The 229486-nt window shown below is 69.1% G+C and carries 210 protein-coding genes, 3 tRNA genes, 3 pseudogenes and 1 riboswitch (1 of these 217 cut by a window edge); of the genes and pseudogenes, 149 read left to right on the top strand and 67 right to left on the bottom strand.

What is annotated here, in order from left to right:
* The 9 genes and pseudogenes from J4H91_RS03370 to J4H91_RS03410 form a co-directional block, all read left to right on the top strand.
* Window positions 1-118, top strand: a pseudogene (locus J4H91_RS03370) (IS481 family transposase); the annotation flags it as partial.
* Window positions 119-144: 26 nt separating this feature from the next.
* Complete coding sequence (locus J4H91_RS03375; RefSeq protein ID WP_208044854.1) at window positions 145-522, top strand: helix-turn-helix domain-containing protein; 378 nt, start codon at window positions 145-147, stop codon at window positions 520-522.
* A 104-nt stretch (window positions 523-626) separates the two neighbouring features.
* On the top strand, window positions 627-2033 hold the full coding sequence (locus J4H91_RS03380; RefSeq protein ID WP_208044855.1) for an NAD(P)/FAD-dependent oxidoreductase: 1407 nt from the start codon (window positions 627-629) through the stop codon (window positions 2031-2033).
* 178 nt (window positions 2034-2211) lie between these two features.
* Window positions 2212-2496 carry a PucR family transcriptional regulator gene (locus tag J4H91_RS03385; RefSeq protein WP_208044856.1) on the top strand — a complete coding sequence of 95 codons (285 nt, stop codon included), beginning with the start codon at window positions 2212-2214 and terminating at the stop codon, window positions 2494-2496.
* Window positions 2497-2862: 366 nt separating this feature from the next.
* Entirely contained in the window at window positions 2863-4716 is a 1854-nt protein-coding gene (gene dnaK, locus J4H91_RS03390; RefSeq protein ID WP_208044857.1) for a molecular chaperone DnaK, read from the top strand.
* A gap of 2 nt (window positions 4717-4718) precedes the next feature.
* Window positions 4719-5411 carry a nucleotide exchange factor GrpE gene (locus tag J4H91_RS03395; protein WP_208044858.1) on the top strand — a complete coding sequence of 231 codons (693 nt, stop codon included), beginning with the start codon at window positions 4719-4721 and terminating at the stop codon, window positions 5409-5411.
* Window positions 5404-6381: a DnaJ C-terminal domain-containing protein gene (locus J4H91_RS03400; RefSeq protein WP_208044859.1), complete on the top strand. Its 978-nt coding sequence runs from the start codon at window positions 5404-5406 to the stop codon at window positions 6379-6381. Before J4H91_RS03395 ends, J4H91_RS03400 begins: the two co-directional genes overlap by 8 nt.
* A 33-nt stretch (window positions 6382-6414) precedes the next feature.
* Window positions 6415-6822: a heat shock protein transcriptional repressor HspR gene (locus J4H91_RS03405; RefSeq protein ID WP_208044860.1), complete on the top strand. Its 408-nt coding sequence runs from the start codon at window positions 6415-6417 to the stop codon at window positions 6820-6822.
* A gap of 79 nt (window positions 6823-6901) precedes the next feature.
* Complete coding sequence (locus J4H91_RS03410; RefSeq protein WP_208044861.1) at window positions 6902-8059, top strand: class I SAM-dependent methyltransferase; 1158 nt, start codon at window positions 6902-6904, stop codon at window positions 8057-8059.
* 40 nt (window positions 8060-8099) lie between these two features.
* Here J4H91_RS03410 and J4H91_RS03415 read toward each other — a convergent pair whose 3' ends face one another.
* Window positions 8100-8417 carry a helix-turn-helix domain-containing protein gene (locus J4H91_RS03415; protein ID WP_208044862.1) on the bottom strand — a complete coding sequence of 106 codons (318 nt, stop codon included), beginning with the start codon at window positions 8415-8417 and terminating at the stop codon, window positions 8100-8102.
* Window positions 8418-8620: 203 nt separating this feature from the next.
* Between J4H91_RS03415 and J4H91_RS03420 the strand changes: the two genes are divergently transcribed.
* A complete protein-coding gene (locus J4H91_RS03420; protein WP_208044863.1) occupies window positions 8621-9808 on the top strand; it encodes a glycosyltransferase in 1188 nt (395 codons plus the stop codon).
* Window positions 9808-11028 (top strand): glycosyltransferase, encoded by a 1221-nt coding sequence (locus tag J4H91_RS03425; RefSeq protein ID WP_208044864.1) that lies wholly within the window; start codon window positions 9808-9810, stop codon window positions 11026-11028. The genes J4H91_RS03420 and J4H91_RS03425 overlap by 1 nt, the downstream gene beginning before the upstream one ends.
* An 85-nt stretch (window positions 11029-11113) precedes the next feature.
* Here J4H91_RS03425 and J4H91_RS03430 read toward each other — a convergent pair whose 3' ends face one another.
* Window positions 11114-11719: a CHAP domain-containing protein gene (locus J4H91_RS03430; protein ID WP_341783409.1), complete on the bottom strand. Its 606-nt coding sequence runs from the start codon at window positions 11717-11719 to the stop codon at window positions 11114-11116.
* 300 nt (window positions 11720-12019) lie between these two features.
* Here J4H91_RS03430 and J4H91_RS03435 point away from each other — a divergent pair.
* The 7 genes from J4H91_RS03435 to J4H91_RS03465 all read left to right on the top strand — a co-directional run bounded on the left by J4H91_RS03435 (window position 12020) and on the right by J4H91_RS03465 (window position 17251).
* Window positions 12020-12104: transfer RNA gene (locus J4H91_RS03435), tRNA-Ser, on the top strand.
* Window positions 12105-12196: 92 nt separating this feature from the next.
* Window positions 12197-13501, top strand: a complete 1305-nt coding sequence (locus J4H91_RS03440; RefSeq protein WP_208044866.1) for a dicarboxylate/amino acid:cation symporter — start codon at window positions 12197-12199, stop codon at window positions 13499-13501.
* Between the two features lie 229 nt (window positions 13502-13730).
* On the top strand, window positions 13731-13967 hold the full coding sequence (gene rpmB, locus J4H91_RS03445; RefSeq protein ID WP_119282661.1) for a 50S ribosomal protein L28: 237 nt from the start codon (window positions 13731-13733) through the stop codon (window positions 13965-13967).
* Complete coding sequence (gene rpmG, locus J4H91_RS03450) at window positions 13967-14134, top strand: 50S ribosomal protein L33 (protein WP_208044867.1); 168 nt, start codon at window positions 13967-13969, stop codon at window positions 14132-14134. The genes rpmB and rpmG overlap by 1 nt, the downstream gene beginning before the upstream one ends.
* A gap of 2 nt (window positions 14135-14136) precedes the next feature.
* A complete protein-coding gene (rpsN, locus tag J4H91_RS03455) occupies window positions 14137-14442 on the top strand; it encodes a 30S ribosomal protein S14 (RefSeq protein ID WP_208044868.1) in 306 nt (101 codons plus the stop codon).
* A gap of 305 nt (window positions 14443-14747) precedes the next feature.
* A complete protein-coding gene (locus J4H91_RS03460; protein ID WP_208044869.1) occupies window positions 14748-15026 on the top strand; it encodes an HU family DNA-binding protein in 279 nt (92 codons plus the stop codon).
* Between the two features lie 173 nt (window positions 15027-15199).
* Window positions 15200-17251: a cytochrome c oxidase assembly protein gene (locus J4H91_RS03465; protein WP_208044870.1), complete on the top strand. Its 2052-nt coding sequence runs from the start codon at window positions 15200-15202 to the stop codon at window positions 17249-17251.
* A gap of 83 nt (window positions 17252-17334) precedes the next feature.
* Here the strand turns inward: J4H91_RS03465 and J4H91_RS03470 are convergent, their stop codons facing one another.
* Both J4H91_RS03470 and J4H91_RS03475 read right to left on the bottom strand, forming a co-directional pair.
* On the bottom strand, window positions 17335-18501 hold the full coding sequence (locus J4H91_RS03470; protein WP_208044871.1) for a Gfo/Idh/MocA family protein: 1167 nt from the start codon (window positions 18499-18501) through the stop codon (window positions 17335-17337).
* A complete protein-coding gene (locus J4H91_RS03475; protein WP_208044872.1) occupies window positions 18488-19192 on the bottom strand; it encodes a GntR family transcriptional regulator in 705 nt (234 codons plus the stop codon). The genes J4H91_RS03470 and J4H91_RS03475 overlap by 14 nt, the downstream gene beginning before the upstream one ends.
* A gap of 173 nt (window positions 19193-19365) precedes the next feature.
* Here J4H91_RS03475 and J4H91_RS03480 point away from each other — a divergent pair, with 173 nt between their 5' ends.
* The 16 genes from J4H91_RS03480 to J4H91_RS03555 all read left to right on the top strand — a co-directional run bounded on the left by J4H91_RS03480 (window position 19366) and on the right by J4H91_RS03555 (window position 37496).
* Window positions 19366-20385, top strand: coding sequence for a sugar ABC transporter substrate-binding protein (locus J4H91_RS03480; RefSeq protein ID WP_208044873.1), 1020 nt, complete (start codon window positions 19366-19368; stop codon window positions 20383-20385).
* Window positions 20378-21862 (top strand): sugar ABC transporter ATP-binding protein, encoded by a 1485-nt coding sequence (locus J4H91_RS03485; RefSeq protein WP_208044874.1) that lies wholly within the window; start codon window positions 20378-20380, stop codon window positions 21860-21862. Before J4H91_RS03480 ends, J4H91_RS03485 begins: the two co-directional genes overlap by 8 nt.
* A gap of 24 nt (window positions 21863-21886) precedes the next feature.
* Window positions 21887-22945 carry an ABC transporter permease gene (locus tag J4H91_RS03490; protein WP_208044875.1) on the top strand — a complete coding sequence of 353 codons (1059 nt, stop codon included), beginning with the start codon at window positions 21887-21889 and terminating at the stop codon, window positions 22943-22945.
* Window positions 22946-22975: 30 nt separating this feature from the next.
* A complete protein-coding gene (locus J4H91_RS03495; protein WP_208044876.1) occupies window positions 22976-24154 on the top strand; it encodes a M24 family metallopeptidase in 1179 nt (392 codons plus the stop codon).
* Window positions 24151-24648 (top strand): VOC family protein, encoded by a 498-nt coding sequence (locus J4H91_RS03500; RefSeq protein WP_208044877.1) that lies wholly within the window; start codon window positions 24151-24153, stop codon window positions 24646-24648. The genes J4H91_RS03495 and J4H91_RS03500 overlap by 4 nt, the downstream gene beginning before the upstream one ends.
* Window positions 24648-25709, top strand: coding sequence for a zinc-dependent alcohol dehydrogenase (locus J4H91_RS03505; protein ID WP_208044878.1), 1062 nt, complete (start codon window positions 24648-24650; stop codon window positions 25707-25709). Before J4H91_RS03500 ends, J4H91_RS03505 begins: the two co-directional genes overlap by 1 nt.
* Window positions 25706-26548 carry an SDR family oxidoreductase gene (locus J4H91_RS03510; RefSeq protein WP_208044879.1) on the top strand — a complete coding sequence of 281 codons (843 nt, stop codon included), beginning with the start codon at window positions 25706-25708 and terminating at the stop codon, window positions 26546-26548. Before J4H91_RS03505 ends, J4H91_RS03510 begins: the two co-directional genes overlap by 4 nt.
* Complete coding sequence (locus J4H91_RS03515) at window positions 26545-27393, top strand: TIM barrel protein (protein WP_208044880.1); 849 nt, start codon at window positions 26545-26547, stop codon at window positions 27391-27393. Before J4H91_RS03510 ends, J4H91_RS03515 begins: the two co-directional genes overlap by 4 nt.
* Window positions 27394-27567: 174 nt before the next feature.
* Window positions 27568-28998, top strand: a complete 1431-nt coding sequence (locus J4H91_RS03520; protein WP_243752589.1) for an aldehyde dehydrogenase family protein — start codon at window positions 27568-27570, stop codon at window positions 28996-28998.
* A 213-nt stretch (window positions 28999-29211) separates the two neighbouring features.
* Window positions 29212-31188 carry a 3D-(3,5/4)-trihydroxycyclohexane-1,2-dione acylhydrolase (decyclizing) gene (iolD, locus tag J4H91_RS03525; protein WP_208044882.1) on the top strand — a complete coding sequence of 659 codons (1977 nt, stop codon included), beginning with the start codon at window positions 29212-29214 and terminating at the stop codon, window positions 31186-31188.
* Window positions 31185-32066 (top strand): HpcH/HpaI aldolase family protein, encoded by an 882-nt coding sequence (locus tag J4H91_RS03530; RefSeq protein WP_243752590.1) that lies wholly within the window; start codon window positions 31185-31187, stop codon window positions 32064-32066. Before iolD ends, J4H91_RS03530 begins: the two co-directional genes overlap by 4 nt.
* Window positions 32063-33085, top strand: a complete 1023-nt coding sequence (locus tag J4H91_RS03535) for an NAD(P)-dependent oxidoreductase (RefSeq protein WP_341783416.1) — start codon at window positions 32063-32065, stop codon at window positions 33083-33085. Before J4H91_RS03530 ends, J4H91_RS03535 begins: the two co-directional genes overlap by 4 nt.
* Before the next feature lie 790 nt (window positions 33086-33875).
* Window positions 33876-34895, top strand: a complete 1020-nt coding sequence (locus J4H91_RS03540; protein WP_424960821.1) for a substrate-binding domain-containing protein — start codon at window positions 33876-33878, stop codon at window positions 34893-34895.
* 29 nt (window positions 34896-34924) lie between these two features.
* The gene (locus J4H91_RS03545) at window positions 34925-35971 is read left to right on the top strand and encodes an ABC transporter permease (RefSeq protein ID WP_208044883.1); all 1047 of its coding nucleotides are present in this window, start codon (window positions 34925-34927) and stop codon (window positions 35969-35971) included.
* Window positions 35968-36897 carry an ATP-binding cassette domain-containing protein gene (locus J4H91_RS03550; RefSeq protein WP_208044884.1) on the top strand — a complete coding sequence of 310 codons (930 nt, stop codon included), beginning with the start codon at window positions 35968-35970 and terminating at the stop codon, window positions 36895-36897. The genes J4H91_RS03545 and J4H91_RS03550 overlap by 4 nt, the downstream gene beginning before the upstream one ends.
* Before the next feature lie 206 nt (window positions 36898-37103).
* Window positions 37104-37496 (top strand): carboxymuconolactone decarboxylase family protein, encoded by a 393-nt coding sequence (locus J4H91_RS03555; protein WP_208044885.1) that lies wholly within the window; start codon window positions 37104-37106, stop codon window positions 37494-37496.
* Window positions 37497-37620: 124 nt separating this feature from the next.
* Here J4H91_RS03555 and J4H91_RS03560 read toward each other — a convergent pair whose 3' ends face one another.
* From J4H91_RS03560 to J4H91_RS03570, 3 genes are all read right to left on the bottom strand, one after another.
* Complete coding sequence (locus J4H91_RS03560; RefSeq protein WP_208044886.1) at window positions 37621-38253, bottom strand: LysE family translocator; 633 nt, start codon at window positions 38251-38253, stop codon at window positions 37621-37623.
* 157 nt (window positions 38254-38410) lie between these two features.
* Window positions 38411-39793, bottom strand: a complete 1383-nt coding sequence (locus tag J4H91_RS03565) for an MFS transporter (RefSeq protein ID WP_208044887.1) — start codon at window positions 39791-39793, stop codon at window positions 38411-38413.
* 172 nt (window positions 39794-39965) lie between these two features.
* A complete protein-coding gene (locus J4H91_RS03570) occupies window positions 39966-40880 on the bottom strand; it encodes a LysR family transcriptional regulator (protein WP_208044888.1) in 915 nt (304 codons plus the stop codon).
* 126 nt (window positions 40881-41006) lie between these two features.
* Here J4H91_RS03570 and J4H91_RS03575 point away from each other — a divergent pair, with 126 nt between their 5' ends.
* The 7 genes from J4H91_RS03575 (at window position 41007) to J4H91_RS03605 (ending at window position 49280) form a co-directional block, all read left to right on the top strand.
* Complete coding sequence (locus tag J4H91_RS03575) at window positions 41007-42185, top strand: tyramine oxidase subunit B (RefSeq protein ID WP_208044889.1); 1179 nt, start codon at window positions 41007-41009, stop codon at window positions 42183-42185.
* Complete coding sequence (locus J4H91_RS03580; RefSeq protein WP_208044890.1) at window positions 42182-43603, top strand: DUF4147 domain-containing protein; 1422 nt, start codon at window positions 42182-42184, stop codon at window positions 43601-43603. The genes J4H91_RS03575 and J4H91_RS03580 overlap by 4 nt, the downstream gene beginning before the upstream one ends.
* Window positions 43600-44871, top strand: a complete 1272-nt coding sequence (gene eno / locus J4H91_RS03585) for a phosphopyruvate hydratase (protein ID WP_208044891.1) — start codon at window positions 43600-43602, stop codon at window positions 44869-44871. The genes J4H91_RS03580 and eno overlap by 4 nt, the downstream gene beginning before the upstream one ends.
* Before the next feature lie 334 nt (window positions 44872-45205).
* Window positions 45206-46429 (top strand): Gfo/Idh/MocA family protein, encoded by a 1224-nt coding sequence (locus J4H91_RS03590; protein ID WP_208044892.1) that lies wholly within the window; start codon window positions 45206-45208, stop codon window positions 46427-46429.
* 80 nt (window positions 46430-46509) lie between these two features.
* Window positions 46510-47379 carry a sugar phosphate isomerase/epimerase family protein gene (locus tag J4H91_RS03595; protein WP_208044893.1) on the top strand — a complete coding sequence of 290 codons (870 nt, stop codon included), beginning with the start codon at window positions 46510-46512 and terminating at the stop codon, window positions 47377-47379.
* Entirely contained in the window at window positions 47376-48407 is a 1032-nt protein-coding gene (locus J4H91_RS03600) for a Gfo/Idh/MocA family protein (protein ID WP_208044894.1), read from the top strand. Before J4H91_RS03595 ends, J4H91_RS03600 begins: the two co-directional genes overlap by 4 nt.
* Window positions 48408-48467: 60 nt before the next feature.
* Window positions 48468-49280 (top strand): SDR family oxidoreductase, encoded by an 813-nt coding sequence (locus J4H91_RS03605; RefSeq protein WP_208044895.1) that lies wholly within the window; start codon window positions 48468-48470, stop codon window positions 49278-49280.
* Window positions 49281-49352: 72 nt separating this feature from the next.
* On the opposite strand, the gene J4H91_RS03610 is transcribed toward J4H91_RS03605, so the two are convergent.
* Genes J4H91_RS03610 through J4H91_RS03625 form a run of 4 tightly spaced genes read right to left on the bottom strand, consistent with a single transcriptional unit; the run spans window position 49353 to window position 53980 of the window.
* Window positions 49353-50414 (bottom strand): alcohol dehydrogenase catalytic domain-containing protein, encoded by a 1062-nt coding sequence (locus tag J4H91_RS03610; protein ID WP_243752591.1) that lies wholly within the window; start codon window positions 50412-50414, stop codon window positions 49353-49355.
* Complete coding sequence (locus J4H91_RS03615; RefSeq protein ID WP_208044896.1) at window positions 50399-51724, bottom strand: four-carbon acid sugar kinase family protein; 1326 nt, start codon at window positions 51722-51724, stop codon at window positions 50399-50401. Before J4H91_RS03615 ends, J4H91_RS03610 begins: the two co-directional genes overlap by 16 nt.
* Window positions 51724-52986: a RuBisCO large subunit C-terminal-like domain-containing protein gene (locus J4H91_RS03620; protein ID WP_243752592.1), complete on the bottom strand. Its 1263-nt coding sequence runs from the start codon at window positions 52984-52986 to the stop codon at window positions 51724-51726. The genes J4H91_RS03615 and J4H91_RS03620 overlap by 1 nt, the downstream gene beginning before the upstream one ends.
* Window positions 52987-52990: 4 nt before the next feature.
* Window positions 52991-53980 (bottom strand): 2-keto-3-deoxygluconate permease, encoded by a 990-nt coding sequence (locus tag J4H91_RS03625; RefSeq protein WP_208044897.1) that lies wholly within the window; start codon window positions 53978-53980, stop codon window positions 52991-52993.
* 161 nt (window positions 53981-54141) lie between these two features.
* Between J4H91_RS03625 and J4H91_RS03630 the strand changes: the two genes are divergently transcribed.
* Window positions 54142-54948 (top strand): GntR family transcriptional regulator, encoded by an 807-nt coding sequence (locus J4H91_RS03630; protein ID WP_208044898.1) that lies wholly within the window; start codon window positions 54142-54144, stop codon window positions 54946-54948.
* A 461-nt stretch (window positions 54949-55409) separates the two neighbouring features.
* Here J4H91_RS03630 and J4H91_RS03635 read toward each other — a convergent pair whose 3' ends face one another.
* Window positions 55410-56597, bottom strand: coding sequence for an IS30 family transposase (locus tag J4H91_RS03635; RefSeq protein WP_424960824.1), 1188 nt, complete (start codon window positions 56595-56597; stop codon window positions 55410-55412).
* A 419-nt stretch (window positions 56598-57016) separates the two neighbouring features.
* Here J4H91_RS03635 and J4H91_RS03640 point away from each other — a divergent pair, with 419 nt between their 5' ends.
* From J4H91_RS03640 to J4H91_RS03675, 8 genes are all read left to right on the top strand, one after another.
* The gene (locus J4H91_RS03640) at window positions 57017-58879 is read left to right on the top strand and encodes an ABC transporter permease subunit (protein ID WP_208044899.1); all 1863 of its coding nucleotides are present in this window, start codon (window positions 57017-57019) and stop codon (window positions 58877-58879) included.
* A gap of 1 nt (window position 58880) precedes the next feature.
* Window positions 58881-59978, top strand: a complete 1098-nt coding sequence (locus J4H91_RS03645; protein WP_208044900.1) for an ABC transporter ATP-binding protein — start codon at window positions 58881-58883, stop codon at window positions 59976-59978.
* Window positions 59978-60847 (top strand): inositol monophosphatase family protein, encoded by an 870-nt coding sequence (locus J4H91_RS03650; RefSeq protein ID WP_208044901.1) that lies wholly within the window; start codon window positions 59978-59980, stop codon window positions 60845-60847. The genes J4H91_RS03645 and J4H91_RS03650 overlap by 1 nt, the downstream gene beginning before the upstream one ends.
* 39 nt (window positions 60848-60886) lie before the next feature.
* Window positions 60887-62080 carry an ABC transporter substrate-binding protein gene (locus J4H91_RS03655; RefSeq protein ID WP_208044902.1) on the top strand — a complete coding sequence of 398 codons (1194 nt, stop codon included), beginning with the start codon at window positions 60887-60889 and terminating at the stop codon, window positions 62078-62080.
* Between the two features lie 151 nt (window positions 62081-62231).
* The gene (locus J4H91_RS03660) at window positions 62232-62981 is read left to right on the top strand and encodes a UTRA domain-containing protein (protein ID WP_208044903.1); all 750 of its coding nucleotides are present in this window, start codon (window positions 62232-62234) and stop codon (window positions 62979-62981) included.
* Window positions 62982-63052: 71 nt separating this feature from the next.
* The gene (locus J4H91_RS03665) at window positions 63053-63850 is read left to right on the top strand and encodes a tyrosine-protein phosphatase (protein ID WP_208044904.1); all 798 of its coding nucleotides are present in this window, start codon (window positions 63053-63055) and stop codon (window positions 63848-63850) included.
* A gap of 169 nt (window positions 63851-64019) precedes the next feature.
* Window positions 64020-65018: a Gfo/Idh/MocA family protein gene (locus tag J4H91_RS03670; RefSeq protein WP_208044905.1), complete on the top strand. Its 999-nt coding sequence runs from the start codon at window positions 64020-64022 to the stop codon at window positions 65016-65018.
* On the top strand, window positions 65015-66052 hold the full coding sequence (locus J4H91_RS03675; protein ID WP_243752594.1) for a Gfo/Idh/MocA family protein: 1038 nt from the start codon (window positions 65015-65017) through the stop codon (window positions 66050-66052). Before J4H91_RS03670 ends, J4H91_RS03675 begins: the two co-directional genes overlap by 4 nt.
* A gap of 20 nt (window positions 66053-66072) precedes the next feature.
* Here the strand turns inward: J4H91_RS03675 and J4H91_RS03680 are convergent, their stop codons facing one another.
* Entirely contained in the window at window positions 66073-67521 is a 1449-nt protein-coding gene (locus J4H91_RS03680) for an amidase (protein ID WP_208044906.1), read from the bottom strand.
* 212 nt (window positions 67522-67733) lie between these two features.
* Here J4H91_RS03680 and J4H91_RS03685 point away from each other — a divergent pair, with 212 nt between their 5' ends.
* From J4H91_RS03685 to J4H91_RS03720, 8 genes are all read left to right on the top strand, one after another.
* On the top strand, window positions 67734-68900 hold the full coding sequence (locus tag J4H91_RS03685) for a metal ABC transporter substrate-binding protein (RefSeq protein WP_208044907.1): 1167 nt from the start codon (window positions 67734-67736) through the stop codon (window positions 68898-68900).
* The gene (locus tag J4H91_RS03690; protein WP_341783427.1) at window positions 68897-69769 is read left to right on the top strand and encodes a metal ABC transporter ATP-binding protein; all 873 of its coding nucleotides are present in this window, start codon (window positions 68897-68899) and stop codon (window positions 69767-69769) included. The genes J4H91_RS03685 and J4H91_RS03690 overlap by 4 nt, the downstream gene beginning before the upstream one ends.
* Complete coding sequence (locus tag J4H91_RS03695; RefSeq protein WP_341783428.1) at window positions 69769-70719, top strand: metal ABC transporter permease; 951 nt, start codon at window positions 69769-69771, stop codon at window positions 70717-70719. The genes J4H91_RS03690 and J4H91_RS03695 overlap by 1 nt, the downstream gene beginning before the upstream one ends.
* Window positions 70716-71579 carry a metal ABC transporter permease gene (locus J4H91_RS03700; RefSeq protein ID WP_208044908.1) on the top strand — a complete coding sequence of 288 codons (864 nt, stop codon included), beginning with the start codon at window positions 70716-70718 and terminating at the stop codon, window positions 71577-71579. Before J4H91_RS03695 ends, J4H91_RS03700 begins: the two co-directional genes overlap by 4 nt.
* The gene (locus J4H91_RS03705; RefSeq protein WP_208044909.1) at window positions 71563-71952 is read left to right on the top strand and encodes a Fur family transcriptional regulator; all 390 of its coding nucleotides are present in this window, start codon (window positions 71563-71565) and stop codon (window positions 71950-71952) included. Before J4H91_RS03700 ends, J4H91_RS03705 begins: the two co-directional genes overlap by 17 nt.
* Window positions 71953-72077: 125 nt before the next feature.
* Window positions 72078-72683 (top strand): helix-turn-helix domain-containing protein, encoded by a 606-nt coding sequence (locus J4H91_RS03710; protein ID WP_208044910.1) that lies wholly within the window; start codon window positions 72078-72080, stop codon window positions 72681-72683.
* Window positions 72676-73455, top strand: coding sequence for a B3/B4 domain-containing protein (locus tag J4H91_RS03715; RefSeq protein ID WP_208044911.1), 780 nt, complete (start codon window positions 72676-72678; stop codon window positions 73453-73455). Before J4H91_RS03710 ends, J4H91_RS03715 begins: the two co-directional genes overlap by 8 nt.
* On the top strand, window positions 73452-74327 hold the full coding sequence (locus J4H91_RS03720; protein ID WP_341783429.1) for an EamA family transporter: 876 nt from the start codon (window positions 73452-73454) through the stop codon (window positions 74325-74327). Before J4H91_RS03715 ends, J4H91_RS03720 begins: the two co-directional genes overlap by 4 nt.
* A 12-nt stretch (window positions 74328-74339) precedes the next feature.
* Here the strand turns inward: J4H91_RS03720 and J4H91_RS03725 are convergent, their stop codons facing one another.
* Together J4H91_RS03725 and J4H91_RS03730 are read right to left on the bottom strand one after the other, a co-directional pair.
* On the bottom strand, window positions 74340-78056 hold the full coding sequence (locus J4H91_RS03725) for an efflux RND transporter permease subunit (RefSeq protein ID WP_208044912.1): 3717 nt from the start codon (window positions 78054-78056) through the stop codon (window positions 74340-74342).
* A gap of 230 nt (window positions 78057-78286) precedes the next feature.
* A complete protein-coding gene (locus J4H91_RS03730; RefSeq protein WP_341783440.1) occupies window positions 78287-79090 on the bottom strand; it encodes an SGNH/GDSL hydrolase family protein in 804 nt (267 codons plus the stop codon).
* Window positions 79091-79203: 113 nt separating this feature from the next.
* Between J4H91_RS03730 and J4H91_RS03735 the strand changes: the two genes are divergently transcribed.
* From J4H91_RS03735 to J4H91_RS03745, 3 genes are read left to right on the top strand one after another with little or no spacing between them, the layout of a single operon-like run.
* Window positions 79204-79659, top strand: a complete 456-nt coding sequence (locus J4H91_RS03735) for a GntR family transcriptional regulator (RefSeq protein WP_208044913.1) — start codon at window positions 79204-79206, stop codon at window positions 79657-79659.
* Between the two features lie 13 nt (window positions 79660-79672).
* Window positions 79673-80608: an ABC transporter ATP-binding protein gene (locus tag J4H91_RS03740; RefSeq protein ID WP_208044914.1), complete on the top strand. Its 936-nt coding sequence runs from the start codon at window positions 79673-79675 to the stop codon at window positions 80606-80608.
* Between the two features lie 11 nt (window positions 80609-80619).
* Entirely contained in the window at window positions 80620-81333 is a 714-nt protein-coding gene (locus tag J4H91_RS03745) for a hypothetical protein (RefSeq protein WP_208044915.1), read from the top strand.
* A gap of 82 nt (window positions 81334-81415) precedes the next feature.
* On the opposite strand, the gene J4H91_RS03750 is transcribed toward J4H91_RS03745, so the two are convergent.
* Window positions 81416-82681, bottom strand: coding sequence for an acyltransferase family protein (locus J4H91_RS03750; protein WP_208044916.1), 1266 nt, complete (start codon window positions 82679-82681; stop codon window positions 81416-81418).
* Between the two features lie 121 nt (window positions 82682-82802).
* On the bottom strand, window positions 82803-83390 hold the full coding sequence (locus tag J4H91_RS03755) for a MarR family winged helix-turn-helix transcriptional regulator (protein WP_208044917.1): 588 nt from the start codon (window positions 83388-83390) through the stop codon (window positions 82803-82805).
* 138 nt (window positions 83391-83528) lie between these two features.
* On the opposite strand from J4H91_RS03755, the gene J4H91_RS03760 reads away from it, so the two are divergent.
* The 5 genes and pseudogenes from J4H91_RS03760 to J4H91_RS03780 all read left to right on the top strand — a co-directional run bounded on the left by J4H91_RS03760 (window position 83529) and on the right by J4H91_RS03780 (window position 90331).
* The gene (locus tag J4H91_RS03760; RefSeq protein WP_208044918.1) at window positions 83529-84671 is read left to right on the top strand and encodes a polyprenyl synthetase family protein; all 1143 of its coding nucleotides are present in this window, start codon (window positions 83529-83531) and stop codon (window positions 84669-84671) included.
* Window positions 84668-85671, top strand: a pseudogene (locus tag J4H91_RS15955) (phytoene/squalene synthase family protein). Before J4H91_RS03760 ends, J4H91_RS15955 begins: the two are co-directional and overlap by 4 nt.
* Window positions 85668-87329: a phytoene desaturase family protein gene (crtI, locus tag J4H91_RS03770; RefSeq protein WP_208044920.1), complete on the top strand. Its 1662-nt coding sequence runs from the start codon at window positions 85668-85670 to the stop codon at window positions 87327-87329. Before J4H91_RS15955 ends, crtI begins: the two are co-directional and overlap by 4 nt.
* A 124-nt stretch (window positions 87330-87453) precedes the next feature.
* Window positions 87454-89052, top strand: a complete 1599-nt coding sequence (locus J4H91_RS03775; RefSeq protein ID WP_208044921.1) for an SDR family oxidoreductase — start codon at window positions 87454-87456, stop codon at window positions 89050-89052.
* Between the two features lie 28 nt (window positions 89053-89080).
* Window positions 89081-90331 carry a cytochrome P450 gene (locus J4H91_RS03780; protein WP_208044922.1) on the top strand — a complete coding sequence of 417 codons (1251 nt, stop codon included), beginning with the start codon at window positions 89081-89083 and terminating at the stop codon, window positions 90329-90331.
* Here J4H91_RS03780 and J4H91_RS03785 read toward each other — a convergent pair.
* The 6 genes from J4H91_RS03785 to J4H91_RS03810 form a co-directional block, all read right to left on the bottom strand.
* Window positions 90297-91949, bottom strand: coding sequence for an FAD-dependent oxidoreductase (locus tag J4H91_RS03785; protein WP_208044923.1), 1653 nt, complete (start codon window positions 91947-91949; stop codon window positions 90297-90299). The genes J4H91_RS03780 and J4H91_RS03785 overlap by 35 nt on opposite strands.
* Window positions 91924-92259, bottom strand: a complete 336-nt coding sequence (locus J4H91_RS03790; RefSeq protein ID WP_208044924.1) for a lycopene cyclase domain-containing protein — start codon at window positions 92257-92259, stop codon at window positions 91924-91926. Before J4H91_RS03790 ends, J4H91_RS03785 begins: the two co-directional genes overlap by 26 nt.
* Window positions 92252-92605: a lycopene cyclase domain-containing protein gene (locus tag J4H91_RS03795; RefSeq protein WP_208044925.1), complete on the bottom strand. Its 354-nt coding sequence runs from the start codon at window positions 92603-92605 to the stop codon at window positions 92252-92254. The genes J4H91_RS03790 and J4H91_RS03795 overlap by 8 nt, the downstream gene beginning before the upstream one ends.
* Window positions 92606-92758: 153 nt before the next feature.
* Window positions 92759-94144, bottom strand: a complete 1386-nt coding sequence (locus J4H91_RS03800) for an RNA polymerase sigma factor (protein WP_208044926.1) — start codon at window positions 94142-94144, stop codon at window positions 92759-92761.
* Between the two features lie 10 nt (window positions 94145-94154).
* A complete protein-coding gene (locus J4H91_RS03805) occupies window positions 94155-94589 on the bottom strand; it encodes a YciI family protein (RefSeq protein WP_208044927.1) in 435 nt (144 codons plus the stop codon).
* Window positions 94590-94804: 215 nt separating this feature from the next.
* Window positions 94805-96202, bottom strand: coding sequence for a dicarboxylate/amino acid:cation symporter (locus J4H91_RS03810; protein ID WP_208045072.1), 1398 nt, complete (start codon window positions 96200-96202; stop codon window positions 94805-94807).
* Between the two features lie 364 nt (window positions 96203-96566).
* Here J4H91_RS03810 and J4H91_RS03815 point away from each other — a divergent pair, with 364 nt between their 5' ends.
* The 6 genes from J4H91_RS03815 to J4H91_RS03840 all read left to right on the top strand — a co-directional run bounded on the left by J4H91_RS03815 (window position 96567) and on the right by J4H91_RS03840 (window position 104203).
* Window positions 96567-97055 carry a YajQ family cyclic di-GMP-binding protein gene (locus J4H91_RS03815; protein ID WP_208044928.1) on the top strand — a complete coding sequence of 163 codons (489 nt, stop codon included), beginning with the start codon at window positions 96567-96569 and terminating at the stop codon, window positions 97053-97055.
* Between the two features lie 55 nt (window positions 97056-97110).
* On the top strand, window positions 97111-97524 hold the full coding sequence (locus J4H91_RS03820) for a DUF3151 domain-containing protein (protein WP_208044929.1): 414 nt from the start codon (window positions 97111-97113) through the stop codon (window positions 97522-97524).
* A gap of 42 nt (window positions 97525-97566) precedes the next feature.
* Complete coding sequence (locus tag J4H91_RS03825; RefSeq protein WP_208044930.1) at window positions 97567-98853, top strand: adenylosuccinate synthase; 1287 nt, start codon at window positions 97567-97569, stop codon at window positions 98851-98853.
* Between the two features lie 10 nt (window positions 98854-98863).
* Window positions 98864-99169, top strand: coding sequence for a chorismate mutase (locus J4H91_RS03830; RefSeq protein ID WP_208044931.1), 306 nt, complete (start codon window positions 98864-98866; stop codon window positions 99167-99169).
* Between the two features lie 103 nt (window positions 99170-99272).
* Window positions 99273-100328: an Rv2578c family radical SAM protein gene (locus J4H91_RS03835; protein WP_208044932.1), complete on the top strand. Its 1056-nt coding sequence runs from the start codon at window positions 99273-99275 to the stop codon at window positions 100326-100328.
* Window positions 100329-100549: 221 nt separating this feature from the next.
* Entirely contained in the window at window positions 100550-104203 is a 3654-nt protein-coding gene (locus J4H91_RS03840) for a hypothetical protein (RefSeq protein WP_208044933.1), read from the top strand.
* Between the two features lie 75 nt (window positions 104204-104278).
* Here J4H91_RS03840 and J4H91_RS03845 read toward each other — a convergent pair whose 3' ends face one another.
* Window positions 104279-105229 (bottom strand): 3-methyladenine DNA glycosylase, encoded by a 951-nt coding sequence (locus J4H91_RS03845; RefSeq protein ID WP_341783431.1) that lies wholly within the window; start codon window positions 105227-105229, stop codon window positions 104279-104281.
* Between the two features lie 156 nt (window positions 105230-105385).
* Between J4H91_RS03845 and J4H91_RS15860 the strand changes: the two genes are divergently transcribed.
* The 3 genes from J4H91_RS15860 to J4H91_RS03860 all read left to right on the top strand — a co-directional run bounded on the left by J4H91_RS15860 (window position 105386) and on the right by J4H91_RS03860 (window position 117388).
* Window positions 105386-106942 carry a LuxR C-terminal-related transcriptional regulator gene (locus J4H91_RS15860; RefSeq protein ID WP_208044934.1) on the top strand — a complete coding sequence of 519 codons (1557 nt, stop codon included), beginning with the start codon at window positions 105386-105388 and terminating at the stop codon, window positions 106940-106942.
* Window positions 106943-107117: 175 nt separating this feature from the next.
* Window positions 107118-116825: a DUF11 domain-containing protein gene (locus J4H91_RS03855; RefSeq protein WP_208044935.1), complete on the top strand. Its 9708-nt coding sequence runs from the start codon at window positions 107118-107120 to the stop codon at window positions 116823-116825.
* Between the two features lie 239 nt (window positions 116826-117064).
* On the top strand, window positions 117065-117388 hold the full coding sequence (locus J4H91_RS03860; protein WP_208044936.1) for a hypothetical protein: 324 nt from the start codon (window positions 117065-117067) through the stop codon (window positions 117386-117388).
* A gap of 178 nt (window positions 117389-117566) precedes the next feature.
* On the opposite strand, the gene J4H91_RS03865 is transcribed toward J4H91_RS03860, so the two are convergent.
* Complete coding sequence (locus J4H91_RS03865) at window positions 117567-117938, bottom strand: RNA-binding S4 domain-containing protein (RefSeq protein ID WP_208044937.1); 372 nt, start codon at window positions 117936-117938, stop codon at window positions 117567-117569.
* A 28-nt stretch (window positions 117939-117966) separates the two neighbouring features.
* Here J4H91_RS03865 and J4H91_RS03870 point away from each other — a divergent pair, with 28 nt between their 5' ends.
* The 6 genes from J4H91_RS03870 (at window position 117967) to J4H91_RS03895 (ending at window position 123402) form a co-directional block, all read left to right on the top strand.
* On the top strand, window positions 117967-118593 hold the full coding sequence (locus J4H91_RS03870) for a YigZ family protein (RefSeq protein WP_424960822.1): 627 nt from the start codon (window positions 117967-117969) through the stop codon (window positions 118591-118593).
* A 161-nt stretch (window positions 118594-118754) separates the two neighbouring features.
* Entirely contained in the window at window positions 118755-119954 is a 1200-nt protein-coding gene (locus J4H91_RS03875; protein WP_208044939.1) for a DNA polymerase III subunit delta', read from the top strand.
* An 8-nt stretch (window positions 119955-119962) separates the two neighbouring features.
* Window positions 119963-121579 carry an alpha/beta hydrolase gene (locus tag J4H91_RS03880; RefSeq protein ID WP_341783432.1) on the top strand — a complete coding sequence of 539 codons (1617 nt, stop codon included), beginning with the start codon at window positions 119963-119965 and terminating at the stop codon, window positions 121577-121579.
* A gap of 68 nt (window positions 121580-121647) precedes the next feature.
* Window positions 121648-121722: transfer RNA gene (locus J4H91_RS03885), tRNA-Thr, on the top strand.
* A 157-nt stretch (window positions 121723-121879) separates the two neighbouring features.
* The gene (locus J4H91_RS03890; RefSeq protein WP_208044940.1) at window positions 121880-122116 is read left to right on the top strand and encodes a helix-turn-helix transcriptional regulator; all 237 of its coding nucleotides are present in this window, start codon (window positions 121880-121882) and stop codon (window positions 122114-122116) included.
* Window positions 122113-123402, top strand: a complete 1290-nt coding sequence (locus J4H91_RS03895) for a tyrosine-type recombinase/integrase (protein ID WP_208044941.1) — start codon at window positions 122113-122115, stop codon at window positions 123400-123402. The genes J4H91_RS03890 and J4H91_RS03895 overlap by 4 nt, the downstream gene beginning before the upstream one ends.
* Before the next feature lie 354 nt (window positions 123403-123756).
* Here the strand turns inward: J4H91_RS03895 and J4H91_RS03900 are convergent, their stop codons facing one another.
* The 8 genes from J4H91_RS03900 to J4H91_RS03935 all read right to left on the bottom strand — a co-directional run bounded on the left by J4H91_RS03900 (window position 123757) and on the right by J4H91_RS03935 (window position 132689).
* Window positions 123757-124560: a hypothetical protein gene (locus tag J4H91_RS03900; RefSeq protein WP_208044942.1), complete on the bottom strand. Its 804-nt coding sequence runs from the start codon at window positions 124558-124560 to the stop codon at window positions 123757-123759.
* A 69-nt stretch (window positions 124561-124629) separates the two neighbouring features.
* Window positions 124630-125277 (bottom strand): single-stranded DNA-binding protein, encoded by a 648-nt coding sequence (locus J4H91_RS03905; RefSeq protein WP_208044943.1) that lies wholly within the window; start codon window positions 125275-125277, stop codon window positions 124630-124632.
* A gap of 79 nt (window positions 125278-125356) precedes the next feature.
* Window positions 125357-127132: a type IV secretory system conjugative DNA transfer family protein gene (locus J4H91_RS03910; RefSeq protein ID WP_208044944.1), complete on the bottom strand. Its 1776-nt coding sequence runs from the start codon at window positions 127130-127132 to the stop codon at window positions 125357-125359.
* Window positions 127129-127602, bottom strand: coding sequence for a hypothetical protein (locus J4H91_RS03915; protein ID WP_208044945.1), 474 nt, complete (start codon window positions 127600-127602; stop codon window positions 127129-127131). The genes J4H91_RS03910 and J4H91_RS03915 overlap by 4 nt, the downstream gene beginning before the upstream one ends.
* Window positions 127603-128083: 481 nt before the next feature.
* Entirely contained in the window at window positions 128084-129559 is a 1476-nt protein-coding gene (locus J4H91_RS03920; protein WP_208044946.1) for a TraC family protein, read from the bottom strand.
* Window positions 129556-131019, bottom strand: coding sequence for an SCO6880 family protein (locus J4H91_RS03925; protein WP_208044947.1), 1464 nt, complete (start codon window positions 131017-131019; stop codon window positions 129556-129558). The genes J4H91_RS03920 and J4H91_RS03925 overlap by 4 nt, the downstream gene beginning before the upstream one ends.
* Window positions 131020-131025: 6 nt before the next feature.
* Entirely contained in the window at window positions 131026-132381 is a 1356-nt protein-coding gene (locus J4H91_RS03930) for a conjugal transfer protein TrbL (RefSeq protein WP_208044948.1), read from the bottom strand.
* A complete protein-coding gene (locus J4H91_RS03935) occupies window positions 132381-132689 on the bottom strand; it encodes a DUF6112 family protein (RefSeq protein WP_208045075.1) in 309 nt (102 codons plus the stop codon). The genes J4H91_RS03930 and J4H91_RS03935 overlap by 1 nt, the downstream gene beginning before the upstream one ends.
* 316 nt (window positions 132690-133005) lie before the next feature.
* On the opposite strand from J4H91_RS03935, the gene J4H91_RS03940 reads away from it, so the two are divergent.
* A complete protein-coding gene (locus tag J4H91_RS03940; protein ID WP_208044949.1) occupies window positions 133006-133434 on the top strand; it encodes a DUF3846 domain-containing protein in 429 nt (142 codons plus the stop codon).
* A gap of 49 nt (window positions 133435-133483) precedes the next feature.
* Here the strand turns inward: J4H91_RS03940 and J4H91_RS03945 are convergent, their stop codons facing one another.
* The 8 genes from J4H91_RS03945 to J4H91_RS03980 are packed head-to-tail and all read right to left on the bottom strand — an operon-like array spanning window position 133484 to window position 140128.
* Entirely contained in the window at window positions 133484-133762 is a 279-nt protein-coding gene (locus J4H91_RS03945; protein ID WP_279543190.1) for a DUF6112 family protein, read from the bottom strand.
* Window positions 133759-134931: a M23 family metallopeptidase gene (locus J4H91_RS03950; protein WP_208044951.1), complete on the bottom strand. Its 1173-nt coding sequence runs from the start codon at window positions 134929-134931 to the stop codon at window positions 133759-133761. The genes J4H91_RS03945 and J4H91_RS03950 overlap by 4 nt, the downstream gene beginning before the upstream one ends.
* Window positions 134928-135590, bottom strand: coding sequence for a hypothetical protein (locus tag J4H91_RS03955; protein WP_208044952.1), 663 nt, complete (start codon window positions 135588-135590; stop codon window positions 134928-134930). Before J4H91_RS03955 ends, J4H91_RS03950 begins: the two co-directional genes overlap by 4 nt.
* Before the next feature lie 31 nt (window positions 135591-135621).
* On the bottom strand, window positions 135622-136629 hold the full coding sequence (locus J4H91_RS03960; RefSeq protein WP_208044953.1) for a ParB/RepB/Spo0J family partition protein: 1008 nt from the start codon (window positions 136627-136629) through the stop codon (window positions 135622-135624).
* Window positions 136629-137456 carry a hypothetical protein gene (locus J4H91_RS03965; protein WP_208044954.1) on the bottom strand — a complete coding sequence of 276 codons (828 nt, stop codon included), beginning with the start codon at window positions 137454-137456 and terminating at the stop codon, window positions 136629-136631. Before J4H91_RS03965 ends, J4H91_RS03960 begins: the two co-directional genes overlap by 1 nt.
* Window positions 137457-137502: 46 nt before the next feature.
* Window positions 137503-138108: a hypothetical protein gene (locus tag J4H91_RS03970; RefSeq protein ID WP_208044955.1), complete on the bottom strand. Its 606-nt coding sequence runs from the start codon at window positions 138106-138108 to the stop codon at window positions 137503-137505.
* An 11-nt stretch (window positions 138109-138119) separates the two neighbouring features.
* The gene (locus tag J4H91_RS03975) at window positions 138120-139037 is read right to left on the bottom strand and encodes a DUF2637 domain-containing protein (RefSeq protein WP_208044956.1); all 918 of its coding nucleotides are present in this window, start codon (window positions 139035-139037) and stop codon (window positions 138120-138122) included.
* Window positions 139034-140128 carry an ImmA/IrrE family metallo-endopeptidase gene (locus J4H91_RS03980; protein WP_208044957.1) on the bottom strand — a complete coding sequence of 365 codons (1095 nt, stop codon included), beginning with the start codon at window positions 140126-140128 and terminating at the stop codon, window positions 139034-139036. Before J4H91_RS03980 ends, J4H91_RS03975 begins: the two co-directional genes overlap by 4 nt.
* 525 nt (window positions 140129-140653) lie before the next feature.
* Between J4H91_RS03980 and J4H91_RS03985 the strand changes: the two genes are divergently transcribed.
* The 5 genes from J4H91_RS03985 (at window position 140654) to J4H91_RS04005 (ending at window position 144779) form a co-directional block, all read left to right on the top strand.
* Complete coding sequence (locus tag J4H91_RS03985) at window positions 140654-142219, top strand: ParB/RepB/Spo0J family partition protein (protein WP_208044958.1); 1566 nt, start codon at window positions 140654-140656, stop codon at window positions 142217-142219.
* Window positions 142220-142286: 67 nt separating this feature from the next.
* A complete protein-coding gene (locus tag J4H91_RS03990) occupies window positions 142287-142661 on the top strand; it encodes a hypothetical protein (protein ID WP_208044959.1) in 375 nt (124 codons plus the stop codon).
* A gap of 7 nt (window positions 142662-142668) precedes the next feature.
* A complete protein-coding gene (locus J4H91_RS03995; protein WP_341783435.1) occupies window positions 142669-143322 on the top strand; it encodes a DNA-processing protein DprA in 654 nt (217 codons plus the stop codon).
* The gene (locus tag J4H91_RS04000) at window positions 143319-143606 is read left to right on the top strand and encodes a hypothetical protein (RefSeq protein ID WP_208044961.1); all 288 of its coding nucleotides are present in this window, start codon (window positions 143319-143321) and stop codon (window positions 143604-143606) included. Before J4H91_RS03995 ends, J4H91_RS04000 begins: the two co-directional genes overlap by 4 nt.
* 144 nt (window positions 143607-143750) lie before the next feature.
* On the top strand, window positions 143751-144779 hold the full coding sequence (locus J4H91_RS04005) for a DNA-processing protein DprA (protein ID WP_208044962.1): 1029 nt from the start codon (window positions 143751-143753) through the stop codon (window positions 144777-144779).
* Window positions 144780-144866: 87 nt separating this feature from the next.
* Here the strand turns inward: J4H91_RS04005 and J4H91_RS15780 are convergent.
* Window positions 144867-145466, bottom strand: a pseudogene (locus J4H91_RS15780) (class I SAM-dependent methyltransferase).
* A gap of 360 nt (window positions 145467-145826) precedes the next feature.
* Here J4H91_RS15780 and J4H91_RS04020 point away from each other — a divergent pair.
* The 8 genes from J4H91_RS04020 (at window position 145827) to J4H91_RS04055 (ending at window position 152112) form a co-directional block, all read left to right on the top strand.
* Window positions 145827-146330: a hypothetical protein gene (locus J4H91_RS04020; RefSeq protein ID WP_208044965.1), complete on the top strand. Its 504-nt coding sequence runs from the start codon at window positions 145827-145829 to the stop codon at window positions 146328-146330.
* A gap of 669 nt (window positions 146331-146999) precedes the next feature.
* Window positions 147000-147482, top strand: a complete 483-nt coding sequence (locus J4H91_RS04025) for a hypothetical protein (RefSeq protein WP_208044966.1) — start codon at window positions 147000-147002, stop codon at window positions 147480-147482.
* A gap of 245 nt (window positions 147483-147727) precedes the next feature.
* Entirely contained in the window at window positions 147728-148090 is a 363-nt protein-coding gene (locus J4H91_RS04030; RefSeq protein WP_208044967.1) for a hypothetical protein, read from the top strand.
* A complete protein-coding gene (locus J4H91_RS04035) occupies window positions 148087-148455 on the top strand; it encodes a hypothetical protein (protein WP_208044968.1) in 369 nt (122 codons plus the stop codon). The genes J4H91_RS04030 and J4H91_RS04035 overlap by 4 nt, the downstream gene beginning before the upstream one ends.
* On the top strand, window positions 148452-148820 hold the full coding sequence (locus J4H91_RS04040; RefSeq protein WP_208044969.1) for a hypothetical protein: 369 nt from the start codon (window positions 148452-148454) through the stop codon (window positions 148818-148820). Before J4H91_RS04035 ends, J4H91_RS04040 begins: the two co-directional genes overlap by 4 nt.
* Window positions 148821-149213: 393 nt before the next feature.
* Complete coding sequence (locus J4H91_RS04045; RefSeq protein WP_208044970.1) at window positions 149214-150332, top strand: tyrosine-type recombinase/integrase; 1119 nt, start codon at window positions 149214-149216, stop codon at window positions 150330-150332.
* Window positions 150329-150667 carry a helix-turn-helix domain-containing protein gene (locus J4H91_RS04050; protein WP_208044971.1) on the top strand — a complete coding sequence of 113 codons (339 nt, stop codon included), beginning with the start codon at window positions 150329-150331 and terminating at the stop codon, window positions 150665-150667. Before J4H91_RS04045 ends, J4H91_RS04050 begins: the two co-directional genes overlap by 4 nt.
* 275 nt (window positions 150668-150942) lie before the next feature.
* The gene (locus tag J4H91_RS04055) at window positions 150943-152112 is read left to right on the top strand and encodes a hypothetical protein (RefSeq protein ID WP_208044972.1); all 1170 of its coding nucleotides are present in this window, start codon (window positions 150943-150945) and stop codon (window positions 152110-152112) included.
* A gap of 73 nt (window positions 152113-152185) precedes the next feature.
* On the opposite strand, the gene J4H91_RS04060 is transcribed toward J4H91_RS04055, so the two are convergent.
* From J4H91_RS04060 to arsM, 3 genes are read right to left on the bottom strand one after another with little or no spacing between them, the layout of a single operon-like run.
* The gene (locus tag J4H91_RS04060; RefSeq protein WP_208044973.1) at window positions 152186-152590 is read right to left on the bottom strand and encodes an arsenate reductase ArsC; all 405 of its coding nucleotides are present in this window, start codon (window positions 152588-152590) and stop codon (window positions 152186-152188) included.
* Window positions 152587-153705, bottom strand: coding sequence for an ACR3 family arsenite efflux transporter (arsB, locus tag J4H91_RS04065; RefSeq protein WP_208044974.1), 1119 nt, complete (start codon window positions 153703-153705; stop codon window positions 152587-152589). Before arsB ends, J4H91_RS04060 begins: the two co-directional genes overlap by 4 nt.
* Window positions 153706-153744: 39 nt before the next feature.
* A complete protein-coding gene (gene arsM, locus J4H91_RS04070; RefSeq protein ID WP_208044975.1) occupies window positions 153745-154563 on the bottom strand; it encodes an arsenite methyltransferase in 819 nt (272 codons plus the stop codon).
* 91 nt (window positions 154564-154654) lie between these two features.
* Here arsM and J4H91_RS04075 point away from each other — a divergent pair, with 91 nt between their 5' ends.
* From J4H91_RS04075 to J4H91_RS04090, 4 genes are all read left to right on the top strand, one after another.
* Window positions 154655-155038: an ArsR/SmtB family transcription factor gene (locus J4H91_RS04075; protein ID WP_208044976.1), complete on the top strand. Its 384-nt coding sequence runs from the start codon at window positions 154655-154657 to the stop codon at window positions 155036-155038.
* A gap of 367 nt (window positions 155039-155405) precedes the next feature.
* Window positions 155406-155741, top strand: a complete 336-nt coding sequence (locus tag J4H91_RS15960) for a helix-turn-helix domain-containing protein (protein ID WP_424960825.1) — start codon at window positions 155406-155408, stop codon at window positions 155739-155741.
* 140 nt (window positions 155742-155881) lie between these two features.
* Window positions 155882-159463 carry a MobF family relaxase gene (gene mobF / locus J4H91_RS04085; protein WP_243752596.1) on the top strand — a complete coding sequence of 1194 codons (3582 nt, stop codon included), beginning with the start codon at window positions 155882-155884 and terminating at the stop codon, window positions 159461-159463.
* A gap of 181 nt (window positions 159464-159644) precedes the next feature.
* Window positions 159645-160565, top strand: a complete 921-nt coding sequence (locus J4H91_RS04090) for an AraC family transcriptional regulator (protein WP_208044978.1) — start codon at window positions 159645-159647, stop codon at window positions 160563-160565.
* 571 nt (window positions 160566-161136) lie between these two features.
* Here the strand turns inward: J4H91_RS04090 and J4H91_RS04095 are convergent.
* Entirely contained in the window at window positions 161137-161793 is a 657-nt protein-coding gene (locus tag J4H91_RS04095) for a GntR family transcriptional regulator (RefSeq protein ID WP_208044979.1), read from the bottom strand.
* A 260-nt stretch (window positions 161794-162053) separates the two neighbouring features.
* Between J4H91_RS04095 and J4H91_RS04100 the strand changes: the two genes are divergently transcribed.
* The 4 genes from J4H91_RS04100 to J4H91_RS04115 all read left to right on the top strand — a co-directional run bounded on the left by J4H91_RS04100 (window position 162054) and on the right by J4H91_RS04115 (window position 165947).
* Window positions 162054-162965, top strand: coding sequence for a ketopantoate reductase family protein (locus J4H91_RS04100; protein WP_208044980.1), 912 nt, complete (start codon window positions 162054-162056; stop codon window positions 162963-162965).
* Between the two features lie 101 nt (window positions 162966-163066).
* Window positions 163067-163747 (top strand): DsbA family protein, encoded by a 681-nt coding sequence (locus J4H91_RS04105; RefSeq protein WP_341783436.1) that lies wholly within the window; start codon window positions 163067-163069, stop codon window positions 163745-163747.
* Window positions 163744-164571 (top strand): cytochrome c biogenesis protein CcdA, encoded by an 828-nt coding sequence (locus J4H91_RS04110; protein WP_208044982.1) that lies wholly within the window; start codon window positions 163744-163746, stop codon window positions 164569-164571. Before J4H91_RS04105 ends, J4H91_RS04110 begins: the two co-directional genes overlap by 4 nt.
* A gap of 80 nt (window positions 164572-164651) precedes the next feature.
* Window positions 164652-165947 carry a bifunctional o-acetylhomoserine/o-acetylserine sulfhydrylase gene (locus J4H91_RS04115; RefSeq protein WP_208044983.1) on the top strand — a complete coding sequence of 432 codons (1296 nt, stop codon included), beginning with the start codon at window positions 164652-164654 and terminating at the stop codon, window positions 165945-165947.
* A 146-nt stretch (window positions 165948-166093) separates the two neighbouring features.
* Here J4H91_RS04115 and J4H91_RS04120 read toward each other — a convergent pair whose 3' ends face one another.
* A complete protein-coding gene (locus J4H91_RS04120; RefSeq protein WP_208044984.1) occupies window positions 166094-166690 on the bottom strand; it encodes a hypothetical protein in 597 nt (198 codons plus the stop codon).
* A gap of 168 nt (window positions 166691-166858) precedes the next feature.
* On the opposite strand from J4H91_RS04120, the gene J4H91_RS04125 reads away from it, so the two are divergent.
* The 3 genes from J4H91_RS04125 (at window position 166859) to J4H91_RS04135 (ending at window position 169794) form a co-directional block, all read left to right on the top strand.
* Window positions 166859-167566 (top strand): DsbA family protein, encoded by a 708-nt coding sequence (locus J4H91_RS04125; RefSeq protein ID WP_208044985.1) that lies wholly within the window; start codon window positions 166859-166861, stop codon window positions 167564-167566.
* Window positions 167567-167569: 3 nt separating this feature from the next.
* Window positions 167570-168403, top strand: a complete 834-nt coding sequence (locus tag J4H91_RS04130) for a cytochrome c biogenesis CcdA family protein (RefSeq protein ID WP_208044986.1) — start codon at window positions 167570-167572, stop codon at window positions 168401-168403.
* Window positions 168404-168585: 182 nt separating this feature from the next.
* Window positions 168586-169794 carry an outer membrane protein assembly factor BamB family protein gene (locus J4H91_RS04135; RefSeq protein WP_208044987.1) on the top strand — a complete coding sequence of 403 codons (1209 nt, stop codon included), beginning with the start codon at window positions 168586-168588 and terminating at the stop codon, window positions 169792-169794.
* 100 nt (window positions 169795-169894) lie between these two features.
* On the opposite strand, the gene J4H91_RS04140 is transcribed toward J4H91_RS04135, so the two are convergent.
* From J4H91_RS04140 to J4H91_RS04155, 4 genes are all read right to left on the bottom strand, one after another.
* Complete coding sequence (locus tag J4H91_RS04140; RefSeq protein ID WP_208044988.1) at window positions 169895-170260, bottom strand: thioredoxin family protein; 366 nt, start codon at window positions 170258-170260, stop codon at window positions 169895-169897.
* Complete coding sequence (locus J4H91_RS04145; protein ID WP_208044989.1) at window positions 170257-170523, bottom strand: hypothetical protein; 267 nt, start codon at window positions 170521-170523, stop codon at window positions 170257-170259. Before J4H91_RS04145 ends, J4H91_RS04140 begins: the two co-directional genes overlap by 4 nt.
* Before the next feature lie 38 nt (window positions 170524-170561).
* Entirely contained in the window at window positions 170562-170945 is a 384-nt protein-coding gene (gene trxA, locus J4H91_RS04150; RefSeq protein WP_341783441.1) for a thioredoxin, read from the bottom strand.
* Between the two features lie 83 nt (window positions 170946-171028).
* Complete coding sequence (locus J4H91_RS04155; RefSeq protein WP_208044991.1) at window positions 171029-171730, bottom strand: thioredoxin domain-containing protein; 702 nt, start codon at window positions 171728-171730, stop codon at window positions 171029-171031.
* 107 nt (window positions 171731-171837) lie between these two features.
* Here J4H91_RS04155 and J4H91_RS04160 point away from each other — a divergent pair, with 107 nt between their 5' ends.
* The 5 genes from J4H91_RS04160 to J4H91_RS04180 all read left to right on the top strand — a co-directional run bounded on the left by J4H91_RS04160 (window position 171838) and on the right by J4H91_RS04180 (window position 174812).
* Entirely contained in the window at window positions 171838-172395 is a 558-nt protein-coding gene (locus J4H91_RS04160; RefSeq protein ID WP_243752598.1) for a hypothetical protein, read from the top strand.
* On the top strand, window positions 172392-172778 hold the full coding sequence (locus J4H91_RS04165; RefSeq protein WP_208044992.1) for a BlaI/MecI/CopY family transcriptional regulator: 387 nt from the start codon (window positions 172392-172394) through the stop codon (window positions 172776-172778). The genes J4H91_RS04160 and J4H91_RS04165 overlap by 4 nt, the downstream gene beginning before the upstream one ends.
* Window positions 172779-172782: 4 nt before the next feature.
* Entirely contained in the window at window positions 172783-173763 is a 981-nt protein-coding gene (locus J4H91_RS04170; protein WP_208044993.1) for a M56 family metallopeptidase, read from the top strand.
* Between the two features lie 34 nt (window positions 173764-173797).
* Window positions 173798-173962, top strand: coding sequence for a hypothetical protein (locus tag J4H91_RS04175; protein ID WP_208044994.1), 165 nt, complete (start codon window positions 173798-173800; stop codon window positions 173960-173962).
* Window positions 173963-174059: 97 nt separating this feature from the next.
* Window positions 174060-174812: an NlpC/P60 family protein gene (locus tag J4H91_RS04180; protein ID WP_208044995.1), complete on the top strand. Its 753-nt coding sequence runs from the start codon at window positions 174060-174062 to the stop codon at window positions 174810-174812.
* A 33-nt stretch (window positions 174813-174845) separates the two neighbouring features.
* Here the strand turns inward: J4H91_RS04180 and J4H91_RS04185 are convergent, their stop codons facing one another.
* On the bottom strand, window positions 174846-175142 hold the full coding sequence (locus J4H91_RS04185; RefSeq protein ID WP_208044996.1) for a metal-sensing transcriptional repressor: 297 nt from the start codon (window positions 175140-175142) through the stop codon (window positions 174846-174848).
* Window positions 175143-175251: 109 nt separating this feature from the next.
* On the opposite strand from J4H91_RS04185, the gene J4H91_RS04190 reads away from it, so the two are divergent.
* From J4H91_RS04190 to J4H91_RS04210, 5 genes are all read left to right on the top strand, one after another.
* Window positions 175252-175437 carry a hypothetical protein gene (locus J4H91_RS04190; protein WP_208044997.1) on the top strand — a complete coding sequence of 62 codons (186 nt, stop codon included), beginning with the start codon at window positions 175252-175254 and terminating at the stop codon, window positions 175435-175437.
* 29 nt (window positions 175438-175466) lie between these two features.
* Window positions 175467-175826 carry a thioredoxin gene (gene trxA / locus J4H91_RS04195; RefSeq protein WP_208044998.1) on the top strand — a complete coding sequence of 120 codons (360 nt, stop codon included), beginning with the start codon at window positions 175467-175469 and terminating at the stop codon, window positions 175824-175826.
* A 167-nt stretch (window positions 175827-175993) separates the two neighbouring features.
* Complete coding sequence (locus J4H91_RS04200) at window positions 175994-177427, top strand: MBL fold metallo-hydrolase (protein WP_208044999.1); 1434 nt, start codon at window positions 175994-175996, stop codon at window positions 177425-177427.
* A gap of 10 nt (window positions 177428-177437) precedes the next feature.
* Window positions 177438-178211 (top strand): sulfite exporter TauE/SafE family protein, encoded by a 774-nt coding sequence (locus J4H91_RS04205; RefSeq protein ID WP_208045000.1) that lies wholly within the window; start codon window positions 177438-177440, stop codon window positions 178209-178211.
* Window positions 178165-178524, top strand: a complete 360-nt coding sequence (locus J4H91_RS04210; RefSeq protein WP_341783437.1) for a rhodanese-like domain-containing protein — start codon at window positions 178165-178167, stop codon at window positions 178522-178524. Before J4H91_RS04205 ends, J4H91_RS04210 begins: the two co-directional genes overlap by 47 nt.
* A 16-nt stretch (window positions 178525-178540) precedes the next feature.
* On the opposite strand, the gene lgt is transcribed toward J4H91_RS04210, so the two are convergent.
* Window positions 178541-179395 (bottom strand): prolipoprotein diacylglyceryl transferase, encoded by an 855-nt coding sequence (lgt, locus tag J4H91_RS04215; protein WP_208045002.1) that lies wholly within the window; start codon window positions 179393-179395, stop codon window positions 178541-178543.
* Between the two features lie 97 nt (window positions 179396-179492).
* Here lgt and J4H91_RS15470 point away from each other — a divergent pair, with 97 nt between their 5' ends.
* From J4H91_RS15470 to J4H91_RS04235, 4 genes are all read left to right on the top strand, one after another.
* A complete protein-coding gene (locus tag J4H91_RS15470; RefSeq protein WP_341783438.1) occupies window positions 179493-179906 on the top strand; it encodes a YidH family protein in 414 nt (137 codons plus the stop codon).
* Between the two features lie 7 nt (window positions 179907-179913).
* On the top strand, window positions 179914-180258 hold the full coding sequence (locus J4H91_RS04225; protein WP_208045004.1) for a DUF202 domain-containing protein: 345 nt from the start codon (window positions 179914-179916) through the stop codon (window positions 180256-180258).
* Between the two features lie 144 nt (window positions 180259-180402).
* Complete coding sequence (locus tag J4H91_RS04230; protein ID WP_208045005.1) at window positions 180403-181422, top strand: alcohol dehydrogenase catalytic domain-containing protein; 1020 nt, start codon at window positions 180403-180405, stop codon at window positions 181420-181422.
* Entirely contained in the window at window positions 181419-182489 is a 1071-nt protein-coding gene (locus J4H91_RS04235) for a flavin monoamine oxidase family protein (RefSeq protein WP_208045006.1), read from the top strand. Before J4H91_RS04230 ends, J4H91_RS04235 begins: the two co-directional genes overlap by 4 nt.
* A gap of 139 nt (window positions 182490-182628) precedes the next feature.
* On the opposite strand, the gene J4H91_RS04240 is transcribed toward J4H91_RS04235, so the two are convergent.
* The 3 genes from J4H91_RS04240 to J4H91_RS04250 form a co-directional block, all read right to left on the bottom strand.
* On the bottom strand, window positions 182629-182958 hold the full coding sequence (locus J4H91_RS04240) for a hypothetical protein (protein WP_208045007.1): 330 nt from the start codon (window positions 182956-182958) through the stop codon (window positions 182629-182631).
* Window positions 182955-184262, bottom strand: a complete 1308-nt coding sequence (locus J4H91_RS04245) for an MFS transporter (protein WP_208045008.1) — start codon at window positions 184260-184262, stop codon at window positions 182955-182957. Before J4H91_RS04245 ends, J4H91_RS04240 begins: the two co-directional genes overlap by 4 nt.
* 144 nt (window positions 184263-184406) lie before the next feature.
* Window positions 184407-184883, bottom strand: a complete 477-nt coding sequence (locus tag J4H91_RS04250; protein WP_208045009.1) for an Lrp/AsnC family transcriptional regulator — start codon at window positions 184881-184883, stop codon at window positions 184407-184409.
* 111 nt (window positions 184884-184994) lie between these two features.
* On the opposite strand from J4H91_RS04250, the gene J4H91_RS04255 reads away from it, so the two are divergent.
* The 9 genes from J4H91_RS04255 (at window position 184995) to J4H91_RS04295 (ending at window position 195584) form a co-directional block, all read left to right on the top strand.
* The gene (locus J4H91_RS04255) at window positions 184995-186245 is read left to right on the top strand and encodes a PatB family C-S lyase (RefSeq protein ID WP_208045010.1); all 1251 of its coding nucleotides are present in this window, start codon (window positions 184995-184997) and stop codon (window positions 186243-186245) included.
* Window positions 186242-186709: a RidA family protein gene (locus J4H91_RS04260; RefSeq protein ID WP_208045011.1), complete on the top strand. Its 468-nt coding sequence runs from the start codon at window positions 186242-186244 to the stop codon at window positions 186707-186709. Before J4H91_RS04255 ends, J4H91_RS04260 begins: the two co-directional genes overlap by 4 nt.
* A gap of 92 nt (window positions 186710-186801) precedes the next feature.
* Window positions 186802-188199: an APC family permease gene (locus J4H91_RS04265; protein ID WP_208045012.1), complete on the top strand. Its 1398-nt coding sequence runs from the start codon at window positions 186802-186804 to the stop codon at window positions 188197-188199.
* Window positions 188200-188231: 32 nt separating this feature from the next.
* On the top strand, window positions 188232-189311 hold the full coding sequence (locus J4H91_RS04270; protein ID WP_208045013.1) for a branched-chain amino acid aminotransferase: 1080 nt from the start codon (window positions 188232-188234) through the stop codon (window positions 189309-189311).
* 69 nt (window positions 189312-189380) lie between these two features.
* On the top strand, window positions 189381-189728 hold the full coding sequence (locus tag J4H91_RS04275; RefSeq protein WP_208045014.1) for a carboxymuconolactone decarboxylase family protein: 348 nt from the start codon (window positions 189381-189383) through the stop codon (window positions 189726-189728).
* A gap of 106 nt (window positions 189729-189834) precedes the next feature.
* A complete protein-coding gene (locus J4H91_RS04280; RefSeq protein ID WP_208045015.1) occupies window positions 189835-190725 on the top strand; it encodes a LysR family transcriptional regulator in 891 nt (296 codons plus the stop codon).
* Window positions 190726-190842: 117 nt separating this feature from the next.
* A complete protein-coding gene (locus J4H91_RS04285) occupies window positions 190843-191124 on the top strand; it encodes a hypothetical protein (RefSeq protein ID WP_208045016.1) in 282 nt (93 codons plus the stop codon).
* Window positions 191125-191355: 231 nt separating this feature from the next.
* Complete coding sequence (locus tag J4H91_RS04290) at window positions 191356-193323, top strand: cytochrome c oxidase assembly protein (RefSeq protein ID WP_208045017.1); 1968 nt, start codon at window positions 191356-191358, stop codon at window positions 193321-193323.
* Window positions 193320-195584, top strand: a complete 2265-nt coding sequence (locus tag J4H91_RS04295; protein ID WP_208045018.1) for a heavy metal translocating P-type ATPase — start codon at window positions 193320-193322, stop codon at window positions 195582-195584. Before J4H91_RS04290 ends, J4H91_RS04295 begins: the two co-directional genes overlap by 4 nt.
* Here J4H91_RS04295 and J4H91_RS04300 read toward each other — a convergent pair.
* Window positions 195581-196042: a MarR family winged helix-turn-helix transcriptional regulator gene (locus tag J4H91_RS04300; protein WP_208045019.1), complete on the bottom strand. Its 462-nt coding sequence runs from the start codon at window positions 196040-196042 to the stop codon at window positions 195581-195583. The two genes, J4H91_RS04295 and J4H91_RS04300, sit on opposite strands and share 4 nt — an antisense overlap.
* Window positions 196043-196207: 165 nt before the next feature.
* Between J4H91_RS04300 and ctaF the strand changes: the two genes are divergently transcribed.
* From ctaF to J4H91_RS04320, 4 genes are all read left to right on the top strand, one after another.
* A complete protein-coding gene (ctaF, locus tag J4H91_RS04305; protein WP_208045020.1) occupies window positions 196208-196624 on the top strand; it encodes an aa3-type cytochrome oxidase subunit IV in 417 nt (138 codons plus the stop codon).
* Window positions 196625-197696: 1072 nt separating this feature from the next.
* Complete coding sequence (locus tag J4H91_RS04310) at window positions 197697-198131, top strand: sulfate permease (RefSeq protein ID WP_208045021.1); 435 nt, start codon at window positions 197697-197699, stop codon at window positions 198129-198131.
* Window positions 198100-198432, top strand: a complete 333-nt coding sequence (locus tag J4H91_RS15965) for a DUF6907 domain-containing protein (protein ID WP_424960823.1) — start codon at window positions 198100-198102, stop codon at window positions 198430-198432. Before J4H91_RS04310 ends, J4H91_RS15965 begins: the two co-directional genes overlap by 32 nt.
* Window positions 198433-198657: 225 nt before the next feature.
* Complete coding sequence (locus J4H91_RS04320; protein ID WP_208045023.1) at window positions 198658-199524, top strand: hypothetical protein; 867 nt, start codon at window positions 198658-198660, stop codon at window positions 199522-199524.
* Between the two features lie 57 nt (window positions 199525-199581).
* On the opposite strand, the gene J4H91_RS04325 is transcribed toward J4H91_RS04320, so the two are convergent.
* The gene (locus J4H91_RS04325; RefSeq protein ID WP_208045024.1) at window positions 199582-202278 is read right to left on the bottom strand and encodes a hypothetical protein; all 2697 of its coding nucleotides are present in this window, start codon (window positions 202276-202278) and stop codon (window positions 199582-199584) included.
* A gap of 750 nt (window positions 202279-203028) precedes the next feature.
* Here J4H91_RS04325 and J4H91_RS04330 point away from each other — a divergent pair.
* Together J4H91_RS04330 and J4H91_RS04335 are read left to right on the top strand one after the other, a co-directional pair.
* A complete protein-coding gene (locus J4H91_RS04330) occupies window positions 203029-203187 on the top strand; it encodes a hypothetical protein (protein ID WP_208045025.1) in 159 nt (52 codons plus the stop codon).
* A gap of 260 nt (window positions 203188-203447) precedes the next feature.
* Window positions 203448-203519, top strand: a tRNA-Thr gene (locus tag J4H91_RS04335).
* A gap of 141 nt (window positions 203520-203660) precedes the next feature.
* Here the strand turns inward: J4H91_RS04335 and J4H91_RS04340 are convergent.
* On the bottom strand, window positions 203661-204371 hold the full coding sequence (locus J4H91_RS04340) for a hypothetical protein (RefSeq protein ID WP_208045026.1): 711 nt from the start codon (window positions 204369-204371) through the stop codon (window positions 203661-203663).
* A gap of 143 nt (window positions 204372-204514) precedes the next feature.
* On the opposite strand from J4H91_RS04340, the gene J4H91_RS04345 reads away from it, so the two are divergent.
* From J4H91_RS04345 to J4H91_RS04365, 5 genes are all read left to right on the top strand, one after another.
* Window positions 204515-205126, top strand: a complete 612-nt coding sequence (locus tag J4H91_RS04345; RefSeq protein WP_208045027.1) for a hypothetical protein — start codon at window positions 204515-204517, stop codon at window positions 205124-205126.
* Window positions 205123-206115 carry a cation diffusion facilitator family transporter gene (locus J4H91_RS04350; RefSeq protein WP_208045028.1) on the top strand — a complete coding sequence of 331 codons (993 nt, stop codon included), beginning with the start codon at window positions 205123-205125 and terminating at the stop codon, window positions 206113-206115. The genes J4H91_RS04345 and J4H91_RS04350 overlap by 4 nt, the downstream gene beginning before the upstream one ends.
* The gene (locus J4H91_RS04355; RefSeq protein WP_208045029.1) at window positions 206112-207146 is read left to right on the top strand and encodes a DNA topoisomerase IB; all 1035 of its coding nucleotides are present in this window, start codon (window positions 206112-206114) and stop codon (window positions 207144-207146) included. Before J4H91_RS04350 ends, J4H91_RS04355 begins: the two co-directional genes overlap by 4 nt.
* Window positions 207147-207207: 61 nt before the next feature.
* Window positions 207208-208302, top strand: a complete 1095-nt coding sequence (locus J4H91_RS04360) for an acyltransferase family protein (protein WP_208045030.1) — start codon at window positions 207208-207210, stop codon at window positions 208300-208302.
* 70 nt (window positions 208303-208372) lie between these two features.
* Complete coding sequence (locus J4H91_RS04365; protein WP_208045031.1) at window positions 208373-209722, top strand: Fic family protein; 1350 nt, start codon at window positions 208373-208375, stop codon at window positions 209720-209722.
* A 102-nt stretch (window positions 209723-209824) separates the two neighbouring features.
* On the opposite strand, the gene J4H91_RS04370 is transcribed toward J4H91_RS04365, so the two are convergent.
* The 7 genes from J4H91_RS04370 to J4H91_RS04400 all read right to left on the bottom strand — a co-directional run bounded on the left by J4H91_RS04370 (window position 209825) and on the right by J4H91_RS04400 (window position 218836).
* A complete protein-coding gene (locus tag J4H91_RS04370; RefSeq protein WP_208045032.1) occupies window positions 209825-211840 on the bottom strand; it encodes an ABC transporter transmembrane domain-containing protein in 2016 nt (671 codons plus the stop codon).
* Window positions 211841-211912: 72 nt separating this feature from the next.
* Window positions 211913-212398: a 6,7-dimethyl-8-ribityllumazine synthase gene (gene ribH, locus J4H91_RS04375; RefSeq protein ID WP_208045033.1), complete on the bottom strand. Its 486-nt coding sequence runs from the start codon at window positions 212396-212398 to the stop codon at window positions 211913-211915.
* A 60-nt stretch (window positions 212399-212458) separates the two neighbouring features.
* Window positions 212459-213733: a GTP cyclohydrolase II gene (ribA, locus tag J4H91_RS04380; RefSeq protein WP_208045034.1), complete on the bottom strand. Its 1275-nt coding sequence runs from the start codon at window positions 213731-213733 to the stop codon at window positions 212459-212461.
* Complete coding sequence (locus J4H91_RS04385; RefSeq protein ID WP_208045035.1) at window positions 213730-214401, bottom strand: riboflavin synthase; 672 nt, start codon at window positions 214399-214401, stop codon at window positions 213730-213732. The genes ribA and J4H91_RS04385 overlap by 4 nt, the downstream gene beginning before the upstream one ends.
* Complete coding sequence (locus J4H91_RS04390; RefSeq protein ID WP_208045036.1) at window positions 214401-215579, bottom strand: bifunctional diaminohydroxyphosphoribosylaminopyrimidine deaminase/5-amino-6-(5-phosphoribosylamino)uracil reductase RibD; 1179 nt, start codon at window positions 215577-215579, stop codon at window positions 214401-214403. Before J4H91_RS04390 ends, J4H91_RS04385 begins: the two co-directional genes overlap by 1 nt.
* 52 nt (window positions 215580-215631) lie before the next feature.
* Window positions 215632-215771: riboswitch (FMN riboswitch) on the bottom strand.
* Between the two features lie 58 nt (window positions 215772-215829).
* Complete coding sequence (locus J4H91_RS04395; RefSeq protein WP_243752600.1) at window positions 215830-216624, bottom strand: DUF1345 domain-containing protein; 795 nt, start codon at window positions 216622-216624, stop codon at window positions 215830-215832.
* A gap of 1 nt (window position 216625) precedes the next feature.
* Entirely contained in the window at window positions 216626-218836 is a 2211-nt protein-coding gene (locus J4H91_RS04400) for a bifunctional lysylphosphatidylglycerol flippase/synthetase MprF (protein ID WP_208045037.1), read from the bottom strand.
* A gap of 93 nt (window positions 218837-218929) precedes the next feature.
* Between J4H91_RS04400 and J4H91_RS04405 the strand changes: the two genes are divergently transcribed.
* From J4H91_RS04405 to J4H91_RS04415, 3 genes are all read left to right on the top strand, one after another.
* Complete coding sequence (locus J4H91_RS04405) at window positions 218930-220396, top strand: purine-cytosine permease family protein (protein ID WP_243752601.1); 1467 nt, start codon at window positions 218930-218932, stop codon at window positions 220394-220396.
* A gap of 50 nt (window positions 220397-220446) precedes the next feature.
* On the top strand, window positions 220447-221016 hold the full coding sequence (locus J4H91_RS04410) for a cysteine hydrolase family protein (protein ID WP_208045079.1): 570 nt from the start codon (window positions 220447-220449) through the stop codon (window positions 221014-221016).
* A gap of 131 nt (window positions 221017-221147) precedes the next feature.
* Complete coding sequence (locus J4H91_RS04415; protein WP_208045039.1) at window positions 221148-222188, top strand: alcohol dehydrogenase catalytic domain-containing protein; 1041 nt, start codon at window positions 221148-221150, stop codon at window positions 222186-222188.
* 138 nt (window positions 222189-222326) lie between these two features.
* On the opposite strand, the gene J4H91_RS04420 is transcribed toward J4H91_RS04415, so the two are convergent.
* On the bottom strand, window positions 222327-222917 hold the full coding sequence (locus J4H91_RS04420) for a UbiX family flavin prenyltransferase (RefSeq protein ID WP_208045040.1): 591 nt from the start codon (window positions 222915-222917) through the stop codon (window positions 222327-222329).
* A 282-nt stretch (window positions 222918-223199) separates the two neighbouring features.
* On the opposite strand from J4H91_RS04420, the gene J4H91_RS04425 reads away from it, so the two are divergent.
* The 6 genes in view from J4H91_RS04425 to J4H91_RS04450 are tightly spaced (at most 3 nt apart) and all read left to right on the top strand, a layout consistent with a single transcriptional unit that may run on beyond the window.
* Window positions 223200-224423, top strand: coding sequence for an amidohydrolase family protein (locus J4H91_RS04425; RefSeq protein WP_208045041.1), 1224 nt, complete (start codon window positions 223200-223202; stop codon window positions 224421-224423).
* Window positions 224424-224426: 3 nt separating this feature from the next.
* Window positions 224427-225206 (top strand): IclR family transcriptional regulator, encoded by a 780-nt coding sequence (locus J4H91_RS04430; protein WP_208045042.1) that lies wholly within the window; start codon window positions 224427-224429, stop codon window positions 225204-225206.
* The gene (locus tag J4H91_RS04435; RefSeq protein ID WP_208045043.1) at window positions 225199-226938 is read left to right on the top strand and encodes a urocanate hydratase; all 1740 of its coding nucleotides are present in this window, start codon (window positions 225199-225201) and stop codon (window positions 226936-226938) included. The genes J4H91_RS04430 and J4H91_RS04435 overlap by 8 nt, the downstream gene beginning before the upstream one ends.
* Complete coding sequence (locus J4H91_RS04440; protein ID WP_208045044.1) at window positions 226931-228037, top strand: S-methyl thiohydantoin desulfurase domain-containing protein; 1107 nt, start codon at window positions 226931-226933, stop codon at window positions 228035-228037. The genes J4H91_RS04435 and J4H91_RS04440 overlap by 8 nt, the downstream gene beginning before the upstream one ends.
* Window positions 228018-229286, top strand: a complete 1269-nt coding sequence (locus tag J4H91_RS04445) for a M20 family metallo-hydrolase (RefSeq protein WP_243752603.1) — start codon at window positions 228018-228020, stop codon at window positions 229284-229286. The genes J4H91_RS04440 and J4H91_RS04445 overlap by 20 nt, the downstream gene beginning before the upstream one ends.
* Window positions 229286-229486: the 5' portion of a UbiD family decarboxylase gene (locus tag J4H91_RS04450; RefSeq protein ID WP_208045045.1), read on the top strand. The gene runs 1284 nt beyond the window's last position; only the first 201 of its 1485 coding nucleotides appear in the window; it begins with the start codon at window positions 229286-229288; the stop codon falls past the right edge of the window. Before J4H91_RS04445 ends, J4H91_RS04450 begins: the two co-directional genes overlap by 1 nt.

Below are 229486 nucleotides of genomic sequence, written 5' to 3' on the forward strand. Positions count from 1 at the left end.
CACGAACACGGAACGCACGAGGGCGCTTGCACCCTGGCTCGAGTTCTACAACACTGGACGCTGCCACTCAGCCCTGAGAGGCTTCCCACCGATCAGCCGACTGGAACCAACGTCCTGACCGGGTACAGCTAGTCCCGCGGGGCGGTGGCCGAGGCGGTCGGCGCGTTCGGCGAGGCCCCGTTGCGCGGCGGCTGGGCCGAGTTCGAGGCGGTTCCGATAGGGATCCTGGCGCGCAGCGGCGCCGAGGCCGAGCGGATCGTGGAAGAGGTGCTCGGCGGGCTCTCGGGCGGGGAGCGCCGGACTGTGGAGCTGCGCGAGACGCTCTTCGCCTATCTGCGTCACGACCGCCGCTGGGCCGAGACCGCGGGGGCACTCGGCATCCACCGCCAGACGCTCGCCTATCGGCTGAAGGGCATCGAGGCGGCGACGGGCCGAACCCTCGCCCGCAGCGAGGATATCGCCGCCCTCTGGATCGCGATGCGGGCCTGGGAGCGCGGCGTCGCCATTCGTGCTCGAGTATGAAGATCATCTGGAACTCATACGATCGAATGATCGCCACCGGTCCGCCGGGCTCGTAGGCTCGACCCACGAGCCCCCGAGGGAGGGGGCGGAGCGGAGGAGCCAGCTTGCATTCCACAGCCGATCTCGCCCCCGGTTTCGTCAACGGCCGGGTCTCTCACTGGGTCCGAGGCGAGGGCCGACCGGTGCAGCGCCCGGGTCTGCCCGGCCCCATCGAGGCGGACGTCGCGATCGTAGGCGGCGGCCTCACCGGGCTCTGGACGGCCTACTACCTCAAACAGACGAAGCCCGAACTCGACATCGCGATCATCGAGCGGGAGTTCGCCGGCTTCGGCGCCTCCGGCCGCAACGGCGGCTGGATGAGCGCGAAGGCTCCCGGGCAGTTCAGGCGGTACGCGCGCGCAGCGGGGCGCGACGCCGCCCGCGCGATGGAGCGCGAGATGTTCGCCGCCGTGCGCGAGGGCGTCGCCGTCGCGCAGCGCGAGGGGTTCGGCGAGCACGTGGTGCGCGACGGGATGATCCAGGTGGCGACGAACAGCGCGCAGCTCGCCCGTCTGCGCGCCCAGATCGCGGCGCTTCCCGAGCACGGCTGGGGCCCCGACGACTTCGAGGTGCTCTCCCCGACCGAGCTGGACCGCCGCGTGCGTGTCGCCGACGCGCGCGGGGGCTACTGGACCCCGCACTGCGCGCGCATCAACCCCGCCGAGTTCACCTTCGGGCTCGCAGCGGCGGTCGAGCGGCTCGGGGTGCGCATCTACGAGGGAACCACGGCCACGCAGATCGAGCCGCGCCTCGTACGCACGAACCGCGGAACGGTGCGCGCCGAGCACGTGGTGCAGGCGCTCGAGGGCTACACCTGCTCGCTCGCGGGCCAGGCTCGCCGCTACCTCCCGATGAACAGCAGCATGGTCGTGACCGAGCGTCTCAGCGACGCGCAGATGGACGAGATCGGCTGGCACGGCGCCGAGCTCATGGGCGACGTGGCGCACAGCTTCGCCTACATCCAGCACACGGCCGACAACCGCATCGCGATCGGCGGGCGAGGGATCCCCTACAACTTCGCCAACGGCTTCGACCGGCAGGGGCGCACCGCCGATTTCGCCGTCGGGCAGCTCGGCGCGCGGCTCGTCGAGCTCTTCCCCTCGCTCGCGGGGGTGCGGTTGGAGAGCAGCTGGTCCGGTGTGCTCGGCGTGCCGCGCGATTGGTGCGCGGGGGTGGGGTACGACCGGGCGACGGGCCTCGCCTATGCGGGAGGATACGTGGGGCACGGCGTGACGGCGACCAACGTGGCGGGCCGCACGCTGCGCGACCTCATCCTCGGCGAGCGCAGCGAACTGACGCGGATGCCGTGGGTCGGGCGCACCTCGCGCAACTGGGAGCCCGAGCCGCTGCGGTGGATCGCGGCGCGGTCCCTCTACGCGGTCTACCGCTTCGCCGACAGGCAGGAGTACCGCAGCGACGCGCCGCGCACCCACCTGGCCGCCCGCCTCGCGGACCTCATCAGCGGCCGATGACGACGCGTCGATAACGTCTCGATTACGGTTCGGACAAAATGTACGGGGTTCATGCGGCGATCCCTTCCGGCTGCCCTCGCGCACATCGGACGCTGCCCGCGAGGCGCGTTGGGCGCTCGACGCCGCTCGGGCGAACGGCGGAGGCAGCGCCGACTACGGGGATCAGGCCGGTCTCTTCATGCCGAGGACGGTCGCGGAGGGGGAGGCGGTCGTCGAGCGCGTGCTCGGTCGGGTTCTCGCCTACGACCGCGAGCGAGGCGCCGGACTCGTGGCCTCGCTCTCCGCCTACTTCGCGGCGAACCGCTCCTGGCGCGACGCCGCGGCTGCGCTCGGGATCCACAAGCAGACTCTCGTGTACCGCATGCAGAAGGTCGAGGAACTCACCGGCCGCAGCCTGCGCGATCTCGGCGACCAGACCGAGTTGTTCCTCGCCCTGCGCACCCTCCGGCTGCTCGATCGTTGAGCCGCGGAGGGATCACGGCCGGCGAGAGGCGCACCTCAGGAGGGTGATCGCAGCTCAGAAGGGCGAAAATCGGCGAAATCGTGCGCCTGGGCTGCGATCCCCCTCCTGAACCGCGACCGGTACACGCGGCGAGGGATTCCCGCGAAGCTGAGAGTTGAGTGTATTCGACTCAAGTTTGAGGGCCACGACTTGACTGGATCCCTCGCCGAACTAAACTTGAGTGCATAAGGCTCAAGGTCGCTCGGGGTTCCGGCGCGGTCTCGGGCCCGGGACCACGGGGTCCGATTCTCGACGGGAGCGCTCGCGCGGCCGGCGAAGACACGGGGCTCGAAAGACAAGCAGCATTCAGCAACAGAAGGAGTACACATGTCACGTGCAGTAGGCATCGACCTCGGCACCACCAACTCGGTCGTCGCCGTTCTCGAGGGCGGCGAGCCGACCGTCATCGCGAACGCGGAGGGCCTCCGCACGACCCCCTCGATCGCGGCGTTCACGAAGGACGGGGAGGTGCTCGTCGGCGAGACCGCGAAGCGCCAGGCCGTCACCAACGTCGACCGCACCATCGCCTCTGTCAAGCGCCACATGGGCACCGACTGGAAGACCGACGAGGTCGACGGCAAGCGCTACACCCCGCAGGAGATCAGCGCCCGCATCCTCATGAAGCTGAAGCGCGACGCCGAGACCTACCTCGGCGACAAGGTGACCGACGCGGTCATCACCGTTCCCGCGTACTTCAACGACGCCGAGCGCCAGGCCACCAAGGAGGCGGGCGAGATCGCGGGCCTCAACGTGCTCCGCATCATCAACGAGCCCACCGCCGCCGCGCTCGCCTACGGCCTCGACAAGGGCAAGGAGGACGAGCTCATCCTCGTCTTCGACCTCGGCGGCGGCACCTTCGACGTCTCCCTCCTCGAGGTGGGCAAGGACGACGACTTCTCCACGATCCAGGTGCGCGCCACCTCGGGCGACAACCGCCTCGGCGGCGATGACTGGGATCAGCGCATCGTCGACTGGCTCATCACGCAGTTCAAGAACTCGACCGGTGTCGACGTCTCCAAGGACAAGATCGCGCTGCAGCGCCTCAAGGAGGCCGCGGAGCAGGCGAAGAAGGAGCTCTCGAACTCGATGAGCACCCAGATCCAGCTGCCCTACCTCTCGCTCACCGAGAACGGCCCGGCCAACCTCGACGAGACGCTCACCCGCGCCAAGTTCGAGGAGCTGACCAAGGACCTGCTCGAGCGCACCCGCAAGCCCTTCGAGGATGTCATCAAGGAGGCCGGCGTCAAGGTCTCCGACATCGCCCACGTCGTGCTCGTCGGCGGCTCGACCCGCATGCCCGCCGTCACCGAGCTCGTCAAGAAGCTCACCGGCGGCAAGGAGCCCAACAAGGGCGTCAACCCCGATGAGGTCGTCGCCGTGGGCGCCGCCCTGCAGGCCGGCGTGCTGAAGGGCGAGCGCAAGGACGTGCTGCTGATCGACGTCACCCCCCTGAGCCTCGGCATCGAGACCAAGGGCGGCATCATGACGAAGCTGATCGAGCGCAACACCGCGATCCCGACCAAGCGCTCGGAGACCTTCACCACGGCCGAGGACAACCAGCCCTCGGTTGCGATCCAGGTCTTCCAGGGCGAGCGCGAGTTCACCCGCGACAACAAGAACCTCGGCACCTTCGAGCTCACCGGCATCGCGCCGGCTCCCCGCGGCATCCCGCAGATCGAGGTGACCTTCGATATCGACGCCAACGGCATCGTGCAGGTTTCCGCGAAGGACAAGGGCACCGGCAAGGAGCAGACGATCACGATCTCCGGCGGCTCGACCCTCTCCAAGGAGGACATCGACCGCATGGTGCGCGAGGCCGAGGAGCACGCTGCGGAGGACAAGAAGCGCCGCGAGTCGGCGGAGCAGCGCAACAACGCCGAGCAGCTCGCCTACTCGACGGAGAAGCTCATCTCGGAGAACGAGGACAAGCTGCCCGAGGACGTCAAGACGGAGGTGCAGGGCGACCTCGACGCGCTCAAGCAGGCGCTCGCCGGCGATGACGACGACGCGGTGAAGAGCGCCGCCGAGAAGCTCGGCCAGAGCCAGACGAAGCTGGGCGAGGCCATCTACGCGGCCGCGCAGGCCGAGGCACCGGAGGCCGACTCGGCCGAGGCCTCCGACTCGAACGACGACGACGTGGTGGATGCCGAGGTCGTCGAGGACGACGAGGAGAAGAAGTAACGATGTCGAACGAGGAACAGCGCGCACCGGGCGAGGACCCGAACGGCGAGGTTCCTGCGGAGGGGTCGGAGGCGAATGTCTCCGGCCCCGTGCCGCAGGAGGGCCCGGTTGCCGGGGAGTCGCGCGGCGATGCCGGGCGGGCTGCCGAGAGCGGCGAGGGATCGGAGGGCCGCGAGGGATCCGAGGGGCCCGACGCCGACCTGACGGTCGATGACATCCTGGGCTCCGAGCAGAGCGCGGAGGCCGCGGAGGCCGATACGGCCCGGGCCGCGGGGGAGGAGAACCCCTACCTCGAGGATCTGCGCCGCCTGACCGCCGAGTACGCGAATTATCGCAAGCGCACCGAGGCGAACGCCGCGCTCGAGAAGCAGCGCGCGGTCGCGTCGGCGGTCACTCCGCTGCTCTCGGTGCTCGACGATCTCGACCGTGCCGAGCAGCACGGCGATCTGACCGAGGGATCGGCGTTCGCCACGATCGCGCAGAAGCTGCGCGGCACGGTCGAGCGCCTCGGCGTCGAGAGCTTCGGCGAGAAGGGGGAGCCCTTCGACCCGCAGCTGCACGAGGCCATCGCGCAGGTTCCGGTGCCCGGGACCGAGGAGCACACCGTGCTCGACGTGATCGAGCGGGGGTACCGCATCGGCGATGTCGAACTGCGCCCCGCCAAGGTAGCGGTGGCGGTGGGGGCAGATGGCTAGTCAGGATTGGCTCGAGAAGGACTTCTACCAGATCCTCGGCGTCGCGAAGGACGCGAGCGACGCCGACATCAAGAAGACGTACCGCAAGCTCGCCCGCAAGTACCACCCCGACTCCAACCCGGGTGATGCCGCAGCCGAGGCCAAGTTCAAGGAGATCAGCGAGGCCTATGCGGTGCTCTCCGACAAGGAGCAGCGCGCCGAGTACGACCAGATCCGCGCCATGGGCGCCGGCGGCGCCCGCTTCACAGCCGGCGGCGGAGGCGGGCAGGGCTTCGAGGACATCTTCGGGGGCATGTTCGGGGGCGGCCGCGGCGGCCAGTACCACTTCCAGCAGGGGGGCTCGGCCGGCGGTCAGAACTTCGAGGACATCTTCAGCATGTTCGGCGGCGGGGGCGCCGGCTACGGCGCCCCTCGCGGCCCTCAGCCGGGGCGCGATATCCAGGCTTCGACCACCCTCGACTTCGAGACGGCGGTGAACGGCAAGACCGTCACGCTGCAGGCTCCGAGCGGGCAGGTCAAGGTGAAGATCCCGGCAGGCGTCGCGGACGGTCAGAAGATCAAGGTGCGCGGCAAGGGCGAACCGAGCCCGAACGGCGGCCCGGCGGGCGACATCATCCTCACGGTGAGCGTGCGCAAGCATCCGGTCTTCGAGCGGGAGGGGCAGAACCTCAGGCTTAAGCTGCCGGTGACCTTCTCGGAGGCCGCGCTCGGCGCGACCGTCGAGGTGCCCACGCTGGGCGGCCCGACGGTGAAGCTGAAGGTGCAGCCGGGCACCCCGAGCGGGCGGGTGCTGCGGGTCAAGGGCCGCGGTGTGAAGAGCTCGAAGGGCACCGGCGATCTGCTGGCAGAGGTGCAGGTGGTCGTCCCGTCGCACCTCTCGGACGAGGCGCGCGAGGCGCTCGAGGCGTTCCGCGCTGTCGAACCGCAGGAGAACCCCAGGGCCGACCTGCTGTCGCGGGCCAAGAGCTAGCGAGGAGAGGTGAGCTCGATGGAGAATCCGCAGATGAACCGGTACACGCCGGTGTTCGCGATCGCGGCGGCCGCCGAGCTCGCCGAGATGCATCCGCAGACGCTGCGGCAGTACGACCGCATCGGGCTCGTATCGCCGCAGCGCACGCGGGGCAACACGCGTCGGTACTCGCTGCACGACGTCGCGCAGCTGCGCGAGGTCGCGAGGCTCTCGGCGGAGGGACTGAGCCTCGAGGGCATCAGGCGGGTGCTGCAGCTCGAGGATCGCGTGCGCGAGCTGGAGGGGCAGGTGAGGGATCTCGAGCGCGCCCTCACCGAGGAGCGCATGCAGCGCCCGGATCGCCGCGTCTTCGCCGCGGGTGCGGCGGGCGGGGAGGTCGTGACGCTGCGTCGCGGCACCCGGATGCGGCGCAACGCCGAGGTCGTGGTGTGGAAGCCGTGAGTCGTCGGCTCGCGCCGTGGCATCGACTTGACGCTTTCCGACGTCATGCGGCCCGATATCGGCAGATCGCGTCAAGTCGATGACGGATCGACTGCTCGATGACGCGTTGAGGCGGGTGTTCGCGCGGCTCTCGCGGGAGCCCGACTTCGACGCGCCGGAACTGCAGGCCCACGACTCGGCCGACGAGCTGATCCTCGCGACGGCGGCCGATGCCGTGCGCGCAGCCGGCTCCGGCGAGGTCGTCGTGATCGGCGACCGCCACGGGGCGCTCACCCTGGGCGCCGCGGCCGTGCTCGGTGCGACCGGGATTCGCACCCACCAGGATCCGCTGCTCGGGGAACGGGCTCTGCTCGCGAACGCGGAGCGCCTGGGGCTCGCGGACGCCTACGCGTCTCACGAGCTGGACGAGCGCCTGCTCGATGGCGCCCGCGTCGTGCTGCTGCAGCTGCCGCGCGGCCTCGACGCGCTCGACGAGATCGCGCAGGCGGTGGCGCGCTGGGCCGACCCCGGTGCGCGGCTCTTCGCAGGCGGCAGGGTCAAGCACATGACCCCGGCGCAGAACGAGGTGCTCGGCCGCTCCTTCGCAGAGGTGTCGGCCGGGCTCGGCAGACGCAAGGCGCGCGTGCTCACGGCCGCCTCGCCGCGGGCGACGAGGGATCCCTCGCTCTGGCCTCGTTGGGGCGCCGACCGTGAGCTCCCGTTCCGGGTCGCCGCCCACGGAGCCACCTTCGGCGGAGCCGTGCTCGACCACGGCAGTCGGCTGCTGCTGCGCACCCTGGCCGAGGATCCGCCCGCTTCGGCCCCGCGAAGGGCCGTGGACCTCGGCTGCGGCAACGGATCCCTCGCGGTCTCTGCGGCGCTCCGCTGGCCGGAGGCACGCATCGTCGCGACCGACCAGTCCTCGGCCGCGGTCTCGGCGACGCGGCTCACCGCCGAAGCGGCGGGGGTCGCCGACCGAGTCGAGGTGCACCGCGCCGACGCCCTCGAGGCGGTGCCCGACGGCTGGTCCGAGCTGATCCTGCTCAACCCGCCCTTCCACACCGGATCCACGGTGCACGCGGGGATCGCGCACCGGCTGATCCGCGCGTGCCGCCGCGCGCTCGCAGACGGTGGAGAGCTGCGCATCGTGTTCAACTCTCACCTGCGCTACCGGCCGCTCGTCGAACGCGCCGTCGGCCCGGTTCGCGAGCTCGCACGCGACCGCACCTTCACGGTGCTCTCGGCCGTGCGACGCTGACGCCGGATCCCTCGCCGAATGAGCGGGGGCGCCCTCCACGTCAGGCGCCGCGCTGCTCCTCGGCGTGCTGCTCGCGGCCGCGGATGAGGTCGCGAGCCGAGAACCGGTGCGCCCGCCGACCGTAGTCGTCGGAGGTGAGGCCGGCGAGGAATGAGCCGGGATCGACCTCGAGCGCCGTCGCGATGCGCACGAGCGTCTCGGCGGTGGGGCTCGACGCTCCCCGCTCGATCTTGCCGATGCTCGTCCAGCTGATCTCGGAGAGCTCACCGAGATCCTCGAGCGAGATGCCGAGCCGCTGCCGCACGGAGCGGACGCGTCGCCCGATCTTGAGGGCGGCCTCGGAGTGGATTTTCGGCACAGCACTAGCGTGCTCGACCCATGCTCTCGGCACCAGGATGTTTGCGCACTGGGCGTTTTCGGTCTGTTTCTCTTCCGAACCCGCGACCGTGCCGCGGCCGCGCTCCCCGTGCCGTCACGGCGGATTCCGGGGAACGCCTGCCTAGACTTGAGGGCGCAGGCCCGCCGGCCGCCCTCCCACGACCGATAGGACTCCCGCAGCACGTGAGCACCAGCGATCGATCCCAGACCCTCCGCATCCTCATCGGATGCGACACCTTCTCGCCCGACGTCAACGGAGCCGCCCGATTCGCCGAACGCCTCGCGGCCGGATTCGTGCGCCGCGGCGACGACGTGCACGTCGTGGCCCCGTCGAAGCGTGTGAACCGCACCGGGGCCTTCGCCGAGACCATCGAGGGCGAGCGCATGACCGTGCACCGCTGGACCAGCTGGCGCTGGTACCCGCACGACTGGCTGCGCTTCGTGCTTCCCTGGCGCGCCCGCTCCTACGCCCGCCGCCTGCTCGACCAGCTGCGACCGGATGTGATCCATATCCAGTCGCACATCGTCGTCGGCCGCGCCCTCGCGAAGGAGGGCGCGAAGCGCGGCATCCGCATCATCGCCACCAACCACGTGATGCCCGAGAACGTGCTCGACTTCACCCTGCTCCCCGAGCGGGCCAAGCGCCTGTTCGTGCGCTGGGGCTGGAGAGACGCCGATCGGGTGCTGCGCCGGGCCTCCGCGATCACCACGCCCACCCGCCGCGCCGCCGACTTCCTGGAGCGCAACACCGACCGCCGCGGGGTGCTCCCCGTGAGCTGCGGCCTCCGCGCCTCCGACTACACGGCCGACCTCACGCCCCGCACCCGCAACGAGCTCGTCTTCGTCGGTCGCGTGACGCTCGAGAAGGAGATCGACGTCATCCTGCGCGCGCTGCCGCGCCTCGACCCCGCCCTCGACGTGCGTTTCACCATCGTGGGCGACGGGGATCAGCGCAAGAACCTCGAGAAGCTCGCCGCGGACCTCGGAGTCGCGAACCGCGTCACCTTCACCGGACGCGTCAGCGACGAGCAGCTGCGCGGCCACCTGACGGCCGCGAGCGTCTTCGTGATCGCCTCGATCGCCGAGCTGCAGTCGATCGCGACGATGGAGGCGATGGCCTCGGGCCTGCCCATCGTCGCCGCCAACGCGATGGCCCTGCCGCACCTCGTGGACGAGGGCGAGAACGGGTACCTCTTCCAACCGGGCAACGATCGCGAACTCGCCGACCGCATCAGCCGCGTGCTCGCCCTGTCCGACGCCGACTACGAGCGCATGCAGCGCGCATCGCTCGAGGCCGTGCAGGCGCACGACATCGACCGCACTCTCGACACCTTCGACGCGCTCTACCGCGGAGAGCGCCCGGAGGCCTGATGCACATCCTCGTCGTCACCGACCAGCACGCCGAGTCGCTCGGCGGTGTGCAGGTGGCGATCCGCCTGCAGCGCCGATTCCTCGAGCGCCTCGGTCACCGCGTCACCGTCGCGGCTCCGGCCCTGCACCGCCCGGGCTACACGACGGCGCGCGCCGACCGCGAGGCCTACATCGACCTTCCCTCCCATGCGCTCACGAGGGATCGCGAGTACGGCATCTCGCTTCCCGGAGCGCGCACCGATCGCGCGCTCGCGGCGGCGCTCGCGCGCCTGCCTCGCGTGGACCTGGTGCACCTGCAGGGGGACTTCTGGGGCGCGATGATCGGGCTCCGCGCGGCGCGCGGCCTGCGCGTGCCCGTCGTGCACACGATGCACAACCACGTCGACGAGGGGACCCGAGCCGTCACGCCGCTCGCACCCCTCGCGTTCCAGGGGCTGCGGCTGTGGCGATCCCTCGCCCTCGGCCGGCCCCGCGGCGCCGTGGACCGCTCATCGCGGGGCGCCTGGCGCTACCTCGCCGAGCTCGCGAGCGAGGCCGCACTCGTCACCGCGCCCTCCGCGCACTTCGCCGACGAGCTCATGCGCCACGGCGTCGCCCGCGAGGTGCTCGTCACCCCGAACGGCGTCGACGACGAGGCGATCGCCGAGGTGCGCGCGCGGCCGCGCACGCCGCGCGTGCGACCCAGACTCGTGTGGCTCGGCCGCATGAGCCAGGAGAAGCGGGTGCTCGAGTTCATCGATGCGATCGCGGAGTCGGGGATCGACGCCGACGTCGCCCTGCACGGCGCAGGCCTGCTGCTGCCGCGCGTCGAGGCGCGCATCGCCGAACTCGGGCTCGCCGACCGCGTCGCCGTGCCCGGGCCGGTGCCCTACCGCGACGCCCTCGCGGCGATGCGCGACGCCGACGCGCTCGTGCAGACGTCGATCGGCTTCGAGACGCAGGGGCTCACCCCCTTCGAGGCGGCCGCCCTCGGCACGCCCACGATATTCTGCGACCCCGAGATCGCCGACGACGTGGCGGTGACGCCCGAGTGGCGGGTCGCCGACGCGAGCGTCTCGGCACTCGCGCAGACCCTGCGCCGCGCGGTGGGCGAGCTCTCGGCGGCCGGACGGGAGGGGCTGCGCGTGCCGGACGCGGCGGCGCAGCGCTTTCTGCAGTCGACGCAGGCCGCGCGGCTGGTCGAGCTCTACGAGCGCGCGAGGATCCCTAACGCCGGTTGAGCGAGCGAGCCCACACTGCCGGTTGAGCGAGCGAAGCGAGCGCCGTGCTGAGCGACGAGTCGAAGTATCGAAAGCCGCGCAGGGCTCAGAACCGCCAGACGACGGCCTGGAAGCCGGCCGGGGGCTTCGGCGTCCAGTGCTCGTCCTTGCTGACGAGGCCCGAGCCGCCGGGGTTGTTGGATTCGATGATGGTGAACGTGCCGTCGCCGTTCACTCCGACGATCATGAGCGTGTGCACGCCGGTGACCCACGAGGTGGGCGACTCGATGTTCTCGTACTGCACGATGTCGCCGGGCTGCGCGTCGGCGATGGTCAGCCGGGTCGCGCCGTCGTAGTTGCTGACGGGGTTGCCGCCCCCGCCCCACGCGCCGCCGCCCGCGCGGATCCAGCGCTGGGCCGACATGATGCACTCGCCCGGAGCGCTCCAGCCGGTGGGGCGGCTCGTGCCGACCTCGCTCTCGGCGAGCGCGATCGAGGCCGCGACGTCGAAGTGGTGGGGGATCGTGGCCGCCTCGGCCATCGTGAGCACGGAGTCGATGGACCCGCCCGCGATCTCCTCGGCGCTGAGCGTCGTGTCGAGGGTCTGCGCCACCTCGGCGGAGGGGACGACCGCGGCCGGTGCCGAGAAGTCTTCGATGGGTTCCGCTGCGACTGCGGGGGCCGCTCCGAGGGCGAAGGTGATCGATGACACCAGCCCTACGATGAAGGCCTTTGAAGTGGGTCGCACGCGTGGATCTCCGGGGGTTCGTTTCAAGAAGAAGCGCGGGGTTCGACGCCCGCGCCTGAACCAGTATGCGTTACCGTTCCGTTACTTTCAAGCCCTCGGGCAACTTTTGTTCGAGATGAGGCAACTTCGGAGGTGCCTGCGGTGCGGGTGTTCCGCCGGTCGGCACGGCTCTGAGCGGGCGAGCAGCGGGCGCCTCGCGCCCCGATGTGACGGGGGAGCGCGTTCCCGCTAGACTGGAGCCCGCTCGCCGTTCGCGGCGGGTGAGGAGGATTCGCCTAGCGGCCTATGGCGCACGCCTGGAACGCGTGTTGGGTTAACGCCCTCGGGGGTTCAAATCCCCCATCCTCCGCTCCGAAGCCCCCGTGACAGTGTCACGGGGGCTTCTTCTGCATAACGGGCGGGGTCGGCAGGATCCCTCACCCAGACACCGAAGGACTCCCCATGAAACTGCTCCGCTCCGTGCCCCTGCTCGGCTGGATCATCCTCGCCATCGCGCTCGGCATCCTCACCGGGCCGATCATGCCGCAGTGGCTCGGCAGCGCGTTCCTCACCTACAACTCGATCTTCTCGGGGTTCCTGGGCTTCGCGGTGCCGCTCATCATCGTGGGTCTCGTGACGCCGGCGATCGCCGAGCTCGGCAAGGGCGCTGGGAAGTGGCTCGGGGTCACCGCGGCGATCGCCTACGGCTCGACGCTGCTGGCGGGCCTGCTCGCCTACGTCGCGAGCCGATGGCTGTTCACCGCCTCGCTCACGGGTGCCGGCCTGAGCGAGCTCGGCGAGGGATCGGGATCGGGCTTCGCCCCCTACTTCTCCGTGACCGCGACACCGGGCGACTCGGCGACCGAGATCGTGCTCGAGCCGGTGATCAGCGTGATGAGCGCGCTCGTGCTCGCCTTCGTGGTCGGCATCGGCCTCACCGCGTTCCGCAGCACCGTGCTGCTGCGCGGCGCGATCGAGTTCCGCACCATCATCGAGTCGATGATCCGCCGCATCCTGGTGCCGGCGCTGCCGCTGTTCATCTTCGGCATCTTCATGGACCTCTCCGCGAGCGGGTCGGCCGTGGTCGTCGTCACGAAGTTCCTGCTCGTGGTGGTCGTCTCCTTCGCGCTGACGCTCGTCGTGCTGCTGCTGCAGTACACGCTCGCGGGGGCGATGTCGGGCGTCAACCCGCTGCGCGCGCTGTGGAACATGCGCGACGCCTACTTCACGGCGCTCGGCACCTCGTCCTCCGCCGCGACCATCCCGGTCACCCTCGTGTCGACCAAGAGGAACGGGGTCTCCGACTCGGTCGCGGGCTTCGTCGTGCCGCTGTGCGCGACGATCCACCTCTCGGGTTCGATGGTGAAGATCACGTGCTTCTCGATCGCGGTACTGCTGCTGACCGGCGGAGACGTGTCGTTCGGCGCCTACTTCCCCTTCATCCTCATGCTCGGCGTCATGATGATCGCGGCTCCCGGCGTGCCCGGAGGCGCGATCGCGGCTGCGGCCGGTCTGCTCGTGCAGATGCTCGGCTTCGGCGAGGTCGAGGTGGGGCTCATGTTCGCGGCCTACATCGCGCTCGACAGCTTCGGCACCGCGACGAACGTGACGGGGGACGGGGCGATCGCGATGGTCATCAACCGCCTCACGCGCGGACGCATCGGGACGGGCGATGCGCACGAGGGCGGCGAGGAGCCGAGCGGCGACGGGGCCGCGGCGGCCGCGGGCGCGGCGGAGGGTTCGGCCGGCGACCGGGCAGAGGCCTAGGATCCCTCGCCCGATCCCGCGCGGCAGGATCCCTCGCCGCACGCGACACGCCCGGCTTGCGCGGTAGAGGGATCTCGCGTAAGCTCGATCTTTGGCTGTGCACCGTCCCAGTGCGCAGACCGCGGGAGCCGCTCGGCTCGAGAACCGGAATGACTCGTCAGGCCGGGGCTCCTGCAGACAAGGAATCTTGGGTGGGGCCGTCCGGCCTCACGGTATGAGAGGAAACATCATGGCAGCAGTGTGCCAGGTGACCGGTGCCGTTCCCGGCTTCGGTCACAACATCTCGCACTCGCACCGTCGCACCAAGCGCCGGTTCGATCCGAACATCCAGAAGAAGACCTACTTCGTGCCCTCGCTCGGCCGCAAGGTGACCCTCACCCTGTCGGCCAAGGGCATCAAGGTCATCGATGCCCGCGGCATCGAGGCAGTGGTCGCCGACCTGAAGAAGCGTGGGGTGAAGTTCTAATGGCGAAGGACAAGGACGTACGTCCGATCATCAAGCTCCGCTCGACCGCGGGCACCGGCTTCACTTACGTCACGCGTAAGAACCGCCGCAACACCCCCGACCGCCTCGTGCTCAAGAAGTACGACCCGGTGGTCCGCAAGCACGTCGACTTCCGAGAGGAGCGCTGATCATGGCGAAGAAGAGCATGATTGCGAAGAACAAGCAGCGTCAGGCCATCGTCGAGCGCTACGCCGAGAAGCGCGCGCAGCTCAAGAAGGATCTCATCGATCCCAACGGCACCGACGAGAGCCGCGAGGCCGCTCGCGTGGGCCTGCAGAAGCTGCCCCGCAACGCATCGCCGGTGCGCGTGCGCTCGCGCGACGTCATCGACGGCCGTCCCCGCGGCGTCCTGTCGAAGTACGGCGTCTCGCGCGTCCGCTTCCGCGACATGGCGCACCGCGGCGAGCTGCCCGGCATCACGAAGTCGTCCTGGTAACAGTCGCTTCCGCACGCAGGCGGGCCGGATCCCTCGGGGTCCGGCCCGCTTTCGCGTTTCCGACCTCCGGGAGGGGAGGCGAGGGATCGGCGCGCAGCGCGCACGGGCTCCCGGCGGGCGCTCCGCAGACGGATTCCCAGCGATCCCTCACCGAATTTTTGGAAACCGAGGTGAGAAATCCGCAGAATCATGCCGAATTAGGGTAGATTCGTACGCGATCAACCGATCGGACCCTCCACCCGGAGGGGTACCTGCACCAGATCAGGGGCCCGGCTGCAACAGTCATCGCCCTGGAAGGAAACAACATGGCACTCAACAAGACTGAGCTCGTCGCGAAGATCGCCGCTGAGACCGGCCAGAGCCAGGCCGCGGTTTCGAACGTGATCGACGGTCTGTTCGCCGCCGTCTCCGAGACCGTCGCCTCGGGCGAGAAGGTCTCGATCCCCGGCTGGATCTCCTTCGAGACCGCCACCACCGCTGCTCGCACGGGCCGCAACCCGCGCACCGGCGAGACCATCGAGATCCCCGCGGGCAAGCGCGTGAAGGTCTCGGTCGGCTCGAAGCTCAAGGCTGCCGTGAAGTAATTCCGCTTCGTGCAGAACCCCGGCCGGAACTCTCCGGTCGGGGTTCTCTCGTCTCCGGGCGAAGGATCCTGCCGCGCGGCGGGCTTTCCGCTCGCTCAATCAGCGGGTTGGGACTCTGAAACAGCGCGGCGCCGCCGGGCGAGGGATCAGGTCCGAGCGCGTAGGCTGTTGGGGTGCCCCGATCCCTGCGCGTACTCGCCCCCGCCGTACTGCTCGCAGCGACCCTCGCGGCGCTGCTCGTCGGCCTCGGCATCGGCGGCGGAGCCGCGGAGCGTGCGCTGCTCGACCCCGGCGCCGTGGTGCGCTACGGCATGCCCGTCGCCCGCACGCTCGTCAACGTGTCGATGGCCGGGCTCATCGGCGCGGTGGTGCTCGCCGTGTGGGCGCTCGCGAACGTCGACCCCGGTGTGTCGCACCACGGCCGGCCGGCAGCAGCCGCGAGCCGCGCCTCGGGGGAGACCCCCGCTGAGACGCGCGTCGCCCTCGATCTCGCCGCGGCCTCGTCCGCGGTGCTCACCGTCGCGAGCGCGGCGACGCTGATCCTCACCTACGTCGACGTCTCCGGCCTCGCGTTCTCCGCGGACGAGGCGTTCGGCGCCGGTCTCGCGCAGTTCGTCACCGAGATCGAGCTCGGGCAGCTCTGGCTGATCGAGCTGCTGCTCGCCGCCGTGACCACGGTGCTCGCGTTCGCGATCCGCGGCCGCAGGTCCACGCTGCTCGTGCTCGTCGCCGCCCTGCTGACCGCGCTGCCGCTCGCCCAGCAGGGTCACGCAGCCGGCGCCTCCGGTCATGCGCAGGCCGTCAACTCGCTGCTCGTGCACCTCGTCGGCGCCGCCGTCTGGCTCGGCGGCCTGCTGACACTCGTCTTCATCGCCCGCGTCGTCGACGGGCGCCGCCTCGCGGTCGTCACCGCGCGCTACTCGACGCTCGCGCTGTTCGCGTTCATCGGCGTCGCAGCCTCGGGCGTGGTGAGCGCGTGGCTGCGCGTGGGATCCCTCGACGCTCTCTTCGGCACCGGATACGGTCGCCTCGTGCTCATCAAGACCGCGGCCCTCGTGGTGCTCGGAGTCTTCGGCGCGGTGCAGCGCACCAGGCTCATCCCGCGCATCGCCGCCTCGACGGAGCGCGCCTTCCTGTGGTTCGTGCTCGCTGAGCTCGCCGTCATGGGCATCGCGAGCGGCACCGCCGGAGCACTCGGCCGTACGGCCACGCCCGTCTCCTTCGAACCACTGCGGGATCAGGGCGAGGGAACCAGCCCGGCCGAGTGGCTCACGGGCGACCCGCTGCCGCCCGAGCTCACGGTCGGCAGCTACCTCACCGTGTGGAAATTCGATCTCGCCTGGACGCTCGTGTGCGTCTTCGGCATCGCCCTCTACGTCGCGGGCGCCATCCGCCTCGCCCGGCGCGGCGACCGCTGGCCCATCGGCCGCACCGTCGCCTGGGTGCTCGGCATGCTCATGCTGTTCTACACCACGAACGGCGCGCTCAACGCCTACGAGCAGTACCTCTTCAGCGTGCACATGCTCGGGCACATGATGCTGACGATGCTGATCCCGCTCGTGCTCGTGCTCGGCGCCCCGATCACGCTCGCGCTTCGGGCGACCGAGAAGCGCGGCGACGGCTCGTGGGGCGGCCGCGAGTGGATCCTGTGGATGGTGCAGACACCGTACTCGAAGGTGATCACGCACCCGGCGGTGGCCGCCGTCGTGTTCGCCGGCTCCCTGTGGGTCTTCTACTTCACCCCCATCGCGCGCTGGGCCGCCTCGGAGCACCTGGGGCACCAGTGGATGATCATCCACTTCCTCATCGCCGGCTATCTCTTCAACCTGTCGATGGTGGGGGTCGACCCCGTGCCCTATCGCTTCCCGTACCCGCTGCGGCTCGTCACGCTGTTCGCGACGATGGCCTCGCACGCGTTCTTCGGCGTCACGCTCATGACGGGCGATGGCCTGATGCTCGCCGACTGGTACGGGGCGATGGGACGCACCTGGGGCGCGACTCCGCTCGAGGATCAGAGCACGGGCGGCGGTATCGCGTGGGGCATCGGAGAGCTGCCGACGCTCGCGCTCGCGCTCGTGGTGGCGGTGCAGTGGGCGCGCAGCGACGCGAAGGAGCAGAAGCGCAAGGACCGTGCGGCCGACCGTTCCGGCGACGCCGAGCTCGAGGCCTACAATGCGATGCTCGCCGAGCAGGCGCGGAGGGATCGGCGGCCGGCGCGGCGGTGAGGGATCGGGTCGCGCCGCGGTGAGGGATCCGGTCGTGCCGCGGGTGCGCGCCCGGACGAGACGAGGGCGCGGCGCAGGTGAGATCAGACCGCCCCGGGCACCTCGACCCAGCGACCGGTGCTCGCGGAGCGCTTCAGCGCGTCCTCCACCGCGGCGACGCGCACGGCGTCATCGATCGTCGCGGCCTCGGACGGCTCGCCGCGGATCAGTCGCACCAGCTCGCCGAGCTCGATGAGCTTCACGTCGTCGAATCCGAGGCCGAGCCCGGGGCCCGGCAGGAAGCGGCCGTACTCCGGCATCGCCGCGTCGACGTACTGCTTCGCGACGGCGGTCATCGAGCGGTCTCGCCAGAGGAACTCGTTCGGCTGCTCCGAGTTCCAGGCGGCGTAGCCGAGACTGCCGTGGACCTCGATCACGAGCGCGTTCTCCCCGGACCGCGAGACCCGGCTCGCGTCGAAGGTGCCGAGTGAGCCGTCGGCGAAGGCGGTGAGCGTCACCGCGAGGTCGTCGTTGTCGACGGGCCCCCTGCGATCGAGTCCCTCACCGCCGAAGTGCCCGCCGTCCCCCGCGGGCAGGGGACGCGTCGGATGCACCGTGCGCAGCCTGCCGACGACCTCGCGGATCGGGCCGTTGAGGTACTGGGCGAGGTCGAGGAGGTGGCTCAGGATGTCGCTGGACGCTCCGCCGCCGGCCCGCTCCTCGGAGAAGCGCCAGGTCAGCGGCGCTTCGGGGTCGGCGGCGAAACCGGCGTCGTAGTGCCCGCGGACGTGCTCCACCGTGCCGATGCGGCCGTCGGCGATGCGCCTGCGCAGCTCGCGCACCGCCGGTGATGAGCGATAGTTGTGACCCACGGCGAGCGGGGTGCCGTTGCGCCGCACGGCGTCGCGCACGCGCAGCACCTCGGCGAGGGTGCGGCCCACGGGCTTCTCGATCCAGATGGCCTTGCCCGCGTCGGAGGCGGCCACCGCGAGCTCGGCGTGCTCGGAGTTCGGCGTGCAGATCGAGACGACGTCGACGCGCTCGTCGGCGATGACCGAGAGACCGTCTCCCGTGGTACGGGCGAAGCCCCAGCGGCGCTCGGCGATCCCTCGCAGAGACTCCGATCTGCTGGCCGCTGCGATGAGCTCGAACTCGGCGTCGAGATCCGAGTAGGCCTCCGGGAGACGGCGATAGCAGCGGGCGTGCAGCCCGCCCATCCAGCCGAGCCCGATGACGCCGGCTCCCAGCAGGCGCGGTTCAGCCGTCGCCATCGCCGCCGCCGTTCTCGCCGCCGCCCGACTCGATGTGCTGGAGCAGGCGCTCCGAGATGCCGTCGATGTGCCGCACGACCGCTCGCTGCAGTGCTGCCGGATCCTCGGCCTCCATGGCGTCGAGCACCGCGAGATGCTCTCGGATCGAAGCGCGCAGGTGCGCGTGCAGCGGATTCGCGAAGACGCGCACCCGTGCGAGGGGGCCCTGGAGCCGGCCGATCAGGTGCAGCAGCATCGGATTGCCGCAGCGGTCGATGTAGAGGCTGTGGAGTTCCGCGTCGCCGTGGGCGAAGGAGTGGGAGCGTCCCTCTGCGATATCGGCCTCGATGGACTCCATGGCGCGACGCACTCGGGCGATCTCGTCGCGCGGGATGTTTCGGGCGAGGAACGCGGCTTCGCCCTCGAGCGCGCGGCGCACCTGGTAGAGGTGGGCGACGAACTCGGTGGTGATCGGCGGCACCGAGAAGCCGCGCGGGCCGGATTCGTTGAGCATGCCCTCGTCCTGCAGACGGCGGATGGCTTCGCGGAGCGGGGAACGGCTGATCGAGAGGCGACGGGCGAGATCGTTCTCGCTCAGCACGGTCTGGGGGGTGAACACCCCCGAGATGATGAGTTCCTGGATCGCGGCGTACGCCTGTTCCGCGAGGGAGGGGCCGCGCTGCAGTGCGCTCGCCGCGTCTAACGTGCTCATTTTGTTACCTGCTTGCTGAAACCGTTGATTTCCGGGGGAAGTCGCGACTCGGGCCGGCCGAGCAGCGCGTTTGTACATTGACAACCTACCGAAGGATCCCTAATCTGTCGACAGGCGACGGGCGACGGACTTCAGTCGCCAGTCCACTCAACGAAGAGACAGGAGAACATCGGATGGCTACAAAGCTTCTGAAGGCGGCGGTCGCGCTCGCCGCCGCGGGTGCGATGGTGAGCATGGCTGCGTGCTCGTCTGACGGCGGCGGGGGAGATGCGGCTACCGACGGCAGCGATATCACCATCGGCTACTCGGGCTACACGGTTTCGAACCCGTTCTTCGCGGGCATCCTCGAAGGCCTCGAACGCGGCGCCGAGGAGACCGGGGCCACGCTCATCTCGACGAACGCCAACGGCGACCCCAACCAGCAGGTCACCGACGTCGAGAATCTCATCACGCAGGGCGTCGACTACATCGCGATCAACCCCGCCGACGGCAAGGCGATCATCCCCGCGGTCAAGGCGGCGGATGCCGCGGGCATCCCGGTGATCGCGCTCGCCGATTCCATCGGCACCGACGTCACCTTCACCATCAGCCAGAATCACGTCGAAGCAGGCAAGATGGCGGCCGAGGAGATCGTCGCCTTCCTGGAGGAGAAGAACGGCGAGCCGAAGGGCAAGGTCGTCAACATCCAGGGCCTCGCGGGCTCGCCGGCGGCGACCGATCGAGACAAGGGCTTCCTCGAGGTGATGGAGCAGTACCCAGACGTCGACATCGTCGCCACCGCAGACGGCGGCTGGGACACCGCGGTGTCGAACGAGGTCATGAACGACATCCTGCAGGCGCAGCCCGAGATCGACGCGGTCTTCGCGGCGAACGGCGCCGAAGCGGTCGGCGTGAGCCGCGCGATCGAATCGGCGGGTCGCTTCGTGCCGGTCGGCGAGGACGGCCACATCTACGTGATCGGCATCGACGGCCCGAAACCTGCGATCGAGAACATCCGCGCCGGCATCCAGGACGCCGAGATCAGCCAGCAGCCGATCACGATGTCGGAGGAGGCCGTGCGCCTCATCGTGAAGCTCGCGAAGGGCGAAGAGGTCGAGAAGAACGTCGAATGGCCGTCGATGCTGCTGACGAGGGACAACCTCGAGAGCCCCGAGGTGCAGGAGTACGGTATCTGGGCGGACGAAATTGACTGAGCAGCCGCTCGCGCGCTTGATCGGCGTGAGCAAGCACTACCCCGGCGTCCGTGCGCTGACCGATGTCAGCCTGGAGATCCATGCCGGAAGGGTGCTGGCGCTCGCGGGGGAGAACGGCGCGGGAAAGTCCACGCTCATCAAGAGCCTGGCCGGTGCCGTTCGCCCCGACGAGGGCGTCGTCGAGGTCGGCGGGAGCCCCGTTCCCGCCGACCCCGGCGAGGTCATCCGGGCCGGGGTGAGCGTCATCTATCAGGAGCTCACCGACATCCCCGACATGTCGGTCGCGGACAACCTGCTGCTGGGCGCGATGCCGAGCACCGTCGGGGTGGTGCACCGCTCGCGTGCGGAGCACGTGAGCCGCAAGGCCATGGCGCGAGTGGGGCTTGCGCACATCGATCCTCGCCGTCCGGTATCGAGCCTCACGCTCTCGGAGCGGCAGCTGCTCGAGATCGCGCGCTGTCTCGCTCGCGACGCGAAGGTGCTCGTGTTCGACGAGCCGACATCGTCGCTTCCCGAGAGCGAGGTCGAGATCCTCATGCGGGTCATCGCCGGCCTCAAGGCCGACGGGCTCGGCATCCTCTACGTGAGCCACCACCTCGACGAGTTCTTCGAGATCGCCGACGACATCCTGGTGCTCCGAGACGGGCACGTGGTCGAGCAACGGCCCACCTCGGAGTGGGATGAGCAGCAGCTCGTGCGCGCGATGCTCGCCCGCGATCTGGGGAGGGCCTATCCCTTCAGGGATCGCGAACTCGGCGAGGAGGTGCTGCGAGCCGAGGGACTCAACGCTCCGCGCGTGAAGGATTCGCGCCTGCACGTGCGCAGCGGTGAGGTCGTAGGACTGATCGGCCTCGCCGGAGCCGGACGGACCGAGCTGATGCGCGTGATCGCGGGCGTCGACCGGCCGGACAGCGGCAGCGTGACGGTCGACGGCGTGCCGGTGAGGACCGGCAGCATCGCCGCGGCGCGCGGTGCGGGCATCGCCTACGTCACCGAGGACCGCAAACAGAGCGGCCTCGTGCTCGAGGGCAGCGTTCGCGACAACATGGCGTTCGGCAACTACGGGCTCTTCTCGCGCTTCGGCTGGATCCGACAGACGAAGCTCGCGCGGCTCTGCAAGAAGTGGATCGCCGAATTCGAGGTGAAGACGGCCGATACGACCGGTGCGGTCGGTCGGCTCTCCGGCGGCAACCAGCAGAAGGTGGTGCTCGCCAGGTACGCGGCGACCGAGCCGAGGCTGATCCTCCTCGACGACCCCACCCGGGGCGTCGATGTCGGGTCGAAGGCCGCGATCTACGACAAGGTGTTCGAACTCGCCGAAGGCGGAGCAGGGGTCGTCGTCACCAGTTCCGACACCGATGAGGTGCTCGCGGTCAGCGATCGCGCCTATGTGCTCCGCTCAGGACGCATCGTCGGCGAGATCGAGCGCGCATCCTTCGACCGCGAGGCGGCACTCCACCTCGCCTCTCTCGGCTGATCCCACTAACTGAGGAAGAAACCAATGAATCTCAATACGCAGAAGCTCGAAGAGCGGGTGAGGCCGCCCGAGACGTCGGCCCTCCCCGCGCTCGCCGAGCGGCAGACCGGCTGGGCCGCGCGCACGTGGCAGCGGATCAAGCTCAGCCCGACGACTCCCATCTTCGTCGCCCTCATCCTCGTGTGCATCGTGCTCTCGGTGCTCTCGGAGAGGTTCTTCCGCGCCGCCAACATCCTGAACATCCTGAATCAGTCGGCGATCGTCGGGATCGCGGCGGTCGGGGCAACCCTCGTGATCATCACGGCGGGCATCGACCTCTCCGTCGGCTCGAACATCGCGCTGTCCGGGATGGTGGCCGCGACCTTCGTCGCGGGCGGGGGCGACGGCGTGCTGGGCGTCATCCTCGCGCTGCTGATCTCCACGCTCATCGGCGCCTTCAACGGCGCCTCCGTCGCGTGGTTGAACCTCGCACCGTTCATCGTGACGCTCGCGACACTCGGCATGGGCAGAGGGCTGACGCTGCAACTCAGCCAGGGTCAGAGCGTCTACGACCTTCCCGAGTCGTTCAACTGGATCGGCAGCGCGACCGTTCTGGGCATCCCCTTCGCCTCCGTGCTCACGGTGCTGATGTTCATCGTGGGCCATCTGATCCTCAACAACACGGTGTTCGGCCACAAGGTCTACGCCACCGGCGGCAACAGGGAGGCCGCGAGGCTCTCCGGCATCAAGGATCGCCAGACGCTGTTCTTCGTGTACGGCTTCGCCGGGCTCTGCGCGGGCATCTCGGCCGTCGTGCTCGTCGGCCGACTCGGATCCGCGACCCCGACGGCGGGAACCGGGCTGGAGCTGCAGGTGATCGCGGCCGTCGTCATCGGCGGCACGAGCCTCTTCGGCGGCAAGGGCAGCATGCTCGGCACCTTCATCGGCGTGCTGCTGATCGGCGTGATCAACAACGGTCTCACCCTGCTCAACGTAAGCCCCTTCTGGGTGCAGTTCGTGCAGGCCGCGATGATCTTCCTCGCCGTGCTGCTCGATTCGTTCAACACGCGCCGTCTCGCTCGGCGAAAGGTCAAGGCGGGCTGAGGCCCGAACTCTCAGGAGAGAACAACACCCATGGATATCCCCTTCAACACACGGCAACTCGACGAGCTCATGGAGGCCGAGAGCGTCGACGCCCTCCTCGTGACGTCGAAGCACAACGTGCAGTACCTGCTCGGCGGCCACAGATTCTTCTGGTTCGACTACATGGACGCCGTCGGCGTGAGCCGCTACCTGCCGGTCTTCGTCTACTTCCGCGGTGCGCCCGACGCCTCGTGCTTCGTCGGCAACGCGATGGAGGGTTTCCAGATCGAGAACGAACCGATCTGGGTGCAGCGCATCAAGGCCGAGGCGTGGGGCGTGCGCGACGCGATGAACTTCGCTCTCGACGCGGTGCGCGAGCGACTCGGCACGCGAGCCCGACTCGGGATCGAGCCCAGCTTCCTGCCGGTCGACGCGCTGCCCGTGCTCGAGGAGCGCGGCTCCTACGAGCTGGCCGACGCCGAGTTCCTGCTCGAGCGTCTGAGAGCCCGGAAGACCGGTGCGGAGCTCGACCTCGTGGAGCAGGCGTCCGATCGCACCGTCGAGTCGATCCTCGAGGTCTTCGGCGGTCTCGAACCCGGCTTGACGAAGCGCGATGCCGTCGAACGGCTGCGTATCGCCGAGGTGGAGCGCGGGCTCATCTTCGAGTACTGCCTCGTGTCGGCCGGGCCGAACTTCAACCGTGCGGCCTCGGACGATCGACTCGAGGAGGGCGACGTCATCTGCCTCGACTCCGGCGGCAACTACCGCGGGTATATCGGCGATCTCGCGCGCATGGGCGTGCTGGGATCGCCCGACGCCGAACTCGAAGACGCTCTTGCGGAGGTCGACGCCGTGCAGCAGGCCGCTCGCAGCGCGATCGGCGCCGGCGCACTCGGACGCGACGTCATCGCCGCAGGCGATGCCCGACTCGCGAAGAGCCGGTTCGCCGAGCGCCTCGCGTACGTGACGCACGGCATGGGACTCGTCAGCCACGAGGCGCCGCGCATCACGGCGACCGGCCCGGTGCCCTACCCCGACACGGACGCCGACGCCCCGCTGCAGCCCGGTATGGTGCTGTCGGTGGAGACGACGCTGTGGCACGAGCGACGGGGGTTCATCAAACTGGAGGACACGGTGATCGTGACCGACGACGGTTTCCGGGCCGTCGGCGATATCGGTCGTGGCTGGAACGTCTGCGGCCAGGGCGCCGAGCGTCTGGTGAGCGCATGACCGCGGGCTTCTCGCTGCACCACCTCGGCCTCGTGGTCGAGGATCTCGACCGAGCCGTGGGCTTCTACACCGACGTGCTCGGCATGAGCCGGGAGGGGCGCACCGAGTGGACCACGATCGCCGGTGCGCCGCTCGGCATCGCCTCCGACACGGTCGAGCTGCGCTGGGCGTTCCTCGGTCTCGGCCCCGTGCGTCTCGAACTGCACGAGTTCCGCGGCCTGCCGGTCTCGCCGGTGCGGCGCAGGACTCAGGATCCGGGGCTCGGGCACCTCGCACTCGCCGTTCCCGACATGAGCGCCGCGGTGGCCGCGCTCGAGGGCGCGGGCGCGGAGTTCTTCTCGGCCCCGAACCTGCTCACCGACTCTCCAGGGCAGGAGGGGGACCAGTGGGTCTACTGCAGGGATCCCTTCGGATTGACCATCGAGCTGTACCAGACCGCCACACCCGCCGAGCGAGCGCGGGCGATGGCCGCTCAGACGGAAAGGAACGACTGATGAACGAGACCATGCGCGCCGCCGTGTTCAAGGGGGAGGGCAGGCTCGAACTCGAGCAGCGCCCACGCCCCCGCATCGAACGGCCCGACGATATCGTGCTGCGGGTCCGAGCTGTGGGGATCTGCGGCTCCGACCTCCACATCCTCGATGTGCCGCCGACGCACCCCGCGAAGCCCGGCGTGATCTTCGGCCACGAGTTCTGCGGAGAGATCGTAGAGGTCGGCCCCGAGGTGCGCGACCTCAGCGTCGGCGATCGGGTCGCCATCGATCAGAACCCGCCGTGCGGACGCTGCGATGCGTGCCGCACGGGCAGCCCCAATTTCTGCGAGGTGGTGTTCGACAACCCCGAGTGCGAGGTGCCCGGCTGGCCGCACACGCCGGGGCAGTGGTGGGACGGCGGCATGGCCGAGTACGTGCGCGTGCCCTCGTACTTCGCCTACAGGGTCTCGGCCGACTCCCCGATGGAGCACATCGTCGTCGCCGAGCCGCTGGGCTGCGTCCTCAACGGCGTGCACAAGGCGGGCGTGCGCCCGGGGGAGACGGCCGTGGTCATGGGCGGGGGGCCGATCGGCCTGCTGACCGTCACGGTGCTCAAGCTGCTGGGCGCGGGCCGGATCATCGTGATCGAGCCCTCGGAGGAACGCCGCAACGTGGCTCTCGAGCTCGGCGCCACGACCGGTATCGACCCGAGCGCCGTCGATGTCGTATCGGCGGTGCGCGAGGCGACGGGCGGCGCTGGGCCCACCCTCATCTACGAGGCCGTTGGATCCCAGCTCGATGCGGCGATCGCCATGGCCGCCGACGAGGCCCGGATCGTTCTCGTCGGCATCAACTCGGCGGTGCGGGCGAGCTTCGCTCCGACCGACATCGTGAACAAGGAGCTGAGCATCCACGGCGCCTTCCTCATGCGCAACACGATGCGCGAGGCGCTCGATCTCATCGAGAGCGGCGCGATCCCTATCGGCAGGATCGTGAGCCATGTGCTGCCGCTCGAAGAGGTGCATGAGGGCATGCGGCTGGCCCGCGCCGGCGAGGCGCTGAAGGTGGTGTTCACGCCGTGAGCGAGGAGCAGGTTATGGAGAAGATCAGGGATCGCGGCTCCGAGGAGCGCTGGGCGTTCGTGACGGGCGGTGCGTCGGGCATCGGCGAGGGCATCGCCCGCGTGCTGCACGATTCCGGCTACGGCGTGATCCTCGCCGACCGCGACGCGGCTCGGCTCGGGGAGGTCGCGGCCTCCTTCGAGCGCGTGCGCACGGTCGTCGCCGACGTGAGCGATCCGGCGGCGACCACCGCGATGCGGGAGGCGGCGGAGTCGGTGGACGGCCTATGGGGTCTCGTGAACGCCGCGGGGATCTCGCTCGTGAAGCACTTCCTGCTCAACACCGAGGAGGAGTGGACCCGCATTCTGCGCGTGAACCTCGAGGGCACCTTCCGGGCCTGTCAGGCGGTGGCGCCCGTGCTGCGGAGGAACGGCGGCGGCGCGATCGTCAACATCGCGTCGATCACCGGGCGTGCGCCCGCCGCGCTGCAGGGCGCGTACGCCGCCTCGAAGGCCGGGGTGATCGGCTTCTCGAAGAGCCTCGCGTTCGATCTCGGCCCGCTCGACATCACGGTGAACGCCGTCTGCCCCGGGGTGGTTCGCACCCCGATCTGGGACCGCATCCTGGAAGCGGACGCCGCGGCGACGGGGCGCAGCGAGGACGAGATCTTCGCAGAGCACGTCAAGCCGATCCCCGTGGGTCGGCCGCAGACCGTCGAGGACATCGGCGAGCTCTGCCGTTTTCTCCTCTCGGACGCGGCGCGCAGCATCTCCGGGGAGGAGATCGGGGCGACGGGCGGCATGGCGTTCGTGGAGTTCGACTTCGCCTCGGCGGCGCGAGAGCTTCCGGAGGAACTGTGAGCGCATCGACGGACACGCAACTCGTCGCCTCGTGCTGGACGAGCGCCGGCGCGGTCGCCCCGCTCTTCCCCGACGAACGGAGCACGTATCCGATCGACGAGCGCATCGCCGCTCTCTCGCGAACCGGCTGGTCGGGCATGGGGCTGAACCAGGCCGACCTCGCGGAGATCAAGCGCACCATCGGCTTCGAAGAGCTGCGCCGCCGGCTGGACGGGGCTGGTCTCGTGCACCGCGAGGTGGAGTTCCTGAACGACTGGTGGCTGGACGAGGGCCTCTGGCGGGAGACGTGGGTTCTGCTGCTGGAGGCGGCCGAGACCATCGGAGCCTCGTTCGTCAAGGTCGGCGCCGCCTTCAACGGGCCGGAGGAGGACTTCGGATATCTCGTCGAGCCGTTCCGGAGGCTGGGCCGAGAGGCGGCCGAGCGAGGTCTGCGGGTGGCGATCGAGCCGATCGCCTTCTCCGGCATCGACACGACGCCGAAGGGTGCTGCGCTCGTGTCGGAGGTCGGGCTCCCGAATGTGGGGATCTGCATCGACTTCTGGCACGTCTTCCGGGCGGGAACGCCCTTCTCCGAGGTCGCGAAGGTGCCGGGCGACCGCGTGTTCTCCGTGGAGATGGGGGACTGCCCGGCCGAATCGCTGCCCGACCTCTTCACCGACACGACCGACAACCGGCGGCTGTGCGGAGAGGGCGATTTCGACGTGCGCGGTCTCGTCGAGGCGATCCGGGCCACGGGCTTCCGCGGCCCGTGGGGCGTGGAGATGCTCTCGCGGGAATATCGGCGGCTGCCGCTCGAGGACGCTCTGCGGGCGGCGCACGATGCCGCACTGCCCTACCTGCGGTAGGCGGGTCGTATGGGACTGCGATGCGATGGCCGTGCCGGGTGGCGGTGCGGCAGAGATGAGGGATCCCGGCGCGCGACGGGCGCGACGCTCCGTGACGCGCTCGGCGGAGGTTGACGTGAGTTCGATCCCGTGCGTACAATTTGGACCGGTCCAATGATGGAAGGTGGAAGTCGGATGAGGAAGTTCGGCCTGTTGATCGGCGGCGAATGGCGAGAGGCCGCAGACGGTGCTCGCGCCGAGGTCCGCTCGCCCTACGACGGCAGCGCCGTCGGCGAGGTCGCCGTTGCGACCGCCGCCGACGTCGACGCCGCCATCGCCACCGCCGAGCGCGGCGCGGCCGCCTGGCGACGCACCCCGGCGCACGAGCGAGTCGCGATCCTGAACCGGGCCGCCGACCTCGCCGACGCCCGCGCCGAGGAGATCGCCGCCACGATCTCCGCGGAGAACGGCAAGCCGCTCACCGAGGCCCTCGGCGAGGCCCGCCGCTCCGGCGCGATCATCCGCCTCTCGGCCTTCGAGGGCAGCCAACTCTACGGCGACAGCCTCCCGCTCGACGCGAACCCCGGCACCGGGCAGGACAAGGTCGGCTTCACCCTCCGCCAGCCCGTCGGCATCGTCGTCGCCATCACGCCGTTCAACTACCCCGCGTTGCTGGTGCTGCACAAGGTTGGCCCGGCCCTGGCCGCCGGCAACGCGGTCATCCTCAAGCCCGCGGGAGCGACTCCGCTGACGGCGCTGCAGATCGCGCAGTGCTTCGTCGACGCAGGCGTCCCCGAGGGCGTCATCTCGGTCGTCACAGGCTCGGGCGGCGTGCTCGGAGACGCGCTCGTCACCGACCCGCGCGTGCGCAAGATCTCATTCACCGGCTCCACCGGCGTCGGCGAACGCATCGCCTCCATCGCGGGCGTCAAGAAGCTGTCGCTCGAGCTCGGAGCATCGTCGCCCACCGTCATCCTGCCCGGCGCCGACATCGAGAAGGCCTCCTCCGCGGTCGCCGCCGGCGGCTACGTCAACGCCGGCCAGGTGTGCATCTCGGTGCAGCGCGTCATCGTGCACCGCGACGTCGAGGCCGACTTCATGGACGCCCTGCTGCCGAAGGTCGCGCAGATCAAGATGGGCGATCCCTTCGCGGACGGCACCACTCTCGGCCCGCTCGTCGCCGAGCGCGAGGCCGAGCGCGTCGCCGCGAGCATCTCGCGGGCCGTCGACGACGGCGCGCAGCTGCTCACCGGCGGCGAACGCGACGGCGCCTTCATCTCTCCCGCGGTCGTCACCGGCGTCGACACCCGCCAGGCCTTCGCCCAGGAGGAGCTCTTCGGCCCCGCAGTCGCCGTCACCGCGGTCGACGACTTCGACGCCGCGATCGACGCCGCCAACGGCACCCCCTACGGTCTCGCGGCCGGCGTCTTCGGCGGCACCCTCGGTGAGGGCGTCCGCGCCATGCGCGAGATCGACGCCGGCAGTGTGCACCTCGGCTGGACGCCCCTGTGGCGCGCCGACCTCATGCCCTACGGCGGCCTCAAAGCCTCCGGCTACGGGAAGGAAGGCGTGCGGTCGACGATCGAGGAGATGACGGAAGTGAAGACCGTGATCATGCACGGGTAGTTCCCAGAGGGATCGCATCCGGTGGGATTCGCAAATGCGCGACTGATCCATCCGCATTCGGTTGCGGCGCTGAGCGCCGAAACCGAATGCTCCCGCCAGACCCGACCAAGTCGCGCATTTGCGAATCCCACCGGACGCCAGACCTTCAGCACCGTGCATGAGCACGGGCTTCGAGAAAACGCAGAACAACAGAAAGCAAGGGAGCATCTGAACATGGTCCAGGGACACTCCGGAAAGACCGTGCGGCTCACGGTCGCGCAGGCGATCGTGCGCTACGTCGCCGCCCAGCACTCCGTAGCCGACGGCGAACGCCGCCGCTTCGTGCCCGCGGCGCTCGGCATCTTCGGGCACGGCAACGTCGCGGGTCTCGGTCAGGCGCTCGCCGAGCACGCCGACCGCCTGCCGTTCGTGCAGGGGCGCAACGAGCAGGCGCTCGGCCACATGGCGACCGGATTCGCGAAGGCCTCGAAGCGCCGCCAGACGCTCGCCGTCACCGCGTCGATCGGCCCCGGATCGACGAACCTCGTGACGGCGGCAGCGCTCGCCACCGTCAACCGCATCCCGCTGCTGCTCTTCCCGGGCGACACCTACGCGACCCGCCGCCAGGGCCCCGTGCTGCAGCAGCTCGATCTGCCGGGCACCCCCGACGTCACCGCGAACGACACGTTCCGTCCGGTGTCGCGCTTCTTCGACCGCATCAACCGGCCCGAGCAGCTGCTCACCGCGCTGCCGCAGGCGTTCCGCGTGCTCGCGAACCCCGAGGAGACCGGCGCGGTCGTCATCTCCCTGCCGCAGGACGTGCAGTCGCACGCCTACGACTTCCCGGTCGAGTTCTTCGAGGAGCGCGACTGGACGATCCGCCGCCGCGTGCCGGACGCGACCGAGGTCGCGCAGGTCGCCGAGCTCATCAAGAATGCCGAGCGCCCGCTCGTCATCGCCGGCGGCGGCATCATCTACTCCGACGCGCAGCAGACGCTCACCGATCTCGGCAAGCAGACCCTTCTGCCCATCGCCGAGACCTTCGCGGGCAAGGGCGCGGTCACCGAGGACGGCCCGTGGAGCGTCTTCGGCATCGGTCTCGAGGGATCCCCGACCACCAACCGTCTCGCCGAGCGCGCCGACCTCATCGTGCACATCGGCACCCGCCTCACCGACTTCGCCACGGCGTCGCAGTCGCTGTTCGCGAACCCCGACGTGCGCTTCGCCTCGATCAACGTCGTCGAGCACGACGCCGTGAAGCAGGGCGCCACCGCGGCCATCGCCGACGCCCGACTCGCGCTCGAGGCGCTCGCCGCAGAGCTCGCCGACTACCGCGTGCCCGCCGAGTGGGCGGCCGAGGTCGAGGCCGCCCGCGCCGAGTGGCTGCCCGCGCGCGACGCCGCGCTCGATCCCTCGCGGCTCTTCCCGAAGGATCAGCACCCCGAGCTGCCCGACACCGACGCCGTGCTCACGCAGGGCCAGCTCATCGGTCTGATGCAGCAGCATGCGCGCCCGGGCGACACGATCGTCGCGGCGGCCGGCGGCCCTCCCGGCGACCTGCAGAAGGTGTGGGACGCGACCGGCGGCCGGCACGCGCACCTCGAGTTCGGCTTCTCGTGCATGGGCTACGAGCTGCCCGCCGCGATGGGTGTGCGCGTGGCCGACCCGGATCCCTCGCACCGGGTGACCGCGTTCGTCGGCGACGGCACCTTCGTGATGATGCCGACCGAGATCGTCACGGCGGCGCAGGAGGGCATCCCCTTCACCGTCGTCATCTCCGAGAACCACGGCTACCAGGTGATCCGCCGCCTGCAGATGTGGCGCACGGGCGAGCACTTCGGCAACGAGTTCCGCTACCGCGAGGGCGAGGGATCTCTCGCGGGCGCCGTGGAGCGCGCCGAATCGGCCGCGGCCCGCGAGAATCGCCTCGAGGGCGACTACCTGCGGATCGACCTCGGGCAGATCGCGGCCGGCCTCGGCGCCGAGGTGCGCCGCCCGACGACGGCCGACGAGGTGCGCGCGGCGCTCGACGAGACCCGCGACGCGCGCGGCCCCGTCGTGATCGTCGTGCCGACGATACCGCACGCCGACCTGCCCTCGTCCGAGGTGTGGTGGGACGTCTCGCCGGCCGAGGTCTGGGAGCACGTCGACACCTCCGAGAAGCTGGCCGAGTACGGCGAGGGCCTTGCGATGCAGCGGTGGCACGGATGAGTGCGGCAGCTGGCGCCGGCCCGAGCTCTACCCCGGACATCGAGCCTGTCGAGATGGTCGGCGACCGCTCCCCTCGACAGGCTCGGGGAACGAAAGCCTCCAACCCCCTCGCCGCGGGCCGCTCGCTGCGCGAGCGCTTCCTCGCGGGCGAGCCCACGGTCGGCACCTTCCTGGGCCTCGGCTCGGTGACGGCGGCGGAGGTGTGCGCGGCGGCCGGGCTCGACTGGGTGCTCGTCGACCTCGAGCACGGGGGCGGTGACGAGGACCAGGTCGGCGCGGTCGTCGCGGCGGCGGGAGCCTACGGCGCCGCAACCCTCGTGCGCGTCGAGCAGCCGGAACGCATCCGCATCGGGCGCGTGCTCGACGCGGGAGCGGCGGGCGTCATGTTCCCGCGCATCTCGAGTGCAGCCGAGGCGGCCGAGGCGCGCCGCCACCAGCTGTATCCGCCGCAGGGCGATCGCGGCGTCGCGAGTTACAACCGCGCCGCCAGGTGGACGCTCGACACGGGCGCCCTCGACCGTTCGAACGAGCAGGCGGTCGGCATCGTGCAGATCGAGACGCGCGGCGCGGTCGACGAGCTCGAGGCGATCGCCGCGACCGACGGCGCCGATGTGCTCTTCGTCGGCCCGCAGGATCTGAGCTACGCGCTCGGGGTGCCGCGGCAGTTCGACGATCCCGGCTTCCAGGAGGTGCTCGACCGCGTCGTCGCCGCCTGCCGGGCGCACGGGAAGGTCGCGGGCATCCTCGCGAACGACCGCGCGGCCGCGGAGCGATACCTCGAACGAGGCTTCGGCTTCCTCGCGATCGGCTCCGACGCGACGCTGCTCGCGTCGACCGTGCGCGGCTCGATCCCCGACGGTTTCGGAGCGGAGCGGTGAGCGAGGCCGATTCGCCGGTCGAGCGAGCGGAGCGAGTCGAAACCGTACCACCCGCCGAGCGCGCAGCCCCCAATCCGCTGGTCGAGCGAGCGCAGCGAGTCGAGACCGCCCGCCCCGTCGTCGTCGGCCTGGGCCCGGTCGACCCGGCGCTCGTGACTCCGTTCCTGCCGTCCGACGCGGTGTTCGTCAGGGATCCCTCACCCGAAGACCTCGCGGTGGCCGAGGGAGCGATCGTGCGCGCGGCCTTCGACGTCGACGCCGCGCTGCTCGACCGCATGCCGCGCCTGCGGGTGGCGGCGCGCACGGGCGTCGGCGTCGAACGCGTCGACCTCGCGGCTGCGCGGGCGCGCGGGGTGGCCGTCGCGATCACGCCCGGCAGCAACGCCCGCGCCGTGGCCGAGGGTGCGTTCGCGATGCTGCTGTCGCTCGTGAAGCGGGTGGGCGTCTCCGACGCCTACGTGTCGGGCGACCGCTGGGGCGTCGACCCGGTGCCCGTGCCGGGCGACGCGTTCGGCAAGACGCTCGCGGTGATCGGTTTCGGCCGCATCGGCCGCATCATCGCGGGCTTCGGCTCGGCGTTCGGCATGCGCGTGATTGTGCACGATCCGTTCGTGCGCTCCGATGAGTACGAGAACGTGTCGCTCGAAGGCGCGGTGCGCGAGGCCGATGCGCTGACCCTGCACCTGCCGGGCGGCGACGGTGAGCTGCTGCCGATCGAGCTGTTGCGTGAGACGCGGCGGGGACGCGGGCCGCTCGTGCTCGTGAACTGCGCACGGGCCGAGCTCGTCTCGGTCGAGACGTTGCGCGCAGCTCTCGACGAGGGCGCGCTCGGGGGAGTGGGGCTCGATGTGTTCCCGTCCGAGCCGGCCCGGGCCCATCCGCTCGCCGGGCGCGACGACGTGCTGCTCAGCCCGCACACCACGGGCCTGTCGGAGGCCGCGATGGCGGCGACCTTCCGCATGGCGGCCGAGGCGGTCGCCGCCGTGCTCGCGGGCGGGGCGCCGCCGCATACGGTCTGAATCCACAGCGGTGAGGGATCCGCCCCGGACCCCTCACCCCGGATGCGCCCGCATCGACTTGACGCGAACTGCTGTCACAGCACCGAATGCCAGCAGATCGCGTCAACTCGGTGAGGCGGGACGGTGCGGGATCCTGAGGCGCACCGCGCCGGGATCCCTCGCCGTGTTCCTCCGGTTCGCTCGTACCGTGACCGTGACCGTGACCGTTCACAGTGACCGTTCACCGTGGCCGTGGCCGTGGCCGTGGCCGTGACCGTTCACAGAGACCGTTCACTGTGACCGCTCGTCGAGTTGACGGAATCTGCTGTCTCAGCGCTCTATGACAGCAGATCGCGTCAACTCGGTGAGGGCTGGGGCGTCCATGGCGGTCGCCCTCTGCGAGCGGATGAGCGTCGCTGCGCCGCGCTTTGCGCCCTCCGCGAGTGGGGAGCGTCGCGTCAGTGCCTGCTGTACCCCCGACGATGCGCCCGTCGGGGATGGGGCGGTGACGGCCAGCAGGGGCGGGGAGGCCGTCATGGCGCTCCTTAACGCGTGTTCGACTCGACGTGAAACTTCCCGGATTGACAGCGGAAATGTTCCATCATACACTTTGGACCGGTCCAAGTATACGAGCTCCGGCATGCTTCGGCGATACTTTCGCGCGGGGCCGAATGTTCGCGGAACGGACCGCGTCGTTACCCAACCTTTATCGTGCAGGTTTCGATTGGGTTGCATTCTGAGGTAATCTCATGAAAGAAGCGCAAGCTTTGTAACGACATTAGTTCAAAGAACACACGATGGAGTGAAGACGATGAAGTCACGTATGAACCGTTGGGGCAAGCTCGGTCTCGGCGTTGCGGCGGCGGCAGGAGCATTCGCGCTCGCGGCCTGCGGCACCCCCGCGGGTGCCGGCGGTGCCGGCGGCGGAGGAAACGCCGCTGCGGATCTGCCGGAGCTGAAGGTCGCCCTGGTCACCCACGCCGCACCCGGGGACACCTTCTGGGACACCATCCGCGCGGGCGCGGAGGACGCAGCGGATAAGAACAACATCGAGCTGCTCTACAGCTCCGATCCCGACGGCGCCCGCCAGGCCCAGCTCGTGCAGCAGGCGGTCGATCAGGACGTCGACGGCATCGTCGTCACCCTCGCCAAGGCCGACGCCATGTCGGGCGAGGTGAAGAAGGCCGTCGAGGCCGGCATCCCCGTCTTCAGCATCAACGCCGGCGAGGAGCAGTACAAGGACATGGGCGTGCTCGCCCACTTCGGCCAGAACGAGTTCATCGCGGGTCAGGCGGCCGGTGAGCAGTTCAACGAGGCCGGTCTCAAGAAGGCCATCTGCGTCATTCAGGAGCAGGGCCACGTCGGCCTCGAAAACCGTTGCGCCGGCCTCGCCGACACCTTCACCGGCACCTCAGAGGTGCTCTACGTGCAGGGCACCGATATGACCAACGTCGCGTCGACCATCACGTCGAAGCTGCAGACCAACGCCGACATCGACGCCGTGCTGACACTCGGCGCCCCGTTCGCGCTCACCGCTCTCGACTCGATCAAGGATGCGGGCTCGAGCGCGACGCTCGCGACGACCGACCTGAACGGCGACGTCTACAACGCGATCAAGGACGGCTCGATCCTCTTCGGCATCGACCAGCAGCCGTTCCTCCAGGGCTACTCGAGCGTCGAGGCCGTGCGTCTCTACAACCAGGGCGGCTACGTGCTCGGCGGCGGCCAGGCAGTGCTGACCGGCCCCGCGGTCGTGAACGCAGACAACCTCGACAGCGTCGCGGCTCAGTTCAAGGGCGGCGACAAGGCCGAGTCCGAGGACGCCGAGTAATCGGTAAGGCTCAGCGGAAGCAGACTCATATGTCTACGACTACAGCTCCTCAGGCTGATGAGCGTGTGGCCTCCGGCAACCTGTTCACCAGGTTCTTCACGAAGCCGGAGGCCGGCGCTACGGCCGCGGCGCTGGTGCTCGCGATCATGTTCGCCGTGGTCGCGCCCCAGTTCTCGAGGCCGGAGTCGATCGCGACGATCCTTTACGGTGCGTCCACCGTCGGCATCATGGCCGTGGGTGTGTCGCTCCTGATGATCGGCGGCGAGGTCGACCTGTCGGCCGGTGTCGGCGTCGTCTTCTCGGCGCTCTCCGCGTCGTTGTTCCTCTACTGGTTCGGCGGCAATGTGTGGGTCGGCGTGATCGTCGGCCTCGTGTCCTCGCTGCTCGTCGGGTTCATCAACGGCTGGTTGCTGACGAAGACGAAGCTGTCGAGCTTCATCATCACGCTGGCGACGTTCTTCATGATCACGGGTCTCAACCTCGGTGTGACGCGCGCGATCACGGGCGGCGTCGCCGCGCCCTCGATCGAGCAGTGGCCCGGCTTCGACTCGGCCGCGGCGATCTTCGCCTCCGATATCCCGGTCTTCGGTGTCAACGTGAAGATCACGGTGTTCTACTGGATTCTGCTGGTGATCGTCGCGACGTGGATCCTGCAGCGCACGAAGACCGGCAACTGGATCTTCTCGTCGGGCGGCGCGCCCGACGCGGCCCGCGCCGTCGGCGTTCCGGTCGTGTGGACGAAGATCGGCCTGTACATGGGCGTCAGCTTCTGCGCGTGGCTGCTGGGCATGCACCAGCTGTTCGCGTTCAAGACGGTCCAGTCGGGCGAGGGCATCGGCAACGAGTTCCTCTACATCATCGCCGCGGTGGTCGGCGGCTGCCTCATGACGGGCGGCTACGGCAGCGCGATCGGCGGCGCGATCGGCGCTCTCATCTACGGCATGGCGCTCAAGGGCGTCGTGTACGCGGAGTGGAACCCCGACTGGCTGAAGTTCTTCCTCGGTGCGATGCTGCTCGGCGCGACCGTGCTGAACTTCACCCTGCAGCGCCGCGCGGGCAAGGGAGGCAAGAAATGAACGCCACGGCAACCGCGGCTCCGCAGGCCGGAACGCCGCTGGTCGAACTCCGGGATGCGGGCAAGCGCTACGGCAACATCATCGCGCTGCGCGATGTGAGCCTGAAGGTGAGCCCCGGCGAGGTGATGTGCGTGCTCGGCGACAACGGCGCCGGCAAGTCCACGCTCATCAAGATCATCGCCGGTCTGCATCAGAACACCGATGGCGCCTATCTGGTCGAGGGTGAGGAGGTGAAGTTCAATTCGCCCCGCGAGGCCCTGAACCGAGGGATCGCGACGGTGTACCAGGACCTTGCCGTCGCGCCGCTCATGCCGGTGTGGCGCAACTTCTTCCTGGGCTCCGAGGTGACGAAGGGGTGGGGTCCGTTCAAGCGCCTCGACGTCGAGTTCATGAAGAAGACCGCGAAGAAGGAGCTGCTCGACATGGGCATCGACCTTCGCGATGTCGATCAGCCGATCGGCACGCTGTCGGGCGGTGAGCGGCAGTGCGTCGCGATCGCGCGCGCCGTGTATTTCGGCGCGAAGGTGCTGATCCTCGATGAGCCGACTGCGGCTCTGGGTGTGAAGCAGTCGGGCGTGGTGCTGCGCTACATCATTCAGGCGAGGGATCGCGGCCTGGGTGTGATCTTCATCACGCACAACCCGCATCACGCCTACCCGGTGGGCGACCGCTTCCTGCTGCTGAAGCGCGGTCAGAGCATCGGATATCACGAGAAGTCGGAGATCTCGCTCGAGGAGCTGACCGGTCTGATGGCCGGCGGTGCGGAGCTGGAGCAGCTCGTGCACGAGCTGCGCAGCGTCGGCACGTCGACGGATACGGTGCGGGTGATCCGCGACGAGATCGAGCACGACGATGCGGCCGGTGTCGGTCGTGTCGCCGTGACCGAGGCCGTGAACATCAAGGATCTGCCGGAGAACGAGCGCTAGGCTCCCTCCTCTCAGACCGGCACGAAGGCCGGGGCCCGCTCGAAGGAGCCGGCCCCGGCCTTCGGCGTGCGGGAGGGGTGAACACGCGCGGGATCCCGGAGGGTGGGGCGCGGCAGGATCCCTGTCGGAACCACCGCATGCGCGATAGTCTGTCAGTTGACTGACCAGCAGGTGCGGAAGCCGCACGAGGATCGAAGGAGATCGCATTGCCGAACGAGGAGCAGAACGCGCAGATCGAGGGCTTCCGCGAGAGCTATCGAGAGATGCTGGGCTTCTTCCCGCCGCGGGTCGCCGCGCGGTTCGAGCAGCTCGAGGAGCATGCGCCGGAGGTGCTGATCGCGCACGAGGCATGGCGCGCGGCGCTCATCTATCCCGATGCGCTCGACCAGAAGACGGTGCAGCTCATGGTGCTGGCTATCCTCGCGAGCAAGCTCAGCGACGCCGCGAAGCTGCACGGACTCGCCGCTCGCCGGGCCGGCGCCACCGACGATGAACTGCGCGCCGCGATCAACCTGGCCTCGCTGTTCTCGGGCATCTCGGTCGCGAACCGCTTGCCAGTGATCATGGCCGACATCGACGAGCTCGAGGCGTCGCTGTAGCGGCTCAAGACGTCTTCCGCCTGCCGCTGGACCCCGACGACATCCTGGACGCGCCCTGGTTGCGCTCATCCGAGGGCCCCGTGATGCGGCGTCGGATCCCGTGAAGAGGCCGAACTGCGGACGTCTATCGCGCGTCGAGCGCGAGTTTCGCGCCGAACCCGATGAGCACCGCTCCGGCGACGCGATCGATGATGCGCAGCGATCGCGCATTCGCGAGCCAGCGTCGGGCTGCGGCTGCGCCCACGATGATCGTTCCGAGCCAGAGCATGCCGAGCGCCGCGTGGATGCTCGCGAGCAGCAGCCCCATGGCGAGCGGCGACGCGCCGTCCGGTATGAACTGCGGAATCGTCGCGATGTAGAACACGCCGATCTTCGGGTTGAGGAGGTTCGTGCCGTAGCCGGCGACGAGGCTCCGCCACGGCGCCGCAGGCACCGCCGAAATCTCAGCGATGCCCGACGAACGACCGCGGAAGCTCTTCATGATCATGGAGATACCGAGATATGCCATGTAGAGCGCTCCGGCGATGGTCACGAGCCGGTATGCGACTTCCGATGCCGCGAGCAGAGCAGCAGCTCCGACAGCTGCTGCAACACCCCAGGTGAGCGAACCCAGGTTGATGCCGACCATGGCGGCGCAGCCGTGTCGCCTGCCGCGTACGAGCGCAGTGCGAAGCACCAGGGTCGTGTCGAGGCCGGGGATGGCCGTGAGTACTGCGGCGACGGCGGTGAACCCGAGCACGGCCTGCATCATGGTCATATCCCCAGAGTATCGAGACGCCGGGGCGATCGCCTCTTCGCCGCTACCGGTGCGCACGCGCCGATACTGCTGGCACATCCCCTCGAAGACGTGCCAGCAGTCACGGAGTTCCGGAAGCGCTCTGGAGAGCGCTCGAACCGCGGTGCTCGCGCGCGCGTCACCTCACGCGCTGCCCCTCGGAGAGCACGGTCGAAATCGCCTCGGTCGACGGCACGGACGCCGTCGGAGGCACCGCCTTGCGGAGGATCAGTGTGCCGACCGCGGCGATCACGAGGAACAGGGCGATGAGCAGATACCCCGGGCCGAATGAACCTGTCGCCTGCTTGAGCACGCCGGTGAGCGAAGGTGCGATGATGCCCGACAGATTGCCCACCGAATTGATGAGTGCGATACCCACTGCTGCCGATACGCCCGTGAGATAGCGCGAAGGCAACTGCCAGAACACGGGAATCACGGAGAACACGCACGCGGCGGTGACCGAGTAGAGGGCTATGGTGGCCCAGAAACTGGTGACGTACGGCGCGGCAGCGATAGCGATCGCACCGAGAACGGCCGGGCCGATGATGTGCCAGGTGCGCTCCTGGGTGCGGTCGGAGTGCCGCCCCCACCAGATCATGACGAGTACGGCGACCAGGCTGGGGATCGCCGTGATGAAGCCGATCTGCACCAACCCGAGATCGCCGCCGAACTGCTCATCGAGGGCCGCGACCATCTGAGGCATGAAGAAGCCGATCGCGTACTCGCCGAACTCGAGGCCGAGATAGATGAGCGACATCGCAAGGACGACGGGCGTCAACATCGTGCGGAACACTCCCTTGGGAGAGTGACCGGATGCGCTGACCGCCTGGTTCTCGAGCCTCAGCTCTGCCACGAGCCAGGAGCGCTCGTCCTCCCGCAGGAACTTCGCCTTCTCCGGTCGGTCGACGAGGATCCACAGAGCCGCGATGCCCAGAAGCACTGTCGGGACCGCCTCGATGATGAACATCGACTGCCACCCCCTGAGTCCGAAGAGGCCGTGCGCCTCGGTCATCAGCCAGGTCGAGAGCGGCCCGCCGACCAATCCCGATAGCGGCACGGCCATGAAGAACATGGCGGTGATCTGAGCGCGACGACGCGCGGGGAACCAGTACGTCAGGTAGAGGATCATGGCGGGGAAGAAGCCCGCCTCGGCGACACCGAGGAGAAATCGGAGCACGTAGAACGAGATCGGGCCTTGCGCCAAGGACATGCATCCGGCGATGATTCCCCAGGTGATCATGATGCGCGCGATCCAGATGCGCGGGCCGAACTTCGTCAGGAGTACGTTGCTCGGCACTTCGAAGATGAAGTAGGCGACGAAGAAGATACCCGCGCCGATGCCGTATGCGGCCTCGGAGAGTCCGATATCCGCATTCATCTCCAAAGACGCGTAACTGATGTTCACCCGGTCGAGATAGCAGAGGAAGTACGCGGCGAGGATGAAGGGGAGGACTCTGCGGACCGTCTTCCGGTCCACGGCTTTCCGAAGGGCGTGAGCCTGCTCGAGATGCTGGTGTGCCAATGTCTGCTCCTAACGAAATACCGGTCGGCGGCTTTGCCGAAACGCTGGTATCTGTAGCAACCTTGGTCTAGCGGTTTATCCGAGACAAGCGAATATCTTCACCTATTTTTATTCGGAACTATCGAATAATCGCTTTTGCGAGGTCGGCGAGAGCGGTTCCTGAGCTCGGTGTTCAGATGTTGGATTCGGTCGCATCTCCCGGGGCATGAGCGGCGTCGGCCAGGGCGTTGAGCACTGCTCGGATCGCAGGCGCGTTCGAGGCGCCTGCTCTGCTTGCGACGAACACGAGACGTGCGGGATCCTCGGCAAGGCGAATCCGGCGCAGCTTCGGTTTCTCGCTGTCTAGAAGAAGCTTCGGCAGGATGCCGATGGCATGACCGGTTTCGACGAGACGCATCTGCACCAGCAGGTCGTCCGATTCGAACTGCACTTCGGGCTCGAAGCCCTGCTCCCGGCAGAGGCCGACACTCCACCTGCGGGCGTCGCTCCCCTGAAGCTCCATCACCCAGGGCAAGCACTCGGCCGCCGCGCGGAGATCGCCCTCGCCCTCGTAATCGAGGGGAACGACGAGTTCGAGCGGATCCCGGACCAGCGGCGCGAAATGCACATCGTCTCGTCGGCTGACGGGTAGGCCGGGGTACTCCTCGCCCAGCACGATGTCGTATTCCCTCGCCTCGAGAGCGTTCAAGGCTCGATGCGGCTCGATGCGGCTCACCACCATTCTCGGGTGAGGATCCACCTGATCGAGGGCGACGAGCGTCCGTGGGATGAGCGCCAGTGAAGCTGTCTGCAGCGCCGCCACCTTGACATCACCGCGGGCCTGTTGTCCCACTGCGGCGACCTGGGCCTCCGCACCTTCGACCTCTGCAAAAATCCGAGTGGCGCGCTTGGCGAGCAGCTCGCCCTCCCGTGTCAGTTGCAGGCCCCGGCCCACCCTTTCGACGAGCGGCGCCCCCACCTCGCGTTCAAGCACCTTGAGTTGCTGGGAAACGGTCGACGGGGTGAATGACAGCGCGTCGGCGACCGCCACCACGGTGCCTCTGCGGTGCAACTCCTGGAGCAGGGCGAGGCGATTCAGATTCAACATGCCCCTCAGTCTAACCATTCGTCATCATCGAATGATTTCAACAGTTATTAATCGCTTGTTGCGAATCAGCTTCTTCGTCAGTGTGTGTTGTGCCGCAACTTGCACAAACCCCGACGAAGGAACACGATGCCACGCTCACCCTTCCTCTTCCTCTCGGAGGCGGACATGATCGCGGCGGGCGTCGACGACGCCGCCCGTTCGGTCGACGTCGCCGACGAGGTGTTCCGCCTGCTCAAGCAGGGCGATTACGTCATGGGCGGGATGAACCACAACAGCCACGGGCTCGTGCTCATCTTTCCCGAGACCTCCCCCTTCCCGAACATGCCCACCGCCGGCCCCGATCGCCGCGTCTCGGCGATGCCCGCCTACCTCGGGGGCCGTTTCGACGTCTGCGGTGTGAAGTGGTACGGCTCGAACGCCGCGAATCGCGAGCGCGGGCTGCCGCGCTCGGTGCTCACCGTCATGCTCAACGACAAGTCCACGGGAGAGCCCCTCGCACTCATGGCCGCGAACCGTCTGAGCTCCTCGCGGACCGCCGCTGTGCCGGCGGTTGCGAGCCGCTACCTGCCGCCGCGTCCGGCGCGGGTGCTCGCGGTCGTCGGCTGCGGCGAGATCAACCGCCAGGCGGTGCGCGCGATCATGTCGCAGCAGCCCGAGATAGCGCGCGTCGTCTGCAACAACCGTTCGCGCGAGAAAGCGGAGGCCTTCGCCGAGTGGCTGCGTACCGACTACGGAGTCGAGACCTCGGTCGCGGAGACGGCGCGCGCGTGCGTCGCCGACGCCGACATCGTCACCGTCGCCGCGTCGCGCACGGCCCCGCTGCGCATCGAAGCCGACTGGTTCGCACCCGATGCCTGCATCCTGCTCAGCGGGCCCATGCAGTCGGATGAGAAGCTCTGGACCGAGAGCCGCGTCGTCTACGATCACATCCCGCTGCACGAGGCCTACGTAGCCGACGCCCGAATGAGCTCCGATGTCGACAGGGCCTACCTGGGCCAGATCGGCGGCTACATGTATCAGCTCATCGACGCGGGCAAGGTGCCCCCGCTCGCAGAGTCCGAGGATCTCGGCACGATCATGCTCGAGGAGCGCCCGGCACGACCCGGCCGCACCGTGTTCATCGCAAGCGGTATGGCCGTCTTCGACGTCGCATGGGGCTTCGACCTGCTTCAGAGCGCGAAGCGGCTGGGCATCGGCACGCCCCTCGAGCTCTGGGGTTTCGGTACCGAGGGCGACGGCGAGAAGCGCGAGGGATCCCTCACCTCCGACGGCACCGACGCGGACCGAGCGGGAGCAGCAGCGTGAAGATCAAGAACCACGACGCGCTGGTCTCGATCGGTGACCGGGCATCGCGCGAGCTCGTGCTCGGCATCGTCGACGACGCCCTGAACGAGGTCGACGGATACCGGCGGATCAGCGGAATCGTGCGCGTCGAGGGCGACACGCTGCACGTGGGCAATCGACGGTGGGACCTCTCCGCGAAGCAGAACGTCTACCTCATCGGGGCGGGCAAGGCCTGCAACGCGATGGCGATGGCGATCGACCACGCACTCGGCGAACGCCTCACCCGCGGCATCGCCGTCGTGAAGATCGCGGAGGACACCGATGAGTTCTCGGAGCGCACGGAGGTCTACGTCGGCGGGCACCCGTTTCCGAACCAGGCCGGATACGAAGCGACGCAGCGGGTGCTCGACCTCGTGGACGGGGCAGGCCCCGACGACCTCTTCATCGTCGTGGTCAGCGGCGGCAGCTCAGCCCTGCTGAACGCCCCGATCGAGCCCATCACCGTCGAGGACGAAGCGATCACCACGGAGGTGCTGCTCACCTCCGGTCTCGGCATCTACGAGGTCAACGCCGTGCGCCGTCACATCTCCCGCACGAACGGTGGGCGCCTCGCCGAGCGCATCCGCGCCCGCGGCGCCGAGCTTATCGGCATCGGCATCTCCGACGCCGTCGGCAAGCCGCCGACGGGCGACATCGGCGAACCCGATCCGAACTACGCGAGCACGCCGATCGGCCCCGACCTCACGACCCTCGACGACGCCCGCGCCGCGATCGACGGTCACGGGCTGAGGGATCGGCTTCCGGCGAGCGTCACCCACTTCCTCGACACCGCCGGGCCCGAGCAGGAGACCCCGAAGGCCTTCCCCGAGAACACCTACTTCGTGATCAACACCCTGCCCGATCTCGCCGAGGCAGCAGCCGCAGCCGCGGAGGCTCGCGGCGTCACCGCCCACGTGCTCACCACATTCCTCGAGGGCGAGAGCCGCGACGCCGGCACCTTCATGGCCTCCCTCGCTCGAGAGGTGCAGGCGAACGGCCGCCCATTCCGTGCGCCGTGCGTGATCGTGAGCGGCGGCGAGACCGTCACCCACATCCGACCGGGCACCGAGATCACCGGCCACGGCGGCCCGTCGCAGGAGCTGGCGCTGAGCTTCGCGCTCTCCGCCGCCGCGGTGCCCGGCGCCTGCATGTACGGCATGGACTCCGAGGGCACTGACGGCACCTCTTCCGCCGCGGGCGGCATCACCGACTCCACCTCGGCCGCACGCGCGGCCGCCGCCGGCGTCGACATCCTCGCGCACCTCCGCGGTCACGCGAGCTTCGAGGCGCTCGAAGCCATGGGCGACGTCGTGATGACCGGCAACACCGGCACCAACCTCTGCGATCTCAACGTCCTGTACGTCCCAGCCGCCCCCTCCCAGAACGAAGGAACCCCATGACCGTCATCACCTCCGTCGCCGCACGCCAGATCCTCGACTGCAAGGCCCGGCCGATGGTCGAGGTGGAGATCCGGACCGACGCGGGCGCCTTCGGTCGCGCAGCCGCCCCGACCGGTTCCTCGGTCGGTATCCACGAGGCGAAGGTGCTGCGCGACGAGGATCCCTCGAACTACGACGGCCTCAGCGTGCACCGGGCGGTGAGCAACGTCACCGACGTCATCGCGCCGAAGCTCGTCGGCTTCGAGTTCGAGACCCAGCGCGACCTCGACGACGCCCTCCTCGGACTCGACGGCACCGTCGACAAGGGCGTGCTCGGCGGCAACGCGATCTACCCGGTCTCGGTCGCCTTCCTCCGCGCGCAGGCGGCCGAGGCGGGCGAACGCGTCTACGAGCACATCGCCCGCGGGCCCCTGACCACGATCCCCGTGCCCTGCTTCAATGTCATCAACGGCGGCCGCAACCGCGACGCCGTGCAGGCCTTCAACGAGTTCATCGTGGTGCCCGCGGGCGCCGAGTCGATCGACGAGGCCGTCGAGATGGGCGTGCAGATCTTCAAGAGGCTGCCCGGTCTCATCGAGAGCGCGACCGGCAATCCGGCGACCGTGGGCGGCTCCTACGGCTACGCCGCGCCCTACGGCGACCCGCACTCGGTGCTCTCGCTGATGCAGGAGGCCGTGGCGGCGGCCGGTTACGAGGGTCGCGTCTCCTTCGCCCTCGACTGCGCGTCGAGCGAGATGTACGACCGCGAGAGCAAGACCTACGAGCTCAACGGCGGCCGCGTCGACAGTACCGCGCTCGTGGGCTACCTGAAGCAGCTCACCGAGGAGTTCGATCTGCTGTTCGTCGAGGATCCGCTCGACGAGGACGACTGGGAGGGCTTCTCGCTCGCCGTGCGCGAGCTCACCCGCACCTACGTCCTCGGCGACGACCTCATCGTGACCAACAAGCAGCGCCTCGACCGGGCCATCGCCGAGCGCGCCGCCGAGGGCTTCGTGCTGAAGCCCAACCAGATCGGCACCATCACCGAGTCGCTCGACACCTTCGACACCGCGACCGAGAACGGCATGTTCGCGCTGCCCTCGGGTCGCTCGGGCGGCGTCATCGACGACATCGTGATGGACCTCTCGCTGGGCCTGCAGGTGCCGTTCCAGAAGAACGGCGCTCCCCGCTCGGGCGAGCGCATCGAGAAGCTCAACTTCCTGATGCGCGCCGCGCAGGAGATCCCGGGCTCGTCGCTCAGCCGCATCGAGACGCTCGCGCGCTACTGAGTCGGTCTCGCCGCTCCGGTGAGGAAGGGCGCTCGCATGGGGCGTCGTCGGTGCGGCGACGCGGGGTGCGCAGTGCTATCCGCAATGCGACGCCCTGCGCCGGTGAATCGCTCGCTTCGCTGCATATTGTGTGCCGTGGGGCACGTTGTTCACCTTGGGGCACGTTGTGTCGGTGAATAACGCGCCCCGCGGTGGCTAACGCGCCCCGCGCTTGACCCGCTGCACACGGCTTGACCCGAGGGCCCGGCGGTCCTAGAATTTGGACCGGTCCATTCCGCGTCGTGCGGTCCCGGAAAAGCACGGTGCAGACGCACTTCGAGCGAAAGACACGAGCATGCAGATCAACGAAGACGGCACCACGACGATCGGCGTCGGCCTCATCAGCGTCGGATGGATGGGGCAGCTGCACAGCCGCGCCTACGCGAACCTCCGTTACGCCTACCCCGAGCTGAAGATCCGCCCGCGCCTCGTGCACGCCGCCGACCCGGCCCCCGCCCGCGCCGAGGAGGCCGTCGAGGTGCTCGGCTACGAGAAGGCCTCCGCCGACTACCACGAGGTGCTGAACGACCCCGAGGTCGACGTCGTCTCGATCTGCGCCCCCAACTTCCTGCACGCCGAGATCGGCATCGCCGCCGCGGAGGCGGGCAAGCACTTCTGGATCGAGAAGCCCGTCGGCCGCGGCGAGCACGAGACCCGCGACGTCGCCGAGGCGGCCGCCGCGGCCGGCGTCGTCTCCTCGATCGGCTTCAACTACCGCCACGCGCCGGCGATCGAGTACCTGCGCGAGCTCATCGCAGACGGCAGGCTCGGTCGCATCACCAACGTGCGCGGCCAGATGTTCGCCGACTACTCCTCCGACCCCCGCGGTGCCCTGTCGTGGCGCTTCGTGCGCGGCCTCGCGGGCAACGGTGTGCTGGGCGACCTCATGGGTCACCTCGTCGACCTCGTGCAGTACTCGCTCGGTCCGATCGCCGAGGTCAGCGCGCTCACCTCGACCGTCTACACCGAGCGCCCCGAGCTGCCGATGGGCACGGGCACGCACTTCGCCCTGATCGAGGACGGCGAGATGAAGCCCGTCGAGAACGAGGACTACGCGGCCATGCTCGTGCGCCTCTCGGGCGACGCGGTCGCCTCGGGCGCCGTCGGCACCCTCGAGGCCTCGCGCGTCTCGGTGGGCCCGCGCGCCAGCTACGGCATCGAGGTCTACGGCACCGAGGGATCGGCCCACTGGGACTTCGAGCGTTTGAACGAATTGCACCTCTCGGGCGGGCTCGGCGCGGAGAATCAGGGCTACACGCGCGTCATGGCCCGCCCCGGCATGGGCGACTTCGGCCGCTTCCAGCCCGGTGCCGGCACCTCGATGGGCTACGACGACCTCAAGGTGATCGAGGCCAAGAAGTTCCTGCAGGCCGTGCTCGGCCGCGAGGCGCTGAACTCGAACATCCAGGACGCGCTGTCGGCGGCGCAGGTCGTCACCGCCGCTGAGCGTTCGGCCGAGACGCGCGCATGGGAGCAGAGCGCCCCCGTGGCCGGCACGACGGCCGCGATCAGGGCCTGAGAATCGGTGAGGGATCGCGCGATCCCTCACCGAGCGCAATCCCGCCAACGCCACCGCACCACCCACACGAAGGACCCACCATGACCGCACGCATCGCATCCGCTCCCATTAGCTGGGGCGTCATCGAAGTTCCGGATTGGGGCCTGCAGCTCGACCGCCAGCGGGTGCTCTCCGAGATGGTGTCGCTCGGCATCGCCGCGACCGAGTTCGGGCCCGAGGGCTTCCTACCCGACCCGCCGGCCGACCGCGCCGCCGCGCTGGCCGAGGCGGGCCTGCAGGCCGTGGGCGGCTTCTTCCCCGTCGTGCTGCACCGGGCTGGCGAGGATCCCTTGCCCGCGATCGAGCGCGAGCTCGAGGCCTATGTCGCCGCGGGCGCGGGCACGATGGTGCTCTCGGCCGTGACCGGCGAGGACGGCTACGACGGTGCGGGGGAGCTCACCGATGAGGAGTGGGCGACGCTGCTCGCGAACCTCGACCGCGCGCTCGACGCGGCCGCCGCCGTCGGCGTCACCGCGACCCTGCACCCTCATCTCGGCACGGTCGTGGAGACGCCCGAGGCGGTCGCGCGGGTGGTCGAGGGATCGCGGATCGGCTTCTGCCTCGACACCGGCCACTACACGCTCGGCGGCGGCGACCCGGTGGCCTTCGTGCAGCAGCACGCGGCGCGCATCGTGCACGCGCACCTGAAGGACGTGAGCCTCGAGATCGCCGCCCGCGTGCGCGCCGGCGAGTTCGACTACCGCGAGGGTGTGCGTCGCGGCATGTACCAGGCGCTCGGCGGCGGCGATGCCCGCATCTCCGAGATCGTGGCGGCGCTGAGCGACGCCGGATACGACGGCTGGTACGTGCTCGAGCAGGACACCGTCGTCGAGAGCGAGGAGGACGCGGTGCGGGCCTTCGACAACGCGCGCCGCAGCGTCGAGTTCATCCGCGAGGCGGTCGGGGCATGAGCGCGGCGGGCGGCGCACCCCTGCGCGTCGGCCTGCTGGGGGCCTCGCGCATCGCCGAGGAGGCGATCACGGATGCGAGCCGCGAGACCGGCGATATCCGGGCTGCGGTCGCGGCGAGGGATCCCGAGCGCGCGCGGACCTACGCCGCCGAGCACGGCTACGACGGCATCCGGGGGAGCTACGAGGAGCTCGTCGCCGATGAGACGCTCGACCTCATCTACATCGGCCTGCCCAACGGCCTGCATGCCGAGTGGACCGTGCGCGCGCTGGAGGCGGGCCGCAGCGTGCTCGTGGAGAAGCCCTTCGCGTCGAACCTCGCCGAGTTCGACGCCGTCGCCGCCCGGCTCGAGGGATCGGCGGGCTGGGCCTGGGAGGCGTTCCACTACGCCGATCACCCGCTCATGGAGCGGCTCGTGGAGGTCGTGAGCTCCGGCGAGATCGGCGATCTGCGCGAGGTTCAGGTGAACATGTGCATGCCGGCGCCGGCGGCATCGGACCCCCGGTGGAGCTTCGACCTCGCGGGCGGCGCGCTGATGGATGTGGGCTGCTACGCGATCAACGGACTGCTGATGCTCGGCGATGCCCTCGGGCTGCCGCTCTCGCTGCGGTCGGCCGACGCGGATGTCGTGGAGGCGGAGCCGCGAATCGATGAGACGGTGCGCGCCCGCTTCGACCTCGGCGGCGCCGCGGTCTCGATGCGCACGAGCATGGTGAATCCGGTGTGGGATTTCAGCTTCCTCGTCGTCGGCAGTCGCGGAGGCGTCTTCGCCCCCAACTTCGTGAAGCCGCAGGAGGACGACCGACTGATCGTGCGCACGGCGGGCGCGGGCGGCGAGCAGCAGGAGCGCGAGGAGCGCCTCGGCACGGTGTCGTCGTACGCGTACCAGCTGCGCCGCGTTCGCGAGGCCGTGCGGAGCGGGGAGCGCTCGCGCGACGGGCTTGCCCGGTCGCGTCGCACCATGGCGCTCATCGACGAGGTGTATGCCGCGAGCGGCATGCCGGTGCGGCCGGCGCGTTTCGCCGCTTGAGCGGAGCCTTACCCGCCGGCCCGCGAAGCGAAACCAAGGGATCAACGTGAGGAGAACGCAATGCAGCAACTGATGACCGGCAGGATCCTGCTCGTGACGGGCGGCACGCAGGGCCTCGGCCTCGCGGTGGCCGAGGCGGCGGTACGCGAGGGCGCGGTCGGCGTCGCGATCGTGGGGCGCAACGCGGAGAAGGCCGAGCGCGCAGCGGAGCGGCTGCGCGAGCTCGCCGCCGCGGAGTCGAGCGATCTCGCGGCGGCGGGGGTGCTGCCGATCGTCGCCGACATGGCCGTTCCCGGCGAGGCCGAGCGGGCGGTCGCCGAGACGATCGAGCGCTTCGGCCGCGTCGACAGCCTCGTCAACGCGGCCGGCGCGACGAGCCGCGGCACGCTGCTCGACACGACGCGGGAGCTGCTCGGCGAGCACCTCGCGGTCAATCTCGTCGCCCCGTTCATGACGATGCAGGCGGCCGTCGCCGATATGAAGCGGCGCGGCGAACCCGGCACGATCGTGAACATCATCTCGATGTCGATGCACGGCGGTCAGCCCTACCTCGCGCCCTACACGGCGTCGAAGGCCGGTCTCGCGGGGCTCACCAGGAACGCCGCGTTCGCGCACCGCTTCGATCGCATCCGCATCAACGGCCTCAACATCGGGTGGACCGCCACGCCGGGCGAGGCCGTCACGCAGCAGACCTTCCACGACGCGGAGGAGGACTGGGCTGCGAAGGCCGCGGCCGCTCAGCCCATGGGCAAGATCGGGCAGCCCGACGAGATCGCCGACGCGGTCGTCTTCCTGCTGAGCGATCGCAGCGGGGTGGTGACGGGATCCCTCATCGACTGGGATCAGAACGTGCCGGGGGCCTACGACCAGTAGGCGGTTGTGAGTCGAAGCCGGTTAGACCGGCGATCTCGACACTTCGACTCCCGAGCGCGCTCAGCCGGCGCTTCAGCTGCTCGCGAGACCCGGCACGAGGAGCACCTTCCCGGCATCCCCGCTGAGCAGGTCGATGGCCTCGTCCGCCTGCTCGAGGGGCAGACGATGCGTGACGAGCCAGTCGAGCGTGAGCCGCTCCGACTGGACGAGGAGGAGCAACTGATCCCAGCTCTCCCACAGGCGACGTCCGTAGATCCCTCGCAGGGTGATCCCTTTCTTGTTGATCCACTGTGCGATGTCGATGGCAGCGGGCTCGCCGGGGTGGCCGATGGTGACCAGCGTCGCCTCGCGTCTGAGCGCCTCGAACAGGGGAGGGAGCACGCCCCGCACCCCCGAGACCTCGAACGCGACGTCGAACCCGCCCCGCGTGCCCGCGATCTCCCGGCACATCGCCGCGACATCGTCCTGCGGGTGCAGCACCGTCACTCCGAGAGCCCGGGCCTGCTGCTGACGGAACGGGTTGGGCTCGACGGCCACCACGTTGGCTGCGCCCAGCACGAGCGCGAGCTTCGCGATGACGAGACCGACGGGACCGCAGCCGTTGATCAGGACATTCTGCCCGGCGACCGCGTAGCCGGAGCGCTGGATCGCGTGCATGGCTACACCCGCTCCCTCGAGCAGCGCTCCGGTCTCGAGCGAGACCTGCTCGGGCAGGAGCACGCAGATGTCTGCGGGCACGGCCACACGTTCGGCGAAGACGCCGTCGATGTGCATCCCGAGAATCCTCGTGCGCTCGCAGGTGTGCGCGCTGCCCGAGCGGCAAGCGTGGCACTCCCCGCAGACCAGGTGGCTCTCCATCGCCACGCGGTCCCCGATCTTGAAGCTCGTCACGCCCTCGCCGAGACCGATCACCGTTCCCGATCCCTCGTGCCCGAGCACGGCGGGCAGGTCGAGCGCGAATGCCTGCGCAGACGCGGACCATTCGTACAGCTCACGATCGGTGCCGCAGAGCGAGGCCGCCGCGACCTGGATCAGTACTTCACCGGGGCCGGCCTCTGGTTCTCGCCAGTCGTCGCGGATCTCGATCCCGCGCTCGGCCGCGGCTTTCACTACTGCTCTCATGATGATTCCCATCGCTCGGTTCTTGCGGGTGTGCCGGCGAACCGGCGAAGAATGTCGGTCGGACCGACCTGGCCGCCCTTGAGGAGCAGCCGGCAGCCGGCGACGTCGGAGGCCGCATCGGCTGCGCAGATCGGCCCCGCCGTCACGAACTGCTCCGTCACCCTGAGCTCGCTCACGTTCAGACCGAGCAGGGCATGGCTCGACGAATCTCCCCCGAAGATCGCCACGTCTCGAGTCAGGCCGCGTTCGACGGCGGCGGCCGCGACTTCGGCGAGCAGCCCGCCCACCTCGCGAGAGGAGACCCGTCGCTCGCGCAGGCGCGGATCCTCGGGGCCGTTCGCCGTGTGGGCCACGACGTGCTCGCCAGCCTCGAGGGCGCTCAGGACCCGGTGCCACCAGTCGCCCTCCGGCCTGCGGCCGATGGCGCCAGGGGGCACCTCTACGCCTACCCAGCCGTGCTGCAGAGCATCGCTGATCTGCGCGGCCGTGGTGGCCGATGCCGAAGCGCTGACCGCGAGGACCGGGCCCGAGGCCGCGGGTCCGGGGGAGGGATCAGCGTCGACGCCGACACTGCGGCCGTCGGCAGCGCCGTTACCGTCGGCGAGCGTTCTGGCGAGTCCCGCCATGATGCCGCCCGACCCCACCACGAGGGCGGTTCCGGAGGAGTCCAGCAGTGCCCGGGCCACCTCGTCGAGGTGCCGCGGCGCGACGGCGTCGACGACGAAGGCGCCCCGCCTGCTGCGACGATCCGCCCACTCCGCAGCGAAGGATCCGTCGGTGAACGCGGGCAGATGGATCTCGGAGATCTCGAGCTCGGGCGCCTGCTCCCGAAGCACCAGACGCAGGTCGGCCTCGCGCATGGGGGTCGAGGGGTGCCTGCTCATGACCGGGTGGCGGTCGAGCCGGTAGAGGCTGTTCCCGTAGGATCCGAAGTGCTGACTGAAGGCGGTGTAGCGTCCGAACTCGGGCTGAGCAGGAACCACGGGAATGCCGCCCGCATCCGGCCAGTGCGCGGCCAACCGTTCGATGGCGCACCCGATGCTCCCCGTGGTGGGGGAGGAATCGAAGGTCGAGCAGACCTTGTAGAGGAACACGTCCAACTCCATGCTCGAGAAGGGGGCGAGCCCTGAGTCGATCGCTTCCTCCAGTTCGCGACCCTCGAGCGAGCGAGTCGGCCCCGCGATGCCCACGACGTCGCCGGAGGACGGGAGCCCGCCCGCGGGGTCGAGACTGAGAACGGCGTCGAGCCCGCGCGCGTGCGCCTGGGCGAGTACGTCGGCGGCTCCGGTGAGGTCGTCCGCGAGGAAACCGATCCGGCCCATCAGGCGCTCCTCGAGAACGCGGCGACCGCCTCGGCCAGCGGTGGGTGTTCGCGAGCGGCGTCCGCGAGCGAGACGCCCGCTTGCGCGGCCTCCCAAGCCTCCCGAAGGCTCGCGACGCCTCGCGCGGGCCCGCCGGGGTGCGCCGCGATCCCTCCTCCCGCGAGCATGAGCAGATCCGAACTCTGCACCGCGGCCCAGGTCGGATGCGGCGAGAAGACGTTCTGGGCGGAGGAGAGCGCGGGGGTGACCTGCTCGCCGGTGCCGAGCGGCGTCAGCAGGGCGCGGATGTTCGCCGCGACCTCGTCGTCCGTCTCGTAGAACTTGCTGCCGAGGCCGCCGACGTGCAGGTGGTCCGCTCCGGCGAGCCGGGCCAGCTGCTGCCAGGCGACGTACGAGATCCCGAGCCCCGGGTGTCGCATCGATGCCGCGAGCCCGCCGCGGTGGCCGTGGATCGGCACCTCCGAGAAGCTGCGAAGGTATTCGAGAGCCGGGATCCCCATCACCGGGACGGTCAGCATGACACAGGTGCCGCCCGCAGCCACCACGAGGTCGTGGCGGCGCCGCAGCCCGGCGATGTCGCCGGTGATGTTGAAGGCGTACATCGTGCGCCTTCCGGTGACCTGCGCCGCCGAGTCGATCTCCTCGGCGGCGATGCGAACCCGGGTCTCGAGCGGGAGATACGAGGGATCCGTCATCAGCTCGTCATCCTTGATGAGGTCGATGGATGCGAGCGCGAGATCCTTCACGATGGAGCGGAAGGCGTCTTCGCGGAGACCGATGTTCGGCTTGATGATGGTGCCGACCATCGCTCCGGGACCGGCCCCGATGAGACGGCGGGTGCCTGCGGTGCCGAACCGGGCGCCCGGATGCGATGCGATGAACTCCTCGGGAAGTACGAGCGACTGCAGCCTGCAGGCGAAGAGCTGCTCCAGCTCGAACAGATTGCCCGCGACGGCCGTGAGTGCGGTCGCGAGATCCGACCCGACGTTCTCCATCGGGAACTCGACCTCGATCTCGGCCGCGGTGACCATTTGCGGCGCCGACCTGGAGGGGAGCGACGGCGTCGTCTCGCCCAGGGTCCTGACGTCGATGATGCGAGCGCCGTGGCGTTCGTGCAGTTCCTGGGTCTCCCCGGGAACCCGGACGAAGGTGCCGCTCGACTGCTCGCCGGCGAGGATCTCTGCGGCCCTCTCCGGAGGGATCGCGGACTCGATGCAGTAGCGGGCGATGATCCGCCGCGGATCGCGCATGATGTTCTCCATAGCTCTAGTCGGATGCGAGAGAGGTCTTGATCGAGCCGGTGACGGCCTCGCTCGGGGCGATGCCTCCCTGCTTCTTCATGACGAGCGCGGCGACCAGCGGAGCGAGGATCGCGGTCACCATGACCGCGGCGGCCGCCTGTGCGCTCGCGGCGCCCACGAAGGGTGCGAATGTCGAATCCGCTGCTGCCACGACGGCCGGAACCGCGACGGCGTTCCCCGCGGTCGTGCCGGCCGCGAAGCCGATCCCGCTCTGGTTGCCGCGCTTCAGGATGTAGCGGTACCCCAGGTAGGTGAGCCCGCCGGTGAAGAACACCACCAGCACGCCCAGCACGATGCCCTGCATGCCGCCGGTCAGCACTTCGGAGAGGCTGATCCCGGTGCCGACGCAGAACGACATGAACGGGATGGTGATGGGTGCGACCGTGTTGAGCACGGATGTCCACTCGCGATCGACGGCACCGATGATGAGGCCGATGACAAACGGGACCAGCGCGGCGACGATGGCAAGGACGGGGATGTCGCCGAGCCCGGATGCGCCGAGGAAGATGAGCGCCAGGAACGGGCCGTCGTCGAACGCGCTGGCGACATAGGCGCCCTGGTCGCGCTCATCCCCGTACTGTCCGGCGAACGCGAGCCACAGTGCGCCGTTGCTGTTGCCGAAGATCGTGATCAGGGCGAGGATCGACACTCCCCAGACGCCCTCGATGCCGACCGTGAGCCCCAGCGTCACCGCGAGTCCGATGGGCACGAGGGTCTTGGCGAAGAGCACGACGAGCGTCGTGCTCGCCGCGGCCTTGCCGCTCCTGCTTCCGGTGATCTGCGCGCCGGTCGCGACGATGAGGACGGCGATCAGGGTGAGTGTGCCGTCTCGGAAGAGCGCCGTGGTGAAGCTCCCGATTCCGATGGCGTCGGGGAGGAAGTTCCCGAACAGGATGCCGAGGGCGAGCGGGATGAGCATCAGGCCGCCGGGGATGCGGCTCATGAAGGCGAACATGGGGAATGTGGATCGTGTGCGAGCGAAGGATTGCGCCATTGCAGCTCCATGAAAAGAGATACGGACAGGTTGTGCGTACAAGTATGATCGGTGATCGCTTGGGCGTCAATCCCGAACTGCGAGATGATGGGTGTGGTCGCACTGGGCGAATGGGGGTGCCGATGGAGGATCTTGATCGCACGGGCGCGGAGCCTTTGTATACGCAGATCGTCGAGCGCATTCGAAAGATGATCTTCGACGGCAGCTACGTGGCGGGGGCTGTGCTGCCGTCGGAGCAGAAGCTTCAGGAGCAGTACGGGGTGGCGCGGAGCGTCGTGCGCCAGGCCCTCGAGGTGCTCGCCTCGGAGCGGCTCGTCGCCAGGCACCGCGGTCGCGGCACGACGGTGCTGCCCCTGCCGCGACACCATCGCCAGGCGGGCCGCGCCGGCGGGCTCTCTCAGCAGATCGCATCGGCCGGCGGCGAACTCCGGACGAGGATCATCGACCTGACGCGGCAGCGCCCGACGGAGCGCGCCGTCGACGATCTCGCTACCGACGACGCCTGGCGGCTCGAGCGCCTGCGCAGCGTCGACGGAGAGGCTCTCGTGCACATGGTCACCTGGATCCCTCGGGAGCTGTTCCCGTCGCTGAGCGAGAAGGATCTCGAAGGGGGCTCGCTGCACGACTGGATGCGCAGCTCCGGCGTGGAACCCGAGGGCGGCCCCCGGCAGCTCCGCGCAGTCGCCGCGACCCGCGAGACGGCTGGGTTCCTGGGGGTGCCGGAAGGGACGCCGCTCACGCTGCTCGAGGGCATCACGCGAGACACGCGCGGTCGCGTCGTCGAGAGTTTCACGGCGTGGCATCACCCGAGCACGGTCTTCGATCTCGACGCCCTGGCCGCCGCGCCGACGCAACTGGACGAGCAGCGGATCTCCGAGCTGCTGTCGGAACTGCAGGGCCTTCTGCTGAGGGATCGGGGCCGTCTGTAGGGTACGCGGCCTCTGACCGGCACGCCGCTGCGTCCTACCTGCGGCCCCGCCGCCCGCTCTGCCGCCCTGCCGTCCGTCCTCCCTGCCGCTCTCTCCCGCCCGATTGGCGTCGAGTGGTGGGGGGGGGGGGGCGAAAAGCCGCGGGTGGGGCGGCCACCCGGCCCCACCGCCCGCTCGCCCCCGCCGTTGTGGGTGGGTGGGGCCGTTGGGCCCCGCTAATCCGCGCGGATAGCGGAGCCAAGCGGCCACTCGGCCCTGGGAGGGGGCAGCCCCACCTGGCGCCCCTCACGACATGGCAGATTCCAGGGGTCGTCGCAACACGATAGACCCTGAGCATGACAGAAACGGCCCGGCCCACCAAACTCTGGTGGGCCGGGCCGTTTCGTCGTTGCTGAGCAGGTTCGAGGGTCGCCGACCACCGCCTCGGTGCTTGAGGCGGCGGTGGAGTGAGAAAGAGGCAGCTAGGAGGCGAGGAGCGCTGCGAGACGTTGCGCCGGGGTCTCCCATCCCAGCGTCTTCCGGGGGCGGGTATTGAGCTGCCCAGCGACTCGCGCGAGTTCATCGGGAGCGTGGACCGAGAGGTCGGTGCCCTTCGGGAAGTACTGGCGAAGGAGCCGGTTCGTGTTCTCGTTCGAGCCGCGCTGCCAGGGCGATGCCGGGTCGCAGAAGAACACGGGCATATCGGCAGCGATCGCGAACTTCTTGTGCTCGGCCATCTCGACTCCCTGGTCCCAAGTCAGCGACCGTCGCAGGTACGCGGGGAGCTGACTCATGGTCTGCACGAGCGCGTTCCTCACCGTCGTCGCGTCACGGGTGAGAGGCAGATGGACCAGCATCACGAACCGGGTCGTGCGCTCAACGAGAGTGCCGATCTGGCTCGCGCCTTCCTTCCCGATAATCAGATCGCCTTCCCAGTGACCGGGGACCGCGCGATCGGCGACTTCGGGCGGCCGGTCGGAGATCATCACCATCGGGTCGGTAAACCGGGGCTGCCTCCTCTGGGCTTGGCTGCGTGAGGTTCGGCGGGCCTTCCCGTTGCGGAGGGCAGCGGCGATCTCTCGACGCAGTTGCCCCCGCCCCTGGAAGTAGAGGGTCTGGTAAATCGTCTCGGTCGCCACGCGCATCCCCGGCTCGGTTGGATAGTCCATCCGTAGGCTACGGCTGATCTGCTCCGGGGACCAGAACTCGGAGAGCTTCTCCTGCACGTAGGCACGGAGCGGGCCGCTCTCGATGAGCTTGCGGAGCTTCGGCCGGGGTCGTCGATCTGCGGCCTTCCGGTGCGCGGCGTAGGGGTGATAGGTGCCCTCGCGCGAAAGGTTCCGTCGAATCTCCCGGCTGATGGTCGACGGCGCACGTCCGAGGATGCGGGCGACGCTACGCAGAGAGTGGCCGTCACGAGTGAGGTCTCGGATCTGCTCGCGCTCCTCGAGCGAGATCAGGCGCGGGTGGAGGTTCTGCTGCAGCTTCTCGGACCGGGGCCGGTCGACGAGTACCGTCTGATCGGAATAGGTCGTCATACCAGAGGTGTAATCCACAACCCGGCCGTCTGCATAATGCCGGCGGTTGCCGCGCGAGCTGACTCCTCGGTCCCAGTCACCGGCGGTTCGGTAGTGCACACCCGCGATCCGGGAGGCTTCCCTCCTCGGAATGCCGGACTCGCGGAGCATGAAGTAGTGCTCCCGCTCAGGATGCCGCTTGCGGCCTGGGGAGCCGTGACTGCGCATCCCGCGTTCCCGGAGCCACTGATACGTGCCTCTCGGATTCAAGCCGAGCTGCCTGGCCGCCTCGGTGTTGTGCTGCAGTTCCTCGAACAGTGCGAAAAAGTCGGCCTTCTGCTCGGCTGTGTATCTCTGCCGAGGCCTGCGCCCAGTGGTCATTGCGACTCCCGATCAACTCAGGTGTTGCAACGACCACTGGAACTCACACATGCGTGAGGGGCGCTTTTGTGCTGTTCAGGCGGCTGTTCGCGTACCGGGCCCCGAAATGTTTTGACAAAGGTATCGAGATGGGTACATAATCTGAAAGGTATCGCGCCAGATATGTTTTAAAGTTCAGACAAGGATGTCACGTGACGACGACGATTCTCATCCCAGACCCGCAGGAGGAGGCGAAGCCGGGGCGCCGGAAACGCGGCACTGCCGTGAAGACGCCGCTCGGGTACCGCCTCCGCCTCTACGCGCAGAATCCGGTGGTCACCATCGGCGTCCTGTCGCTGGTCCTCTTCGGCTACCTGATCATCGCGCCCATCGTCACGCTGCTCGTCGACGGCCTCATCGTGCACCGCCAGGACACGATGATCACCCAGCAGCCCGAGGGCAGCATCACCTCCTACTACCTCTGGCGGGTGTTCGCATCGCCGCAGGCGATGTCGATCTTCTGGGGTCCGCTCGTCAACACGCTGATCATCGCGCTGTGCAGCATCGTGCTCGCGTTGATCGTGGGCGTCTCGGTCGCCTGGCTCATGGTCCGCACCAACATGTGGGGTCGCAAGTGGTTCGCGACCGCGCTCATCGTGCCCTACATGCTGCCGGCGTGGACGTTCGCGCTGTCGTGGGTGACGATGTTCAAGAACCGCACCACGGGCGGTCAGGCGGGGTGGCTCGAGAACCTCGGGATCGTCGTGCCCGATTGGCTGTCGTACGGGCGGGTGCCGATCATCCTGATCTTCGCGGCGCACTTCTCGCCGTTCGTGATCATGCTCGTGGGCAACGCCCTGAAGCGCTTCGACTCCACGCTCGAGGAGTCGGCGCGGCTGCTGGGCGCCTCCCGCCGCGAGGTGACCTTCAGCGTCGTGCTGCCGCTGCTGCGCCCGGCCCTGATCTCGGCGGTGACACTGATCCTCGCGAAGGTGCTCGGCGAGTTCGGCGTCGCCTACGTGCTGGGCCTGCCGGTGAACATGAACGTGCTCGCCACGAGCCTCTACCGCAACATCTACAGCGACCAGACGGGCTCCGCCGCGGTGATGGTCGCGGTGATCGTGCTGATCGGCGCGATCTCGCTGTGGGTCGACATGTACTTCCTGCGCGAGGCCAAGCGCTTCGTCACGATCTCGGGCAAGAGCGGTTCGAGCAACACCGTCGCCCGGCTCGGCAAGTCGCGCATCCTCGCGACGCTCGGCTGCACGGTGCTGTTCCTGATCAGCGTCGCGATCCCTCTGCTCGTGCTCGCGCTCTCGACCGTGATGAAGCTGCCCGGCGTGTTCAAGGCCGAGAACTTCACGCTCGAGTTCTGGACGGGGAGGGATCTGCCCACGATCGGCTTCCCCGACGGCGTGCTGTTCAACTCCGAGGTGTGGGGAGCGGCGTGGAACAGCCTCTGGATCGTGGGGCTCGCCGCGATCATGGCCGGCATCATGGGGCTCGTCGTCGGGTACGTCGTCGTCAGATCGCAGTCGAAGTTCGTGTCGGGCTTCCTGCGGCAGATGGTGTTCTTCCCGTACCTCGTTCCGGGCATCGCCTTCGCGGTGGCCTACCTGTCGCTGTTCGCGGTGCAGCGCGGCCCGATCCCCGCCCTCTACGGCACCGCGGCGCTGCTCGTGCTGATCTACTTCACGGAGCAGATGCCTTTCGCCTCCCGCGCAGGCATCTCGTCGATGATGCAGCTCGGCGCCGACCCCGAGGAGGCCGCGCAGATGTCGGGCGCCGGCTGGTGGCGCCGCTTCTTCACCATCGTGCTGCCCATCCAGAAGGGCGCACTCGCCACCGGCATGGTGATGGCGTTCATCTCGGGAGTGAAGAGCCTGAGCCTCGTGGTCATCCTCGCGGTGCCCGGCATGGACGTGCTCACCACGCTGTCGATCAGGCTGCTCGACGTCGGCTACTCGCAGGCCGGCAACGCGGTCGTGCTGCTCGTCGCGGTCATCGCGTTCGTGGGCACCTACAGCGTGCAGAAAATCATGAAAACCGATCTTGCTCAGGGAATGGGAGGCTGAAATGCCCACGATCACACTTGACGGCATCGTCAAGAACTACGGCGGAGACCAGAACGCGGTCGAGCATCTCGACCTCACCATCGACGACGGCGACTTCATGTGCCTGCTCGGCCCCTCGGGCTGCGGCAAGACCACCACGGTGCGCATGATCGCCGGCCTCGAGAACATCACCGACGGCAGCATCACGATCGGCGACACGGTCGTGGACGAGCCGCGGGCGAACCGCTTCGTGCCGCCCGAGAAGCGCGACATCGGCCTCGTGTTCCAGAGCTACGCGCTGTGGCCGCACCTGACGGTCGCCGACAACGTCGACTACGGGCTCAAGCTGCGCAAGATGCCGAAGGCGGAGCGGGCGGAGCGCGTCTCGCAGATGACGCAGAAGCTCGGCATCGCCCCCTACGTCGACCGCTACCCGGCGCAGTTGTCGGGCGGCCAGCAGCAGCGCGTCGCTCTGGCGCGCATGCTCGCGGTGAATCCCAAGCTGATGCTCCTCGATGAGCCGCTGTCGAACCTCGACTCGCGCCTGCGGCTCGAGATGCGCGCCGAACTCAAGCGCATCCACGACGAGTTCAAGGCGACGGTCGTGTTCGTGACGCACGACCAGTGGGAGGCCATGACCCTTGCGACCCGCGTCGCGGTGATGAACCAGGGCGTGCTGCAGCAGGTCGGCTCGCCGATGGACATCTACGACCGCCCCCGGAACCGCTTCGTGGCGAACTTCCTCGGAGTGCCCCCGATGAACTTCATCGAGATGGGCGAGGAGACCCCGCAGCGCGTGTACGCCGCACGCTTCCTCGAGGCGCACGGCGTGCCGGCGTCGGCGGCGGGATCCGTCGGGGTGCGCCCCGAGGCGCTGACGGTCGCGCAGCCCGATCCCTCGCGGCCGTCGGGAGACCTGGTGCTGCCCGGCCGCATCGAGTCGGTCATGCCGACCGGAGGCAGCTGGACCGTGGAGGCCGCGGTCGGCGGCCAGCGGGTGTACGCGACGACGCTGCAGCGCGGATCGCTGCAGCCCGGCGACGAGGTCGAGCTGGTCGCGCCCGCCGCGCAGGCGCACGTATTCGATACCGACGATGAGCGAGTAGAGGTCACCGCGTAATGACGAACATCCAAGAACTGAGCGCCTTCGCCACACGAATCGCGCGCGAGGCCGGAGCGATCGCGATGGAGGGGTTCCGCAACCGCGAGCTCGGCATCGACCTGAAAGCCGACTTCCACGACATGGTCACGAAATACGATCGCGCGTGCGAGGAGCACATCCGCGGCGCCATCCTCGAGGCGTACCCCGGGTCCACGATCGTGGGTGAGGAGGACGGAGCGAGTGAGGGATCGGGGCCGCTCGCCTGGCACATCGACCCCATCGACGGCACCGCGAACTTCGCCCGCGGCATGGCGCTGTGGGCCGTGAGCATCGGCATCGCCCGCGACGGCGAGATGATCGTCGGCGTCGTCTACGACCCCGCGAACGACCACATGTTCATGGCCGACGACCGCGGTGCCTTCCTGAACGACGAGCCCATGCGGAGCTGGGGATTCACCCGGCCCGAACAGGCGACCGTCGTGCTGAACTTCCCGCTGCCGCGCGATCTCGTGCACCTCCCCGAGCTCGCGCTCGAGCAGTTCACGGAGGCGAGCCGCCAGTTCGCGCAGGTGCGCGCTCTCGGGAGCAGCTGCATCTCGCTGTGCTGGGTCGCCGCGGGTTGGGTGGACGCCACCGTCTCGTTCGAGGCGAACTCCTGGGACGTCGCCGCCTCGGCCTTCATCGTGCGCCAGGCCGGAGGCGCCTACCGCAGCTACCTCGGCGGCGAGGAGCAGCCGCCCGAGCGCGACTACCTGAACCCCCACTACTACGCCACCGTGCCCGGCGGCGACTACCCGATCCTCGAACAGATCATGCTCACGCAGAGCGAGCGCCCGCTGCCGGCTGACCACCCGGCGGCGGCCCTGCTCACCACGCCCAATTCCTAGAACCGAATAATTTCAGCAGCTGAGTGAAGGAGCTCAACCATGAAACGACAGACACTGCAGCGCGCCACCGGACTGGCCGTCATCGCCCTGGCCTTCGGCCTCGGGGTCACGGCCTGCGCGCCTCCCGGAGCCGACACGAGCGGGGCGGCCGCGCAGAAGGATCAGCGCCAGGAGATCGAGCTGCAGCCCGACGAGACGGCGGAGGGCTTCGATCTCGACGCGCTGGTCGAGGCGGCCAAGAAGGAGGGGCCGATCACGATCTACGACGAGACCGGCAAGGTCTCCCAGATCACTGAGGCCTTCACCGCGAAGTACGGCATCGAAGCCGAGGGCGTGAAGATCGAGACGAACGCGATCGACAAGGTGAAGCGGGAGCACGACTCGGGCAACGTCATCGCGGACGTGCTCGCGATCTCAGAGCCGCCGGCCTTCTACGCCGAACTGCTGCGAGACGACATCCTGACCAACTGGGTGCCGGGCGACGTCTACGACAAGCTGCCCGAGGAGGCCCGCTACCCCTACCTGACGAGCGGCAACTGGCTGTGGTGGATGTACAACACCGAGGCCTACGGCGACACCTGCCCGGTCTCCAACCTGTGGGAGCTCACGGAGGAGGACTGGAAGGGCAAGGTCGCGCTGCCCGACCCCGAGGCGCGCGCGATGTACACGAACATCTGGAACCAGTCGGCCCGCGATCACGCGGACGAGTGGGCGAAGGCCTACGAGGACCTGTACGGGGAGAAGCTCGAGACCGACGAGCCGACCGCCTTCCACGAGTGGCTGAAGCGCCTCGCGAAGAACGCATCGGTGTTCAAGAGCGACGAGGAGGTCTCGGAGGCCGTCGGCGCGCCGGGTCAGGAGGCTCCTCCGCTCGGCCAGACGGCCGCCGCGAAGCTCCGAAACAACGCCGAGAAGGGCTACAGCATGGCTCCCTGCGCCGGGCTCGAGCCGTACGTCGCCGGGCCGATGCCGCAGACGATGGCCTACGCGTCCAAGAGCAAGAGCCCGAACGCGGCGAAGCTGTACATCCACTTCGCGACCTCGCAGGAGGGCATGGAGTTCATCATGCCCGACGGCAAGCGCTCCTACAATCCCGACGTCGTCGCACCCGAGGACGCATACGGACTCGACCCGCTGATCGCCGACGAGGCCCAGCCCTTCAGCACCGAGTACCTCGAGGACGACTACAAGAACACGGTCGCCTGGCAGGACTTCTGGCGCTCCAGCCGCTGACCGGTTCGGCCGTACCCCGGCCGCGATGCGGGTGGCGAGGGATCGGGACCGCCGATCCCTCGCCCCGTCGCCGGAGGCGACCTCGGAGGCCATAGCATGAGGGAGACTCCCGGCGCCGTGAGACGAACGAAGCGAGGACACGATGGCACGTGTGGCATTCGAAGAGGCCTTCACCGCGGTGGACCACGCCAGTTCGATCCCCCTCTATCTGCAGATCGTGTTCCAGGTCGACGGTGCGCTGCGCACCGGAAAGCTGGCCCGCGACGCGCTGCTGCCCTCCGAGAACGAGCTCTGCGCCGGCTTCGGGGTGGCCCGTTCGACGCTCCGTCGCGCGATGGCCAAGCTCGAGGAGCGCGGCATCATCTCGCGCGAGCGGGGGAGAGGAAAGGGCACGCGCATCGTACGGGCGGCTCCGATCACGCGCACACCGGGCAGTTTCGCGACGCTCTTCGACGCGATCTCGGCCTCGGCGCGGCGGCCGCTCTCGAAGGTGCTGGCGTTCGAGGAGCTGATCGTCGACGAGGCGCTGGCGGAGCTCACCGAGCTTCCGCTCGGCGCCAAGGTCACGCACATCCTGCGCCACCGGAGCGCGAACGACGAGCCGATCGCGGTGCTGGAGAACTGGATCCTCTCGGAGTATCTGGGTTTCAATCCCGAGCGTCTGGAGACCGAGAGCCTCGAAGCGCTGCTGCGGGAGAGCGGCGTGCGCATCCACCACGCCGAGTTCGAGTTCGTCGCCGTGCTCGCGACGGGCGAGACCGCGGAGTTCTTCGGGATCCCGGAGGGCACGCCGGTCGTGCAGGAGGTGCGGCGCTCCTTCAACTCGCGGCACCAGTACGAATACTCCTCCCACTACAACCACCCGACGAACGACCGGCTCAGGGGGATCGCGTCCCCCTGATCGCGACCGATCGCTGCCCGGTCGTCGTTCCACCCCGCCGGTAGCGCCGGCGAGAAAGCGATAACCGCACGATGAACCGCACGCAGCACGGAACCACCCGGCCTGCCGAGGTCGACGGGCCCGCCGAATCCGCCGAGCGCGTCGCGGCCGGACGCATGCTGCTCGACGGCGCTCACAACTTTCGCGACCTCGGCGGGTACGCGGCCTCCGGATCCGCGCTGCGGCCGGGCCTGCTCTACCGCGCCGACGCGCTGAACGCCCTCACCGACGCCGACCTCGACACGCTGCGCGGGTTGGGCATCGGGCTCGTGCTCGATCTGCGCGAGGGCACCGAGCGGCTCGCGAACCCCGACCGCGTCGACGGCCTCGGGGTGGAGCACCGCAGCGTGCCGCTGCACGACGATCAGCTCATGAACGCCGCCGGCGTCACCCAGCCCGCGGTCGACGAGCAGTACCGGCTCTACTGGGAGCGCTTCGGCCATCGCGTGGCGGAGGCCGTCGGAGTGCTGCTCGCCGCAGAGCGGCCCGCCGTGGTGCACTGCACCGCGGGCAAGGACCGCACGGGCGTCGTCGTCGCCGTGCTGCTCGAACTGCTCGGCGTGCCGCGCGAGACCATCTCTGCCGACTACCTGGTCTCCTGCCGCTTCCTCGCGGAGAGCCCGTTCTGGGAGCGTGCCGCGCGAGACTACGTGCAGGCCGGGATCCCGCTGTTCACGCTCGAGGAGGCCAAGGGGGTGCCGCGGGGCGGCATCGTCGTCGAGGTGCTCGACGCCCTCATCGAGCGCCACGGCAGCCTGGAGTCGTTCCTTCTCGCGCACGGCATCCCGCCGGAATCGATCGATCGGTTCCGTGCGCGCATGCTCGTGTAGTCCCATCGACCACCCGTGCCGGCGGAGTTCCATCACTCCATCGTCGCTCCGCCGGCACGGGTTCCTTCTCCTCCGAGAACATCGTGACGAATCCGTCCGTTCATCGACACGGCGCCCGATATTCGGCTAGATTCGTTCCGTTCGCATTTGTCAGTACAAAGGGGTTCGTATGAGGATCGGGATCATCGGCACGGGTGTGATGGGCGCCTTCCACGCGCAGTGCCTGCATACCGAGGTGTCGGGGGCGGTCGTCACCGCCCTCGCCGACGTCGATATGGAGCGCGCCCGCGCCGCCGCCGCGGCGATCCCCGGCGCGCTCGCCTTCGACAATGCGCAGGATCTCATCGACTGCCCCGAGGTCGACGCGGTGCTCATCGCATCGCCCGACTTCCTGCACGCCGAGCAGACCCTCGCCTGCATCGCCGCGGGCAAGCCGACGCTCTGCGAGAAGCCGCTGTCGTACTCCGTCGCCGACGCCGAGCGCGTCGTCGAAGCGCACCGCGCCGCTGTGGGCGAGGGCATCCCGCTCGTGCACCAGGGCTTCATGCGCCGCTTCGATCCCGGCTACGTCGAGCAGAAGCGCGTCGTGACCTCGGGCGAGCACGGGCGCCCCGTCATGGTGCACTCGATCGGCCGCGGGGTCGCCTCGGGCCCCGGCGCCACCGACGAGACGGTGATCTTCAACTCCGCGATCCACGACCTCGACCTCGTGCCGTGGCTGCTCGACTCGCCCGTCACCGAGGTGAGCTGGCACGCGCCCGAGACGCCGTCGTCTACGGGCGGAGGGCTGAGGGATCCCTTCCTGATCCTCCTCCGCACCGCCGATGGGGCGCTCTCGACCGTCGAGGTCTTCCTGAACGCGCGCTACGGCTACGACATGCGCTGCGAGGTGGTCTGCGAGAGCGGCGCCGTGTCGATCACCGAGCCGCACCGCGTCGCCGTCTCGACGCAGCTCGCGACGAGCACCGGCATCCCGGAGGACTTCCGCCCGCGCTTCGCCGAGGCCTACCGCCTCGAACTGCAGGAGTGGGTGACGGCGCTCGACGAGGGTCGCGCGCCCGCGCTCGCCACCGTGGAGGACGGTGCTGTCGCGACCCGCGTCGCGGCGGCGGCCGTCGCGTCGATGCGGAACGGCGGCGCGTTCGTGAGGATCGAGGACGTCGCATGACCGCCCGTGCGATGCCGCAGCCCGCCGTTCCCGACCCGATGGCCGGGCCGGTGCAGCGCTGGGCGGTCCTCGGCACCGGCTGGATCGCCGCGCAGTTCGTGCGGGCGCTGCAGCAGAACACGAACCAGCGGGTGGTCGCGGTCGGATCGCGCACCCAGGCACGTGCCGAGGAGTTCGCTGTCGAGCACGGCATCGAGCGCGCCTACGGCTCGTACGAGGAGCTCGTCGCCGCTGCCGATGTCGACGTCGTCTACGTCGCGACCGGGCATCTCGACCACTTCGCCCACGCGAAGCTCGCGCTCGAAGCGGGCAGGCCCGTGCTGATCGAGAAGCCGATGACGCCGACCGTCGCCGAGGCGCGGGAACTCGTGGAACTCGCCCGCGCGAAGGGACTCTTCGCGATGGAGGCGGTCTGGACGCTGGCGCTGCCCCGCTACTCGGTCGTGCGGCAGGTGCTCGCGAGCGGCATGCTCGGCGAGGTGGTCGAGGTCTCGGCGAACCTCGGCGAGCGCCTCGTCGACCACCACCGCGCCATGGACCCCGCGCAGGGTGGCGGCGCGATGAATGACATCGGCACCTACGTCATGATGTTCGCGAACGAGGTGCTGCCCGGCCTGCGGGTCGCGGCAGCGCACGGCATGCGGCACGCGGTCGCGGGCGTGGAGGCGCCGGGCGCGATCGGGCAGTTCCACGCGCTGCTCGCGGACGGGCGCGATCGCCTCGCGACCGTGAGCGCCTCGATGATGGCCGACACCCCGACCACGGCCTACGTCGCGGGCACTGAGGCGACGCTCGTGCTCGACGCGCCCTTCTACCAGCCCGGTCCGGTCGTCGTGCGCTTCCACGACGGAGAGGAGCTGCGCTACGACGAGCCGGCTCTCGCCCACACCCAGCTGTTCTGGGAGGCGCTCGAGGTGGCGCGCTGCCTCGATGCGGGTCTCGCCGAGTCGCCGCTGCGGCCGCTCGACCAGACGCTCGCCACGCTTTCGCTCATGGAGCGGGCGCGCGAGCTGATGGGCGACCCGTTGCGCTGATCGGCGAGGGATCCCTCCCCTCAGCACCGCATCAGCTGGGCGGCGAGCCGCAGCAGCTGCGCCTCCGACCCCGCGCGTCCGATGAGCTGAACGCCCATCGAGAGCCCGCCCGGCAGTTCGAGCGTGGGAACCGCGATCGCGGGCAGGCCCGAGACGTTGACCATCGAGGTGAAGGGCGTCCACTCGCACTGCGCCCGGTAGTCGTCGTCGGGCGCGAGGCTCATGAAGGCCCCGACAGCGGGCGGCGGTGCGGCCAGGCCCGGCGTCAGCACGATGTCGTAGGCGCCCCACTGATCCCGGAAGTCGGCGGCGATGGCGGTGATGACGGCGGCGGATTCGAGGTGCTCGTCGAGGGATCGGCCCAGTGCCCGCTCGCGGAACACGCGCGCGAGGTCGGTCAGCCGATCCGCGCCGCCCTCGGGCAGTTCGAGCAGCGAGAGCCCCGCCGTCCAGCAGCGGGCGAACGTCTCGGGGTAGCGCGGATCGTAGCGGAACTCCGCCTCCTCGACCCGGTGCCCGCGCTCGGCGAGTCGGGAGGCCGCGATCTCCCACGCCTCGCGCGCCTCCTCGGTGAGCGGCGTGGGGTGCGCGGCCTCGAAGGGCGAGGCGGCGCTGAGCCCGATGCGCAGACCCGTGAGGGCGTCGGCCGTTCGCACGGCGGCGAGCGCGGATCCCTCGCCGCCGGAGGCGCCCGGGCCTGCGGAAGCGCTCCCGGTCACGGAGGCGCCAGCATGCCCGCGCATCGCATCGTAGAGCAGGGCCGCGTCCTCCGGGGTGCGCGCGAGCGGGCCCGAGACGGCGAGGCGCGGTGCGCCGAACGGGTCGACGGGGCCGGGGGTCGGGCCCTCGAGCAGGTCTGCGGGCACCGAGCCGAGGCCCGGTTTCAGCCCCACGAGCCCGCATGCGAGCGCGGGGATGCGCACCGAGCCGCCTCCGTCGCTGCCCGGGGCGACGGGCAGCATGCCTGCCGCGACGGCCGCGGCGCTGCCTCCCGAGGAGCCGCCCGGGGTGCGCGAGGGATCGAGCGGATTGCGGGCGGGCGGTGCGATGCGGTTCTCGGAGTAGGCGTTGAGGCCGAACTCGGGCACCTGGGTCTTGCCGAGGGAGATCGCCCCGGCGTTGTGCAGCGCCGCGACTCCGGGGGAGTCTCGGGCGGGGCGCGCGACGGGGAGTGCCGCCGTGCCGAAGGTCGTCGGCGAGCCGATGACATCGACGAGATCCTTGAAGGCGATGGGCATGCCGTGGAGCGGGGGCAGGCCGGCTCGCTCCGATGCGGGTGTGGCCGCGAAGCGGGCGTCGGCGGCGTGCGCCTCGTCGCGCGCCCGGTCGGCGCTCACAGCGATGAAGGCGTCGAGGTCGTCGCCCTCGGAGATGCGTCCGAGGAAGTGCTCGACGGCCTCGACGGCGGTGACCTCGCCCCTGCGCAGCGCGTCGCGCAGGGCGACGGCGGTCTCGGGCAGTGCGCTCATGACGTCAGCCTACGCAGCCTGCGCTGCTGTCGCACGGGGTCATCGACGACACGTGCGCACGATCCGGGTCGGTTGTGGGGTGTGTCGAGGCGATTCGCCGCGCGACACACCCCACAACTGACCTCGATCGTCGCGGGTCGCACCGTACTGCTTTTGCGAACCGTTATCATTTACGGGTAAAGTGATTGTCGTTCTCATTTAGGAAGCGAATCATGGCACCCGTCTCACGCACACCGCGCGTCTCGCGCACCGCATCCATCCTCAAGCCCGCCGCGCTCGGTGGTCTCGCGCTCGTCGCAGCGCTCGCCCTGAGCTCGTGCTCGAGCACGGCATCGGGCGACGCGGGCGGCGGGGAGGGATCCCTCTCCGTCGTCGCCACCACCACGCAGCTCGCGGATTTCACCTCTGAGGTCGGCGGAGACGACGTCGAGGTCACGGGTCTGCTGCAGCCCGGCTCCTCGGCCCACCACTTCGACCCGACCCCCGCCGACCTGCTGGCGCTCGGCGAGGCCGACGTGCTGGTGGTCAACGGGGCGGGCCTCGAGACCTTCGTCGACAGCGCGATCGAGGCCTCGGGCTTCGACGGCGAGATCATCACCGCGGCCCACGGCCTCGACGAGACCGTGCTGCGCGAGATCACGGCGGAGGGCGGCGCCGTCGCGGACGACCACGATCATGCGCACGAGGGCGAGGTCGCGCACGCCGAGGACGGCGGCGCGCCCGACGAGCACGGCGCCGACGAGCACGGCCACGAGGCCGACGAGCACGGCGAGGAGGCGCACGACCACGGCGATCACGATCACGGCGACGTGAACCCGCACATCTGGACGAGCCCTCGCAATGCCGAGGGCATGGTCGAGGAGATCGCGAAGGGTCTCGCGAAGGCCGATCCCGCCGACGCCGAGGACTACGCGCAGCGCGCAGAGGAATACGTTCAGAAGCTCGGCGACCTCGACGCCTGGATCACCGCCCAGTTCGAGCGCGTGCCGGCCGAGGAGCGGGTGCTCGTGAGCGGCCACGACTCGCTCCGCTACTACCTGCACGACTACGGCATCGAGTTCGCGGGCTCCATCCTGCCGAGCTTCGAGGACAACGCCGAGCCCAGCGCCGCCGAGATCGACGCGCTCGTGGCCTCGATCAGGGAGCGCGGCGTGAAGGCCGTGTTCGTCGAATCGTCCATGAGCCCGAAGCTCGCGCAGACCATCGCGAAGGAGGCCGGCGTGCAGGTCGTCGACGCCGAGTCGCTCTTCGCCGACTCGCTCGGCGCGAAGGGCACCGACGGCGAGACCTACATCGGCGCGACCGAGCACAACACCCGCGTGATCCTCGAGGCGTGGGGAGTGGAGCCGCAGCCGCTTCCCGATAGTCTGCAAGGGTGATTCCCGCCGGTTCGGACCCCGCTCCCGGCGCCGCGTGCGAGACCGTCGGCGTCGGGAGCGCCGCGTCGTCCGGGCACCCCGGGGGTGGCGCGTCCGCGCTCTCGCTCGTCGGGGCGGCCTTCGGCTACGACGGCGTCACGCGCGTGGAGCGCCTGACACTCGAAGTGCCCGCGGGCACTGCGGTGGCGCTCATCGGCCCCAACGGTTCGGGCAAGTCGACGCTGCTGCGCGGCATCCTCGGCCTCGCCGAGCTCACGGCGGGCGAAGTGCGGGTGCTCGGAGAGACGCCCCGGCGCGCGCGGCGCTTCGTCGGCACGCTGCCCCAGGCCGATACCAGGGACGCGAACCTCCCGTTGACGCTGCGGCAGGTGGTGACGATGGGCCTGTACCGCTCGAGGGGGGCGCTGCGGCCGATCGGCCGAGATGGCCGCACCGCGGTGAGCGGTGCGCTCGAGCGAGTCGGGCTCGCGGCCCTCGCGAGGCGCCGCTTCGGCGAGCTCTCCGGCGGTCAGCAGCAGCGAGGGATCCTCGCGCGCGCCCTCGTCTCCGATCCGCGCCTGCTGCTGCTCGACGAGCCGTTCAACGGCCTCGACCGCGAGAACCGGGAAGCGCTGCTCGGCCTGGTGCGCGGGCTGCGCGAGGAGGGCCGCACGGTGATCGTGTCGACCCACGACCTCGAGATCGCGCAGGAGGCCTGCACCCACGTGCTGCTGCTCTCGAGCGGGCACGAGGCCGATCAGCCGGGGCACCCCGCCGCGTTCGGCCCGCTCGACGAGGCGCTCACGCTCGCGGCGGTGCAGCACGCGTTCCAGGACACGACGGTCGAGCTCGACCACCACACGGTCACGACGACCCGGGAGACCGAGTAGTGCTCGCCGCGGTCGGATCCCTCGCCTCCGAGTTCGGTCCGCTCGAGATCTTCGCGCTGCCCTTCATGTGGCGCGCGCTCGCGACGGTCGTCATCCTCGCCGTCGCCGCGGGCGTCGTGGGTCTCTTCATCGGCTTCCGCGAGCTCGAGTTCGTGAGCGACGGGCTCGTGCACGCCGTCTTCCCCGGCCTCGTCATCGGTGCAGCGGTGGGCGGATCGGCCGCGCTGCTGCCGGGAGCCGCGGTCGCCGCGGTGATCGCGGCCGTGCTGTTCACCGCGATCGAGCGCCGCGGCGGGGTCGGGGCCGACGCCGCCATCGCGGTCGTGCTCACCGGGCTCTTCAGCCTCGGCATCGTGCTCGTGTCGCTGCAGGAGGGCTATGTCTCGCAATTGCAGGATCTGCTGTTCGGGCGCCTGCTGACCGTCACGGAGGCGCAGCTCGCGCAGGTGCTGGTCGTGGCCGTCGCGGCCGTGCTCGTGGTACTCGCGACCTGGCGGGCCCAGCTGTTCCGCGCGTTCGACGCGGCGGGGGCCGAGGCCGCCGGCTTCCGCCCGCTCGCGGCCGACCTGTCGCTCGGAGTCGCCGTCGCGCTGCTCGTGGTCGCCGGCGTGCAGGCGCTCGGAGTGCTGATGGTGATCGCCCTGCTCACCGTGCCCATGGCCGCCGCGCGACTGCTGACGCGCCGCTTCGCGCTGCTCATCCCGCTCGCGATCCTGCTCCCGCTCGTCGCGGGCGTCGCGGGTCTGTGGCTCTCGTTCGAGTGGTCGGTCGGTTCGGGGGCGACCGTGTCTCCCGGTGCCGTGGTGGTGCTGCTGCTCATCGCGGGCTACCTGCTCGCGGCGCTGCTCCGCGTGGTCGTGCTGCGGCGCTCACCGCTGCTGCGGACGGAAACCGGTGGCTCCGGCGACGGCCGCGACGGCGGGCGAGGGATCCGGGAGCGCGCCGCATGAGCTATCTCGCGCTCGCCGCGCTCGAGCTCGCGCTGCTCGGCCTGCTCTCGGGTCTCGCAGGCACGCTCATCGTGCTGCGGCGCCGCTCGTTCTTCGCGGTGGCGCTCAGCCACGCGACCTTCCCCGGCGGCGTCGTCTTCGCCGTGCTCGGCTGGAACCTGCTGCTCGGGCAGGCGCTGTTCGCGCTCGTGCTCGTGCTGCTCATGACGCTCCTGTCGCGCATCCCGCAGCAGGGTCGTCAGGTGACGAGCGGGGTCGTGCTCTCGTTCGGTTTCGCGCTCGGCACGCTGCTCGCGAGTCTCAACCCGGGGCTCGGCGTGCCGGTCGAGGCGCTGCTGGTGGGCTCGCCCCTGAGCGTCACCGGCGGCGATGTCGCGGCGACCGCCGGCGTGCTCGTGGCGTCGGCGCTGGTGCTCGCGGCGACCCGGCGCAGCATCCTGTTCCACACCTTCGACCCCGTCGGCTTCGCCGCAGCGGGCTTCCGCGGCTGGCCGATCGAGCTCGTGGTGACCGGGGTGATCGCCGCCTCCGTGGTCGTCGCGATGCCCGCGGTCGGCGCGATCCTCGGGGTCGCCGTGCTCATCGCGCCGGCCGCCGCCGCGCGCGTGCTCGTGGGGCGGATCGAGTGGATCCCTCCCCTCGCCGCCGCGATCGGGGTGCTCGGCGGCCTGCTCGGCCTCTGGATCTCGCGCGAGTTCGGCGTCGCGGCAGGGGGCTCGGTCGGGCTGGTGCTGACGGGCCTCTTCGTGCTCGCGCTGGCGGTGCGATCCCTCGCCCGCGCATTCGCGCTCCCGCGCCCGCCGAAGTTCGCTACGGTGGATGCCAAGCGACGGGAGGACTGTGATGCAGCCGAGGCGTAACACCTGGCAGCGCGAGGCGGTGCGCGCCGCGCTCGCCGAGGCCCGCGGCTTCGTCAGCGCCCAGCAGCTGCATCAGGGACTGCGCGACGGGGGGTCGACGATCGGCCTCGCGACCGTCTACCGCGCGCTCGCCGGCCTCGCCGAGACGGGTGAGGCGGACTCGCTGCAGTCTCCCGAGGGCGAGAACCTGTTCCGCTCCTGCGCGACGCAAGGCCACCATCATCACCTCATCTGTCGCAGCTGCGGTGCGACGGTCGAGCTCTCGGCCACCGTCGTCGAGGAGTGGACGAAGCGCGTCGGCGCCGAGCACGGCTTCACCGAGATCGAGCACGTGGTCGACCTGTTCGGCCTGTGCGAGCGCTGCCGCTCCTGAGGCGCGGTTGACCGCCGGGCCGCGGCGCCAGTGCGCCCGGCCGCCGCGCGGTTCGTCGGATGGGCTTCGATACGGGAGGCTGCCGAGAACTTGATGATGCACTAGAGGTGCATTATGCTGCACTCATGGATGAGAGTGCGGAGACACTGGCGCGTGCGATCGGCGCGCGCGTGCGACAGGAGCGCAAGCTGCGCGACTGGACCCTCGACGGCCTCGCGGCTGCGGCCGGCGTGAGCCGCAGGATGCTCGTGAACGTCGAGCAGGGAACGGTGAACCCGAGCGTCGGCACGTTGCTGCGCATCTCCGACGCGCTCGGCGTCGGGCTGCCCGCGCTCGTCGAGCCGCCCGAGCCGCGCGCCGCGAAGCTGACACGCAGCGGTGAGGGAGCGGTGCTCTGGAACGGCGAGGCGGGCGGGCGCGGGGTGCTCGTCGCGGGTACCGAGCCGCCCGACGTGGTCGAGCTCTGGGACTGGATCCTCGCCCCGGGCGAGCGGCACTCGAGCGAGTCCCACTCCCCGGGCACGCGCGAGCTGCTGCACGTGCGGGAGGGCTCCCTCACGGTCGAGATCGAGGGCGAGGCCCACGAACTGCAGGAGGGCGACGCGCTGAGCTTCCGAGGAGATGCCGCGCACGCCTACGCAAACCCGCACGAGCGGCCCGCCCGCTTCTCGCTCGCGGTCTTCGAGCCCGGAGTCGGAGCGACGCACCGATCGGAGGCCCCCGATGCCTGAGCAGACGGCGCCCGAGACGACGCCCGAGAACTTCCTCGCCGCGTGCTCGGTCGATCCCTCCGTGCTCGCGCTCCGCCCCGACTACCGCGCGATGCTGCTCGTCGTCGACGGTCTCGAACCGGGCCGTGCGGCGGGCGAGGGATCGGCGCACGGCGACGAATCGGCAGTCGGCGAGGGATCGGCAGCGATCGACGCGCTCGTCGCGCGCGCCGAGGAGCACGCGCGCACGCTGCTCGCGGGCTCACCGGTCGAGGAGCTGCCCCACATCGCCGCCTGGCGCGACGCCTACCGCGCCTTCGGAGCCAAGCCGCAGCGCACCCGCAACAGCCTCGAGGCGCTCACCCGCAGAGCCGGGACCGGTCTGCCGCGCGTCAACGCGCTCACCGACGTCTACAACGCAATCTCGGTGCTGCACCAGGTGCCGCTCGGAGGCGAGGACCTGGTCGCTTACGCCGGCCCGGCGCGACTGACGCGTGCGACGGGCGACGAGCCCTTCGACACCGTCGCGAACGGGGAGGCGGCGATCGAGCACCCCGATCCCGGCGAGGTCGTCTGGACGGACGACGCGGGGGTGACCTGCCGCCGCTGGAACTGGCGGCAGGGCCGCCGAACGGCGCTCACCGACACGACGCGCACAGCGTTCTTCATCATGGACGCCCTCGAACCGATGGGCGACACGGCGCTCGACAGCGCCGCCGACGCCCTGACCGACGCGCTCGCGGCGCTCGGCGACGGCGCGACGGTCGTCCGCAGGAGGGTGGGCGCCGCGTGATCCCGCGCTCCTCGACGGGGATCCCTCCCTGGTCGCTGGCCATCGCCGCGATGCTGCTCATCCAGGTCTCGAACGCGCTCTCCGTCACGGTGATCGAGCAGGTCGGGCCCGCGGGCACGGCCTGGCTGCGCATGTGCTTCGGCGGTGTTCTGCTGCTCATCATCGCGAGGCCTCGCCTCAGATCGATCAGGGCGAGGGATCTCCCCGCGCTGCTCGTGCTCGGACTCGTCACGGGATTCATGACCACCTTCTTCCTCGCGGCGGTCGAGCGCATCCCGCTCGGCACCGCCGTGGCGATCGAGTTCCTCGGTCCGCTCGCGGTCGCCGGAATCGCGAGCAAGCGCCGCAGTGCGCTCGCCTGGCCGCTGCTCGCGCTCGTCGGAATCGTGCTGCTCACCGAGCCCTGGCACGGACGCATGGACCTCGTCGGGGTGGGCTTCGCGCTGCTGGCGGGCACCTGTTGGGCGCTCTACAACGTCTTCACCCAGTCCGTCGGCGACCGCTTCTCGGGCATCAGCGGGCTGGCGCTCACCATCCCGATCGCCGCCGTCTTCACCGCGCCCGTCGGGCTGCCGCAGGTGCTCGGCGGCAACGCGGCGCTCTGGGTGCTGCTGCTCGCAGCGGGCATCGCGCTCATCACTCCCGTCATCTCCTTCGGCCTCGAGATGCTCGCGCTGCGACGCATGACGCACACCGCGTTCGGCACCCTGCTCGCGATCGAGCCGGCCTTCGGCGTGCTCATCGGTCTGCTCGTGCTGAGCCAGTCTCCGACCGCCATGCAGCTCGTCGGCATCGCGCTCGTCGTGATCGCGGGTGCCGCCGCGCAGCGCGGCGGCGGCAGGCAGCGGGTGGAGCCCCACCCCGCCGATTGAGCGAGCGGAGCCTCACTCCCGCAGATCCTCGAGCACCGCGGTGACCGCCTCCTCGTTCGCCCGGCCGGCCTGCGGGCCGTCGGCCGCGAAGCGGCGCTTCCACACGATCTTGTTCGCCAGGTAGCGGGCGCGCTTCAGCCTCCTCCGCTCGCGCCTACGCTCCACGAGCGTGTACAGGATCGGCACGAGCACGAGCGTCAGCAGGGTCGACGAGATCAGGCCGCCGATCACCACGATCGCGAGCGGCTTCGAGATGAAGACACCGCCGCCGGTCAGCCCGAGCGACATCGGCACGAGCGCGAAGATCGTGGCGGCCGCGGTCATCAGGATGGGGCGCAGGCGCAGTCGGGTGCCGTGCTCCACGGCCTCGTCGAGGTCGGCGCCGCTCGCGCGCAGCCGGTTCACGAGGTCCATGAGCACGATCGCGTTCGTCACCACGATGCCGATGAGCATGAGCAGGCCGATCAGGGCGGGCAGGCCGAGCGGCGTGTTCGTGACGAGCAGGCCGAGGATGGCGCCCGTGGCCGCGAACGGGATCGAGACGAGCAGCACGAACGGCCCGCGGAAGCTGCGGAACGTCGCGACCATCACGAGCATGACGAGCACGATCGCGCCGAGCATCGCCGCGAACAGCTGGGTGAAGGCCTCGTCCTGCTCGGCGCTCACGCCGCCGAGGTCGAACGAGACGCCCGCGGGCAGCTCGGTCTCGGCGATGGCCTCGTCGATCGCCGCGTTCGCCGCGTCGAGCTGCCCCGGTCGCGGCGTCACGGTGAGCACGACCTGGCGATCGCCGTCGGCCCGCGTGATCATGGGCGCGGTCAGCTCCTCCTCGACGGTCGCGATCTCGGAGAGGGGGATCGCGGAGCCCGTGACCGCTGCCGCGGCCTTCTGCTCGGCCTCGGCCTGATCCTGCTCGGCCCGCTGATTCGCGGCCTCGGCCTGCGCCTCTCGCAGCGACTTGATCTGCTCGTCGGCGCCCTCGATCCCGCTCTGCGCCCCCGCGATGGCCTCCTGCAGGGCTGCGATCTGCGCGGCGCGCTCCTCGTAGGCCCGCGCGGCCGCGTCCTCCTCGGGCGAGAGCGGCGGCTGGGGCACGACGGGCGCCGTGAGCAGCTGCGCGAGCTGCTGGTTCAGCGGTGCGAGCTGGGCGGCGAGCTCCGCGCGCATGTTCTGCGCCTCGGTGATCTGCGAGGCGAGTTCGTTCTCCGACTTCACGCGCGCGTCCTCGGCCTGGGCCTCGGCCTTCTGCTGCAGTGCGTCGCTCGCGGCCTTCTGGGCCGCCGCGTTCTGCTGGGGCGTGACGGGCAGCATGATCTCGCCGAGCTTCGCGGCGCCGCGCTCGGACCCTGGCGTGCGCACGACGATGTCGCGCTCGCGGCCCTCGAGCATCAGGCGGCCGGCGGTGCTGCCCTCGAGGGCCTCCTGGATCGCCTTCGCGACCGACGCCCGGTCGAAGCCGAGCAGCGTGGCCTTCGCCTCATCGAGTTTCACGCGCATGACGGGCTGCTCGCCCTTCAGATCGCTCTGCACCGACCGCACGCCCTCCGCGTCCGACAGGCGCTCCTCGAGCGACTCGCTCGCCTTGCGCAACGCCGCGGGATCGCTGCCCTTGATCTGCAGCGCGATGCCCGAACCGGCGGCTCCCGCCACGAAGGCGTCCTGCGTGGCCAGACGCACCTCGCCCGCGCCCCGCAGATCGTCGAGCGCGCGCTCCACTGCGGCGCTCACGGTGTTGGCGTCGGCTCCGTCGGCGAGCTGCACGTCGTAGGTGATCGTGGTCGGCTCGCCCGCGACCGCGGTGCCGACCGGGATCGACGTCATCACGTCGCGCACGCCGGTCACCTCGCCGAGCGCCCGTTCCACGGGCTCGGCGACCGCGATGAGCTCTTCGGCTCCGAGCGCGGCGCCCGTCAGCTCGGGCGCTTCCTCGCCCTCCTCGGCCTGCTTCTTCTCCGGCGTCTGCAGCACCTGCAGGCTCTCGGCGCCCGATGAGCCGAGGAAGTCGGTCTGCAGCAGCGAGGTCATCGCGAGCGTTCCGATCAGGATGAGGCCCGAGGCGATCAGCGTGATCACCGGATGCCGCCTCGTCGCGTTCAGCGCGGGCATGACCGCCCGCTGCAGGCGGTCGGGAGCGGTGTGGATCTCGGCGAGGTCGTCGTGCGGGTCTGCGGCCGGGGCCGCGCCTGCGGCGGCGAGGGATCCCTCGCCCGTTCTCCCGCCCCTCCGCCGCTTGCCGCGCATGAACCAGAACGCGAGCACCGGCACGATCGTGAGCGCGACGAACAGCGACGCGAGCAGGGCGATCGTCACGGTCACCGCGAAGGGGCGGAACAGCTGGCCGGCGAGCCCCGACACGAAGGCGATCGGCAGGAACACCGCCACCGTGGTGAGCGTCGAAGCCGTGATCGCACCCGCCACCTGCCGCACCGAGGCGACGACGCCCTCCACGGTCAGCGGGCCGGTGCCGCGGCGGCGGCTGATGTTCTCGATCACCACGATCGAGTCGTCGACGACGCGGCCGATCGCGATCGTGAGCGCGCCGAGCGTGAGGATGTTCAGGGTATTGCCGCTCCACCACAGGCCGATGAGGGTGATCAGCAGCGACAGCGGGATGGAGAGCGCGGCGATCACGGTCGATCGCCACGAGCCCAGGAACGCGAGGATCACGAGCACCGCGAACAGCAGGCCGAGGCCGCCCTCGACCGACAGGTCGTGGATCGACTGCTCGATGTAGGGCGCCTGGTCGAAGATCGCGACGAACTCCGCGTCGAGGCCCGGCGCGAGCCGGTCGAGCTCCGCGTTCACCGCGTGCGAGATGTCGACGACGTTGGCGCCCTGGGCGGGCGTGATCTGCAGCGTCATCGCGGGGTTGCCGTTGACGCGCGAGATGCTCGTCGCGGGCTTCGTCTCGAGGTGCACGTCGGCGAAGTCGGAGACGCCCACCACGCTGCTGTTGCCCTCGGCGTCGGTCACCGTGAGCGGCAGGGCGGCGATCTCGGCGGCCGCCTCCTCCGCCGTCGCGCCTGCCCCGAGCATCGTGCCGACCGTCACGGAGACGGGCCCCTCGGGGGAGTCGGCCTGGCCGGCGGGGAGCGTCGCACCGTGCGCCTCGAGCAGCGGCGGGAGCATGGCCGGGTCGACCCGGAGGCGGGTGACGTCGGCAGCGCGCAGGTCGATCATCACCTGCTGCTCCTCGCGGCCCGAGAGCTCGACCGTGCGCACGCCGCTCACGCCCTGCAGGGCGGGCACCACCGTGTTCGCGAGCGCGTCTCCGAACTTCGCCCGGTCGCCGGGAGCGCCCGCGCTCAGCACCATCGCGGGCATGTCGTCGGAGCCGCCCGAGAAGACCTGCACCTCGGCGCCCGTCGGCAGCATGGGCTTCAGCGACTCGGCTGCGCCGCGCACCGCGCGGAAGGTCTCGTCGTCGTTCTCGCCGAAGGGCCACTCGACGGTGATGTCGGCAGTGCCGCTCGTCGTCGTCGACGTCACCCGGTTGACGCCCGACACGCCCTGTACCGCCTGCTCGACGGGCTCCGTTACGGTGCGCGCCATCTCCTCGGGCGCGAGGCCGTCGGCCTGCACGCTCACGAACGCCATCGGCACCTGCATCGACGGCATGAGCTCCTGCTTCAACGCGCTCATGGAGAAGAGGCCGAGCACCGCCACTGCGAGCGTCGTGAGCCCGACGATGAGGCGGTTCTTGAGGCTGGTGCGCGTGAGAAATGACATGCGTGCTTTCGGGCCGGGCCGCGGGTGCGTGCGGCGGATCGTCGCCGGGGTGCGTGCGCGGTCGCGGCGGTGGATGATTCCACCCTGGCGTCTCCCACGTCCCCGCCGCATCATCCCGCGGTACCATTTCCGCTCATCCCGCAGGATGATTCGGGAAACCCCGAAGACCCCGCTCCCGCGGCGCGATCCCCGTCCGCGTGGCGCTCTGCGCGGTCGGAGCATTCGGGGAGCTAGCCTCGCGCCAGCACCTCGACCCAGGCCGGGTGCTTCGCCGTGCGGCCGTCGCCGCTCGAACGGCCGGTGAGCCTCCGCCGCACCCACGGCACCACGTGCTCGCGGGTGTAGCTGAGCTGCTCCCTCCGGGTGGGGCGAGGGATCGCCTCCGCCTCGAGCACCCAGTCGGCGGGCGCACCGTAGCCCAGTGCGCGCAGCACGTTCGAAGCGACGCGGCGGTGCCCGACCGGAGCGAGGTGCAACCGATCGGGCGACCAGTACTGGCGCCCCGCGAGCTCGGCGTCGCTCCAGTTGTCGGCGAAGCGGATGCCGAGGCGCTCGGCGATCCCTCGCGCCTCCCGCACGAGCGCATCGCCCTTGCGCCGCACGCGCTCGCCGCCGGGAAGGCCCGCCGTGGGATTCGCGCCCGCGAGCAGCAGCGGCTCGGCGCCCGCGTCCGCGATGCGGCGCAGTGCGCGTTCGGTCTCCCGGCTGATCCAGGCGAGGTCGGTGCCGGGCCGCAGCATGTCGTTGCCGCCGCCGTTGAAGCTCACGAGCGTGGGGCCGAGTGCGAGTGCCGGTTCGAGCTGTTCGGCGATGATGGGGGCGAGCAGCCGGCCGCGGATGGCGAGGTTCGCGTATTGCACGGGCTCGCCGGTCGCGTCGGCGAGGCCCTGCGCGACGAGGTCGGCCCAGCCTCGCACCGAGCCGTCGGGCCGTTCGTCGCCGACGCCCTCGGTGAAGCTGTCGCCGATCGCCACGTAGCGGATCGCCCGCTGCGTCGGGTCGACGCCGCCCCGTGCCGAATCGGTCTGCCACACTCCGCTCACCCCCTCAGCCTACGCGCTTGTGCGGGGCCGATGGCGGGCGGGGTTGACATTCGCGGCGGGGGTGCATAGGTTCATTAGTGAAGTAATGAACCAGGGAGGCTCAGGTGTTCGACGACACGCGACCGATCTTCCTGCAGCTCGCCGATCGCATCGCCGACGACGTGCTGCGGGGGGTCTACGCAGAGGAGCAGCAGGTGCCCTCCACCAATGAGCTCGCCGCGTACCTCCGCATCAACCCCGCCACCGCGGGCAAAGCGCTGAACCTGCTGGTCGAGCGGGGCGTGCTCTACAAGCGGCGAGGGATCGGCATGTTCGTCGCAGACGGAGCGCGATCCCTCATCGAAGAAGAACGCCGTCAGGCGTTCGCCCGCAAGTTCATCGCGCCGCTCGCGGCTGAGGCCAGGGCCCTCGGCATCGGCCCGGAGGACCTCGTGCGGCTCGTCGAGCAGCACGCCGCGCAGCAGGAGTCGTCGACGCAGAGCCGGGCGGAATCGCGGGCCGAGCAGCCCGCGCCGGCCCAGCCCTCGCCCGACCGGCACTCGTCACAGACCGCACAGTGAAGGAAGCAGAACAATGACCGCATCAGTCATCGAAACGCGCGGCCTCACCCGCCGCTACCGGGGAGCCGCGGCCCTCGAGGACGTCACGCTCGACATCCGCGAGAACGCGATCACGGGCCTGCTCGGCCGCAACGGCGCGGGCAAGACCACGCTCATGTCGATCATCACCGCGCAGGATCGGCCCACCTCGGGCACCGTGAAGGTGCGCGGGCGCGACCCGTTCGAGCGGGCGGAGACCATCGAGCAGATGTGCTTCGTGCGCGACAACCAGCGCTACCCCGACGACTACAAGCTGAAGCACGCCATCCGAGCGGCGGCGATCTTCTACCCGAACTGGTCGCAGGAGACCGCCGACCGGCTCATCGAGCTCTTCCGCATCCCGACGAAGCCGATCATCAAGAAGTTCTCGCGCGGCCAGCTGTCGTCGCTCGGCATCGTGCTCGGCCTCGCCTCGCGCTCGGCCGTCACGTTCTTCGACGAGCCCTACTTGGGCCTCGACGCGACGGCCAGGCACATCTTCTACGACGAGCTGCTGCGCGACTACGCGGCGCATCCGCGCACCATCATCCTGTCGACGCACCTCATCGATGAGATGGACCGTCTGCTCGAGCGCGTGATCGTGCTCGACAGGGGTCGCGTGGTGCGGCACGCCGACGTCGACGAGCTGCGCGGCGGCGCCTACCAGGTCGCGGGCCGAGCGTCGGCCGTCGATGATTTCGCGAGGGATCGCCGATCCCTCGCCCGTCGCACCATCGGCGGCCTCGGCACCGCCGTCATCGAGGGGACGCTGCGCGACGGCGACCGCTCGGCCGCCGAGGCCGTCGGCCTCGAGATCACCCCGGTGTCGCTGCAGGACCTCGTCGCGGCCTACGGCGTCGGCGACGCGGAGCCGCTGGACGGCCCCGCCGATCCCTCGCCGCTCGTCGAGCCGGCCGCCGCCCAGAAGTAGAGGAGAAGATCATGAACCGCATCGTCAAAGTGTCGAGACTCCACCTCAACAAATGGGACACCTTCGTGCTCGTGCCCGTCATCATCCTGGGCATCGTGATGGTCGTCTCGATCATCATCGCGCTCGCCATCCAGAGAAGCATGGGCCTCGAGCCGAGCTCGCCCGAGTACATCGAGGGCGCGCGCTGGAACCAGAGCATCATGTGGGCGCTGCCCGGGTTCCTGGTCTACTACGGCGTGCAGGCGGTCGCCACCACCTACCCCTTCGGGCTCGCGCTCGGGGCGACCCGTCGCGACTTCATCCTCGGTACCTTCCTCGCCAATGCGCTGCAGTCCGCCTACGTCGCGGCGCTCATGCTGGTGCTGCTCGGGCTCGAGATCGTCACCGGTCACTGGTTCTTCGGGGTCTACGTGCTCGACGTGAACCTGGTGGGCGCAGGCAACCCGTTCGTGCTCGGCGCCGCGGCATTCGTCGGCACGCTGTTCTGCCTCACCGTCGGCGGGGTCTTCGGAGCCGTCTGGGTGCGCTTCGGGCCGAAGGGGCCCGCAGTCATGGGGCTCGCGATCGGTCTCGCGCTCGCGCTGGCGCTGCTGATCATCGCGCCCAGGCTGGGCGAGATCTTCGCCGCGATGACGGGAGGGATCCTCGCGCTCGGGGCCGCCGTCGCCACCGCGATCGCGCTCGTGGGCACCTGGTTCGCGATGCGGCGCGCGTCGGTGCGGTAGGGATCCATCGCCGTCGCCGGCCCGTCGGCTCGCCCCTCGGCGGGTCGGTGGGCCGCCGCTTGCCGCTCGGCGAGTCGAAGCGTCAGCGGAAGGTGCGTCCGGAGGCCCTGCGGCCCGGCCCGCCCGCTGTCAGCCAGGCGATCGCGAGCGCCAGCAGTGCGATCGCCCCGGCCGTGCCCGGCACCAGATATCCCCGGGTGAGCACCCAGCCGACCGATGCCACGATCGCCGCCGTTGCGAGTACCGCGGCCCACAGCGGCATGCGACGATCCCTCTCCCGCGGCCACAGTCGCTCGATCCGCGGCACCACGGTGCACAGCAGGGCGAGCACGGCCCCGATCGCGAGGATCCAGGGGACGCGCGTGAGCCACCAAGCGGCTGAGAGCGGCTCGGGGAAGGGCACCCCGAGGGCGAGCTGCGCGCCCACGACGATGCCCATCGCGACCGTGTGCCAGAGGTAGATCGTCATGCCGAAGACGCCGAGCGCGCCGACCACGAGCATCACGCGGGGCCTGCGCACCACTGCGCGGATCGTCGGCTGCAGCAGCGTGAACAGATAGACCTGGGCGAGGCCGAGCAGCAGGAGCAGCACGGTCGGCGGGTTCAGATTCACGAGCATGTCGGGGGAGTAGCCCATGCCGAACACCGCCACGCACATGAGCCCGTAGGCGGTGACGGCGAGCACTACGAGCAGCGGGCGGGGGCGCTTGGCGTACCAGCCGTCGCGCACGCCGAAGCCGAGCTGCTGCACGAACAACCATACGAACAGCCAGTTCAGCGCGGCGATCGGGACGTCTGCGAAGCGGCTCAGCAGATCGATCGCGACGGCGGCTCCCGCCAGCCCGAAGTAGGTGGGCCAGGCCGCGATGCGGTGCAGCTTCGCCATGAGCGGCACGAACGCGGTGCAGATCGCGTAGACGGCGATGAACCACAGCGGCTCGGCGAGCCGGAACGCGAAGGTGCGCAGGAACTCGGCTTCCGCCCCGCAGAGCGCCATCGCACCCAGCACCGCGAGCACGCCCAGCATCGCCGGCAGCACGGGGCGCGCCAGGCGCAGCGCGCGCACGCGCAGGTACTCGCCCGCGGTGCCGCCCCGTCCTCGCAGGCGGCGCCAGGTCGTGATGCCGGCGAAACCGCCCGCGATGAAGAACGTCGGCATGATCATGCCGACCCAGGTGATCCAGACGAGCGGCTGCCAGTGCGCGAGCGCGTTCGAGGCGCGCGGCGGGTCGCCCGAGATCCCCATCTGCAGCGCGTGCAGCAGCACGACGATCGGCAGGCAGAGCGCGCGCACGGCGTCGATCGACAGATCGCGGTCGGGAGGGATCCTCGGAAGCTTCGTCGCCACGAGACCACTGTAGGGGAGGTGTCGCTCGGAGCGAGGGAACCCGAGACCCGAGCGCGTGGGAGGTGCCGCACGGTCGGCGGGAAGGCGCCGGGATGCACGGGCTGTGCCCGAAGCGCCGCGTCTACCGGTCGTCGGCCGGTGCGCCCCAGACCGGGCCGTCGGTCGAGAGCTCGCGGGTCATGTCCTCCAGGAAGCCGATGACGGTGTCGCGCTCGTCGGCCGTGAGGCGCGCCGCCGCGTGGAATCGGTTCGCTTGCTGCCGCCCGACGCTCTGCATCGCGGCACGCTCGGTCTCGGGCGTGATCTCGACGGCGATCGCGCGCCGGTCGAGCGGGTGGATGCCGCGCCTGATGTGCCCCCCGTGCTCGAGGCGGTTCAGCAGCTTGGTCGTCGAGGCGGGCGAGATCCCGAGGTGGGCGGCCAGCGCGCCCGGTGTGGCCACGCCGCCCCGGTTCTGGGCCACGATGAGGTAGTGGAGCGCGCGCATCTCCTTCGCGCTGAGCTTCATATATCGCTGCGATGCCTCGGTCAGGCGGCTCTCAGCAGCGCGCAGGTCGGACAGCGCCTTCATGAGGCGACCGATGTGCGAGACCTCCGCGGCCGACATGCCGCTGCGGTCGATGAGCTCGCTCCGCGGGTCGCTCGAATCCACGTCGTACAGCGAATCCGACACCGGGTCGGACGGCGCTCCAGCCTCAGGATCAGCCATCTCCACATCCCAATCTGAGTAACACGCGTCTCTTGAATATTAAACCCTTGGAAAATATTTGCAAACGTTAATAATATTGGGCGAAAAGGTCGGTCGTCGTTCGGTAGACGTCCGATGCAGTTGGGTGGGAGGTGGACGATGGTCGTCGGGACGAAGAGCCCCGAACCGCGGACGGCGAGCGCCGTGGTGGCTGAACTCGACCGGTTCTTCTCGAGGAAGATCCGGGATGCCGAGACGCGGGGGATCTGGCTGGCGCAGCTCTGGGAATCGGCTCACCGTTGCGCGCGTGGCGGCAAACTGGTGCGCCCGCGCATCTTCCTCTCGATGGTCGAGGCGCTCCGAGCGGGGACCGTCTCGTCGTCGAACCCCGATGCGGTGCGGGACGCTCGCGTGCACGAGACGCGGATCGCAACCGCGCTCGAGCTCCTGCACTACAGCTTCCTGCTGCACGACGATGTCATCGACGGCGACCTGGTGCGGCGCGGCGAGCCGAATCTCATCGGTGTGCTGGCGGCTGCGCCGCCCGATCCGTCCTTCGCCGGCGCTCCCACCGCCCCGCTCTCCGACGCGCAGCAGCGGCGCCTGCACTGGGCGCGCAGCAGCGCCGTGCTCCTCGGGAACCTGCTCCTCTCCGAGGTCCACCAGATCTTCGCATCGCTCGAGACGGATGAGGCCAGCCGCTCGAGGCTGCTCGAGCTGCTCGACACCGCCATCACCGACTCTGTGGCGGGGGAGCAGCTCGACGTGGGCCTGTGCGACGGGATCATCCCCTCCGAGCTCGGGACGATCCTCGAGATGTGTCGGCTGAAGACCGGAACCTACACCTTCGAGCTGCCCCTGCGCGCCGCCGCGGTCGTCGCGGGCGCGCCTGCCGAGCTCGAGGCGGTGCTGGCCAGAACCGGCCGGCTCCTCGGGCTGGCCTTCCAACTGCAGGACGACCTCCTGTCGGTGTTCGGCGATCCTGTGCTGCACGGCAAGGACGCCTTCTCCGACATCCGCGAGGGGAAGGAGACCGCGCTCGTCTCGTACGCCAGGCGCACCTCGAGCTGGGCGCGCATCGCGCCCTCCCTCGGACGCGAGACCCTCGACGAGGCGGACGCGAGGAGCGTCGCGGCGGAGCTCGAGGCGTGCGGGGCGCGCGCATTCGTGGAGGAGGCCATCGAGGAGACGCTCACCCGGATCCACCGGGAGGCCGGACCGGATGGCGACGCCTCGGTGCCGGAAGCGGTCTCCGCGGTCGTCCTGGGCATCGCTGTCGAACTGCGGGGGCGCACCTCATGAGCGCCGCGCCCGAGCCCTCGTCCCTCGAACGATACGAGGAGACCTGCCGCGCCGCCGCTGCGGCGGTGATCAGTGCCTACTCCACCTCCTTCGGCGTTGCGACGCGGATGCTCGGCCGGCGTCACCGCGCGCACGTCCGCAACATCTACGCCCTCGTCCGCATCGCTGACGAGCTCGTCGACGGCGTCGCGGCCGAGCGCGGCATCGGCCCGGGGGGGCCGCCGGAGCGGGGCCCCCCCCCCGCGGGCCCGGGGGGCAGTGGGGGGGGGGGCGGGGTCGGACGCCCGGCGCCGGGCCCGCGGGGGGCTCGGGCCGGGGGCCCCCGGGGACGCTCCCCCCCCGACTCGAGGACGATGTCTTCATGGCGGTCGAGAGCGGTTACAGCAGCAACCCCATCGTCGACGCCTTCGCATGCACCGTGCGCGACTGCGGCATCGAGGGCCGTCTGATCGAGCCCTTCTTCGCGTCCATGCGTACGGACATCCGCGACGATGCCGATCGCGGCCTCGTCGGCTTCGACCGGGAGCAGCACGCCGCGTACGTCTACGGCTCGGCCGAGGTGGTCGGGCTCATGTGCCTGCGGGTGTTCACCCGCGAGGAGCGGCTCGCGCCGGACGAGGCGGCGCTGCTCGAGCGCGGCGCGCGCAGCCTCGGCGCGGCCTTCCAGAACATCAACTTCCTGCGCGACCTCGCCGACGACTCCCGGCGCCTCGGGCGCGACTACCTGGGGGCTGACCGGCAGATCTCGGAGACCGACCGCCTCGCCTGGGTCGCGGAGGCGCGCGCTCAGCTCGAATCCGCCCGCATCTCGCTGCCGCTCCTCCCGAAGGACGCGCGTCGTGCGGTGCGATGCGCGCTCGAGCTGTTCGAGGAGCTGCTCGACCGCATCTCGCGCACGCCGGCCGCCGAGCTCTACACGCGGCGGATCCGGGTACCGAACGCCGTCAAGCTCGGGCTGGCGGTGCGGGCCGGTGCGCGCACGCTGCTGGAGCGGACGTGACGGCGCGGCGCGAGGTTCCGGAGTCGGCCGCTCCGGAGACGGATGCCCCGCGGGCGGTGGTCATCGGGGGAGGGATCGCAGGGCTCGCGACCGCCGTCCTGCTCGCGCGGGAGGGGTACGACGTGCGGCTGCTCGAGCGCAACGAGAGCCTCGGCGGACGCGCCGCGACGCTGTCGCGCGACGGCTTCCGCTTCGAGCTCGGACCCTCCTGGTACCTCATGCCCGCGGCTTTCGAGCACTTCTTCCGCCTGGCCGGCACCTCGACGGACGAGCAGCTCGATCTCGTAACCCTCGACCCGGCCTATCGGGTATTCCCCGAACCGCGGGGCGGCGATCGCGAGCCGCCTCTCACCGTCCCGCTCGGCGCCGAGCGCGTGCGACAGAGCTTCGATCGGCTGGAGCCGGGCGGAGGTGCGGTGCTGCAGCGCTACCTCGCGTCGGCGTCCGAAGCCGCCGAGTTGGCCGAGCGGTACTTCCTCTACAACCCGTTCACGAGCCTGCGATCGCTGCTCGACCGGCGTCTGCTGAGGCGGTTGCCGCGCGTCCTCAGGCTCCTGTTCACGCCGCTCGACCGATTCGTCGCCGCACGTTTCGCGCACCCGGTGCTGCGCCAGGTGCTGGGCTACCCCGCGGTATTCCTCGGCACCTCGCCGAGCGCGGCCCCGGCCGTCTATCACCTGATGAGCGAGCTCGACCTCGGCGAGGGCGTGCGATATCCGATGGGCGGATTCGCCTCGGTCGTCGCGAGCCTCGAACGGCTCGCCACAGCGGCCGGGGTCACGATCACGACCTCTGCGGAGGCGGAGGAGATCCTCACGGAGCGGCCGGGGGCCGCCGTGGGCGCGGGCCGCTTCCGCCGCCCGCGCTTCCGCCCAGGAGTCACCGGAGTGCGATGGAGGGATTCCTCGGGCGCGACCTCGGTGGCGCAGGCCGATGTCGTCGTCTCGGCGGCCGACCTCCACCACACCGAGACCGAACTGCTGCCACCAGCGCTCCGCAGCTATCCGGAGCGCTGGTGGACACGGCGGGTGAGCGGCCCGGGGGCGATCCTCGTCCTGCTCGGGGTGCGCGGCGAACTCCCGGAGCTGCCGCACCACTCGCTGTTCTTCGCCCGGGACTGGACCGAGAACTTCGACGCGATATTCGGCGGGGATCCACGCATCCCCGAGCCGGCCTCGATCTATGTCTGCAAACCGAGTGCGACCGACCCTGACGTGGCCCCGGTCGGGCACGAGAACCTCTTCGTGCTGGTGCCCGTGCCGGCCGACCGCTCCATCGGGGAGGAGACCGTCCAGGCCGGGGGCGATCGTGCGCCCGACCCGCGTCTCGCCGAGGTCGCGGACGCGGTGGTCGACCAGATCGAGCGCTGGGCCGGTGTTCCCGGCCTCCGCGAGCGGGTCGTCACCCGCACGGTGCTCGGACCTGCCGATTTCGTCAGGGAGTACCATTCCTGGCGCGGCGGCATGCTCGGGCCGGCGCACACGCTCCGGCAGAGTGCGATGTTCCGCGCCCAGAACGAGTCCCGCCGGGTGTCCGGCCTGTTCTACGCCGGGGCGACGACCGCCCCCGGTGTGGGCGTGCCGATGTGCCTCATCAGTGCGGAGCTGGTGCTGAAGCGGATCCGCGGGGACCGGAGCCCGGGACCGCTGCCGGAGTGAGGATGCGAACGCGTCGGAGGCGAGCACTGGAGGCGCATCTGTCAAGCCCTCGGGCGGACATCGGCCTCGCGTGGACGGCGCGGGAGGCGCCCGCGTAGAGTGACGCGAAGGAGAGGGGTGGAGGATGGCGGATCGCGGCGACCTTCCGGACCACGAGGCGGTGCCGAGCGCGCCGACGGGGCGCGAGGAGGAGTTGCGCGCTCCGCGGTCCGCCGACGGGATCACGCCGCTCGTGCTCGTGCTCGGCGCCACGGGCTACATCGGGGGCCGACTCGTCCCCCGCCTGCTCGCCGGCGGTTACCGGGTGCGCGCCCTCTCGCGGTCGCGGGATCGCATCGCCGCGATGCCGTGGTCGGATCGCGTGGAGATCGTGACCGGCGACGCCGCCGACGCCGATGCGGTCGGACGAGCCATGAGCGACGTCGACATCGTCTACTACCTTCTGCATTCGATGGCGGGCGGATCGAGATTCGAGCGGCTCGACCGGGACATAGCCCGCAACGTGGCCGCGCGGGCGGCCGAGAGCGGCGTGCGCCGCATCGTCTATCTCGGCGGGCTGCACCCCGACGGCGTCGAGCTTTCACCCCACCTGGCCTCACGAAAGGAGGTCGGCGATATCCTCCTCACGTCCGACGTGCCCGCACTGGTGCTGCAGGCAGGCGTGGTGATCGGCTCCGGCTCGGCCTCGTTCGAGATGGTGCGCCATCTGACGGATGTGCTGCCCTACATGCCGGCGCCGAAGTGGGTGCGCAATTTCATCCAGCCGATCGCGGTGCGCGACGTGCTCCACTACCTTCTCGCCGCAGCGCGGGTGGACCCCGCCCTGAACACGGCGCTCGACATCGGCGGGCCGGATGTGCTGCGGTACGGGCAGATGATGAACGGCTACGCGCTCGAGGCCGGCCTCGGCCAGCGCCGCATCGCGTCGCTGCCGGTGCTCACCCCGAAGCTCGCCTCCCACTGGGTCGGTCTCGTGACGCCCGTGCCGAGACAGATCGCGCGGCCGCTGGTCGAGTCCCTGCAGCACCCCTGTGTGATGAGGGATCACGCGGTGGATCGGATCATCCCGCCGCCTCCGGGCGGGCTTACGGGGTATCGCGAGGCCGTGCGACTCGCGCTCGGACGGATCGAGCTCGACGAGGTCGAGACGAGCTGGGTAGACGCGAGCGTGCCCACAGCACCGAGCGAGCCGCTCCCCAGCGACCCGGATTGGGCCGGTCGCACCGTATTCACCGATATCCGCAGGCGTCGTACCCCAGCCCAACCCGATGCGGTGTGGGCGGTGGTCTCGAAGATCGGTGGCGCGAACGGGTGGTACTCGGCCTCGGTGCTCTGGGCGCTGCGCGGATGGATGGACCGGCTCGCAGGAGGTGTCGGGCTGCAGCGCGGCCGACGCAGCGCCTCGCGGGTGGCCGTCGGCGATGCCATAGACGTGTGGCGCGTGGAGCACGTCGAGCCGGGGCGGTTGCTGCGCCTGCGTGCGGAGATGCGGGTGCCGGGCCAGGCCTGGCTGGAGCTCGGGGTCGAGGCGTCGGGCGAGGGCGCCGAGTACCGGCAGCGCGCAGTGTTCTTCCCGCGCGGGCTCACCGGCAGGTGCTACTGGCTCTCGATGCTGCCGTTCCACGGCCTGATCTTCAGCGGCATGGTGAACCGCATCGTGGCGCTCGCCGAGGGCGACGAGGCTGGCACCCGCCCTGCTCGCGATCGGCGGCGAACACGGTGAGGATCCGGCGAACGGGTACGCTCGGTCCATGAGCACGGCAGGGAATCGGCCGCCCGGACCCGAGGGCCGTCGGGATCGGTGGATCGAGGCTCCGCCCGCCGACCCCGGGGCGGGCGACGCGGGGGGAGTCGCGCGCGTGCGCACGGTCGCCGCTGCCCGCGAACTGCTCCGGGCGAAGGGTCGCACGACTCAGGCGGGCTTCACCGCCGAGCGGATCCCCCGCCGTCTCTTCCGGCGTCGGCCGATCCTCATCGACGACGGACCCGAGCACGATGCGCACCGCAAGCAGCTCACGAGGTTCTTCGCCCCCGCGAAGCTCGGCGAGCAGCACGGAGCGTTCATCGAGCAGGCCGCGCGCGAGGCCGTGCAAGCGGCGCGGTCGCGCGGAGGATGCCTGGTCGATGAGCTCGCGCTGCACTACTCGGTGCGCGTCGCATCGCGCATCGTCGGTCTCACTCACGCACCCGTCGAGCGCCTCGCCACTCGACTGACCCGCTTCTTCAGGCAGCCGCCGGTCGACCACACGAAGCCCGATCACGGGCGCACCCGCGCTGAGTGGGCTCGTGCGGCGCGCGACGCCCTCGGCCCGCTGCTGGCGCTCTACGTCCGCGACGTGCGGCCCGCCATCCGCGCGCGGCGGCGCCGTCCCGAAGCCGACATCATCAGCCACCTCCTCGAGCGCGGTTACCGCTCCGGCGAGATCCTGGTGGAGTGCCTCACCTATGGGACGGCGGGGATGGTCACCACACGGGAATTCATCTCGGCGGCATGCTGGCATCTCATGGAGCGCGCGCCGCTGCGCGAGCGCTACCTCGCTGCCGAGGCGGTCGAGCGGCACGCCGTCCTCGAGGAGATCATCCGGCTCGAACCTCCCGTCGGCCACCTCTATCGCCGCGTGCGCGCCGCGGAGGACTTCTCGTGGACCCAGGGATCCCGGGACGGAGCGCCGGACGGCTGCCCGTTCCAGCCCGGCACGCTGGTCGACATCGACGTGCGGGCCGCGAACCTCGACCGCGAGGTGTTCGGCGCGCATCCCGAGCGCATGCGCCCGGAGCGGGAGCTTCCGGCGGCCGACCGCGTCGGGCTGAGCTTCGGAGACGGCGCCCACCGCTGCCCCGGCTCCTCACTGGCGATGCTCGAGACCGATGCGCTGCTGCTCGCCCTGCTGCGGGCCCAGCCCGTCATGCGGACCCCGCCGGCGGTCGAATGGGACACCCTCATCGAGGGCTACCGTCTCAGAGGGTTCAGGATCGAGTTCCGCGACGCAGCTTCCTCTTGATGCGCCGCGCGGCGCCCGGCCAGTCGTGCCTGGCTCGCGTCGGCACCGACCACAGGTCGTGCCCGGCGACACCCCACTCCCGCAGCAGCTCGTTCGCGGCCGTCCAACCCGTCGTCGCCGCGCGCTCCATGAGCGCGATCGGCAGTGCGCTGCGCACCCAGTCCCCGGCGAGCTTCACCGTCGATTCCGGGGTCGTCACCTCCGGGCGCTCGTCCCACGGCTCGGTGCCGACGAGTGCGCAGTCGCGCTCGACGAGCAGCTCCTCATGCACGATCGAGAGCCGACGCGTCTCCGGGTAGACGCGGCCCAACTCCTCCCTGAGAGCGCTGCGGAGCGCTTCACGGTCGACGCCGTCGGCTCCGACCGCGCCGTTCGTCCCGTCGAGCGCGTAGGCGTGGAGCTCGAGCACGCTGCCGTCGTGCGCCTCGGCCCAGCGGCGGGCGCCCTCCTCGTAGCGCTCGAGCACCGTGACGTTGTCGAGCGGCCCGAAGCCCGCGGTGCCGAGGAACGCGGGGCGCGCGGCCTCGACGGGGGCGTCCGTCCAGATGCGCCAGACGGCGAACGGCGGCGCGAGGCGCACGTCCGACATCCGCCTGCGCCAGACCGAGTCGCCGAGATCGGGCGACGCGGCGACGATCCGCGGCGTCGCCGCGGGTCCCGCCGCGAGCACCACGCCGTCCGCGGCCAACCGCGAGCCGTCGTCGAGCACGACGCGCCACTCGCGCCGCGCCGGATCGGCGAAGGGGGATCCCTCGCCGTCCGTACCCGCTGCCGCACGGTTCGCTGCGGCGTCGACATCGCCCGATTCGCACTCCACGCGCTGCACCTCGGCAGTGATGCGCTCCACGCCGAGCCGCTCGAGCGCGGCGCCCAGCGGCCCCCAGAGCGTGCGGTCGAAGTCGTCGCGCGGCACGTCGAAGAGAAGGCCCTCGGCCGAGCCGAGGAAGTAGCTGTGGAACATCGCGATGAGCTCGCCGGCCGAGAACTCGCGCGGATCCGCGAAGAAGCTGCGGGCGAACACCTCGAGCGCGAGGTGTCTCGCACGATCGGGGAAGCGGAGGCGGTCGAGGAACTCCGCGGCGCTCACGCCGTCATGATCGCGGAAGGTTCGGGGGAAATCGACATCCAGGAGCGAGAGCGCGGCGTCCAGATCGACGCGCGAGAGCCCGGCGAGGGAGAACGTGCGGCTGCGCGCGACGAACGAGATGAAGTTCCACGGCGGAGTGCGGGGGATCGCGGCGAAGGAGTCCCGGTCGCCGTTCGAGCTCAGCACCGGATAGTCGTCGACGGGGACGAGCAGCTCGTGCGGATCGCCGGCCCGCGACAGCAGCGCGCGCAGGTTGTAGTACTGGCGGAAGAACGCGTGGAAGCCCCGGCTCATCGTCACGGCGCCCGACTCCGACTCGACCTTCCACGAGCGCACACGGCCTCCGAGCTCCGCCGCCGGCTCGATCAAACGCACGCGGACGCCGCGCTCGGCGAGTCCGAAAGCAGCGGCGAGACCTGCGATTCCGCCGCCGACGACCGTCGCGGTGCGGGGGACCGGGGGGAACGGGGCGCCGGGCGCGGCGGGCAAGCGCCTCGCCAGCGGGTCACGCCCCGGCTGCTCGACCGTCATCGGCCTCGTCCTTCCGCCCCGTGCGCTTCCAGACGATGATCACGAGCGTCACCATCGCGAAGCCGAACCCGAAGTCCTCCACCGGGATATCGAAGGGCCAGCGAACGCCGAGCATACGATCCGGATCGTAGATCACGATCGGATCGGACAGCTTGGTCAACCAGCCGTCGACGAGCACCTGGAACCCGAGCACGATCGCCATCGAGATCCAGTACTGCCAGCTGCGGAAGACTCCGGTGCGCAGCCACAGCAGCTCCAGGAGCACGACGACGATCATCGTGACACCCGTCGCCAGAGTGTACTCAGGCATCGTCGTCCTCATTTCGCAGTGCCGCCCTCGCGCCTCGGAGCACCGTTCCGACCGCCTCGAAGGTCAGCACGGCGCAGACGGGGATGACGATGAAGAAGACGAGTTCCTCGAGCGGCAGGCCGAGGGGGAGGAGGACGCCCGTCGTATAGCGCTCGCTGTAACTCCAGAAGTCGAACCGGATTGCGATGATGTCCCAGATCGAGAAGACGACGGCCGTCGCGGCCACGGCCTGCACGAGGCGGATCGGCCGGCGGTAGACCCTGGCCCGCAGCAGCCACTCCAGAGGGAGCGTGATGGCGAGGCACGCGGCCATCAGCAAGAGGTACTGGAAGCTGTCGAAGCCCATCGTCTCACTCGTTCCTCGCCGGGCCGCGGCGGTCGGCGCCCTGCGCCTTCGCGCGCGGTGCGCGGAGGGCGGCGGAGAGCATGAGACGATGAGCCATGAGCCCAGTCTTCCAGAATCGGGGCGCCGCGGGAATGCCGGTTCCCCGTCCCCGCCTCACCCCGCGCCGCCCGCCGCTTTCGCCTCGAGCAGTGCACGCTCCCGCTCGTTGCGGGTGAGCGCCGCCGCCTCCGCGAAGGCCAGGCGCGCCTCGGCCTCGCGGCCGGCGCGGCGCAGCAGCTCCGCCCTCGTCGCCTGCAGCAGGTGGTACCCGCGCAGCTCGCCCGAGGCTTCGATCCGGTCGAGGATGGGCAGAGCGGCCTCGGGTCCGTGCGCCATCGCGATCGCGCCGGCTCGGTTCAGCTCGACGACAGGTGAGGGGGCGATGCGGCCCATGGCCTCGTAGAGCACCACGATGCGCTCCCAGTCGGTGTCCTCGATCGAGGCGGCGAGCGCGTGGCACTCGGCGATGGAGGCCTGCAGGGCGTACGGGCCGCGCCCGCGGCCCAGGGCGTCGACCCGCGCGAGTGCCGCGCGTCCTCGCGCGATCGCGGCCCGATCCCAGCGGCTCCGATCCTGCCGATCGAGCTGCACCGGTTCGCCGTCGGCGGTCACCCGCGCCGTGAAGCGCGCCGCCGTGAGCTCCATCAGCGCGAGCAGGCCGAGCGCCTCCGGTTCGCGCGGCGCGAGGCCGACGAGCACCCGCGCGAGCCTCGTCGCCTCACGGGCCAGCTCGGGTCGCATCCACTCGTCGCCCGCGCTCGCGGTGTGCCCCTCGTTGAAGATCAGGTAGAGCACGCCGAGCACCGCCGAGAGACGTTCGGGAAATTCCTCCCGTCCCGGCGTCTCGAACGGCACCCGCGCCGCCGACAGCGTCTTCTTCGCACGCACGATTCGCTGCTGCACAGTCGATGTCGGCACGAGGAACGCCCGCGCGATCTCCTCGCTCGTGAGGCCGCCGACCACGCGCAGCGTGAGCGCCACCCGCGCCTGCTGCGCGAGCACCGGGTGGCAGGCGATGAAGACGAGGCCGAGCACCTCGTCGTCGATGCGGTCGGGGTCCCACGGGGCTGCGGCGCTCGATCCCTCCGCGATGCCGAGCTCCTGCTCGCGCTCCAGATCCCTCGCGATGAGGGCCAGCCGCGCGTCGTAGCGCTCGCTGCGCCGCCAGTGGTCGATCGCCCGGCGTTTCGCAACCGTTGTGAGCCAGGCGGCCGGGTTGCGGGGCACCCCCGTTTCCGGCCACTGCGCGAGGGCGTCTGCCAACGCATCCTGCGCGAGATCCTCGGCGAGTCCGAAGTCGCCGACCGCGCGGGTCAGAGTCGCGACGATCCGCGCCGACTCGATGCGCCAGACCGCGGCGACCTCGCGACGCACGGATGAGGGATCGGGGCGCACGGCCGCGGGGTCGGGCCGCGCGGCCGCGGGGTCGGGAGCCCCGTCCCGGCCCCGCGCCTCCGCGTCACGATCCCGACTCTCCCGGTCGGCGCTCGTGGAGGTCATAGCGCGGTGCCTAGGATCCGGCTTCCGCCGCCTTCGCCTCGGCCTCCGCGATCCACTCCTTCTCCTTCTGCACCCACTCGTTGTCCTCGGGGAACTCGTCGACTCCGTGGATGCGGCGCACCTCGAGCTTGTTGCCCGGGCCGAGCGGGCAGCGCTTGGCCCACTCGGCGGCCTCCTCCTTCGACGACACCTCAATGATCCAGAAGCCGTTGAAGAGCTCCTTCGTCTCGCCGTAGGGGCCGTCGGTGACGAGCGGCGGATCCGCCGAGAAGTCGACGACGAAGCCCTCCTCGGGAGGGGTCAGGCCGTCGCCGCCGGCCATCACGCCGGCCTTGACCATCGACTCGTTGTAGCGGCCCATGGCCTCGATGATCTCCTCGAAGGGGATCTCCTGCGAGGCCTCGAGCGCCTCGTCGGTGGCCCGCATGATGAGCATGTACTTCATGATGTTCTCCGTTTCGGTTGGTGTGCGACCCGGGTCGTCCGTTTCGACCCTGTCACTGAAGACGTCGCATGGGAACCGCGAAGATCGACACGTCCCGAAAAATTTCTCTTCTACGCGAACGCGGAGTCCCGTATCGCAGCTTTCCGGTGAGGGGAAGCTGCGATACGGGACTCCGCGTCGCGCGAGCGGCGGGGTGGAACCCGGGCCCGGACGGATCAGCGGCTGCCCGCGGGCTCCGGATCCTTGATCTCATCGGCCGAGGGGCCAGAGGCCGTGTCATCGGTGAGATCGGCCTCGGTCTCGACATCCGTGTTGTCGAAGGCCTGGCCCTTCCGCGGCGCATTGTAGAGGCTCTCGTCGAGGATCCCTTCGCGCTTCGCGACGATCGCGGGCACGAGCGCCTGGCCCGCGACGTTCACCGCGGTGCGACCCATGTCGATGATCGGGTCGACGGCGAGCAGCAGGCCGACGCCCTCGAGGGGCAGGCCGAGCGTCGACAGCGTCAGCGTGAGCATGACGGTCGCACCGGTGGTGCCCGCTGTCGCGGCAGAGCCGACGACCGAGACGATCACGATGAGCAGGTACTGCACGATCGTGAGATCGATGCCGAAGAACTGGGCGATGAAGATCGCGGCCACGGCCGGGTAGACCGCGGCGCAGCCGTCCATCTTGGTGGTCGCGCCGAGCGGCACCGCGAACGAGGCGTAACCGCGGGGCACTCCCAGGTTGCGCTCGGTGACTCGCTGGGTGAGCGGCAGTGTGCCGATCGACGAGCGGCTCACGAAGCCGAGCTGCACCGCGGGCCACACGCCCGAGAAGTACTGCTTGATCGAGAGGCCGTGGGTCTTGACGAGCACCGGGTAGACCACGAACAGCACGAGGGCGAGGCCGAGGTAGAGCACCGCAACGAACCAGGTGAGGGATCCCATCTTGTTCCAGCCGTACTCGGCGACGGCGTTGCCGATGAGGCCGATCGTGCCGATCGGCGCGACGCGGATGATCCACCACAGCACCTTCTGGATGATCGCGAGCGCCGACTCGGTCAGCTTGATGAACGGCTCGGCCTTCTCCCCGATCTTGAGAGCCGCGATACCGACGGCCGCGGAGATCACGATGATCTGCAGCACGTTGAAGCTCGCGCTCGCGTCGAGCGCTCCGCTCTCGGCGTCGACGCCTCCGCTCACGCCGAGGCCCAGGAAGTTCGCCGGGACGAGGCCGATGAGGAAGTTCCACCAGGTGCCGACGCTGGAGGGGTCCTCCGGCTTGAGCTCGGTCTGCGACGCGGCGGATCCGGGCTGGAAGAGCACGCCGAGTGCGATGCCGATGGTCACGGAGATGAGCGCGGTGATCGCGAACCACAGCAGGGTCTGGCCGGCGAGGCGGGCCGCGTTGGTCACCTTGCGGAGACCGACGATGCTCGACACGATGGCCGTGAAGATGAGGGGCACGACCGCGGCGCGCAGCAGCTTGACGTAGCTGTCGCCGATGGTGGCCAGGGTTGCGTGGAGGCCGTTCGGGTTGCCCTCGGCGTCGGGGCCGAGCTGCATTGCGATCCCTCCGAGCACGAGGCCGAGCACGAGGGCCGCGAGGATCTGCCACCCGAAGGAGGTCATCCAGCGGGGGAGGCGGCGCCGCGCGGGGGCAGCCGTGGTGGTTGACACGTCGATAATTCCTTTCATTGCCGATGCACGAGGTGATGCATGGGCGTGGGGCGACGGTCCGACGGCGCGGGGCAGCGCTTGCGCCCCGTACCGCGGGGCCGCAATGCGCCCGAGCCATCGACGAGTGTAACAACTATTCGTCGAAGTTATTTCACACATTGCATTCTGTTTCATCTCGACAGGGATCCGCCTGGCTCGGCCCCTCACTCTCAAGGGGGCGCATTCGGGGGTTTCCGGGGTGCTGAAACCCCCGAACGCGACCCCTTGAGGGTCGGAGCGAAGGCGCGCCGCCGCGCCCGCCGGTTAGACTGGCCGCATGGCTGATTCTTCGTTTGACGTGGTGAGCAAGGTCGACTCGATGGAGGTCGAGAACGCGGTCAACCAGGCCCGCAAGGAGGTCGAGCAGCGCTACGACTTCAAGGGCGTGGGCGCCGACGTGTCGCTGTCGGGTGAGAGCATCCTCATCAAGGCCAACACCGAGGAGCGCGCGAAGGCCGTGCTCGACGTGCTGCAGTCGAAGTTCATCAAGCGCGGACTCTCGCTCAAGGCGCTCGACAGCGGCGAGCCCTACGCGAGCGGCAAGGAGTACCGCATCGAGTCGAAGCTCAAGGAGGGCATCGACCAGGCGACCGCGAAGAAGCTGAACAAGCTCATCCGCGACGAGGGCCCGAAGAGCGTGAAGTCGCAGATCCAGGGCGATGAGCTGCGCGTCTCCTCGAAGAGCCGCGACGACCTGCAGGAGACGATCGCGCTGCTCAAGGGCGCCGATGTCGATGTGGCCCTGCAGTTCGTGAACTTCCGCTAGCGGCGTTCGCGGCGCTTCCGAAAGGGATCCGCCCCGCCGCAATAGACTGGTCGCCATGATCGGCGAGAACCTGCTCGGCCCCGAGCCCACCCTCCTGTCCGAAGAGCCCGAGGTGGCGGCCGCGCTCGCCGCCGGGCGCGATCCCGAGAGCGTGGTGCGCGAGCACCCCGAGTCGCCCGCGGCTTGGGCGGCGCTGGCCGACCGGGCCGACGCCGAGGGTCGGGAGATCGAGGCCTACGCCTTCGCCCGGGTCGGCTACCATCGCGGTCTCGACGCGCTGCGCAAGGCCGGCTGGCGCGGTGCCGGACCGGTGCCCTGGTCGCACGAGCCCAACCGCGGCGTGCTGCGCGCGCTCTACGCGCTGCGCAGGGCCGCCGTGTCGATCGGCGAGCAGACGGAGGTGGAGCGCCTCACCGAGTTCCTGACCGGGGCCGATCCCTCGGCCATCGCCGCGATCGAGGCCCGGTAGACTGGGCCGGTATCTGCCACAGCTGCAAAGGAAGGGGCTGCAATGCCCGCAGTGCTCATCACCGGCGCCCAGTGGGGCGACGAAGGGAAGGGACGAGCGACCGATCTGCTCGGCAGCCGCGTCGAGTACGTGGTCAAGTTCAACGGCGGCAACAACGCGGGCCACACGGTCGTGGTCGGCGATGAGAAGTACGCGCTGCACCTGCTCCCCTCCGGCATCCTGACCCCCGGCGTCGTGCCCGTGATCGGCAACGGCGTCGTGGTCGACCTGGGCGTGCTGAAGCAGGAGCTCGACGCCCTGTCGAGCCGCGGCGTCGACGTGTCGAAGCTCAAGGTCAGCGCCAACGCGCACGTCATCACGGCCTACCACCGCACTCTCGACAAGGTCACGGAGCGCTTCCTCGGCAAGCGGCAGATCGGCACGACGGGGCGAGGGATCGGCCCGGCCTACGCCGACAAGATCAACCGCGTCGGCATCCGCATCCAGGATCTGTTCGACGAGAGCATCCTGCGTCAGAAGGTCGAGGCGGCGCTCGAGTTCAAGAACCAGGTGCTCGTCAAGATCTACAATCGTCGGGCCATCGAGCCCGACGAGGTGATCGACGATCTGCTGAGCTTCCGCGAGATGCTCGAGCCGATGGTGTGCGACACGGGGCTGCTGCTGCACGAGGCGATGGAGGCCGGCAAGACGGTGCTCTTCGAGGCCGGCCAGGCCACGATGCTCGACATCGATCACGGCACCTATCCCTTCGTCACGTCGTCGAACGCGACCGCGGGCGGTGCCTCGACGGGTTCCGGGCTGCCCCCGCACCAGCTCGACCGCATCATCTCGGTGGTCAAGGCCTACACGACGCGCGTCGGCGCCGGGCCGTTCCCGACCGAGCTGTTCGACGAGTCGGGCGAGCACCTCGCGCAGGTGGGGCACGAGTTCGGCACCACCACGGGTCGCCCCCGCCGATGCGGTTGGTACGACGCCCCGATCGCGCGCTATGCGGCGCGCATCAACGGCGTCACCGACTTCGTGCTCACCAAGCTCGACGTGCTGTCGGGGCTCGAGACGATCCCGGTCTGCGTCGCCTACGACGTGAACGGCGTGCGGCACGACGAGATGCCCGTCAACCAGAGCGACTTCCATCACGCGAAGCCGATCTACGAGGAGTTCCCCGGCTGGTCCGAAGACATCTCGGGCGCGCGCCGCTTCGAAGACCTGCCGAAGAACGCCCAGGACTACATCCTCGCCCTCGAAGCCATGAGCGGCGCCCGCATCTCCGCGATCGGCGTCGGCCCCGAGCGCGAGCAGGTCGTCGTGCGCCACGATCTGCTCGACTGAGGCGGCCGACATGAGCGAACTCGTTCCGCAGCAGCGCCTCGAGCAGCTGCGCTCCAGCATCGACAACATCGACGCGGCGCTGATCCACATGCTCGCGGAGCGCTTCAGGTGCACGCAGGAGGTCGGCAGGCTGAAGGCAGAGCACGATATGCCGGCCTCGGATCCGGCGCGCGAGGCGCGGCAGACCGCCCGCCTGCGCGCGTTGGCCGAGGAGGCCCACCTCGATCCCGAGTTCGCCGAGAAGTGGTTCAACTTCGTCGTCGCCGAGGTGATCCACCACCACACCGAGATCGCGGCGGGGGCGAGCGAGGCCTGAGCGGCGGTCGCCGAGCTCGCCGTGGGATGCGACGCGAGGGATCTGCCGTGCGCCGAGGTGGAAGCGACTGGACATTCATTCGAACATATGTTCGAATGAATGCGTGAGGTGGAGCGGGCAGGAAGTGGGTGCCGAGAGCGCGGATAACGCGCTGCCCGGGCTCGGAATCTCCGAGCTCGCCGCCATGCCGGGGCACCTTCGCAGCGTGCGCTCGCCGGAGTTCGCCGGACTCGTCTTCCACGAGGTCATCGCGAAGAGCGCGCTGAACCGTGTGCCGGGGCAGTCGTCGATGCCGTTCTCCTGGACCATCAACCCCTATCGCGGATGCTCTCATGCATGTGTGTACTGCTTCGCCCGCGGCTCGCACCGGTATCTCGATCTCGACGCAGGCCGCGACTTCGACTCGCAGATCGTCGTGAAGGTCAACGTCGCCGAGGTGCTCGGCCGGGAGCTCGCGCGCCCGTCGTGGCAGCGCGATACCGTCGCACTCGGCACCAACACCGATCCCTACCAGCGGGCGGAGGGCAGGTATCGGCTCATGCCGGGCGTGATCGAAGCCCTCGCCCGGGCCTCGACGCCGCTGTCGATCCTCACGAAGGGAACCCTGCTGCGGCGCGATCTGCCGGTGCTCGCCGAGGCCGCGAAGCGGGCGCCGGTCGAGCTGGCCATGTCGATCGCGGTGAGGGATCACGAACTGCAGCAGTCGATCGAGCCCGGAACGCCCACGACCCGGGCGAGGCTGGCGACGATCGCCGCGGCGAGGGACGCCGGCTTCGAACCCGATGTATTCCTCATGCCGGTGCTGCCCTACCTCACCGACTCTGTCGCACACCTCGACCCGCTGCTGCGAGACATCCGCGACGCGGGCGCGCGCTCCGTGATGTACGGGCCGCTGCACCTGCGCGCGCACGTGAAGCCGTGGTTCTTCGAGTGGCTCAAGGGCGAGCACCCCGAACTGCTGCCGCGGTACCGGGCGCTCTACCGCGGCAGCTCCAGCCGAGCCGCACAGGCCTACCGGATGGAACTCGCCGCCCGCATCCGCCCGCTCATCAGGCGATACGGCCTCGAATGGGGCGGCGCGCGGCGCGCGGTAGCGCCGCCCGCCAGTGAAACCGTCGCGGCTGCGGCGCCGGGGGATCCCTCGCCCACACTCTTCTGAGCAGAACGCCGGGACCGGGCGGGCCGATCGGCACCGCAGAGCGACATGGGTGGGATCTTCGCTCGGAACGGGTGGGATTTGCCGTCCCCGGCTCCTCATCGTCGTCTCCCGATGGTTTTGTGTACCTTCGGGCCTTGCTGCGACTCTCGGGGGAGAGGAGCGCCGAGGCCGGAGGGACTGGCGTGCCGACGCGCGCCGAGACAAGCAGAGGGGGAACTCTGATGACATTCGGTTCGAGGAGCGGGGGTGCGCGCCGACCCGGCTTCGGCAGGCGCATCCTCGCCGTGATATCGGCGCTCGCGCTGGGGCTCGGCGCCCTGGTCGCGGGGGCCACTGCGGCTCAGGCGGCGACGCCCGGCCTGAAGACGGTGCTGCTCTACCAGGGCAACCCGGTGACCGAGGGGCAGGTGATTCCCGAGGGTGCACAGCTCACGCTGCGCGTGCAGTACAGCAACTCGGAGGCGCCGATCGCGGGCACCTCCCACACCGTCGAGCTCGGAAGCAATGTGACGCTCGGCGCACCGCCAGCAGGGGCCACCGGCGTCTCGAACTTCATGGCGAACGGCAACGCGGTGACCTTCACCTTCGCGGACCCCTGGCCCGCCGGTGTCAACCAGGGCGTGTTCGACCTGAACTTCACCGTCAACGGCGTCGACCAGACCACGCTCGAAGACATCGAATTCAAGCTGAACGACGAATCCACGACGGTCAATGTCGTCGTTCGCAACGACGGCGACTCGCAGGAGAACGTCACCGAGGGCGTCGCCAAGTCTCGCGTCAGCCCGGGCAACCTCAACGGCTTCGTGCAGCGTGATGCGAACGGCAACTACACGGGGATCAGCCCGAGCATCATCGGCACACCGATCAACTACCGGCTGACGGTGAACGTGCCCAAGGGCGAGACGCTGAACGATTACCGCATCGCGGATCAGCTGCCCGCGTACCTGAACTACGTGGACGGCTCTTTCACCTCGAGCCTGCGCACCTGGGACGAGAACGGCTGGAACCGGACGGACACGCCGCTGTCCGGTGCCACGACCCCTGCCGCATTCAACCCGACGGTGAACGCCGCCGAGCGCTCCTTCACCGGCACGATGGACCTCGTCGGCCCCGCCGTGCTCACGATCGACTACCGTGCGACGGTGGCGAACGAGGCCGACCGGGTGGCGCTCGAGGAGGCGCTGCGCGCGAAGTACGAAGAGCGCAACGGTGCGGCGGGCAACTACACGCTGAACCTCGACAACACGGCGACCTTCGGCCCCGACGACACCCGCAAGCGCGACGCGCGCATCTCGATCACCGGCAATACCCCCGGCCCCTGCATCGTTGGCTGCGGCGGCACCACGGGCTTCGGGAAGGGCGTCGACTGGGACGCGCCCAGCTATGAGCGCGAGTTCATCACCGCCGAGGACGGCACGATCGTCAACGCGGCGGGCGCCCCCGAGCCCGCGGACCTGACCTACAGCTTCCGTGCGAACCTGACCGGCTTCGATGGGCGCACCCCGAACTACGAGCTCAATCGCAACGTGGTGCTCGTGGACACGCTGCCCGCGAACGCGGCCGTCACCTGGAACACCGGGGCGGCACCGTTCATCGCGGTCACCGAGGGTACCCTCCCGCTGACCGCGGGCGGCGCCTGCACGGCGGATCAGGCCGACTTCGGCACCAACACGACCGCAGGCACCTACTGCGTCAGCGCAGACGGCAAGACGCTGATGGTCAACCTCGGCCAGAGCAATCAGACCAACGTGCTGATCGCGGCCAAGGCGAGTCTGACCTCGCTGGCCGGGTTGGCCCAGAACGGCGAGACCCCGATCCAGGGTGCGACGCGCTACATCCTGCCGAACCGGGCGAACTTCTACGTCAACGGCAACCGGTACGACTCCGATCGTCCCGTCTACCCGATCGAGCTGCCCGCCGAGCGCGAGCAGGGCCTCAACGACCGCACCGCCTTCCTGAAGGCAGGGCCGGGCGAGGTCGTCGAGGTCGAGCCGGGCGAGACCGCGAAGGTCCCCTACACCTTCACGATCAACCCGGCGCGCACGGGCGTGGCCGCCGCCGACAGCCGCATCGTCGACGTCATCGACCACGACGTCTTCGACATGTCGGAGGCCTCCGACGTCGAGCTGCAGGTCGCCACCATCGGCGGCACGGACGTCACCCAGCACATCTCGATGACGTTGAACGACGACGGCAATCTCGTCATCCAGTTCACCGAGGCGGGCAAGGCCGCAGTCGCGAACCTGACCGGCAACCTCGTGATCCGCATCGGGCTGACCACGTGGGCGCTCGACGGCAAGGAGACGTTGGATCTGCACAACCGCGCCACGCTCTACGGCACCGGCGAGAACCCCGAGTACTGGTCGGAAGACGACCAGGAGGCCACGTCGTACGGCGACGAGGCCGAGGTGCGGAAGTTCATCTACGACCGCGGCCAGGCCGACTGGACGCCGACGCTGCGCGCCGCAGCCGACGCCGACGGCAACCTGGTGCAGGAGCGCTACGTCTACCGCGTCGACGTCATCGCCCGCGGCAGCTTCGGCGGGGTGCAGATCATCGACGTCGTCGACGAGCTGCCGGGCGCCGTGGAGTTCGTCGGCTTCGTGACCGAGGCCAACGCCCCGACCGCCGCAGACCCCGCGGACGGCCCGGTCGACATCGGCAACGGGCTGAACGCGAGCTACGCGAACGGCGAGGTGACGATCCATCAGGCCTCGGGCACCTTCCCCGAGGGCGGCCGTTCGTCGGTCTACTTCGCCGTGGACGTCACCGACGGCAAGCTGCCGATCGTGAACGCGATCGGCGATGTCGAGGCGACGATCGTGCCGGTCGGACCGGCGTCGGTCGACATCGAGAAGTGGACGACCGAGGAGAACAGCCCCGGCCCGCAGTACGACGAGGAGACCGGCGCCCTGCTGAACGACGGCTACCTCGGCGATTTCGATGTCGCTCCCGGCAAGGGGCTGAAGGCCGGCTCGCCGCAGCAGATCAACTTCACCGTCTCGAACGACGGCCCCGATGATCTGCGCGACGTCACGGTCAGCGACCGCACCGTCTCGGGCGCCGCGATCGAGGATCTCGTCTGCACCTTCCCCGACGGAACGACGGGCACGCCCGACGCCGACGGCAAGGTCGTCTGGGCCGGCGGCATCCTGCTGCCGGGCGTGCAGTTCAGCTGCACCGGCACCCTGCCCGCGCTCGAGTCGGGTCAGGCCCACTCCGATACCGCTCGTGTCGACGCAGTCGGCGTGGTGACCGGCCTCGAGGTGAACGATGAGGACGACTGGAACGGCTACGTCCCGGTGCCGAGCATCGACATCGAGAAGTGGACCGACGAGGGCGAGGAGCCCGAGTACGACGAGACGGGCAAGCTGCTGAACGACGGCTTCGAGGGCGACTTCGACGAGGCGCCGGGCAAGAAGCTGTCGGCCGGCAAGGAGCAGCAGATCCGTTTCACCGTCTCGAACGACGGCGGCGAGGATCTGGTCGGCATCGTCATCAGCGACAAGCTGATCGGCGGCAAGGGCGAGGTCGAGAACCTCGTCTGCACCTTCCCCGATGAGTCGAAGGGCCTCGAATGGGACGGCCCCTTCGCGGTGGGCGAGCAGTTCGAGTGCACGGGCACGCTGCCCGCACTCGGCGACAGCGCGACCCATGCCGACCGTGTGACGGTCGACGGCGTGGGCGCGGTGTCCGGTGTCGCGGTGAACGACGCCGACGAGTGGCACGGCACCACCCCGAAGCCCGTGCTGACGGTCGCCGGCCTGGCGGTCACCGGTGGCCAGCTCGGCGGCATCATCGCGGCGGCGCTCCTGCTGCTCGGCCTCGGCGGCGCGGCGATCGTGCTGCAGCGTCGACGGGCGCAGCAGGCGTAGCCCGCTGAGACACTGAAGGCCCGGTTCGGATGATCTCCGAGCCGGGCCTTCGGCGTGCGGGAGGAGGGGGTTCGCTCAACCGGCGGGGTGCGCGAGACCGCTGCGGGCGGCCGCGATCGCGTCGAGCACCCGCAGACGGAGCGCGTTGCCGCGCTCGGCGAAGCCGCGCTGCAGTCTCGCGTACTCCCGTTTCCCGTCGGCGGTCTCGATGGGGATCGGCGTCAGCGCGCTTCCCGAGGCGCCTGTGAAGCCGCGCACGTCGTAGGGCGAGGCGCGCATGTCGACCTGGCGGATGTCGCGCGCCAGCACGAAGGCGTCGAGCAGCACCTCGCCCGGCACGATCGGGCCGAGCTTCGCAGCCCACTTGTAGACGTCCATGCCCGCGTGCAGGCAGCCCGCCTGCTCGAGCTCCGGCTGCGTCTCCCGGGTGGGTTGCAGCGCGTTCAGCGGCGCGGCCTCGGGCGTGAAGAACCGGAACGCGTCGAAGTGCGAGCAAGATATCGGATGCTCCTCGACGACCCTGTCGGTCGCCTCGTGCCCGATGCGCAGCGGCAGCGAGACATGTCGCAACTGCTCCGGTCGCATGCGGTAGACCATCGCCCACTCGTGCAGCCCGAAGCAGCCGAATCGGGGCGTGCGGTCCAGGGTGCGGCGCAGCAGGGTGTCGACGTAGTCGACGGTGCTGCCGCGACGCGAGAAGAAGGCCTCGAGGTCGACGGTCGCATCTGCCCGTTCGGGGGCGCCGGGCGAGGGATCCCTCGCGGAAACCGTCGTGTAGTAGCGCCACGCACCGCGTTCGGCGGCATCCGCGAGCACGACCGCGGGTCCCGGGTGCCAGCGGCGCAGCTCGGTCGGCTTCACCGAGTAATAGGTCCAGAGGAAATCCTCGACCGGATGCCGCTCGCCGAGTCGTCTGCGCTCGCGGTGGCCTGCGGTGAGTCCGTCGGCGCGCTCGCGGTGGGCGGCTTCGAGGCGGCTCCACTCCTCGCGTGCGAGCACGCGGGCGGGAGCGGACGATCGGGGCACCCAGCGAGTGTAACGCCGACAGGGGTTTTCCCCTGAGCCGAGTTGGCAGTCCCGCACCGATGGCGTAACCTGCGACAGGGGAAGAACGCAGCTCAGCGGATCTTTGGGGAAAGGCCGCAGCACAGCGCTTCGAAGGGAAACCGAAGCATGTCCACCGTGCCGAGGAACAATACGGACGAGGGATCGTCGCCGCTCTCGCAGATAGTGGCCGGAATCGAGCGGGCCTACCGCTCCGGCGACCTCGCGCGAACCGCGGAGGCGATCGAGAACCAGCTGCTCGCAGCCTGGTTCGGCATACACCCGAGCCGATTCGGCGAGATCCTGTCTTCCGCGCTCCGCGACGACCGGGTGCAGAGCCCGGTGCTGACGATCATCTTCTCCATGCTCTTCGGGGCGTCATCGGGGGAGGAAGGGGAAGAGGCGGTCCGGGCCGAACTGCCGGGATCCCTGTCGGAAGAAGGGTCCAAGCCGACCGACGCGAGTCTCAGGACCGTCGCCCGCATGTTCGAGCTGCGGCTGGAGGGCCGACCCGTCGAAGCGCTCGAACTCGCCGAGGAGCTGGAACGGCGCTACGCCGCGCAGCGCTCGGTGTTCGACGGCACCCGGGGCTGGAGGCTGTTCAGCGCCGTGCAGCACGGGCTCACCGCCATGCTCGCCGGGGAGTTCGCCGCCGCGCTCGTGAGCTTCACCCGCGCCCGCATGCACATCGAGGTGCCCGCGCTCGCCTTCCTCAGCCGCGACGCCTGCGTCAAGGCCGCGCTCATCGAAGCCCTCTACGGCGACACCGAGAAGGCGAGCTGTCTGCTCGACGAGGCGGATCGCGTGCCGCGCACGTCGAGCTGGGCCGAGGTCGAGATCGACGCGAACTACCGTGTGGCCGCGGCGATGTGCCGGTCCTCCTCGCCCGAGCAGATGGTGCGCGCGCTCGAGTCGGTGCCGCTGCGCGAGCTCGGGGAGACCTGGCCGTTCCACCTGGTCGCGTTGCAGCGCGCGCTGCTGGCGAACGGCGATCCGGGGGAGGCGCTGCGGAGGGTGAACACCTTCGAGCAGCTGCCCCTGCCGAGCGTCGAGGGCGAGGGGTACTCGGGCAGTGCGCTGCAGCTCTCGGCGGCGCTCAACGCCCTCGCGCGCGGCGATCTGTCGGAGGCGCGGGCGAGGCTCGACCGCGCCGACGGCTCCATCGTGGCGACGAAGGTGCTGTGGGCGCTGTTCGAGTTGGCGTCGGGGCGGCCCCGCGAGGCGCTGCGGCTGGCTTCGATGCTGCGCGACGAGACGCAGGATCTGCGCCGCCTCGATCTCTGGCGTCTCGCCACGCTCGCGGGTGCCTATCTGGCGCTCGGATCGGACGCCGAGTGCGCCGCGGTGATCGAGCACGTGCTGCGGCTGCCGCGGATACCGAGCGCCATCGAGCTCGGCTTCTTCCCGGCCGACGTGCGGGAGTTCGCGGAGGCCCGCTACCCCGAGTGGCCGCGGAGGGGCGAGGGATCCGCCCCCGCGTTCAGGCCCTTCAGCGCCAGCGGCGAGGTGCTGACGGAGCGCGAGTTCGAGGTGCTGCGGCTGCTCTCCCGTGGGCTCTCGCGGGAGCAGATCGCGAGTGAGCAGTTCATAGCGCTGAACACGCTGAAGGGACACCTGCGGTCCCTCTACCGCAAGCTGAACGTCGGCTCTCGCGCCGCGGCGGTGCTCGAGGGCGAACGGCGCGGTCTGCTCTGATTCCACCCCCGAAACCACCCTTTTCGGCGCGCGCGCCGGGGAGGCCGCCCCCTACTCTGCAGAGGACTATGGGGAATTCTGCCCGCGTCCCCGATCATTCGGGCTGCGGGCGGCTGAGCGCCGCGGAAGGGGAATCCGCGGCGCTGAATGAAAGGGAACGGCTGGGATGGCTGTGATGCGTGAGATTCGTGGCGGGAAGCGCTCGTCGACCTCGTGGGTGGCGAGCATCGCCGCGGGGTCGCTGATCGCGGGCTCGCTCGTGGCCGTAGGGGTGGGCGCGCAGATGGCGAGCGCCGACACCTTCACCCCCGTCGTCCACGTGACGCAGCCCGACACGCTCGTGCTCGGCGAGGATGTCTCCCTCGACATCTCCTTCGAGAACGACCTCGCCCAGGGCACGGCGGGCAACAGGTACAACCTCAGCGCCGCCGTGCTGATCCCCGCCGACGTGGATCTGGTCGAGCCCGCACCGTGGTCGCCGATGGTCGCGTACGGCCCCGGCGATGTGCTGCCCGGGGTCTCGGCTGCCGGCGAGACCTGCGCGAGCCTCGGGCTCGAAGCCGCCGGCGCCGGACAGCCGGCCGACCGATGCAGGGTGCCCGAGGGCAAGAAATACCTGGTCTTCGAGAACTTCTCGGATCTGCCCGGTTCGGCGACGACCGAGGTCGCGCAGTTGAAGCTGCGCCCGCAGGTCGGCGACGGCACGAGCGGCTACGACGTCGGCGACCGCATCCCCGTCACCGTCAACGCCTACACCAGCAGGGACGAGCGCTTCATCCCCGGTTTCCCCGGCAGCTCGGGCAAGGGCGACGGGGCGACCACCTCGGGCCGGGGCACCGCGACCAGGGACATCCCGGTGAAGGCGCTGCGCATCGAGAAGAGCGAGCCGAGCCCCGAGAACGAACTGCTGCGCGGCGTGCACACCCAGACCACGATCTACACGCTGCGCGTGAGGCACACCGGTGAGGGCGACCTCGCGAACGCCGAGGTCGTCGACTTCCTGCCCGCGGGCCTCGAGTACCTGGGGGCGTGCTCGCTGACCGACGGCACGACGAACGCGGGCGGCACGTCCGGCGCGGCCGAGTGGACGGACCCGAACGATCCCTCGCTTCCCGGCGCGCTCACCACGAGCGGCGTCGGGGGCGCCTGCGTCGACGAGTCCCGCGTCGAGACGATCGTCATGACCGCCGAGATCGCCGACCGCTATCTCGACGCCGACGGCGACCGCACGCTCGAGGTGGGCAAGGTCTACACGCAGGTCACGTGGAACCTCGGGGCCTGGCAGCAGGCCAGCGGCGGAGTGCCGCAGTCGTTCCCCACCGTAGCGGGCACCGCGGGCGAGACGGTGATCCGGTACCGCGCGGGCATCCCCCTGTTCGAGAACGAGATGTTCACCGGCTCCGCGCCGACGCCCGAGAGCCGGGCGCAGGGCGCCAACCTCGACAACAACACCGGCCCGTCGACCCGCCACGGCTCGCCCGACGCGGCCGACCGCGACGGCAAGAACCACGGGACGCTGCGCAACGTCGCGGTGGCGCGCGGAGACTGGAACGGCACCACCTCCGAGGACTCCGACAGCGAGATCGTGCATCCCGTCGACGTGCGCCTGGTGAAGAGCGTCGCGACCGAACGCGACGGAGCCGGCGCCCCCGTCTGGGGCAGCTCGACCTTCCAGCAGGACCGCATCGCCGACTACCGGCTCGAGCTCGCCACGAGCGAGTACGCGGGTGCTGCGGTGAACGCGCGCCCGAACCGCCTGGTCGACGACCTCGCGAACGGACTGTGCCCCGTGTACCCCTCCGACGTGCGGCTCACCCCGGACAACCCGGACGTGATCCCCGCCGGTGCGAGCGGCGTGCCCGCCTTCATGCTCGGCGACCCCAACGATCCCGAGGACCGCCAGTACGTGAGCCAGGCGGACTTCGACGCCGCGCTCGCCGCGGCCGGCCTCGCCGAGTGCGGCTTCGGCAACCCCGACGACGAGGCGCTGTTCAGCGGCGCATCGCTCACCGGCCTCGGTTTCGATCCCTCGACCGGCCATTTCTACCAGAACCTGCAGCTCGACCCGGTGACCGCGCTCGCGCAGCCCGACGCCGCGCATGACATCGTCTACTCGGCTCGGCAGAACACCAGGTATCTCACCACGGGCGACGAGAGCGGTTCGACGAGTTCGCTCGACACCGTGACGAACACCGCCGAGATCGAGGCGACTACGACCGCGAGGCCCGGCGTCAGCGGTCTCGAGAACTCGCACGGCCACAGCGCGGGCGACGACTACTACGCCTTCGACGACTCCGAGGCCGATGTGCGCGGCGGTGGCAGCTCGATCGACAAGCTCGTGCTGAAGAACGACCCCGTCTTCGGCGTGCCGGACGCCGCGAGCATCTGGGAGCTGGACTACGGCTCCGGCGCGGTGACCGATCCCTCAGCCCCCGGATACCCCTGGACGAAGAATGAGAAGACGCCCTTCGCGACGGGCGACGAGGTGTGGTTCAAGATCCACTGGACGACGGCGCGCGGCGCCGATGTGCGCAACCCCGTGCTCGAGGACTTCCTGCCGGAAGGCGTCGAGTTCGACCCCGACGGGCTCTCGACGACGAACCAGTGGCAGGAGTCGCAGAATCTGCGCGTCTACGCGAGCGACCGCGGCGCACGCTTCGCGGGTGGCGAGATCGGGCTCGGCGGGTGCCGCGTCGACACGAGCGACGCGGCGTCGGTGCGCGACGCCTACGAGGAGTTCGTCGGAGAGGTCGACTACGACGCGGCCGCGGGCAAGCTGAGCTGGGAGCTCGGCTCGCAGGGCTGCTACACCGACACGCCGAGCGCGTCGTCCGACCGGTTCTGGCCGGGAGGCATGGATCTCGACATCTACATCAGGGTCACCGTCACCGACGCGCAGGCGTTCGGCGACACCGACATCAGTCAGAACCTGGCGAAGTACCAGCAGATGAACGTGGAGCGCGAGATCTTCTTCCAGCGCTCGCAGGCTGAGATCACCCCGGACACCTCGGTCAGGCTCGTCAAGGGCGTCGAGTCCGTCGACGCCGCGCCTACCGGAGGCAACCCCTTCGGCAGCAACGTCGATGACGCCACCGTGGTGCACGATACCGAGGTCGGCTTCCGCATCGACGTGACCGCTCCGAGCTCGCGAACTCGCGACTACGTCGTCTACGACGCCCTTCCCCAGGGTGTCAAGGCCCGCGACCTCAAGGGCTACGACCCCTCCGACGGCACCTTCGCCGGAAGCGCGACGCTGTGGGACGGCGAGATCTCGCAGGCGACTCCGACGGGGGCCGACGCGGTCGTCTACGACTGGGACGACCCCGCCTTCCCCGCGGCGATCAAGCAGACGATCAGCGGGACCTACGCGAACCGCTCCATCGTCGTGTGGCGGCTCGACGGCCCCGTCCGCGGCTCCACCGTGCCGGCGGCGTCCGACGACTCTACCCCGGCGCCTCCGCGCGTCGACCGGGGCTTCTCGCTGCACTACACCGTCGTGGTGCCCGACGGCACTCTGACGGAGGACGGAGGAGGTCCCGCGGCGGTGCTGGAGCAGCGCTACGAGAACGTCGCCTCTGTCGCGGAGTTCGCGTATGAGAACAACGGCGGAGGCGCATCGACGATCGTGCCGACCGCCGACCCGGGCGAGGCCGTGCCGAACGGCGGCGGCAACGGCTCGAACGTGCCGGTCTCGAACCGTCAGCCCGGAGCGGGCGAGTTCGGCGCGCCCGCCGACGCCTCGACCGACCCGGCGGGCGTGCACCTGCCCGGTGCCGAGCTCTCGAAGCGGCTCTGGTCGACCGAGATCGGCCCCGACGACGGCCAGTCCCCGCCCTCGGGCGAGAACGATCTCGACCCGGCGAACCCCGACGGCGCGATCGTCGAGGGCGAGTACGCGACCTTCGAGTACTCCGTGACGATTCCGGGCGGCACGACCGTGAACAACGGCGTGCTCGCCGACGACGGCCGCTTCACGCTCGGCTCGACCCCCGTGGACTACGAGTACGTCGCGGGGAGCGCCGAGTTCTTCAAGAACGGTGTGGAGTTCGCGGCCTGCCCCGAAGACTTCGAGTGCCTGGAGGAGGAGGGCGCCAAGCGCGGCGTGCTGAAGCTCGGGTCGAGCTACACGAACGCGGGCCCGGACGCCGAGACCTTCTCGGTGCGCATCACCGTCTACGTCGGCAGCGCCGCGGCAGCGCTGCGGCAGAACGACACGCTGACCAACACCGCGCGCTTCACCTCCGTGAGCGCGACCGGAGCCGCCCAGCCCAAGTCGGCGACGGCGGACGTCGCCTACGTCGAGCCGGCCCTCGCGATCGCGAAGAACGCGACGCCCGACCGCGAGGTCGCAGCCGACGAGCGGATCGACTACACGCTGACCGTCACGAACCCCGGCGGCCGCCCCAAGAGCTACGACAACGTCGTGAACGATCGTGTGCCGGGGGGTCTCAAGATCGAGCGGGGCTCGTTCACCGTCAACGGCGCACCGGTCGGAGACGACGCGCTCGTCTTCGCCGACCTCGACGGCAACCCCGACCCCGACGCCGTCTTCAACGGCGAGGGCGGCACGATCACCTGGGATCCGAGCGACCCGGCCCTCGCCGCGCTCGCCGAGGTGCCCGACGCCGTGACGCTCGGCTACTCGGCCACGATCGATGCGGACACCGGCGCGGGCAGCTCGTACACGAACCGGGCCGAGGTGACGGGTCACACCCTCCCCGGCACGCTGCCCGACGCAGAGACCCGCCGCGGCGACCGCGCCGACGATGCCGAGAAGACGATCACCACCAAGCGCGCCGAGCTGAGCAAGCGCGTGCGCGTGGAGGGCGAGACCGCCTACGGTACGAGCGCGTCCGCGCCGATCGGCCAGACGGTCGAGTACCGGGTCGAGATCGGCCTCGAGCCGCAGGTGAACTACTACAACGCGCGCATCACCGACACCTTCAGCGGTGCCGGCATCGGCTCGCCCACGCGCGTCGACATCGTGGGCCCGGTCGCCGCACCGGCGGGCTCGGTCGACGGCGCCTGGAACTACGATGACGGGGTCTGGACCTTCTCGGGGCCCGGGAACTCGCCGCATCTCGCTGCGAGCCCGGAGGCGCGCACGCTCGTGCTCACCTACCGCGTGAAGCTCGAGCCCGGCATGACGGGCCCCGCGCTGCGCAACGACGCCGTGTTCGAGTGGACCAAGCGCCCCGGGGGCGACATCGAGAATCCCGGCGACCGCGACTCGGTCACCGAGGGCACCACCGTCACCGTGCTCGACCCGAGCCTCGCCATCGCGAAGGACGTCAAGTTCTCGGATGAGGGATCGGGCTCGTGGCGCCCCACGCAGGTCGCAGCCGGCAACCCCGACCGCCGACTCGATTACCGACTGGTCGTGCGCAACACGGCGGCGACGGCGGCGCACAACGTCACCGTCACGGACTGCCTGCCCGCCGGAGTGGTGAACGTCACCGGCATCTCGCCCGCGGGCGCCTACGCTCCGGCTGCGCCCGGCTGCGCCGGAGGAACCATCACCTGGACCGGCCTCGGTCCGATCGAGGCGGGCGGGTCGCAGACCCTCGGCTACAGCGCGAGCTTCGCCCAGGCGGACGCCTTCACCTCCGACGCGCAGGGCCGAGGCCTGCCCGTACAGGTGAACACGGGCTCCGTGACCCGGTACGAGTCGTTCGGCACCGGAGGACGTGTCTACACGCCGGGCAGCGGCGGACAGCCCGCCATCACCGACACGGCGAACTCCCAGCCGCTCTTCCCGCGCGTGCAGCTCGCGAAGTCGGTGACGAACGGCGATGTCGCATACGCGGGCACCCCGTTCGGCTGGACGCTGCGCGCCACGAACACCGGGCGCGGAGCCGTGCAGAGCATCGAGGTGCGCGACACGCTGCCGGCGAACTGGGCCTACACGGCCTCGGTGACGCCCGAGATCCGTCTTAACGGCACCGGCGCATGGCGCGCGCTGGCCGCACCGACCCTCGACCCGGGCGACCCACGCAAGCTCAGCTGGAGCGAGGCCGACATCCGCGCCGCTCTCGGCCTCGCCGGCGCGAGCCCCGTGCTGGCCGGGCGGACGGGCACGGAGCCCTACCTGGAGATCCGCTTCTCGGCCACTCCCGGCCAGGCGGCGCTCACCTCCGCGGGGGTGACCCTGCCGAACGGCACCAGGGTCGCCCACACGAACACGCTCTCCGCCACGGCGAAGGACACGAGGGGCGCCACGGGCAACGGCAGCGGAGCCTACGTCACCAACACGGGCAGCGCGAACGCGTTCCTGCACTCCGCCGACCTGAGCGTGACCAAGTCCGACGACATCGAGCTCATCGCCGGCACAACGGGCACGGGCTGGACCATCCGCGTGCACAACGCGGGGCCCGACACGGCGGCCGGCCCCATCACCGTCTCCGACGAGACGGCCCCGCTGCCGGCCGGCGTCACCGTGAACAGCGTCTCCGGCACCGGCTGGAACTGCTCGCCGGTCACGCAGCCGCCGACGCCGGGCGACGGCGCGAGCTTCACCTGCGTACGCACGGCTCCCCTCGCCGCCGGTGCAGACACCGACCCGATCAGCGTGAACGTGAGCGTCGCCGCGAGCGTGCCGGCCGGCACCCGCGTCGACAACACCGCCGACGTGACCGGGCCGACCCACGATCCCTCGCCCTCGAACAACGAGGATCCGGGCCGCTTCACCGTGGTGACCGACGCCGACCTCGAGATCGCGAAGACCCTCGGCGACAACAGCCGAGCCTCGCTCAACGCGGGCGATGACATCTCGTGGAGCATCAGCGTGCGCAACAACGGATCGTCGGATTCGCTGAGCGAGGCCGGGAAGCTCATCACGGTCACCGACACGATTCCCGCGACGGTCGAGAACGTCGCGGTCGGCGCCCCGCTGCCCGCCGGGTGGTCGCTCGCCCAGAACGGCAACGAGATCGTGCTCACGCTCGCCGCGGGCAATCGCATCGCTCCGGGCGACGCGCCGCTCGAATTCGCGGTCACAGGCAAGGTCAAGGCGGGCACGGCGGCCGGAACGGTCATCGAGAACACCGCCATCGTGACCCCGGGGGCGACCCCGGACTCCGACCCCGACAACAACACCTCGACGGTGCCGACGCAGCCCACCACCAAGACCACCGCGGTGGTCGCGGCGAAGCAGCGCGGCACGTTCGAGAGCGGCGTCTGGACTCCGGTCGCGTCCGACGCGCCGGTCACCGCGGGCACCCAGCTCAGCTACCTGCTGACGGTGACCAACACCGGTCTCGCCGAGGCCGACGGCGCGCAGATCTCCGACGCGTTCGCCGACTACCTCGACTACCGGTCCTGGGCGCCCTACCCCGCCGACGAATCCGGTTGGACGACGAGCGCCGTCGCGGGCGATCCCTCAGCCGTCTTCGTGCTCGGACGACCGCTGCCGCCCGGCCACTCGGCCTCGGTGGTCGTGACCGTCGAGGTCGCGGACGACCATGAGGGATCGGTGTTCAACGCGGCGTGCGTCGACGCGGAGAACAACACCGGCACGCTGAACCTGTGCGCCGAGACATCGTCGAGCGGAGACAAGATCGTGGATCTCGCGCTGCGGAAGAGCCACGTGCTGCCCGCCGGCGCCACGGCCGCGGTGGCGGGCCAGAATCTGCGCTACGTGCTCGAGGTGTTCAACAACGGGCCGAGCGCCTCGGTCGGCCCGATCACCGTCGCCGACACCCTGCCGGCGGGCTTCGGCTTCGCGGACGGCGTCACTGCGACCGTCAACGGCGCAACTGTGACGCTCGCCCCGCCCGCACAGGCGACCGACCCGACGACCGGGCGCACGACGCTCACCTGGAGCGTGCCGGGGCCGATCGGCGTCGCTCCCGTCGCAGCAGGCGCTCCCGCCGTGACGCTGTCGTTCGACGCCTCCGTCGGCGAGGCCGTGACCCCGGGGAGCTACACGAACGCGGCCGAGGTCGAGGGCGTGCGCTGCTCGCCAGAGCCGGTCGATCCCGTGTGCGTGCCCGAGCCCGATCCCGACCTCGGCAACAACCGCGACACCGATCCGGTGCCGGTCGTCACCCACTCCGAGTTCTCGATCGAGAAGCAGATCTGGAACGCGCCCGCCGAGCGGTGGGAGGACGATCGGGCCCGCGCCACGGCGGGGGAGACGACGCGCTATCGCATCGTCGTCACGAACGCCGGCCCCTCGGCTGCTCCCGTGAACTTCGCCGACGTCCTGCCCGCCGACGTATCGTTCGTCTCGTACCGGAGCGACGAGTGGAACTGCGACACCGACAGCGGTCAGCCGGACGGCGCTCCCACGGGCGCCTGCGCCTACACCGCGAACGGAGGCAGACACCCGGTCGGCTCCTCGGAGATCGAGTTCGAGGTGCGGGTCGCCGCGAACGCGGTGCCCGACGCCGCCGACGAGTACTCGCGCGTCAACCTGGGCACGATCACCTGGCGCGACAGCGACAACCCCGTAGAACGATCGGATCGTGACGAGGCGGCCCTCGGCATCGATCGCCACGCCGACCTGGGCGTGGTGAAGCAGGTGCGTCAGAGCGCCCCCGACGGGGCCTGGATCGACGCGGACGATGCGGCGAACGCCGGAGCCGTCGTCGCGGGCGAGAGCACCTCGTACCGCGTGCTCGTCTCCAACCGCGGTTCGAGCGACGCCGTCGCGCCGCTCGTGGTGACCGACACCCTGCCCGCGGGGGCGAGCTTCGCCGGGCTCTCGCCGGGCAGCGAGTGGTCGGCGGAGGTCGACACCGCATCTCGGACGGTGACCTTCACGAGGGATCCCGACCTGGGCGGTCTCCCCGCCGGGGCCGACGATCTGGTGATCGAGTACGCGGTGGGCTTCGAATCGGGGCTGACAGCCGGCGACGTGCTGCTCAACGTCGCGGAACTCGGCGGCGACACGGTCGCGATCAACGGCGACCCGAACCCGGACAACGATTCGAACCCGGCGAACGTGCGGGTCGAGCGCTCCGCCGACCTCGCGGTGGCGAAGCAGCACGATCCCTCGCAGGTGCGCATCGGCGACGAGCTGCCCTTCGGCATCACCGTCACCAACAACGGGCCCTCGGTCGCGAGCGGCATCACCGTGACCGATGAGGTGCCGGCCGGACTCGAGGTGCTCAGCCGGGTCGGCGATGAGAGCGACGGCTGGGTCATCGACGCGGTCGTTCCGAACGCCGACGGCACCACGACCGTCACGGCCGTCCGCGTCGACGGCGACGAGACCCTCGCCGTCGGCGAGACGACGCCGATGCTCACGATCACCGTGCTCGTGCACGTCGAGGCCTATGCCTCGGTGACGAACGTCGCGGTCGTGGAGGGGGCGGAGCCGGATCGCGATCCGAGCGACAACCGCGCGGAGGATCCGGTGACCGTGCCGCCGATGGTCACTCTCGTGACCGACAAGACGGCGGTCGGCCCGTTCCAGGTCGGCAAGCCGGGCACGTTCAGGATCACCGTCGCGAACGAGGGGCCGACCGCGGATCCCGGGCCGATCACCGTGACCGACGAACTGCCGCCCGGGCTGACCTTCCGCGAGTCTCCGAACCTCCCCGGGGGTGCCGCGCTCTCCGTGAAGGGGCAGCAGGTCGTATGGACGCTCGAGAACGGCCTTGCGGTCGGCGAGAAGACGACGCTGACGCTCGTGGTCGACGTGAGCCAGGCCGCCTACCCGCGACTGGCCAACACCGTCGTGGTCGACTCGCCCGCCGAGAAGACCCCGGAGTCGAAGCTCAGCGATATCGCCACGGTGCGCGTCGCAGCAGCCGATGTGCTCGCGATCACGGGCGGCGACCTGGCGGCCTTCGCGCTGCTCGGCGCGCTGCTGGTGCTGCTCGGCGGTGCGGGCGCGCTGCTCGCCCGCAGGCGCCGAGCGGAGACGCAGGAGGCGTAGAAGGGGTGCTCGCCCGGAAGGGAGGGTCGGCCGTGCCTGCCCGCCCTTCCGGGCGCTCCCCTCGAGGCTCTGGGCGCGCTCTCCTCCAGGCTTCGGGTGTGCCCGGGTTTCTCCCTGCACAGCCTCAGGCGGGGGCGGATCTCGCCGAGTTCATCCACATTCGGGGTTCGGCGGTGGCGTCGGAATCGTGCTCTTGACAGCATTGAGGCCGCATACGTCACAATGAGGGAGTGAGCCAGATGACCGAACCGCAGGTGTGGACGTTGATCGGTGTTTTCGCCGCTGCGCTCGTCGGCATGATCACCTTCACGACCCAGATCATGTGGCGTTCGATCAACGCCCAGTTCGACTCATTCCGCCGCGAGATGCGATCGGAGTTCGCTGCGGCGCGGTCGGAGCTGGCTGCGCACCGCTCGGAGACGGCTGCCCAGTTCGGGTCGGTTCGTTCCGAGATGGAGGCGCACCGCTCGGAGACTGCGGCCCAGCTCGAGTCTCTGCGGGTGCAGGTCAGCCACCTCGACCGCGATGTCGAGGCGCTGAGTCGACGGGTCTTCCCCAAGTAGCGTGTTTTTCCGCTGATCGAAGGAGCGAAGCTCCCACGACCGCTGATTGAGCGAGCGAAGCCCCACTGGCGCCGATTGAGCGAGCGCGCGGATCGCATGGAAGAAATCGCGCCAGCGATTTCTCGCGATCCGCGCCGACGCCACTGCGTCGGTCGAGATCAACGCCTCCGATTCGAGATCACCGCTCTCCGAAGAGTTTCTCGAGGTCGCGGCGGTCCTTCTTCGTCGGGCGGCCGGCCCCGCGATCCCTCACGACCGCCGCGGGCCGCTCGACGCGGGGAGGCGGGGGCGGGGTGAGATCCTCGTAGTGCTTCGCGGCCTCCGTGGCGCTGCCCCGACGGGTGGCGAGCCCGGTCACGCGGTAGACGCGCTCCTGCTCGTGCAGGCGGGAGCGCACCTCGTCTCCGATGCGAACCGCCTGAGCGGCCTTGGCCGGTTTGCCGTTGACGCGTATATGCCCGGCCCGGCATGCTGCCGTCGCCTGACTGCGCGTCTTCGCGAGCCGCACCGCCCACACCCAGCTGTCCAATCGCACGGTTTCCGAAGCCATGTCCCGATGCTACGGGAGAATGGGGGATGTGAACGAGGAGTACGAGACCATCGGGGCGCCCGTCGACGTCGAGATCGAGATCTCACGCTCGCGCTTCCTCGCGCACCTCGAGCGCGTCGAGACCGAGGAAGGGGCGCGCGAGGCGATCGCGCGCATCCGCGGCGCGCACCCGCGGGCCAGGCACCACTGCTCGGCCTTCGTGCTCGGTCCGAACGGCCGCGTGCAGCGTTCGAATGACGACGGCGAGCCGAGCGGCACGGCGGGCGCGCCCATGCTCGACGCGCTCGTGTCGGCGGGGCTCAGCGACGTGGTCGCCGTCGTCACCCGGTATTTCGGGGGCGTGCTGCTCGGAGCGGGAGGTCTCACCCGGGCCTATCGCGGGGCCGTGGCGGAGGCGGTGCTGCGGTCCGAGAGGGTGCGACGCGGTCTGCGGCGGGAGGTCGAGGTCGAGTGCTCCTACGAGGCGGCGGGGGCCATCGAGGCGGAGGCGCGCAGGCGGGGCTATGCGGTCGGATCGGCAGACTACAGCGACCGGGTGGTGCAGCGCTTCGCCGTGGCGGAGCACGAGGTCGCGGCGCTCGAGGCCGTCGCCGCCGAGCTCAGCGCCGGCGCGGCGCGCTCGAGGCGCGGAGCCGCCGCCTACGTCGATCTCTGACGGCCGATTCGGAGGAGGAGGGATCCCTCGCTCGGATCTGAACGCTCATTCGGATGAAACGCGCGTGTTCCGTCCGAAGGAGCTGCGGGATCCGAACGAGCTTCCGTTTCCGAACGCCCACGGGCCGCAGCTTTGTCAGGCGTGCGCGATACGCTTGCGTGGTGGAGTTCTGGGGTGAGATCGTCGGCCAGGCAGCGGCTGTTCGCACGCTGCAGCGCGCCTCCGAACCTGGCGGCGCTCCCGCGCACGCGTGGCTCATCACCGGTCCGCCCGGCTCGGGGCGGTCGAACCTGGCCTACCGCTTCGCCGCGGCGCTGATCGCCCGTGACGAGGCGGACCGCGAGGCGGTCCACGCCCAGGTGCGCGCCCGCACGCACCCCGACCTCGGCGTGCTCACCACGCAGGCCTCCATCATCAAGATCGACGCCGCGCGAGAGGTCGTCGCCGGTTCCTACTACGCCCCTGCCGAGGGCCGCTACCGCGTCATCGTGATCGAGGACGCCGACCGCATGACCGAGCACACGTCGAACGTGCTGCTCAAAGCGCTCGAGGAGCCCCCCGAGCGCACGATCTGGGTGCTCTGCGCGCCGAGCGAGGCGGATCTGCTGCCGACGATCCGTTCCCGGGCTCGCTCGCTGCGCCTCATCACCCCGCAGCCGGAGGAGATCGCCGGCCTGCTCGCCGAACGAGACGGAGTCGACCCGGTCGCAGCGGAGCGCGCCGCTCGCCTGGCCCAGAGCCATATCGGCATGGCGCGCCGCCTCGCCGGCGATCCGGAGGCGATGGCGCGGCGCGACCGCACGGTGGATATCGCGCTCGGCATCGAAACGCTCGGCGACGCGATGCACGCCGCGTCGGCGCTGCTCAAGGTCGCCGAGGCCGATGCGGCGGCGATGGTCGAGCAGCTCGATGCCCGCGAACGCGAGGACGCCATGCGCAGTCTCGGCATCGCGGCCGGGGCGGCCATCCCGCCGCAGATGCGCGCCCAGATGAGAGCGCTGGAAGAGGACCAGAAGAGGCGGGCGAAGCGCAGCCTCGCCGACGGTATCGATCGCATTCTCACCGACCTGCTCTCGCTCTACCGCGATGTGCTGCTCAGCTCGATGTGTCGCGATGCGGAGAGCGGCGAGCCATCGGCAGACGGCCCCGCCCTCGTCAACCGCGAGCACGCAACGCGTATCGGCGAGCTTGCGGAGCGCTGGTCGCCCGAGCGCGCGCTCTCGGTCGTCACCGCGGTCGAGACCGCGCGCGAGCGGCTGCAGCGGGCGATCACGCCCGGCCTCGTGCTGGAGGCGATGTTCGCTGCCGTCGTGGGCAGCGCGCTCGCCGACCGAAGAATGAATGCCGGAGCAGACATATGAATCGAGCGGTGTCACTGGGCGTCTCGAGCAGGGATCTCTCGGGCGGACCGGATTCCTCGCTCCGTTCGACTCGCGGTGATCGCCCGGCTCGCCGGTCCGTTCGCGCTCTGCTGGCCCTGATCGTCGTTCCTCTCATGCTCGCGACGGGTGGGTGCGCCCTGCTCCCCGGTTCGGCGCCCGAGCCCTTCGAACGCCCGAAACCCATCCTGCCGAGCGAGCCCGACGGCACACGGGAGGGTTTTCAGCAGCAGGAGCCCACCTGGCAGTCCTGCGGCGACGCGCTCGAGTGCGCCGATGTCTACGCCCCGCTCGACTGGGACGATCCCTCGGGCGAGCTCATCACGCTGAACCTCGTGAAGCACCCCGCGGAGGGCGATTCCGTCGGATCCCTCTTCGTCAATCCCGGTGGACCGGGAGCCTCGGGCGTCGAGTACGTCGCGAGCGGCTGGCGAGGGATCGATGAGCAGGTGCGGCGCTCCTACGACGTGATCGGGTGGGATCCGCGCGGCGTCGGCGGATCGAGCGCCGTGAGCTGCCTCGACGCCCCCGAACTCGACGACTACCTCTTCGGTCTCGGCGACGCCGAGGGGCTCGAGGTCGGCAGCGACGCCTGGATCGATGCCGCGTTCTCCGAATCCGAGCGGTTCGGCAGTGCCTGCGCCGAGCGCACCGGGCCGCTGCTTGGTCACGTCGGTACGGGGTCGACGGTGCAGGATCTCGACATGCTGCGCGGCATCGTCGGTGACCCGAAGCTCAACTACCTGGGCTTCTCCTACGGCACCTACATCGGCGCGCGCTACGCGGACGCCTACCCCGACCGCGTCGGTCGCCTCGTGCTCGACGGGGCGATGGACCCGCAGACCACGCAGTTCGAAGTGGTGCGCGAGCAGACGAGGGGCTTCGAGCTCGCCCTCCGCGCCTACGTCGAAGACTGCCTGAAGCGCGACGATTGCCCGCTCAGCGGTTCGGTCGACGGAGCCATGGAGCAGATCGGCGAGATGCTCGACGGGGTCGACGCGCAGCCGCTGCGGGGATCGGACGGACGCATGCTGGGCGCGGGAACGATGCTCACCGCCATCATCACGCCCCTCTACTCCCAGGGCAGTTGGTCGTATCTCGACACGCTCTTCGAGACGGTGGCCGAGGGAGACGCCGATCTGGCACTGAGCCTTGCAGACTCCTACTACGGCAGACAGGACGGCGTCTATCTCGATAACTCGACCGAGGCGTTCACGGCGATCAACTGCCTCGACTACCCGGTCGAACTCGACAACGCCCGCATGCGCGAGCAGGCGGCGGAGCTGCAGCGCGTGGCTCCCACCATCGGTCGTTTCCAGGGCTACGGCGACATCGGCTGCGCCGCATGGCCTTACAAGGCCGCAGCGGAGCGCGTCGGCGTGACCGGAGCAGGCGCCGATCCGATCCTCGTGGTCGGCACGACGGGTGATCCCGCCACCCCCTACCGGTGGGCGGTGTCGCTCGCAGACCAGCTCGAGAGCGGTGTGCTCGTGACCTATCGGGGTGAAGGGCACACGGCCTACGGCGAGAGCGCCTGCATCAACAAGACCGTCGATCGCTACCTGCTGCACGGAACGGTGCCAGAACAGGACCCCCAGTGCTCGTGAGCGCGGATTTTGCGGTCTCTCCGTCGTGCTAATATGATTCCTCGTGTGCGGAAGAGATTCCGCATCGCGCCGACTTAGCTCAGGGGTAGAGCAGTTCCCTCGTAAAGAACAGGTCCGGGGTTCGAATCCCCGAGTCGGCTCCAAAACGCCAGGTGAGAAGCACTTTTCGCTCCCCCGAACAGGGAGTGAAAAGTGCTCACTCAACAGAAACTCCACACTTCGAGCAATTCCATGAAGTGTGTTCGAAAGCTCTCGAACCATCTCAAGAGGCCTCTGCCCGCCTCTGCGTACTTACTCCGTATGAGTACGAACGAATCGTCATTGAGAGCCGAACTCAGCGGCGTCTTGACCCTGTCAGACCTCGCTCTGATGCTCGGCGTGCCGGCGCAGACCATTTACGACCTGCGCAGTCAAGGACGCGGCCCGAGAGGGTTTCGCGTCGGCCGGGAGCTTCGCTTCCGAGCAGCCGAGGTGGAGGCGTGGATCGCCCGACTCGAAGCGGCGGACGGACCCGGCGCAGAGGAGATGGAGCGATGAGCCGCGGCGGACGGCCGCGTACCTCGATCGGCACATACGGAGAGATCGGCCTCCGTCGTCGCGGCAAGAAGTATGTGGCTACCACCAGGTTCCGAGATCTCGACGGTGTGCTTCGGCCGGTCACCGCGACCGGAGTGTCCGAGCGACTCGCCCAGGCGGAGCTGAAACGGAGGCTCGTCGAGCGGCCAGGCTACGGTACCGGGGGCAAGCTCGATCATGCCAGCTCGTTCACCGATCTACTCGCCCTCTGGCAGGCCGACCTCGAACTGCAGGATCTCGGAGAGGGCACCAGAGACAGCTACAACAAGATCGTTCGGCTCTACTTACGACCGGTCTTCGAGAACTACACCCTCGGTGAGATCACTACCGGGCGCGTGGAATGGTTCATCAAGTCAGAGCGCACGTACTCGTACTCCCGAGCGCGGCAGGCAAAGACGATACTCAACCTGATATTCGACTTCGCGCTGCGTTGCGACGCCGTCGTTCGAAACCCCGTCGAAGGCACATCCAGGTTGAAGAAGCCCGCCAAGGTACCAGAGTCGTTGACATGGGTTCAGATCGTCGCGATCAGGCATGCAGCGGCCACTTGGCGCACCGGGAAAGGACTCAGCGGACCCCGGCCTGATGGGCAAGTGCGGGATCTGGTCGAGCTCTTCCTCGGTTGCTCCCTCCGCACCGGCGAGGCACTCGCGATTCGCATCTGCGACGTCTACGACGGGCCGACGGGAATGTTCATCGAGGTGAACGGCACGGTGGTCGAGCGGACTGGCAAGGGCTTGCTCCGCCAAGAGCATCCGAAGACCCATCACTCGGTTCGACTGCTCCCAGTGGCCGAGTTCGCCGCGGAGGTGGTGCGCCGGAGATTGCAGGGCCGGGAGAATGACGACCCGGAAGACACGCTGTTCAAGAACCGGCGAGGCGGCCTGATGAGTATGTCGAATATTCGGCGAACGTTCCGCGAGTTCCTCAAACTCGCGGAGCTCGCTGACAGAGGCATCTCGCCGCGCTGGTTCCGACGTACGGGGGCGACAATCATCGCCCGCGGGATCAGCCCGGATGCCGCGGCCGATTTCCTCGGTCACGGCTCGAAGCAGATCACCGAGACCTACTACATCACGCCCGATACCAAGGTTGACCGCAGCGCTGCCGACCTGCTGCAGCGCACCGTCGGGGGTAAGGCTCCGGATCCGTCCATATTGGCTGCCCCGCTGACCGCAGCTGAGGCTGCGATGATCGAGAGGTTCGAGAAGGCCGACGATGAGGATGAAGCACGGGAGGCGGCCTAATGGGATTGAGAGTCGGGCGATGGTGCCTATCTATATAGAGCCGGCGAGGTGACTTGTGGCAAGTAGTCTTGTGAGCAGCGTCGGAACCGATTGTCCTCGACAGTCACATGCTCCGTTGCCCGCTCCGGCACTTCGTGTCTGAATGAGGGCATCGTGATTTCACTAATATGCGATGCGGTGACAGTATTCACTCGAACGCCTCGCGCCGAAGCCGCGGTTAGCACTCGGCATCGAGCCGGATCCCGATACGAACGCCCGAGCTGGAATCACGCTCGCACGCGTCCGGAATGCGCGCACGGCGCAGTATGACCTCGAGTCCTGTCCGGGGGAAACACGAGCTCCTCGGGCTCATACTCACAGCTCGTCCGAACTATGGCTTCCGCCCTCGCCCGATCGTACCTTGTGAAGATCGCGCGCAGCGTGCTCGCGTACCTCTTGGGTTCGGACGCGTGCTTCGCGTCTGGCCTGGATGTCGGCTTTCACGTACGCCTTGAAGTGGGCCTCCCGGTTGGTGATGGGCACCTCTTCGCCTTCGTCGCCGGCTTCCTCTCCGGGCCAGTAGGTCCGTCGGGTCGGGCGATCACGATCGAGCCGGGTGCCCGCGATGGTGACGAGTTCACGCAGACGCACTCGAGCCGCGGCCCAGGCCACGCACCAAGTGATCGGGCCGGCGCCGTCCTTGTCCGGGTGGTAGCAGTGCAGGAAGAACAGGTGGAGTGCGCTGAGCTCCCAGACGATTTCTGTGTGGGTGTGCCAGTAGGGCGGGATGATCGAGGCCTGCACCGCGTAGGTCTTCCGAAGCCAGTGCACCCAGATGTTCAGTGCCGTCCATTCGACCGCCGCTGCCTCCGGGGTGAGCAGATCCCAGTGGATCGCGGTCGGGGGATCCGGCGTATCGAGCTCAGGGTCCTCGGCGTCGGGGTCGGCGTCATATCCGAAGTCGTCCGGCACATCTTCCGGATCGTAATCGTCGTCGAGATCCTCCTCGACACCGTCGTCCTCGATGACTGGAAGCACAGCGGTCGGGGGGAGACCCGACGGAGAGATCACGGGAAGAGCCTCGGTGACGGCAGCGTCCGGACTCGACTGCCCATCGAGGCCCTTGGTGTCGTTGCGGTCGCCGGGACCTGGCTCTCTCGTGTCGTCGTGGTTGGTCATGGCTGCTCCTACGGAATGGCCGACGACGAGAGGTGGGGAAGAGTCCTCTCGCCGCCGGCAGCTGATGGATTAGAGCCTGCGGTTTGCCGGCTCCGGCTCGAAGACGTGATCCCAGCCGGCAGCCGCCGAGCTCTGGTCGGCGCCCGGCTGCTGGACGCCTGACACCGCCGGAGATCGCTCCGGGTCCTCGAGGTGCGGTGAAGAACGGACGTCGGCCGGACCGGTCACTGATTCCGTGGTCCTCGCCTCCGGTGAGGCCTCAGACGGGGCACCGACCTCGTGTTCAGCGCCCGCAACGTCGACCGGGTCCGCAGCCATTGTCTCGCGCTGGAGCGCGGATGGCCCGGCCTCCTTCTGCGCGGCTTCGCGATGCACAGAGTACTGGCTCTCCAACATGTTGTGCCCGGGATGCCGCACGACGAACTCGCGCACCACCTCTTCCGTGCCGTCCTGCCGAGTCCAGGTCCGCGGTTGCTTCTCGTAGCCGCCTCCGATGAACCGGTCACCGGGGCGATACTTCTCCTTTGCGACCTGTGCCGCCTTCCCGAAGAACAGGAGATTGAAGTACTCGGTGCCTGTCTTCTGCCGTGTGCCGTCGGGTCCCGGGGCGAACTCGTCCTGCCCGGCGCGGAGGACGAGCATGTCCTGCTGCTTCTTCGTCTTCCCCTCGTGCACTTGCCGGACGATGAACCCCTTCACGGCTTGTTCGACCCTCATGCTGCGCTCCTCGCGATCGATGGTTGCTCCTCGTCGGGACATTCGGGGTGCCCCTGCCTGAGAGAAGTACCGGGCCCGGTCATCCTGGCCTCGTGTGCGCGGCGCGCATCGTCTGCTCGATGACCGCGCGTTCGGATCGAAGTCGGGTCGCATCCGGTCGTGTCAGCCACGAGCGCAAGTCCGCAACGATCGGTCGGGCCGAACGCAACACGACCACCCCGGTGCCGAACGGCAGCGAACGCAACGTCTCCGGCGGCAGCACCGGGACGCGCCGGATCGAACGCTGCAGGGACCGGCCCCCGTACTGATCGGTGCCGACCGTGTCGGTCGACTCGTCGCGCTCGCCGAAGAGCGCGGCGAGATCCTGCAAATCCTTGCTGTTCGATCCGCCACCGAGCACGACCTTGCAGATCGAGGCATCCCAGATCGCCTGCGCGGCGTGCTCACCCCACGATTGCCGCGCTTGCGCCAGCGATTGGAGGACCGGCTGACAGGTGATCCCGCTGCCGCCACCCTCAGCCATCAACGTCGGGAGAGAGGGCAGAGGCGACAAGTTGCCGATCTCGTCCAACGTCATCAGTGCCGGCGGGTCGAGCCGTGCCCCAGGAGAGCGCGCCGCGATCCGCCGAGCGACTTCGACGAGATCCTCGATGAACGCGGCCACGAGCGCCGCGGACGCCGAGGCGCCACTGCCGGTCGCGAGGAGATACAAGGTCCCGTGGTCGAGGATGAACTGCTCGGGATCGAATCCGTCCTCGGGGCCGGGGCAGACCGCGTCCAGGACCCTCGGGTCGGCGAGCGACTGAAAGGCGAGTCCGACGCCCTGCCAGATGCTGTCCCTCGTTCTCGCATCCGCCGTCGCCATCGCCTCAAGCGAGTCCGCCCACCCATCGGCGGCGTCAGTCGAGCTCTGCAGGATCCGCACGGCGTCCATCGCTGAGGTGGGGGAGAGCGCCCATTGATACAACGCTCGCGCATCCCGTCCGTCGATCGCCGCCGCGTGCAGCAGCGCCTGGATCGCCGAGCGCGTCTTGCCCTCCCAGAAGCCGCCGGACTCGACATCCCCGAACCCGGCGGCCGCGGCGAAGCCCGCAGCACGGATCATGGCGACCTGGGGGTCCTCACATCCCCGGACCGGTGACCAGCGCATGCCCGCGGGAAGCCCGGGGGCGAGTCCTTGCGGATCGAACACCGCGACGCGGCCTTTGCGCTTGCGTGCCTCGAGCGTGATGGAGAGGGAATCGGGGCGGGTCGAGGTCGTGATGACACAACCCGGAGCGTCCAGGATGCTGTTGACCACCACGTGCAGGGATTTGCCGCTCCGGGGCGGGCCGATGACCAGCGTCGAGTCCTCGACGGTGCTCCACACCTCCCGACCCCGGGCCGAGCCCAGGAGATACCCGACCTCTTCCGGTGTCACGTCCTTCCCAGCGAGCGAGGGTCGCAACGTTCCTGCCTGCTGCAGTAGACGCTTCGCCGAGGCGACCTCCGAGATCTCGCCGCGGGTGGCGATCCCGTCGAGCCGGCGAGGGTTCGGCACCCGTTTGCGTCCTCGCCACCAGGCGACCAGCGCAACAGCCGGCACGCATACGGCCGCGAACATGAGCAGGGCGACCGGCCAATACACGAACGGTCTGAGCCCTGCGGCACCCAGTGCGCGCCCGGGATCCAATGGTGAAGCCAGCACTCCGATCGCTGACGCGAAGCCCCCGGCCGGTGCAGGCGTACCCGAGAGGAACGCGGCGATGGTCCCGGCCAGCCGCAGGATCCCCGTCGACGCCACGGCGGCGGCGAGGATCGCAAGGCCGACGTTGACGAGGTGATCGTTGACGGGCCTGGGCGAGGAGAACGTCACGAGCGGATCCCGCTATGCACGACGGTGCCGGAGATGAACCCGAACAAGAGCACGCCGAGACCGGACGGAACGTTCGCCTGATCGATGGTCGCGCGTGCGCGCCCGCTGTGATCGGCGGAGCTCGCGCTCACGATGACGGCGAGGCCGACGTCTTCCCCGGGAATGAAGCCGGACCCGTCGATCTCGCGCAGCTGCGTCTCCTCCTGAGGCTCAGGGGCTGCCGTCGTAGAGTTGCCGTGCTGCGGGGGCGCGAAGCGGGAGAGCGCGACCGGGGTGATGATGTCGGCGAAGCGGCGTCCGTCCGGTTCGATGATCTCCACGCGGACCGGGCAGCCTTGGTCGGCGACGATCGTGCCGAGCACCAGCCCGAGGGAGGAACGGTCGATCAGGCCGGTCACCCACATGCGTCCGTCAAGGGTCACCTCGACGTGCTCGTCCGATTGCACCGTCGCCCTCACGATCGGCAGCACAGGCGGCACTGTCGGAGCCGCCGGTTTGTGCGGCTCGGCGTGTGCCGGACCCGGAGGGGCCGAGGGGGTCGAGTGGGTCGAAGAACTTTGGGGTCGATGTCTGTGGCGTCGTTTCACACCGTTGAGGTGCCTGAGCCGCGGCATCAGAACCCCCGATCGGGCCGGGACCTTTGAGAAGGCTCCGCCGTCGGGTCGAGGCTCCCGGTTTTCGGGCTGCCGCGGGCGCGCAGGCGCGCCCTTGCCCTCAGCAGCGCGAAAGCGGCCGTCGCGGGTGCAGCAGCTCCTCAGGCCGAGGACGCCGCCAGGTCTCCCTCAGGACCGTGAACGGGGAACTGCACAGCTTTGTCCCCATCCTGTGGATGAATTACAACGATGTAGTTCCCGGCTCCGAAGCCTCTCCTGGCCCGAAGAGCGTAGGCTGTGGGTGACCGCCACGTCGCCGTCCGGCCGCAGTTTACGGTGCGTGACGGGGATCAGATTCTTACCCCTCAGTGAGGCGTGTATCTGTTTGGAAGGCTGAGAACTCCTCCGCATGGAGTTGCGCCTGAATCAAGAAAGACCGGTTCTTGATCTTCCAGAGACCCTGCCCGGTGGACAGGCCCGGCAAGAGGTCTTGCTCTGTCCGGGTGAGTCCGAGCATCTCTCCGGTCAGGTGCAGCTGGTCTGCGGACTGCCTGTAGGTGATCGTGGTCTCGGCGTTGGCCAAGAGCGACGAGGCGAGGGCGCGCATCGCGCTTCCGGCGTCGCCCACGTTGTGGAGGTCGCTCGCCTTGTGGAAGAGCAGCATGTTCGCGATGCCGTAGCTGCGGGCGAGCCTCCAATGCGAATCCATCCTGCGCAAGAGACTCGGTACGCTCATCAGCCTCCACGCTTCATCATAAACAACGACTCTCCGCCCGCCTTCCGGGTCCAGGAGCGCCGCTTCCATCCAGGCCGACGCGCAGGTCATCAGCACCGACATCAGGGCCGAAGACTCCGTGACCCGGGACAGGTCGAGTGACACCATCGGCGCGGACGGGTCGAAGGTCTCCGTACTCGGGCCATCGAAGAGGCCCTGGAGATCGCCGCCGACTAGCCGTTGCAAGCCGTGCCCGACCATGCGTCCGTCTTCGGCGAGACGCGGGTCATCCCGCGCGTCCGGCTTCAAGATGAGATCCACCACCTGCGGCAGGACCGGCACCGAGGACAGCGAGAGCGCCGCCCGCAGCGCCACGTCGATCGCCGTATGCTCGACCGGAGAGAGCGACCGGCCGAGCATCGTCTCCGCCAGTGCGCCGACGAGATCCCGGCGCCGCGCGGTGACCTGCGCCAGGTACTCCTCATCGGAGAGCCCTTTCGGGCGGTAGCCGGGGTCCAAAGGGTTCAGCCTGCTCGAGAGCCCATGACCGAGCTGGATCACTTTCCCGCCCACCATCCGCGCGATCGGGCTGTGCTCGCCTTTCGGGTCCCCCGGGACGTAGACCCGCCTGCCGAACGCGAGGCTTCTCGTGTAGAACGATTTCGCGAGGGAGGACTTGCCCGATCCGACGATCCCCGAAATCACCACGTTCGGTGCACTGATGACACCCCGGGCATACAGTTCGAACGGGTCGTAGGAGAACGCCGAGCCTGAGTAGAGGTCCTGGCCGATATAGACGCCGCTCGCCCCGAGCCCGCCTTCGGCCAACCACGGATAGAGCCCCTGCAGCGCCGCCGAGGTGTCCTGATGCTGCGGGATGCGAAGCGCTCGCGGCTGCTGCAGGGACGCCGGCCCGGGCTCACCGGCGCGTGGGAGGATCTGTGTCGCACGGGCTTCGGCGCGCACCTGACGGCGACGCTCCATGTCCGCGAGGTTGCGAGCCGCGACCTCCTGATACTTGATGCGCTGCGCCGCGCGTTCGCGGGCTTTCCGGTCCCGCCGCCGCTCCTGCCCGGGAGAGATCAGCGGGGTGGTGTGCAATCGGTCGCCCACGGTCATACCTTCCGGGCCAGCGGCAGAGACGCCGCCGCGAACGCCTGCCCTTGTTGGGAGACAAGGAGCCGCGTCTCCATGGAGGACTGGATCGCGGCCTGCTGGATCTGGGCGACCGCGGCCTCGAGCTCGTCCATCGTCGGCGCGCTGACGGAGATGAGGCCCGTATACCGCAGCACCCCGTGCCCGCTGAGCAGGTCCGCCTCCTGCTGGAGGACGTCCTGGAGCTCGGCGGAGTCCGCGGCGTCCTCGATCTGTCCCATCCTGGCGCGTTGGGCGGCGTCGCTGATGTGCTCGACCTTGCGTTTGCGCAACTCGCGTGCGGCGCGGTCGGTGCGCACCGGCTCATAGGTGATGCTGACCGTGCGGCGGATCCCGCCGGCGAGGATCACCGGCGACATGAACCCCGGGTAGACGCTCGCTTGCGGCCATTCCGAGACCCACAGGACCGAGTGGTAGGCGGAGTCGGTGCGCAGGCTCCCCCAGGACTCGGTGACGGCAACTGGGCCGGCGGTCGCGAGCGATCTGCCGATCTCCCGGTGTCGCTCGAGGGTCGGGGCGATGGCGGGGTCGTAGGCGGAGCGGAGGTCGACGGCGAGGCTTCCCGCGTCGTACCAGGGGGAAGGGTGGAGGTCGGCGGCGCGAAGTGCGGCCTCGACGGTGCGCATCTCCTGCCGAAGCACCGCGGCCGCACCCCGGATGCCGCCGCCGGAGCGTCTGATCGCCTGTGCGGCACGGCGCATGTCGAGCGCGAGCGCGATCGAGGAGACGTGACGCTCACCCGAGGGGCCGGCTTGCTCGATGAGCTCCCCGTAGACGCGGGCCACCCAGGAGCCGTCGTGCACGCCGTGCTCGCGCCACCAGTCGACGAGGGCCGTACCGCCGTCGGGGATGGTGCGTTCGAGCACCTGTAACCGGGCGATCCGTCCGGACCGGCATGCGGTCGAAAGGACGCGTCCCCATCCCTGGATGCGGCGTTCCTGCTCGGCCGGGTCCAGCAGCACGAACGACGGGTGGAGGAGGTCGCACCCCACCGTGAGGGTCGCGTGGTGCGGGTCGTGCACCATCACGGCCCCGGACTCAGGGTCGTCGTACTGCCGCAGCCGGGCGGCGTCACCCGGCAGGGCGAGCGTCCCGGCGGGGCGGGGTCTGCTGATCTTCGCTTTGAACACGGTTTGGCCTCCTGCCTGCCGTAGGACCCAGGTGATGACGAGGGGGATCCACTCGACGACGGGACGGCCCGCGATTCGCGCCCAGGTGATCGCGAGACCGCCGCCCCAGATCGGGCTCGTCCACGGCAGCGCCTCAGCGCCGACCGAGTAGAGGGTGCCGACGAACGCGGCCACCGCGATCCCCGCGGAGGTGAGCTGCAGTCCGGACAGCGACAGCAGCACGCCGCGTCGAGACAGCCGGGAGAACCGCACCGGCTCCAGCGAGAACTCCCCTGAAGTACGTGAATCTGCCATGGGCGTCTACTCCGACGGTTGAGCCGGAGGCGGGGCCAGCGGTTTCGAGTTCGGCGCGATCGTCGGCGGCGGCGCGGACGGCGGCATCGGGCGCGACTCCGAATCGGCGGGCGCGCCGGCGTGCGCATCTGCTTCCTGGCCGACGCCCTTCCCGAAGTCGACGCCGGCTTTCGCGGTGCCCACGACGATCGCCGCCCCCGCCACGACCGGGGCCGCCACCCCGGCTCCTGCGGTCCCGGCGCCCGCGGATCCGGCAGAGCCTTCCGCACCTGCTGCTGGCGTGGCACTGCCCCCGGTGCCGGCGTCCGGTGTTGGATTGCTCGGCGGCTTCGTCCCCGACTTCGACGGCGAGCCGGAGCCGCCACCCTTGCCCTTCCCCTCACCGGACTTGTCATCGAGGACCTTCTTCGAGTCGTCCTTCTTCTGCGGCTTGTGGGGGACCGGCACGCGGCGGTTCACCGCCTCCTTCGCCTCCTGCTCGGAGCTGAGCGTCTGATAGAGGTCGAAGCCGATGAACGCGATCAGCTTGTAGCTCATATAGCTCGCAAACGACGCGATGAGCAGCAGTACGATCCCCGACAGCGGGTCCGCGACCGCTTGGATATCAAGATCGATCGGGGCGGCGAGCTGGCTCGTGCCCACCAGGAACACGATGACGACGACGAGCTTGCTGACGATCATCGCGACGAGGAACGCCGCCCACTTGCCCACCCAGCCGCGCGCATGCTCCCACACCGTGCCCGAGAGCGCCAGCGGTGCGAGCACCACCGTCACCAGGATGAGGCCCTTGCGAATGAGTAGAGAGAACCACAGGATCGCCGTGCCTGCGATCGCGAGGAACCCGACGAAGATCATCAGGATCGCCGCCACGCCCGGCGACGTCAGGTTGAGGCCGCCCAAGCCGATCATCAGGAGCGTGAACTTGTCGCCGAGCGTCTCCATCGACTCGCCGGCCGCCTGCACGAGCCCGATGCACAGCTGATCGACCGCCTCCAGGAGCAGTGCGGTCAAGGTGATGACGACGAAGCTGCCGAGGATAGACCGCGCAAGCCCCAGAAACGCGTGTCTCAGCGCCCCCGGGTCGCGTCTGATGAGGCCCGTGATCAGTTGGAGGAAGAAGAAGATGAGGCTGATGAGCACCCCGATGCCGAACACCAGGTTGTACACCGACACGAACCCATCGGTCGTGACGTCGACGAGCGTCGTGGAGTCGATCGCGACCCACAGCGCCTCCACCATCCAGGCCGCTGAGTTCGCCATCGCCTGCCCTGCCCAGTCGAACGGCGCGGTCACCAAGCGCGCCGGCGCCTCGCCGACGAAGCTGCACACCTCGGACAGCAGCGGGATGTCGCACAGGCTCATCAGATGCCCTGGCCGACGCCCCAGCCCCAGTTAATGAGGGCCACGCTGGCGCCACACAGAACCGCGGCCCCGCAGGACACCAGAACGCCGACTTTTCCGCGAGAAGCCATGTGAGGATTTGACGAATTTGCACCAAAACCCCAGATCACAGCAGAAATAATCAATGCCAATACGCTCAGGACCAACCCGATCGTCATCACCGCTCCCACGATCGTCTCGAGCTGCGAGATGCCCGGCAGCCCGTCCTCGTTCGGGGTGATGTCGACGGTGCCGGGGACAAGTCCCGATCCCGCGACGAGGTCTCCGATAGTGGTCACGTGCGCCTCCGATTCCTGAGCAGCCCCCGAATCGCGGGGGCTCAGATCGGAAGTGCCGCCCTCCCGGCACCACGGTGCACACCGCGCGATCGGCGCCCCGCCCCGGTCTGGTCGTCAGCCCTCCGCGCAGCGGCAGGATAGCTGCGCTCCCGCCGCTGCGGACCCCGCGTCGGGAACGAACGGTGACCCTCCCGCTGCGCGGGCCCCTCCCATTACGCCCCCGCCGCGCGTCCCTGCGCGTCGTCCGCTCCGCTTCCCACCTCGCCAGCGGACGGCAGCCGGCCAGACGCAGAAAGGAACACCCATCATGAACACCACACCCCTCACCGGGATGCTCATCGCAGACGGCCGCAACGGGACCGTCCCCATCGACCCGACCGACCACGGCGCATCCATCAGGCACTACCTGGACTGCCGACTCCTGGACATCGTGGCACTCGGCGACGGCCTCGACATGTTCGTCGACGATGAAGGGCTCCTGGTCGATCGACCCGTCCTGAACCTCGCCGCCACCATCGTCGCGCACCAGCGCGGCGCCCGCAGCGCGATCTTCGGGAAAGCGCTCGTGCTCGGCATCGACGACGACACCGGCGAGACGCTCACGCTCACCCCAGAGCAAGCGCGTTCGGTGCAGCAGCTCATGATGCATTGCCCCAGCGAGCGCGTTCGCGAGAGCCTCTTGGAGACGCTCGCGCCGTTCCCCGGCCTTGCTGAACGCCTCCGGCAGATGCTCTGACCGCCGGCGGTGGCTCGGGCGAGTCGCCCGAGCCACCGCAGCCTCGTGCTTAGAGACTGTCGCCGGTATCGAGCAAGAAATTGGCCCACGCCAGGGCCCCGCCCGCACAGATGGCACCCAGGAGCGCGACGAGCACCCCGGTCCGGCCCCGAGCGGCACCCTGATAGTTCCCGGTCGCGGAACCGATCGCCCACAGAAGAGCACTGACGATGAGCATCATCACGGCGACGATCAAGGCGAATGTCATCAGCGCGCCGACCATCCCAGCGAGTCCGGTCGCCTGGTCGACGACACTGAAGTCGGGGGAGACCTCGGCCCCGCGTCTCATACGGCGCACCGGCCGTGTTCCTCACCACCACCGACGACTTCGCCGGCGGTCGCCCCGTGATCTTCCAGCCAAGCCAGTGAATCGACCGGGTCCTCTCCCCAGCCTCCGGGGTGGATCTGGAAGTGCAGGTGCGGCCCGGTGGAGTACCCCCACGATCCGACCTCTCCGATCTGCTGGCCTGCGGTGACGCGGTCGCCGGGGGAGACGTGGATGCCGTGCTCCCACATGTGGTGGTACATGCTCGAGACCCGCTTGCCGTCGACCGTGTGATCAATCACGATGATGAGCCCCCACCCGTCGACGAAACCAGCGTGCAGGACGACGCCGTCGGCCGTCGACAGGATCGGGCTGCCGTCGGGGGCGGCGAAATCGGTGCCCGTATGGAAATCGAGGGTGTTGCCGGTGACGGGATCGGTGCGCCACCCGAACAACGACGTGATCGTGTACCCGCCTGCCGGCATCGGCACGACCACGCTGTCGGTCTCCGGGATATTCCCGCCACCGGCGCCACCGGCGCCACCGCCCTCGGAGCCGGGTTTCGTGAGCGCCGCGATGATCGCATCCGCGACCGGCCGGAACGCGGCGTACCGTTCCGGGTGCTCGCTGACCTCGACCGCCTGGGCTGCGGCGCCGGGGTCCATCGCCTGCCAACCGGGAATGTCGAGCAGTCCTCGCGGGCTGCCAGCGTTCGGGCCGTCCGGGCCGCCCATGAACGCCTGCACCTGATACTCCAGGCGCATGAGCTCTGCGACGGTGCCCCACCCGGCGACTGGGCGCATCTGGAACAGTCCGAGGGTGTCGCGATCGTCCACCGCCCCGTCGTTGGGGTAGTCCAGGCTCTCGGGGTAGTCGCGGGAGTTGGCGAGCATCCGCAGCGACGATTCCATGAGCGCGGCCATGAGCGCGATCCGCACCCCGTCGGTGCCGACGTCCTCGATCTGTCCGCCGACGGTGATGATGGTCGCCGCGTGCGTGAGTTGCGCACGGTTCAGCGTGACCTCTTCACCGTCGGTCTTCGTCGCCGTCAAGGAGTCCGGGACCTCCCCGACCGTGAGGGTCCCGACGCAGGCGTTCGCGAGCGCCGGGCTCATGAACATGCCGATACCGAGCACCGCGAACATCGGCGCGCACAGCAGGAAGACGAGCGCGAAGACCAGGGCCTTCTTCATCGCAGCGCGCTCCCGAGCTTCGACAGCCGCAGCAGGCTGCACTCGCCCGTCTTCTCCGGGCATGTCACGAACACGGTGAACTCCACCTCGTCCCGTGTCTCGTCCCGGTGCGCCGAGCCTTCCCACCCACCGGAGCGGATCCGCTCGGCGTCGATGGTGAAGGCGACGGTCCCCGGCGCGAGCTCATTCGCCGGGTCGGAGACGACGTCTTCCCAGGTCTGCGGGATCGCAAGCTCGGTGATCTTGATCGACTGGCGCGTGTCGAACTGGCGGAGCTGCCGCCACTGCGACTCAGACGGCAGGTAACCGGCGAGATCGGCGTACAGGCCGGGCGTCTCGTAGCCGGTCGGGTCGGCCACCTCGAGCAGATGCTCGCGCACCAGCTCGGGGGAGGCCTGCCCGCGGGTACTCCAGGTGAACAGGGCCTCCGCCGCCGATCTCGCGAACTCCTCCCCACCGGCTTCGCGGTCGATCGCGAGCAGCTCATCGCCGGCCGACGGCCCATCCGTCTCGGTGGGTGCGGCGGAGCTGGTGCGGTCCTCGCCGGCGCCGGCGGTGCGGGGTCCGGTGAACAGGCCGTAGAGTGCGATGCCGGTCAGGACGGTCAGCACGATACCGGCGCCGATGAGGGCGATGAAGAGGCGAGGGTTGCGTTCCATGCCCGCCAAGTGCCGTCAGGCGGGCAGCGCCCTATGATTCGCGGACGGCGCGGACAGCTTCGTAGAACGCGACCGATTGGTCGATCCAGTCGGTGAACTGCTCCCACTGCGCCGCCGTCAGCGCCCGCCCGACCTCTGCCGGGTCGTAGTGGGTCCACCAGTAGTCGGTCTCCTGCAGTGTGCCCACGAGCGCCCGGACCGCGTACTGCCGCGGTTCGACGGGAGCGGTACGCAGCTCCGTCTGCCGGGCCGGTGCCTTCGGGCGGGCACGCCCTTCTTTCGCGCGCGCCATCGCCTCGCGTGCACGGGCCAGTCGCTCATCGGTGGTGGTCGCCTCTTCGAGCCGCTGCAGGGCGTGCGCGGTCTCCTCACGAAACGTCACCGGCAGGTCTTCCGAGAGCAGAGAGACGAGCGTGGTGCTCGCCTCGGCGACCTTCACCTGTGCGTACGGGCCTTTCACCGTGCGCTGCTCTTCCATCACGGTCAGCTGTTCCTTGGCGACCGCGCGCAGCAGCTCCGGCGCGGACTCGTCGTCGGCGAGGCGGGTGACCTCGAGGACGCGCTCATGGGTGAGGTCTGAGCGGGTGCCGGTGACCGCGAGCGCCGCTTGCTTCGCGGCGTTGCCGACCGGGGTGCCAACCGTTGGCACCCCGGCGGCACCGAATTGATGCGCACGCTGGTTGCGGGACGCCTCCTCCTGCAGGATCGCTTTGAGCTCGGCATACAGGCCCGCCGCCTCGGTCGGGGAGTAGTCCAGACGGCACGTGTTCTCCTGCACCTCCGCTTCGAGCATCAGCCGCAGGTTCTCGGAGAGGCCTGAGCGCACCCACACCTTGATCGTGCGGTCGCCGTTGCGGCGGCATGCCTCGAGGCGGCGCAGTCCGCAGATCAGGTACCCGTCGGGGGTGATCGTGATCGGCTGCAGCAGTCCGAAGCGCTGGATCGATTCGCACAGCTCGTCGAGGGTTCCGAGGTCGCGGCGCAGGCGCCGGCCGACCCGGATCGACTCGATCGTGCGCTCCTGCGCCCCCTCGCTCATCACGCCTCCGGAAGCAGCTCATGCAGCGCGATGATGAGCTGGTCGTCGCGCAGCAGCTCGTAGATGGTCTCCAGCTGCGAGGCGCCGCCCTCCAGCTCGATCACGATGCGCGCGAAGAGCCCGCGCTTGCCGGGAACGCCCTCCTCTCCGCTGGAACCGATCATGAGCCGTACCAGCTCCCGCCACTTCGGTTTCGGCATATCGAGCAGCGTCGGCCCGGTCTCGTCCATGCGCAGGTACCGGTAGGCGCGGTCGATGTTCGCTGCGGCGATGAACCGGGCGAAGACGTACTCCACCGCGGTCAGGGCGCTGCCGGGCTCCCAGCGCAGCGCGACCAAGAACCTCACGGCGACCGCCTGCGCCTGCGATACCAGTGGTGAGGCCGGTTCCTGATCCCACGGGGCGAGCGCGACGACATCGTAGAGGAACTCCTCGTGACCGCCGGCCCGGACCGGGCGGGCGAACACGCTCACGTCCTCCTGCCGCGCCCGTTCCGGGGAGATCAGCAGCCGCTCGCTCATCGTCTCCGCGATGAGCGCCGCGCGCACAGCGACCGTCACCACGCCCCAGGGCTTGCCCGAACCGAGGATGTAGTCGCCCTGCATCGCATGGAATGCCGCCACCGCCGCCTCGCCAGGGTCCCGCCCCCACTTCCGGCACAATCGGGCATACCGTTCGGTGACGTACTCCGACAGTGCGCGGGCCTCCGGATCCTGCCGCCACGCACCGGGCGTGGCCGACAAGCGCCGCAAGAGCTGCCTGAGCCCCTCGTTCGTCGCGAACGCCGGCTTCGTGGCCGACGGATCCTTCCCCAGATTGTTAGTCATGATGTCTTCCTCCATGGAGACGAAGTGCCGGGCCCCCGTCACCGGGTCACATGCCCCGCTGCTCGGAACCCGGATCGGGCAGCACCTCGGACTCCGGGAACAGCGCTGGCTGCGGCTCCGGAGAAGGGACCGGCTGCGGGGCCGCCGCGTCAGGCGTCGATGTCGGTGCCGGTCGCTCCCGACCGGACGCGTGATCGGGATCGAGATCGGGGGCGACGGTCGGATCGCTGCGTCGCAGCTTGGCCGTTGCGACGCCTTGACGGACGCGGTGACGAGCCAGGCGCGCTCCCTGGGCGATCTCCCCGCGCACCCAGCGGTGCAGTTGCGCGAGCTCGTAGGCGCCACGCCCCATCACGTAGGTGCCGACCTTCAACGCGATATCGGACGGCCGTTCCCACGTGATGTAGATCCGTCTCGAGGGTTTCTTCTTGTCCTTCTTGTCCTTGCCGGCCTGGTCTTGTTCGGCGGACTCCGCCTCGCCCGCTGTGACCTGCGATTCGCGGTCGCGTAACGATGGGTCGCCCTGCGCGAACAGCTCATGCGATGACGCCGTTGTTGCAGCGGCGGCGTCCGGGGTGGGGGCCGGTTCTGGCGCACCGACGTAGGGCGGTGACGAACCCGGGGCGTGATGGTGCGGGTGGCTCGGGTGCATGGCGTTCTCCTTCACATGGACGGCCGCGATGCGGCTTCGCCCGACTCAAGCTCCGGAGAGACGGGCAGCGGCGCCGGGCCGCCGTCTTCCGGGGTCGTGGATGGGGTGGCATGCTGCGAGATCCATCGGTTCACCGTCGATCGATGCACGCCGATCTCCGCCGCGATCTCCCCGCCCGTGCGTCCGGCCGCTGCGAGCTCGAGTGCCCGCACCCGCAGTGCCGGGTCGACGCTCCGCCCCACCCCGGAGCCGCCGGTGCGCGGGGCACGCGTTCTCCCCGGCGTCGGCCGCGACACGCTGCGCCCGGCCTGACCCTCGCCTGTGCTCCGCGGTGCCGCAGTCGTCGGCGTGCGTGAATCGTCGGCCGGGTGCGATTCGGCGCTGACCGGCACCGCCGGAGCAGGGTCCGTGGCTTTCTCCCGTTCGGCCTGGGCAGGCGGTGCGTCTGGTTCTGGGTGGGCAGGGGTCTCCACGAGGAAGGGTTCGGTGGGGGTTCCGCGGCCTGCGTGGCGGATCAGCAGCACCGTCAGATGGGTGGCCGCGAGCAACGTCAAGGGCGGCACCGCCGCGATCGCACCGGCCAGCACGGCCGGCACTTCCGGCGGCGCCTGCAGCACCGAGTGGACGATGTTCGCGACCACCGACACCCCGGCTGAGAGCGCGAGGAGCGTCCACGGGTAGGCGACGATGCGCCAGCCGTGCCCGTCGAGGGAGAACACCGCCACAGTCGAGATCACGATGACGCCGTCGACGATCACCGCCCAGATCCAGGCCCGCTCCCCGCCGATCCCCGCCATCCGGGCGAGATCGGTGAGCGCGACAAACGACAGCCAGAACGCTCCGACGGCGATGATGACCGTGCCGGTGACGGCGACTTGCGCCGCCCACCAGCTCGGCGCGCGCCCCGCCCAGACCGTGCCGCTGCTCATAGCCTGACCGCCTCCCGCTCCGCTGCGGGCTCCGGCTCGACCCCGGTCCCGATGCCGGGATCAGACGGGCCGGCGGACTCCGGCCGTGCGCTCCTCGCGGGCGCGTCAGGAGCGGGTGCGGGAGGCTTGCCGTCGCCGGAGACGGGCGCGTCGAGTTGGTCGAGCACGTCGCAGGCGACCGCGCGCACCCGCTCACCGACCTGCCGGATCACCTCTCCCGGTTTCATTCCCTCGACCGAAGACGCCCAGCCGGCGACATAGGGGATCGTGTACCCGTCGGGGTCCATCCCGTAACTGGCGCACACCATCGCCGCCAGCGACTCCGCCTCCACCTCGACCACGCCCAGACGGGAATCGCGGTCCGAGGTCCTCGGATCATGCATGAGGACGTGCCCGAGCTCGTGCAACGCCGTTCGCGCGCGTGCGGCGGCATCCATGTCCGAGCGGACGAGCACATCCTTCGACCGGAAGTTGGTCATCCCGTTCGCCGTGCCGAGCTTCGCCGCAGGCACATCGACGACGTCGAACCCCGCAGCCCGGATCTGGCCGGTCACCCCCTCCCACAGGCCTGCCGGGGCCTCCCCGCGCAGCAGCTGCGGCTCCGGACGTTCCGGGATCGGCTTCCCGTCGGTCTGGGAGACGTCCCACACCGTTCCGGGTCTCGTGCCCGCCATGCGCCGGCGCACCGTCTCGCCCGGGCGCGGCTTCTCTCGGAAGCGCAGCCTCCGCCACTCCCCGGACCCCGGGTTCGCCGACGCCCACCGTTCGAACACCGGGGAACGCACGATATACCCGGTCTGGCCGGAGGCCGGCCACCGGCCGAGCTTCTGCCACTCCGAATACCCGGCCACATAGGTGGGCGACGGGTTCGGGACGCGCCCCTCGGCGTGCGCGTCGGCGTGCTGGACCGCGATGGCGAGGCTGTTCAACCAGCTCCGGGACCGGAACCGCCCCGCGAACGCGACCGCGCTCAGCCACTGTTCCCCGGTGACCAGCTGCTCCACCCGGCGTTCAATGTGCCCCTCGAGCTGGGTGAGGCGTTCCGCACGGTACGCCTGCACCTCCTCGGCACTCATCTTGCGTCGCGCCACCCCTCACACCTCCCGACCGATACGCCGCACCGCCAGGCACGGTCGCGGATTCTGGATCGGAGGTGCCGGTACCGCGTCAGCGCCGACGGAGATCCGGAGAAGAGAGGCAACGCACCTCCATACCGGAAGCGTGCGCCACGCCTCGTACCGACACGCCAAAACCGAGCGCTGAGCTGCGGTTTCTGAGCGAATCCCAGCGATCCCAGCCGGCAGGGAGCGCGAGTGCCGCGCCACCGGTACGTGGCAATCGCGCGCCGCGTACCTCGTACAGCCCAGGAGACGTGTTCTGGCAATCCTTCGGATTGCCTTTCGGCTGGCCGATTGTACGGACCCGGGCCGCCTCGTCCAGGCACGCGAAAAGTCTTCGCCCGCGCTGCGCTTATTTCGGGCGAAGACTTTTCGCTCTGCGGCCTGGACCAGTCGTCCCGGCCCCGTATCGGCACAAGTGCCGAAAGGCAATCGCGAGATAGGGGCCTGCCCGCAGGTACCCGGCTCGCGGCTCACCGATACGAAAGGAACCGGACCATGTCCAACGCCACACTCACCCAGGCCCCCGCCGTCGAACTCAGGGTCGTCGACGCGCGGGAGGTCGTCGTGGATGCCAACATCCGCGCGAACACCAAGATCGACCGGGGGTTCGTCGCCCTCATCAAGCGCTACGGCGTCATGGTGCCCCTCCTGGGGCACCTGACCGAGGACGGGCGCGTGAAGATCGAGGACGGGCAGCGCCGTATCCTCGGCGCCATCGAAGCCGAACGCTACGAGGTGCCCGTCTACATCGTGCCGGAGAACGACACCGAGGCACGCCGCATCGTGCGGCAGCTCATCGCCAACGACGCACGCGCCGAGCTGGACGAGGGGGAGCGCGTCGCCGCCTGGCAGCAGCTCGAACTCGAAGGCATGAGCGCCACGGCGATCGCCCGCGCCGTGGGGGAGAAGCCCAAGCGCATCAAGGCCGGCCTCTCCGTCGCCGCCAACAGCACCGCGACCGAAGCCGTCAAGGAATACCAGATGACCTTCGATCAGGCGCTCATCCTCGCGGAGTTCGAGGACGACGCCGAAGCGGTCGAGAAGCTCCGCCACACGGCAGCGCACAGCCCCGGCCAGTTCGAGCACGTCGCGCAGCGGCTGCGCGATCTGCGCGCGGAGCAAGCCCAGATCGACGCCGTGGTCGCGCAGTACACCTCCCAGGGGTTCATCCAGATCGACCATCCGAGCTACGACGACAAGGACACCCTGCGCGTCTCCGACCTCTCCCACGCGGACGGCAGCGACATCACCGAGGAGGACTTCCCGAAGCTCCCCGGATTCCGCTTCGCCGTCTCGAGCGGCTGGCAGGGCGTGCGCGTCGTCCACTACGTGACCGACTGGAAAGCCGACGGGCTCAAGCGCCGCCGCTCCGACGGGACCGCGGTCACCCCCTGGACGGAGGAAGAGAAGGCCGAGCGGAAGCGCCTGGTCGCCAACAACAAGGCATGGCGCAGCGCCGAGGTCGTCCGTCGCGAGTGGCTGACGAGCTTCCTCGTCCGCAAGACCACCCCGAAGCAGGCGCAGAAGTTCATCGCGACGAGCGTGATCGACGGGCGCGGGCTCCTCTCCCGCTCCATCACCGAGCATCACCGGCTCGCGACCTCGCTCCTGGGCCTCCCGGACTACCAGTGGGGAACGGAACACCCCATCCTCACCCACATCACGAAGCAGCCCGCCCGCATCCGGATGGTGATGCTCGCGATGACCATCGCCGCCCACGAGGAGGCCACCGGTACGCACACGTGGCGCAACCCCGGCACGGAGATGCGCGACTACTTCACCGCCCTCAGCGAGTGGGGCTACCCCCTCTCCGACGTGGAGAACATCGTGATCGGCATCGACCCCGCCACCGCCGAGAGCGATGCCGGAGACGACGCTGACGCCGCCGAGAGCGACAGAGAGGCCAGCGACACCGCCGAGGCCGACGCTGCTGAGCCGGAGCCGGAGCCGGAGCCGGATGCTGGCGATACGCAGGCCGATGCCGTGGTGGAAGTCGACCCGAGCGACGACGCCGCGGCGGAGCCGGTGACCGAGGTCGACCCAGCCCCGGCCGCCGCGTGATCTGCCCCTGAGAGGTGGGGCCGGGCCTGCGCCCGGCCCCACCCGCCACCCTTGGGAAGGACTCATCATGCCCACCGACCGAGGCGAGCGCGACGCTCGCATCGCCCTCGCCGGGGCCTGTCGCCCCGGCGACCCCGTCACCGGACGGCTCATCGACGCGTACGGCACCGTCGAGACCGTCGCCATCGCCCGCTCCGGGAAACGCCCGGCGCTCCTCACCGACGCCGGGTTCGAGACCTGGCTGGCGCAGGTCGCACCCGCCCTCGATCCTGGCGCATGCGAACACCGGGCGCGCCTCACCGAGGAGCAGGCGCTCACCACCCTCACCCCCGATGACGCCGCCTGGCCGCACACGGGGCTTGCCGCACACGGGGCTTGCCGCGCTCGGGGAGCGTGCGCCGCTTGCCCTCTGGACGCGCGGCCGCAACGAACTGATCGCTGAGGGGATCGTGTCGCGGCTGACGATCACGGGCACGCGTGCCCCGTCGCGGTACGGCAACGAGATCGCACGAGACTTCACCTACGCCCTCGTCGAGCAGGGCATCATCATCGTGTCGGGCGCGGCCTACGGGATCGACGGCATCGCGCACCACGCGGCGCTGACCATCGACCGCGACACCATCGGGGTGCTCGCTAGCAGCATCGACCGCCCCTATCCGGCAAGCAACACGAGCCAGATCCGCCGCATCGGCGACGACGGCCTCCTGATCACCGAAACCCCGCCCGGCGCGCCGCCACCGACCGTCACGCGTGTCCAGCAGCGGGCGAGGCTCCTCGCCGCCCTCTCCGGGGCGACCCTCATCGTGGAGGCGGCAGAGCACTGCGAATCGCTCAGGGTCGCAGACCACGCGCTCGCCCTCGGTCGCCCGGTCGCGGCGATCCCCGGCCCGATCACCGCCGGCGTCTCCGGCGGCTGCCATCTCCTCATCGGCGACGGACGCGCCCGCCTGGTCTCCACACCCGAGGACGTCGCACAGCTGTGCGCAGGGGCGAACTCCCGCCCACCCGCCCCGCTTCCCCCGGTCCTGGACGAGCCGGCCGCGCTCACTCGGGAACGCTCCGGCGCCGGACGACTCACCCGCATCGAACGGATCGCATCATGAACGCCGACGAACTGGACGCCGCCGCCACCTCCTTCCTCGGCCCGTGGCACGACAATCCTGCGACCGCCATAACGACCGCTGTGGAACTGCTGCACTGCGCCGCGCACGAACTTCGCGCCACGGAACGGACCGAGGTCTCCATCGATCGGAGCGGAAAGCTCACCCTCATCTGCCGCGCAGACAGACGGCGACGGGAAGGAATCAGCCCCGGCATCACCCTCGCCTCCCTCCTGCGCACCGCCGACGAACTCTGCAACCACTCCGGGCACCACCGAACAGGCTGACCCGCAGCAAGCGTCGGCGAAGTGAGAGGCATCCGCCCCGAGACACCCGTACGCGTCGGGGCGGATGCCCGACCATGAGCGCCTCTCTTGCACCTGTCCGCACCGCGACCGTCTCACATCCGATCTGTCCAGCTGGGAGTGCTCATGACCACCGATTTCTCCGACGACCGCCACGCCCGGATCGCCCTCGCCTCCGCCACGCGCGCCTGCGACCCGGTCACGCGTGCGATCCTGACCCGCTATACGCCTGCCGAAGCGATCGATGTCGCATTCCGCGGGCAGACCCCGCGCGGGGTGAGGCGAGCCGAGTACGAGGCGTGGCAGGCGGGCGTCGCCCCACGGCTGGACGCGACGCTCATCGACGCGGTCATCACGCAGACCGAGCGCGCCGGGTTCACCCCGCTCACGCCGCGAGACCCGGCCTGGCAGCTGACGGGGTTTTCCGACCTCGGCACCGCCCAGCCCATCGTCCTCTGGGAACGAGGCGCAGGCAGTCTCCTCATGACCCGGCGCACCGACCGGATCGCGATCACCGGGGCACGGGCCGCGACCGGCTACGGTGTGCACCAGGCCGCGGAGATCAGCGGCGAACTCGCCGAACAGGAGGCCGTGATCGTCTCCGGCGCGGCCTACGGCATCGACGCCGCAGCCCACCGGTCAGCCCTCGCCACCGGCGGTCACACGATCGCCGTCCTCGCCAGCGGAGTCGACCGCCCTTACCCACACCCGCACACCGAGCTGATCGAGCGCATCGCCGACCTGGGGCTGGTCGTCAGCGAACAAGCACCGGGTGCGGCTCCCACGAGGCAACGGTTCATGGACCGACATCGGCTCATCGCGGCGCTCTCATCGAGCGCCGTCATCGTCGAGGCCGGCCCCCGCTCCGGCTCGCTCCGCCTAGTCGACGAGGCACGCGCACTCGGCAGACCGGTCGGCGCGGTGCCCGGCCCGGTCACCTCCCTCGCGTCCACGGGCACGAACAACCTGATCCATACGGGCAAAGCCCGGCTCGTGTCGAACGCCCGCGAAGTGGTCGAACTCACCGCCGCCCCCAGTAGCCAGGGGCAGACGCCGGGAGCGGCCAGGACGGGGCCTGAGGCCTCCCTTGACCCGACCCAGAGCACGTTCGCCGTCTCGGAGCCCGAGCAGCGAGGCCGCGGTCTGAGCGCCTAGGCTCCGGACCGGCTCGTCTCGGCAGGGCCACCACACGCGACCGAGGCGTACCCGGACGATTCGGGCGCAGGTGCGCGAAACAGGGGGCTATGAGATCGGCTTGCGCCAGATCAGGGCATACCGCCACAGCAGCAGTTGCTTCCACTGCACGCCCGGCAGTACCCGCTCAGCCGTGCGCCGGACGGTCAGGTAGTCGTGCGGCGGAGGCCAGACCGTCGGGGCCGTGTGTTCCCAGAACCCGTATTTCCGAGCCAGCCACCGATGCTGCACCGCCCCGCCCAGATGCAGCATCACGTCTTTCGGGCGGCTCGTCCGGGCGACCCCGGCGATGGCGAGCACACCGCCGGGAGCCGTCAGATCGGCCAACCGTGACAACGCCGCCTCCAAGTCGGGGAAGTGATGCAGGGTCGCCACCGAAGCCACCACATCGAACTGCCGACCGAACCCTTAGGTCATCGCATCGCCGAGAACCCACGTCACTTCGTCGCTCTGCTGGCGGGCTTCATCGAGCACGGCGCTATCCAGGTCGATACCCGTGACCTCTGGCATGGCCCGGCGCATATCCAGGGAGAGTAGACCGTTGCCGCATCCCACGTCGAGGCCGGAAGGGGCGCTTACGGATACGGCATCGAGGATCAGCCGGTGGTAGTGAACGTTGTGGTTCCAGCGCCGGGATGATGCCTCCATCCCTCAACGCTACGATGCCAGGCTGATTACTTGAGAGCGCAACGCACCGGGCACAGGCAACGAAGCCTCGCTACGCCGGTGGCCAGAACCGCCCGCAGGAACACACCGATCGACTCGGAACTGCTCTTGCGCCTCCTACGGGTGCCGCTTTCCAGGTGCCGACTCGGTGGCAGGACCGCGCTCGCCGCAGCACCGGGTGGTCCTGTCGGCGGCACAGGCTACGGCGCTCCCGGCGGCTGCGGCCGGCGCCGCGCCCGTCCTCCGGCCGCCGCGTCGCGTCCTCCGCCACCGGTGCGCACCGTCGACGCCAGTTCTGCCGGCAGGCCCACCCCGGAGCCCCGGCAGAAAGGATCCCTGATCATGAGCACCACGACGGAGACCACCAGCCTGAGCGCGCTGGGCGCCACCGAGGCCCCGGAAGAGACGATCCGCGGTCTCAGAGACCGCATCGACAATCTCCTCGAGGAGCGGGCGAGGCTCAATCAGAACATCTCCCGCCTCGAATGCGAGGAGGTGCCCCCGAACGACCGGCGCGTCCGACACATCTGGGTCGCCGCCGCGCGGGCCGCCGACGAGGAGAACTTCTGCGGCGAGTACGACCGCCTCGCCGAGGCGCTGGGCGTACCCACCCGAGACGACCTCCGCGAGGCCGGGGAGCTCGACTGCACCTACACGGTCCGCACCCTCGTCACCATCGAGGTCAACCTCGAGGTCGAGACTCCGAGTGAGGACGCCGCGATCGACGCGATCGATCGGCTCTCCATCGCGGAGCTGCGGGAGAAACTCGGCAACGCCTGCGAAGAGGTCCATCAGGCAGAGATCGACGCCTGGGACGCCCAGGAAGCGGAACTCGTCGAAGACTGACCCGCTCGATACTGGGTGGCCGGCCAGGCGACACCGGGGCGGCCATCCCGGTGATCAGGTCGTATCGACGCGCACAAGACCGCTCCCAGTCCAGCACCTCCGAGAGGGATGCAGCAAGAGCGATAGCTCGACGGACTCCGTGAGACGGTCTTCGACGTGGTCCACGCCTCCCGGCGACACGCCCGGGAACCGCCAGTGCTCGAGTGCTCGGAGTCGGCCGCGCATACGCATTCACATGAACAGAAAAGACGAGTTCCCAGAAGAGTCGCAGTCGCGTCGCCGTCACCGTTGGAGCCGCTGCCTCATCGCCGTCTCAGCAGTGAGTCGCTGGACCCCACCAATCATTCGGTTGCTTCGGTTCCTCATCGAGCTCTTCCCACCACCGTTCCTCTGACCATGCCCACAGTGGGAACCCGGCCGCGTAACCGGAAGAGCGCGGAAGTCGCGCACACGCTCACGAGAATGCCAGCGCTCTACCCAGTCGGCGCCACCCTTCTGCGCTCAGGCAGGCCGTGCCGGCGGCACAGGCTACGGCGCTCCCGGCGGCTGCGGCCGGCGCCGCGCCCGTCCTCCGGCCGCCGCGTCGCGTCCTCCGCCACCGGTGCGCACCGTCGACGCCCGTACTGCCGCAACGCCCACCCCGAGGCGACGGCAGAAAGGACCACGACCATGAGCGCCTTCATCGTCTCCATCCACCACATCCGAGCCCTCGTCAACGCCGGCCTCAACGCCCGGTACGGCCAGCCCCTGAGCTGGCGCATACGCCCCCTCACCGCAGAAGAACGCGCCGGCTCATACGAACCCGGCGAGCCCTGGGGTCCCGACGCCATCGTCATCAGCGGACAGCTCAGACGAGAACTCACCCCGGAATCGGCCGAACTGGTCGGCTCGATCCTCCTCGCCGAGAACCAACGATCCGTGAACTACCGCTACGACGAGAACGAACTCGAGTACGTCTACACCCACCGCCCCTCCCGTCCGCGAACTCCGGTCGAACTCCTCAAAGCCATCGACTGCTACGAGTACCAGGCGTGCGAGACCCCCGACTGGGAGGACAGCGAAGCCGCCGCATTCTGCGAAGCCCTCCGCAGCCACCTCATCGGAGACCTCCCCGGCTACCACGACGCCCCCTGGAGCATCGACGAACAGTAACCACCCCACGGGTCGCCGCCCTCGAGCCTCTGAGGGCGGCGACCCTGTGCCCGTGCAGCCCATACCTGCTGTTCAGGCGCGTACTTCGAAACAACAGAACAGGCGCGAAGCCATTCGGCGGCAAATTGTGCAGGTCCGGGCACGGCCCGTCAAGGCACGCTCCGCTCTTCGGCCTTGACAACCCGCACCCGCACCCGCAGCGCGATAAGTGCCGAAAGGCACATTCCAAACCGAAAGGACACCCCATGCACACCACCCCAGCGCTCGCCGCAGCGGGCGAGATCATCACTGTTTCCGGCTACCCGCTCGTGAAGCCGGTCACCATCGAGTACGCATACCCCGACACCGAGAATCACGGCACCGGCTGGCTGCTGTCCATCTCCCAGGCCGTCGCGATCCTCGACGCGTGGAAGCACGCGCCCCGCGGCGATAGCGACGTCGTCCGCGAATGGTGCTACAGCGCGGCGGGCCTGTTCGTCACTGCCCTGTACATCGACGGCGACGTCGTGCTCTCCCTCTGGGAGTCCGCGGCCGGCTCAGACGGCACCGACCGATACGCCACCGCGACCATGCCGTTCGACTTCGAGACGACGGAGGCGACACGATGAGCACCCGGACCACCTACAAGCCCGAACAGTTCACAGATTCAGGATGGGATAGCGGCACCCCAGCCCGAAAAACCCGATTCGTTAATGCCCTGATCCGCTTCATCGACCAAGGATGCCCCGCCGAGAAGTTCACCAAGCAACTGTACGACGGCCTCTACAACCACGGCTATTTCTCCGGGTTCATCGCCCACTACGACCGACGCGGGTTCTATGCCGAACACTTCTCCACCCCAGACCGGCGACGCGAGTTTTTCGCGGAACTCATGCGCTCGTGCCGCCGAGACGCCCATAGCGGACGCGCCGACCTCTGGTGCGACGTGAAAACCATCCTCCTCGACCACTACTCGAACGGAGCCGAACGATGAGCATGTACACCGTCATCCACGTAGACCACATCCCCGCCACGGACCACGAAGCCGAGCGCATCCGAGCCGCGTTCACGCGCCTCGCAGAACGCTTCGACTTCCCCGGTGACCTCGACATCGACGTCTGGCGCGATGCGAAAGGACGCTTCGGAGCGATCCGACTCGGCGCCTATGCCCACGCTTTCCAGATCGACGACCTCGATTCCGTCGCGCGCGTCATCTCCCGACTTATCCCTGAACACGACGTGCACACCACCGAGGAAGGCCTGCACGACGAATACTGGGGTGAACGCGCCACCTATCGCGCCGGACGCAAGACCAGCCAGGGCGTCAAGGAATGGGTAGATCTCCCCACGAGCGACTAGCGCGCCGCGCGCCACAGTAGGGCGGGTGCGCCGACGAGACGGTCGGCGCACCCGCCCTACTATTTGCGTCGCCCAATGCGCCAACGAAGTGCGCCACCATAACGCGCCAGCGCCGCGCCATTGCGCCACGCGCACCCGCCCACACGACTAGGCATTGCGCCATCTCGAGCACCACGCCGCGCCACCGCGCTCCGACCGGCTCACCCACTGACCACACCTCTTGCAGTTGAGGCTAAAGCGGGATTTATCGCAACAGAAGTCACATCGCAGGCCGGGGCTGACTACGACGTTCTCCGCGGAACCGCTCGGGATCCTTGCGATGCTTGAGTCCCGTCGACTAGGTTACTTTAAAAGTCACATCGTGAGTTTTTCAGTAACGAGTGGAGGTGGCGCATGGTCGGAGAGTTCCCTGGTTCTGCGCGGCTGATGCTCGTGCCCGGCGTGGTGCATCTGAACGAACGCGCGGCCGTGTTCGAGGCGATGGTCGCTGGCTGGACGCGCCAACAACTGTCGCGGCAGCTAGGCTCGTCGACGTTGCAGGATCGCGAGCGGCTCATCCGCCGCTTTCAGGACTTCACCGAGCGGTACCCGTGGGAGTGGACGCCGGCCGATGTGGAGGACTTCACGGTATCGCTGACGTATGGCGCGGATCGACTCGCGGTCTCCACGATCCGCGGCTACCACCTGACGTTGCGGCTGTTTTGCGATTACGTCACCGATGCACGCTATGAATGGCCGATGCAATGCCAGGATCGCTTCGGCACGTTCCCCGTGCAGGTGTGCAATGAGTGGAACACGGTCGCGCACCTGAACGAGTACGAGGGGAAGCCGCAGCGACGCCCGCTGACCTACCGGGAGCTGCAGGACCTGTTCGACTGGCTCGATGCACGCATCGAGCAGATCGTGCGCCTCGGGCGGAAGGGCTCGCTTGCTGCGTGGCGCGACGCGACGATGATCAAGACGACCTATGGGTTCGGGCTGCGCCGCAACGAGCTCGTGCGCCTCGACCTGCCGGATCTGCGACCAAACCCGCACATACGAGGCTGGGGCACCTACGGGTCGATCCATGTGCGGTTCGGAAAGGCGATGAAGGGCTCGCTACCCAGGCGCCGCACCGTCCTCGCCGTACCCGAGCTCGACTGGGCCGTTGAAGGGCTGCGGCAATGGGTCGAAGAAGGCCTGCCGCTCTTCGAGGCGGGCGACCATCCCGCGCTGTGGTTGACGGAGCGACGCAGCCGGGTCAGCGTCCGCCACGTCGATGAGCTCTTCGCCGACGCCCGGACCGAGATCGGTCTCGAGGAGCATCTGACCCTGCATTGCCTGCGGCACTCGTACGTGACGCATCTGATCGAGTTCGGTTACCCGGAACGATTTGTCACCGAGCAGGTCGGGCACCGGTGGGGATCGACAACCGCGATCTACACCTCGGTGTCCAACGACTTCAAGAACAAGACCCTGCAGGCCGCGCTGGCCCGGTTCTACCGAACCGACGAGGAGGCGAGCCCATCATGAGGACGATCCAGATGCAGTGGAACCTGCGGCAGGTCATGGCCGACCGGGGCATGTTCCAGACCAGCGAGCTGCTGCCGCTGCTGGAAGAACGCGGCATCCACCTGACCCGCGAGCACGTCTACCGGCTCGTGACCAAGACCCCGCAACGGCTGAACACCGAGGTCCTCGTCGCCCTCTGCGACGCACTGGCCTGCACCCCGAACGACCTCATCGAGCCAGTCGTCACCGAGCAGCGGGCCACCCGCACTGGCACGCGTAACGAGGGCGGTCCGAAGATCGGGTCAATCCGGCCAGTGCGGGCGGTGATCCGCAGACCAGACGGCGTCGACGAGTGAACGCTCATCGAGTACCCGTCTGCTCTCGATGCCGCCAGCGTGCGGGATCGTTCGATCTGCCCGGAGGAGCGATCTGCCTACTCTGTTGCCGCTACCTCGCCTACCACCCCGAACGCTGCCCGGCCTGCTTGCAGTTACGACCGCTTACCTACCCCTCGCCGGCAGTGCCCAACGAGATGATCTGCGCGGACTGCGCCGATCGGCCACCGGTGTTCGTCTGCGAGACCTGCGGCCGCCACGACCACCCCTACAAGAGTCGCCAGTGCGCCAGATGCGTGCTTACTGAACGACTCAGCGCGCTGCTGCGCGACCCGAGCACCGGCGAGATCCGCGCACAGTTGCAGCCATTATTCGACGAGCTCGTCGGATCTGACCGGCCCCAGAACGCCATCACCTGGCTCCAGCGCCCACCCGGACACGGCCCGGCACTGCTGCGGCAGATGGCGACAGGCGAGGTCGCGATCTCGCACGGGACCTTCGCCAGGCTCCCGATGACCCGTGGCCGCAACTACCTGCGTGACCTGTTGGTCGCGCTCGAGGTGCTCGAGCCCTACGAGCCACTCATCGAACGGATCGAACCGTGGCTCCAGCAGCGCCGCGTCGGCCTCAACGACGTGCACCGCCAGACGATCGAGCAGTTCGCCCGCTGGGTGGTCTTACGTCGGCTCCGCACCGCCGCCGAACACGGAACGCTGACCAAAGCCATGGCCGAGGGCGCCCGGCAGCGGCTCAACCGTGCGATCGACCTGCTGGCATGGCTCGAACACGAACACACCACGATCCTCGAACTCACGCAGCCACGCCTCGAGCTCTACCTCGCCGACCAGCCGCCGTCGGTGCTGCATGCGTTCATCACCTGGCTGAACCGCACTGGTATCAACGACCGCATCCTCGTGAAGAACCCGAGCCCCACGACCGCGAACGTCACCATGGGTGACGCCGATCGCTGGCGCCACGTCGGCGCCCTCCTGCACGACGACTCGGTCCTGCTCTACACCCGCATCATCGGCCTCTTCATGCTGATATTTGCCCAGCCGCTCACCCGAGCCTGCAGTCTCCGCACCGATCAGATCCGCGCCACCGACCCCGGGCCGGTGTTCGTCACCTTCCACAACACCGCGGTCGAGATGCCCGAACCGCTTGGGGAGCTCATCCGGCAGCAGCTCACCCGGCGCGGAAAAGCTTCGTACGCTTCTCGAGATAACGGGTGGCTCTTCCCGGGCGGCATCCCTGGCCGACCCATGGCAACCGAGAATGTGCGCGGGCACCTCGTCGCGCTTGGCATCGCACCGCACCAGGCCCGACACGCGGCGCTCTTCGCACTCTCGGCGGAGGTGCCGCACATGATCCTCGCCCAGACGCTCGGCATCTCCTTGAGCGCGGCACGTACCTGGGCCGCCCTCGCCTCCCGGGACTGGGGCGCATACATCGCCGCACGAACCTGACGCGAGACTCCAGTGGAGCAGACGACTGGTTCAACAACCCAGCACCCGGCGAGTGCGCCGCGCCACTCGCGGATCAGGTCAGTTCAGCGACGAGGGTGCGGACGCGGTTCTCGATGTCGTCGCGAATGGTCCGCACTGTATCGGTTCCTTGGCCTGCGGGGTCGTCGAGCGGCCAGTCTTCGTAGCGTTTGCCGGGGAAGATCGGGCAGGTGTCTCCGCAGCCCATCGTGATGACCACGTCCGCGGCGCGTACGGCGTCGGTGGTGAGCAGCTTGGGCTGTTCGGCGGTGATGTCGATACCCACTTCGGCCATCGCTTCGACCACGGCCGGGGTGAGCCGGTCGGCGGGCTCGGAGCCGGCGGAGCGGACCTCGACCCGGCCCTCCGCCATGCGGGTGAGGTAGGCGGCGGCCATCTGGGAGCGTCCGGCGTTGTGGACGCAGACGAACAACACCATCGGGAGCTGCGGGGTGGTCATGATGCCTCGGTTTCTGTCTGGTAGGGGTCGGTGTGGAACCAGCGGCGTGCGGTCCAGAGAGAGACGTAGACGAGACCGACGAGGACGGGCACCTCGATCAGCGGGCCGACGACCCCGGCCAGGGCCTGCCCGCTGGTGGCGCCGAACGTGCCGATGGCGACGGCGATGGCGAGCTCGAAGTTGTTGCCCGCCGCGGTGAACGCCAGCGTGGTCGAGCGGGCGTAGCCGAGGCCGAGGCTCTTGCCGAGGAGGAGCCCGGCGAACCACATGAGCGCGAAATAGACCAGCAGGGGCAGGGCGATGCGGGCGACGTCGAGCGGTTGGTTGGTGATCTGCTCGCCTTGGAGGGCGAACAGCAGCACGATCGTGAACAGCAGCCCGTATAGCGCCCACGGGCCGATCCTCGGCACGAAGCGCTCTTCGTACCATTCGCGGCCGCGGCGTTTCTCACCGATCCAGCGGGTCGCGAACCCGGCGATCAGGGGTACGCCGAGGAAGACAAGGACATTGAGCGCGATCTGCCCGACCGACACGTCCAGGCCCTGGGTGTTCAGGCCGAGCCAGCCGGGGAGGATGGTGAGGTAGAACCAGCCCAGGAGCGAGAACGCGATGACCTGGAAGATCGAGTTGATCGCCACCAGCACCGCGGTCGCTTCCCGGTCGCCGCAGGCGAGGTCGTTCCAGATCACGACCATCGCGATGCAGCGTGCGAGGCCGACGATTATCAGCCCGGTGCGGTACTCGGGCAGGTCTGGCAGGAAGAGCCAGGCGAGGGCGAACATCACCGCAGGGCCGAGGAACCAGTTCAGCAGCAGGGAGGAGATGAGGAGGCGTGTGTCGCCGGTGACGGCGGCGATCTTGTCGTAGCGGACTTTCGCGAGCACCGGGTACATCATCACTAGCAGGCCCAGACCGATCGGCACCGAGATGCCCGCGACCTCCATCCGGGTGAGCACGTCGGCGAGGACGGGCACGAACCGGCCGAGGAGAAGGCCGGCGATCATCGTCAGCCCGATCCAGGCGGGCAGCCACTTGTCCAACGTCGACAACCGCCCTCGGCCGGCGGGCGCTGGCGTAGCGGTCGTGCTCGTGGTGGTGTTCTCGGGTGCGGGCATGCTCGGTCGTGCTCTCCTCATCGACTCGCGATTGCGGGGTTAGGCGGTGGGCTTGGTGGCGCGGATGATCGCGGCGTGCATCCCGTCAGCGGCCTCGTGGGTGAACTCCACGCTCGCATCCGTGAACCCCGCCGCGGCCAGCCCGTCCAGGTACTCGGATCGTGAGAGGGCACCGGCGATGCAGCCGACGTAGGAGCCGCGCTCGGCCCGCTGATCCGGGGTGAGTCGATCTTCGGCGACGACATCGGAGATCCCGATCCGCCCGCCGGGGGTGAGGACGCGGAACATCTCGGCGAGCACGGCCGGCTTGTCGGTGGAGAGGTTGATCACGCAGTTGGAGATCACCACATCCACCGCCCCATCCGACAGGGGCACGTCCTCGATGGTGCCCTTGAGGAACTCCACGTTCGTCGCTTCGGTCTGGGCCTTGTTTGCCTCCGCGAGTTCTAGCATCTCGTCGGTCATGTCGACCCCGTAGGCGAACCCGGTCGGCCCGACCCGCTTCGCGGACAGGAGGACGTCGATGCCGCCACCGGAGCCGAGATCGAGCACCCGCTCACCCTCGTGCAGCTCAGCCACCGCGGTCGGGTTCCCGCAGCCGAGACTCGCCTCGACCGCTTCCAACGGCAGGCCCGCGGCAGTCGCCTCGTCGTACAGGCCCGCCCCGAAAGCGCGTTCGGTGGGAGCACAGCACGACCCGGCGTCGGTCTCCTCAGCAGCAGGCGCGCTGGCACAGCACGAGCCAGCGGGGGTTTCCTCGGTCAGGAGGTCGGCGTTGCGTGTGCCCGTGGCGACGGCGGTCGCGGCTTGGGCGTAGCGGTCGCGGACCTGCTCGCGCAGCTCGGTGTTCTGGCTCATCGTGTGCTCCTCAGTTCATCGGCTGTCCGACTACATATTGATATTCTTCGATGTATCGACAGTTGTCAATACGTGGCGTAGGATCAGAGCCATGACGACTTCACTGCCGCTGATCAACGCTGATGCGGGTGGGTGCTGTGCTCCAGTCACCGGCGGGGTACTCGCGGTTGAGGACGCGCAGCAGTTGGCGCGGATGTTCAAGGCCCTCGGTGATCCGACCCGCGTCCGGCTGCTGTCGATGATCGCGGCGCAATCCGGCGGGGAAGCCTGCGTGTGCGACCTGACCGAACCGGTCGGGCTCTCCCAGCCGACGGTCTCGCATCACATGAAGCAGCTCGTCGACGCCGGCCTGGTCACCCGCGAACAGCGCGGCAAATGGGCCTACTACGCCATCGTGCCCGACGTGCTCTCGATGCTCTCCGCAGCCCTCGACCCGCAGACCATACAAACAGGCGCCCCGACGTCATCCTGCTGAGACGTCCTCAGCCGCGGGCGCCGATGTAGTCACTCCATGACGCTGCGCATGCGTCGAGGCGCGTCCGTTCGGGCTGGAACGAATCCCGCGGTGAATAGTGCATGATCGCCGCTAGACGATGACGAATCGCATCTGATGCGACTTGCGAGCGTGAAAGATCCGACCGGGCGCACTGCTCTCGTGCACCGCAGCGCACCTCGCATCAGGTGCCCTCTCATGTACCCCAGCAACCGTGCTCATGATGGACGCGTCCTGCCACAGCACCGCGCACGGCGTGAGCGAGCCGATATCATTGCAGCACGAAGCCGCGAGCTGGCGGGATCATGCCGATCGTCGCGGGACTGCGCAATGGATGGAAGCCGTGAGGATGATTCAGCGCAGACGCGTCACCTACGGGTGGCATCTGCGAGAGCGCATGACGGAACACGGCATCACGACGGCGAGAGCACTCCTCCCGCTCCTCGCCGAACGAGGGGTACACCTCTCCGTAGCGCAGGTGCACCGCACTATCACCACACCGCCTGTGCGCTTGTCGCTTCGGCTACTTGCAGCCCTCTGCGACATCTTCGACGTCAAGCCTGACGATCTCATCGCGACGAGTGCAGAGGCTGTCGTCAGACCCGTTGCCCGCCAAGAAAAACTTGTTCCGGTGCCGGGCGAGGGAATGCGACGACCCATTCGGGCCAGAGTTCACCGCCCCTGAATGCGTGTTCAGCCAGAAACCTACCCGAGTGCCTCGACGCTGGACTTCCATAGGGGTTCTTCCCTGAGAGCGGAGATACTTGGCGGGGCAAGGACTGACGTCGACTGAAAGCGTGAGACCTCGTGTCAAGCAAACGGCACATGACTCGTATGACGATGTCGATGCGGGTGATGTCTGCGGGACAGGGGGTCGCGTACCTGCTGAACTCCGTCGTCGTCGGTGATGGTGATCGCGACTTCACCGAGCCCCTCACCCGCTACTACTCGCAGGCCGGCACACCTCCTGGTGAATGGATGGGCTCAGGCCTTGCTGGTCTCGGTGACGGGTCGATCAATGATGGCGACGTCGTCACCGAGGAGCAACTGAAGCTGCTGGTCGGGCAGGCGTGCGATCCCATTACCGGGAAGCCACTCGGTCGGCCTTGGCCGAGGTACCGGAGCCTCGAAGAGCGCATCGAACATCGCGTGAACACACTGCCCAGCACGATGTCCACCGGGGAACGAGCCGAAGCAGCGAGCAATATCGTCGAGGAAGAGCGCACGAGAGACGCTCGGAGTCCGGTCGCGGCATTCGACCATACGTTCTCCGTACCAAAGTCTGTGTCGGCGCTCTGGGCGGTCGCCGACGGTGGGACGCAAGCCCAGATCGTCCGCGCGCATCACGAGGCGATCCGTGAGGTCCTCGATCTCCTCGAGCGCGATGTCGCGATGACCCGCATCGGCGCGGACGCCGGTGCCGGGTCCGTAGCCCAGGTCGAGGTGATGGGCGTCGTCGCGGCCGCTTACGATCATTTCGACAGCCGCTCGTCAGACCCTCAGCTGCACACGCACGTGGTGATCGCGAACCGGGTGCAGGCGGTGCAGGACCAGAAGTGGCGCACCCTGGACGGGCGCCCGATCCATCACGCCGTCGTCGCTTTGTCGGAGCACTACAACGCCGTGCTCGCCGACCACCTGGTACGCGACCTCGGGGTGCGATGGGAACGGCGCGAGCGCGGCGAGCGACGCAACCCCGCCTACGAGATCGTTGGAGTCGACGATGAACTCATCCAGGAGTTCTCCTCGCGATCGCATGACATCGAGCGGGAGACCGATCGTCTCATCGAGGACTACTGTGATCGCCACGGGCGCTCGCCCTCGCGGCGCACCATCATCCGGCTACGCGCGGAAGCGACGCTGCGCACCAGGCCCGACAAAGAGAAGCACTCCCTGGCCGAGCTTACCGATCAATGGCGCACTCGGGCCTCACGGGTGCTCGGGACGGACGCCCCGAAATGGGCGACGGCCTTGTTGCGGGACGGCGCCAACGGCGTGCCAGTGCTGCTCCGGGCCGATGAGGTCCCACTGGACGCCATCGACCAGGTCGCCCAGACCGTCGTCGAGATCGTCGGCGATAAACGGTCGACCTGGCGACGATGGAATCTCTACGCCGAGGCCGCACGACAGCTCATGGACATTCGCTTCGCCTCGATCGTGGACCGGGAAGCGGTCACCGGCCTGATCGTCGACGCCGCCGAGCGGGCCTCGCTGCAGCTTTCCCCGCCCGAGCTCACCCACAGTCCTGCCCAGTTCCAACGCCGCGACGGCACCTCAGTGTTCCGTCCGAAATACGGGAACCTGTTCTCATCGACCGCGGTCCTCGACGCGGAGGACCGGCTGCTCGCGCTCACCGGGATCCTCAACGCCCCGACAGTGAGCCTGCGCCATGCCGAACGAGCGGTGGCCCGGCCGACCTCCTCGGGCCACCACCTCACACCTGACCAGGCGGACGCGGTCACCCGCGTCGCACTGTCGGGGCGGGTGCTAGATGTCGTCGTAGGGCCAGCGGGCACGGGGAAGACCACGACGATGGTGGCGCTCCGGCGCGCCTGGGAAGCCGAACACGGCCGCGGCTCCGTCGTCGCGCTCGCCCCCTCGTCAGCCGCAGCGGAAGTGCTCGCCGCGGAGTTGCGATCACGGGCGGAGAACACGGCGAAGTGGGTGTGGGAGCACGCGAACTGCCGATGGGACTTCGAACCGGGCCAGCTGGTCATCGTCGACGAGGCGAGCATGGTCGGCACGCACACACTGGATCGCATCACCGCGCACGCGCATGCTGTCGGCGCGAAGGTCCTCGTGGTCGGCGATCCGGCGCAGATGGACGCCGTGGATGCCTCCGGAGCTTTCGGGCTGATCGCGAGGCACCTGGGGGCATCGGCGGCGCAGCTGATCGCGATCCACCGCTTCACCCACTCGTGGGAGCCCTTCGCCACCCTCGCGTTGCGCACCGGGCAGCTCTCCGCGATCCAGACCTACAAACAGCATCAGCGGATCATCCAGGGCGGCTACGAGTCGATGCTCGACGCGGCCTACGCCGCCTGGCTGCGCGACACCCTTGCTGGCCGCACCTCGCTCATGATCGCCGAGACCGAAGAAGCCGTCACCGCCCTCAACCAGCGAGCTCGCATGGACCGCATCACCGCAGGACTCGTGCGCGGAGACCGCGGCCTCGCTCTCCACGACGGAACCGAAGCCTCAGACGGTGACCTCGTCATCACCAGGAAGAACGACCGCCGCCTGCGCGCCGGTCTCTCCTGGGTCAAGAACGGCGACGTCTGGGAAGTGGTCACCGCCCACCGAGACGGGTCGCTCACCGTCAACCGCGCAGGAAGGCGCCGTGGCATGATCCGCCTCCCGGCCGCCTACGTCGAGGAGCATCTTGAGCTCGCCTACAGCCTCACCGCCCACCGCGCCCAAGGATCGACCGTGGACACCGCACACGCGATCGTCCACTCGAACCAGATGACCCGAGAAGCCCTCTACGTGGCGATGACCCGTGGCCGTGACGAGAACCGCATGTACATCGCGACCGACCAGTTCTTCCTCGAGGAACACCAGCACCGGCCACCCGAGGAAGTCTCGATGGAGAAGATCCTTGCCGGAATCCTACGACATGCAGGCGCCGAAAAATCCGCGCACGAGACGATCGAGCTCGAGCAGGAGCGGTGGAGCACGATCGCTCAGGTCGCCGCCGAGTACGACACGATCGCCCAAGTGGCACAAGAAGCACGCTGGATCAGGCTCCTCGCGAAGTCCGGGCTGACCCGCCAACAGGTCGACGATATCGTGGAGGGTGACAGCTTCGGACCGCTCGCGGCAGAGCTGCGCCGCGCGGACGCCTACGGCTACCGCCCCGAAACAATGGTGCCGCTCCTCATCGCCGAGCGCCCGCTGCACGACGCAGAAGACCTCGGAGCCGTCATCCGAGCTCGCGTCCAAGGCGCGACTGCCTCCCGCACCGGATCGACCCGTTCCGTCGATCGCAGCCTCATCGTCGGTCTGATCCCGAGAGCCGAAGGGATCACCGACCCGGACATGCAGCGTGGCCTGACAGAGCGAGAGGAGTTCATCGAGAGCCGGGCGCACGCACTCGTCGATGCAGCACTCGCGCAACAGGCCGACTGGATTCGAGCTCTGGGAGAACCGCCACCCGAAAGGCAGCGAGGAACGTGGGTGCGATGCGCGGTCACGGTCGCAGCCTACCGTGACCGGCGCGGTTGGGGCGGCCAGCACCCTCTCGGCCCCCGGCCGCGAGGCACCTACGACAGGATCGGCTACGCTCGTGCCGCCCGCGCACTCTCCCGAGCTCAGGGGGCCGCGGTGAGAGAAACGGTCGATACCAGCGTCGCTCTCGCTCCGGAGGCGCAAGATGTCGAGCACGAGGCCCTGGGCCGGACGCTGTGAACGGATGCCAACTCATGGGTTAGTTAAGGCCCGGTCGCAGCGGCCCAGGTTGCATATGAAACTGGGAGTAAGTTGAAAATGATCTACGCGTCGGGTGGCGAGCAGTCGGCGGAGGAGGCGATTCTATGAGAGGGCAGCGCGACCGCTCACGACTAAACAGCGCCAACCTCATTCTGGTCAGATGCAGATCTTGCTTCACGGCAAGAGCGATGAGCTCGTTGAGGGTAGCGCGGTAGCCGTGAGTCTCACATACGAACCATTCACCGACCTCGCGGATCCTGTCCTCTGCCTCGAGGCCTCCATTTTGAGCGGTGTCACTCCTCAACGATCTCCGAACTTCAAGACAATGCTGCTCACCGTGGGGTCCTGTCTCTTCGTCGGTGACTTTCAACCCTTCCAAGCGGCTGCAGGAGATCTCCTGATCTTCCCGCCGGGGCTCGCCTGCGGCGGGCTGCCTCACTCGATGATGACGGCACATATTCTCTTCGTGCATCCGGAGTTCCTTGTCGATCAGGTCCGGTGGAATCGCCCGCTGAGCGCTCGGGGTCACGGTACAACCTATCGCGCGCTCACGCCGCCCGGCCGGCAACCGCTGGTCCTTCGCCCCGATCAAACACAGCTTGACCGCCTGCATCAGCTTTTTATCGAACTCGCCTCGCGACAGAGCGAAGCCCGCTCGATTCTGATCCCCGCGGCCGCAAAACTCATCTGGGCGATCGAGGGGCTCATTGCCCCGAAACTCTCCGGTCGGGTCGCCATCCTGGGCAGTCGACGGTGGATCCGTGACGAGGTCCAGGAAGCTGTACGCCTCATGCACCTGCGATTCAGAGAGAATCTCTTGATCAGCGAGATAGCGCAAACGGTCTCGATGTCCCAGGCAACCTTCCGTCGAGCCTTTCAGGTCGAAACCGGTCTCTCGCCTCTCGCCTACCTCCGGCGCATAAGACTCGCCCGCTTCGAGGAGCTCGTCGCCCACACCCGCCTCCCACTCGACGAAGCCGCCCGCATCGTGGGATGGTCACCTCCCCACGCCCGCGCGGTATTCCACCAAGAGCACGGTCTATCACCGCGCGCGTATCGTCGCGAACAAGGCCTCGAATGAGCAGCCGCTCCACCACGTCAGACATCTCGGCCGTTGAGCACCCGAGTAGCCTCCACCGCTTGTGTCGATCGAGTCGCTGTGCAGAGAAAGCGTGCGAAGTCCAGGACAGCTTCGGGCTCGGAAGCAGTGTTCCCTCTGAAGGCCAGAACGGTGACGTGAGCGCTTTCTGGCAGACGCTGGCACCTGAGTGTTTCCAGTGCCGGAAGGTGCGCTCCGCTATAGCCTCCGAGTCGCTCAACGAGCAGCCGTGCTGGCTTGCGGGCGCCGCAGCACAAGACGGGGCGGGAGAGCACGAGTGTGATGCCGTCCGTTATTTATTCTCCTGGACTACTCATGTGGCGCGAGGTGGTCGCCCGTACCGTCTCCTGCCGTGACCCGCCGTGGGCACTGCACTCGACGAGGGTGGTCAGGTCCAGAACGAGGCGGAACGGCGCTGGTGCTGATACATAGATTGTGCGCGACGAGGAAGATGCTGTTGTCTATCTGTGAGAAAGAGGGCACCATGCCGCCAGCTGGGATAAGCGGCTGGCCGGTATGCGGGTGGGATGAGTTGCGGGATGGCCGGAGGCCCTCAAGGTAACTTCGAAAGCGGCGCGACCCGTTCGGTGTGCACATCGTTGATGTGCTTCCGCAGGCTCTCCGCGAATCTAGCGGGGTCACCGGCCTGCAGAGAGTGGACGAGTTCGCGGTGCTCGTCCAGGATGAGTTGGCACTGCTCGAGCAGTCGTGCCTCGAGTTTGAATAGCATGTAGCGCTGCCGGTCGGCGAGGCGGTCGCTGAGCTCGAGGAGCACCTGGTTGCCGCAGACCTCGACGAACGAGCGGTGGAAGGCCGTGGTCAGGTCGACAAAGCGGTGCACGTCCTGGGCCTCGAGTGCGGCCTGCTGCTCGGCGATCTGCTCCGTGAGCATCGCGGTGAGTGCGGCGATCTGCGAGCCGTCCGCGCGCTGCACGGCGGCGGATTCGAGGATGTAGCGGGTGTCGGAGAGGTCCGAGATCGCGCGATCGCTGAGACCCTTCACGAGCGCGCCCCGCTTAGGGTAGACCGTGATCCACTGCTCCTCCTGCAACCGGACGAGCGCCGCGCGAATGGGTGTGCGACTCATCGACAGTTCGGCGGCGAGCCCCGATTCCCCGAGCATCTCGCCGGTCTCGTAGCGCCCCTCGATGATGCCGTCGCGGATGTGCTCGTACGCGCGGACGGCCGCGGATTCGGGTTCATGCGCCATGGATCGGGGCACCTCTCTCGCTCGAGCGTCGATTGCAGATGCAACTAGTATCCATGTTGGATTGCGGATTGCGAAAGTGCCGCCCGGCGGTCGGCGAGCAACCGAATCTGGGATTCGGTTTGTATCCTAAATGCCAGGTCGGATCCTCGCATCGCGCGAATCGTCTTGTAGTGGTCGGGCAGCGCGGCGGGCCGATGACGCCGCGTCGGTCGTGAACTTCATCCGGGCGCGTCCCGGGGTGCGGTGGGAGAGGAATGAACATGCGGATCCTCATCGTCGGCGCGGGGGCGACCGGCGGCGCGTTCGGGACGCTCCTGCAAGAAGCCGGGCGCGATGTTACCTATCTCGTGAGGGGAAGACGCGCCGCGGCGCTCCGGCAAGACGGCCTGCGACTCATCGCCCCGAGCGGCGAACGCACCCTACTGGTGCAGACGCTCATCGCAGGGGAGAAAGCCGCGCCGTTCGACCTGGTCCTCGTCGCGGTGAAGGCCGGCGCCCTGGAACACGCCATCACCGATCTGCGGGAGCACATCGACGCGGGCACTCGGATCCTGCCGATCCTGAACGGCATGGCCCACATGCGGAGGCTCGAGGAGGAGTTCCCCGGGCAGGTGATCGGCGGGAGCGCGAAAATCGTCGCGACGCTCGATGGCGACGCGGTGCGCCAGATGGAGGAATCCGCCTCGATCGCGATCGGCGCGATGGAGTCGGAGAACCTCTCCGACTTGGCGGCCGTGGAAGTGATCGGCCGGGTGCTCGACGTGCCCGGCATCGAGCTCACCGTGAGCGCCGACATCATGCGGGTGCTGTGGGAGAAGTGGGTGTTCATCGCCGCGCTCGGGGCCGTCACCTGCCTGTTCGGCGGGCCGATCGGGAGGATCATCGCCGCCGGCGGTCACGACCGGATCGTGGAGACGCTCGAGAACCTGGAAGGGGTCGCAGAAGCCGCCGGCTACGCGCCGTCGGTGACCGGGCACGCTCAGGCTCACGGCATCCTCACCGAGCCGGAATCGACGCTCACCTCCTCGCTCTACCGCGACATCGAGGCGGGACACCCTTCCGAAGCCGAGCACATCCTCGGGGATCTCGCCCTGCAGGCGCAGGCGCTCGGCCGTCCGACGCCGATGCTCGACCTCGCACTGATCCGAATCCGGACGAGAGCGGACGGCTGAACGCTGGACACCAAGCCGTAGGATTCTTCTTGTATCCTAGGGCGATGGCCGCGCCCGCATCTTCCACCGTCCCCCTGCAGAAGTACCGTCGACTGAGGATCGTGACCTTCATCCTCCTCGCCGTGAGCGTGTTCCTGGGCATCGCCCTGTTCGCGCAGTCCACGAACCAGGGGGCGAAGACGGCCGCGGAGTCGATCCCGGAGATGGAGCAGCAAGGTCCCGACGACGCGGCGTATGTGCGGAACGACCCGGAGGATCCGATGGCGCTCGGTGATCCGGACGCGCCCATCGTGCTCAGCGAGTGGACCGATCTGCGCTGCCCGTTCTGCGCCGTGTTCAACCGCGACACGCTCCCGGCGATCGTCGAGGAGTACGTGGACACCGGCAAGGTGCGCATCGAGGTCAACGACGTGTCCTACTTCGGCGACGAGTCGACCGACGCCGCGATCGCGGCCCGCGCCGCCGGCAACCAGGGCATGTACTTCGAGTACCTGCACACCGTGTACGAAGCGGCCCCGGAGGACGGGCACCCGGATATGCCACGCGACAAGCTCATCGGCTTCGCGAAGACGGCCGGGATTCCCGACCTCGACCGCTTCGAGCAGGACCTCGACGAGCCCGAGCTGCGGAAAGCCGTCGAGACGAACACCGCGCAGGCCCAGCAGCTCGGCGTGAGCGGGGTGCCCTTCTTCGTCGCAGGCGGACAGGCGATCTCCGGTGCGCAGCCGATCGAGACGTTCCGCGAGTTCCTCGACGGCGCGCTCGCCGAGGCCGGGCAGTGAGCATCGGACTGCTCGGCGCGCTGCTCGGCGGCGTCCTCACGCTGCTGAGCCCGTGCTCGGTCATGCTGCTCCCGGCGTTCTTCTCCTACGCCTTCACCACACCCAGGCAGGTCGTCTCCCGCACCGGGATCTTCTACCTGGGCCTCATTACCACGCTCGTGCCGCTCGGCATGCTCGCCGGCACGCTCGGCGCGTTCATCAACGAGCACCGCTTCGTCTTCGTCACGGTCGCTTCGATCGTTGTGATCGTGCTCGGCGCGATCATGCTGCTGAATCTCCCGTTCTTCCGCTTGCGTGGGGCATCGGGTCTTGACGGCACCTCCGGGGTGTCGGTGTACGCCCTCGGTACGGTCCACGGGCTCGCGGGCGTGTGCGCGGGACCGCTGCTCGGTGCCGTCCTCACCTACGCCGCGATGGGCGGCAACGCGGTCTACGGCGGCCTCGTGCTGCTGGTCTTCGCCGCGGGCATGGCGCTGCCGTTGCTGATCCTCGCGCTGCTCTGGGGGCGGATCCCCGCAGTGAAAAGGCTCGTGCGACCGCGCGAGATCAGGATCGGGCCGTGGCGCAACACCTGGACCGGGGTGATCGGCGGCGTGCTCACGATCGCGATCGGCGTGTTCCTTCTCGCCACGCACGGCACCACTTCGCTCGGCGGGATCCTCGGCGCCACCGATCAGGTGCGGCTCGAGGGCACGGTGCTCGGCGCGACCGGGAAGGCGTCGGATCTGTGGGTGTTGCTCGGCGCGGTGGTCATCAGCGGAGGAGTGCTGCTCTTCGTACGCATGAGCAGGCAGCGCGCGAAAGCACCGGCGCTCGAGGAGTAGCCGACATCCCAGTCGACCGGGCTCGTGTCCGGTGATCAGATCGCCGCGGGGCGCCCGCGGCGCAACAGAGAGGACAGCAGATGACGCAGCCGAAGTGGCGGTTCGAGACCGCGCAGATCCACGCCGGGGCCGAGGTCGACCCGGTCACCCAGTCGCGGATCACCCCGATCTATCAGACGACCTCCTACGTCTTCGACGACGCGAAGCAGGCGGCTGACCGGTTCTCCCTGTCGGTGCCGGGAAACATCTACACGCGCATGATGAACCCGACAACTGCGGTGCTCGAGGATCGCATCGCCGCGCTGGAGGGCGGCAGCGCGGCGCTCGCGCTCGCCAGCGGCCAGTCGGCGGAGATGATCGCGGTGCTCAACGTCGCCGGCGCCGGCGATCACATCGTGTCGGCGTCGGGCATCTACGGCGGCACGTACAACCTCTTCGCCCACACCTTCGCGAAGCTCGGCATTGAGACGACGTTCATCACCGATCAGGACGACCTCGATGAGTGGCGGCGGGCGGTCCGCCCGAACACCAAGCTGTTCTTCGCCGAGTCGATCGGCAACCCGACCACCGCGGTCCTCGACACCGAGGGGATCGCCGGGGTCGCGCATGAGGCGGGCGTCCCGTTCATCGTCGACAACACGATCGCGACGCCGTACCTGTACCGTCCGCTCGAGCACGGCGCGGATCTCGTGATCCACTCGGTGACGAAGTTCCTCGGCGGGCACGGCGCCGTGCTCGGCGGCGTCCTCGTCGACGGCGGGGTGTTCCCCTGGACGCGGCACGCGGACAAGTTCCCCGGCCTCACCACGCCCGACGACTCCTACCACGGCGTCACGCACACCGAGGCGTTCGGGGAGTCGCTCGCGTTCATCATGAAGGCCCGCGTGCAGCTGCTGCGCGACCTGGGGCCCGCGATCGCGCCGCAGAGCGCCTGGCAGCTGCTCCAGGGCGTCGAAACCCTGTCCGTGCGCATGCGGCAGCACGTTGCGAACACGCAGGTCGTCGCGGAGTGGCTCGAAGCGCACCCGCAGGTCGAGCGCGTGCACTACGCCGGGCTGACGTCCTCGCCGTGGCACGAGCGCGCCGGCCAGGTGCTGCCCGACGGTGTCGGGGCGGTGCTGTCCTTCGAGATCGCCGGCGGGCTTGAGGCCGGCATCTCGGTGGTGAACCACGTCGAGCTGTTCAGCCACCTCGCGAACATCGGCGACGTGCGCTCGCTCATCATCCACCCCGCCTCGACCACGCACTCCCAGCTCACCCCGGAGCAGCTCGCCGAGACCGGAGTTGCCCCCGGACTCATCCGCCTGTCGGTCGGCCTCGAGCACACCGATGACCTTATCGCCGACCTCGAGCAGGCCTTCCAGCAGGCCCGCTGAGGCGCAGAGCGGCCCGCCCGCCCGTCTCGGACGATCCGGACGGGCGGCGGGCCTCTATCCTGCAGCGCGGACTCACCCCGCACACGTCGGCGGGGATCGCTACGCCAGTCTGGGTGTGCGTAAAGGGCTGCCCTGCGGCCTTCACGTCACCCTTCTTCGACCGGTCGCAGGCCGACGAACTTCATCTTGTCCTCGCCGTAGAAGCAGGTCTGCAGGGCGAGATCGCCGTCGAGGCCTTCGAGGTCGTCGATCGTCGCCCAGACCTGCGGGGTGTGGCGGATGTCGATGACTTCGTACACCTGGTCGCTGTCGGTCATGCGGATGTGCTGGCCGATCTCCCAGGGCAAGAGCACGTCGCCTTGGCAGCCGTTGTGTGCGGCCCAGACCGGTGGGACGCGGGATTCGTCGTAGGAGGTCATGTGGGTGAACGTGCCGTCGCAGCTGTCGAGTTCCGCGACATCCCCGGTTCTGCCGAGTGTGACGGTCGGCAGTTCGCCGAAGACGTCCTCCCTCACCCCGGCGACGGTCTTCGTGACCTCGGTCTTGATCGTGCCATACGTGCGCTCGACCTCGTTCGGTGCGATGAGGAGCGCGGTGAGGAGCACCGCGCCAGCTGCGAGGAGCACGACACCGAACCCGGTCAGCCCTCGCTGCGCGCGGCGCACTTTCGGGGAGCGCTGATCCGCTGCAGCCGGTCTCGTCGGGGGTGCAGGGTGGGTGGTCTCCTGCAGGCAGTCCATCACGGCGCAGTACCCCTTTCCGCCCCTCGGATCACCAGTCTGGATCGATTCGCATGGAACTCGGAGGGTTTACTATGCGAGATAGTTTACTATCGCACATAGTAAGTCCGTTGACGTTCAGAACCTTCACAGCCCGCCGGCGCGGGAGAGTGGAGGCCGCGAAGGAGAAGCATGTCCCAGACCACCGCCCAGAAGCTCCGCTCCTGGTCCATCCCGGTCGGCATCATCGTCATCGCCGGCCTGCTCATCGCCGTGCTCGTCCTGCAGGTGAAGAACGGCTCCGAGTCCGCCTCAGCGGATCCCGCTGCGAGCCAGCAGGAGCAGCCCGATCTCAGCTACGTCGAGGCCCGGGACGAAGCCGACGTGCAGAGCGCCGGCCCGGTCGACGCACCGGTCGGGCTCGTCGTCTACTCCGACTACCAGTGCCCGTTCTGCGCGAAGTGGTCGACCGACACCCTGCCGGCAATGATGAAATACGCCGAGTCGGGGGATCTGCGGATCGAGTGGCGCGACGTCGTGATGTACGGCGACGACTCCCACCGCGCGGCCCGTGCCGCGCACGCCGCGGGCATGCAGGACAAGTTCTGGGAGTTCCACGACGCCCTCTATCCCGACGGCGAGCACCTGCAGCCCGACGGCCTCACCGAAGACGCGCTCGTGCAGCTCGCCGGGGAACTCGGCCTCGACACCGACCGGTTCGCGACCGACATGAACTCGCAGGAGACGAACGACATCATCAACCAGTACAAGACCGAAGCCACCGACCTCGGCGTCTCCGGTACCCCGACCTTCGTGCTCGGCGGCGAGCCGATCGTCGGCGCGCAGCCCGAGAGTGTGTTCGTCGACACCTTCGAGAAGAAGCTCGCCGAGGCCGAGTAACCCGTGCAGATCGGCTTCCTCACCGCGTTCCTCGGCGGGATCCTCGCGCTGCTGAGCCCGTGCAGCGCCCTCCTGCTGCCCGCGTTCTTGGCGTCGACCGTCGGCGCGAAGCTCAAACTGCTCGCCCACGGCGCCGTTTTCTACCTCGGCCTCGTCGTCACCCTGGTACCGTTCGGGCTGGGGATCGGCGCCCTCGGGTCGCTGCTCATGGACCACCGGGGCATCGTGATCGCGATCACCTCGATCGTCCTCGTCGTGCTCGGCGCTCTGCAAGCGCTCGGCTTCGGCTTCGACCTCTCCCGGATCCTCCCCGGCGCCGCAAAGACCCAGCAGACGGCGCACAAGCGCACTGGCCTCCTCCGCACTTTCCTCCTCGGCGCCGTCGGAGGGGTGGCCGGCTTCTGTGCCGGCCCCATCCTCGGCGCCGTGCTCACCCTCGCCATGGGGCGGGGCAACACCTGGGAGGCGGGCGCGCTGCTCGCCGTCTACGGCGCCGGCATGGTCGTTCCGCTCGTGCTCATCGCCGCGCTCTGGGAGCGCCTCGGCCCCCGCGGCCAGCGGCTCCTGCGAGGCCGCACGATCACGATCCTCGGCCGGTCGCTGCACACGACCTCCCTCGTCACGGGCCTGCTGATCGTCGCCGTCGGCCTGCTGTTCTGGTTCACCAACGGCCTCGTCGCGATGCCCTCCCTCGTGCCGACCTCGGTACAGGCCTGGATGCAGGAACAGGGCGCGATCCTCGCGAACCCCGTGTTCGACATCGTCGCAGTGATCGCGGTGGCCGCCGTCGCGCTCACCGTCTGGTCGATACGAACATCAGCTCGACGCAAGCAATAGGCATGTGGCCGGCGGTTGCCTGCTCCGGGCGGTGAGGTGCCCGGCGCACCGAGAAGGCGCCTGGAGGTTCTGCCCGGACCGGTCGGTTACTATGGCGCATAGTAGATTTCCCGTATGTCGGAGCGGGCTTCGCCCTTGAGTCGGCTGCGATCATCCGATTCGATCTTCAGGAGGCTCACCGAATGAGACGTCCCCAGCTCACCTTGACCGCGCTCTGCCTCGTGATCGGGGTGGGCGTCGCCGGGTGCAGCGGTGCTCCTGGAGAGTCGGATGCATCGGCCGCTGCCGCTGCATCGGCGACGCGCACGCTGGAGCCCGCAGCAAACGATCTCAACCTTCCCGCCGACTATGAGGACCGTGCGGTCATGGCCACCGACTGGCACCTCCCACCCGAGGAGATGGACGGCGTCTTCGTCGGTGAACGGCTGATCGGGGAAGAACAGGACGGGACGATCGATGTCGTCGCCGTCGACGCCTCAGGCGCGATCCTCTGGGAGCTCGAGGGCCCGCCCGCCGTGCTCTGCTCCGGAACGCTCATCCACACGACCAGAACCGCCGAGGGACAGGCGATCGTCGTCGTCACCGACGTCGAAGAGGACGCCCTCGCCACCCCGACCCTCACCGCCTACGACATCACGAGCGGGGAGCCGGTCTGGGGGCCGGTCGACATCCCGGGCTTCCGTCGCGGCCCGGGCCTGGTCTACGAGGACGCCCAGCATCTGGATCAGGGGACGGCGGTCGCCAAGGTCGCACTCGACTCGGCGACCGGGGACGTCATCGCGCGGGGGAGCGAACTGTCCGATCGGCATATCGTCGGCGAGGCATCGGGCACGCTCATCACGGTGACGAACACGGCGCTCGAAGGATCCGTCCTCGAAGACGACGGGCCATCGAGCACCGTCTGGTCGATCCCGCTCGCCGAACGAAGGTGGAACGCGGAAGACATCGCGAACCGCAGTCACCCAGACGACCTCGGCGACGAGTACGTCGCGATCCCGAGCGGACAGGGCGTGGCCGACATTATCCGCATCGACACGGGCGAAGCCGTGCTCACCGGAGCGCAGCAGGTGAGCTACGACCCCCAATCCGGTGCGCTGGTCGCCGCCACCGGGAACCGGGTATTCGGCGTGCATCCCGGTGAGGAGCCGTGGAGCTACGAAGCCGACGAGGACGTGCTCCTCATGGGCGCCGGCGACGGGCTCGGCTACGCGCAGGGCGCCGGCGACCTGATCGCGCTCGACCTCCGCACCGGAGAGCCGAAGACGCCCCGCTTCGTCGCGGGAGCCGACCGCGCCGACGCGCCGCTCATCCCGAGGAGCGTGTCGTCGACCGGAGCCGCGGTCGTCGAAGACCTCGAAACCCGCTACTTCGTGGCCGCGCCGTCAGCGTAGGGCAATCGCGGGATCTCCGGTATCGCGTCACGGCAGTGGTGCCGGCGCCTGCTCGCTCAGGCTCGCCAGTCACCAATCCTGATGCAGGTGAAGGGCGGCGTCAGTCCGCGGTGAGGCCCTGGAGCGATGCGCGATAGGCCTCCATGTCGAGCTGCTGCGCGTCGGTGATCATCTGCTCGAGTTCGGCCTCGGGGATGGGGCCGAGGCGGGAGAAGACGCGCAGTCCGTCTCGGTAGACCAGCACGAGCGGCACGGTCGTGGCGGTGAGCCGCGCCGCGAGGTCCGGTTCGGCAGTGATGTCGATCGTCCCGAACGGGAGGCCTGGGTGGGTGGCGGCGACCTGCGCGTAGACCGGCGCGAAGCTGCGGCTGGCTTCCTCGTCAGGTGAGGCGGCGCACACCACGATGGCGCCTCTGGCCGTGACGGTTTCCGTGAATGATGCGGCGGTGAGAGTGAACGTGGTCATTCGTGCCATGACTCCTTGAGGTTCGTCGCGGGCGACAACTCCACCAGCGAACGGGCGTCCGGGACGGGCATCGACGCAGTATCGGCGCGATGCCTGGATCGCGGTGCGCCGAGCTGCTGCGGGCAGCGCCCGGTGGCCGACAACGCCCCGAGGAGCAGCGCCCCAGCGGCGAGCATCACGGTGAGCGCGAGATCATGGTTGATCCCCGAGGAGATCGCCGATCCGGCGAGCAGGGTCGCCATGATGCCCTGGGCGACTCGCATGCCGATAGTGGCGGTGAGCGGGCAGCCTCCCATTTCGGTCACTGCGTCCCGCCGTTCTGGGCCTGCTGCTTCGCGACCTGTTCACGGACATCGTCCATGTCGAGGTCGCGCACCTGGCTGATGAGCTGCTCGAGCCCAGGCTCCGGCAGCACTCCCGCCTGCGAGAACACGCCGATACCGTCCCGGAAGACCATGAGCGTCGGGATCGAGGTGATGCGGAACATCGCGGCGAGTTCCTGCTGCGCCTCCGTGTCGATCTTGCCGAAGACGATGTCCTCATGGGTGTCCGACACCTTCTCGAAGATAGGGCCGAAGGCGCGGCAGGGACCGCACCACGCGGCCCAGAAGTCCAGCAGCACGATGCCTTCGCCGGAGAGGGTCTGCTCGAAGGTGTCCTTGGTGATCTCGATAGTGCTCATGATGCGGTGTAGCGCTCGGGGAGCGCCTCGTCCTTTCTCGGATGGTAGGGGTGTTGCATGATCGGAATATTCGGAACGCCCATGTGTCACTCGTCCTGCTCGTGCAGTGCGGCGTCGATGTTCTCGATGAACGCATCGGTGGGCTGGTAGCCGGAGATAAGGTCGCCGTTAAATTCGAAGGAGGGCGCCCGGGTGACCCCGCCGCTTCGGGCCTCCTGCTCGTTCGCCTCGACAGCTCGTTCAACCTCGGGGGAGGCGAAGTCGATCTTGAAGCGCTCCACATTGAGGCCGAGCTCGTCGGCGAGCGCGATGAGGGACTCCTCGCTCAGCTCGTCGTCGGACGCGCCTTTCGGGTTCGCCATGAGCGCATCGTGATAGGCGAGGAACTCGTCCTGCAATGCTGCGGCGTAGACGGCTCGCGCACCGCGTTCGGATGCCTCGCCGGAGAGGCCCGTATCGCGCCAGACGACGCGGAGATCGCCGTCGTCGATGTAGCGCTGCAGCTTGGGGAGGGTCTTGCTGTTCCAGTGGCTGCAGAACGGGCATTGGTAGTCGGAGTAGATGACGAGTTCGACCGGGGCGCTCTGCTCCCCGATGACGAGAGGATCCTCGGCGGAGGCGCGTTCGGTCTGCCAGGCCGCCTGCTGTTCCGCGGTCGGCTTCCCGCCGTTCGTCTCCCATCCGCGCTGCAGCAGGAACGAGCCGACGAGGACGAGGGCGATGATCCCGAAGATCGTGAGCGGGACGCCGACGGCGACGTTCGGGGGACGTCGGGCGCCATCGGTCACGTCGCATCCTCTCGGGTCGTTCACAGACTGGGTCGCGAGTATTGCACTCGTTACTATCCTCAATAGTAGACTATGGCGGGTAGTCGAGTCCGATGAAGGGAGACCGGATGGCGCAGCGCATGACTTTCGCCGCGGCACGAGAGCAGTTCGTGCTCGCTGGGCGGGGCCTGCGCTCGTGGACGCCCCGGCAGTACGTCGTGGCCGGGGGAGCGGCCGTCGCGTTCGGGTTGCTGGTGGGCGTCGTCACGGTGCTGATCCCGAATTCCTGGTTCGCTCGCGACATCGGCACGGTGTGGTGGAATTACCCCGTCTGGATTCTCACCTCGATCGGCGCGGGGATGCTCACCGCCACCTACGTCAAGCCCCGGGGAGCCGAAGCTGCGGCTGCGGATGAGACGCCGGCCGAGCGTCGCACCACGCGGATGGGGATCGCCGGCGGGCTGCTGACCTGGTTCGCGGTCGGCTGCCCGGTCTGCAACAAGATCGCCCTGCTCGCGCTCGGCTACTCCGGCGCCATCACCTGGTTCGCGCCTTTCCAGCCCGTCCTCGCCATCGCGGCGATGCTCCTGACGGGGCTTGCGCTCGTTTGGCGGTTGAAAGGCCAGGTCGCGTGCCCTATCTCACCCGCCACAGCGCCCGCACAGCAGTTGGAGCCGACCACATGAACGAGCACGCACAGCATCAGAGCTACACCGGCGACCCGGCGCGTCTGGGCGCGCTGGAATCACAGGTGATGGACCTCCTCTGGGAGGGCAACCCGTTCACGGTGCGCGGGATCATCGATCGGCTCCCGTCCGATCCCGCGTACACGACGATCTCAACCGTGCTCGGAAACCTGCGCAAGAAGGGCCTCGTGTGCACCGGGAAGGACGGATACGCCACCCTGTACGGCGCCTGCGTGAGTCGTGACGAGCATGCGGCGCGGATCATGGAGCACGCGCTCGAGGAGAGCGGCGACCGAGCAGCGGCGATCCTGCGCTTCGTCGACGGGATGCCCGACGCAGAGCTCGAGATGCTCCGCCGGCACTTGCTAGGGGAGACGGGGTAGGGCCGTGACCGCGACGCTCATGACGCTGCTGCTGTCGGGGGTGATCCTCCTCGCCGCCATCGGTGGCCCTTGGGTGGTGCGGCAGGCCGCGCCCGCACTGGCCTCCGCGCCGCGCTTCGCCGCGTTCGCGCTGACCGCGAGTGCGCTGCTCTGGATCGCGGCGCTCGTGGCGCTCGGGCCGGTCGTCGCGTGGATGAGCAACGGACCGGCCTGGCTCCCGGATCAGGCGGCGGAGATCTGCGGCCGCTGCCTGAGCGCGGCATCGCCGTTCGGGCGGTCCGCGGTCACGCTCGGGGTGCCGGCCGTCGTGCCGCTCGCACTACCCGCGCTCGGGATCATCGCCGTGCTCGCCGGCCTCACCCGGGAGCTGTGGCGCGTCCGCCGCTCCCAGGCTGCGCTTGCTGCGGCGATTCTCTCGTCCAGCAAGACGACGACGATTCAAGGTCGGCGAGTGCGGGTGACGCCAGAGAGCAAGCCGCACGCGTTCAGCCTGCCGCGCCGGCACGGCGGCATCGTGATCTCGCGCGGTGCGGTCGCTGCGCTGTCGAGTGACGAGCTTGCGGCGGTGCTCGAGCATGAGTGGGCGCACCTGTCCCAGCGCCACCATCTCTGGTTGACGGTTCTGAACGGGGCGACCGGATGGTTCCGATGGATCCCGTTCATCCGCGCCATCCGCGAGACCGTGCCGCACTACTTCGAGATCGCCGCCGACGAAGCGGCGAAGCGCAAGACCGGCACCACGTCTCTCGCGGGTGCGCTACTCAAACTCGGGCAGCCGGGCACCCCGGAGACCAGCAGCCCGGTCGTGGCCCACGCGGCGCTCCATGCCGCCGGCCCCGAGCGGATCCGGCACCTGCTCGGCCAGCCCCGTCCGCCCGCGAGCGTGGCCCTGGCCGCCGCCGCACTCGCCTACGCGTTCATGCTCGCCGCCGCGACCATCGCGGTGCACTGGCCCTACCTGCTCGCCCTCCTCACCGGATGCTGAACCCTCAGCCTCCCGACCCGAAAGGACACCCCTGATGAGCGCTCTCGCCGCAACAGCCACCGCACCCAGGCCGAGAAAGCCCAGCGTCGGGCAGGTCGTCTTCCTGACCGCCTCGGCCGCCTTCTTCGCCATCGCCGTCGCCCTCGTCCCCGTTTACTGCGTGGCGTGCGGCGACATGGCCTTCGTCGCCACCCCGTAAGCCCCACCTCGCGCCGTAGACTTCGGTCGCGGCCCCAGCACGCCCTTCACCCTGGCGCCCTGCGTACGGATACGCAGGCACGAGCACCGGAGACTGCATGACCCCCCAGCACCAGCGCACCGAGACCGCAACGACCGAGGGCAGGCGCCCGGGAAGCGGGCCAGCACGCGGCCGACGGGCCGCGCAGGCGGTCGGCGCCGCAGCGCTGAGCATCGGCATGGTCGGCACGTTCAGCCTGCCCGCCAACGCGGTCGCCCCGGAGGTCACCAACGTCACCCTCGATGACTTCGCCGTCCCGGCACAGACGCTCCGCACGGTCGACGCGGACGCGGAGGCCGTGCCGCTCTCCGCGCCGGAAGCCGAGCTGAGCGCTGAAGCGCTCGAACAGGACCGGCTGGCCGCGGAGGCCGAAGCGCAGGCGGAACAGGTGGAGCAGGCAGCGGCCCGGGCCGAGCAGGCGGACGCCGCCGCGCCGAAGCCGCTGGGGAAAGACATCCCGGTGGGGGAGGGCGCCCAGGGCATCGTGGATGCCGCCCTCGCGCAGCTCGGGGTCCAGCAGGACTGCACCGACCTGGTGCAGAACTCCCTCGCCGCGATCGGCGTCATCGATCGCAGAGACGCCGGCGGCTTCGACCTCGGCCCGTCCTCGGGCGAGTACGTCGCCCTCGGCGGCACGATCGTCACGAGCGGAGACTACGCCCCGGGCGATGTGCTGTTCTGGGAGGGCCGCCACAACGCGATCTACATCGGCAACGGCCAAGCCGTCCACGGCGGCTACGGCGGGGATCAGACCGTCGTCGCGAGCGCCTACCTCGACGGCCCGCCGGAAACCGTCGTCCGCTTCGGCTGAACCGAAACGGGCGCCGAGCATCCGGCGAGCGGGCTAGGCGAGGGACAGGAACAGCTTCTCGAGCTCGTCGGGCCCGGTCTCGTGCTCGGCCTCCGGGTTCGACAGGCATTCCTGCAGCGAGGTCGAGATGATAAGGAATCCCGCCCGGTCGAGCGCTTTGGTGACCGCGGACAGCTGCATCACCACGTCACGGCAATCGGCGTCGGATTCGACCGCGTCGATCACGGCGGCGAGCTGACCCTGCGCGCGCTTGAGCCGGTTGGCCACTTTCCGCTTCGCCGCAGCATCGTGGCCCGTAGACGGCGACTCCGCCGGAGAATCCTTCTTCACTGCCCGCTCCGTTCTCTTGCCTTGACACGAATAATACCCCAGGGGGTATAGTGTTCACAAATACCCCCAGGGGTGTCCGTGTTGCAGTTGATGTGAAAGGAAGTGAGCGATGTGCCGACCGGTGACATGCAAGACGTGCGGCAAGACGACCTGGGCTGGCTGCGGCCAGCACGTCGCCATGGTCAAAGCGAGCGTGCCGGCCGCGCAGTGGTGCAACGGCAAGCACACCACCGCCGAGATCGACGCGGCCCGCTCCGAGCGGGGCGGCTTCTTCGCCCGGCTCTTCGGTCGATGAATCACCCACCCCGCTGACAAGGAACCCGAATGACTACACGCAACCTCGCTCTGGACGACTTCGAGCGCACCATCTCCGAGGGCATCGTCCTCGTCGATTTCTGGGCGGCCTGGTGCGGCCCGTGCCGCGCATTCGCGCCGACATTCGAGCGCGCCTCCGAACAGCACCCCGACATCGTCTTCGGAAAGGTCGATACCGAAGCCGAGCAGCAGCTCGCCACAGACTTCCGGATCACCTCGATCCCAACCCTCATGGTGTTCCGCGACGGCATCCTCGCCTACTCCCAGGCGGGCGCCCTCACCGCGCCGCAGCTCGAGCAGCTCATCCAGGGCGCCCGCGATCTCGACATGGACGACGTGCGCCGCCAGCTTGCCGCACAGACCGTCTGACCCGCACCTTCGCACCGAGAGGATTTGATTATGTGCGCACGCATCACCTGTTCCACCTGCCAGAAACCGAGCTGGGCCGGTTGCGGTCAGCATATCGAGGAGGCGCTCGCGGGCGTCCCCGAAGCCGACCGCTGCCACTGCGAGTAACCGACGAGAGGAGAACCCCAATGCTGCTGGAACGCATCTACGACGAGGATCTCGCGCAGGCGAGCTACATCATCGGCTGCCAGGCGAACGGGGAAGCGCTCGTCGTCGACGCCAGACGTGACATCGCCGTCTATCTCGACATCGCCGAGCGGAACGGCATGCGCATCGTCGGCGTCACCGAGACCCACATCCACGCCGACTACCTCTCCGGCACCCGCGAACTCGCCGCCGCGACCGGCGCCCCGATCTACCTCTCCGACGAGGGCGGCCCGGACTGGACATATGGATCCGAGTTCGACGAGTCGCCCGCCGGTCCCGCGATCCGCATGAAGCACGGCCACCAGCTCAGGTTCGGCAACATCACCGTGGAAGCCGTGTACACCCCCGGCCACACGCCTGAGCATCTGTCGTTCCTCATCACCGACGGCGCGCAGAGCACGGAACCGGGCTTCATGCTCACCGGCGACTTCGTATTCGTCGGCGACCTCGGACGCCCCGACCTCCTCGACGAGGCGGCCGGCGGCGTCGACACCCGCTTCCAGGGCGCCAAGGACCTCTACGCGAGCCTGAAGCATCGCTTCCTCACCCTGCCCGACTACGTCCAGGTACTTCCCGCGCACGGCTCCGGCTCCGCCTGCGGCAAGGCGCTCGGCGCGATCCCGACCAGCACGGTCGGGTACGAGCGCAACTTCTCCTGGTGGGGGAAGCACTTGCAGAACGACGACGAACAGGGCTTCATCGACGAACTCCTCTCCGGGCAGCCCGACGCGCACGCCTACTTCGGGCGCATGAAAACGCAGAACAAGACCGGCCCCGCAGTGATCGGCGAGGCTCCCGGGCTGCGCGAATACACCGCCGGGGAGCTGAGCGACGCGCTCGCGGAGGACGCCGTGATCTTCGTCGACACCCGTCACCACGCCGAAGTGCATCAGGGCACCGTCGCCCGCTCGCTAAACGTGCCGGGCATCGCGAAAGCCGCGAGCTACGGCGCCTGGGTCGTGAACCCAGAGGTCGAGGAGCGCCCGCTCGTCGTGCTCGCAGCCTCCCGAGAAGAGGCCGAGCAGCTGCGCGACCATCTCATCCGTGTCGGCATCGACACCGTGCGCGGCTACATCACCTCGCTCGACGGCCTCGACCTCGCCGTGCCGAAGCTCATCGAACCCGAGGAGCTCGACAGTTTCGAGCACGTCATGCTCCTGGACGTACGCAACAAGACCGAGTACGCCGACGGGCACCTGCCCGGCGCAGCGCAGCTCTCCGGCGGCCGCGTCATGTGGCATCTCGATGAGCTTCCCTTCTCCGATGCCGGCACGATCGTCACGTACTGCCAGAGCGGCGCCCGGAACAGCGTCGCCGCGAGCGCGCTCCGCCGCGCGGGCTACGACGTCGCAGAGCTCGACGGCAGCTACCTCGGCTGGATCTCGATCCCCGGCCACGAACCGGTCACCGCCTGACGCAGTCGGGATGGAACTCACGCTCATCATCGCGTTCGTCCTCGCCCTACTCGTCGGTCTGTCGCTCGGGTTGCTCGGCGGGGGAGGGTCGATCCTCACGGTACCGATCCTCAGCTATGTCGTAGGCCTGCCGCCGCGCGAGGCGATCGCCTCCTCACTGTTCATCGTCGGTGCCACCAGCGCCGTCGGCGCCCTCCGGCATGCCCGCGCCGGGAGAGTGCGCTGGAAGACCGGGCTGCTCTTCGGCGTAGCCGGTATGGTCGGGGCTCTGCTCGGTGGGGTCGTCGGCGACTTCGTGCCCGGCGGGATCCTCATGGTCCTGTTCGCGATCATGATGGTCGCCACCGCGAGCGCGATGATCCGCGGACGGAAGACCGCTGCCGATCGGGTTCAGACCGAGGACCGGAGATCGGTACCGCGCGTCCTGGGTATCGGCGTGCTCGTCGGGTTCGCGACCGGCCTCATCGGCGCCGGCGGCGGGTTCCTCATCGTCCCCGCACTCACCCTGTTCGCAGGGCTCCCGATGGTGGTCGCCGTCGGCACCTCCCTGCTCGTGATCGTCATGAACTCGCTGGCCGGGTTCGCGGGAAACGCCCTCACGGTGCCCCTCGACTGGCCGTTCGTGCTCGCGTTCACCGCGATCGCGGTCGCAGGATCTCTGGTCGGCGCGAAACTCGCCGGCCGCATCCCGGAGCGGGCTCTGCGCCGAGGCTTCGGGTTCTTCGTCCTCGCGATGGGTGCGCTCGTGCTCATCCAAGAAGTCCCCCCGCTCATTCCCATCTGACCCGTCTACCCTGAAAATCCGACAGAGAAACGGAGCGCACATGTCTATCCTGTTCGATTGCCGCACCCCCGACGAGTATGCCGAAGGGCATCTCGAGGGCGCGAAGCTGCTCGACTTCCTCGGCGGAGAAGCGACGGCCGCGATCCCCACGCTGGATCCAGAGGCTGAGTACCGGCTCTACTGTCGCTCCGGTAACCGCTCCGAGCAGGTGAAGCATCTCATGCAGCAGGCCGGGTTCACCAACGTCGTCAACCTCGGCTCCCGCGACGAAGCCGCCGACGCTACCGGCCTCGCGATCGTCACCGGAGCATGAGGGGCCCGAGCAGCGCCTACGCCACCTCGGCAGTCGCCGCGTAGGCGGGCTGCGGTTCACGCCCGTGCCGTCGCTGCTGCACGACGAGGATCACGATGCCGAGCAGGATCGCGGCCCCGGAGGTCCAGATGTTCGCGGGGATGCCGAGCGGGGCGTCGCTGGACGGGTCGATGCGGATGGCTTCGAGCCAGGAGCGGCCGAGCCCGTACCAGATGAAGTACACGCCGATGCTGCGCCCCCAGCCCATCGTCGTCCGCCGCTCGAGCAGCAGGATGATCCCGATCCCGATGAGGTTCCAGAGCATCTCGTACAGGAACAGCGGATGGAACAGCGTCCCCGGTGCGGTGCCGGCGGGGAACATCGCCGCATCCGGGGAGATCTCCAACCCCCACGGCAGCGTGGTGGGCAGCCCGAACAGCTCCTGGTTGAACCAGTTCCCGAGCCGACCGATCGCCTGCGCGGCCAGCAGCCCCAGGGCGAGAGCGTCGACGGCGATCGAGAACGGGATGCGACGCCGCCGGCAGGCGATCCAGATCCCGAGCGCACCGCCGAGGAGCGAGCCGAAGAGGGCGTTGCCGCCATCCCAGATCGCGAACACGTCCCATAGGTTCGCACCCGGATAGAAGTAGTCGCCGACATGCGTGAAGACATGGTAGAAGCGCGCGACGACGATGCCGAGCGGCACCGCCCAGACGACGATGTCGAAGACGAAGCCCTCCGGCACACCGCGCCCCCGCAGTCGCCGCTCGGTGATGAGTGTGGCGACGAGGATGCCGGCGAGGATGCACAGCGCGTAGGCGTGGATGGTGAGCGGCCCGACGCTGAAACTCGCCCAGCTCGGGTCCGGGCTCGGGATACTGGCGGTGAGCACTCCGCCTCCTTTCCGCGTTGTCGGCCGGTTTCGTCCGTCGACCGTCTCCGACTCTGCCAGACCGGCATGGCCGTCGCCTGAGATACTGGAGGCATGCGTGAACGACTCGACAGGCGAGCTCGCCGTGCCCGGTGAGGACACTCCGGACGATGAGCGCGGGCGCCTGTCCCGGACGGTCTTCCCGGGCGGGACGGAGCCGGATCCCAGGTTCACGCTGGCGAACGAGCGCACGTTCCTCGCCTGGATCCGCACCGCGCTCGCATTCATCGCCGGCGGCATCGCGTTCGAAGCGCTGACCGGGTCGGCGTTCGAGGGGCCGCTGCGGCTCGTCATCTCGATGCTTCTCGTCGTGTTCGGCCTGCTCATCGCGGCGGGGGCGGCGGTGAGGTGGTGGCGCGTCGAGCAGAGCATGCGCCGTCGACGGCCGCTGCCGGTCCCGCTCATCGTGCCTGTGATGAGTGCGGGTCTCACCGCCGCGGTCGTGGTCCTCATCGTCCTGGTGTTCCGGTGAGGGCGCGATGACGCCCGAGGACCGGCATGCGGCACGGGTGAGCGCCGATCCCGGGCTGCAGCCGGAGCGCACCTCTATGGCCTGGGGGCGGACGACGTTCGCCTTCGTCGTCGCTAGCTCCGTGTTCCTGCGCTGGCTGCCGCACTTCGGCGCACGGGTGCTGCTTCTCGTTGTCCTCGGGGCCTGCGCGGCGCTCGCGATCTTCGCCTCGCAGTTCCGGCGCTATCGCTGTTACGCCGAGGGCATCGAACGCGAGCGCTTGCACTCGGATCCGGTCGCGGTCTTCGCGATCGCGGGGATCACCGTGATCCTGGCCGGCTTCGGCCTCTGGCTGCTCGCGATCACGCCGTGAGCGTCGTGCGTCTCGCACCATAGCCGGGGGTTATCGCCCGATACACGCGGCCGGTCTACCGCACTGGCGCTCGCGGGCATAGCGTTGTCCGGGCGTAGGCCGGGCTGCACCGTGCCCGGCCGCGAACCCGAAGGAGCACCAGTCGTGACGGAGAGCATCGCGATGCGCGTCGACCCCGTACGTGGGGGACTCGTCCCCGAGCGCATCGAGCCCGCAGCCCCGGCGCCCGGCTGGGCCACGATCCGGGTGCACGCCTCCGGCGTCTGCTACGCCGACATCGGCACCAGCAAGAACATCGCGTCCGAGGCGCCGGTCACCCCTGGCCACGAAGTCGCGGGCGTGATCGCGGCGCTCGGCGACGGCGTCGACGGATGGCAGCTCGGAGACCGCGCGGCCGTCGGCTGGTTCGGCGGCAGCTGTGGGCACTGCGCGTTCTGCCGCGCCGGCGATCCGGTGCACTGCCCGGAGCGGAAGATCCCCGGCGTCTCCTACCCCGGCGGCTGGGCTGAGACGATCACCGTCCCCGCCGACGCGCTCGTGCGCATCCCGGACGGTCTCGACGACTTCGACGCGGCCCCGCTCGGCTGCGCGGGCGTCACCACCTTCAACGCCATCCGTCGCGCGGGCGTGCCCGCGGGCGGCCGCGTCGCCGTGCTTGGCATCGGCGGGCTCGGACACCTCGCGGTGCAGTTCGCCGCGAAGCTCGGATACGAGGTCGTCGCGATCGCCCGCGGCCCCGAACGGGAGTCGCTCGCCCGGGAACTGGGCGCCGACCGGTACCTCGACAGCGCCGCCTCCGCGCCCGGCGCCACCCTCCGAGAGATCGGCGGCGCCGACCTCATCCTGTCCACGGCCTCGACGACCGCGCCGCTCTCAGAGATCGTCGGCGGTCTGCGCACGCACGGCAGGCTCGTGATCATCGGCGTCGACGGCGGCACGATCGAGCTCCCCGCCGCCCGGCTCACGATGCAGTCGATCGTCGTGACCGGGCACCTCACCGGCAGCGCGCGCGACATCGAGGAGACCATGCGATTCGCGCTGCTCAACGAGGTACGGCCGATGATCCAGCGGATGCCGCTCGAGCAGGCGAACGAAGCCGTCGCCGCGCTCGAGGCGGGCAGCGCCCGGTTCAGGATCGTGCTCGACGCCAGGGACGGTCGATGACCCCCGACCGCACCGACGTCATCGTGATCGGCGCGGGCTTCGCCGGTCTCGCCGCAGCCGACGCCCTCCACCGGGCGGGGAAGTCCGTCGACGTACTCGAAGCGCGCGACCGCGTCGGCGGTCGTGCCAGAAGCGTGCGCACGTGCGGGGGATGGGTCGATCTCGGCGCGACCTGGTTCTGGGGCAATGAGCCCCTCGTGCATGAGTACGTCGAGCGGTTCGATATCCCGGTGTTCCCGCAGCACCTCGACGGGGACGCGATATTCGAGCCTGACCGGGAGCATCGGCAACGGCTCGCCGGCAATCCGATCGATGCGCCCGCATCCCGCTTCGCCCGAGGAGCTGGGGACCTCGCTCAGCGCATCGCCGAGCAGCTGCCCGACGGCGCCGTACGATTGCACGAGACTGTGGCCGCCATCGACGTGACCCCGGAACGCGCAAGCGTCACGACCGGCGCCAGCCGGTACACGGCGGAGCGGGTGATTCTCGCGGTGCCGCCCGCGCTCGCGATCGAGCAGATCGCATTCGCTCCTGCGCTGCCGGCCGAGCTCGAAGCAGCGGCGAGGGGGAGCGCCGTGTGGATGGGGAATATCGTGAAAGCCGTCGCGATCTATCCGAAGACGTTCTGGCGGGAAGCGGGGCTGGCCGGATCCGCCATGAGCTATCTCGGCCCGTTCCGCGAGTTCCACGACCACTCCGGCCCAGACGGGCAGCCGGCCGCGATCTTCGCGTTCGGCCCTTCGCAGGTGCTCGCCGCGCTCAGCAGGGAACAGGTCGAAGAAGCCTTCCGACTGCAACTGCATTCCCTGTTCGGCCCGGAGGCAGCCGACCCCTGCGAGGTCGTGCTCGCCGATTGGCGCTTCGAGGGCTACACCTCGCCGCGCGACCCGTCGCGGACCGCCGGCACCGACCGGTACGGAGCCTTCGTGTTCCGTGCGCCCGTGCACGAGCGCCTGTTCCTCGCCTCGACCGAGACCTCCCCGGGATTCGCCGGCCATATCGAGGGCGCGCTGCTTGCAGGCCGCGATGCCGCGCAGCGCATCCTCGAAGGAGTAGCGGCTGGCTGATCGCAACGGCGCAGTAGGCATCTCAACGCCGAAGCCGCAGGCGACCGATAACTGCCCGCCCGACTCATGGAGAACGGCTCGGACGCCGAACTGCTGCCCGCCGACGTCCGAGCCGCCTCGGTCCAGGAGGCGGTGTTCGCTACAGCCGGATGTAGGCGGCGCCGGCGAGCTGCTCGCGGACGAGGACGACGGGCGCCCGCTCGGAGCCGTCGACGCCCTCCGGGAGTTTCGCCGGGTCGATGCCGTGGTGCTCGAGTCCGAGCGAGCAGGCCGAGACGGACGCCCCATCGGGGAGGGCGCTCGTGTCGAGCTGCTCGATCTCGTCGAGTGCGGCGCCGTTGAGCACGATCGTCACCCGGATGCCGGGGTACTCCTCGCGGAGCATCTCGGCGATCGAGACGGCGCGGGCGGCGTCGCCGGCGGCGTAGGCGCCGTGGAGGACGACGCTCCGCTGATTCTGGTCGGTCATAGTGAACCTGCTTTCTCTTCCTGGTGTGCGGGGAGGCGGCGGATGACGAACAGGACGAGCGGGATGAGTACGATCATCGCGAGGATCGAGAGCGTCGCGAAGCTGCTGACCGCCAGCAGCGGCCCCGCGAGGAACGCCGCGATCGCGCCGCACAGGTTCGCGAGCGCGTCGACGCCGCCCTGCGAAGAGGCGCGTACGTCCGCGTCGACGGTGGAGGCGAAGAGCGCCGATCCGGCGACGTTGACGAACGACCAGCCGACGCCGAGCAGGATGAGCGAGGCAATGATCCACCCCGTCCGATCGGGCCAGACCGCGCCGAAGACGAGCGACGCGAGGAACACGACGATGCCCGTCCAGATAGAGAACCGGTGCCCGTACCGGTCGGTGAACCAGCCCACGACCGGGGCGAGCACATACATGCCGAGGACGTGCAGGCTGATCGTGATGCCCACGAGGTTCACCGTGCCGCCCTGATGCACCATGTGCACCGGCGTCATCGTCATGATCGACACCATCACGATCTGCGCGGTAAGAATCGCGACGACCGCGATCCGCGCGGGGCGGTTCGTACGGATCTCCGCGAAGATCGGGGCGAAGCGGCCACCCTTCCGAGTCGGCTTCGCCGCCCGTGCCGCGCCGGACGTCTCGTTGAGCAGCAGCAGGGGATCGGGGCGGAGGACGAGGAAGACGACGAGGCCGGCGAGCGCGAGGCATACGGCGGCGATGAGGAACGCGCCGGCGTAGACCGTCAATCCCGTGACGCTGCCGATGAGATCGCCGGGCGCGCCCAGATTCGGGCCGAGCACCGAGCCGATGGTGCCCACCCACACGATGAGCGCGAGCGATCGGGCCTTGTGGCGGGGCTCGGCGAGGTCGGTGGCGGCGAACCGAGATTGCAGACTGACGGCCGATCCCGAGCCGATGAGCAGCAGCCCGATGAACAGCGGCACGACCAGATCCCACTGCGCGGCCGGGATGAGGATCGCAGCGCCCACAGCAGCCACCAGCCAGCCAGTCGTGAGCGCGAAACGGCGGCCGCGTCTCGCCGCGAGGTTGCCGAGCGGCATGCCGAGCAACGCGGCACCGAGGGTGCTGGCGGTGCGCGCGAGGCCGGCCCAGGCCTCGTTCTGCGTGACCTCGCCGGCGAGGAGGACACCGATTGACGGCGCGACGCCGACACCGACGGTGCCGACGATCTGCGAGATCACGAGCACAATCATCGTGCGCCGCTGCACACGGGCGAGACGCGCCTCGCGGTCTGGGGATGCAGCGGGTGCGTGCGCCGAGGCGGAAGTGGTTTCCATCGATCCTTCGATCTGCTCGAGAACGGTTGTTTCACGCACCGGGCTCCCGTGATCCCGGAAGCGGCACGATGCCCTCTTAGGATACAAGAAGAATCCCAGATGCCCTTTCAGTGTTCTCGGTGCCTATCCCGTTTGCGACGCGGATCAGCTCGCGGTTCGTCCGCGCGCGGCCTTCAGATCGGGGAGGGGACGGGAAGGAACCGCCTGTTTCATGACGAAGGTGGAGTTCAGCCCGCGCAGACCGGGGAGCCGGGTCAGCGTCTTGTCGTAGAAGGCCTGATAGGACTTGCGGTCGACGGCCACGATGCGCAGCAGGTAGTCGGGCTCTCCGAAGAGCCGTTGGGCCTCGACGATCTCTGGCACCTCGGCGATTGCGGCGTCGAACTCGTCGACGGTGCCCGCCTGCATCAGCGTGGCGAACGCGATGACCTCGAACCCGAAGCCCATCAGCTCGGGATCCACGATCGCACGGTATCCCTGGATGGTGCCGGAGCGCTCGAGCTCGCGCACCCTGCGCTGGCACCGGGACACGCTCAGTTGCACCTGCCCCGCCAGGTAGGTGAGCGTCATGCGGCCATCCGCCTGCAGTAGAGCAAGTATTTTGCGGTCAATGGCATCCATGCGCACAATCATATTCATTCTTGCGAGGATTCGGGCAAAAGTAGCGAACACTTTGCCGCGGCAGTCTCCTAGCCTGGGATGCATCAGATACCCCACGAGCAAAGGACGACCGTGAGTAACGACGCTCAACAGACGCAGCCGGACAGCCCCACCGTGGAGGACGCGGCGTTGTTCGACGAGGAGATCGACCGCCGCTCCTCGAACTCCATGAAGTGGGCGTACGCCGGGCAGCTCCTCACCCCTGAGCAAGCGGCGGCCGATCCGCTCCCGATGTGGGTCGCCGACACGGATTTCAGATCCCCGCGGCCGGTGCTGGACGCCCTGCGCGACGCGGTCGACCACGGCGTGTTCGGGTACCCGGGCGGCGCCACCGAGAGCTACCTGGACGCGATCACGGGCTGGCAGGCGCGTCGGTTCGGGTGGGAGGTGGATCCCGCCTGGATCCTGCAGACCCCGGGCATCATCACCACGCTGAAGACCGCGGTGCAGGCGTTCTCGGCTCCGGGGGACACCGTGCTCGTCCAGCCGCCGGTGTACTCGCACTTCCTCGACGACGTACGCCTCAACGGCCGGCATCTCGCCTGCGCCCCGCTCGAACGCGTCGATGGCGGATATCGTTTCGACGCCGCATCGTTCGAAGCGGCCATCCAGCCCAACACCAAGCTCTTCATCCTGAGCCACCCGCACAACCCGACCGGCAACGTCTGGTCCGAGGAGGAGCTGCGGGCGATGGGCGAGATCTGCGCGAAGCACGGCGTGCTGGTGGTCTCGGACGAGATCCACGAAGACCTCGTCATGCACCCCGGCAAGCGACATATCCCGTTCGCGTCGCTCGGCGAGGAGTTCGCGCAGAACAGCATCACCTGCACCGCCCCGAGCAAGACGTTCAACCTGCCGGGCCTGCAGAGCGCGAACGTGTTCGTGCCGAACCCCCGCATCCGCGCCGAGCTCGCCAGACAGCTCGAGCGCAACATGTTCCCCCTGGTCAACGTGCTGGGCATGGTCGCCGCGGAGGCCGCCTACACCCACGGGGACGCCTGGGTCGATGGCCTCGTGCGCTACGTCCGAGCCAACCACGAGCACTTCGCGACGACGATCAATGCGTCGATCCCAGAGCTCGAGGTGCTCCCTGCGGACTCGCTCTACCTGGCGTGGATCGACTGCCGCGGCCTCGGGATGGACGCCGAGGCGCTGAAACAGTTCATGCTGACCGAGGCACGGCTCTGGCTGGACGAGGGGCAGAAGTTCGGGCCGGAAGGTCACGGCTACATGCGCATCAACCTCGGCTGCCCCCGATCGACCGTCGACGAGGCGATCCGACGGCTGCAGACCGCGATCGCCGAGCGGAGGGAACGCGCATGAGCACCGACATCGACCGGCGTCTCGCCGACCTCGGCATCGCATTACCGCTCCCATCAGCCCCGGCGGCCGCCTACCTGCCCACGGCGGCCGCCGGCCCTCTCCTTTTCATCTCGGGGCAGCTGCCTCTGCAGGACGGAGAACTGGTCGCCACCGGCCGCGTCGGAGCGCAGACGGACCTCGAAGCCGGAGCTGCTGCCGCTCGCGCCTGCGCGATCCAGGTGCTCGCGCAGGCGCGACAGTCGCTCGGCTCGCTCGAACGAGTGACACGGATATCGAAGATCACCGTCTTCGTCGCGAGCGCCCCGGATTTCACCGAGCAGCACCTCGTCGCGAACGCCGCTTCGGAGCTCCTGACGGCAGTCCTCGGTAGCGCCGGTGAACATGCCCGCTCCGCAGTCGGCGTCGCCGCGCTCCCGCTGGGCGCCGCGGTCGAGGTCGAAGCCATCTTGGAGGTCACCGGCTAGCCCTCCCTCATCCACACAATCACGAAGACGGCGGAGCCTGCAGCTGGGCCCGCCGAACCGATATCCACTTCAACGGCGAAGGAACATTGATCATGACGGCACACCCGCCTCTGCAACCCGACGATCGCACCGGTGTTTTCACCGTGCAGGCCGCTTCGGGCCGGAACCAGGACAACCTCAAACGCACCATCGGGCTGCCCGGCGCGATCGGCATCGCGGTCAATCAGATCATCGGCGGCGGCATCGTCTCGCTCACCGGGGTCGCCATCGCGATGACCGGCGGCGGCGTGTCGATCTCCTACGTGATCGCCGTGGTCGCCGTGATCATCAGCGCGATCCCATACGCCTCCCTCGCCGCGGCGATGCCGACCGCCGGAGGAACCTACGCCTGGCCGGCCCGGCTCATTCATCCCGCCGCAGGGTTCGGCCTCGCGTGGGTGCTCGCGCTCGGGAAGACGGCGCTGAGCCTGTACGGGCTGTCCGCGGGAGCGTATCTGCACGCGATCAACCCCTGGTTCAGTCCTGTCTGGGTCGCCGTCTCCCTCGTCACGATCTTCTTCCTCGCGAATCTCGCCGGGGCGGTCGTGTCGGCGCGGTTCGGCTTCGTCCTCATGATCATCATGCTGGCCGGCTTTCTCACCTTCGCGTTCTACGGGCTCGCGATGGTCGACTGGCAGCTCTACCCGGAGGTCATGCCGAACGGCCTCGTCGAACTCCTGAGCGCCGCCGCCCTGCTCTCGTTCGCCACCTCGGGCGCGTACGGTGTCGGCGAACTGGGACGCGAGATGAAGCGCCCCGGTCGGGACATCCCGATCGCGATGATCGGAGGTACGGCGATCGTCGGCGTGATCTACGTCCTCGTAGCACTGCCGGCTGCGGGCGTCCTGCCGATCTCCGAGGTCGCCGGCGAGCCGCTGTCCACCGTCGCAGCCGAGTTCCTGCCGCACGGTCTCTGGATCTTCTTCATCCTCGGCGGAGCCCTGGTCGCGATTGTGAGCACGATGAACGCCGAACTGCTCTGGGGCACCAAGGCCCTCCTCGCCGCGAGCGACGACGGGTGGCTCCCCAAGAAGCTGGGCGCCGTGAACAAGCGCTTCGGCACCCCGCACTGGCTGCTCACGATCCTCTACTTCATCGGCATCATCCCCGCGATCGCCGGCGTCGACATCGACGTCATCGGCACTGCCTCCTCGGTGTTCGTGCAGCTCATGTTCATCGTGGTCGTGATTTCCTCGGTCTTCCTCCGGTACAGACTTCCCGAGGTGCATGCCGCCTCCCCGTTCAAGCTCCCCAAAGGACTGCACTTCGCGATCGCAGGCATCGCGGTCCTCATGTCGATCTACCAGGGCTACCTGCTCATCGTCGACTTCGACCTCCGCGTCTGGGCCGCGGTCGGCGTCTGGATCCTCCTGGGCCTCATCATCGGCATCGTCAGATACCCGGCAGTGAAGCGCACCCTGGCCGGCCGCAAGACCGACGCCGAACGGTGATCCCAACCCCATACGACACGAAAGCGTCTCCTATGCTCCAATTCACCCTACCTGCGGAGAGCTCTCCCACCACAGTCGAAGAGCGCGCACGGATCCTCGCCGCCCCGGGCTTCGGCAAGCACTACACCGATCACATGGCCGTGGGGCGCTGGTCGCAAGACCGCGGCTGGCACGATCTGCACGTCGACGAACCGCACGACTTCAGCCTGCACCCGGCGACCGCGGCCCTGCACTACGGTCAGGAAATCTTCGAGGGTCTCAAAGCGTATCGGCATCCGGATCAAAGCATCTGGCTGTTCCGGCCGGAGGCGAACGCCGCACGCTTCGCCCATTCCGCGCGCAGACTCGGGCTCCCCGAACTCGATGAGCGTCTCTTCCTCGACGCCGTCACCCGGCTCGTACACACCGACCAGGCCTGGGTACCGGCGCACGGCGGAGAGACCAGCCTGTACATCCGCCCCTGCATGTTCGCCTCCGAACCGTTCCTCGGCGTGCGCCCGGCCTCCGAGGCGACGTTTTTCACCATCGCGTCTCCGGCAGGCCCGTACTTCGCCGACGGCCCGGTGGGCATATCCCTGTGGGTCAGCCGGGTCCACGCCCGTGCGACTCCAGGCGGGACGGGCGACGCGAAATGCGGCGGCAACTACGCGGCCGGCCTCGCCGCACAGACCGAAGCGCGTCGCCACGGCTGCGATCAGGTCCTGTTCCTGGACGGCGCTGAACACGAATGGCTCGAAGAATCCGGCACCATGAACGTCTTCCTGATCACACAGGACGGCGAGCTCATCACTCCCGAGCTCGGCACGATCCTTGAAGGAGTGACCCGCGACAGCGTGCTCGCCCTCGCCCGGGAGCACGGCCTGACGCCCGTGGAACGCAGAATCGGCATGACCGAGGTACGCGAACGATGTACGGCCGGCACCATCACGGAGATGTTCGCCACGGGCACCGCTGCCGCCATCACACCCATCAACAGGCTCCTCGACGGCGACGAGATCACCATCGGAGGCGGAGATCCGGGCCGCCGCACCATCGCGCTGCGCGAACACCTCCTCGGGATTCAGCACGGGACGCGCCCCGATACCCGCGGCTGGCTGACCCGCGTCGCCTGACGGACATGCACGGCGCCCCGACGACTCGATGCGCTTCCATCCCCAACACCACCCAGAAAGGACACCCCCATGTCGAACCACTTCCACGATCCCAGCGACAAGAAGTACATGCGCAAGCTGCGCGCCGCCGCCCCTGATGCGTTCGCCGGATTCGTCGGCTTCGACGAGGCGGCGATCTCGGCGCCCTCGAAGACGATCCCGCTCAAGTACACGGAGCTCATCGCCCTCGGTGTCGCGCTGACCACGCAGTGCGCCTACTGCATCGAAGCGCACACCCTGGCAGCCAAGCGGGCGGGCGCCACCGAGGAAGAGGTGGCCGAGACCGTGTTCACGGCCGCAGCCCTCCGCGCGGGCGGCGCGATCACGCACGGCTGGCTCGCGATGAAGTTCTTCCACGCAGACGACGAGACCGCCTGACACGCACGCGGCAGGCGAGGCCGGACAGACTCCAATCCTCCGGCCCCGCCCGCCTCGTTGAGCATCTCCGCACGCTGCGCAGTGAACCGAGCGATACACTGCAGCTATGGCTGAGCGCATGAACACCGAGAGCCTGCGATACGTGCAGGCAGTCGTCGAAACCGGATCGTTCAGCGCCGCGGCGCGCGCCTACGGAGTCACGCAGCCGGCGCTGTCGAACGGGATCGCCCGGCTCGAAGAGCATCTCGGTGAGTCGCTGTTCGAGCGCTCGCCCCGCGGGGTGTCGCTCACCCCGTTCGGGGCCTTTCTCCTGCCCTACATCGAGAGCGGTTTGCAGGGCTTCGACGCCATCGCGACGCAGGCGAAGAGATGGACCAGCGGCACGAATTCGACGATCCGGATGGGCGTCTCGCCGCTCATTAGCCCGGCGCTGGTCGCACGTGCCTACAGCGCCGTCTGCGGGCTCGGGCCGGCTGACACCTCGCGCGACCTCGTGCTGCGCGAGGCCAACCTCGCCGAACTCCGGAAAGCGCTCATCGCGGATGAACTCGATCTCATCGTGATTCCGTCCGTCGGCCCGCTGCCGAGATACGAGCACCGCGTCATCGATTCCGAACCAGTCGTGTTCGTCGAGTCGGAGCCTGGCACCGATGCACCGATCGAACTCGGGGAGATCGCGGAGCGACAGCTGATCCTCGTCCCGGACACGTGCGGGCTCACGACGTTCACGCGCGACCTGCTCGCCTCCCACGAACTGCCGATGCGCACCTACCCGGGGGAAGCGCTCAGCTACCGCGTGCTCGAGGAATGGTCGACCCTCGGGCTCGGCGCCGCGCTACTGCCGATCTCCCGCGTCACCGACGCCGGGCACCGCCGGGTCGTGGACGACGGCACCGACGTCGAGATCTTCTACGAGGCCGTCTGGGATCCGAGCTCGCGCATGGCCACCGAATTCGAAGAGCTCGTCGGATTGCTCCGCAACGTAGCAAGCGCATAGACCCATACTTCGGGGTTATGCCGTTATGCGTCGCGGTGGCCTACCGGGGATCGGCCGCGCGGCCTAACGTGAAGGTGGGTTCGAAGGTCGGGCCCGCGAACGTAAGAAGATCCGGACATGGCATACCTCGAAATCACGCTCCAGGTCGATGACGAGAACCGCGCGGCGGCCGCGGGCGTCTACTCGAAGTACAAGCAGCCCTTCCTTGACACCATCACCGGCGCGCAGAGCAAGGAGCTCCTCATCCGCGACGAGGACGTGCAGGTGCTCCACGGCTTCGACACCACGGAGAACGCCAACGCCTACCTCTCGACCGAGCTGTTCACGGGTGATGTCGTCCGCGAGCTCGGCCCGCTGCTCGCCGCTGATCCCGAGATCCGCGTCTATGACGTCGCGTAAGCAGGCCGCCTCAGGTCCCGCACGCTTCAGCGCGTGCGGCGATTCCGCTCCGATGGCTCGTGCGCGGCACGGCGAGCCATCGGAGCCCTGTCGTTTCAGCGTCATCTCTCGCGGGCCGTGGATCATGCTGCGCGAACGGTCAGGCGCATATGCGATGGTGGAGCGCGTGAATAGTTCGTGCATGAACATGTTTGACCGGGAAGTGAATGTGAAAGCGGGGCACACCTTCTGATGTTGCGACGGTACGTGCTGATCGGGGCGTTCATCCTGGGCGGAGCGACCGTGATCGCGGTTCCGGTGATAACCGCGATGATGCTCGGGGATGAGGCGTACTCGGTGCGCGAGCTCCGTTTCCCGGGCTTCGATGTCGCCGTGACGACGACCGTGCTCCAGCCGGTCGCCGAGATCAGCGGGATGCTCACCGTCGGTTCGATCATGCACCTGTTGTTCCTCGACCCGGCGCGGAAAGGGCACGACCCCGACGTGATGGCGGGGTCGACGCCGAAGCTGTTCAAGATCGCGTCGGGAGTGTGGGCGGCATCCGCCGGCGCCCTCGTGTTCCTCACCGCCTTCGACAGCAACGGCACCCCGCTCAGCCGCGCTGCGGAGCCGGGCGCGTTCAGCACGCTGTGGGGCGCGGTCGACGCTCCGCGGGCGTGGACGGTGACGTTCGTCGCGGCGCTGCTCATCTTCTTCGCGTCGATGTTCGCCTCCCGATGGACCGGGCTGCTCATCCCGCTCTGGCTGTCGGCGTTCGCGATCCTCGCCCCGGTCGTCACCGGGCACGTGCTCGTAGGGCCCTCGCACGACTTCGGCGGAGACGCCGCCGTGTACCAGTCCCTCACGACGACCGCCGTATTCGGGAGCGTGCTCGTCGCCGCCATCCGCACCGCCGCCGATGAGCTGCTGCCGGTCGTGACGCTGCGACGCCTGGCCATCCTGGTGGCGGTCGGGATGCCGGTGATCCTGGCCACCGATGCCGTGATCACCCTGTTCAAGCTCGCCGGCACCGGCATCGGGGACACGTTGACGGGCCGGTTCATCATCGCCCGACTCATGCTCTGGGCGGCGATCACCGCGGTGTGGGCGATCGCGGTGCTGCTGTGGCGGCGCGGACTGCTCCAAGCGCAGATGATCGCCGGGCTCCTCGCCACCGCCGCGCTCGGCATCAGCGCATGGGCAGCCGTCACGGTGGCGATGACCCGGGTGCCGCCGCCGCAATACTTCGTGCCGACGAGCATCGAGCAGGTGTTCATGGGGTTCGAGGTGCCCGACGCGCCCACCATCTTCGTGCTGTTCACGCACTGGCGGCCGAACCTCCTCCTGCTCGGGGCGGTGATCACCGCGATCACCGTCTACCTGCTCGCGGTGCGCCTCCTGCGCCGCCGCGGCGACTCCTGGCCGGTAGGGCGGACGATCTCCTGGACGCTCGGATGGCTCACCGTGATCGTCGTCACCAGCTCCGGGTTCGGGAAGTACTCCGCCCCCGACTTCGGCGTGCACATGGTCGTGCACATGAGCCTGAACATGCTCGCCCCGATCCTCATGGTCCTCGGCGGAATCGTCACGCTGCTGCTGCGCGCGACGAGCGGTGACTCGCCGTGGGCGCCCGCGCACGCGTGGATCACGCGGGTACTGCACTGGCGATTCCTGCGGTTCGTATACCACCCGCTGCTGGTGTTCGTCCTGTTCGTCGGCTCGTATTACGCGCTGTACTTCACCGGCATCTTCGAGACGCTGATGCGCTACCACTGGGGCCATCAGCTCATGAACGTGCACTTCCTCATCGTCGGGTACCTCTACTACAGCCTCGTCATCGGCGTCGACCGGCCGCCGAGACCGCTGCCGCACATCGGCAAGCTCGGGTTCGTGCTCGCGGCGATGCCGTTCCACGCCTTCTTCGGCGTGATCCTCATGTCGGGCAGCCGGGAAGGCCCGCTCGTCGCCGAGAACTTCTACCAGTACCTGGGCCTGCCCTGGGCCGATCTCTCCGCGGCGCAGGCGATGGGCGGCGGTGTCGCCTGGGCCGGCGGCGAGATCCCGCTCATGCTCGTCGTCATCGTGCTCGGCGTGCAGTGGTCCCGGCAGGACTCCCGCGAGGCGAAGCGCCGCGACCGGCATTTCGACGCCGGCCGCGACAGCGAGTTCGACGACTACAACGCGATGCTCGAAAAGCTCGCGAACCGGAGGACGCGATGATTCGCACCGACAGCCCGCCCGACACCCCAGGCATCGCAGATCAGCCGCCGCTCGAGCTCGACATCACCGGGATGACGTGCGCGGCCTGCGCGAACCGCATCGAACGCACCCTGAACAAGCTCGACGGGGTGCGCGCCTCGGTGAACTACGCGACCGAGCGGGCCGTGGTCACCGGCCTCCCAGCCGCGAGCATCGGCGACGCGATCGCCCGTGTCGAGCAGGCCGGGTACGCGGCACGGGTGCACGAGGACGCCGACGACGCCTGGTCCCAGCGCGCGACCGAGGAGCGGATCACCTCGCTGCGGCGCAGGCTCATCCTCGCAGCGGTGCTCACCGTCCCGCTCATGGACATCACGATCATCCTCGCGCTGGTGCCGGAGTGGCGGTTCCCGCACTGGGAGATCCTCTGCGTGCTCCTCACCCTCCCGATCGTCACTTGGGCGGCGTGGCCCTTCCACCGGACGACGCTGCGCAATCTCCGGCACGGGCAGGCGAGCATGGACACGCTCGTCTCGCTCGGGATCGTCGCCTCCTACGGCTGGGCGATCGCGACGCTCCTGTTCGGGGTCGGGCACACCGGTGCGGGCGGGTACTGGATCGGGTGGGGGCGCACGCCCACCGGCGCCGACTCGGTCTACCTCGATGTCGCCGCCGGGATGACGACGCTGCAGCTGGCCGGCCGCTACTTCGAGACCCGCTCCCGCCGGAAAGCCGGCGACGTGCTCGGCGCCCTGAACGCCCTCGCCGCGACGACGGTGCGGATCCTGCGAGGCGGCGCCGAGACGGTCGTCCCGGTCGGCGAGCTCCGCGTGGGGGACGTCTTCGTCGTGCTTCCCGGGGAGACGATCGCGACCGATGGCACCGTCGCCGCCGGGGCCGCGGCGGTGGACACGTCCATGATGACCGGGGAGCCCGTGCCGGTGCCCGTCGGGGCGGGGGATGAGGTGACCGGGGGCACGATCAGCGCCGACGGCCGCCTCGAGGTGGTCGCCACCGCGGTCGGGGCGCACACGCGGCTCGCGCAGATGGCGCACCTCGCAGAAGACGCCCAGTCCCGCAAAGCCCGCGTGCAGGCGCTCGTCGACCGCGTCACCGCCTGGTTCGTGCCCGTCGTCATCGTCCTCGCGATCCTCGTCGGCGCCGCCTGGGCCGTGTTCAGTGGCGACGCGCAGCGCGCGATCGGCACCGGGATCAGTGTGCTCATCATCGCCTGCCCCTGCGCGCTCGGGCTCGCCACCCCGACCGCGCTCATGGTCGGCGTCGGCCGCGGCGCCTCCCGCGGCATCCTCATCAAGGGCCACGACGCCCTCGAGGCCAGTGGAACGATCACCACGGTCGTGCTCGACAAGACGGGCACGCTCACCACCGGCGACATGCAGGTCGCCGACGTGACCGCGGACGGGATCGCCGAGGAAGAGCTGCTCGGGCTCGCCGCAGCCGTCGAGCACGGATCCGAGCACGCGATCGCCCGCGCCATCGAACGGGCCGCAGACGATGCCTCCGCCGGCGGGTACGAGGCCTCGGCGTACGACGCGCTGCCCGGGCTCGGCGCGCAGGCCGAGGTGGAGGGGCAGCGGATCCTCGTCGGCAGCACCGCGCTCATGATGGAGCACGGCATTGCCTTGCCACCGTCACTCGAGTCTGCCGTCGATTCCGCCGACGCGCAGGGTCGCACCGCGGTCGTCGTGGCGCGCGCGGGGCGGGCGCTCGGCGTGATCGCGCTCTCCGACCGACTGAAGGCCGACGCGGAACGCGCCGTCGCCCGCCTGCACGAGCTCGGTCTCGAGACGATCCTCCTCACCGGCGACTCGCAGCCGGCCGGCGAGGCGATCGCCGCCCGGCTCGGCATCGACGAGGTCCGCGGCCGGGTGCGCCCCGACGAGAAAGCCGCGGTGATCCAAGAGCTGCAGACGGCGGGCAAGCGGGTGGCGATGGCCGGCGACGGGATCAACGACTCCGTCGCCCTCGCCACCGCCGACCTCGGCCTCGCCGTCGTCACCGGCTCCGACATCGCGCTCAAGGCCGCCGACATCATCCTCGTCCGCGAGCAACTCATGGCGATCCCCGAGGCCCTCGTGCTGGCGCGGAAGACCCTGCGCACCATCCGCGCGAACCTCGGTTGGGCGTTCGGCTACAACATCGCCGCGATCCCCATCGCCGCAGCCGGCCTCCTCAACCCCCTCATCGCCGCAGCCGCGATGTCCCTGTCCTCGGTGCTCGTCGTCACCAACAGCCTCCGACTGCAGAGCACCCGACTCTAATGGGATCGCTGCTTTGCAGGCCCCGCCGCCTCGATCACATGCCAGAGCGTCTCGCGCAGGCGGGTGAGCTGATCTATGCTCATGTCCAATTGCTTGATCACGGCTTTGGGCACCGGCGGCGCCAGTTCTCTCAGCCGTCTGCCCTCTTCGGTGAGATCCACATCCAGACGGCGTTCATCGGCGGTGCTGCGCCGGCGTGTGATCAGCCCTGCCGCTTCGAGGCGCTTCAAGAGCGGGGAAATGGTCGGCGCGTCCTGCAGCAGCACCTCGCACAGGTTGCTCACCGAGCGCGGGCTATCCTCCCAAAGCGTCAGCATGACCAGGTATTGCGGATGGGTGAGCCCCAGCGGTTCGAGTAACGGCCGGTAGAGGCTGACGATCGCGCGGTTGGCGACAGACACGGCGAAGCACACCTGAATATCGAGTTTCAGTGCTTCTGCGGGATCATATTCGTCCATCACCATCTCCTGTCACCGTTTGCATGTTAGACGAGACCAAAATATCATCGACATGAATACTTAGTGCATGAACTGTTCACGCATCGTCTAATGATCGAGCCTTCCACCCGCGATGGTGGGCGCCAGTTCGTGCATCGGACCGGACACGTCGGCTGGAGGCCCCACTTGCGCACTCATATTGTCATCTACTGGATACTCGCGATCTTCCAGATCTTCCTCGCCGTGCTCTACACCGGCTGGAACCTGCTCGAGACGAACACGATCGAGTGGTTCGGCACGATCGCCTTCACATTCGGCGGTGCGTTCATGGCGTGGCTGGCGTTCTATCTGCAGCTGGTGCAGAAGAAGCACGGAGCACCGCTGGTCGAGGACCGGGACGATGCCGACATCGACGACGGCGACCCGGAGATCGGACACTTCAGCCCCTACAGCTGGTGGCCCATCTCACTCGCCCTTGGAGCGAGCCTGGTCGTGCTCGGCATCGCAGTCGGATTCTGGTTCGCCTACATGAGCGTACCGCTGCTCATCGTCTCGGTCGTGGGCTGGGTATACGAGGACTACCGAGGGAACTTCGCACGGTAACGCAGATACCAGACCGTCCGCATCGCTCTGCCATGGGCACCGTAAGACTCGACTTCGAGACGGAGGTTCTTGGCATCGCTGGCTATTTCGCTCCGGCGCCTTGGCCCATCATCGCGCCGGGCTGGGCTCTCAGGAGTGTGCCGCGTTCGCGGGCTTGCGCCTCACCCGCCTCTATTTCTGGTTGAAAACGATGTCATCGGACTCCCCCTCGCGCCTAATTCGGTGCCATTCTCCGTGCTAGTCGCGCTGCTGGTGCGGGTAGGTTAGGGGTAACTTCCTCGGACTCGCACGGGCGCCTTTCTCGGTGCTCTCTAGCGCCGGCTCGCGCGGTGATACGGACTCCTGCTCGGCGAGTCGGGACTTGCTATGGGAACTCGGCCCAAATGCGGCCTGCGTTGCCCGCCAGTGCGGGCTTAGCCGGTGAATGGTTCGCCATGGATACGCCGGACTTCGATCACGAACGCTTCGCACGCTTCGGCGAGAGCCGATGGTGCGCACACGAGAGGTTCGGAACCGGACTCACATCGTTTGGTTAGGTATTTATGTGCGTAGGTCGGGCAGCGCCCGGAGACGGATCGGAAGGCGGCTTCTGTTCGCCGGTTCCGTGACTCGACCACAGCGAACGTGCGGGCGCTCATCGCTGCCTGGATCGGAGAGCAGGACACCGACAGGTCGGCGATGCTGCGACGCGTCTCGTGGATATCCACGCCGCAACCGTGGGCGTGACCGAGCGGCAGATCGTCTCGCAGAGCGCCATGCAATATTGGGCGTATCGGGCCGTCGTCGGCCGTGAGTTAGAGACACCACCACTCCCGCTCTCGTTGCTATCGGCATTAATGTGGTGCAAGCGAGCGCATTGAGAGGTACCTGCTCGAAGGTTGCAGACAAGCTCTACGATGCCCCTATCCTTAGCTTCGCGACAGAGGTAAACTTAGAAACAGTAGGCGGGCCTCAATCCTGAGCATCAAAGTTCGGAATGAAGAACCTCTTCGGACGGTTCTTGAGTGGACCCATCCGCCGAAAGCCGGTTGGTCACCGGACGTACATCACCGTGCGATCCAGGAGACCCCCCGTGTTCACTCTCATCTTCGCTCTCGCCACCCGTGCGGCGACGGCCTTGTTCATCGTCACCCGCTACCTGCCGGGCAACCTTCTCATCGCCTGGCTCCGCAGCCGCAAGGGGGTGAAGTTCGGTGTGCCCGCGATGCTGCTTGCTTTCCCATACTGGTGGTTTGGCATGTGGATCGAGTCGCTCATCCAGAACGGCGCCCTGCCAGGCGCGTTTTATCTCATCGTGGCGGCGTGCGCATTCACCATGGCAAAGCTTTTCCTGATGGGGCCGATCAGCCTCGTCCTGCTCATTAAGACGCGATGGTGTGAGATCCTCGCGCGTCGCCGCGGATCCCGCTTGGAACAGGAACAAGAAGCGGGGGAAGCGGAACGGGCAGATGACGTGCCGGAGAAAGTAGAGCATCATGAACGCTCCGAAGCCAGCTTGGCTCACTGAGCCGTGCCCACCCTGGTGCACTGCCACACACCAGCAACAGGTCATCGAGGCCGACCGCCGCCACGAAGGGGACTTGACCGTCGTCCCCGTGATCGTGAGGCAACCACCGACGGACACGAGCTCGAATCATCTCCCTGCAGAGCCGAGGACAGGGGAGGTCGACGTGACGGCCTTCCGCGACCTCGCGACTCCTGAGACCTGGGTCGTGATCGCCGAAGGGCCACAGAGCATCGAGTTCACCAGGGAGAGCGCCATCAGGGTCTCTCTCGCCCTCACCGAGCTCCTGCGACAGACCGCCTAGCTCAGACGGTGCCGAGAGCTCCGCCGCCGAGACGTTCACCTCGAGAATACCCGCCGCCGCCGGCCCCAGCCGAGGAAATGCCCTCGCCGTAGTAAAGCCGGAATCGTCCAAGGAGCAGTTGCCCACGCGTCGGTCGCCCCTGAATGTTTGCAGAACCTGATGAGGGTTCTCACCGTTCCGTTCAGGGAGAAGCGTCTCATCAATGTACGAGAAAGGGTCTAGCCCATGAAGCGCATGACGTGCGCCGAGATCACAGCAGCGATACAAGTCGGCCTCCCATTCACAGCCGCCTGGCACCAGAAGATGCTCACGGCCACACCTATCCAAGTTCTCACCTCCACTCTTGGAGCGATCCCCGGTAACAGGCTCTCCGGCCCGCTCGCTCATCGCGTGCGGGAGAGCGAGCAGGAATACACGATCCAGTACCTCACCGACGGCGGAAGGAAACGCCTCCCGAGCGACGTCGCCTACTACATCTCCCAGCACGTTCTGGAGCCTGACTGCCAATACGTTCTGGCGATCATCACGGCGAACGGGCGGAGTTCCCACGTCACCAACGCAGATCCTCATCCAGCCGCCCCTGAGCTTCTCGCCGCGATCACTGCCGGGCTGCGCCAAGCCGGTGAACGCGTTGGGAAGCAGATTCGCCATGACGACGAACTCCATGACGCTGATGCGCGAAGCGATGCCGGATGGACGTTCGAGCTGCTCGTGCGTCCGACCAAGTCTGCCATCTGCGCGGCGCGGCCGGTAGCGACCTTCGACAATCGTTCCAACGCGTACCGCGCGATGGTCGAGGCCAGCCGAGCCCGGACGCTTCGGCACGCCTGGGTCGAGCGCTATGAGAACCATGGTCCTCTGTATGGGGTTGCCTTGGGGCACGGCTCGTTTGATTGCCTCGGCGCGGACCTCGTAACCGAGGTCACCCGCAATGCCCGGCAGGCGAGACGGAATCTGGTGATGCTCCGTCTCGCCCAACCCGGAGCCGAGATCGCCCTCGCCATCAAGCGACCCGGCGATGGCTGCTACCGGGTCGGTAGCGTCCCCGTGGCTCAGTGGATCAGGAGTCTCGCCGAGCCTCCCCAGGAATGAGAACGCGGGGTGGTGCGGCTACGAAGACGCGGCCGCACCACCCCGTATGCTCACTCCTTACTTATCCGTGTTCGTATCGGTGCCGGTCTCCGGCGCCTGCTCGGTGAGGAGCTTGATGGCCTGCTCGCCGGTGACGAGATCCTCCTCCCTGATGTATCCGGCTTCTTCGCGGCGCTGGGCCAGGCGACGTCCGAACAGCAGCGCCCCGCCGGCCGCCGTCGTGGCGAGCGCGATCAGGCCGGCCGGAAGGATCCAGTCCTCGGCACCGGTGACGGCAAGGTCCGGAGGTGTCGAGCCCGACCTCTTCTTCACGACGGTGCTCTCACCCGGTGCGCCGATGTAACCCTCGGCGAGGATCTCGTCGTCCGGGCCGTAGAGGGTCTCAACCCAGTACACGACACCGGGCCGGTCCACGCGGGTCGGACCCGAGTTGTACTCACCCGGCCCGTTCACGGGAATCTGCTCGCTCGTGAAGAACGGGTCGCCTTCACCGTCCTTCGCGGGCGGGGCATCAAACGGGCCGTAGGCGCGGAACACGAGGTAGCCGTCCTCGGGGACGCCGTCGCCGGAGACGTAGGCGGTGTCGGAGAAGTCCTCACCTACCCACGCTTCGGGCTGAGCCTGCGTGCGGACTTCCACCTTCGGATGCTTCGGCGCCGGGGGTACGAAGAACCGCTCGTACTGATCCGCGGGGGAGGAACGGAACGGGAGCACACGATCATCACCGACGAACGAGGACACGACCACGTAGTAGCCGGGCTTGTCCGGCTGGATCCGATCCTCATCCGTGAAGCCCAGCCGATAGGTGCCGTTCCGGGCGGGCGTGGTCAGCTCGGTGAGGACCGGCGCCGACTCGAGATCCAGATCGTCGGTCAGCTCCGTGTCGCTCGCGAACGGTCCGTAGACCACATGCTCGACGACATCGACATCGGCTTCCCAGTAGCCGTCGCCCTGGAACTCGCCATGATCGTCCGGGAAGCCGGAGAGGATGATGTCATCGAACGCGCGACCGTTCAAGTGCACGTTGTACTCGCGGACCTCGCTCTTGACCTCGGCTGGCCAGCGCACGCTCGTTGTCTCGACCGGGATGCCGTACCGGTCGGCCCAGTCGTTCGCGATATACGGACGGTACTCCTCGGGCTGCCGGTCCAGGCGAACCTCCCACACCCACGTCACGAACCCGGGGCCGGGGAACTGCACGCCTGGGGAGGTGTAGACGCCGGGCCCGTCCGCGGTCACCTCGACCTCGCCGCGCGCGACGGCGTCCTCGGGCACGCCGTCCTGCTCGGCAGGCGGCATCGCGCCGGGCACCTGGTAGGCGGTACCGGTGAACACCACGGGGATGAACTCACCATCCATCTTCAGCCAGGCGCCGTTGCTCGAGGACACCGTGATCGTATCCGTCACGGTGTCGCCCGGCGCCGCGTGGCGCGCATCCGACTTCGACACCGCCTCCGGCTGGAAGGGGGTGACGTGCGTCTCGTTCACCCGGCCGAACTCATCTCGGAACGAGTCCCGGATGTACTTCGCAGCGTCGCCCTGCTCTGCCTTGTCGATCTCCCACACCCACGTGTAGAACCCCGACTCGGGTGCCTTCGTTTCCCCGGATGAGGCATAGGTGCCCACGCCCTGGTCGAGGACGAGGGTCTCCGTGCCGGCCACGGGCGCGCCTTCGGGCACGTCCTTGCTCTGCTGAGGCTGCTCATCATAAGGGCCGTAGAGGGTGCCCTTCGCGGTGAGCTTCACCGGGGCACCGTCGAGTACGATCCAATCGCCGCGGCCCGTGGTCTCGACCATCAGCTCGTCGACGAACGCGTCGCCTTCCTGCACGTAGCGGCTCGCGACCTGCGTGCCGATCACGGGCTGGAAGTCGAGTTCGATCAACGGCGACTCTGCGTTCGCGGTGACGCTCCCCGGCGTACCCGCCGCGAGCAGCCGCTGCGCGCCCGGCGTCTCATACAGATCGACCCGAGCGCCGATGCCGGCGCCGCTGTAGGCACCGGACCCGGAGACCTTATAAGAGGGAGCCCCTGACGGAGGGGTGCCGAGAATCCTGTACGAGCCAGGACCCACCGCCTTCGAGGTCGAGCCGTCCTCGAACGTCGCGTTGGTGAGCGAGACGCTCCCCGACATGGTGGAGGGCCTCATACTCACCGTCAGGGTGCCGGTGTACTGATCCTGCATGGAGATCGCCAGCTGCAGATCTGCCGCAGTCGTGGCGTTCGCGGCAGCCTCTGACTGCATCGCGTTCTTGTTCGCGACAACCGCACCGCGATCGCCCGCAGGTACGAGCTCGAGCCAGTGAGCATCGCCGACATAGGTGGAGTCGGCGATGTTCCACAAGAACAGCTGCACGGCTGCCGTGGTCCTCGGATCGCTGCTGTTGCCCCACTTCGCGAGCACATAGTTGATCTGCGCGAGCTCCGAATCCGACAGTTTCCTGCCACCGTAGTCGGTGAGGCTCGTCACCGTCATCGGTCCCGAGGTGTAGAGCCCGAGCGGGCTGCCGATGGTCGAGTCCAGGCAGTACACCACCCGGCCGTCCGACTCCGCGATATACGAGCCGAGATGCCCGGCCGGCGAGTTCCCGAACCCGGTGCCCAGGCCAGCGGCCTGCGCACCCGTGGGGAAGAGCAAACCGCTCAACCCGATCAGAAGCGCGACGACCACAGCCGCAGCACGCCGCCATGATGACTTCCCTCCGTCACGTATCGAACCGCCCGGCTCGATGACCGGGGTTGTCAGTGCACTCATGCGCATCTCCTCCATGTCGAGCGGAGCGCTCATATGCTCCGCAGGAGAAGAAGTGCAGGCGGTGCGACAAGCAAGGTGTACATTCAAGTCATGGATAGGGCGAAGCACGAGCCGACCGGTGCCGAGCTCTGGGCTACTGATCTCAAGAGGATGGATTCCAGTGATCGGGAGCGGATCTGGGAGAGGCTCGCGTGTGTCTGTTCTGACGGTGCCGCCTACTATGTGCCGCCCACGAAGCGGGGGCTTCTTCGGTGCCCAACATGAGCCAGGGTGTGACGAGAGTTCCGAGAACGCGCAAGAGGCGTCCAGTGGGGCTCTTCCGGAGAGTAACGTGCTTGCGCTGCGGGAAGATGCCTTCAGGCTTCGCCCACACCGACCTCGCCGTAGTCACACGCACGTGGTTAATGATCCGGCAGGTGCTCCTCGTCGCAGGAGGGCGTGACAGTTTACTGGCGCATCTCGAGGAAGCGCATCGACGCCGAGTATCGGGCTTTTGTCCTTGCTTTCAAGGCCGGAAAGCAACCCCGAGTTCGCGAAGTCCACGAAGCAAATCGGTCTGCCTCATGGATATGACCATGTGCGAAGTTGCTGCGTCAACATCGCCGGCATCACTGGTGCACACAGAAATCGAGAGAAAGTGTACTGGGCGCGCTCCACTCGGCCGAGGCCGGGCAAGATGGTGCCGCTTGGTTGCATACTCAGTGGGAAGCCCCGTACATTCTCCTTACGAAAGAGCTGCTCGAGTGGGTCATGGACGAAAACGACATGGATGAGCTCGATGAGTTCGCTGGAGCCTCCTTCATTTATCTCGGATACCTCAACGAGACGCATGACGGAGGGCGGACATACTTCAAGCCGAAGGTTCCGGAATGGTTCGCCATCCGGCCGCGGCCGAACCGTCATTGCTGAGACTTGCTGACGCGTCGGCGACCCTGTTTGGCGCGAGAACTGGAAGATCGGACAGGTATCGCGTTCCTGGCCAGAGGCTCGTTCGTTCTCGGAGGAGATTTGATCTGTCGACAGATACTCGACACTTCAGCGGCACCAGACGAGTCGAAACCCTCCGAGAATCTCTGATATCCTCGTAAGGATGGTATTTGATTGGGAGTCGAAAAATCGGTTTCCATCAGGTGTTTTATCGAAGTATCTCGATTGACTTCGAGATGCGCGCCGCCTTAGCTCAGGGGTAGAGCAGTTCCCTCGTAAAGAATAGGTCGTGGGTTCAAATCCCACAGTCGGCTCAGGGTAAGACGGGTCTGGTCGGTAGGAAACTACCGGTCAGGCCCGTTTTTGTGTTTCGCGGGAAGGGTATGCGATCCGCTTCGCTCGCTCAGCCGGCGGAGGGCTGCTTCTCGCTCAACCGGCGGAGGACTGCTTCTCGATCAGCCTGCGGGGCGATGCCAGCCCCAGACGCCGAGTCCCAGGAAGACGAGTCCTGCGAGCAGTGCGATTCCCGCCTCCCACGGCCGCAGGTCCGCATGCTCCAGCCGAGCGAGTACGGAGGTGATGCGCTGGGAGAGCGACGGGAAGCGCCGCCAGGCGACCGTCAGCGCGACGTAGGGAGACACGAGCGCCGCGACGAATACCGCGTAGAGGACGACGCGGATCAGGTCATCGTCGCTGACGCCCCGCAGGAGTCTTGCCGTCATATACATCGTCGCGATGCCGCTCACGCCGATGACGGCGTTCGACGCTCCGATGAGCATCATCTCCCAGGGCTTTCCGGCCGGTGTCGGACGCGGCTTCCGTACCGGGCGCGGCTTCCTCGCTCGTGCCCACAGCCACACCGATGCGGCGACGAACAGGGAACCCGCGGTCAGGTCGACGCCTCGGCCCACCAGGATCCTCTCCGCGTCCCGGCTCAGCAGATGCTCGAAGCTGCGCGGATCGACGATCTGCAGCAGGAGGAGCAGGGCCGTCGAACCGAGCACGAGTCCGACCATCATCCAGCCGATCGCGCGATCGGGGCGGGGCGTGCCGGTCAGCACGCGCAGCGACACCGCGATGAGCGTCGGGCTGAAACCCATGACGAGGCCGAGTCCGATCAACCCCGTCGCGCCTCCGATGATGCGGATCAGGTCTGCGGCGATCACGACGGCAATGTTACTCGCTGCGCTCGCTCGGCCTGGAGAAGGCCGCGCTCGGTCGGTCGGCGGAGATTTCGCCGCTCTAGCCCCGTGTCGAGCTCTGTGTCAAGGTCTGTAGCACCGCTGCTGTGATCCAGCACACTCGAATCATGCGAGCGAACGGGGTGGCGGGGAACGGCGGGAATGGAACGCGCGGCCGTCGTATCGGCCGGACCCGCGGTCGGGCGTTGCGCGTGTGCGGTGCGGCGCTCGCGATCGCGCTGCTCGGCCCGTCGCTCCAGGCCTGCGGCGTCCGGGTGCCCGCCGACCCCGATGGCACGCTCGACACGGTCTCCGGCGGTACTCTGCGCATCGGTCTCTCGCCCGAGCCGGGCCTCGTCGATGTGACGGCGAGGGATCCCTCGGGGCCTCTTGTCGATGCCGCCGCCCGCGTCGCGGAAGAGCTCGATGCCGAGCCGGAATGGACCGTTCGCGGCGAGGAGGGTCTCGTCGGCATGATCGAGCGCGACGAGCTCGATCTCGCCGTCGGCGGCTTCACAGAGGACACGCCGTGGACCGACAGGGTCGGCGTGAGCCGCGCCTTCGACCGCTTGCCGGGAGCCGAAGGCCGGCGCGTCGTCGTTCTGGTGCTCATGGGCGAGAATGCGTTTCTCAGCGAAGTAGAGGAGATCCTCGACGCGGAGTCGCAACCGAAGGCGGACGCGGAGTCGCAGCCGCGCGCGCAGCAGAATCCGGAGCAGAACCCGGAGCGCGCATCATGAGCCGCGCGGCCTTCGTGCAGGGAGAGCGCGAGCACCTGCCGGAGGAGCAGCAGCGGGCGTTGAAGCGCGCCGTGCGCTGGCAGTTCTTCACGATCGGCTACACGGGCGTCACGATCGTGCTCATCGCGCTCGTGATGGGCGAGTCGCAGGCGATGAAGACGGCCTGGGTCGAGGACATGCTCTCGCTGATCCCGCAGATCGCATTCCTGATCGCGCTGCTCTACCGGCGTCGGCCGACGACGCGTATGCATCCCTACGGGCGCCACCGCGCGATGGGCGTGGGACACCTCGTGGCCGGGGTGGCGCTGTTCGCCGTGGGCGCGAACCTCGCGGTCGACTCCGCGATCGGGCTGTTCGCAGCGGAGCATCCGACGATCGGCAGCGTGCAGCTGTTCGGGCACACCTTCTGGTCGGGGTGGTTGATGGTGGGTGTCATGGCGGTCACGGTGATCGGACCGGTCTTCCTCTACGGCCCGGTGAAGGCGAAGCTCGCCCCCGTACTCCACAACAAGGTGCTCTACGCCGACGCCGACATGGCGAAGGCCGACTGGCAGAGCACGGCAGCGTCCATCATCGGCGTGCTGGGCGTGGGGTTCGGGCTGTGGTGGTTCGACGGTGCGGCCGCGATCGTGATCTCGGCGGGGATCGTGTGGGACGGGGTGCGCAACACGCGCTCCGCACTCGCCGACCTGATGGACCGCAGCGCCCGCACGGTCGACGACTCCGAGCCGCACCCGCTGGGCGTGCGCGTGATCGAGGAGCTGGAGCAGGAGGACTGGGTGGCGGAGGCGGGAGTACGCGTGCGCGATGAAGGGCAGGTACTGCACATCGAGGCCTTCGTGCGCCCGCACGACGCCGATGTCAGTCTCGAGCGGCTCGGTGCGGCCGCGGAGCGGATCGCGGCTCTCGACTGGAAGGTGCACGACGTCGTCGTGGTGCCGAGCGACCCGCTGCCCGACTACGCCGAGCGCCGGGGCGGCTCCCGGTGAGCGCACGGCGCGCGCGAGGCGGACGACGGTCGGGCACGGGCACGCGGCGCCGACCGATCACGCGCGAGTTCGTGGACGGGAAGCCGGTGTATCGGCTGGTGGGCCGCAAGATCACGAGCGCCCGCGAGATCGAGCGGTTGAACGCGCTCGCGATCCCTCCGGCGTGGACGGAGGTCGAGATCGCGCGCTCGCCGTCCGCGAAGGTGCTGGCGCGCGGTCGCGATGCGGCGGGACGCACGCAGACGATCTACCATCCCGCGTATCGCAGGCGGAGGGATCGGGAGAAGTTCGATCGGGTGACGCGCTTCGCCGAGGCGCTGCCCGCGCTTCGTGCCCGGGTCGACAGGGACCTGCGCCGTCGCAGCCTCAGCCGCGATCGGGTGGTGGCGGGGGTCGTGCGGCTCATCGATCGGCAGTTCTTCAGGGTGGGCAACGTCGAGTACGCGAAGAGCACCGGGAGCTTCGGAGCCACGACCGTGCGACGCGAGCACGTGCGCGTGACGAGCGAGACCGTGCTGTTCGACTTCATCGGGAAGAGCGGCAAACGGCACAGGCGCAGGGTGAGGGATCCGAGAGTGGCGCGACTCGTCGCTCGGCTCATGGAACTGCCCGGCCCCGAGGTGTTCCGATTCTTCGACGAGGACGGGGTCGTGCACCGTCTCGACAGCCGGCACGTCAACGCATACGTGAAGCGGCATATGGGAGAGGAGTTCTCGGCGAAGGACTTCCGGACCTGGGGAGGCACACTGCTCGCAGCCTCGCTGCTGTTCGAGGCGGACCCCGCGGAACTCGCCGACGCCAAGGCCGCGGCGGCCGCTCGCAGAGCCGCGGTGCGCGAGGTCGCCGAGCGCCTCGGCAACACCGCCGCCGTCGCGCAGTCCTCGTACATCGATCCCCGAGTGCTCGAGGCGTTCGAGAACCCGACCGCGGTGGAGCGCGTGCGGAGCGCGCGGATCAGGCCCCGGCGCTACCTCGGCATCGAGGAGCAGCGCACGCTGCGCCTGCTGCGCGAGCAGCGAGGTGCCCGCTGATCTCCCGGGCGCAGGAGGTCGACGAACCGGCCCGGCAGGGGTTCCGCATAGGGTAGACAGCGTGACCGCAACGACCGCCGCACCCGCCAGGCAGACGAGGCCGCGCATCGCCCTCTGGGACAACGCCCGCTTCGCGTTGATCCTCCTCGTCGTGATCGGGCACGTCGTCTCGACGGTGCGCACCGACTCGCCCCTCGGTTTCGGGCTCTACGCCTACATCTACCTGTTCCACATGCCGGCGATGATCCTGCTGTCGGGCATGTTCTCGCGCCCCGAGACGACGCCGAAGGCGGTGAAGTCGACGGTGCAGCTGGCGGTGATCTGGCTGCTGTGGGAGGGCATCTGGGCGCTCGCCCACCTGCTCACGGAAGGCAAGGGGCTCGGCAAGGGCTTCCTCGTCTCGCCGGCCTGGACGCTGTGGTTCCTCGTCACCCTCGTGACCATGCGTCTGCTGCTGCCCTACATCGCGCGGCTGCGGCACCCGCTCGTCGTCTCGAGCGCGCTGGCGCTGCTCGGCGGCCTCAGTCCGGTCATCGGCACCGAGTTCTCGGCGGCGCGCACGCTGACGTTCCTGCCGTTCTTCGTGCTCGGCTGGATGGCGAGGGATCGCGGCTGGCTCGATGGCCGGTGGTTCACGCATCCTACGCCCGTGCTGCGCGGTCTCGGCTGGGCCGTGCTCGGTGGCGTCGCGCTCGTCTTCGTGCTCGAACCTCGCTTTCGGGACTTCTGGCGCATCGACCGCTGGCTGACCTGGCGCGACGACTATCTGCGCGTCTTCGAGCGAGCCCCGATCGGCGACTGGCAGCCCGAGGGGTGGCTGGGCACGGCGGCGGGAGGGATCCCTATCGCCGCAGCACTGCTGCTCATCGCGGCGCTGATGACCTTCGCGCTGCTCATCGTGCTGCCCCGCCGCGAGACGTCCGTCACGCCCTGGGGGTCGCGCACGCTCTACGTCTACCTGCTGCACGGCCCGATCGTGTACGGGCTGCGGGCGACGGGGGCCGTCGAACTGTTCAACTCGTGGGGCGCGCTCGGGATGCTGGGCCTCGTGCTCGTCGCGACAGCGATCACGGCGCTGCTCTCCATGCGCTGGGTGACGGTCGTGTTCCGCCCGATCATCGAGCCCCCGGTCGACTGGCTGCTGCGCCGCGACTGAGGGGGAACCCGACACCCGATATAAAGTTAAAGAAAAAGAAAATTTTGTTTTCTTTTGCTATGATGGATCGATGGTACTCCGTTCCCCGGCCCCGGATCTCGAAGAGCTTCAGCACAAGCTCGGTTCGGACTCGCGCCGATTTGTGGAACTCATCATGTCGCCGCCGCTGGACGATTCGCGGTACTGGCACTGGGATCAGTTGCGGCATCGATCACCCCCGGAGGGGCTGACCCACGAGGAGTGGTGGCTGAAGCTCAAACTGCAGCGCTCGGCGCAGAGGCGCGAGGTGCCGCTGGAGGCGAAGGACGGACGGCCGTTCTTCTTCGTGATGAGCGACGAGGTGCTGCAGCTGTCTGAGGAGATCGCCAGACGGGCCGGTGGGAACGTCCTGGGCGGTGGGAACGCGCTGACCTCGGCCGGCCGTGACGGCTTCATCGTGCGGTCACTGGTCGAGGAGTCGATCACCTCAAGCCAGCTCGAAGGAGCATCGACCAGCAGGCGGGCCGCAGTCGAGATGATCGATACCGGCCGAGAACCCGTCGACGTCTCGGAGCTGATGATTCTGAACAACTATCTTGCGATGAAGCAGGTTTCGGCGAGATCGGACGATCCCCTGACGCCTGATTGGGTGCTGGAACTCCACGCGGACCTCACCGCCGGAACGCTCGAGGATCCGGGGCAGGCGGGGAGACTCGAACGACCCGAGGAGGAGCGCGTTCGGGTGTGGCACGGAGAGCATCTGGTCCATACGCCGCCGCCCGCGGGGCAGCTGCCCGAGCGCCTGGTTCGGCTGTGCGCCTTCGCGAACGGCGCCGTCTCCAGCGCGCCGTATATCCCCCCGGTGGTGCGCGCGACCATCACCCACTTCATGTTCGGCTATGACCACTACTTCGCCGATGGAAATGGGCGCACGGCGAGGTTGGCGTTCTACTGGTCGATGCTGCACAACGGCTACTGGCTTGCGGAGTATCTGGCTATCTCGAAGATCCTCAAGGAGGCGCCCGGTCAGTACGGGGACAGCTACGAGTACAGCGAGGATGACGATGGGGATCTCACCTACTTCATACTGCATCAGCTGCGGGTGATCGTGCGCGCACTCGATGAGCTGGATGCGTACATCGAGATGCGTCGCTCCGAGGCGGATCGCGTACGAGGCGCGCTCAGGGGCGCGTCGGTGGATTTCAACGCTCGGCAGACGAGCGTCATCGAATGGCTCTCGCGCGAGGGCGTGGTAGCGGTGACCGCGAATGAGATATCCAGGAGATATGGCGTGACGCTTCCGACGGCCCGCGCCGACCTGATGCGGTTGGAAGATGTCGGACTGCTGGAGCGCGGCTCTTCGAAGAAGCCGATCGTATGGAAGCCGGTAGCTGGGTTGTCGAAGCGGATCGCAGATCTTGGCACCCCGAAAGAAAATTAAGGAAAATCTCGTTTTCTATTTTCTTTTGTTTCCCGGTGTCGCAGGCGGAGGTGACGGCTCGAGGGATCGAGCGCGAGGGCGACGGATCGCCGCGGGGGATCCCTACTCCGCGTCCGAGGGCACGAGCAGCTGGTGCTGCGCGAGCTCGCGGTAGAGCGGCGTCGTCGCGACGAGCTCCGCGTGCGTGCCCTCGCCGACCACCCGGCCCCCGTCGAGCACCACGATCTTGTCGGAGTCGACGACGGTCGAGAGCCGGTGGGCGATCACGATCAGGGTGCGCCCGGTCGACACGGAGTCGAGCGCCTCGCGCATGAGCCGCTCGTTCACCCCGTCGAGCGACGCGGTCGATTCGTCGAGCAGCAGGATCGGGGGCGCGGTGAGCAGTGCCCGCGCGATCGCGAGCCGTTGCTTCTCGCCACCCGAGAGCATGATGCCGTTCTCGCCGACCTGCAGGTCGAGGGCATCCGAGGGAGAGGCCGAGGGATCCCTGTCGAGCAGACCGCCGAGATTCACGGCCCGCAGCACCCGCTCGCACGCGGCGTCGCTCGCATCGGGCGAGGCGAGGCGCAGGTTGTCTCGGAGGCTGCCCGCGAGCACCGGCGCGTCCTGCTCGACGTAGCCGAGCTGGGCGCGAAGCTCGGCGCGGTCGAGGGTGCGCAGGTCGGCGCCGTAGAGCGACACGGCGCCGGCGTCGGGGTCGTAGAAGCGCTCGATGAGCCCCAGCACGGTCGACTTGCCCGCGCCAGACGGGCCGACGAGCGCGACGCGGGAGCCGCGCGGCACCTCGAAGCTCACACCGTGCAGCACGGGCGTCTCGACGACGGGGGCGGGTGCCGCCTCGGCGTCGCGTCGCGAGCCGCGCCCGCCGCGCACGAGCTCCCGGGCGTCGGCGCGCTCGGGGGCCGCCGAGCGGTAGGTGAAGTGCACGTCGGAGAGACGGATCGCCGGGGCGTAGTCGAGGCTCGAGGCCTCGAGCGGCTCGATGCGCCCGAGGGGCGATCGCTCCGCGTCGTGCGCGGTCTCGGTGGGCAGCGCGTCGATCTCCTGGATGCGGCCCAGGGCGCCGAGCGCCTGGTTCACCGCCGCGATCGCGCCGAAGGCCTGGCCGAGGGGCGCGACCATCATGAACAGGAAGATGATGAATGTGACGAGCTGCGCGATGCCGATGGCACCGGAGGCGACCCGGTAGCCGCCGAAGCCGAGCACGGCGAGCAGCGACACCTGCATCGCGATGAACGACACCGGCACGATGAGCGCCGAGATGCGGGCGACGCGCACGCCGAACCCGTATGCGGCCTCGGCCTCAGCCTCGATGGCTGCCCGCTCGCGCTCGGCGGCACCCGCCGCGCGGATGGTGCGCATCGAGCCGATCGCGCGGTCCACGGCCGCGGCCAGGTCGCCCACTTTCTCCTGCGCGCGGGCGACGGCGGGTCTGATCCGCATCGACAGCAGCACCACGACGACGAGCGAGACGGCGATGATGCCGAAGGTCACGAGGAACAGGAAGGGATCGATGACGAGCATGCCGATGAGTGCGCCGACGAACAGCAGCGCCCCGCCGATCGCCTCCACGAGCCCCTGCGTGAGCACCGCGCGGAGCAGGGTCGTGTCGCTGCCGACGCGCGAGACGAGATCGCCCGTGCGGCGCCGGTCGAACTCGGGGATGGGCAGGTGCAGGATCTTGGCGATGAGCCGCCGCCGCGAGCTCAGCACGACGTCCTCGCCCATGCGCTGCAGCAGGTAGTGCTGGTAGCTGTCGAGGAGCGCGCTCACGAGCACGAGCACGATGAGCACCACGACGAGCAGGCCGAGGGGCGCCGACTGCTGCACCCGTTCGATGACCTGCCCCACGAGCAGCGGCTGGGCGAGCGAGACGACGGCGCTGATCAGGCTGATCGCGATGATGAAGGCGAGCTTGCCGCGCTGCTCGAAGAGGTAGGGGAGCAGCTGGCGGAATGTCGCCCTGGGCCCGCGTGGGCCGTCGTCGGCCTTTCCGCGCCCCCGGGGCGCGGGGCCCCCGGCATCGGCGGGACCGTCTTCGGCTGCGGAGCCGTTCGCGTCTGCGGGGCCGTTCGCGGGATCCGGGTCTGCCGCGGGTGCTTCGGGGTGCTCTGCCACGAGCCCCAGCCTAGGCGAGTGCGCTGCGAGCCCGCTGACGCCCGCGGGCGTCAGCGGGGCGAGGGATCCGACTCAGCCGGCCGAGCCCAGGATCGCCCGCGTCGCGAGCGCGAGGTGCAGCGCGGCCTCGGCGGCCTCCCGTCCCTTCGACTCGGGGGCGCCGGGGCGGCCCGAGCGGTCGAGCGCCTGCTGCTCGGTGTCGGTGGTGAGCACGCCGAAGCCGACCGGCTTGCCCGCGTCGAGCTGCACGCGCGTCAGGCCGTCGGTGACGGCGTTGCAGACGTAGTCGAAGTGAGGGGTGCCACCGCGGATGATCACGCCGAGGCAGACCGCCGCGTCGAATCCGCCCTCGGGCGACAGTGCGGCCTGCGCGGCGAGCGGCAGCTCGAAGGCGCCCGCCACGCGGAACACGTCGTGCTCGGCGCCCGACGCGGCGACGGTCTCCTCCGCGCCTGCGACGAGCGATCCCATGACCTCCTCGTGCCAGCTGCCTGCGATGATGGCGACGCGCAGTCCGGTCGCGTCGACGGTGAGGTCGGGTGCTCCTGCTCCGCTCATGCGGGTGCTCCTTCGGGGTGCTGTGGTGTTCGGTGGTGGTGGCCCGCGGTTTGGACGCGCTCAGTGCACGTCGTCGGGCAGCTGGTGCCCCATGCGGTCGCGCTTCGTGACGAGGTAGCCGAGGTTGCGCTCGTTGACCCCGGTGACGAGGGGCACGCGCTCGCTCACGACGATGCCGTGCTCCTCGAGCTGCCGCACCTTCTCGGGGTTGTTCGTGAGCAGGCGCACGCGCTCGATGCCGAGCTCTGCGAGGATCTCCGCCGCGGCCGTGTAGTCGCGCGCGTCGGCGGGCAGGCCGAGCTGCAGATTGGCGTCGAGGGTGTCGAGTCCCTGGTCCTGCAGCTGGTAGGCGCGCAGCTTGTTGGCGAGGCCGATCCCTCGCCCCTCGTGCCCGCGCAGGTAGACGACGACGCCGCCGCGCTCGTGCACGAGCTCCAGGGCCGAGTCGAGCTGAGGGCCGCACTCGCACTTGAGGGATCCGAACGCCTCGCCCGTGATGCACTCGGAGTGCACGCGCACGAGCGCCTCGCCGCTCGGCATCGAACCGTCGGGGCCCGGTGCGACGAGTGCGACGTGGTCGACGCCCGCCCGACGGTCGCGGTAGGCGATCGCGCGGAACTCGCCGTGCACGGTGGGCAGCAGTGCGTCGGCGCGTCGGCTGACGTGGCGGCGCTGCTGCGGCTCCGACGGGGCGGGCGCGCCCTCCGGGTCGTGTTCGTTCAGGTAGGCGATGAGCTGCTCGATCGTCACGACGGGCACGCCCTCGCGCTCGCCGAGCTCGATGAGGCCGGGCAGCCGCATCATCTCGCCGTCCTCGGCGACGATCTCCGCGATCGCCGCGACGGGACGGAGGCCTGCGAGGCGCATGAGCTCGACGGCCGCCTCGGTGTGGCCGTTGCGGGCGCGCACGCCTCCCGGCACGGCGCGCAGGGGCAGCACGTGGCCGGGGCGCCGCACGTCCTCGGGTTCGGCGGCGGGGTTCGCGAGGGCCCGCAGCGTCGTCGCGCGGTCGCTCGCGCTGATGCCGGTGGTCACGCCGTGGGTCGCGTCGACCGTCACGGTGTAGGCGGTGCCGCGCACGTCCTCGTTGCGCGACACCATCATCGGCAGGTCGAGCTGGTCGGCGATCTCGTCGGTCATGGGTGCGCAGAGCAGGCCCGACGACCAGCGCACGGTCCACGCGATCCACTCGGGGCGTGCGAGCTCGGCCGAGATGATGACGTCGCCCTCGTTCTCGCGGTCCTCGTTGTCGGCGACGATGACGGGGCGGCCGGACCTGATCGCCTCGACCGCCTCCTCGATGGTGGCGATGCCGGGGGTGCTGGTGCTGCTCATGCTGCGTGTCCTTCGGTGGTGGGGTCGGTGGGGCCGGGCTCGTCGGTGCTCGCGAAGGCGAGCATGCGGGCGACGTGGCGGGCGATGATGTCGGTCTCGACGTTCACGCGGCCGCCCGGGGCGAGGGATCCGAGCGTCGTGGCGGCGAGCGTCTCGGGGATGAGCGAGACCTCGAACCACTGCTCCGGCTCGGCGGCCCCTGCGATGGCCGACACGGTGAGGGAGACGCCCGAGAGCGTCACGGATCCCTTGTCGACGAGCAGCGGGGCCAGCTCCCGCGAGAGAGAGAAGCGCAGCGTGCGCCATGCCGGGTGGGGTGTGATGGAGAGGAGCTCGGCGGTTCCGTCGACGTGGCCCTGCACGATGTGACCGCCCAGGCGGGTGTCGGCGCGCACCGCGCGCTCCAGGTTGACGGGGCTGCCGACCTCGAGGTCGCCGAGCGCCGACATGCGGAGCGACTGCCGCATGACGTCGGCGGCGAACGCCCCGCGGCCGTCCGCGGTCTCGAAGCGGTCGACGACCGTGAGGCAGACGCCCGAGACGCAGATGGACGCGCCGTGCTCGGCGTCGCTCGTGACCAGCGGGCCCGCGATCGAGAGCCGCAGCGAGTCGACGACCGGTTCTATCGCGACGACCTCGCCGACCTCCTCGATGAGTCCGGTGAACATCAGATCTCCTCCTCGGTAGCGGTGGGAATCGTGGAAAGGCTCGGGCGCTCGACGGCGGCCCGCACGAGCAGGTCGTCGCCGAGGCGTTCGACCGCGGCGGTGCGCAGCCGCAGGATCCCTCGCATGTCGGCGACGCCGATGTCGCCGAGCGCGAGTCGCGGCCCGCCGAGCAGCGCGGGCGCGAGGTAGACGAGCACTTCGTCGGCGAGGCCGGCCGCGATGAGCGAGCTCGCCACGGCGGGGCCGCCCTCGACGAAGAGCCTGCGCACGCCCAGTTCGGCGAGTCCGGCGAGGTCGGCCGCGAGGTCGTCGCCCCGCAGCCGCACCGGTTCGCCCAGGCCACGGGCGGCGAGCGCCGGGTGCTGCAGCACACGCGATCCGCGAGGGATCGGGCGATGCCCGAGCACCACGGGCACGGGCTGCTCGGCTGCCGGCACGAGCAGCCCGCCGTCCGCATCTCGAGCGGTGAGCGCCGGGTCGTCGGCGAGCAGGGTGCCCGTGCCGACGAGGATCGCGTCGGCCTCGGCGCGGCGCCGGTGCACGTCCGCCCGCGCCTCGGGGCCGGTGATCCAGCGGCTGGAGCCGTCGGCGGCCGCAGCCCGCCCGTCGAGGGTCTGCGCCCATTTCACGGTGACGTGCGGACGGATACGGACCCCTCCGCCGTCCTGCGGATGCTCCCCCTCGTCCGGTGCGGACGGAGTGAGTCGCAGGATCCCTCGCTGCTCCTGCTCCTGCCGCCGCAGCCACTCGGAGTTCAGTGCGCGCACCTCGCCCGCGAGCACGCCGCCCCGCACCTCGATGCCCGCCCCGCGCAGCGTCTCGGCTCCGCCGGAGGAGTCCCGCCCAGGATCGGCCAGGCCGAAGGCCACGGCTCCGATGCCGAACTCGACGAGCGCGACGGCGCAGGGGCCCGTGCGGCCCGTGTGGTTGCACGGTTCGAGGGTCACGACAGCGGTGAGCTCGCCCCGGCGCGAGGTCCACGCCTCGGGAAGGCGCGAGAGCGCGTCGACCTCGGCGTGGGGGGTGCCGGAACCTCGGTGCCAGCCCTCGGAGACGATGCGGCCCTCCGGGTCGAGGATCGTGCAGCCGACCTGCGGGTTCGGGTCGAGGGCCGGTCCGCGGCGCGCGAGGGCGATGGCGCGACGCATCGCGTCCTCGATGATCGCCTGCTCGAGCATCCCGTTCGCTTCCCGTACCGGGGTGCGCGAATCGCCGCGGGGATGCCGCGGCCTCGCGTTCCTCCCATCCGGACTAGGGCGCGAATGCCCCCATCACCGTCGGCCCCGGAATTCCACCGGATCAACCGAGCATCTGCTCGGCTCGCGGGCTCTGACCGCCGGTTCGGAATCACACCGACCCCGGAACACTGCAACCACTGTACTCCCTTCGCGACCGGTGCGCGGCTCCGCCGTCGGCGAACGCGATCCCTCAGCCGAAGATCTCGGAGAAGAGGCTCCCGTTCATGATCAGGTTGAGCGCGAGCGCGATCAGCAGCGCGTTGAAGAAGAACGCGATCGAGGTGTGCCACACGACGGTCCACCGCATTCGCGTAGTCAGCACCTGCACGTCGGAGACCGAGAAGGTGGTCGCGTTGGTGAAGGCGAGGTAGACGAAGTCGACCAGCCGAGGCTCATCCGTGCCGGGGAAGCGCAGCGGCGGTTCGGCCGCCCGGTGGTAGTGCGAGAAGTAGACGCGCGCATAGCCCCAGTTGAACATCGCCCACGAGAGCAGCAGTGCGCAGACCGCGCTGAACTCCGCGAAGGGATCGTGCGCGCCCCTGCCCACCTGGATGAGCAGGTCGAGCGCCACCGACAGACCGAGCAGGCTCGCGCCGAGGCTGATGACGGTCGACAGCGCTCGGGCCAGTGGATGGCCGACGAGCGCGCGGAGTGCGCGCGGGTCGGGGCGGTGGCTGCGCACCAGCAGGTTGAGCCCGAGCGCGGTCGCGCCGAGGTACGCGAAGGCGACGATGCACCAGCTGAAGCGGAGCACCGTGTCGGTGGCGGGATCGTCGGAGCCCCAGATGGTCTCGGCGCCGATCCATACGAGCAGCAGCTGCAGCAGCACGCCGACGACTTCGGCGCCGACCGTGAGCGCGGCGAGGGCGTGGCCACCGCGCCGCATCGCAGGCACGCCGTCCGTCGCGTTCGTTCCGGGCGAGTGGTCCGTGCCGCTCGTCGGGGGCGTTCCGCGGGCCCCGTTCGCTCCGGGTGTTCCGTGCATCTCAGCCACCTCCATCACTCCGCGCCGTCGTCGCTGCCGAGGTCACGAGCTCGTGCAGCGATGCATCGGGCAGATAGGCCCGCGTGATCGCGATGCCGATGCGCGGCAGGTCGCCCTCGTCGCGGAAGAGCAGGTAGAGCGATTCGTGCCGCGGATTGAACTTCTGCTTGAAGCGGTGCAGCGATTTGAATCCGTAGAGCGGTTCGATGAGGCCGCCGATCTGCTCGAGCACCTGGTCTACGGGGCCGGCCTCCGCATCCGCCGGCCGCACGAGCGGGGCCCCCGACAGCGACACGAACTCGTAGCCGCGCTCCGAGAACCACATGGCCGACGATGCGATGAGAAACTCCATGACGGGTGGGAAGCCGCCGTCGCGTCGGCGCATCAGGTCGAGCGTCCACCCGATCACCCGCGGTTCGCCAGCGACCGCGGTGCCGTAGACCGGGAGCCATGAGGTCACGCCGTGCAGATTCCCCTCGCCGTCGACGGCGAGGCCGACGTACACCTCCGGGTCGAGCGCCTCCTCGACGGTGCCGAGCGTGAAGCGCATCTCGGGGAGCCCCTTGTCGCCCGTCCACTGCTCCGAGATGGCGCGCACCTGGGCGAGCACGTTCCACGGCTCCTCCGCGAGCCGCACCATGCGGAATCCGACGCCCTCGCGGCCGGCCCGGTTGATCGCCGTGCGCACCGCGCCCCACGGCTTGCCCGTGAACGCGAGCCCGGGCAGGTCGACGATCGTGTCCTCCGCGACGATCACCGAGCGCCAGCCCTCCGGCACGGCCGCCGCGGTCCTCGCGCTCGCCGAGAAGGCGCACGGGATGAGTCCGGCCTCCTCCGTCACGCGCGCGAACTCGGCCATCGCGGCTGCTTCGCCGCCCTCGGGCACGACGGGGTCGCCGAGCATGATCGCGACGCCCGCCCACGATTGGTACGCGATCGCGCCCGATCCCTCGCCCCCGACGGCCGACGGCCCGGAGGTCTCCTCCGCAGCCTCGGCGGGGTCCGCCTCGCCGACCGCGATGCGCTGGTTGCCCTCCCAGGTCGTCATCCAGGAGATGGTGTCGCCGCCGTCGCGCCTGAGCCGCTCGATCAGCTGCTCCCTGGAGATCGACGCTGCGGCGAGGGATCGCCGCGACTTGCGCAGCCTCACCCGGAACGCGCCGCGCGCCAGGGTCACGAGCACCATCAGCGCGAGCCAGAACAGCGCCGGGCCCAGCACGAAGCCGAAGGCCTGCGGCACCGAGTCGATCAGCCTCTGCTCGAGCAGGGTCGGCAGCAGCCCGAGCACGGCGACCGCGGTCAGCAGGTTGAACGCGCCGAGAACGAGTACGACGACCCACGCGACGCGGTATCCCTGCCGGATGCCGTTCGCGACGAGCAGGATGACGACGACGTCGATCGCGACGTCGGCGGCGGAGGCATAGGGATCATTGGCGCCGAGCGGCCCGTCGTAGGGCACGACGAGATCGAGCACCTGGATCGCGCCGATCGCGACGAGCCCGGAGAAGGCGAGCAGCCTCCACTCCCGCTGCGTGGGCCGCCCGGCCGGGCGTCGGAACGCCGGGAGCCAGCCGCTCACGATGAGCGCGGCGGTCAGGGCGACCGCGTGCTCGAGGTCGTCGAGCCTGCCGAGGTAGAGCACGGAGATGCCGACCCAGATGCCCACGGCGAGACGGGCGCGCAGGCGCCACGGAGCAGGCAGTGTGGCGATCGCGAAGACGAGGGCGGTGAGCGCGCCGCACGACGGGCCGACGTCGAGACCTGCGGCGACGCGCTCCGCCCACTCCCAGCCGCTGTGCGCGACGAGGGCCAGGATCCCTGCCGAGCCGAGCACGCCGACCAGATGCCCCGCGACGAAGAGGACGGCCGTGCGCAGTGAGCCGAAGCGCCACTCGGCCCAGCCGACGCCGCCGATCACGAGCGGCAGCAGCGTCAGATAGACGAGCGGGTGCGTCACGAAGAACGGCGAGACCGCGAGCGTCCACCAGCGCCCGTCGGAGAACGCGGGGAGGCCGGTCCCGACCCGGTCGAACCAGGGCTGGTCGGCGGTGGCCGAGATCAGCGTGCCCGTCGCAGCGCCCACGACGAGAAGGGCGAGCACGAGAGCGGCGGTGAACGGCGTGCGCCTCAGCGCGGCGACAAGACGGCTCGGTGCTCGGCCGGCGCCCTCCGCCGCTGCGGAATCGGGGTGGCCGGCTGCCTCGTCAGTCATGGATCCAGTCTAGGGATCGACCCGCTCGCGGGAACAGCGCCTGCCAGAATGGGAGCACACCCGCCGTCCACCCGCGTCCCAGGGAGCCAGGCCATGTCAGATCGTCCGCACGCGGGGCCGGAGCGCCCCGCCTCCCCGCTCGTCGAGCGCACCGGTATCGAGATCGTGCCGGAATCCGATCGCACGGCCCGCCCGCGCGATCTCTTCTGGCCGTGGTTCGCCGCGAACGTCTCGGTCTTCGGCATGTCCTACGGCTCCTTCGTGCTCGGCTTCGGCATCTCGTTCTGGCAGGCGACGCTCGTGTCGGTCATCGGCATCGTCGTCTCCTTCCTGCTGTGCGGTCTCATCGCGATCGCGGGGAAGCGCGGCTCGGCGCCCACGATGGTGCTCTCCCGCGCGGCGTTCGGCGTGCACGGGCAGAAGGTGCCCGGCATCGTCTCGTGGCTCACCTCGATCGGCTGGGAGACCTTCCTCGCGATCATGGCCGTGCTCGCGACGGCGACCGTCATCTCCCGGCTCGGCGGCGACGGCGACAGCGTGCTCCTCAAGATCGCCGCGACGGTGATCGTCGCGGCGCTCATCGTGACGGCTTCCGTGCTGGGCTATCACACGATCATGAAGCTGCAGTCGGTGCTCACCTGGATCACGGGTGCGGTGACGATCCTCTACATCGTGCTCGCGATTCCGCACATCGACCTCGGCGCGGTGCTCGCGCTGCCCTCCGGCACGATCGGTCAGGTCGTCGGCGCGCTCGTCATGGTCATGACGGGATTCGGGCTGGGCTGGATCAACATCGCCGCCGACTGGTCTCGCTATCAGAGGCGCACCGCCTCGGACGGGGCGATCGTCGCCTGGAACACGATCGGCGGCTCCGTCGCGCCCGTGCTGCTCGTCGTCTTCGGCCTGCTCCTCGGCGGCTCCGACCCCGCACTCGCCGAGGGCATCGCCGCCGATCCCATCGGAGCACTCGAGACCCTGCTGCCGGTCTGGGTCCTGGTCCCGTTCCTGCTCACCGCGGTGCTGGCGCTCGTCTCCGGTGCGGTGCTCGGCATCTACTCTTCGGGGCTCACGCTGCTGAGCCTCGGTATCCGCATCCCGCGGCCGAGCGCCGCCGCGATCGACGGACTGATCCTCACCTTCGGTACCGTCTGGGTCGTGTTCTGGGCGCAGGACTTCCTCGGCCCCTTCCAGAGCTTCCTCATCACGCTCGGCGTTCCGCTGGCCTCATGGGCGGGCATCCTCATCGCCGACATCCTCCGGCGGCGCAGGGACTACGACGAGGACGCCCTGTTCGACCCGCGCGGCCGCTACGGCGCCTGGGACTGGACCTCGATCGGCACCCTCGTCGTCGCCTCGATCGTGGGCTGGGGCTTCGTGGTCAACGGCTTCGCGGAGGACGCGGCCTGGAACAACTGGCAGGGATACCTCCTCGGCATCGTCGGGGGTCGCGAGGGCGACTGGGCCTACGCGAACCTCGGCGTCTTCTTCGCGCTCGTCCTGTCGTTCCTCGTCACCTGGTTCGCCCGCGCGGGCAGGATCCGGCAGCAGGAGGCGTCGTGAGCGAGACGGCGGAGGCCGGCGCCGCGGACGGTGCCCCGGCGGAGGTCGGCATGGGCGACGCGGCGAGGGATCCCTCACCCTGGCTCGTGGTGATCGACCCGCAGGCGATCTTCGCGGCGTCAGATTCCGAATGGGGATCGCCGTTCTTCGACGCGGCATTCGCGAACATCCGCCGACTCGCCGCCGCCGCGGAGGACCGCGTGCTCGTCACCCGCTGGCTCCCCACCGCCGATCGCACGACGAGCTGGGGCGACTACTTCGCGGCGTGGCCCTTCGCCGACCGACCCGCCGACGACGCCCTCTTCGACCTCGTGCCCGAGGCCGCCGGGCTCTCACCGCACCCGACGATCGACCTGCCGACCTTCGGCAAGTGGGGCTCCGCGATCGAACGCATCGTGGGCGGTAGACCCGTCGTGCTCGCCGGTGTCTCGACCGACTGCTGCGTGATCTCGACGGCGCTCGCCGGGGCCGACGCCGGGGCGCGGATCACGGTCGCGGTCGACGCGTGCGCGGGGTCGACGGCCGAGAACCACGCGGCGGCGGTGCGGGTCATGGGGCTCTACCCGCCGCAGATCGCCCTCGCCGACACCTCCGACTGCGTCGAGGTGCTGCGAGGCTGAGAGCGCGCCGTCTCTCTCCTCGAAGGCCCTGCCACCGCCGCTGACGCGGGAGTAGCCTGGGGGGCGGGACGCCCATCCGACGCCCCGATCCGCGTGGCCGCGCACGCCGCGGCCGGAATGAGGAGGCAGCAATGCGCGCAGTGACGTACGTCAAGAACGACACGGTCGAGATCCTCGACAAGCCCGTGCCCGAGATCCAGCCGGACGAGGTGCTGCTGCGAGTCGGCGGCGCCGGGCTCTGCCACTCCGACATCGCGATCATCGGCATGGGCGATGACAACCCGCTCATCGGTGGCACACTCGGACACGAGGTGGCAGGCACGGTCGAGAAGATCGGCGATGACGTGCGGGGCTGGCAGGCGGGCGACGGGGCGATCGTCGCGCTCATCCTCTGCTGCGGCCAGTGCCGCGAGTGCCTCGCGGGCCGCGACAACCAATGCGAGACCGTCTATCCCAGGAGCGCGCTCGCGCCGCTGTCGCCCGGTATCGGCAGCCCCGGCGGCATGGCCGACTACATCGCGGTGCGCGCGCATCACCTGCTGCCCCTGGGCGGCCTCGACCCCGTGGCGGCCGCCCCGCTCGCGGACGCGGCGCTCACCCCGCTGCACGCGATCAACACCGTGCGCGACCGGATGGTCGGCGACGCGACGGTCGTGACGATCGGCCTCGGCGGCCTCGGCCACATGGCGCTGCAGATCCTCGCGGCGACGACCGGTGCGCGCCTCATCGCGCTCGACACCGACCCCGAGAAGCTCGCCTTCGCCGAGAAGCACGGTGCCGACCTGGTGCTGCCGAGCGACGGCAGCGCGGCGGCGCGCATCCTCGAGGAGACCCGCGGGGTCGGTGCCGACGTCGTGTTCGACTTCGTCGGCGTTCAGCCCACGGTCGACCTCGCCCTCTCCGTGGTGCGCGGCGGGGGTGCGATCCGCTTCGTCGGCCTCGGCAACGGCGAGTTCGAGTACGTCGCGGGCAGCGGCACCCCGCTGCCCTGGGGCGTGAACATCGAGCGGGCGTACGGCGGCACCCGCGGAGAGCTGTTGCAGGCGCTCGCCCTCGCCCGGGCCGGCAAGATCGGCGTCGAGGTCGTGCGCTATTCCCTCGACGACGCCGTGCAGGCCTTCGATGACCTGCACCACGGGCGCGTGCAGGGCCGCGCCGTGCTCGTACCGTAGCCCGCGTTTCCCTCGGGAAGTGCGCTCTCGAGATACGGATCTCGCAGCTCGGTTCGCGAATTCCCGTGTGAGATCCGTATCTCGGCGGGGTTCTGACGCAGGCCTTGGGTGCTTGCGGCACGAACCCGCGCTAGCGGATCAGGCTGATCCGGGCGGACGCTTGAGCGAGAGATCCTCGCCCCAGCGCGGCAGCGCGGAGGTCTCAACGCCGGCGTGATCGAGCAGCCTCGCGGCCATCGAGGTGAACAACTCATCGAGGCTCTGCGGCAGGGTGTAGAAGGCCGGACTCATGGGCACGACGAACGCACCGGCTTCGGCCACCGCGAGGGCGTTGCGCAGGTGGATCGGCGACAGGGGAGATTCCCGCAGCGCGAGCACCAGCCGACGGCGCTCCTTGAGCGCGACGTCGGCTGCCCTGCTGATGAGCGTGTCGCCGGTGCCGTTCGCCACGGTGCCGAGGGTTCGTGCGCTGCAGGGAACGACGAGGGTCGCGTCGGTGCGGTAGGAGCCGCTCGCGATCTCGCACGCGAGATCGCGGTTGCTGTGGGTGTAGGAGGCCAGCGGCTTCAGATCGCCCTCGGTCATCCCGGTCTCGTGCTTGAGATTCACGAGCCCCCAGGAGCTGATGACGAGGTGGGTTTCGACGCTCTCCTCGCGCGCGAGTTCGAGCGCGCGCACCGCGACTGAGGATCCGGATGCTCCGGTGATTCCGATGACGAGTCGCGGCACGGGGATCCTTTCAGTCGTCCCTCGTCATCCTACGAAACGAGAAGCCGGGGTGCGATGCGTTCTCGTGGCGCGAGAATGACTTGTCCGAGGCGAAGAGGGCGTTTCTAAGATGTGCGTATGCGTTCATCGGCGACACGATCCTCTCTCCTGGTCCGCGGACGGGTGCGCTTCCCCGACGGGACCTGGAGGCGCGGGCAGGTGAGCTCCGGGGGCGGGTGCATCCTCGCGGTCGAACCGGTCACTGAGAGTCTCGATGATTCTCGTGATGCGAGAATCATCGACGTGGGGGAATCCTACGTGCTGCCCGGTGCCGTGGACGCTCACGTGCACTCGCTGTCGCACCGCAACGAGGGGATCGCGGCATCGACCTCCGCAGCCGCGGCCGGAGGGGTGACCACGGTGATCGAGATGCCCTTCGACCACTCGGGGCCGATCAACTCGCTCGACCGGTTGCGTGCGAAGCAGGATCTCGCCGACGCCGAAGCCGTCGTCGATATCGCGCTGCTCGGCACCCTCGATCCCGCCGGCGGCTGGACGCGGGCGGAGGAACTCGCCGAGGGCGGCGTCGTGGGGTTCAAAGCCTCGCTCTTCGACACCGACGCCTTCCGGTTCCCCCGCACCTCCGACCGGCAACTGCTCGACGTCATGGCCGCCACGCGCGACGTCGGGCGCACGCTGTGCGTGCACGTCGAGAACAACGAGATCATCAAGGCGCTGCTCGACGAAGAGCGCAGCGCGGACGCCGCCGATCCGCAGTCCCACTCCCGCTCGCGCCCGCCGGTCAGCGAGACGCTCGGGGTGCTGACCGCGATGGAGGTGGCGGCGAACACCGGCTCGCGGCTGCACCTGTGCCACCTGTCGCTGCCTCGGAGCGTCGAGCTCGCGAGCTGGTACCGCGGTCAGGGCGCCGACATCACACTCGAGACCTGTCCCCACTACCTCACCTTCGTGCAGGACGACCTCGACCGTCTGAGGGGGCATCTCAAGATCAATCCGCCGTTGCGCACCGCCGGTGACCGCGAGGGGCTCTGGGCCCGGCTCGGCGGCGGCGAGATCCCGGTCATCACCTCGGACCACGCCCCCTGGCCGCGCGAGCTGAAGGAGCGGGAGATGATGCTCGACAACAGCTCGGGTGCGCCCGGCGTCCAGAACATCGTGCCCGTGATCCTCGGCGGCGCGCTGCGGCGCGACCCGAGCATGGGGCTCTTCGAACGCGCCCTGGACGCGCTCACCCGAGGCCCCGCCGCCCGTTACGGAATCGACCATCGCAAGGGATCGCTCGAACCCGGCAAGGATGCCGACATCATGGTGTTCTCGCCCGACGAGGGCGCCGAGATCGAACTCGGCGCGCAGCTCTCGAATGCGGGTTGGACACCGTACGCCGGGTACCGGCCGGGAGGCCGCATCACGCACACGATATCCCGGGGCGAGCTCGTCTTCGACGAAGCGCTGGGGCTGTCGGGGCGGCCCGGACGCGGCGAACTGCTGGAACACTCGGATCGGTAGCCCATGGCCGAATCACGCCGGCCGGTCGGCCAGTACCAGTCGCTCCAACGGGGGCTCCAGATCCTGCAGATCGTGCAGGACAGGGGCCGGATGCTGATCTCCGAGGTGAGCGAGGAGCTCGGGATCCCGCTCTCCACCGTCTACCGCTACGCGACCGTGCTCAAGCAGTCGGGCTTCGCGCTGGAGATCGACGGATACCTCATTCCGGGCGAGCGGCTGACCGAGCACTCGGAGCACTCGCCGCACCTCGTGAGCCTCGCGAGCACGGTGCTGAAGCGGCTGCGGGTCGAGTCCGGCATGTCGGCGGTGCTCGCGGTGCGGGTGAACATCACCGCGATGTGCCTCGCCGCGGAACTCGCCCACCCGAGGCACCGGGTGTCCTTCTCCCCCGGGGTGGTGCGGAGCCTCTACGCCGGAGCGACGGCGCTGCCGCTGCTCGCGCACGCGCCGGATCGGGTGGTGCGGGAACTGCTCGAGACCGAGCTGCGCCCCTACACCAACGCGACGCTCACTCCCGAGATCGTCGCGCCGTACCTCGAGCAGGTGCGCAGGGAGGGGTTCGCCGTCTCGTACGGGCAGGTCACCCCGGGTATGACGGGCGTCGGGGTGCCTGTGCTGCTCGACGGCAAGTGCCTGTGCTCGCTCTCGCTCGTGGGCGGCGAGTACCTCGGCACGGACGGGCTCGACCAGGCGGTGACCCTGCTGAAGCAGGGCGCGACCGAGCTCGTCGCCCGGCTTCCGACGAATACGAGAAACGAGATATGGGTGGGCAGCAATGACTGAGACGAGCACGATCCTCGCCCGCGGCGGCGAGCGGATCCGAGCGGGCCGGGGCACCGCGCTGCGCGCGAGGAACTGGCGGGCCGAGGCCCTGCTGCGCATGTTCGAGAACGTGCTCGAGGTGGGGGAGCGGCCCGAGGCTCTCATCGTGTACGCCTCGCTCGGCAAGGCCGCCCGCAACTGGGACGAGGCGTGCCGGATCGTGGAGGCGCTGCTCGTGCTGGAGGAGGACGAGACGCTCGTGCTGCAGACCGGGGCCGCTGTCGGCGTGATGCGCACGCGCGAGGCGTCGCCCATGGTGCTCTCGGCGGTGAACAACACGGTCGGCCGCTGGGCCGGCAGCGACCGCTTCTACGAGCGGGCCCGAGCCGGGCAGACGATCTGGGGCGGTCTCACGGCGGCCGCCTGGCAGTACATCGGGCGCCAGGGCGTGCTCGGCGGCACCTACGAGCTGCTGCGAGTGATCGCGAATCGCCACTTCGGCGGCGAGGCCCCGGAGAATCTCGCGCGCCGCTGGATGCTCACCGCGGGCATGGGCGGCATGGGATCGGCGCAGCCGATCAGCGCGAGCATGCTGGGGCTCAGCTCGATCACCGTGGAGATCGACCCCGCCAAGGCGCGCAAGCTGCTGGCCGCGGGCGGCATCGACGTGCTCGTGGACGACCCCGACGAGGCCGCGAATGCGCTGTTCGCCGCACTCGAAGCCGGAGAGATGATCCACGTCGGGCTGCTCGGCAACGCGGCCGAGGCCTTCGAGCACTACGAGCGCCGGGGCCTCGTGCCGGATATCGTCACGGACCAGACCGCCGCCCACGACCCCCGGTACGGCTATGCGCCCGTCGGCTACGGGGCGGACGAGTGGATCGCCCTCCGAGAGGAGCAGCCCGAGCGGATCGAGCGGGAGGCCCGGGCGTCGATCGCCCGGCAGGTGAACGCGATCCTCGGCATGGCGGAGCGGGGGTCGGTCGCCTTCGAGAACGGCAACAACCTGCGCGTGCAGGCCGTCGAGCATCTGGGCGAGGAGAGCGCCGAGCGCGTCTACCGGATCCCGGGCTTCATGGAGGCCTACCTGCGCCCGCTCTTCGCCCGCGGCATCGGCCCCTTCCGGTGGGTCTGCCTGTCGGGCGATATCGAGGATCAGCGCATCATCGACGAACTCGCCGCGAGTCTCTTCCCCGAGCGTCCCGAGATCGCGCGATGGATCGGCCTGGCGCGCGAGCGCATCCCGCAGCAGGGGCTGCCCGCGCGATCCTGCTGGCTCGGCCACGGCGAGCGATCCCGTCTCGCCCGGGCGGTCAACGAACTGGTCGCGAGCGGCGAGCTGAGCGCCCCCGTGCTCTTCAGCAGGGATCACCTGGATTCGGCCGGGATGACGCATCCGAGGATCGGCACCGAGGGGATGCGGGACGGCTCCGACGGGGTGACCGACTGGCCGCTGCTGGACGCGATGCTGCTGTCGACGGCGGGTGCCGACCTCGTCGCGATTCACTCGGGAGGCGGCGGGTACGCCGGCTGGATGCAGTCGGCGGGCGTGTCGATAGTCGCCGACGGCAGGCCGGAGACGGCCGAGCGCCTGACCCTTGCGCTCGACCTCGACAGCGGCCTGGGGGTGCTGCGCCACGCGCAGGCCGGATACGAAGAAGCCAGAGGATCGGCGTCGCAGGGCGGGGAGACCGGTGACGCGCCGATCCGCTGGCTCGGCGCGTCGTGCACAGGAGAGGAAGATCATGCGTGAGCTGACGAGAGACGACGCCCGCGCCGCAGTGCGCGGCGGCGGGGTGCTGGCCTGCGGCGGAGGCGGCTGGAAGCACCACGGAGAGCTGATGGGCGAGATGGCGACTGGGATCAACCGGCCGGTGCTCGCCTCGATCGACGAGCTGCCGGAGGACACGATGGTCGCGACGGTGACCGCGATCGGCGCCCCGGCGTCGCGCGACTGGGAGATCCGCCCTGTCGACTACGTGCACGCGCTGCAGACCCTGATCGAGCACACGGGCGTGAAGATCGGGGCGGTGATGACCGCGCAGAACGGCTACTCGACGACGCTCAACGGCTGGATCCAGTCGTCGATGCTCGGGGTGAAGGTGCTCGACGCCGCAGGAGACGTGCGAGCCCACCCGACCGGCAAGCTCGGTTCGCTGGGCCTCGAGGAGCGCGAGGGATACGTCTCCACTCAGGTCGTGAGCGGTGGCAACCGCGAGCTGCACGGGCACTTCCGCTCGATCAACGAGGGCCGCATCAACACCTGCGATGATGTGCTGCGCGACATCTCGGTGCGCACCGGGGGCTTCATCGCCGCCGCGCGCAACCCGGTCGAGCTCGGCTGGGTGCGTGACAACGCGGCGCACGGCGCGATCTCGCTCGCGATCGATCTCGGGCACGCCATGATCGAGGCGGATCGCGGAGACGGCCTCGTAGAGACGGTGGCGCGGCGGCTCGGCGGGACCCTCCTGGATCGGGGTCCGCTGCGGATCGAGCGGGGCCTCGAGACCTTCGGAGGGTGGGATCGCGGCACGTTCCGGGTGGGGGATCACTCGATCGCCTATCTCAACGAGTACATGACGGTCGACCGGGCGGGTGAGCGAGTGGCCACCTACCCCGACACGATCGTGCTCGTCGACGTCGAGGCCGGCGAGGGCGTCGCAGTGAAGGACGTCGGCGAGGGCGGCCGCGACACCGCGCTCATCGTCGTGCCGGCGAGCCGCCTCCCGGTGTCGTCCTCGGCCATCGACCGCACGGGCCTCGCGGAGTGCGAGCAGATCATGGGCGTCGAGTTCCTCGGGCACCTCGATCCGCGCCTCGAGGGAGGCAGCAATGGCTATGTCGGCGTCTGACCCGCAGCTCATCCCCAGGGCCGGGAGGGTCCGGGCGGACCTCGACGAGCTCGCGCGACTGGTCGAGGACGACCGTCCCGGCTGGACCAGACGGGCCTTCTCAGAGCCCTACCGGGAGCAGCGCGAGTTCATGCTGGGCAAGATGCGCGGGATCGGCCTCGAGGCCCGGATCGATCCGGCAGGCAACGTGATCGGGGTGCTTCCCGGCCGCAACCGTTCTCTGCCGCCGCTCATGACGGGTTCGCACACCGATACCGTGCACGGCGGTGGGCGCTACGACGGCATCGTCGGGGTGCTCGGGGCGCTCGAGACCGCTCGGCTGTTCTCCGAGCAGGGCATCCAGCTGGAGCGAGACCTCATCGTCATCGATTTCTACGGCGAGGAGGCGAACAACTTCGGCGTCTCCTGCGTGGGATCGCGCTCGATCTCCGGCCGGCTGCTCGCCGAGCACCTCGACCGGGTCGACGCCGATACGGGCATCAGCCTCGGCGAGACGATGCTGCGGCGCGGGCTCGACCCCGATCGGGCGGTGCGCGGCGCGTGGCGACCCGGATCGCTGCACGGATACGTCGAACTGCACATCGAGCAGGGGCCGAAGCTCGAGCGGAGCGGGTCGAAGATCGGCGTGGTGACGGCCATCGCGGGGATCGAACGGCTGCTCGCGAGATTCTCGGGCCGCCCGGATCACGCCGGGACCATGCCGATGGAGGAGCGCCGGGACGCGCTGATCGCCGCCGCCGAGGCGATCCTGCTGGTCGAGCGCGAGGGCTGCGGCGCCCCGATCCACGGGGTGTCGACGACGGGGCGGATCGAGTCGAGTCCCGGGTCGTTCAACGTGGTGCCCGGCGACGCAGCGATCTGGGCGGAGATGCGCAGCGTCGACGCGGAGTGGCTCGACGGCGCGAAGGGCCGCCTGGCGAGGGACATCGCCGAACTCGCTGCGAAGCGGGGCGTCGACACCGCGATCGAGTGGCTCAACGACCAGGAGCCCGTGCACGCGGCCCGGAGCGTGCAGGATCGGATCGCAGGGGCGGCCGACGCGCTCGGCGTCTCGTGGGAGTCGATCCCGTCGGGCGCCGGGCACGACGCCGCACACCTCGCCGACCTCGGACCGATGGGCATGGTCTTCATCCCCTCGGTCGGCGGGCGCAGCCACGTACCGGAGGAGTTCACCGAGATGGAGGACGTCGAACTCGGGATCGGCGTGCTGGCGCACACGCTGCTCGGCATGGACCGGGAGCGCCGCTGATGCCGGCCACGGCGAACGATCTGCGCGGGTACCTCGCGGAGGTCGAGCGCTCCGGGCGGCTCAGGCGCATCGACCTGCCCGTCGACGCGAGGAGCGAGGTCGGGCCCGTGCTGAGCCGTGCCGAGATGTCGGGGCCGATCCTGCTATCCGACGTCGGAGGCGCCCGCGTTCTCGGCAACCTGCTCACCACCCGCGACGAG

The sequence above is a fragment of the Leucobacter ruminantium genome, from assembly GCF_017565705.1.
Taxonomy (GTDB): Bacteria; Actinomycetota; Actinomycetes; order Actinomycetales; family Microbacteriaceae; genus Leucobacter; species Leucobacter ruminantium.

Coding starts and splice junctions, on each gene's coding strand:
- J4H91_RS03385 (WP_208044856.1), top strand. CDS start 2,212: ATGCCGAGGACGGTCGCGGAGGGGGAGGCGGTCGTCGAGCGCGTGCTC.
- dnaK (WP_208044857.1), top strand. CDS start 2,863: ATGTCACGTGCAGTAGGCATCGACCTCGGCACCACCAACTCGGTCGTC.
- J4H91_RS03395 (WP_208044858.1), top strand. CDS start 4,719: ATGTCGAACGAGGAACAGCGCGCACCGGGCGAGGACCCGAACGGCGAG.
- J4H91_RS03400 (WP_208044859.1), top strand. CDS start 5,404: ATGGCTAGTCAGGATTGGCTCGAGAAGGACTTCTACCAGATCCTCGGC.
- J4H91_RS03405 (WP_208044860.1), top strand. CDS start 6,415: ATGAACCGGTACACGCCGGTGTTCGCGATCGCGGCGGCCGCCGAGCTC.
- J4H91_RS03410 (WP_208044861.1), top strand. CDS start 6,902: ATGACGGATCGACTGCTCGATGACGCGTTGAGGCGGGTGTTCGCGCGG.
- J4H91_RS03425 (WP_208044864.1), top strand. CDS start 9,808: ATGCACATCCTCGTCGTCACCGACCAGCACGCCGAGTCGCTCGGCGGT.
- J4H91_RS03440 (WP_208044866.1), top strand. CDS start 12,197: ATGAAACTGCTCCGCTCCGTGCCCCTGCTCGGCTGGATCATCCTCGCC.
- rpmB (WP_119282661.1), top strand. CDS start 13,731: ATGGCAGCAGTGTGCCAGGTGACCGGTGCCGTTCCCGGCTTCGGTCAC.
- rpmG (WP_208044867.1), top strand. CDS start 13,967: ATGGCGAAGGACAAGGACGTACGTCCGATCATCAAGCTCCGCTCGACC.
- rpsN (WP_208044868.1), top strand. CDS start 14,137: ATGGCGAAGAAGAGCATGATTGCGAAGAACAAGCAGCGTCAGGCCATC.
- J4H91_RS03460 (WP_208044869.1), top strand. CDS start 14,748: ATGGCACTCAACAAGACTGAGCTCGTCGCGAAGATCGCCGCTGAGACC.
- J4H91_RS03470 (WP_208044871.1), bottom strand. CDS start 18,501: ATGGCGACGGCTGAACCGCGCCTGCTGGGAGCCGGCGTCATCGGGCTC.
- J4H91_RS03475 (WP_208044872.1), bottom strand. CDS start 19,192: ATGAGCACGTTAGACGCGGCGAGCGCACTGCAGCGCGGCCCCTCCCTC.
- J4H91_RS03480 (WP_208044873.1), top strand. CDS start 19,366: ATGGCTACAAAGCTTCTGAAGGCGGCGGTCGCGCTCGCCGCCGCGGGT.
- J4H91_RS03490 (WP_208044875.1), top strand. CDS start 21,887: ATGAATCTCAATACGCAGAAGCTCGAAGAGCGGGTGAGGCCGCCCGAG.
- J4H91_RS03495 (WP_208044876.1), top strand. CDS start 22,976: ATGGATATCCCCTTCAACACACGGCAACTCGACGAGCTCATGGAGGCC.
- J4H91_RS03500 (WP_208044877.1), top strand. CDS start 24,151: ATGACCGCGGGCTTCTCGCTGCACCACCTCGGCCTCGTGGTCGAGGAT.
- J4H91_RS03505 (WP_208044878.1), top strand. CDS start 24,648: ATGAACGAGACCATGCGCGCCGCCGTGTTCAAGGGGGAGGGCAGGCTC.
- J4H91_RS03520 (WP_243752589.1), top strand. CDS start 27,568: ATGAGGAAGTTCGGCCTGTTGATCGGCGGCGAATGGCGAGAGGCCGCA.
- iolD (WP_208044882.1), top strand. CDS start 29,212: ATGGTCCAGGGACACTCCGGAAAGACCGTGCGGCTCACGGTCGCGCAG.
- J4H91_RS03530 (WP_243752590.1), top strand. CDS start 31,185: ATGAGTGCGGCAGCTGGCGCCGGCCCGAGCTCTACCCCGGACATCGAG.
- J4H91_RS03540 (WP_424960821.1), top strand. CDS start 33,876: ATGAAGTCACGTATGAACCGTTGGGGCAAGCTCGGTCTCGGCGTTGCG.
- J4H91_RS03545 (WP_208044883.1), top strand. CDS start 34,925: ATGTCTACGACTACAGCTCCTCAGGCTGATGAGCGTGTGGCCTCCGGC.
- J4H91_RS03550 (WP_208044884.1), top strand. CDS start 35,968: ATGAACGCCACGGCAACCGCGGCTCCGCAGGCCGGAACGCCGCTGGTC.
- J4H91_RS03560 (WP_208044886.1), bottom strand. CDS start 38,253: ATGACCATGATGCAGGCCGTGCTCGGGTTCACCGCCGTCGCCGCAGTA.
- J4H91_RS03570 (WP_208044888.1), bottom strand. CDS start 40,880: ATGTTGAATCTGAATCGCCTCGCCCTGCTCCAGGAGTTGCACCGCAGA.
- J4H91_RS03575 (WP_208044889.1), top strand. CDS start 41,007: ATGCCACGCTCACCCTTCCTCTTCCTCTCGGAGGCGGACATGATCGCG.
- eno (WP_208044891.1), top strand. CDS start 43,600: ATGACCGTCATCACCTCCGTCGCCGCACGCCAGATCCTCGACTGCAAG.
- J4H91_RS03590 (WP_208044892.1), top strand. CDS start 45,206: ATGCAGATCAACGAAGACGGCACCACGACGATCGGCGTCGGCCTCATC.
- J4H91_RS03595 (WP_208044893.1), top strand. CDS start 46,510: ATGACCGCACGCATCGCATCCGCTCCCATTAGCTGGGGCGTCATCGAA.
- J4H91_RS03600 (WP_208044894.1), top strand. CDS start 47,376: ATGAGCGCGGCGGGCGGCGCACCCCTGCGCGTCGGCCTGCTGGGGGCC.
- J4H91_RS03605 (WP_208044895.1), top strand. CDS start 48,468: ATGCAGCAACTGATGACCGGCAGGATCCTGCTCGTGACGGGCGGCACG.
- J4H91_RS03610 (WP_243752591.1), bottom strand. CDS start 50,414: ATGGGAATCATCATGAGAGCAGTAGTGAAAGCCGCGGCCGAGCGCGGG.
- J4H91_RS03615 (WP_208044896.1), bottom strand. CDS start 51,724: ATGGGCCGGATCGGTTTCCTCGCGGACGACCTCACCGGAGCCGCCGAC.
- J4H91_RS03620 (WP_243752592.1), bottom strand. CDS start 52,986: ATGGAGAACATCATGCGCGATCCGCGGCGGATCATCGCCCGCTACTGC.
- J4H91_RS03625 (WP_208044897.1), bottom strand. CDS start 53,980: ATGTTCGCCTTCATGAGCCGCATCCCCGGCGGCCTGATGCTCATCCCG.
- J4H91_RS03630 (WP_208044898.1), top strand. CDS start 54,142: ATGGAGGATCTTGATCGCACGGGCGCGGAGCCTTTGTATACGCAGATC.
- J4H91_RS03645 (WP_208044900.1), top strand. CDS start 58,881: ATGCCCACGATCACACTTGACGGCATCGTCAAGAACTACGGCGGAGAC.
- J4H91_RS03650 (WP_208044901.1), top strand. CDS start 59,978: ATGACGAACATCCAAGAACTGAGCGCCTTCGCCACACGAATCGCGCGC.
- J4H91_RS03655 (WP_208044902.1), top strand. CDS start 60,887: ATGAAACGACAGACACTGCAGCGCGCCACCGGACTGGCCGTCATCGCC.
- J4H91_RS03665 (WP_208044904.1), top strand. CDS start 63,053: ATGAACCGCACGCAGCACGGAACCACCCGGCCTGCCGAGGTCGACGGG.
- J4H91_RS03670 (WP_208044905.1), top strand. CDS start 64,020: ATGAGGATCGGGATCATCGGCACGGGTGTGATGGGCGCCTTCCACGCG.
- J4H91_RS03675 (WP_243752594.1), top strand. CDS start 65,015: ATGACCGCCCGTGCGATGCCGCAGCCCGCCGTTCCCGACCCGATGGCC.
- J4H91_RS03680 (WP_208044906.1), bottom strand. CDS start 67,521: ATGAGCGCACTGCCCGAGACCGCCGTCGCCCTGCGCGACGCGCTGCGC.
- J4H91_RS03685 (WP_208044907.1), top strand. CDS start 67,734: ATGGCACCCGTCTCACGCACACCGCGCGTCTCGCGCACCGCATCCATC.
- J4H91_RS03700 (WP_208044908.1), top strand. CDS start 70,716: ATGAGCTATCTCGCGCTCGCCGCGCTCGAGCTCGCGCTGCTCGGCCTG.
- J4H91_RS03705 (WP_208044909.1), top strand. CDS start 71,563: ATGCAGCCGAGGCGTAACACCTGGCAGCGCGAGGCGGTGCGCGCCGCG.
- J4H91_RS03710 (WP_208044910.1), top strand. CDS start 72,078: ATGGATGAGAGTGCGGAGACACTGGCGCGTGCGATCGGCGCGCGCGTG.
- J4H91_RS03715 (WP_208044911.1), top strand. CDS start 72,676: ATGCCTGAGCAGACGGCGCCCGAGACGACGCCCGAGAACTTCCTCGCC.
- J4H91_RS03725 (WP_208044912.1), bottom strand. CDS start 78,056: ATGTCATTTCTCACGCGCACCAGCCTCAAGAACCGCCTCATCGTCGGG.
- J4H91_RS03740 (WP_208044914.1), top strand. CDS start 79,673: ATGACCGCATCAGTCATCGAAACGCGCGGCCTCACCCGCCGCTACCGG.
- J4H91_RS03745 (WP_208044915.1), top strand. CDS start 80,620: ATGAACCGCATCGTCAAAGTGTCGAGACTCCACCTCAACAAATGGGAC.
- J4H91_RS03755 (WP_208044917.1), bottom strand. CDS start 83,390: ATGGCTGATCCTGAGGCTGGAGCGCCGTCCGACCCGGTGTCGGATTCG.
- J4H91_RS03760 (WP_208044918.1), top strand. CDS start 83,529: ATGGTCGTCGGGACGAAGAGCCCCGAACCGCGGACGGCGAGCGCCGTG.
- J4H91_RS03775 (WP_208044921.1), top strand. CDS start 87,454: ATGGCGGATCGCGGCGACCTTCCGGACCACGAGGCGGTGCCGAGCGCG.
- J4H91_RS03780 (WP_208044922.1), top strand. CDS start 89,081: ATGAGCACGGCAGGGAATCGGCCGCCCGGACCCGAGGGCCGTCGGGAT.
- J4H91_RS03785 (WP_208044923.1), bottom strand. CDS start 91,949: ATGACGGTCGAGCAGCCGGGGCGTGACCCGCTGGCGAGGCGCTTGCCC.
- J4H91_RS03790 (WP_208044924.1), bottom strand. CDS start 92,259: ATGCCTGAGTACACTCTGGCGACGGGTGTCACGATGATCGTCGTCGTG.
- J4H91_RS03795 (WP_208044925.1), bottom strand. CDS start 92,605: ATGGGCTTCGACAGCTTCCAGTACCTCTTGCTGATGGCCGCGTGCCTC.
- J4H91_RS03800 (WP_208044926.1), bottom strand. CDS start 94,144: ATGACCTCCACGAGCGCCGACCGGGAGAGTCGGGATCGTGACGCGGAG.
- J4H91_RS03805 (WP_208044927.1), bottom strand. CDS start 94,589: ATGAAGTACATGCTCATCATGCGGGCCACCGACGAGGCGCTCGAGGCC.
- J4H91_RS03810 (WP_208045072.1), bottom strand. CDS start 96,202: ATGACCTCCTTCGGGTGGCAGATCCTCGCGGCCCTCGTGCTCGGCCTC.
- J4H91_RS03815 (WP_208044928.1), top strand. CDS start 96,567: ATGGCTGATTCTTCGTTTGACGTGGTGAGCAAGGTCGACTCGATGGAG.
- J4H91_RS03820 (WP_208044929.1), top strand. CDS start 97,111: ATGATCGGCGAGAACCTGCTCGGCCCCGAGCCCACCCTCCTGTCCGAA.
- J4H91_RS03825 (WP_208044930.1), top strand. CDS start 97,567: ATGCCCGCAGTGCTCATCACCGGCGCCCAGTGGGGCGACGAAGGGAAG.
- J4H91_RS03830 (WP_208044931.1), top strand. CDS start 98,864: ATGAGCGAACTCGTTCCGCAGCAGCGCCTCGAGCAGCTGCGCTCCAGC.
- J4H91_RS03840 (WP_208044933.1), top strand. CDS start 100,550: ATGACATTCGGTTCGAGGAGCGGGGGTGCGCGCCGACCCGGCTTCGGC.
- J4H91_RS03855 (WP_208044935.1), top strand. CDS start 107,118: ATGCGTGAGATTCGTGGCGGGAAGCGCTCGTCGACCTCGTGGGTGGCG.
- J4H91_RS03860 (WP_208044936.1), top strand. CDS start 117,065: ATGACCGAACCGCAGGTGTGGACGTTGATCGGTGTTTTCGCCGCTGCG.
- J4H91_RS03865 (WP_208044937.1), bottom strand. CDS start 117,938: ATGGCTTCGGAAACCGTGCGATTGGACAGCTGGGTGTGGGCGGTGCGG.
- J4H91_RS03890 (WP_208044940.1), top strand. CDS start 121,880: ATGAGTACGAACGAATCGTCATTGAGAGCCGAACTCAGCGGCGTCTTG.
- J4H91_RS03895 (WP_208044941.1), top strand. CDS start 122,113: ATGAGCCGCGGCGGACGGCCGCGTACCTCGATCGGCACATACGGAGAG.
- J4H91_RS03900 (WP_208044942.1), bottom strand. CDS start 124,560: ATGACCAACCACGACGACACGAGAGAGCCAGGTCCCGGCGACCGCAAC.
- J4H91_RS03905 (WP_208044943.1), bottom strand. CDS start 125,277: ATGAGGGTCGAACAAGCCGTGAAGGGGTTCATCGTCCGGCAAGTGCAC.
- J4H91_RS03920 (WP_208044946.1), bottom strand. CDS start 129,559: ATGACCGTGGGCGACCGATTGCACACCACCCCGCTGATCTCTCCCGGG.
- J4H91_RS03925 (WP_208044947.1), bottom strand. CDS start 131,019: ATGGCAGATTCACGTACTTCAGGGGAGTTCTCGCTGGAGCCGGTGCGG.
- J4H91_RS03930 (WP_208044948.1), bottom strand. CDS start 132,381: ATGAGCCTGTGCGACATCCCGCTGCTGTCCGAGGTGTGCAGCTTCGTC.
- J4H91_RS03940 (WP_208044949.1), top strand. CDS start 133,006: ATGAACACCACACCCCTCACCGGGATGCTCATCGCAGACGGCCGCAAC.
- J4H91_RS03945 (WP_279543190.1), bottom strand. CDS start 133,762: ATGAGACGCGGGGCCGAGGTCTCCCCCGACTTCAGTGTCGTCGACCAG.
- J4H91_RS03950 (WP_208044951.1), bottom strand. CDS start 134,931: ATGAAGAAGGCCCTGGTCTTCGCGCTCGTCTTCCTGCTGTGCGCGCCG.
- J4H91_RS03955 (WP_208044952.1), bottom strand. CDS start 135,590: ATGGAACGCAACCCTCGCCTCTTCATCGCCCTCATCGGCGCCGGTATC.
- J4H91_RS03960 (WP_208044953.1), bottom strand. CDS start 136,629: ATGAGCGAGGGGGCGCAGGAGCGCACGATCGAGTCGATCCGGGTCGGC.
- J4H91_RS03965 (WP_208044954.1), bottom strand. CDS start 137,456: ATGACTAACAATCTGGGGAAGGATCCGTCGGCCACGAAGCCGGCGTTC.
- J4H91_RS03970 (WP_208044955.1), bottom strand. CDS start 138,108: ATGCACCCGAGCCACCCGCACCATCACGCCCCGGGTTCGTCACCGCCC.
- J4H91_RS03975 (WP_208044956.1), bottom strand. CDS start 139,037: ATGAGCAGCGGCACGGTCTGGGCGGGGCGCGCGCCGAGCTGGTGGGCG.
- J4H91_RS03985 (WP_208044958.1), top strand. CDS start 140,654: ATGTCCAACGCCACACTCACCCAGGCCCCCGCCGTCGAACTCAGGGTC.
- J4H91_RS03990 (WP_208044959.1), top strand. CDS start 142,287: ATGCCCACCGACCGAGGCGAGCGCGACGCTCGCATCGCCCTCGCCGGG.
- J4H91_RS04000 (WP_208044961.1), top strand. CDS start 143,319: ATGAACGCCGACGAACTGGACGCCGCCGCCACCTCCTTCCTCGGCCCG.
- J4H91_RS04005 (WP_208044962.1), top strand. CDS start 143,751: ATGACCACCGATTTCTCCGACGACCGCCACGCCCGGATCGCCCTCGCC.
- J4H91_RS04020 (WP_208044965.1), top strand. CDS start 145,827: ATGAGCACCACGACGGAGACCACCAGCCTGAGCGCGCTGGGCGCCACC.
- J4H91_RS04025 (WP_208044966.1), top strand. CDS start 147,000: ATGAGCGCCTTCATCGTCTCCATCCACCACATCCGAGCCCTCGTCAAC.
- J4H91_RS04030 (WP_208044967.1), top strand. CDS start 147,728: ATGCACACCACCCCAGCGCTCGCCGCAGCGGGCGAGATCATCACTGTT.
- J4H91_RS04035 (WP_208044968.1), top strand. CDS start 148,087: ATGAGCACCCGGACCACCTACAAGCCCGAACAGTTCACAGATTCAGGA.
- J4H91_RS04040 (WP_208044969.1), top strand. CDS start 148,452: ATGAGCATGTACACCGTCATCCACGTAGACCACATCCCCGCCACGGAC.
- J4H91_RS04045 (WP_208044970.1), top strand. CDS start 149,214: ATGGTCGGAGAGTTCCCTGGTTCTGCGCGGCTGATGCTCGTGCCCGGC.
- J4H91_RS04050 (WP_208044971.1), top strand. CDS start 150,329: ATGAGGACGATCCAGATGCAGTGGAACCTGCGGCAGGTCATGGCCGAC.
- J4H91_RS04060 (WP_208044973.1), bottom strand. CDS start 152,590: ATGACCACCCCGCAGCTCCCGATGGTGTTGTTCGTCTGCGTCCACAAC.
- arsB (WP_208044974.1), bottom strand. CDS start 153,705: ATGCCCGCACCCGAGAACACCACCACGAGCACGACCGCTACGCCAGCG.
- arsM (WP_208044975.1), bottom strand. CDS start 154,563: ATGAGCCAGAACACCGAGCTGCGCGAGCAGGTCCGCGACCGCTACGCC.
- J4H91_RS04075 (WP_208044976.1), top strand. CDS start 154,655: ATGACGACTTCACTGCCGCTGATCAACGCTGATGCGGGTGGGTGCTGT.
- J4H91_RS15960 (WP_424960825.1), top strand. CDS start 155,406: ATGATTCAGCGCAGACGCGTCACCTACGGGTGGCATCTGCGAGAGCGC.
- mobF (WP_243752596.1), top strand. CDS start 155,882: ATGACTCGTATGACGATGTCGATGCGGGTGATGTCTGCGGGACAGGGG.
- J4H91_RS04090 (WP_208044978.1), top strand. CDS start 159,645: ATGCAGATCTTGCTTCACGGCAAGAGCGATGAGCTCGTTGAGGGTAGC.
- J4H91_RS04095 (WP_208044979.1), bottom strand. CDS start 161,793: ATGGCGCATGAACCCGAATCCGCGGCCGTCCGCGCGTACGAGCACATC.
- J4H91_RS04100 (WP_208044980.1), top strand. CDS start 162,054: ATGCGGATCCTCATCGTCGGCGCGGGGGCGACCGGCGGCGCGTTCGGG.
- J4H91_RS04115 (WP_208044983.1), top strand. CDS start 164,652: ATGACGCAGCCGAAGTGGCGGTTCGAGACCGCGCAGATCCACGCCGGG.
- J4H91_RS04125 (WP_208044985.1), top strand. CDS start 166,859: ATGTCCCAGACCACCGCCCAGAAGCTCCGCTCCTGGTCCATCCCGGTC.
- J4H91_RS04135 (WP_208044987.1), top strand. CDS start 168,586: ATGAGACGTCCCCAGCTCACCTTGACCGCGCTCTGCCTCGTGATCGGG.
- J4H91_RS04140 (WP_208044988.1), bottom strand. CDS start 170,260: ATGACCACGTTCACTCTCACCGCCGCATCATTCACGGAAACCGTCACG.
- J4H91_RS04145 (WP_208044989.1), bottom strand. CDS start 170,523: ATGCGAGTCGCCCAGGGCATCATGGCGACCCTGCTCGCCGGATCGGCG.
- J4H91_RS04160 (WP_243752598.1), top strand. CDS start 171,838: ATGGCGCAGCGCATGACTTTCGCCGCGGCACGAGAGCAGTTCGTGCTC.
- J4H91_RS04165 (WP_208044992.1), top strand. CDS start 172,392: ATGAACGAGCACGCACAGCATCAGAGCTACACCGGCGACCCGGCGCGT.
- J4H91_RS04175 (WP_208044994.1), top strand. CDS start 173,798: ATGAGCGCTCTCGCCGCAACAGCCACCGCACCCAGGCCGAGAAAGCCC.
- J4H91_RS04180 (WP_208044995.1), top strand. CDS start 174,060: ATGACCCCCCAGCACCAGCGCACCGAGACCGCAACGACCGAGGGCAGG.
- J4H91_RS04190 (WP_208044997.1), top strand. CDS start 175,252: ATGTGCCGACCGGTGACATGCAAGACGTGCGGCAAGACGACCTGGGCT.
- trxA (WP_208044998.1), top strand. CDS start 175,467: ATGACTACACGCAACCTCGCTCTGGACGACTTCGAGCGCACCATCTCC.
- J4H91_RS04200 (WP_208044999.1), top strand. CDS start 175,994: ATGCTGCTGGAACGCATCTACGACGAGGATCTCGCGCAGGCGAGCTAC.
- J4H91_RS04205 (WP_208045000.1), top strand. CDS start 177,438: ATGGAACTCACGCTCATCATCGCGTTCGTCCTCGCCCTACTCGTCGGT.
- J4H91_RS04225 (WP_208045004.1), top strand. CDS start 179,914: ATGACGCCCGAGGACCGGCATGCGGCACGGGTGAGCGCCGATCCCGGG.
- J4H91_RS04235 (WP_208045006.1), top strand. CDS start 181,419: ATGACCCCCGACCGCACCGACGTCATCGTGATCGGCGCGGGCTTCGCC.
- J4H91_RS04240 (WP_208045007.1), bottom strand. CDS start 182,958: ATGACCGACCAGAATCAGCGGAGCGTCGTCCTCCACGGCGCCTACGCC.
- J4H91_RS04245 (WP_208045008.1), bottom strand. CDS start 184,262: ATGGAAACCACTTCCGCCTCGGCGCACGCACCCGCTGCATCCCCAGAC.
- J4H91_RS04250 (WP_208045009.1), bottom strand. CDS start 184,883: ATGGATGCCATTGACCGCAAAATACTTGCTCTACTGCAGGCGGATGGC.
- J4H91_RS04260 (WP_208045011.1), top strand. CDS start 186,242: ATGAGCACCGACATCGACCGGCGTCTCGCCGACCTCGGCATCGCATTA.
- J4H91_RS04265 (WP_208045012.1), top strand. CDS start 186,802: ATGACGGCACACCCGCCTCTGCAACCCGACGATCGCACCGGTGTTTTC.
- J4H91_RS04270 (WP_208045013.1), top strand. CDS start 188,232: ATGCTCCAATTCACCCTACCTGCGGAGAGCTCTCCCACCACAGTCGAA.
- J4H91_RS04275 (WP_208045014.1), top strand. CDS start 189,381: ATGTCGAACCACTTCCACGATCCCAGCGACAAGAAGTACATGCGCAAG.
- J4H91_RS04280 (WP_208045015.1), top strand. CDS start 189,835: ATGGCTGAGCGCATGAACACCGAGAGCCTGCGATACGTGCAGGCAGTC.
- J4H91_RS04285 (WP_208045016.1), top strand. CDS start 190,843: ATGGCATACCTCGAAATCACGCTCCAGGTCGATGACGAGAACCGCGCG.
- J4H91_RS04290 (WP_208045017.1), top strand. CDS start 191,356: ATGTTGCGACGGTACGTGCTGATCGGGGCGTTCATCCTGGGCGGAGCG.
- J4H91_RS04295 (WP_208045018.1), top strand. CDS start 193,320: ATGATTCGCACCGACAGCCCGCCCGACACCCCAGGCATCGCAGATCAG.
- J4H91_RS04300 (WP_208045019.1), bottom strand. CDS start 196,042: ATGGACGAATATGATCCCGCAGAAGCACTGAAACTCGATATTCAGGTG.
- J4H91_RS15965 (WP_424960823.1), top strand. CDS start 198,100: ATGAACGCTCCGAAGCCAGCTTGGCTCACTGAGCCGTGCCCACCCTGG.
- J4H91_RS04320 (WP_208045023.1), top strand. CDS start 198,658: ATGAAGCGCATGACGTGCGCCGAGATCACAGCAGCGATACAAGTCGGC.
- J4H91_RS04325 (WP_208045024.1), bottom strand. CDS start 202,278: ATGAGTGCACTGACAACCCCGGTCATCGAGCCGGGCGGTTCGATACGT.
- J4H91_RS04330 (WP_208045025.1), top strand. CDS start 203,029: ATGGACGAAAACGACATGGATGAGCTCGATGAGTTCGCTGGAGCCTCC.
- J4H91_RS04345 (WP_208045027.1), top strand. CDS start 204,515: ATGCGAGCGAACGGGGTGGCGGGGAACGGCGGGAATGGAACGCGCGGC.
- J4H91_RS04350 (WP_208045028.1), top strand. CDS start 205,123: ATGAGCCGCGCGGCCTTCGTGCAGGGAGAGCGCGAGCACCTGCCGGAG.
- J4H91_RS04365 (WP_208045031.1), top strand. CDS start 208,373: ATGGTACTCCGTTCCCCGGCCCCGGATCTCGAAGAGCTTCAGCACAAG.
- ribH (WP_208045033.1), bottom strand. CDS start 212,398: ATGAGCGGAGCAGGAGCACCCGACCTCACCGTCGACGCGACCGGACTG.
- ribA (WP_208045034.1), bottom strand. CDS start 213,733: ATGAGCAGCACCAGCACCCCCGGCATCGCCACCATCGAGGAGGCGGTC.
- J4H91_RS04385 (WP_208045035.1), bottom strand. CDS start 214,401: ATGTTCACCGGACTCATCGAGGAGGTCGGCGAGGTCGTCGCGATAGAA.
- J4H91_RS04390 (WP_208045036.1), bottom strand. CDS start 215,579: ATGCTCGAGCAGGCGATCATCGAGGACGCGATGCGTCGCGCCATCGCC.
- J4H91_RS04395 (WP_243752600.1), bottom strand. CDS start 216,624: ATGCACGGAACACCCGGAGCGAACGGGGCCCGCGGAACGCCCCCGACG.
- J4H91_RS04400 (WP_208045037.1), bottom strand. CDS start 218,836: ATGACTGACGAGGCAGCCGGCCACCCCGATTCCGCAGCGGCGGAGGGC.
- J4H91_RS04405 (WP_243752601.1), top strand. CDS start 218,930: ATGTCAGATCGTCCGCACGCGGGGCCGGAGCGCCCCGCCTCCCCGCTC.
- J4H91_RS04410 (WP_208045079.1), top strand. CDS start 220,447: ATGGGCGACGCGGCGAGGGATCCCTCACCCTGGCTCGTGGTGATCGAC.
- J4H91_RS04415 (WP_208045039.1), top strand. CDS start 221,148: ATGCGCGCAGTGACGTACGTCAAGAACGACACGGTCGAGATCCTCGAC.
- J4H91_RS04430 (WP_208045042.1), top strand. CDS start 224,427: ATGGCCGAATCACGCCGGCCGGTCGGCCAGTACCAGTCGCTCCAACGG.
- J4H91_RS04435 (WP_208045043.1), top strand. CDS start 225,199: ATGACTGAGACGAGCACGATCCTCGCCCGCGGCGGCGAGCGGATCCGA.
- J4H91_RS04440 (WP_208045044.1), top strand. CDS start 226,931: ATGCGTGAGCTGACGAGAGACGACGCCCGCGCCGCAGTGCGCGGCGGC.
- J4H91_RS04445 (WP_243752603.1), top strand. CDS start 228,018: ATGGCTATGTCGGCGTCTGACCCGCAGCTCATCCCCAGGGCCGGGAGG.